Genomic DNA, 230,686 nt, shown 5'->3' with positions numbered 1-230,686 from the left:
CCATCACTAGAATTTTCATAGACAGTAATGAAAAAATTTGGATTGGTACATTCGGTGGTGGTCTAAATGCCCTCAATGAAGATGGTCTTACCTTTCAACGTTTCCAGCATGACGAGCTAGAAGACCAGTCTTTAAATAGCAACAAGGTATTAGAGATATACGAAGATAGCAGTGGCGAACTGTGGATAGGCACTGATAGCGGATTAAATAGGTACAACCCTGAAACTAAAGATTTCACTCGGTTTTTAATTGAGAGCTCATCGAATAGCTCTAGAGGATTCGTTACAGAGATAGTCGAAGACAATGATGCCAACCTGTGGATTGTTTTCGAAAACTCAATATTAGTTTGGCCTCCAGAATCAAGAAAACTAGGAATAGATGGCTACAAGGAAATAAGTTCCAATTTGGATTTAAATGGTTATAAATTTTATTCTGCAGTTTTTGATGACTCGCATCAACTTTGGCTAAGCAGTAATAAAGGATTAACACAAATAGATCCTTTTACTTTACATAGGAATAATTTCAGTCGTTCTCATGGTTTACAGGATAATGATTTTAACTTTGGTGCAGGATTTAAAACCTCGAATGGCGAACTCATGTTCGGTGGAAACAAAGGATATAATAGATTCCATCCAACTCAGTTGACAGCACAAAAACGAGCGCCAGGGATTGTTTTAACCAATGTTTACAGACTGAATCGTAAACAAGAGTTCAACGTCGCTACTCACAACTTAAAAAATATTACATTTAACTATATGGATTATCTGCTCTCTTTCGAATTCTCTGCGTTAGAGTTTGCGAGCCCCAAAAGAGTAACATATCGATATAGATTAGAACCATTTGACAATGACTGGGTAGAGATCGGCGATCAGAATCGAGCGACATTCACCAACCTAGCTCCAGGCCATTATTCTTTAATCGTTCAAGCCGCTCTTTCCCCTAACGTCTGGGACGGCCCCCCCATGACCCTAGACATCACCATCACACCTCCACCATGGCGAACCTGGTGGGCATATACCTTATATGCCTTGATGCTTGGTTTTATAGTGTGGCATTTCTGGCAGAAGCAACGGGCGAAAACACGCCTCGCTTATGAGCAAAAACAAGCGCTAGAGAGGGAAGTTGCCGCTCGCACCGACGATTTGGTGCAACTCAACCAGCAGCTGGGGCATACCGTTGAAGAGTTAAATGACGCTAAAGAAAGAGCAGAAGAAGCCAATCAATCAAAAACCGCATTCTTAGCCAACATTAGTCATGAGATCCGCACACCGATGAATAGTGTGTTGGGGATGACAGAGCTGTTATTGCGGTCCCCCCTTAGCGAACAGCAGCGACGTTTCGCGATCACCACCCATAGATCCGGCGAGATGCTATTGGGGTTAATTAACAACCTGCTCGATTACTCAAAAATTGAGGCGGGTAAAGTTGAACTTGAACAATTGCAGTTTGATATTAAACAGCTGGTCTCTGAGACCTGCTACCTGTTTGCGGATCAGGCACAACGTAAAGGGCTTGAGATTAACTATATTGTCGACCACCGCTTACCTGAGCTAGTCATTGGCGATGCCAACCGATTACGCCAGATCCTTGCCAACTTAGTCAGCAACGCAGTGAAGTTTACTCAGGAGGGGGAAGTCGACGTCGTGCTCACTCAGGAGCTCGAAGGGATACGCATCAGCGTTAAAGACAGTGGCATCGGTATGACGTCTGAAGCACTAGATCACGTTTTTGACGCATTTTCTCAGGCCGATGTCTCTACCACCCGCCGCTTTGGGGGCACAGGTTTGGGTCTGTCGATCTGTAAGCAGCTGGTGGAATTGATGAAAGGTGAGCTGTTTGTCGAGTCAACACCAGATCAAGGCAGCTGCTTTAGCATCTTAATGCCCCTGGTTAACGTCAATAACGGACCAACCTCAGGTAACTATTTAGCCATCAGAGGTGACGTCCGTACCGCGCTGTGTTCACCCGGTGTCGAGGCGATGGTCAGTAGCCAGTTAGCACTACTCGGCATCCACGCTCGCCCAGTAGGTGAAACGCCGCTGCTCGCCGCTCTGCTCGAACCGGGCAGTGAAAACTGTGTCATTGCTGATATTCAGCTGCTAAGGCGGGAAGAGATCCAGATGCTCTCTAGCCTACCGACGCAAACACAGCGCCGCTTAATCTTACTCACGCCAATCGCTACCGAACAGCTGAGTGATGAACTGAGGCACTGCCAACGTCTGACTAAACCAATTGACGGTCGCACACTGCATATCGCCTTAAGTATCGCGACCAATCAACCTATCCCCGGCCAGCAGGGAATGACCAGCTTCCGAGACAACAGCGATGTAATGAATCGCTTTAACGCATCGATCATGGTCGCGGAAGACACGTTCGCCAATCAGGAAGTGCTGCGCGCAATGCTTGAAATGATGGGCTGCCAGGTGTTCATTGCTGCCGACGGCAGAGAAGCGGTCAGCACGTTCAAACAACACCCCGTCGATCTGGTACTGATGGATTGGCAGATGCCCCGACTGAATGGATATGAAGCAGCAAAGCAGATCCGGCAATTCGAAGTTGAAACCAACAAGCCTGCAACCCCCATTCTGGTAGTGACCGCGGGGATGATGGACACCGAACGCCAGCGCTGTTTGCAGGGTGGCATGAATGGCTATCTGACTAAGCCACTCACACTGCGCCAGCTCTATGATGCACTAGAAGAGTTTTTGCCTGCGGAATTACATAGCCACGAACAGATAATGTCTGCCGCACCCGCTGGTGCAGTACAGCAAAATGACAGTGACGACGTTGTTGATATGGCAGCGATTAATAATATCCGTCAGATCCAGCAGGAAACAGGTAGCGATATCCTCAACCGTGTCTTTAGTGCCTTTAAAGAAGAGGTTGCCAACAAGCTGAGCGAATTAAAACAAGCACTGAATAACCGTGACCGCCAACAGATAGCGGCTTGTGCCCATGCCATCAAATCGCTCAGCTCCAATGTTGGCGCTAAACGCCTAAAACAGCTCAGTCATCAAATAGAGCTGACAGCCCGTGACGGGGATCTAGCCTCCTGTAAAGCGTTACTGGTAGGATTAGAGGAATGTTATCTTCAAGCTATCGATGCTCTCAGTGACGTAATTAGGACGCCTTAAATGCATGCTGTACCCGCACCACTAACAGAGAAACCCGTTGTACTGGTGTGCGACGATGACATCACCATTCGTTTGATGATGCGGGAAACGCTGGAACGTGAAGTTATCACAGTCATTGAGGCGGCCGATGGCAAACAAGCCCTGGAGATGTATAAACAGCACTCCCCTGATCTGGTGCTGCTAGACGTTAGCATGCCTCATTTTTCCGGCTATGAGGTCTGTGAAGTTATCCGTCAATCACCGTTGGGCGCTGATGTACCAGTGGTGATGGTGACCTCTTCAGATGATCTCAGCTCAATCAATCGCGCCTATGAAAGTGGTGCAACCGATTTCTTGGCCAAGCCGATTACCTGGCAGATCCTTGGCCAGCGGGTGCGTTATATGCTGCGCGCCAGTCGCGCCTTCCGCGATCTAAAACGCAATGAGGAACGACTAAAGCGTAACGAAGAGCACCTCAAACAGAACGAAGAGCGCCTGCGAGTATTGGCTTACTTCGATAACTTGACTGGCCTACCGAACCGCCAGATGTTCAACGAAGATTTGCAGCGTAGTATTGCGCAAGCCAAGCGTGAAGGATTGAAGGCCGCACTGCTATTTATCGATCTCGACCAGTTCAAACGCTTTAACGATACCCTAGGTCACGCCTTCGGCGATAAACTGCTGAATCGCGTCGCTGAACAACTAAAAACCCGCCTACGTCCCGGTGATCTGCTGACGCGCGGCGTAGATAGATTAGAAGATATGTCGCTGGCGCGCCTTGGTGGCGATGAATTCACTATCTGCTTGACGCAAGTGGCACAAAACGAAGATGTCGCTCGCGTCGCCAGCCGCGTGATTGAAAGTATCTCTCAGCCGATGGTGGTGGACAGCTATGAGGTGGTAGTAACCCCCAGTATCGGCATCGCTATCTACCCCGATGATGGCGACGAAATCGACTCGCTGCTAAAAAATGCTGACACGGCAATGTATAACGCCAAAGCCAAAGGGCGAGGTCGATTCCAGTTCTATAGCGGTGAAATGAACGCCAGAGCATTGCAGCGGTTGCGGATGGAAAACGAGTTACGCAAAGCTATCGACAACAATGAACTCAGAGTCGCTTACCAGCCGAAAGTAGATGTGCAACAGCGGAAATTTATCGGCGTCGAAGCGCTGGTGCGTTGGGATCACCCGAAACACGGTATCGTCTCCCCGGCCGAATTCATCCCGCTGGCAGAAGAATCTGGACTGATTGTCGATATTGATAATTGGGTATTACACAAAGCCTGCCACCAAGCCAGCGAATGGTTAAACATGGGGATCACCTGCCCCGTCGCGGTTAACGTCTCAGCGCTTAACTTCAAGAAAACCAATCTGGTAGAACGGATAAAAACAGCATTAAGGGAAGCGGACCTACCCGCATCTTTGCTCGAGCTAGAGATGACAGAAAGCATTGTCATGAGCGATATCGAGCTCAATACTGAACGCCTAACCCAACTCAAGGAGATGGGCACGTCTATCTCTATTGACGACTTCGGCACGGGTTACTCATCGCTAAGCTACTTGCGTCGCTTACCGATCGATCAGGTAAAAATCGACCGCTCTTTCGTCAACGAAATTGATTGCAACAACGAAGATATGGCGATCGTAAAAGCAATTATCGCCATGTCCACCACGCTGAAAATGGAAGTGATCGCGGAGGGGGTTGAAACCACCACCCAAACTGAAAAATTGAGTAAGGCTGGCTGTCACCGCCTGCAGGGCTTCTTTTACGCCAAACCGATGCCCGCCAAGTTTGCCACAGAAACTCTACTGGCTGGGTTTGACGCGCTGCCAGCAGCGAAAAAACTGGCAACGGCAACTAGTAACTAGTGTTTTAAATAAGTCAGTGAGTTATTTAGGCTCTCACTGACTTAATCAAAAGAAGCCTTAACTGGCTTATCTGCAGACAATTGGTTCCAGCGACGCCACAAAGCAAACACGCCAAACAGCATAATATCGACGATTGCAGCACCGCTAAGTTTTAACTGGCTCCCTAAAATCCCCTTAAAAACGGCCAGTTGAATGAGGTGCATCATAATCACCAGACCCATGACCAGCTTCATCACCAGACACAGGTTTCCAGCAAAAGGTTGCCAGAAGTTACTGAAAAACACCGCCCAAACGCCCAACATGACGAGATAACCCAACGGCAGCATCACTTTATACATCAAACAGATCCTTCATCTTGATTCTGAAACAATCGATAGGCCACCTGGCCAGCGGTTTTCTCCCGGTACAAACGCCAGGCCTGCGGCAAAGGAGGAAGTACCAACTCCTGCTCAGTTTCGAGATAAACCATGCCATCTTTCGCCAGCCAACCATTTGTTTCAATCAGCGCAAAGAGATCATGCAGTAGCCCCTGACGAAATGGCGGATCGATAAAGATAATATCAAACGGCTGCGGTGGCTTTTGCGCCAGTAGCGTCAATGCATCAGCACATTTCACTTCACCGCTGGTGGCTTTTAATGTCGCTAAATTTTTTTCCAGTTGCAGCGCCACCGGCTTCGCTTTTTCAATCAACAAAGTATATTGAGCATGGCGCGACAAACTCTCAAATCCAAGTCCACCACTGCCGGCAAACAGATCCAAACAACGCGCATCTCTGACATCATGCATCAGCCAGTTAAACAGGGTTTCTTTCACCCTATCAGTAGTCGGTCGTAGCCCATCCCCCGATAGCACAGGTAAGCGACGGCCACGCCATTGACCACCAATAATCCGTATTTGCCCTGTGGGCGCACGATTTGCTTGTTTCGCCATCGCTGACCACCCTATATAAAGTTAAATTATGTTAATATCTCGGCGCATTTTAGTGCGAACACGGCGTAACGCCAGTGTAACGTGCAACCCGTCGCTAGATCCCGGCATTATCAGAGTAATTACTACGGTTTGAACATGGCAGAGAAGAAAAAAGGCTTTTTGTCCTGGTTTGGTAAAGAGAAAGCTAAAACAGAGACAGCAGATGCGGCTGCGGCTGCGGCCGAACAAGAGATAGCGGCCCCCGAACAAACCGAGGCGTCGGAGCCTGTCACCACCGAATTGGCAGACAAAGCTACAGCCGCAGAAGCTAGCGGAATAATTGCGGACGAAAGCGAAGCCACGCAGGCAGAAGCGTCGCCGGCTACGGAACCCGTTGTTGCCACTCCGCAACCTGAAGTGCAAGAAAAGCCGACCCGAGAAAGCTTTTTCAGCCGTTTAAAGCGCGGTTTAATGCGCACCCGCAGCCAGATAGGCAGCAGTTTTGCCAACCTGTTTCTCGGCAAAAAAATTGATGATGAGCTATTTGAAGAGCTGGAAACACAACTACTGTTAGCCGATGTTGGTGTCGATACCACAATGAAGATCATCGACTCACTGACCGATCAAGCGGATCGCAAACAGCTGAAAGATGGCGATGCGCTGCTTGGCTTACTGAAAGAAGAGATGGCCGGGCTACTGAACAAGGTTGATTCTCCACTGGATACGGACGCCAATGAGGGTCCGTTTGTGATCCTGATGATCGGCGTCAACGGCGTCGGCAAAACCACGACCATCGGCAAGCTGGCTAAGCAATACCAGGCACAAGGCAAAAAAGTGATGCTGGCTGCGGGTGACACCTTCCGCGCCGCCGCGGTCGAACAGCTTCAGGTATGGGGTGAACGGAACGAAATCCCTGTCGTTGCCCAACATACTGGAGCGGACTCAGCGTCGGTCCTGTTTGATGCACTGGAAGCCGCAAAAGCGCGTAACGTAGATATCCTAATTGCTGATACGGCCGGTCGTTTGCAAAACAAAGCGCACCTGATGGAGGAGCTGAAAAAAATTGTCCGCGTGATGAAGAAACTCGATCCGCAAGCTCCCCATGAAGTGATGCTCACCATCGATGCCGGTACCGGCCAAAACGCGATCAGCCAGGCGGAACTGTTCAATGAAGCCGTGGGACTAACCGGCATCACGCTCACCAAATTGGATGGTACAGCCAAAGGTGGCGTCATTTTTGCGGTGGCAGACAAGTTGGGGATCCCAATTCGTTACATAGGTATCGGCGAAGGGATTGAAGATCTGCGAACATTCAATGCTAATGAATTCGTTGACGCCCTGTTCAGCGACGAAGATTAATAACTGATAGCAGCCAGCAATGATCCGATTCGACCACGTTAATAAGCTCTACCCTGGCGGTCACCACGCCATAAAAGATGTTAGCTTTCATCTGCAGAAAGGGGAGATGGGCTTTTTAACCGGCCATTCAGGCGCAGGTAAAAGCACCCTGCTGAAACTGATCGCATTATTGGCGAAGCCGACCAATGGCCAGATCTTTATTAACGGCCACAGCTTGAGCCGAGTAAAGAAGCAACAGATCCCCTTGGTGCGCCGAGATATCGGCATCATTTTCCAAGATCACCGCTTACTTACTGATCGTAGTGTATTTGATAATGTCGCTTTACCTTTAGTGATCGCTGGTCACAGCCATAAAGAGATGAAACGCAAAGTCTCGGCTGCGCTTGATAAAGTTGGTCTGCTTAACAAAATCAATAACCTACCGTTACAGTTGTCCGGTGGTGAGCAACAGCGGGTCGGCATCGCCCGAGCGATTGTCAACAAACCGCCCATCCTGCTCGCCGATGAGCCGACCGGGAATTTGGACCCAGAACTCTCGGCCGAAATTCTTAAGTTATTTGAAGAGTTCAACCGCGTGGATGTTGCCGTACTTATCGCCACCCACGACCTCGGGCTTATCGCACGAATGAAATACCGTACGCTGACACTGCGCAACGGCCAACTGATTAATGATGGTCTGTTTCAAGATGATCGAGGACAGCTGCTATGAGTCTGCTATTTAAGGAGCGTGCCGATAGCAATAGCATGAAACCAAAGCTCTCCTTTGCAGAGCAGGTTCGTAGTTTCTTTATCAATCACTTACGCCAATCGATTGCCGCGCTGGGCGATTTATGGCGCACGCCCGTCGCTTCTCTCATGACCATGGCGGTACTGGGACTCAGCCTGTCACTGCCAGCGGCGCTGTATGTGTTGCAAAAAAACGCGGTGGCGGTAAGTAGCGCATGGCAAAACGCCGCCGAGATCAGCCTATTTTTGCGCCAAGATCTCTCACCAGAAGTGCAACGGGCATTTAGTCATCGTATCGGCCTGCATCCTGAAGTCGATAGCGTCACCCTGATATCGCCAGACGCGGGCTTAGAAGACTTTAAACTGCAATCAGGCTTTGGCGATGCGCTTGCTTATCTTGATCGTAATCCGCTGCCTGCTGTGGTTGTCGTCTTACCGACGCTGGCAAACCGTGGCCCTAATGAAGCCCGGGCGCTACTGCAAAAGCTCGAGTCTGCTCGGGAAGTGGATATGGGAAAAATGGATATTGACTGGTTAGAGCGGCTAGATGCCATTATCGCCTTAATCCAAGACTCCTTTGGTGCGCTAGCAACACTGCTATTGGTCTCCGTCGTACTGATTGTCGGTAACACCATTCGCCTCGCGATTATGGGCAGAAAGGAAGAGATTGAAGTGATGAAACTAGTTGGCGCAACCGACGGTTTCATTCAGCGCCCTTTCCTTTATACCGGTCTTTGGTACGGGATCGTCGGCGCGATGATCTCATGGATCGCGATATCACTGATCATCTGGTGGTTAGCCGACGCCATTCAATACCTATCGGGGCTTTACCAAAGTAGTTTTGAACTCACCGGTATCAGCCTACTCGAAGCACTGTTCCTGCTGCTGCTTTCGTCACTACTGGGGCTGTGTGGCGCTTACATATCTGTTAAACGTCACATTGCGCATATCGAACCTGCTTGAACATCGAATGAAACTTTCTTAGTGGTTGACGGGTCTTATCGAATGGATCAGAATTCGATCTCGTCTGGATCCTGGGCGTATAAGCTCACAGACATGAAGATTTGAGTAAGAGGTACACATGACAACATCAACTCAGTCAATGGCACTTACCGTACCGTCGGGCAATATTGAGTCCTACGTGCGTATGGTCAACGCCATTCCTATGCTGACCGCTGAGGAAGAGAAAAGCTTGGCTGAACGCCTGCAGCAAGACGGCGACCTCGCCGCTGCCCGCCAGTTGATTATGTCTCACTTGCGCTTTGTAGTGCATGTGGCGAAAGGTTATGCAGGTTATGGTCTACCGCAAGCAGATCTGATTCAGGAAGGCAGTATCGGGCTAATGAAGGCCGTTAAGCGTTTCGATCCCACCGTGGGTGTACGCTTGGTCTCGTTTGCTGTGCATTGGATCAAAGCAGAGATCCACGAGTACGTGCTGCGTAATTGGCGCATCGTTAAGATCGCGACCACCAAAGCGCAACGTAAGCTGTTCTTTAATCTGCGCAAGAATAAGAAACGTCTTGGTTGGTTCAATCAGGAAGAGGTGAGTACCGTCGCTGAAGAGCTAGGTGTGAGCCGCAAAGAAGTGATGGAGATGGAAGCCCGCATGAGCTCCCATGACCAAGCTTTTGAACTGAGTAACGACGATGACGAAAAGGGCACCAGCTTTAGCCCGGCGCTTTATCTAGAAGATAAAACGTCTGATTTCGCGGAAAGTGTCGAACAGGAAAACTGGGATGCTAACGCTGCGAGTCGTCTGAAATCAGCCATTGATACGCTGGATGAAAGAAGCCGCGATATCCTGCAAGCCCGTTGGCTTAGCGATGAAAAACAAACCCTGCAAGACCTAGCTGATAAATATCAAGTATCAGCAGAACGCGTCAGGCAGCTGGAAAAGAACGCGATGAAGAAGTTACGCCTAACCATGGCATAACTTGCGAACGGTCTCCTCCAACATAAAAAACCGACCTATTATGGTCGGTTTTTTTTATTTATCAGCCCAGCTCATGAAATATGCCAGCCTTTGTCACTTGGTGTCGCTGCCAATGCCGACATAAACCCTGCAATATCAGCATCCGCCCTGTCCCAATAGACAAAGAGTTTCTGCTGTTCAGCGACATGCTTAATTTGTTGCAGACAGTAATCGATGAGAAGACGGCCAACCCCACGACGACGGGTGACATCCCTCACTGTTAAACCGATTAATGATGCCGCTTGCAGATTGAACAAACCCGCGCCAATATAGCGGCCGTTAAATTTAGCCAGCACCCAATGCACGCCAGCTTCAGCCGCCTGCTCTTCAAGCTGCTCTAGCTGCTCGGGTGTAAACAGTTTCGCCAGATCAGTACGCATCCCCTGATCCAGCAACTCAGTCGTTAATGCCGTTAAACGCATAGGAAAAAATTCTCATTATGTCTTGGGTGGATTCTAGCAGCCAAACCGGGGAAGTCGACAGCCCCAACAACATCTCCTGTCGACTCGGTTGTGGAGCCTGTTGCATTGCCCCCTCTATTACCTCACCGATCCCAGGTATGCCCAGTGGAAAACCTGCAGGTGAGCGCTGTGTACAGTTAAACGAAGACAACCTATGCATGCTGTTTGGCCAACCACAACGGCCAGCACTATGTGACGCTTTTAAAGCCTGTGCCTCGGTATGTGGTGACAATGATGAAGCCGCCATGTTTAACCTGACGTTGCTGGAACAAGCCACCGCCAGCTAGCCCTCAACCGCAGTGAGAGATGTGTCAGGCGTTAAACATCGATGGCAGGATCCGGCAACGATTCACAACGCCAAACCATTGCTGTCAGCAGCACCGGTAATATCTGTATCTGGCAATCTGACTGCCAATGGGGCTGTGCCAATTTTTTCCCGAGCCGCCCAGTTTTCATCGTCGATCAACGCCGAAGCAGGTACAAGCTCGATACCCAATGCGGTCAGTTCGGGTAGTCGTTGTTGAAGCAAGGAGAGCGTTTCTGGGTAGGGGTGAGCGATCCCTACTGCATATCCCTGACGCAACGCCAGTTTTATCAGTTGATCAAACTGCCTGGAGATAGCAGCTTGATCTTGCAGATTATCCAGGAAGACATGGCGTCGCAACGCTGGTACGCCAGTGGCCAACGCAACATCCTCAGCGCAGGTATTCACACTGGTACGGCTATCGATAAAGTAGAGCGGATAATAACGCAGAACACGCATCGTCCAAGCCATATGGGGAAGGGACTCGGTCAAATCACTACCCATATGATTATTCACCCCCGCGACGTGGGGCAGTGACTGCAATGCTTTAATCAGCATGCTCTGCAACTCGGATTGCGACATCTCATTGGTTAATGCACCGTGCCCTAAACGATTACCCGCCTTAGCTTCCATCGGCATATGTAACATCACTTCTTTGCCACTCTCATGGGCAAGTCGTGCTAAGTGTCGGCTATGGGGAGTAAAAGGTAAGAACGACAGCGTTACCGGGCCAGGCAACGCGATCACCTCTCTATCCGATGCGCTATTGCCGACATCATCAATCACCAAGGCAACACGGGCCGCAGGCTGTTCAGCCGCGAGATCTGAAGAGAGCAGGGAGAAAAAAATAGCCAAGAGCAATCGCCAATGGCAACTCGGCTCTTTTCGGCAATGATGCCAACGACGATACATAGGGCTGAGCATGCTCCGGTTAATCTCAGCCCTTGCAGTCAATCTGGATGATCCAGTGCTTGGAGTGCCGTTCTGAGTTGATTGTCTTGATTAGCGATCTGGATCTTCTTCTCGCCCTGATATGCTACCACCGTATTCAATGGCAGGGGGTTTATTATAGGGGTTAGCAGACTTTCGAGAACCACCTGTGAAGGTACAAATCTGTCCGGTGTGATCCCCTTCCCATCAATAGCCAGGCCATCAGGTGTGAAATAGTGCGCCGTCGTCAGTTTCAAAACCCCCTCTCCTGGCTGAACAGGAAATAGCGACTGGATAGAGCCCTTACCAAAGGACTGTTCACCGAACACGGTTGCCCGCCGATTACCCTGCAACGCACCAGCAACAATCTCAGCGGCGGACGCTGAGCGACCATTGATCAATACAGCGATAGAGATACCACTGATCTTTTCACCGGTATTGGCGAAATAGATCACATTGGCCTCGTAATAACGACCACGAGTCTTTACGATCACCCCTTCATCAAGAAACAGATCCGCAACCTCTAGCGCGCTGTCTAGCAAGCCGCCGGGGTTGTCCCTAAGATCCAATATCAGTCCAGACAATTGTGGTGCTAGCGCCAACTCCTTCAATGCAGTAGCCACCTCTTGCGGTGTGGTCTGGGTGAAGCTGTTGATCTTTAGATACGCGGTGGCGTCATTTAGCATTCGCTGACTCACGCTTTTCACGTCAATTTGGCGGCGTTCGAGAGCAAAGTTAAGTAACTCTGGCTCTCCCTCGCGCTGCACAGTGAGGTGCATCAGCGATCCTGCCGGCCCACGCATCCCCATCAGCAGTGTTTCAGCATCAGAGTCTGCTAATAGCTGACCATCAACACTGATCACTCGATCACCCGCCACCACACCAGCTTCGAGCGCAGGAGAGCCGGGAAACAGATTCACAATGGTTACCTCTTGCTCGGTTATCGCGAGCTCCATGCCAACACCGGCATACTCTCCTGAGGTTACATCGGTCAAATGAGCAAACTCATTGCGATCCAAATAGTCGGAGTGGCGATCCAAATGGGAAACAATAGCGGAAATGGCATCATCAACGAGGGCATCATAAGCCACTTCATCGACGTAAAATTCTCTGATCTGTTGCAGAATGGAGTAGATCCGTGCCGCGTCCTGAAACGCAGGTGAATCTTGAGGTTTGGAAGCCAAGCCACTGCCGGCCAAGGTCAACATCATGCCTGTAGCCAAACCGATAAAGAAAGTCCAAGACCGCGATAGCAAGTGTTGCATAAGCAACTCCTGTGTCAGTCTGGCTCTGAGAGAAGGATCCGTTACTTCCGCAGTAGCCGGTTTAAACCTAGTGTACCGTGACACCTAACCCGCGTAACGCTGACGCTAAGGTTAACTACGATGACACCAGGCTGATGGATCGAGTGCTTGTCCCTGATGGCGTATTTCAAAGTATAGACCAGCGGAGCTGCGGCCCCCGCTTTTCCCCACCAAAGCGATCGGTTCACCGCTTTCTACGCGGTCACCCACGCGTTTTAATAGTGCTTGGTTGTGGCCATAGAGGCTCATGTAACCATCGCCATGATCAACCACCATTAACAAACCGAAGCCTTTCAACCAGTCAGCATAAACCACGACACCTTGATGTACTGTGTTGACGTCTGTGCCCTCTTTGGCGTTTAACATCACCCCTTTCCAAACGATATTACCCGTTCGCTGAGAACCAAAATTACGACTAATTCGTGCATTCACAGGCCAGGAAAGTTTGCCTTTCAATGCCTTCAGGCCATCCATCTCCAACTTTTCTCGTTGCCGACGGCGCTCAATCATGTTGCGCACAGTGCGCTCATTTTCTTGCAGCTGTACCAGCTGCTGACGACCACCGGAGAGATTTCCTTTCAACTTGCCCAGGGCGCGCTCTCGCGCCAACTGACGCTCTTCCATCTGTGCTTTTTCAGAGGCTTGACGACGCTCTAAGGATTGCAGGCGACTGGCTTGTTCAGCCAGGCGGCGCTCAACCCGAGCCAACTGACGACGGGTTTTTTTCAGCGCTTCCAGGTTCTCCATCCGCGCCTGATTCATATATTGATAATAAGTCAGCGAGCGTTCGATCTTGCCCGGTTCCTGCTGATTCATTAACAGCTTGATATAATCATGATCACCAGACATATAGGCACTAACAATCTGTGCCTGCAATGCGGATTGTTGCTGACCATATAGCACTTTCAATTCTGCTTGCTGCTTCTGCGCATCGGCCAAATCATCTCGGGTACGAGTCAACTCCTGCCGTGTCATACGAAGCACTTTGGCCACTTTCGCGATCTCTTGCTCTGCATCCCGCAAGGAACTAAAAAGCGCCTCACGCTTCTCTTTTTGTTCCTGCAATTGTTGCTCGGTGCGCTTAATCTGCCCTTGCAGTTGGTACAGGCGATCACCTTTTTTACTTTTCTCCGTCGCTCCCACATGAGCAATGGCGAAACAGAAAATCAGACATAAGACAAAACACAGCCTGCTCAACCAGTGAGCAGGCTGTGTTTTTAAGGAGCTAGAATACTTCAGCTCCATATGGGTTAGCTGGCCTTAACCAGTACGTTACCCGTCATCTCTTTTGGAATTTCCATGCCCATCAAGTCCAGCAAAGTCGGCGCCAGATCGCTGAGCTTACCACCTTCAACCATGTTTGCTTGCTTACCTACATAGATAAGCGGAACTGGCTCACTGGTATGAGCGGTATGCGCCTGACCCGTGGTGTTATCCACCATCTTCTCAGCATTACCGTGGTCGGCAGTGATCAAGCACTGACCGTCTACTTCTCGTAATGCCTCAACGACACGGCCAATACAGTGATCAACCGCTTCACATGCCTTAACCGCCGCTTCATAAACGCCAGTGTGTCCTACCATATCGCCGTTAGGATAGTTACAGACGATAAAGTCGTATTCGCCACTCTTAATCGCCGCGACTAGCTTGTCGGTCAACTCTTCTGAGCTCATTTCAGGCTGCAGGTCATAGGTAGCCACTTTAGGAGAGGCGACCAGTTCACGCTTCTCGCCTACGTACTCATCTTCACGACCGCCACTGAAGAAGAAAGTAACGTGCGCATATTTTTCAGTTTCAGAGATACGCAGCTGCGTCTTGTCATGTTTCTCCAACCATTCACCCATGGTGTTAACCAAAGCTTCTGGCGGGAAGGCACAGGCGGTTTTAATGTCTGCGGCATACTCGGTGAGCATGACAAAGTCAGCCAAGGCTGGCGTTGCTTCACGTTCAAAACCGGCAAAGTCAGCATCAACAAACGCACGGGTGATCTCACGGGCACGGTCAGCACGGAAGTTCATAAAGATCAGGCTATCGCCATCTTCCATTGCCGCACTGTCTTCGCCATCGGCCTGCAGCACAGTGGCCTTTACAAACTCATCGTTTTCATCACGGGCATACGCAGCTTCCAGGCCTTCAACCGCTGTGCTGTAGGTATGAGCGCCTTTGGCCTGTGTCAGCAGGTTATAAGCTTCTTCCACGCGCTCCCAACGGTTATCACGATCCATCGCATAGTAGCGACCCACTAAGCTGGCGACACGGCCTTTGCCCAACTCAGCAAACTTATCCTGGAACACCTGCAGTGAACCTTTAGCGCTGCGCGGTGGCGTATCTCGGCCATCTAAAAAGGCATGCAGATAAATTTTCTCTGCGCCACGGGCCGCAGCCATCTCGACCATAGCCATCAGGTGGTCTTCATGACTATGCACGCCACCCGGAGACAACAGCCCCATGATATGAACGGCTTTATCGGCACTAACCGCTTTATCAACTGCACTAGCCAATGCAGCTGTTTCTGCGAAAGTACCTTCTTTAATCGCCAAATCGATACGCGTCAGATCCTGATAGACAACACGACCCGCACCCAAATTAACGTGACCAACTTCAGAGTTGCCCATCTGCCCTTCAGGCAAACCCACATCAAAACTTGAGGCAGAGATAAGAGAGCTAGGACAATCGGCCCACAACTTATCTAATACCGGTGTGTTGGCATTCAAAATGGCGTTGTTCTCTGGGTTTTCGCTATAACCCCAACCATCCATGATGATAAGTGCTGTAGTTTTTTTCGCTGTACTCATGAATATTTCCTAGTGTGTGCTAACTAAAATAGAAATAAAAAATTCGTTGTACTGTCACGGGTGCATATAGAAACACCCTCATGGTGCCATATTAGACATCTTTTCCAGCCATTTTTTAACCCCACAGACGACACTTGGCTGTCCATGTCGCTTGTTACAGGTATAATTCAGGCGCTCAGAGTGCGCCAACCGCACAAAACATTATCGAATAGAGGACATTTCATGCAGCAATTGGTCGAGTTTGTCAGCAGCGCTCCATTATTAAGCTTGGCTTGGGTGGGCCTACTCGGCGCTCTTATCTATTCTTTTGTCGGTGCAAGTAGCGCACAAGCCCTTACACCGCAGGAAGCCACCCTGCAAATGAACAAAGAAAATGCCCAAGTGCTCGATATTCGAACAGCCGAAGAGTTCAATAAGGGCCATATTCTTGGTGCAAGTCACATCTCGTTCAATGATCTGCAACAGAAAGGGGTCGGCAACCTTGAAAAGCACAAAGAGAATCCCATTATAGTGGTGTGCGCAACCGGAGCCAGCGCTTCTCGCGCTTGTTCCCTGCTTAAAAAGCAAGGTTTCAGTGCGCCATACCGCCTTAAGGGCGGCATGCTGGAATGGCAAAATGCTAAATTGCCAGTCAGCAAATAGTGGCCGCACCGATGACAGAAGTAGTTATCTACACCACTAAGTGGTGCCCATACTGCATCAGAGCAAAGGCACTGCTGGAAAAACTGTCGCTCAGCTATCAAGAGATAGCGGTCGATGGCCAGCCAGCACTGCGAGAAAAAATGATGGAGTTAAGTGGCCGTCACACAGTTCCACAGATATTTATCGATGGAACCAGTATAGGCGGATGTGACGACTTGGTGGCACTGCATAACGGCGGCAAATTAGCAGCGATGCTGAGCCGCTAACAAAGGATATGGCAACACAAGCCACATCACAGAATTCGAACATATTACATTTAAGGTTAAGAAAATGGCTGAAGAACAAAAAACAAACGGTAGCGCAGAACAAGCAGCGGCTCCTCAATTCAACATCCAGCGTATCTACACTAAAGATATCTCTTTCGAGACACCTAACTCTCCATCTATCTTCAAAGCTGAATGGAAGCCTGAAGTGAAGCTGGACCTGGACACCAAGAGCAATAAGTTAGATGACGCTGCTTTTGAAGTCGTACTGTCGCTGACAGTGACTGCAAAAGTTGGTGATGAAACAGCATTCCTGTGTGAAGTACAGCAAGCGGGTATCTTCTCTATCGGCAACATGCCTGAGCCACAGTTGGCGCATACTCTGGGTTCTTTCTGCCCTAACATCTTGTTCCCATACGCACGTGAAGCGGTCAGCAGCTTGGTTAGCCGTGGCACATTCCCGCCACTGAACCTGGCACCAGTAAACTTTGATGCCCTGTTTGCTAGCTATGTACAGAAGAAGCAAGCTGAAGCCGCTCCAGCAGGCGCAGACGCATAAGTGATGAACGCTAACGCGTATGATATTACTGTGCTGGGGGCGGGGTCTTATGGCTCCGCCCTTGCTATTTCTATTGCCCGTAATGGCAATAAGACGCTGCTATGGGGTCATGAAGCTGATCATGTCGAGCAGCTGATTAAAGAGCGCAGTAACGAAGCATTCCTTCCCGGCATTCCATTTCCTGACACGCTGGCACTGGAAGCTGACTTAGCAACTGCCGTTGGCGCATCGAAAAATATCTTGGTCGTTGTACCCAGTTTCGCTTTCGGTGATGTCCTTCAGCGCATGAAACCCCATTTGCAAAAAGGGGCGCGCGTAGCTTGGGCAACGAAAGGTCTAGAAGCTGACACCGGCCGGTTGCTACAGGATGTCGCCAAAGAGATCCTGGGTGATAGCTGTTCACTGGCAGTGATCTCCGGCCCCACTTTCGCGATGGAAGTCGCCAAAGGCCTACCCACAGCCATCGCGGTAGCTTCAACCGATGATGATTTTGCTACCAAGTTAACCGAACTGATGCATAACGATTCCCATTTTCGGGTCTACCGCAATCAGGACTTTATCGGTCTGCAACTTGGCGGCGCTGTGAAAAATGTGATTGCGATTGGTGCTGGCTTAGCCGATGGCTTAGGCTTTGGTGCCAATGCCCGAACCGCACTGATCACCCGCGGCTTGGCCGAGATGATCCGCTTAGGTGAAGCGCTTGGCGCACAGCCTAGCTCATTCAACGGCATGGGCGGCCTAGGAGATCTGGTGCTGACCTGCACCGACAATCAGTCGCGCAACCGTCGCTTTGGTTTGGCCCTCGGCGCTGGGCAATCGCTGCAAGAAGCTGAACAAGGTATTGGTCAGGTAGTTGAAGGTTATCGCAATACCAAAGAGGTGTACCTGCTCGCCAAACGCCTGGAAGTAGAAATGCCTATCACTGAGCAGTTGTATCAAGTGCTTTATCAGGGCAAGCCGCCAAAACAAGCGGCCGCCGCATTGCTAAGCCGCGATCAAACGTTCGAATAGCTAAGTGCCGGGGGGGCAATGACACGAACCCGGCCTTTTCCTTCATCTTTGGCTCGATAGAGCGCTTTATCTGCTTGCTGCAGTAACCAATCCTCATCCACACCGCGAAGATCTGTAGCGTGACATTCGGCGATACCGATCGAACAGTTCAACGCAATCTCGCTGGGCAGCTCAGTAATATTGGCCCATTGCAGAAGTTCCGGCATGAAATAGTGCCGCTGTGCCAATTTATGTAGTAACCGTTCAGCCACCACCTGCGCCTGAGTAGAGTCCGTGTGAGGGAACAATACAACAAACTCATCTCCGCCCCAGCGGGCAGCGACATCTTCATGGCGTAAACAGTTCTCTAGCAAACGAGCAAACTCTTTGAGCACTTCATCACCGACCCCATGACCTAAGGTGTCGTTTATCACCTTAAAATTATCCAGATCCAGATAGGCCAGCGAGCAGATTTTTGCCCCACACTGTTGCCGGATCGCCGTTAATTCCTGTTCCAATCTGGCTTGCAGTGCTTGCCGGTTGAATAATCCGGTCAGTACATCGGTCATCGACATTTTCAATAACCGTTCGCTATGTTCCAACTGCTGTAATTGGCCGCCTAACTGACGGCTCAACAGCTGCAATGTGTCCTGATCTTGGCGGTCAAAGTAGCGGTTACAATCAAATGCACAAAGGGTCAAAATAGCAGTCAGTTCGCCACTGCTAAATAGAGGCAAGCTGACTACTGAATCATAAGTTGCTCGCTGACCACCCTCCCCTTGAAAATGGAGTCGATTGTCGACCATGATCCGTTGACTCGCTTGCACCTGCATCAAATATGAGCTGACCTGAATATCTTCAGTCAACTCGCCTACTTGCGTCCAAAGCTGCCAATGTTCGCCCTGCCGACGATGGATCAACCCAGCCTGTAGAGTAAAATTACCGCACACCATTTTCAGGGTTTCAAAAGCTAATTGCTGAGGGCACGGGTAGCGCTCCGGCAAGGATTGCAGGCGACTGATCAGCTGGATCTCACGTAACCGCTGATTCGCCTGACTCAATTTTGTGTCCTGCTGGGTCATGATCACCAGTTCATCGAGCTGTAATGACACTGGCGTTAATGCCTGATTGGGCAAGGTGCTGGTATCCACCGGCAGATTAATCTCAATATCTGACAGCATAGCCATAAACAAACGGCGAAACTTGGGCAGAGCCAAGCTATCACACATCTCAAGACTGGTAGTGAGGAGCGCATTACATGCCTGCCAGTCACCTTGACGACTGTAGACACTCACGAGCTCCATATAGCATTGCGGCAGCAGGCGTGAATCCATGTCCACCACTTGCCCCAACAAGGTAGGAGCGTCTTCGAAACGCTCCCTTGCGCCAGCGAGATCACCGGTGGCCGAACAGATAGCCCCTTGCAGTAGCGAGCGTAAAAACAGTCCTGTGCTAGATGGTCGAAAAGCCAGTCCACGCATCCGATCTAAGGATTGTTGCGCGCGCGCTAACTCACCCAGTTTAGCGTGACAAAATCCTTTGAGGCTGAACACATCATAGAGATTACGAAATGGAAAATGGGTCAGTTGCCGAATACGACAAATTTTCACCAGACGATCTAACACATGGAGCGCATCACGATAGTTACGCGTACAAAAATAGAGCCAAGCAAAATTATATAAAGTGACAACTAACTCACTGTAATCACCGAATCGACGTGCTGTCGCATAAGCCGCCAAATACTCTTTCTGCGCCTGCGGGTACTGCTCCAATAAGGTATTAAAATAGCCAATACCATTGTGCATTCGCACGATTTCCAGTGCTTCACCCAACTCTTCGCGGATCCGCGAACTGACGCCGAAGCAGCGGAATGTTTGATGGTATTGAGAGTTGTATGAGTAAATAATGCCCTTGCTGTGATAGCCAGCGGCGATGCCCTGGCGGTGCCCCATCGCTTTTGCCAAACTAATCGCTTGGTCAGTCACAACAAGCGCTGCACTGGCTTTTAGCTGCTCATAGAACCGTAAATAATTGTAGTAATTACGCAAACAGTAGAGGCGCGAACAATCCATCTGATAGCTTTGTAACAGCTGGTTGAGCCGTTCAAACTCCTCAATATCTACTGGCGTGGTCGATTTATCGTGGGCATAGAAGTTGATAAACAGTGACTGAGCCCGAAACTTGTCATTGTCAGCGGCTTCCGCCACCTGCCGTGCCATCTGGGCATTTTGCAATGCATACTCGAAGCTCTGCCGCCGCACTTGTGTCAGCGATATCAAACACAGCAATCGCACATGGCTTTCGGGGCAGCTCAGTAACGCTTCTGCTTCCTGCAGCTGTTCCATCTCATTCAGTGCATCATCTAGCTCGCCTAAATAAAGCAGTGCTTCGGCAAGCCGCAACTGAATGCGCATCCGTGCGGTGTCAGAATTCAGTTCGCCGGCTAACAGATAGCGCGCAACCTTGACCGCCTCAGGCCAAGCCATCAGCTCCATGTTCTGCGACATCAATGCATAGCTTGGCTTATGTTGCACATGGGATTGCTTCGCCAGCTCAACCTGAGAGAAGCAAGCTGGAATGCTGTTAAGCAGATAGTGATCGTCCAACCAATCTAGAAACCCCTCCCAGCATTCATCGTCCTGCCGATGTGCCAAAGCGTATTGGGTATCCAAACAGACCATCACCATCACTGGGGCGGCTAGGCCAGCACTAACAAAAGCCTTTAACATCTCAATGGCGGATGCCGAGGCGTAATGCCAACCGGTCACCACAATCACGGTGGGCTCAGCAAGCAGCACCTCAACCAGCTTAATCATCGCCAAACGCAACCGATCTTGTTCAAAATAGAGATCATCAAGCACTGGCAGTTCAGTTCGCTCTGCACTGTTGCCGCCCAGCCAACCGGTTAATACCTGCTGTAACGGCTTATAATCGGTGGCGAACATCGCCATTTCATCAGCATCGAGATGGGACTCCAACATCCGCGTACGAAACAGGTCAAATAGGCTGTTATAAGGTGAGAACTCTGCGGATTTATAGTGTGGTAAATGCTTTACCGCCACGCCCTGCTGATTGGCAAAAGCCGTAGTAAAACTCAGGAAGCGCTCAGGCTCCTGGCTTTGATAGAAGCTAAAGGTAGCCTGCTCTTCATTGGCTCGCTGCCAATTAAGTTGCAACGCATCTGAAAATACCGACTGCTTAACGGACATTCCTTGACCTGATACCTTGGGCGATATAAATAGGCAAAAAAATATACAGTATCAGGATTTTTTACACTGTTGCTTAGCTCACACTTCAACCGCAATGAGCTTATGTGAGTGAAGGGTAATTGAGCTGGCGCAAACCTTCGTAGGTAATAATGGCGACCGCATTCGACAGGTTCAACGAGCGGCTGTCTTGGCGCATCGGGATCCGTATACGGCTGTCACTTTCTATTGTATTAAGCACATCATCTGGCAGACCCCGCGTTTCCGGACCAAACAGCAGAATATCACCCGCCTGATAATTCGCCTGATGAAACGGCTGACTACCTTTTGTGGTGCATGCAAACACACGGGATTCAGGTAATGCCGTACGCAAAGCGGCTAGGTTTTTATGCCGTTTTACTGCCGCAAATTCATGGTAATCCAGCCCGGCTCGACGTAACCGTTTGTCATCCCAATCAAACCCTAGTGGTTCGATCAGGTGCAGATGGCAACCAGTATTGGCACACAGGCGAATAATATTGCCGGTATTCGGGGGAATTTCCGGCTCAAAAAGTGCGATGTTTAGCATGGGAGTCCGTCGTCGTGAAACCGCTGGCCACTCTACCAGATCCTGACGCCGAGCTCACCCATGACAAGCGATGTCCCCCTAGTATTCACTCAGCAGAGGGAGCCTTATCGTCACACATAACCCACCGAGTTCACTGCGCTGCGCCATCACTTCGCCAGCATGCGCTTCCACTGCGGCAGCCACAATCGCCATGCCGAGGCCAATGCCCCCATTTAACTCTGGCGTTCTGGCATCATCCAAGCGATAGAATGGCCGAAAGATCTGTTGTAGCTGATTATCTGGCACTCCGGGGCCATCATCTTCAACCCGTATCTCGCAATATTCAGCGGTCAGGCGTAGTGATGTCTCGATGCGCTGAGTGGCGTAGCGAATGGCGTTGCGCAGCAGGTTATCGATCGCCCGCGTCAAAAGTAACGGCTCAGCCCGATAGTGCACCTGGGGCTCCCCATGCAGCGTCAACGTCAGATGACGGTGATTGGCTTCAATCGTGGCATCATCCACCACCGACGATAGCAGGGCAAACAGATCCACCGGTTCCAAGCTGGCGCTACGGCGCTGCATTCTCGCCAGCTGTAACAGCTCGGCGATCATCTCCTCCAGTTTCAGTGATTCACTCTCGATACGTGACAACAGAGAGGACTCCCCTTCACTGCGTCGCATCAAACCGATCGCCAACTGCAAACGCGTTAAAGGGGAGCGTAATTCATGACTGACATCCCGCAGCAACTGGTGCTGCGCTTCAATCTCTGTACTCACCGCATCAGCCATGTCACTCAGTTGCCGGCTCAGCTGCCCCACTTCATCCCCACGCCGTAACAAGTCCTGCTCTGGTCTCGCCTCCAGATCACCGCTGGCTAGCCGCTGAGATACTCTGCGTAATTGGTGCAGTGGCCTTCCCAGCCGCCAAGCAAGCAAGCCACACAGCAATCCGCTCAAGACCAGAACACTACCAAACAGTGACCAGGGATGCGCCAAAATAGTGGGAAGAAACGGCAATGGCGTGTCTTTCATTGGTCGCCGCGTTACTACCTGCCACGCTTTGCCACGAATCTCTGCCGTCCACGGGCCAGCATAAAACCAGTCATCGTCTATGACACCGCGAGGCCGACCGTCGGTGGCACTGGTCATCAGTAAAGAGATAACCACATCCGGCAGTGGCCGGCTTGGCATCTCTCCCTCTGGGTCGATAAGAAACCAACGCTTTCCCTCCCCCGGAGGCAGACGCTCATGGCGTTGTGCTTTGCGCTCTATCTGCTCAACAAACCGATGCATATGCTCAGCCTTTCCTTGCGGAAGCAGAAAGAAAGGTTCATAGAGAAAGCGCGGCAACAGCAGCACAATCAACAACATGCTGATCAGTGTCAGCCAAAACCAGAGAAACAGCTTTAGGTAGAGATTGGCTTTAAAACGTATCAATACTGTTCCATCCACAGATAGCCTTTACCCCTGACAGTACGGATCCAGTCACTTTCATCCGACCGTTGTGGCAACTTCTTGCGCAGGTTACTGACATGCACATCCAAGCTACGATCAAACGGATGCAAAGCACGCCCTAACACCGCTTGGTTGAGATAGTCCTTCGACAAAATCTCGCCCTTTGCTTTGACTAATTGCAGCAACAGGGCAAATTCGGTTGATGTCAGGTCCAGTCGCTCACCCTGCCATTTTGCTTCTTGCCGGCCTGGATAGAGGCTTAACTCACCGACACTCAATCGATCGCTTGTCGGTTCATCGCTTCTGGATACATTGGTGCGTCGCAATATGGCGCGCATCCGAGCCAACAGTTCACGATCACTGAACGGCTTTGGCAGATAATCATCAGCACCAAACTCCAACCCCAATACACGGTCGGTTTCTTCACCACGAGCCGTTAACATCAACACCGGCGTATCTTGATGCTGACGCAGCTCCTTCAGCACCGCCATACCATTGAGCCCAGGTAACATGACATCCAGCAAAATCAGATCAAACTGCGTCGATCTGGCCTTGGCCAAGCCCAGTTTACCATCGTGAACCATGGTTAACTCATAGCCATCCAATGCCAACAGCTCCGCTAACAGTTCGCAAAGTGCGCGGTCATCATCGATGATCAATATCTTCAAACTTACCTCCACTTTTCAGCAAACTAAGCAGGCGTGACACAACTGCTAAGCTAGCAGCAAACTGCAAAATACCTAACGACATGATACGAAAGATACACAACAACGGCAGAGGCCTTTGCAAATCTTTACTTAACCAAACCCCAGTTTGCATTCCAGTTCATACACTATGCCGTAGTTAAACAACGCTCAAAGGAGCCTCCCATGTTAAAACGCAATCTACTTGTACTTTCGCTAGCAACCGCCTTAGTCGCACCCATTGCCATGGCAAAGCCTGGCCCAGGTGCGGGTAAGAACGGGATGCGAGAAGTGATCTCCCAACTCGACCTGAGCAGTGAACAACAAACCCAGATCAAAGCGCTATTCCAGGCACAAAAAGAGCAGCGTAAGGGGCAAAAATCAGGTCAGCGCCAGCAGATGAAAGCCGACATGGAAGCCTTGATCACTGCCGATAGTTTTGATGAAAGCAAAGCACGTTCGCTGATCGAACAACATAGCCAGCGGATGGAAGACCGCATGGTACAGCGACTCCAGATGCAACATCAGATCTATCAATTGCTGACACCAGAACAACAGGTTCAATTCCTGCAACTGATTGAACAGCAAAGAGATGAAAAGCGGGCTGAAAAACGTGGCAAGGGCAAATCGTAAATTTGTTTACGGTTAAAGTATCTGTCACAGAGATAACGATATACTAGGGTCATGCAAAATGATCCTGAACACTATGCGCGACTCGTACGTCGCGCAGCACTCGCTGCCACACTAACCGCCACCCTATTGATCGTAGGCAAGCTGATCGCCTGGCTAGGTTCTGGCTCAGCCAGCTTATTGGCCAGTTTGACCGACTCACTGATGGATGTCGCGGCTTCGCTGCTCAATCTAATGGCGTTGCGCTATGCCACTCAGCCTGCGGATGACCAGCATCGCTTTGGTCACGGTAAGATGGAAAGCCTTGCTGCCGTGGCACAAGCCATGTTTATCGCCGGCTCTTCCCTGCTATTGATCCTGCACGGTATCGATCGGCTGGCCCACCCTTCGCCGATTAACCAAGTCGGCATGGCAGTATTCGTCATGGTGCTATCAACCATCGCCACTGCGGCGCTACTGCTGTATCAACGCTATGTCATCAGCAAGACCGGCAGTTTAGCGATTAAGGCTGACTCGCTGCACTACCGTAGTGATCTGTTAATGAATCTGGCGGTATTACTCGCCCTCGGCTTATCGGCTTGGGGGCTAGGCATGGCAGATGCTGTGTTGGCGATAGCCATTGGTCTGTATATGGCGTGGAGCGCGAAAGGGATCGCCGAAGATGCTATCCAACACCTTTTAGACCGAGAGTTACCGGAACAGGAAAAGCAGCAGATCCAAAGTTTGGCTGAAGCCCACCCTGGCGTCCACGGCATCCATGACCTGCGTACCCGCCAAGCGGGTGGTACCCGTTTTGTGCAGATGCATGTGGAATTAGCCGATGAACTGCCCCTGGTAGATGCCCATCAGATCGCCGACGATATAGAAGCCAAGCTGAAAAAAGCCCTCGGCAACTGTGATGTGATTATCCACCAAGATCCGATCTCTGTGGTCACAGCCAGTCGCGCAAAAGAATGACGATACTCGTCAAACTGCTATGATATCGGCCTGACACAAAAATTGTTCCACTTAAGTGCTAGTACACTTAGGTTTTATGGGAGAGATGGCCATGCCATTACTAGACAGTTTCACCGTAGATCACACAAAAATGCACGCACCCGCGGTTCGTATTGCCAAGAAAATGAGCACGCCGCATAAAGACCCTATCACCGTTTTTGATCTGCGCTTCTGCATCCCCAATGAAGAGCTACTCAGTGAGCGCGGCATTCATACTCTGGAACACCTATTTGCCGGCTTCATGCGCGATCACCTGAACTCCGCCGACGTCGAAATTATCGATATCAGCCCGATGGGTTGCCGTACAGGCTTTTACATGAGCCTAATTGGCGTGCCAAGCGAACAGCAAGTGGCTGATGCCTGGCTAGCGGCGATGCAAGATGTCACCGCAGTGGCATCACAAAACGACATTCCTGAGCTCAATGAGTACCAGTGCGGCACCTATTCTATGCACTCCTTGGATGAAGCCAAGCAGATCGCGAGTGACATCATTGCCCGTGGTATCAAGGTCAACCTAAATGACGAGTTAGCCTTGCCGGAAGCTATTTTAAAAACGCTTTAGGCCACTGCCGACAGCTCGTTTTTATCGCCTAACTGAGGGGCTAGCAACCCTACCCCTCAGTTAAAGAGACACCTTTCTAACACTCGGCTTTGATGGAACTGCTGTGATGAAGAGCCAGTTCAGATACCTGCTGCTACTGCGTGCCAGTTTACTCATTCTTCTCAGCCTGTTGATGCTGCTGCCTGCAGAATGGCTCGGTTCAGGCAGTCAACAACCCATCGCCACCCTATTGATCGCCTCAGGCACTTTAGGATTAATCTTCAGTGCGTGGGCGGTGCGTCATGGCCATGGATTAAATACCCTCCACCTTTTTGTCCAACTGCTACTGGACACCGCCTTGCTAACTTGTTGGCTTTGGTTCAGTGGCGGGGCCAGCAATGCTTTTGTTTCACTGTTGCTACTGCCCGTTGCACTCGCCGCAATCTGCCTACCCCGCTGGCTTCAGGCCTGGCTAACCATCGCCGCTTTGGGCGCTTACACCCTCTTGCTCTGGCAGCTCCCCACCAGTCATCACGGCCACCAGCAGATGCAGAGCCACTTCATTGGCATGTGGGTCACCTTCCTCGCCTCAGTGCTGATGATCACGCTGTTGGTGGCCGGACTGGCAAAACGCCTACAGCACAAAGAAAAAACCATCGCCCTATTACGGGAAGAACAGCTGCGTCACGAACAACTACTGACGCTGGGGATCGCTTCAACTCAGGTAGTTCATCAATTTTCCACCCCACTCAATACCATGCAGTTAGTCGCTGAATCGCTACAAGAACGCTATCCAGACGAGGAGCTAGTTGCTGACTTGCAGCGCCCGCTCTCGCAATGCAGTCAACAGTTATCGCAGTTCCGCAAAACCGCACAGCAAAGCCAGATCCAGCAGCAGCAACCCTGTTCGCTGATACATCTGATGAATCAGCTAAAAGAGCAAACCCTGTTGTCGCTGCCCGCCGCGCAGTTAACTTTGCCCACCCAGATTCCGGCGCTAACTGTCATCGATGATCCCGCGCTGGTTCCCGCACTAATGAACCTTATCGCCAATGCGTTTCAGGCCAATCAGTACCAATGCGAAACAACCGCCGAAGTGATCATTAGCTTTCAACGCGAAGCACAAGGCGTACGGATAGAGATCCGCGACTTCGGTCCCGGCATAGAGAACTCACAACTCACTCAATTGGGATTGGAACCGGTGCCAAGCAAGCAGGGCTTAGGGGTCTCTCTGCTGCTCAGTCATGCCACATTTGAACGTCTCGGCGGACATTTGACGATGGCGAACCATCCGCAGTGCGGTGCCATCGCCACTGTTTACCTGCCGATGGCAGAAGATCAGGAGGTAGAGAGTGACACGCCTGCTGATCATTGATGATGATCTCGATTTCAGCCGCATCGTTGCCAACAGGCTAAGTAGCCAAGGGTTCGATTGTGCCGCCACACACCATACCAGTGATGCGTTACTTGCGGCTCGGGAGCATCAGCCAGAATGCATTCTGTTAGATATGAAGCTGGCAGATGACAGCGGGCTGAACCTTATCGCACCACTCAGGCAGCTGTTACCTGACAGTCGCATCGTATTGCTTACCGGATACGCCAGTATTGCGACTGCCGTTGCAGCGATGAAAGCAGGTGCCGATGACTACCTGACCAAGCCCGCCGACACGGCCACTATGACAGCGGCCTTAACTGGCTGCAGACCCGCCCCCACCATGAGTGAGGCACCGATGTCACCGGAACGGCTTGAATGGGAACATATACAGCAGGTGTTAAAAGCCAACCACGGCAACGTGTCTCATACCGCCAAGCAACTCAATATGCATCGCAGAACGCTGCAGCGGAAACTAAAAAAACGCCCCGCATCAGAATAACGGGGCGGCCTAAAGGCTTAACTATCAAGCAACCGAATAGCTAAGCGTGAGAGTGGCAAAAGTTGCCGCAGAGCTAGAACAGGTAGTGTCCCTGAAGCCAAACGGTACGACCCGCACCGGGTAATCGTTCTGCCAACGCCAGCTCGCTGCCGTTGACCCGGTTGTATCCCGCCAGATGATCCTGATAGGCGTGATCCAATAGGTTTTCTACCCCGGCACTCACTTCAACTCCGCTTTGCCATTGGTAATTCAGCTCAAAGCCGACAATGGCGTAACCGGCGGTGGTTTTTTCATTATTGGTAGCAGAGACATCATCCTGCGCAGCATAGCCATGCCAATGCAGCGCCATCTGCCACTGCGAGATCTCATATTGCAGGTAAACGCCCATATTCGGCGGCGCTATGCGGTAAAGGTTGTCATCAATATCCCGACGCTTGCCGCGGATATAGGTAGCTTGGCCACCTATTGTCCATGCGGTACTCAACTGCCCATACCAACTGAGATCAGCGCCATAAAGCTCGACATCCAAATTACTAAACTGCAGCGGCTCCTCGGCACCCATCATGGCAGCCACATTGAGAACCGCATCATCGGTCACCGGTGTTCCCTGAATATAATCATCAATACGCTGGTAGAAAACGCGTGGTGAGATAAACCAATCGTCAGACATGTAATCAAGCCCCAGATCGATCTGCCAGGCGGTTTCGGGGTCAAGATTAATATCACCGACATAGGTTTTTCCATCGGCCAAGCCCCCGGTGGATTGCATCGGTAACCACAAATAGCGCTCTTGATAAGCGGCGGCACGCTGCTTGACCCCCAGCCCGACCACCCCACGCCAGCGCGGAGCCAATTGGTAACCAGTAACAAAAGCGATATCGGCCAACGTATCGTCAACGCTTTTATCCGCCTGATTAAAATCCTGCATCAAGCCGGCAATATTGGGGTTCATCATCGCCGCTGAATGGTAGATATTTCCGGCATCGGCTTCGACATATTTAACCCGCGCCCCCCCAAGCCAATCCCACCCTTGGCGACTGCCTTGCCACTCAACGAAAGCACCAAACCGGCGATCTTCCACATCATTAAAATTTTCCACCAAGAACATGGCATTATTAGGGTTGGTGATGGTGGCATCATGATTGGAGATCACGCCATCCAATCCGAAAAGCAGTGTTTGCGTCTGCTTCTGTTCGGTGTTTAATTCGTGCGCTAACGTTAATTGCCAATCAACACTGTCACTGGTCGCTTTGGTCTTACGGTATCTTTGTGGTGAGCTGTTTTGTCGCAAGCGATAGTTATCCATCACATGATCCGCATCGGTATAACCCACCAGTGCCGTTACCTCGCCGAGCACAGTTTGATAGCCACCTTTCAACGCCATACGGTGGGTGCGAATGTAATCAATATCCATCGGTAAGGCGGGTGTACCGGCGTCCTTGGTGTCTAGATATTGATATTCCCCGCCCATGTAGCCAGCAGCGAGGCGATAGCGATAATCGACGCCGCCAGAGCGCTTGTGGTATTCAGTGGGTTGGATATCACGGCCATCACCATCCTCTTGGTCATCTCGGCCATACAGATCTTCAACGAACATCACCGCCCCATGATCTTGCGAACTCAGATGCAAACGCCCAGCCAGATCAGAAGCTCGACCATTGTCTTGATAGCCAGCGCGGGTTTCACCATTGAGCGCCAGATCTTGCCCCATGGTAAAGTCTGCTTGATACGCTTGCGAGCTAACCGCGCCCCCCAAAGTGTCCATACCAGCACTGACCGGCGCAACACCGCGGAACACCTGCAACTGCTCGGTATTAATGGCGGGCGCATAGCTTAATGGCGCATCCATCGCATTAGGGCCTGCTCCCACCACCGGACGCCCCGCGACAGAGACGCTGACACGATCACCATACAGCCCGCGATATTGAGCGATCCCCGACACCGGACCATTCTTATTGACGTCAGCGCCAGGCATCGCTTTTAGCCAGTCGGCGACATCCGGGGTTGGGGTTGGCGCTTGTATTTCGCCCATCCACTGACCGACATGCCGCTGGCCGTGCACTTCAATATGTTCAATTTCGTCGGTTTCCCCGTAGGAGGGCGGAGACAAAAGGCACAGGCCAGTCGCAAGCAGGGGTGGCAATAACACGGCTTTGTTCATCATTGTTATTATGAACTTTTTGAAATGTAAGGGAGTTGTAGCTATTTTCGATGCAGGTAATAGCGGCGGGCAATCAACAATCGACGAACTGCGACAAGTTGTCGCAGTTCATTTTTCGATGCTAACAGTGTAAATAGCTTACGCCGTAAAAGCCGGAAGCAGCAGGCACATCAGACAATACTCACTGTGCCTTTTTCGGCACCCCTGCCTCTGGTTGTAGTAGCTCAGCACTAACATGCACTTCAGCCGTGTGATTGATCTTGGCAAAGAAGCTGCGGTTGCGCCCTGCGGCTTTGGCTTCATAGAGTGCTTGATCCGCTCGTTTTAGCAGATCATCCATATCATCGGTAGGCAACGCCACAGTTAGTCCAAAACTAACCGTAAAGCGCGGTTCATCCAGTAACGCTGCCAACTTAATACGGATACGCTCAATCAGTATCTCTGCGCCATCACGGTGAGTCATTGGCAACACAATCACAAACTCTTCACCACCCACGCGCGACAGGCTGTCGCTTCTGCGCAGCTGGCGTCGCACCTGGTCACAGCAGCGCACCAATACCTGGTCACCGACATCATGGCCGAAATTGTCATTAATCGATTTAAATTTGTCGATATCAAACGTGGCCACCGCAAGAGGATGGCCATAACGGCGTTGACGAGCCAGCTCACTTTTCAGCAACTCGGTAAGATAGCGTCGATTCCAACAATGAGTCAGCGGATCTCGCAACGATTTCTCTCGCAATTCCACTTCTAAAAGCTTTTGCTCACTGAGGTCCAAGCAAGATCCGACATAATTAGTCACCCGACCACGCTTATCTTTTATCGCGTGGATCTCAACCAGCATAGGGTGGCTGCGCGCATCCGCTAACTGACACCATACTTCACCCCGCCAAAAGCCCTCTTTCAATAAACGCTTTACCATCAGCGCATAAAAAGTGGGTTTATGCTCAGCGGACTTCAGCATATCTGGCAGCTGGCCAATAATTTCTGTTTCTTTATAACCGGTAATTCGCTCAAAACTGGGATTTACATCCTGCACGTGTCCTTGCTCATCGGTCACGATCACCGCAGACATCGATTCCACCATCGCTTGAGACAAACGCCGCTGATGCTGGGCTTTAGCCCGGCCGCCACCAATACCGCCAACAATAATCGCGAGCAAAAATACTAAGCCAGCGCTTATCGATAAGGTCACCAACATACTTTTGATTGGTTCCATGGCGGCCAACTGGACGGCATTATCAGAAATGCGGAGCACCAAATAAAAAGGCTTTCTAAACTTTCGATCCGGATCGACACGGTTGTACACAAAAGTCGCATGGTCACCGGTAAATACACCGCTATGGGTGCCCACGCCTTGAGATTTCACCGTTGCCCAGGCTTCCGGGTAATCATTTTGAAACTTGTGGTGACTGCGTGATGGATAGCGGTTGCCATAAATTTTTGTCATATCGTGGTGGAAGGTGTAGTACCCGTCCTGACTCACCATCATGGGCTCACCCACCACCATCTGCGGCAACGATCTTAAGCGAGCAACGAGGCGGTCGGCCTTCAACGTCAGCATTAAGTAACCGGCTTTTTTGCTGGCAAACTCTATCGGTGTAAACACCCTAATGGTCGCGTCTAATGGCACGACTGGTTCGTTTTTCTCATCTTCACGGAACTCAGGCGGGGGGTAGTATTTCTCATCAGAGCCTAGCTGTTGCACATAAGAAAACTCTAAAGAGTTAGCCCAATTAGATTTTTCCTCACTAGGTAAGCGTGTAATAGAGCCATCTTCGAGCCGATAACTGCCGACCAACTCCTGGCCTGTCAAATCGATTAGAGCGAGTTTTTGATAAGCGAGTCCCGCTTCTAATATGGCAACCCAGTGTGCTTCAACAGCATGTCGGCGCCCGGCAGTATCACGGATCAAATAATCCCTGACCAAACTGTGATGCGACAACAGCTCCAAGGTTTCGTTGATCAACTCAATCTTATTGTTGAGGACCAACTCCGCCACCGCTAATTTGTTCGCCGCGTTACCTATCAAGGCATCCTTTTTCAGCGCTATCACTTTGTTGTAGCTTTGAAAACCGACAGCCACCACGAGCGCTTCAAGAACAATGAACGTCGCAAAAAAATAGCCGAAAAATGCGCCCCAAGAACGTCGCCTCATAAACCAACCACTCACTACCTATCGATTGCTAACCTACTGAATCAATAGTAGTAGAGAATGGCCGGCTACTCTGTGGCTTATGTCGTTAACGTTCCGCTAATGCGACCTGCATCCGCTTTATCGCTTGTTCAAGGGTGGCGTGGGTGCAACCAAAGTTCAAACGAATAAAAGAAGGTGCGCCAAAATCGCGTCCAGGGGATAAACCCACACCCGCTTTTTCAAAGAACTGATGAGGACAATCCAACTGCAGTTCGCTGGCATCAATCCAAGCCAAATAAGTCGCTTCGATATGCGCCAAAGACAACCCGGGCATCCCGGCGATCGCCTGTTGTAAACGATCTCGATTACCACGCAGATAATCTAACTGCGCAGACAACCATTCATCACCGTCACGGTATGCCGCTTCTGCAGCGGTATAACCCAACAGATTAATATCCGGCACAATACCTCGTTTGGCACGGATAAATTTTTGCCGCAACTCTGGGTTAGGAATGATCGCAAATGAACAGGCTAAACCGGCAATATTAAAGGTCTTTGAAGGAGCCATTAGCGTCACGGTGCGCTGCGCTGCATCATCATTGAGGCTGGCGAATGGCACATGCTTAGCGTCTTCATCTAGCAGCAAGTCACAGTGAATGTCGTCGGAACAGACGGTCAACTGGAACTCTTCGGCCACTGCTCTAATAGCCTCCAGCTCGTCACGGGTATAAACGGTTCCTCCCGGATTATGTGGATTACACAGCAACAACAGCTCAGCATCGACTGCTTGACGGCGCAGTTCATCCAGATCTAACTGCCAGCGACCATCAATCAATAGCATGGGGGCTTTAAGTAGCTTGCGCTTGGATAACAGCACCGACGACATAAACGGAGGATACACAGGCACTGGCGTGATCACCCCTGCCCCTTCACTGGCAAGAGAGCGGGTCGCCACATTCAAGCCACAAACCAGCCCGGGCAGATAAACAATCCAGTCAGCTTCGATCTGCCAATCATACAATCTAGCCATTCGCTCGATAATGGTCTGATTCAGCGACTCTGGCGCTAAGGTGTAACCAAAGACGCCATGGGAGATCCGTTGATGCAATGCATCCATCACCGCTTGGGGAGCACGAAAATCGGTATCAGCCACCCACATAGGTAAAATATCTTGTCCCTGGTAACGATCCCACTTCTGACTGGCCGTCTGTAAGCGATCGACCGGCGTATCAAATAAGTTTCTCATCGACATTCCTCATATTTATTCCTTGCATGATAAGGAGTGTGGTGGCAAAAGTGTACCGTGGAAATAATAACTATTACTTGGAAATCACAATGCTCTGGATCGTCGTGAGTTTTGGTCTGTTCGTTGTTCTATCACTGTACCTCTATACCCGCACGGAAGTATTAAAACGGGATCTTCATCTTTCCCGCCGTCAACTGCGGCAAGCGGTTGGCAATAGCCACAATCGCGATCAATTCTGTTTACTGCTGGTGAAAGAGGTGCAGCAGCTTTGCCTTTATCAACTGAAGCGTCAACCAGCGACTGATGACACCCCATGGCGACTGCTATTACTGGAAAAGCTTATCGACGTATGCAGCGAAGAGATGCAACGTAAGACCAAACCCAGTGAGCTATTCATTGTGCATGAAAAACGTGGTCTAAATGCCATCTCGCTGGAACAGTGGCCGCATTTTATTGCTAGACAACCAGAAGAGTTTCAGCATCTTTGGCGCCAGGACAATGGCGAAGCATTCACACAATGTTGTCGTATGCTTGCCCAGCAGAACGCCAAATCGGATCGCCCCGCAAGCCAAACCATTGCGGTATAAATTCAATCAATATCCTTCATACTAGGTAGCAATTGACCGCGACAAAGGTTCGCGGTTACTCTGCTCTGTCAATTGCCTGATCCATTACCTAATCAGAGGCCATATGTCCCGCTATCTCGTTATCTTTTGCACGCTTTTTTTCGTTTTTTCAGCCTCGATTCAAGCTGAAACTGACACCGACTCAGCCATACCGGCAGAGAAACGAGCGGCAATCATGAAGCTGATGGAGATCACTGGCTCAGATCAGATGGGTAAGATGTTCGCCGATATGTTTATCAAGCAAAGTGCAGCCGCCATGCAGCTGGCCTATCCAGATATTCCCGCTCGCGCCATTGATGTCATTGCTGATGAAGTTAATCAAGTCGTCGACGAAGAGGTCGCCAAAGGCGAGCTACAACGCTCACTCATGCCTGTATACCATCGCCATTTCACGCTCGAAGAGCTAAACGTATTGCTCGCTTTTTACGAGTCGCCAACAGGGCAAAAATCGATCCGCATCATGCCGCAGTTAACACAAGAGAGCACATTGATTGGTCAGGCTTGGGCACAGCAACTTAGCGGTAAATTGCAATTGCGCCTCAGCCAGCGCTTCCAGCAAGAGGGTCTGCTACCCTCAGCTAATAAGCCTGCAGCAACAGAATAACCGGAATGGCTAATGCTATCTGAATCTCAACTGAACGCAGCGCAAGCGGAGTCGATCCAAGCGGAATTGGAGCAGATTGTCTGTCGCGGACGCTTCGCTGGGATCAATGAGATTGCATTAGATTGGGCCTGTTACCACCCCGAAGGCGCCACCGAGGTCGTACTGGTGGTCAACGGGCGAATAGAAAGCCATTACAAATATTGGGAAACCATCGCTGAACTGGTCACCGCTGGCTATGCCGTTTTTACCTATGACCACCGTGGCCAAGGTGCTTCGCAGCGGATGACGCAAAACCCACACAAAGGTTACGTCGAAGCATTTCACTATTACAGTGACGATCTCCACCAGCTCTGCCAACATGAGTTATGGCCAAGGCAATACCAGCAGACTCACTTACTGTGCCACTCAATGGGCTGTTGTGTCGCCGCTCACTACCTGATCGCCCATGCGCCTCATATCTGTAGCGTTGCATTTTGTTCGCCAATGTTTCAGATCCACAGTGGCAAAATACCTGAGTTCTTGGCCAAGCAATTAGTAAACAGCTGGGCCTTCTGCAGCCGATTATGCTGCCACCTATTTGGTGGTGAACCCGGTTATTTTCTGTTTGGCTCCAATTACAAAGACAAGCCCTTTAACAACAATCTGCTCAGTCACAGTAGCGCCCGCTACCAACTATTTCGCGCTCTCTACCAATCTCGTCCTGAATTACAGTTAGGCAGTCCAACGCCACAATGGGTCGAAGAAGCCGTTCAGGCCTGCGAAGGCGTGCTGCAGCATGCACACAAAATACGCCTGCCCATCCTTATTCTGGAAGCAGGTGATGATGAGATAGTCGACCGGCGAGGTATCGTAGCCTTTACCGCCGCAGCGCAAGAGTGTCGACACCACTGTATCGATGGGGCTAAGCACGAGCTACTGATCGAAGCGGACCAATTTCGTCAGCCAACGATGCAAGCCATACTCTCATTTTTTGCCCAAAATAGCGCCAAAGCGGGGCTTCAACACTAAACTTAACTAATCCATGTTGTTGCGGAGTACCATGATGATAAAAGCGATCGTTTCAGATCTTGACGGTACCTTACTAAACGACCATCACACCGTTGGCGACTACACCCAACGCGTATTGAATGCATTGACTCAGGAAAAAGGGATGAAATTGATCCTTGCCTCCGGTCGTCACTGGGCGGATGTCGAAATGATCCGGCAAAAGCTCAACATGGAGATTTTTCTCATCACCAGCAACGGCTCTCGCGTCCACAATCGTGAGGGACAGTGCATCTTTCGCCATGACATTCCCGCACCACTGGTTGAATCTCTGCTACAAGAGCAATTTTCAGACAATATTAAGATCAATATCTATCAAGATGACAACTGGTGGGTGACGCGCCCGCACCCGGAAATATTAGAATTTCATAAGGATTCCGGCTTTAAATATCAGATTGTGGCCCACGAAAAGCTGCCGACATCCAATGTCGCCAAGTTATTTTGGTTAGGTGAACACGAAGAGCTGCTCGCACTGGAAAGCCGTCTAAAAGCCACCCATGGTGACGCCCTCAGTATTGCGTTCAGTTTACCTATCTGCCTGGAAGTCATGGCTGGGGGCGTTTCCAAAGGAGAAGCACTGAAAGTGGTAATGGATGCCAAAGGCCTGACAAGCGATCAAGTCGTTGCCTTTGGCGATGGCCTCAACGATCAACAACTCCTTGAAGTTGCAGGTCATGGCGCCATTATGGCCAACGGCTCAGACGAATTAAAACGCAGGCTACCAGGCCTCCCGGTGATAGGCAGTCATGTCGATGAAGCCGTCGCCCACTACTTGAGCGAGCACTTCTTAAGCCAATGATTAGTGCTGGGTTTGCACGCCAAACGCAATATCACTAATAAAGAGCTCACTTAAATGCCGTGATGATTGCCGCATTTTGTTACAACTTCTTCACAAACTGGCTCAAATTTGAGCTGAATTATGGTATTTTTAGCCGAACCACGTGCATCATACGTGTAATTATCAGTTTGTATTGATTCATCAGATTCAGGAAGTCGACATGCTTCGGTTGTTAGTAATGCTTTGCCTAGCTTTCTCGCCACTGGCACAAGCAAAGATATATCAGTGCCAAGATGGTTCATTTCAAGACACGCCCTGTGCCGACGCACCAGGCAGTGAAGTCAATGTACTGGCATCACCAGGTAGCAAACCCAAGGCAGAAATTTGGGGTGGGCTAGATGAGCCTGCAGAGTCTGATGGGCAAGTAGTCCACACCACCAAAGGCCATCAATGCCAAATGGACTATCAAACCCGCTCCGCAATCAAAGACGGTATCCGTGCTTGGACAGTTCGTCGTTGCATGACGATGGCGCAGGTGCGGAAAGTGAGTCGCGGTCTCGACTTCCGTGAGTACAGCCACGTCAATGGTGAAGGCTCAGAAGTTGTAGAATGGGTATTTCAGGATTACCGCCCGCAACGCGTGGTATTTATTGAAGGCTTGGTCGTGGATATGCGCTAACGCGCGTATCCTTCATTCCCCGTTATTTATCACCACTTAATCTGCAAACTCAGCTCACATCTCCCTCGATCAAGCTTGAAAAAATGCCTTGATCAACAATACTTTCCCTACACTAATCAATAATCTTCTTTGATATTGAATAATCAGGTTGAACCACGTTTCGCGGGAGAGTATTCATGCTGATGCCAATGCATCTCGATAATCAAACCATTATCGCCATGGTGGTCGATAATATGGAAGCGATGCGCAAAATCACCAGCGAACAATTACGCAAACTAGGGGTAAAAGAGGTGATCCACGCCAAAAACGGCGCAGATGCCCTGTTACAACTAACCAAACGCCGAGTAAACATCATTCTTAGCGACTGGAACATGCCGCAAATGAGTGGCTTTGAGCTACTAGAGCAGGTAAAAGAAAACCCTTCAACCGCGAATATTCCCTTTATTTTGATCACTGCCGATGCGGAACGCGAGCATGTACAGCAAGCGATTCAGATGGGAGTGACCGACCTACTGGTAAAACCCTTTACCACTGGAGACTTAAGAAACCGTGTAATCAAAGCGCTCACCGATAAGCCAAAAGCCGCTAAAATACGACGCTCAGCCTCAGAACAGAAAGCCGCCGGTAGCTCAGCAGACGTCAAACAAAGTAACGCCCAACCAACCATTTTAGTGGTCGATGACACCCCAGATAATTTAATGTTGATCTCCGGATTACTAAAAGACACCTATCGTCTTTTATTGGTCAAAGATGGCGCCAAAGCGATCGAAATCACCCAATCAGATACGCCCCCCGACCTCGTACTGCTCGATATTATGATGCCGAAAATAAGTGGCTATGACGTTTTGCGCGCCATGCGGCAACATCCGCAGTCAGAAAATATTCCTGTCATTTTAATCACCGCCCTCCACGACATAGAGCATCAACTGAAAGGGTTCGACCTAGGCGCTGTTGATTACGTTAAAAAACCGATTGAGCCACAGCTTTTAAAGCTACGGGTACGTAACTTAATGAGTTACGTCATGCATCATAAGCAGTTGCAGGATGACTATGACACCATGCTCGAAAATCGTGAGTTACAAGATGAAGTGGAACGGATCCTGAAGAACGATCTCACGTCGCCATTAGATGACATCATCAAACTCGCCGAACAGATCGGTACCCAGCGAGGCATTGGCCCTGACATCAAAGAGAAAGCGATGCAGATCGATGAGATGGCACTGCATATCTTGAATATGGTGAATCTCTCATCCGAACTTTACAAAGTTGAATCGGGTCAATTCACACTAAAACCCAAACCCTTTCAACTCTTACCCTTGTTGGAGAAGCTGTTTGAGCAGGCAAAAAACAGCTACGCCTCAAAACGTCTCATGCTGTTTCTCAACCATGATGAAGAGGACTTGTCATTAAAAGCCAATGCCGATCCGCTTTGGTGTTACTCAATTTTTTATAATTTGATCCGCTTTGCCTGTGAATCGGCACCAGATAAAACTCAGGTATCTTTGACACTCAGAGCACGGCAGCAACTCGAGGTGATCATCAATTTCTCCGGTGTTTTGACTGCTCAGCAACAAGCAACGCTGTGGCAAAAAAATGCCAAACATCAACACGCTATCGGTAATTACACCGCCAAACTACTCACCGAGGCGCAAAGTGGCCGAGTGGAAAGCTCCAGCGATGAGATCAATGACAACACCAGCATCATGATCGCGCTGCCACAGGCTGCTTCACGATAATGACCATGTCGGGAGCTATCTCTCATGCCAGTTGAGGTGATCTTCGGCCTCGGTATCTTGCTGTTGCTAGCACTGCTGGTTAATGCTGCACTGCTATATCGTTCAACGGTACGCGCTGTGACTACACATCGCAGTGGCCAACGCTCCAAACTGCTCGCCAGTACTGCCATTTTGTTACTACTCGCCCTGATTCTGCTGATCACCCAAGCCGGCTTAGCGACATCTAAACAGCGGATGCAAAATCAGGCGGTGGATACACTGGCGGCCGTGACTGACACCATGGAAGCTGCCCTGGTCAGCTGGTTGGATGGTTGGAAATTCCGGGCGACATCCGTGACCGGCTTTCCTCGCTTTAAACAGCTGACAGCTGATTTACTGAAAGTACCGCCTAACGCGATAGCACTAAAACAAAGTGCACCGCTGCAGACCCTACGGGATATGTTCCAGCGTGTTCGCGATAGTTATGGTGATATGGGCTTCTTCATTATCAGTCCAAACCGAATAAACATCGGCTCGATGCGGGACGATAATCTGGGTCAGATTAATATCATCGACCATTATCACAGCTATTTACTTGCCCGCGCTTTCAACGGCGAGACTGTGCTTATTCCCCCGATGCAGACTGACGTGGCCTTGCCTACGAAGAGCGGGGAGCTAAGCCATAATGTTGCGACCATGTTTATTGCCTCACCGATAAGAGATGATAGTGGCGAAGTCATCGCAGTGTTGACCTTGCGTATCGACCCTATCGGTGAGTTTCGTTCTCTCACGGTCAGCGGCCAATTCGGCAGTTCGGGGGAATCCTACTTTGTCAGTGATGATGGACGTATGCTTTCCCCTAGCCGATTTGAACCCTCACTCCAGGCCATGGGGCTGTTGGCAGAAGATACCAGTTCGGTGCTCAACGTTACCCTAAACAATCCTGGCCGAGATCTCCACGATGCTCCCCTACAACCATCAGAACGAGACTCTCTTCCGCTATCCTTCAGCGCAGCGCAGATCGCTGCGCAGAGTACCGGTAGCCATAGCGAAGGCTATATGGATTATCGCGGGATCCAGGTGCTGGGCGCATGGCGCTGGGTCGACGAATTGGGCTTCGGAGTCGTCACTGAGATCGATCGTAATGAGGTATTAGAAGGCTATCTAGAGCTGAGAAACATTATCTCCGTCATCATTGTCTGTATTCTATTGCTATGTCTGATGATGGCATTACTCATCTTTTGGATAGGTCGCGAGGTCACCCTAAAGCTGCAGCAAGCCAATGCCCAACTCGAACACAACGTAGCTGAACGAACCTCCGATCTCAAAGACCGCGAAAATATGCTGTGGACGTTGTATGAATACTCCCCTGTCGCCTATGCCAGCCTCAACAGCGATGGTGGTTTTATTAAGCACAACGCGGCCTTTGCCGAACTGCTCGGTTATGACCGTCATGAATTTGAGCGTCTGACTTGGAACAACTTGTTACCCCCAACACAAGTCGAGGCAACGGATACCGCCTTTGATCACCTCGCTGCAGGCGACGAGATAAAAGATAAAGATGTCATACTACTGCGGCACGACAACACCAAGGTGACTGTCTCGCTGTCGGTAAAACCGACCGAAAACAGAGACGAATTGAACCTCTCTGCGTTAGATCTCTCAGCCCGAGAACAAGTCTTACAGCAACTTTCAGCCAGCGAATACCAGTTCCGAACCCTGACAGAGAACCTGCAAGGCGCCATCTTCCGCTATGAAATACACAACAATAATCTGGCAAATGCCAATGCTGTCTATATCAGTCCACGCTGGCAAGATATCACCGGTTTTCCAGCAGAAGACTACCTTGGCAGCCAACCAAAGCGGAAGCTGTCGGAGCTCATAATCACGGAAGATCAACACATCATTCCACAAGCGTTATTCATATCCCAAAAAGAGCGCAAGCCGACCGATGTAACAATAAGACTGCACCGACGTGGTGATGCCAATGACATGAGGATTGTCAGCATCAGTGCGTCATTCAATTTTGACGAACAGGGTATAGCAACCCTGTTCGATGGCACCATGTTCGACATTACCGAGCAACAACAGCTGCAACTAAAGCAGCAAGAGAGCGATGCGCGAATACGCAATATTCTGGAGACCGTCCCTGACGGTATCATCGTTATTAACCAACAAGGAATAGTCGAAACATTCAGCCCTGCCGCCGAACGTATGTTTGGCTATGCCGCCTCAGAGGTGGAAGGACAAAATGTTTCCATGCTGATGCCCGCAGACATCGCAATTCAGCACGATAATATTTTAGCTAATTACTATCCTGGAAAGCCCTCTAGCGTCGTCAACAATGAACGTGAAGTGACAGGCAAAACTAAAGCTGATGAAGAGTTTCCGATGAGCCTGATGGTTGGCAAATCAACTCGGAATGGCCAGCTCAGCTTCACCGGTATTGTCAGAGATATCACTAAGCGCAAACAAGCAGAGGACAAACTGAAAGAGAGCGAAGACCGACTTGATGCCGCTTCATCAGGTGCCGGTCTTGGGGTCTGGGATTACTATCCCACCCAAAATATCGTCATGGTCAATCAACATTTCGCTCATATGCTGGGCTACTCAGCCAAAGAGCTCCTGGTCTCCAACGAGAAATGGTCAAGTATCAAAGGGGGACATCAAGGCCTACAGCAGGTGACCCACCCTGATGACAGAAGCATTAACGATGAACATTTAGCTGAACTGAAAAGAGATCCCAGCGCCCCTTATCAGAGCGAGATCAGACTAAAGCAGAAAGATGGTCAATACCGCTGGTTTTTAAACGTTGGTCAGGTCTCACGCAAAGATAGTCGAGGCTACCCAGTACGATTCAGCGGTGTATTTCTGAATATTCAAAAGCAAAAAGAGCTACAAGCGGAGACCTCCAAGGCAAAAGAGATAGCAGACTTAGAACGACAACGGGCAGAAGAGGCTAATCAGGCGAAAAGTGACTTTCTCGCCAATATGAGCCACGAAATCCGCACCCCAATGAACGCGATCATCGGCATGTCGCATTTGGCCCTGCAAACAGAGCTCAGTCATAAACAAAGAAACTATATTGAAAAAGTGCATCGCTCTTCAGAAGCACTGTTGGGCATCATCAATGACATCTTAGACTTCTCGAAAATCGAAGCTGGCAAGCTGGATATTGAATTGATCCCGTTTCGTCTCGAAGACGTGCTAGATGGTTTAGCCAATCTTGTTGGGCTTAAAGCTGAAGAAAAAGAGCTGGAATTACTGTTCGATATTGAGCCTGATCTGCCCACCGCACTGATAGGTGACCCCTTGCGTTTAGGGCAGATCCTAACAAACCTGGGTAACAACGCAGTGAAGTTCACCGAGTCTGGCGAGATAGTGATCTCAGTGAATAGCAGTAAGCTCAGCGATGACTCAACCACCCTCTCTTTCGCCATCAGAGACACTGGCATAGGGATGACGGACGCACAGCAAGCCAAGCTGTTTCAGCCCTTTACCCAGGCCGACAGCTCCACCAATCGGAAGTACGGTGGCACAGGACTGGGGCTGGCCATCTGCCGCAAATTAACAGAGTTGATGGGCGGCGAGATCAGCTTACAAAGCAAGCCAGACGTTGGCAGTACATTTAGCTTTACCCTGACATTTCAAAGACAACAGGTGGAGCTCGCCCCCACACGAGCTGGCGAAGATGCCGTGGCCAAGCTCAATATCCTGGTGGTTGACGACAATGCTTCAGCCAGAGAGATCCTTTGCAGCCAGCTATCCCGCTTTGGTTGCCAAGTAGATGCTGTAAACAGTGGTCAGCTGGCCATTGAAGCCCTCCAGCAACAGAGTTATCAGTTGGTCTTGATGGACTGGCGCATGCCTGCCATCGATGGTGTAGAAACAGTGCGAAGAATACAAAATTCCACACTCATCGAGCCGCAGCCAAAAATTATTATGATCACCGCTTATGGCCGCGAAGAGTTATCTGCCGCCGCCCACGGTATAGAGTTTCACGGCCTACTCACCAAACCCCTGACCCCCTCATCACTGCTTGATGCGCTCATGCTGGCAATGGGGCATCAGGTCGCCGACATTAGCCGCCACCAGCAGCGGCAAGGGCTCTCGCTGGACGCGATAGACAGATTGCGAGGCGCGAACGTTTTGGTCGTCGAAGACAACGAAGTCAACCAGGAGCTGATTGAGGAGCTACTGACACAACAACAGATCAAGGTATCCTTGGCAAATCACGGTGAACATGCATTAGAACTGCTCAATGAGACCAGCTTTGATGGGATCCTGATGGATTGCCAGATGCCGGTGATGGACGGCTACACCACCACCACTCTGATCCGCCAGAATCCGGAATGGAAGAGCTTACCTATTCTCGCCTTAACCGCTAACGCCATGGCGGGAGACCGTGAGAAAGCAATCAAAGCGGGTATGAACGACCACATTCCAAAACCGATTGATGTACAAGAGATGTTCACCACGATGGCACGCTGGATCACACCGGCGACACCGATCCAACGGCAACCGGAAACTACTGAGACAGCTGGTGCTGACGCAGAAGCTATGCCCATACCGGAGATCGCTGGCGTGAACATCCAAGAGGGGTTAGCCCATACTCAGGGAAACCATTCGCTCTATCTCAGATTACTCTCAAGGTTCGCCACGAGTCAGGCGGAGATGCCAACTCGCTACCGCGATGCTTGGCAGCAAAATAATCAAGAAGCTGCAGTAAGGGAAGCACACACGCTAAAAGGTTTGGCCGGCAGCATTGGCGCCTCACAACTCGCCGAGCAGGCGACATTGCTGGAAGCTGCAGCACTGGCTGGTGATGTGGCCGAAGAGTTAGCCCAAGAGGTTGAATCTCAGCTTGAACCGCTGATAGCGGCACTAAGAGCATTAAATAGTGATAGTGCTGAACAAACTACCGGATCGGCAGAGGCCGCTCCTATCGACAAAGAGCTCGCTGAGAAGATCCTCAACCGATTGGCTGAGTTGGTGAGTAATTATGATGCCGATGCCGGTGATTATCTCGCTGAAAACAAGACGGTATTACAAGGCAACACGCTACAACCACTGATCAACAAGCTCAGCAATGCTATCGATGAATATGAATTTGAAACCGCTCAGGCAGTCGTAGAGCAGATGAAACAAGTGATCATTTCGCCGTAACTGACGGCGACTAAGAGAGTGAGGTGAAGGACGTGACGAACGATAAAGCAACGATCCTGGTGGTCGATGACACGCCAGAGAACATTGACGTTCTGGCTGGGTTGCTAAGAGATGATTACAACGTCAAAGCAGCTAAAAATGGCGAGATTGCGCTGAAGATCGCTCATTTGTCACCCCCTCCTGAACTGATCCTACTAGACATCATGATGCCTGGCATTGATGGCTACGAGGTGTGTCGCCGACTAAAAGAAGACCCCGTAACCAAACATATACCGGTGATCTTTGTTACCGCCAAAATCAGTCCGGAAGATGAGCTACGCGGCTTGGAGCTGGGAGCTGTGGACTACATTACCAAGCCCATTAGCCCACCCATTGTTAAAGCTCGGGTAAAGACCCAACTGGCGCTCTTTAACCAAAACCGAGAACTCGATAGAAAGGTAAAGGAACAGACCGCAACCATCGCTGAAACCCGGCAAAAAGTGATTGAGCGCCTCGGCCGTGCCGCTGAATATAAAGATAATGAAACGGGGATGCACGTTGTTCGGATGAGCCATTATTCACGGATACTAGCGGTCGCCGTCGGCATGAATGAAGCCGATGCCGATCTACTTAAAGCCGCCGCTCCCATGCACGATATAGGCAAAATCGGTATTCCCGATCGCGTTCTACAAAAACCAGGCAAACTGGATGCAGAGGAGTGGGAGGTTATGCAAAGCCACGCCGTTATCGGTGGCGAGATCCTTGGCGACGACGAATCGGAACTACTGAAACTGGCAAAACTGGTGGCACTAACCCACCACGAAAAATGGAATGGCAAAGGTTATCCCAACGGTCTTGCTGGTGAAGATATCCCCCTGGAAGGGCGTATTGTCGCCATTGCTGATGTCTTCGATGCCCTGACCTCAGAGCGCCCTTATAAAAAGGGCTGGTCAGTGGAGGACGCCATTGCACTGTTAGAAAAAGAGGCGGGCGAGCATTTTGACCCTCGCTTGGTAAAACTGTTTGTTGCTGAATTACCAAAGGTACTCGAAGTCAAAGCATCCTTCTCTGACTAGCCGAAGAGATTAATAAGCATAAAAAAGGGTGCCAGATGGCACCCTTTTTAGTCTTCAACAACCACTGAATTAGTCTTGATACAGCACAGTTACAGCCGTACCTTCAGCCACAATAGAGCCACTGACCTGACGTCCATTACCCGCCGCTGGATCAGATTTCTCCATTGCCACTTTCCAAGTACCCGATGGCAGCTGGTAAGTGAAATTATCAGAACTGTTGTAGATGACGATGATCTGCTTCCAGCTATCACCGTGATACTCAGCAGCAATGCGGTTTACCAACACACCGTATCGTGGGCGCTCGCTGATCACATCATTGTTAATCGCATCCCAACTGGTCAGCCTAAATCCTGGGTGTGCATTGCGCATGGCGATCACATCCTGGTAATAGGCGAATACATCAGCGTTATCCTGCTTCCAGTTCCAGTAGTACTGGTTGATGCTATCTGGTGAACGGTAGCTGTTATGATCTTCCTGTTTGTCACGCATGATCTCGACACCACCATGCAGGAAAGGCACGCCCTGACTGGTCAATACGATACCATTGGCAAACATCTGAATACGGCGCAGGTAAGTCGAACTGCGGGACACACCATTAAGGTCAGCCCACTGTAGGATCTTATCCCTTAGTGCCAGATTATCATGGGCAGACACATAGTTGATGGTCTGCTCCGGATCCATCGCAAACATCGGATCCCAAGTATCGATAGCCTCATTAGGATTGCTGTTGGAGTAACGGATAGCGCCACGAGAGCCCACTTCTATGCGCCAAACATCAGGGTTGTTGTTGAAAGCAAAACAATCACCGGCATTACATCCAGCTTGATCATTCAGGCCTTTAATCGCTTCACGGAATTTAGGGTTGAACACACCAACGCGGGCATCGGCAATTCGACCAATAGTGCCTAAACGTACGCGCTCAGCTTCTCTAGGATCGCTGGCATAGCCGTTCCATGGTTCACCATAAATAAGCAGGTTACGGTCAGGGAAAGTCGCGTTCAGGTGGCGTCCCCACTCCCCTACTTCGTCATAATCAAAGATACCAATCAGGTCAAAGCGGAAGCCATCAATGTTGTACTCGCGCACCCAATACTCCAACGAGTCGCGGATCATCCTGCTCACCATTGGCACGTTAGCATCAACAGAGTTACCCGTACCTGAGAGGTCGCTGTCGGTGTAGTACTTGTCGGTAATGTTCTCAAACATCTCATCGGCGTAGGTATGGTTGTATACCACATCCATCACTACCCGGATCCCAGCTTTATGGAACCCATCGACCATCTGCTTGAATTCACGAGCACGATTTTCATAATCGTAAGGAGTTTGTGAATAGCGCTCTTCTGGCACATTAAAGTTACGTGGATCGTAACCCCAGTTATAACAATCGGTATCTGCCACATCAGGACAAGAGCCAAAGTCATACACAGGTAGCAACTGCACATGGGTAACACCCAACTCTTTCAGGTGATCAATACCTGTCGCCACGCTGTTATAGCGAGTACCAGGCTCAACCATACCTAAGAATTTACCGCGCTTCTCAGCAGACACACCGGCACTGGCATGGATGGTGAAATCACGAATATGCACTTCATAGATCACCGCGTCTTCACGGGCGGCAAATGCTGGCGTAGGAGCCCAGTCCGCCGCTAGATCTGTACGGCTCATATCCATGACGATGTTATTTTGCGTATTCGGCTCAACCATCTTGCCGTATGGGTCGCGAACGGCGATATCGTTGATCATGAAGGAGTAGGTTTTCAGATGCCAATCACCGTCGACGGTGACCTGGTAAACATCATTGTAACCCTCAAACCCAGCAACTTTAGCCATCGCATAGGTTTGACCATCCAATCGCAACTCTACATTGCTGTGGTCGGGAGACCAGATAGAGAATGTCGTTTTATCGGCACTATAGATCGCACCTAATGTTGCGACCTCGTCGCCACCGCAATCAGTTTCACAACAGTCCGTCTCACAGCAATCTTCAACACAGATATCGAGCGGGGTGACGGTGTAAGCCAGCGAGAGATCGTTGACTGTGATCTTATAATCACCTGAACCCGTGTTAAAGATATCACCACCGGTCTGCTCTAACACACCATCAGCATTATTGTCGCCGTAGTTGGTCGCCCAATCACCATAGAGGTCAAACTTAAACCGCTGGTTTGGCTGACCATCAAGATTGACCTCCAGCTCCCACGTATTATCCGCCACTAACGCCATTGGGGTTGCCGTCCAACCATTGGCTGTGCCGCGGAAATTCAGGCTGGTAAAGTTCTTTTTGAAACCGTCAGGATCTTCATCACAACTGGCAACCGGCACCACATCAAGGTCATGACTGTCGCTAAAGAAAGTGATCTGGTAGCTCGCATTACCCGCCACGCTGTAATCGGCACCAGGGTAGTTTTCACTCCAATCGCCATAACGGTCAATTTTGAAACGCGGACCACCATTCCCGTCGCCATTGCCGAAGCTCTGACAAAGGGTGAGCTCGGTACCGCTACCAGCGGTTAGTGCCGTTGTCGCCCAGCCGTTTGGCGTACCACGAAAAAACCAATCCGCGTATGCGTTCGGTACCAACAAACCAGCAGCGATTGTGATTGCACACAATCGCTTTGCCGGGGTTCTCAGTAATTTAATGTTCATTTTAAGCCTATGTTTATTTTGTAATTTTAATCAACAAAAAACTAATATTGGGGTACAGATATATTGCAAAACAGGATGTCTAAGAGCCGATGAGGTAGTTTTAACTCACATGGTTACAAATTAACCAATCATCGTTATCAACTCAACGAAAATCGGTTGCAAAATGACGCCAATGTGATCGCTATCATCTTATTTTTCGACATTGATAAAAAGCACTCATTCATCACAGCAAAGCAGACAAAAAAGGGCTGGCTCAACAATTGAGCCAGCCCTCTGATTTGCTTAATCCATCGACCAATGCCAACGAATTAGTACATGGACACCGAGTAGCTCATGTCCTGATCATTAACTGTGACGATATAGAGTCCAGACAGACCAGTGAAGATGTCACTCCCAGCCTGATCCAGTACACCATCACTGTTGTTGTCGCCGTAGTTTTGTGACCAGTCACCATTCACATCAAACTTATAGCGCTGCTGATCTTGGCCATCAAAATCCACTTCCAATTGCCATGTATTGTTAGCGATCAGCGTCATTTCTGTGGCCGTCCAACCATTGGGCGTACCGCGGAAATAGAGCTGAGCGAACGTACTGGTGTAAGTCGTGCAATCACTGCAGACACTGATTGGCTGCAAGTCGTAGGCCATGGTGCTGTCATTAACAGTCAACAGATAGGTACCAGCAACGTCAGTATAAATATCACTACCCGTTTGCTCTAACACACCATCATTGTTGTTGTCGCCATAGTTCAGACTCCAATCACCGTTTACGTCGAGCTTGAAACGCTGCTCGCTTTGACCATCGAACTCCACCTCTAACTGCCAAGTGTTGTCAGCCGTCAAAGTCATCGCCGAATTTGCCCAGCCATTCGCGGTCCCGCGGAAGTAGATCTGATTCCAGTTGGATTGATAGCCACCACTGCTGACAGTGATAGTAGCTTCGGCCGAAGCGCTGGCACCTTCATCATCAGTCACTGTGACACCCACAGTCATAGTGCTGTTTGCCGTCACGGTGATACTTGAGGTGGTCTCACCTGTAGTCCAGAGGTAGCCGGCAATAGCACCGTCCGCATCACTGGAACCTTCTGCGCTTAACGTCACCAGCGTGCCCGCGTCTACACTCTGGCTGGCTGGCGTAATAACAGCCACTGGTATCTGGTTAGCAGGTACGGTCAAGGTGACTGACGTAGTGGAGGTTTTGCCGCCGTCGTCCGTCACTGTCACAGAGATATCCTGTGTCTCATTCACGGTGACAGAGATCGCTTCGCCCGTTTCACCGGTACTCCAGCTATAGCTAACAATCTCACCATCACTATCAGTTGAGCCCGCAGCAGACAACGCAACAACAGTGCCTTTCGCTACCGTTTTGCTCGCCGGAGAGATACTCGCTACTGGTGCTTGGTTTGTATCAATGTTTGGCTTGCCTGCAGTAATCACACCCGCAGCCAACGACCAGTCACCGCCTGTCACTTGATAGTTCTGGCCACCATTGTTGTCCCAAGCTCCGCTACAGTTGTTGGCGACAAACTCCAACGGCAGATCATCTTCCAGTTCAACGGTATAGCTGAACCAGTTTTCACCCAAGCTTTCCATCTGTACGCCAGGTGCCGTGGTCCAGGTTGTCGTGCCATCGATGGTGTAGTGCAGGCAGACTTGGCCCCAGCTATTGGTGTCCTTGTAGTACAAGTTTGAGCTGACCGTTTCACCAAGAATACTCATGGTGACACTGGTGGCATCAGTCTTACCGCGATCATCCGTCACGGTCACTGAATAAGTGTTTTTCTCATCCACAGTGACTGTAATTTCAGCAGTGGTTTCACCTGTGCTCCATTCATACCCTGCGATGGTGCCATCAGCATCAGTAGACTCAGCAGCACTCAGTACCATCTGGGTACCTCGCTCTACTTTTTGACTGCCTGGGTTGATCACGGCAACAGGACGCTTGTTACCATCCCAATCATCACTAAAGAAAGCACGCTCACCAGCGACATCACCATTGACGTCTTCGATCAACTTGCCGCCTTCATTCTTGAATCGACCAGCACCAACGTATACCTGTTGGATCTCACTGCGAGTAACGTTGCCTTTGGTATCAACGGCTTCGATATAGTAATCGAGCAACTGCTCCTGATACTCATCGATGTAGGTGTAGAAGAGGTTACCGATCTTCTGTGCCGGTACCACTTCAAACATCTCTTTGCCCGCAGGTTGCCACTCAACACCATTGATGTCTGGGGTCAGATCCCGCTCCACCATGTCAAACGACTTCCAGTCACCCACACGCGACGGATCTACCGCAGGATCTGAGCTATGAGCTTTAGGATCGTAAAGCTTAAATGTCTTATCGTTGGCGTCTGCCCACTTGTTCGTGTGGGTACGCACCTTCACTTTGATATCCTGCATGCCACTGACATCAAAGGCATAGGTGTATATAGCAAACTTGGTGTCGGCGTACAGCGATGCCCAACCTTCCGCTTTACTCTTGTTTGCGCTGCCCGGATTGTATGGATAGCGCTGCGGCCACCAAAGTGATGGGCCAATGCTATCTTTGCTGATGTTGGCTTCAACGTACGGCTGGGTAAAGTGCAACGACTGATTGAACGAAATAGTCGGTTTGACACCATCATCCACGTTCTCATCGTAGTAACCGAAACCAGAATCAATTGCGGCGATCAGGAAGTACCAACCCAACTCGGCGGGGTTTGCACCACCGGCGTAGTTATTATCCGCATCACCTTTCACCGGATATGAAAGCATCCAAGGGTTCAACTGGTTACCCGGATAGGTCACTTCGTGATCCATAGCCGTGGTTGGCTGCCAGTAGTTCGGGTTGTCCAGTAACCAGATCTGCTCTGCCGTCTTGGCATAGTTCTCTGCCGCTTGCAGCAAAGCAAAATTACGCTCTAAATAGTGGTAACCAAACTCCATCGATACCATATGCTCGCGCGATGCGACGTAATCAGTGTCATTGACACGATTAAAGTCAGCCATCTGGCCTGCCCACACACCCATCGGGATATGCCAGTGATACCACGTAGGATCCGCAGAGGAATCGCGGGTATCGATCCAGGAACCATCTTGTACGTGAACCACGTCATTTTCAGGGATAGGATGGGCTTTCAGGTATTCATCAACCCCTTTACCGGTAACGCCAGAATCAGCATAAGTCACGCGACCAGAGTTATACCAAGTGTTGGAGTCACCAGCACAGCCCTGCGAGTTATCGCCGTCATGAGCGATAACGAAGTACTGCGTACGACCGATAGTGGTGGCATCCAGCTCATACGCCTTAATCGCATCAGCGGTGACCTTACATTGATAGCCCTCTTCCCAGGAGCTGGCTTGCTCGACTGGAATACCGGCCACTTTATGCTGCTCAGCAGTTTCAGGATCAACGTACTGTACCCAGTGCGGGATCGACGCAAACGGGAACTTATTCTGGGTGACCTGTGCTTCGTTAAACATAGGTAACGAGACCCAGTCACCGACATTGCTGACATTTTGCAGGTCAGCGCGGTTTGGTGGTGACACCATGGTGTCGACCCCAGGATCATTGAGGTAAGGATAGTCACGCAGGGTGCGTGAGTAGTGCACATTACCCAATACCGACCACTCAATACCCAACTTAGTCAAAGCTGGAATTAAACGCTCGGAAAAGCCTAACTCAGTAGGGAAAAAGCCTTTCGATGATCTGAATGAATCACCGAGGAAATAGTCCTGCGCCAGCGTTACATTCTGATAGATCAGATCTTTTAGGAAGTAATCATTACCCACCAACGGCCCCATCGAGTGGTGACCAGTGAAATGGATCGTATCCAAGGCATTATAGCCGTTGCTGGTTTTAGTGTTTTGCTGGGTTTCACGCCAGTAGTTGCCCCAGCCTGAATGGTAATCGCCCAACAAGCCCAGCTCAGTAAAACTCTGCACGTTGTTGATCACTGAGGCTGACATAGTGACATGAGTCTGGCTCAGAGGATGACTGCCATTGTTCGCTTTTGCCGTGTCTGAAGGCCAGCCCTGATACGCACCTACTTTGGCATGATGCGAGTAGTAGGCAACCAAATCATCATGGGGCATGGGTGCACCACTGCCCGGAATAAAGAAGCTGTAATTAGCTGGCGGATTCTGCTTGAGCAGGATCACCTGGCCGTCATAGGTATAACGGATAGGCGCACCAACCGCCGTTGCATCATATGTCGACACATCATAAAACGGCCAGAAGTTGGGCATATGGTTATGGTAGATATGGGTGGCTGCGATCTCAGCATGAACAGCTGGCAAGCCGCTCAAGCCCAAACCTAAGCCAAGCGCGATCGCAGAGACGCTGCGCTTTAACTTAAAACACGAGGGTACACATTTATTTTTCATTATTTTTTCTCTTTCCAAACGATGATTCACGTTCGGGCTCAGACCAGTGCCGAGATGCATATCTCGTCCATTGAAACACGCAGGTAGTTACCGGGTTCGAACCCGCTGCGACGCAGTCAATGCGACGCGATATAGAGGTAAAAGTAAAAGGTGTAGAAGGTGCCACCCACCTCCCAAAGGAGAAGAGATGAGTGGCTAAGGGATCACATGACTTATGGCGTTGTGAAGGTATATGTCATGTCGGCATCATTTACCGTCACGCCCAACGTTTCATTGGCGTTAGTGTAAATGTCAGCACCGGTTTGCTCTAAGCTACCATCAGCACCGTCATCGCCGAAGTTGTAGCTCCAGTCACCATGGACATCAAACTTGAAGCGCTGGTCAGCTTGACCATCAAAGGCCACTTCCACGAACCAAGTGTTATCGGCAACCAGCGTCATCGCTGTTGTCGTCCAACCATTGGGCGTACCGCGGAAATAGAGTGAATCTAAGTTGCTATTAAAACCGCAATCATCGCAAGCAACGGGCTTGATGGTGTAAGTCATGGTGTCGTCATTAACCGTCACTAGATATTCACCAGAAACATCAGTGTAGATATCAGCACCGGTCTGTTCCAAGCTACCGTCAGCACCGTCATCACCGAAGTTGTTGCTCCAGTCACCCAGTACATCAAACTTGAAGCGTTGCTCAGCTTGACCGTCAAAGCTAACTTGGATCTGCCAAGTGTTATCCGCAATCAGGGTCATTGCAGAAGCATTCCAACCATTAGCAGTGCCACGGAAATTGAGGGCATCGAGGTTACTCACGAACTCACCTGGGTCAACAACAGTGACATTGGCAACCGCGGTGTCCGTTTGACCAGCAGTGTCGATAACAGTGACTGTTACTTGCTGTGGGCCTACCTGATTGAATGTCACCTGGATGGTGGCATCGCTGTCACCTGTGCTCCAGTCATAACCATCAATACCCTTATCATCGGTAGAGTCGGTCGCGCTGAAAGTCACGGTATCACCGAGATCAACCGTCACTGACGAAGGTGTCACCACTGCGACTGGTTTCTCATCAACACCCTCAATCAACTTCAGTTCATAGGTCATGGTGCTGTCGTTAACACGTACAGCATACTTTCCTACCACATCAGTAAAGATGTCAGTACCGGTTTGCTCAAGCGTGCCATCAGCACCGGTATCACCGTAGTTTTCACTCCAGTCACCATTCACATCAAGCTTGAAACGCTGATCAGCCTGACCATCAAATGTCACTTCGGCTTCCCAGACATTCTCTTCGACACATGTCATTTCAGTCGCTGCCCAGCCATTAGCTGTGCCACGGAAGTGCAAGCTACCAAAGCGACATTCTGCTGGTGCATCACCGACCTGGATATTCACTTCAGCTGTACCAAACAGGCCGTCGTTATCTTCAACAGTCACGCTGAATGTCTGCAGACCTTCGGTATCCAAAACCTTAGTGATCGCAGCAGTTGTCTCACCAGTACTCCACTGATAACCAACGACATAGCCGTCGGCGTCAGTTGACGAGCTGGCATCAAGCAATACAGAGGTACCCACGTCAACACGGGCAGGTGCACCAGTAATCACAGCGACTGGCTTATCTTTAACGTCTGGCTGGAAACCAACATGGATCGCCGCAGCGCTATATCCAGCAACCACGAAAGTAGCGAAACCATTATCATCCACTGTAACGATATCGCCTTCACACTCATCAAGGTTGGACATCACATCGCAGTAATTACCCGGCTTAAGGCCAGTCTGCAATGTCTGATTCAAGGTGCCACCTTCGTTATTGATCACAACAAAACCGCGGTCACCACGACCAAAGGCAATCTGGTTATTATTGTTATCCCACCAGTTAGCTACTGGTGCATCTCCAGCTTCATTGCGGAACCCTACCATGTTGGCAATATTGCCCCAGCGATGCTGACATACCCACTCATCACTATCACAATCAACCGAGCTACCTGGGCGGCCTTGGTCACCATTACTGAATGCAAAACTACTATGAACTTTTGGCGTACCGAAGGGGTGAGCCAACATAAACACCGTAGCTAGATTCTGTGCGCCATTTGGATCATCATAATGAATCGTATTACCACCACCATGATTACGTTCACGGTCATGGTTAGTCACGAAAACCCAGGCTTTATCGCTGCCAATAGACATCCAGCTATCACCAAAGGTTTCTAACCATTTCAGCTGGCCATCAACAAAAAGCTCTTGCATCTTTACGGCGTAGCCAAATTCGGTCAACAGTGGATACATCCAGTCATAATCATCCAAGCCAACAGCATCGCCGTTGTCGATCACTTCAAGGAATGCCCAAGGATTACCGGCTTTTTCCAAAATAGTATTCAGTTCGCTAGGACGAATAGATTTAGCCGCATCGATACGGAAGCCAGCCACACCCATGCCTGTCAATTTGTTCAGATAGGCGGCAAGTTTATCCTGTGTCGCTGGGTTTTCAGTTCTGACATCAGGCATACCATCCAACTGGCAGCCCCATGTTGACTCACGATCATTCCAATCGATTTTGCTATAGCAGGTATGAAAATCATTACCCCAACCATCCATATCTGGGTAGTCAGCATTGTTACTGTTCCAAACGGAGCCACCGCTACCGACACCGAAACCTGCAGGGTAGTTAGCCATATGGTTGATCACGGCATCCGCAATAACCTCTACACCCACCGCGTTACAGCGCTGGATCATATCCTGCAGCTCAGCTTCATTACCGCTACGGCTAGTTAAATTAACAAAGCTGACAGGCTGATACCTTACCCACCAAGCGCTGTTATTAGGATCATTCGGAGCATCAACATGCTCATTAGGCGGAGAGATTTGTACTGCGTTATAGCCTTTTGGGCCGAGGAATGTTTCACATTCGTTGGCGATCTCTGTCCACTTCCATTCAAACAGGTGAACAGCCACATCTTTCGAATATGCCTGGCCTGATAGTCCTAGCATCGCCGCCGCGATGGCGCTGATACTGGCTGTCTTTGCTAGCCGCTTCATGATATTTCCTTCGTGTATGAACCTGTCTCGGTTCTTGCTTAAAGTTTCCACGCGACTGCTTCCTGCGCGGATTAAAAAAAAGGTCGCCTCACTAACGAGTCAAACCTTTGAATTCTTCGCCCCAATGACGCTTTGTCACCACTAAAACGACGTTAAACACCCTTCACAATGAAAATGCTGCGCTCCTTTTCATCCCCATCACAGATGGCTCTCGATCCAACAGCACCTTCAGCTAAAATTGAAGCAGGGTACGTTACCGCTACCATATTTAACATCAAAAATATGGCAATAATGAGCTTAACCTGACAAATGTGTATGCGTTTACCGCGTCATCCAAGCAAGCTGATAACTTGGAGCAAGCCGCCAAAGCAGCGAGTAGCCACATCCGCACACAAAGTAACAAAGCAAATTAAGTCATATTTATCAGCAGTATTCGCAACGAATTTTCGATAATAAAAAAAATAGCAAATACAAATCTACTAACGGGTAACCAACGTCAATTTTATGACAGATGATAAAATAGCCAGTTGGCGTTTGTTATTCAATCAAAATGTTAGATCTAAGTTATACAGTGAGATCGGTATCATAAGGCTGTTTAAATTACATACAGAGGCAGGGTTAGTTAAGCAAAAACTGTTCTGGATCAATGCGAGAAAAGGTTTTCAAATCGCTTTTTGTTGCGGGTGAGAAAGCTGTCGTTATTTGTATATTGATTGGCGCAATATGATAGTTTTTTAACATATAGGCACGTAAATTCAGCCATGAGATCGGATCGCGCAGCTAGCCATTGGCAACATCAATGCCGCGAAATGACCACCGCGGCGATAGGAACCAAATAAAGCAAACACTAAAACAGTGAGCACTTAACCCCTTCGGGCGAAACAAAAAAACATGGAGCTGGCGCCAATTTTAACTCTTATTTCAGTTCAGCGAAGCAACTCAAGACAACGCCATGACGATATCAAGCTCGTTTGAATTACGCTGTTGATTTCATAACGAATATAGATCACTTCACACAGACACATTTTGTAAAACATCTACCAATAACCCTACCCATAACGAGGTGGTTCCTATGTTAATTTATTGTTGCCAGTTTCATGTGAGGAGCCAGCAGAAACTTCTCGCTGCCACCTCAGGGTGATTGGCTCTAATAAATCCAGGGATCGAATTAATATGATAAAAAAAACTATTAAATGGCTGGGTGCCAGCTTACTCACCCTCGTGCTGCTTGCTGGCGCCTTTGGTGCCCATGAATGGTACGCCGACAAGCCCATACTATTCCGCGCCTTTCTTGACCGCGAAGTGGTCAAAATCGCGTTTGATAGCCCAGAAACGCTCACCTCGCTAGGCTTTCTTGAGTCGGTCGGTATTACGGGGCACAACGCCAAACTTGATGATGACAGACCGGAGAAAACGACCGAACTGTTTGCCACGATTAAACAGTTTCGCGCCGGGTTAGATCAGTACGATGACCTTGAGGGGCAAGAAGCATTGTCACAAGAGATCACCGCCTATTTACTCGATACTTTTATCGCTGCAGAGCCATACAAGCTACACACTTACCCGGTCAATCAGCTATTTGGCGTACAAAATGGCTATCCCAGCTTTATGGAGGCACAGCATCAAGTAAACAGCCTCGAAGACGCAGAGAATTACATTGCCCGCCTTCAAGATGTGCAACGTAAGTTCGCCGAGAATCTACAAGGGCTCAAATTAAGAGAGGAGGCAGGGATCATCCCTCCCCGTTTTGTTATCGACCGCGTATTGGATGAGATGCAAGCGTTTGTTGCCACGCCTACCGATGAAAACATTCTTATCACCTCTTTCGGTCGCAAGCTAGAAAACGTAGATAGCATCAGTACGGAGCAAAGCGCTGCATTATTGGCACAAGCCACTACAGAGATGACAAACCATGTCTATCCTGCCTACCAGCTGTTTATTGACTACTTCACCGCCCTAGCAGACAAGGCTGGCAGTGACGACGGCTATTGGCACCTACCCAATGGTGATCAAGCTTATGCCCTAGCACTCAAACTGTTTACCACCACAGATTACACCGCCGACCAGATCCATGATCTGGGATTAACTGAAGTCGACCGCATTCAAGCACAGATGCTGACGATACTAGCAGCACAGGGCATCACGACCAGTCAGGGTTTTACCGCCGCAATGGCCGAATTGTCAGACAAGCCCGAATTCTACTATGAAGATAGTGATAGCGGACGCGAGCAGATCCTAGTCGACTACCAGCTGATCCTCGATGAGATCAATACAGGCCTCGACGAGGCTTTCCGCATTCGTCCAAAAGCAGGTATGGAAGTGGTACGTATTCCCGAGTTCAAAGAAAAAACATCCCCTGGCGCGTACTACCAGCAGCCCGCCATTGACGGCAGCCGCCCCGGTCGATTCTTCGCCAATCTGTACGACGTCAAAGCGACCCCTAAATATGGTATGCGTACCCTTGCCTACCACGAAGGCATTCCTGGTCATCACTTCCAAATAGCCATCGCCATGGAGCTGGAAGGAATGCCTTTCGTCCGTCGCATGGCACCCTTTACCGCTTATACCGAAGGCTGGGCACTCTATGCCGAGCAACTAGCCTGGGAACTTGGCTTTCAGGATGATCCCTACGACAACATCGGTCGGCTAGGTGCTGAGCTGTTCCGCGCAGTGCGCCTGGTCGTGGATACCGGTATTCACCATAAACGCTGGACTCGCGAACAGGCCATCGACTATATGTTGGCCAATACCGGTATGGCAGAAAGCGATGTCGTAGCAGAGATTGAACGCTATATCGTTATGCCTGGTCAGGCAACGGCCTATAAAGTAGGGATGATCAAGATCCTCGAGTTGCGCCAACGCGCGCAGCAGCAGCTAGGTGATAGATTTGATCTACGGGACTTCCACGATGTGGTACTGAAAAATGGCGCTGTACCCTTGGATATCCTCGAACGTCTGGTGGATAACTACATCGCAGAGAACAGCATCTAGTTCACCCACAAGCCGATAAAAAAGGCCCCGAATCACGGGGCCTTATCTCAATAAGCAAACCGTAGGCGATCAGAACTTAAACTGGCCAACCAGCCCCTTTAAGCGATCCCCTAACTCTGCCAGCTTTTCACTGACACCCTGCGCATTCACCGCAGAGCCTTCGGCTTCAGTGGCGTTATCTGCAATCTTGATAACGCTCTGATTAATGGATTCTCCCACCGTGCTCTGCTCTTCTGAAGCGCTGGCGATCTGCTCATTCATATTGCTGATTAGGCCGATGGCATCGGCAATCGCTTGCAGCGCAGCCGTGGCTGCAGTCGCTCTCTCCACTGCGGTTTCTCCCGCTTCACGGCTATTACTCATCGTCGTGATCGCTTCCCTGGATCCGCTTTGTAAGCGCTCAATCATCTGCTGGATCTCTGCAGTACTCTCCTGCGTCCGTTTCGCCAATGAGCGCACTTCATCCGCCACCACGGCAAAGCCGCGCCCCTGCTCACCAGCCCGCGCCGCTTCAATCGCTGCATTCAATGCCAACAGGTTGGTTTGCTCTGCGATACTACGGATCACATCCAGAACGGTAACAATCGATTCCACATCATTGGCCAAGGTCTCGATGGCACTGGCACTGTGGCCGATCTCTGATTCCAATTGATTGATCGCATCAGCCGTTTGCGCGACCACATGCTGTGCTTCCGCCCCACCTTCATCCGCTGACGAGGCAGCTTTCGCCGCATCTTCCGCCGAACGTGCCACTTCCGCTGATGACGCACTCATCTCATTCATTGCGGTCGCCACCAAGTCGGTCTCTTCACGCTGCGCCTGGATCGTGGATTTTGTGCCATGGGCTAAATCTGCCATTTCGATACTGGTATCAGTTAACTCCGATACAGCACTGCCAATCTGCGCAACCGTCTTATGCACCTTATCAACAAAATCGTTGAATGCAGCAGCAAGCGCACCAATCTCATCATCAGCTTTAATCACCAGCCGCTGAGTCAAATCACCGTCACCTTGCGAGATCTCTAACAGACGATCTTTCACCGTGGTCAGGCGCTGAGTTAAACGCTGGGACACTATCAATACAAAGCCCAAAGCGATAGCGAAGACGACAATGGCGACGGTGAGATAAAGCGCCAAGATGCTATTCAGTGTTTCATCCTGCTGCGCTTCAAGCTCTGCGGCTTTCTCATCGATGAAATCGATATAGGTGCCAACGCCAATCATCCAATCTAATTCTGGCAACGAAGCGGCGTAACTTACTTTCGGTTTAGGGTCGCTCGAACCCGGTTTTGGAAAGCTATAAAACACATAGCCTCCCCCACCCTGCGCTTTGCTGATCAGATCCTTCACAAAAAATACGCCATCTGCATCCTTTAAGCCGATAAAGGAATCCCCGAGACCTTTATCTGAACTGCCAAGCAGGCGACGCACGCCCTGACTGTCATAACCAAAAAGGTAACCATCATCACCAAATTTGATATGACTAAGCAGCTCTTTTACCCGCAAGGCCTTTTCATCACGACTAAGACTACCGTCACTGAGTACGGGTTGCACCGACGACTTGGCAGATTCAATCAGATTCTTCAGCTTTAGTTTTTCCGCCTCTAACAAGGTCAGTCTGGAGGAGTCGATACTCACTTGAGAGACTTGATTCAACTGATACACAGTCAAAAAAGAGGTGATTAAAAACATCGCTAGCGTTGGCAATAACGCCAACAGCAGCATTTTCTTACGCATACTCATGAAAGGATCCTTTTGGCAGATGCTTCATGCATCAAAAGTAATGGTTAACGCCATCCATAACGCTAAAGCATTAAATACCTATTAGCACCGTGCAGTTAAAAAAGACAGTCAAAACAGCCGTTACTCGACTAAAGTCGCAATCTCTTCTATCTGTTCAGGCAAGACAATCTGCCAGCGCTTTAACTGCTCACGACTAAAGATGAAATAGCCCGAATTTTCGGTAGAGGGGAAGCTGCTCATAGGTATTTTGTGGATAAACAACTCAGCCCGTTTTGCCGCAGCCCGCCCCTGCTCTTTTCCTGACATAACCAAGCCGCCAATCGTGCCACGCTTGCCGACTGCGAAGTCCCAAAAAGAGAAAATAGGTAAAGGTGTGTGTTGCGATGTCCACGCCAGTAAGGCGCTATCATCCACCTGCAGATCTTGCTCATCTAATAGCTTTTGATACAAACCCACCACCACGGCGTCAAAGCCCTGTTGTTGACTCGTCACGATAGATTGCTGCCACGCACTGACATGACTGACCTGTCGATGTTCCACCTGAATACCATAGACTGTCGTTGTCCCCCCACCATCAAAGGACTCTACTAAAGTACGCTGCGCCGTCGGGCTATCATCCCATAACACCAACACCTTTTTCGGCGGCAACGGCAGCAGTTCTCGTAGGTATGCCAGCGAACGCTTAAACAATGGCCGCTCAACCAATCCGGAAACATTCTCCAATTTCAGCAAGCCGTGATCCCTGGCATCACTATTGACGCCAAAATAGACCACCGGCGTACCGTGGTTGGAGATCCTTATTGTTAGCAAGGCCACCGCTTCATCATCACACAAGATCACCACATCAGGTTTCAGTGCAAGGTAAGTTTGCCACGCCTGTTCGGCTCTATTCTCATACGCATCGACAGGCAAGCGCTTGGCATCTAATTGATAAAAATGCAGTTGTGCTCTTTTAGCTAAAGCTTCTGTGATCCCCTGTTGATAATGGTCAACCCAACCGTAGCCTTGGTGATAACTATCAATCACTAACACCACAGGTCTTTTGGCGATGACGCTGAAACTGACACAACACAGCAATACACAGAGCAATTGGCGACTGAGTTTTAAGAGAGAGAAATGCTCGGTATCACTGATGAAAAAGCGCCGCATTAGCGTTCTACATAATACGTATATGGCCGTTAAGTTTAGTGAGCGAACAAGGGTAGAGATAGAAGTGACGTCACAAACCAATAAGTCAGCCAGTTTTTTTACTCGCAAGATGATGTGCGTCAACCTTCCACAAAGCAGGAAGTGACTGAGAGATGCAAATGACCAGCTCAGTATTTGATGGCTTAATTCGCCGAACATCAGGCAAGGATTAAACATCAGCGCCATGTCCGGCGCACCATAAAAAAGGGCAGTCAAAGACTGCCCTCAAGGTCACCATTCAAAGTGAACTAGTTAACGCATTAATATTGCGCTCTAGTTACCAATCAGCGCTGGAATACCTGGCAACTGACCAACGACGGCCAGAGAGCCAACACAAACCACAAAGGCCAAACCAGGGATCAGATACTTATCTTTCGCTGACAGCTCTTTGGCACGCTCGTGATCACCAATCAGTCCCATATTATCCAGCAGCATGGTGGTCGCCCAACCGAATACCGGGTTAACAAAGGCACAAGCGAAAATACAGATACCTGCACTCAAAGAATCTTTATGTTTGTGGATCATCTGCATACCCGCTTCCAGCAACGGCAGGAATACACCCACAATCAGTGCCACACGCAGTACCGGCTCCCACATTGCCAGATCCATTGGGTAACCCAGCACTGCAGCAAGAATACACAGAATACCGGTCAGCAGCGCACCGCCAGGAATAGGGCGTTTGGCGATAGCCGCTGGGATCATATAGGTACCCCATGATGACGCCAGATTACCGCCTCCAAGGAAAGAACCCACGCCCTGACGGATCGAAGCGCCGACCATGGTGTCATCGACATCCATCAGTACGCCTTTTGCTTCTTTTGGATAGTTAAGTTCCTGAAACACTCGGTGACCGAGATAGTCCGGCGACCACATAGCCACAGCCAGCAATGCAAAGGGCATTACCGCAATAAAATGGTTCAGGGAAGGCCAGCCCAACTGCCAACCGGTATCTTCACCCCACCAGTAGAGCGGACTAAAGTGTGGCAAACCCGGCTCTGAAGAGAACGCGAAGTCTGCGCCAAGGCCAAAGGCAACAATACCAGCCAATGCAGAACACAGCGGGATCGCCAACCAACGCTTACCAATTTTCGCCAGGTAGGCATAAACAAGTACGGTTACGCCAATCACCGCGAAACCGATATAGCCCTGATCCGTCGACGATGCCCACGCCTCAGTCTTGTTAATCTGCCCCATCAGGCCAAATGCCCCGAGATAGATCAACAGACCCCCTCGGACCCCGACCCCGGTGAGGGTCATTAATTTCGAGCCCCCCTTGGTATAGGCGAGTATCAGACCAAACACGCACACCATAATACCCAGTGCCAGTGGATGCCCTCCGGCCGCTGCGATAAGCGGGATAAGCGGGATCATCGGGCCATGGGTACCTGCCAGATTGGCATTCGGGTTCAGGATGGCAGAGAACAGAATAACGAACAGTGCACCTGCGATGAGCAGTTCATAGCGCACGTTTTCAGCCACAAATTCCGGCGACAAACCAAACTCAGCAGCAAATGCCGCAACCATGGCCGCCACCATAACAACTTTACCAATGGTGGCCGCTAATGCAGGCACCCAATCTTCAATCTCGATACTGTAGTCGCGGAATGGCAAATGAATGCCCCAGCGACGAAAGCTCATAATTTTAAGATCGTGATTCAAAAACTCTTCACGGCTTTCGAAATCCTGCGCTTTGCGGCGCATGTCCCGATAAAATTTCTGTTTATCTTTCGACATCTACTTTCTTCCTATGCTTTTTGCGGGGCTGTAGAGCGGCGCATAAATACTCCAATTACGCTCTGTATGCCGATCTTCAACCGGCACGAGACGACATCCCAGACGCTACAGAACACCTTTAAAACCTGTTCGCTTTAAAGGAGGAAATTCATGGCTACTTGGCTATCCCCGCTGGGGATAAAGGGTGCAATGTGAACCCTATGTAACTTGTAATGTTAAAAATTTGTCACAGTGTACGAGTGCTAAAAGAAACTACTTTGATTTAGGTTGTTTTGTGGGCAGTTGAATTCTGTATTTTGAAAGGGGCTTGGCCGAGATGCTAAGCCGCGCACATTTCCCATGTGGTGGTGGTTATACTGACAACCCAAGGGCTATTGACCTGAATGCGTAGTGACTTGAGTAGTGGATTGATATGAAAATTTCCGAACATGCGGATCACACCGAGCAACTGTTTGGTATCAGAGCGGAAGATATCCATAAATGGATCGACGGCTTTTTCGATCATGATGGCTTTGACCATTATCTGCGCCAAGGCAAGATAATGAATTACGACCCCTACGATCACCGCCGCTTTCGCCACTGCAAAGAAGCACTGGCAGAGGCCTATCAGGAGTTTGGCGATAAGTACTCCCGTAGCCAAATTAAAAACGTGGTGGAAACCCACATCAAGGATGATTACGACGGCTACCTGCCCTCTCGTGCTGACTTTGAAAACGGCACCTTCACCGCAAAATATCACGATGCGATCCATGCCGAAGAGCTAAGCGCGATACTCGATGCCAATGAGTTAGCCGACTACTTTAACGGCATCCGCGATGACGACCTGCCCGGTAAAAGCTTTGTCAGTAGTTTTGGTTTTCGCATCGTCATGCCCACCATCTTGGCCATTCTGCTGTTTGTCACCGCAATTATATTTTTCATCGTACCGCTGGTTGAGGACTCGATGGAGGGGCAAAAACGGCAGATGATCAAAGAGCTGACCTCATCCGCCGTGAGCATTGTCGATAGCTATGTCGCCCTTGAGCAACAAGGGGAATTAAGTTTGGCACAGGCACAAAGTAAAGCCGCCAGTGAAATAGAAGCAATGCGCTACGGCGATCAGAACAAAGACTACTTCTTTATCACCGACATGCACCCGCGCATGGTGATGCACCCCTACCGTCAAGATCTTAAAGGCCAGGATCTTACCCACTATACCGACAGCGAAAGCACCAACGGCAAGCAGATCTTTGTTGAATTTACCAAGCTAGTCGAAGCGGAACAGGAAGGTTACCTGAAGTACCTTTGGCAGTGGAAAGATGATCCCGACAAAACCGCGAAGAAACTCAGTTATGTCCATGGCGTAGAAGAGTGGCAATGGATAGTCGGCACCGGGGTGTACTTTGATGACGTACAGAAGGCGATCGATAAACTTGAACGCGCGCTGTTCTCCACCTTCTTCCTTATCACCCTCGGACTCACCGCGTTTATGGGGTATATCATCACTCAGAGCCGTACCATCGATAACCGCAAAAGACGCGCCGAGATCGCCCTGCATGAAGCCAAAGATCGCTACCGCGCATTAGTCGAATCATCCAACGAAGGTTATATCCTCGAAGCTGACGGCGACATTCTCTACTCAAACAACCGCCTACATCGCATGGTGGGTTATACCGACGCCGAACTAAAATCAGACAATATCTGGCATCAACTTTTTCCTGACAACCAACAAAACGCCCGCGTATTACAGCACCTGTCGCTGTTATTTAGCCATGCCGCCGAGCCCGGCGAATTTGAAGCACAGCTACAAACCAAAAGCGGTAAACCGCTCGATATTATTCTCAGCTCAACCAAACTGTTTTTCTCTGAGAAACATGGCCATGTGATCTCGTTTCGTCCCATCACCCGCAAGATCTATGGCGGCGCCTATGGCTTGGTGAAACAGGTCAACGACTATCAGGGCCTAGCCAGCCGTATCGTCGAAGAGATAGAACAGAGCGACAGTCAGGGCCATGTCGTCGAATCGCTGAATCAGTTGCCAGAGCTGGTCCGAGAGATGATTGATGCAGGGTCGCGCCCCGACAATCTGCGCCGTGCCATCGGCAGCGCTTATGACGCCGCGATCTGCCGCTTTATCGATCTCTCCATCATCGAACTGGGTGAGCCGCCAGTGCCCTTCTCCTTTATCTCATTTGGTAGTAACGCCCGCCACGACATGACACTGTTTTCAGATCAAGACAACGGCATCGTATTTGAGGCACCGGATGACAATGACAGCCTAAAGCAGGTGCGCCGATATTTTCTGCATCTGGCAGAACGGGTCTGTGGCTTACTGAATCAGGCGGGCTACAGCTATTGCGAAGGGTTGATCATGGCCACTAACCACCAATGGTGTTTAACCGTAGAGGAGTGGCAGGCCAACTTCAGTGAGTGGATAGAGAACGCCACCCCCAGCACCATCCTGGAGCTGAATGTGTTCTTCGATATTCGTGCCACTTATGGCGAAGCCGCACTGGTCGATCAGATCCAGCAACATATTGTTGAGCAGTGCCACGGCAACGATGCATTTCTGCCGAACTACGCCAAAAACTGCCTCTCCTACAAAGTCCCGCTGAACGCCTCGCAACAGATCAAAACAGAAAACTATGACGGCGTAGCATCGGTCAACCTGAAAGAGTGCCTGCGGCCGATGGAGATCTTCTGCCGCATCTACGCGTTAAAACACGATATCCGCGAAGCCAACACCATGACCCGGCTAAAACAGCTGGCCACGAAACAAGAGATAGACCAAAACACTTTTCGCGAAATGGTCTATATCTTCGACCATATCTGGCACCTGCGCTTTATGAATCAAATCGTTGAATACACCGACCTGCGTAAGGTCAACGACGTATTAGCGATTAACGACCTCACCGAATTAGAGCAGCAAAATCTGCGTAATGTACTGATACGAATATCCCTGTTCCACGACAAAATTAATCATGACTTTTTTGGCGGTAGCACCAGCTAATTTTCGTCTCAGATAGAAAATTCAACAAAGATAACATGCGCAAGCCTAGGAATTCCCTCAAAGGCGCTAATCTGCCTAGGCTCACTTTAAAAATATTCTATAGTTATCGTGGCGTTATAATTAAAACAGGCGCACCGAAGTCTCTCACGATATTTTTAACATCAGCCACAGAGCCCTCTCATGACAAGAATCGTTCTCGTTCTGACAATGACCCTGATTGGTTGCAGCGCTCCAACATTTGAAAGCGTTGTTCCCAAAGAGACCACATCTTGGCAGGTAATAGCAGCGGATGCTGACATTCTCAATGAACAGGGCAAGATTGTCGGCAAAGCCAGCTCTGACGCTAAAACAACCATTATTTTACCAGCTGACTATACCGATAGATTATGGCTGGGCGACGCCAACGAAGAGGCTCGAGCGGTTAAGCTAGGACAGAATAACCTCAAGATCCGCCCGTTTGATCATCTCATTATCTACCACATCATGGTCGGATACTTTGCTAACGCTGAACCTGACAATGACCGAGCCGGGTTATCCCATTGGGTTGGACCGAATTATGCCGGCGGTGATCTTCAGGGGGTACTGGGAAAACTGGATTATCTTGAGAAACTGGGGATAAACGCTATCTGGCTAAGCCCCACCTTTCCTAGTTTTACATCCCACGGCTATGACCCCGCCAACTACTATGGCGTCAATGGTGCGCTTGCGTATCCGGGAGATCCAACCAAGAGCCTCGCCTTACTTAAGCAAATCATCGATGGTGCACATCAACGGGGAATAAAGGTTTTACTGGATCTTCCGCTAAATCACGGCGCCACGAATTACGATTTTGAGAATGGTGATCCTAAAGGTTTTCGCCCTAAAACCACCGGAAACCGCCAGCCAGAAGAAGTATTTTTTGACAGCATCGGTGCCAACTTTGGCTACTGGGATGAAAAAGATCCCAATACCCGGCGCTTTCTGAAAGATGCCGCACGTTTCTGGCTGGAGGAATTCGATGTTGACGGGTATCGATTGGACTATGTGTTGGGGATGGAAAAGAGTTTCTGGGCCGAGTTATATCAAGAGATCAAAGCCAGCAAACCTGACGCCTTTGTCATGGGCGAAGTTTGGTTAGACAACCATGCTGCCCCGACAGAGCTAACAAAACACTACCAACCGATTGACGGTATTGGCCTGCAATACGACTCACTGATCGAATTTCCAACTCGGTATGCATTCGAGCAAGTATTTGCGGGGGGACGTTCATTAACTATCTTGGAGGACTACCTCCAATCAACCAGCGCTGCCTACCCTAATACCGCGCAGCCAGCCTGGTTTTTGGATAATCACGATATGCCGCGCTTTACGGTATTTAACAACGACCCGAGACGGTTGTCAGCGGCAGTGAAATTTATCTCCGCGCTCAGCGGGCCAATGATCATCTATTACGGCACAGAAACCGCTCTGTCTCATGCATACCTGCCTGACATGCATGCCAGTCGTGTCCCCATGCCTTGGGATAACCTGAATGAAGAGATGATCAGAGAATCTCAGGAGATCTTTCATACGCGACGACAACACCCCGCACTTTACCGAGGTGGTCGCCTTCCACTTTCTGTCACCGATGACTTTCTGGTCATGGCTAAAACAACGCCCGAAGAGGTTGTATTGGTAGGCGTCAACCTGACAGATAGACCGATTGAGATTCAGCTTAACTTGGGCACTTTAGTGGATAGCAAACCCAACATCAGCGAATTAGCAGGAAAGAGTCTGTGGCAGCTAGATCAGCAGAACCTAAACTGGACGCTCCCTCCCATGGGAACACACTTTCTGCTGGCCAAGTAATCCTCGTTCATCGAGAGGAAGTCAGAAAAAGCGAAGACAACGCCATACCCAGTTAAAACAGCTGGTACGAATACCACTGTTGCACAACAAGATTAATCAGTTTTTTGCTGGCGGGGCGGTTACGTAGAGACATCACACCTCGCACATAAGGATTAAAATGAAGCTTTTAAGCTGCCTAATAGCCATCCTGCTTACCCTCTGGCTACTGTTCTCCAGAACAGATAGTTATTTAATTTCGGGCAGTGATGCCATTGACTTAACTTACAAGTTCCCATTGTCCGTAGTTGTCATATTGACAGTGTTAACTTGGATCTTTGGTGTGGCACTGTTAGCTGTGAAACACAAAAGTAAGCAGCTAATAGCGCCAACTGTTATCATTGCAGCAACATTACTATTGACGTCTCAAGCGCTTGTTAATTCGGGGAAAAGACAGCAATTAGAATACTATGTGGCGGGCATTCCCATCAGCACGATCCAGTATGATCCCTCTGCTGACCATACTATTCTGGTCAGTGCTCAGTTTGGCCTGCTGTCGTCGATCACTATGCAGCAACAATCCATGACCATAGCCACTGGCATTTGCCCCCTCTGTATGAATTTATCGGACCTTGAACAAGACTAATGTAAATGAGAACAGCACCGGTGGCTTTAAGCCTTTCGATGCCCTTCTTGAAGTGTGTTAGACCAGAACTAAGATCAGCAGCCGCTGGTATCCACCACGATGGTGTAGGTATCATCTACACCGTCGGTACCTCGGGGTTCTATATAGCGGACAAAACAGGGGTTGGCGTCGTCTTCTAGGTTATAACCGATACGAACATTGGAGGAGTTAGAGTCCAGGTTGCAGGTGTCGCCACTGCCGTAGCAGACTTCCAGATCAGGATCTAAATCCAGCGTGTCAATAAGACCACCATCATTATCACCATACGCTTCCGGATAACCGACTTTAATTTCGATGTCGGTGCCACTGTATTCGATAGTGACATCTCGCAGTTCTTTTTCGACGTTATCGATAGCCGCTTTCGAATAGACAAAATCTGCAGAGGACTCAATGGCTGCTTTTATCCCCTGCACCGCACTCGCTTTTGCGTCACCTTGCAGGTCGAGAAATTTTGGCGCCGCCGTAACCGCAAGAATACCCAGAATGATGATCACCACCACCAACTCTATCAAGGTGAAACCGGTCTGACGCGGGCTGCCAAAACTCACCATTTTACAAAGCTCCTACCATTCAAATGTCTTCATTAGATGAACCTTAGCGCGTAATAGATTCACGCTCAAATGTGAGCATAGGAAGTGAGGCTGAGTGCATACCGCTTAAAATAAGGAAGGTGCTAAAAAGCACTTTCCTTCGTTACGAGTATTTCTACCTAAACACGGATCTTCCTGCGCCAGGCTGCAGCCATCATTAGCAGCAACCAGCCAGCATTAATCGCACCGCCACCGCCGGAGCTGTTGTCCACGCCATCAATATCGTCCGGCTCTGGTTGGGGATCCGGTAATTCAGGTGTGTCCGGTGCAGAGTCATCTGGCTGTTCAGGCTCTTCTGGTGCTGGCGTAGGTATTTCTGCAGCGTCAACCCGCACCATTAAATCAATTTGGTTATTGGTGCTGTCTTTATCTATCTGCGCCTGCGTTGAGGTTGCACTTATTGGGTATGTTGCCGGCGCCAACGGTGCTACTAAAGTCAACGTGATACGTTCCATCGCAGTGGGCACAAACCGATCAATAGTGCACAAAATATCTTCTCCTGCCGCATAGCTGCAATCCGTACCGCTGCCTGAAATAGTCGCGTCAGTCACCGCAAACTCTCCAGCATCGATGGTAATCAACGCATCATGAGCGATAGCAAGGCCCAAATTCTCGATATCAAGTTCCAGTTCGATAGACTCACCTGCAGTTACAACCTCAGCAATATCTACCTGCAGCTTCATATCAACAGTCAGATCTAACACTGCTAAGCCACCATTTGTAGAACCCAAAATCTGTTGTTTATTATGACTAAAGTCCAGCATCTCCATCTGAGAGAACATGTCATCTGGCACACCTGATTCACCATCGAAAGCCGCGTCTCTATAGGTTAATTCACCCGTATTAACATCCCGGGTCCAGACCTGTATGTCATCAGAGCACGCATCCACCACATAAAAAAGTCGGCCATTTTCACTGAGTTTGGGCTTATTAGTGCAGTAAAACCTCGGGTTGGGATGAGAATCTGGCAGTTCATCGAAAAAATTACTGAGTGACACCGAGCGGTCATCCGCAATACGGAAATGAAGAAAGCGATCATCCCAAGTAGAGCCGTATAAGTCATTACCATCTGGGCTAATAGCAAAATCAGTAATTTCGTCATCATTGAACTCATCAATTTGACTGCCATCGGTACTACCAGCAACGCTCAAAACACCTGTGCTTTCATCGCGCTGCAGCCAAAAAATATGATGGGGATTCGTTGTCAGATATAAATGCGTCTGATCACCTGACAACTCAATATCCCAGATCCTCTCGCTACGCCAAAATTCATCGGTAAGATGCTCACTCATGATGAGTTGTATTCGAGACAGTTTACCGTTGGCAGCTCTGCTCAAGGTATATATATGACCATCAGCAACGGCAACGTACATATTTTTGCCATCATCCGACAGCCTGTAGAAATACTCACTAGAGGAGTGTTCAAAATCGTCAAATAGCTGATTAAACGTGAGCGTTCCTGTTTCAGCATTGATGTCATAAACAAAGATAACATCTCGGAAGTTGTCCCCCTCATTCGTATGGCCCGGCACATAGAGGTGCAGCCCATCAGCAGAGATGAACATACCATCATGCGGAGAGACCCCCGAACCGTCAGTGGTATCGTCGTTAAGGGTATTCAAAATAGGTGTAAGCTCGCCAGTTTCCTCATTTCGGGAAAATGACACCAACGCTTTATTACAAAACGAGCCAGCATAGGCAAAACGACCATTGGGAGTAACGACTGCTCCCTGCATGCAGCGCATGTTTTCAAATCCATCGCCATCATCCGGCGTTGCAAATTGAACAACGCCAACGGCCGCCTGACTCACGCCAACCATCAGTATTGCAGTAGAAAGGAACGTCCCAGTGAGGGTATTAATAAGTGAATTGAAATTAAAAGAGTTCAATTAAACCTCCATGTCATATTTATTGGTAAGTCGATCCAGCAAGGATTTAAACTAACGATTGAACGTTATCCGTTGTCCTTTTCGGATATTGCTCAATGAAACGCGAAGCCTAACAAAATAGGGCAAAAATAAAAATTAATAATCCCAGTACATTACATATTCGCCCCCACCATGAGGTGAGTCTGTCGCGTCTAACACCAAAAACTCCTAGAGCAATACAACAGAATAGTCAGATTCAATAACGGTGTGCTGTTAACGTGTTCGTTCTCAACCAGTGATTGAAAGTGCGTTGCATCTGGCTGATCGGCACCCCGGTGACTCGCTCAAGCTGCGCGATATCCAACGTGACATCGCATCGATCCGCTTTTTCCTGCAGCAACAGTTGCGCAAGCCATTGCTCCCGTGTGGGATCGTCCATCAGAAAGTAGATAAATGCCCAGCTAGTCCCATAGAAATCTTTACTGCTGCTGCCGTAAAACTCTTGATGCGCTGTGTTTAGCAAAATATGCAGAGGCACAGGACTAAATCTGAGACCCTGCTTCGAACGCCAATCAGGGCTTGGGCTCACCTCGGCATACTGCATTTTAACCTGCAAGTTTTCCAAGTATTCTGATAGACCTTCCGTTAACCATGGCCCGGTTTCGCCAATCAGCCCGGAAGTGATGGAATGCACGGCTTCATGCACCGCCGTTTCTGTGGTTTGTTGCTCACCTAAATAGAGTAAGACTGACTCGTTGCGGCTGGGCGAATAAAACCCCGGCGCATCGGCGGCAACAGTGGCTTGGATAGAGCGACGGTAGTCGGCATAGTGCGCCGAGTTGGCGAACACTTGCATATTCACAGCGATCTTTCGCAACTCGCCTTGGCCCAATAACGAACGATAAAACAAAAAGCTCTTTTTGATACGCGCCCGCAGCTGATCCTTAAACATCTTATGAACACCGTGGGTCTTGAGATCTAACAGGTAATAGTCCATCTCATCACCCGTCGACAACTTGATCTGTTTGGCTTCGCCACCACCAGCACGCTTATCGGAATAGTGAGTCACACCATTGTCATCCACCCAGGTAAATAAACTTAGCGTGGGTTTCTTTGCCACCTCCCCCAATGTCTGATCAATACATTCACCACGGCGCTGATAAGGAATGTGGCGCGTTTCGCCTCGGCCTAAAAAGGTACGTTGCGGTGCCGATACAGTTTGCCCAATTAACTCAGGTTGTGGCGCTTCAATCGCTTCTTCGACGGGAAATTGAACGATCAATAGTTCGTAGGTAGTGCGCAGCGAATGAACGACTTGATCAGGCAATATGTGGCGGTACCTGTCCGGCTTCAATGCAACAGCCAGCGCCCCGACAAGGAGGGCACATAGCAATAGAAGGCTTAAAGAGTACTTAGGCTTCATTCAGCTAAAACAATATCTGATTCAATGGTATGCCTGCCAATTTGCAGTCCATGCCAGAGACTATGGCCTGCGTACAATTATGCATACTGCCCCGCCAACCAACCGGAGCTCCATGCCCATTGGAAGTTAAAGCCCCCGAGCCAGCCCGTCACATCCACCACTTCACCGATAAAATACAAGCCGTCGACGTTTTTTGCTGCCATAGTTTTGGAGCTCAAACCGTTGGTATCCACACCGCCCAAGGTGACTTCGGCAGTACGATAACCTTCGGTGCCGCTGGGGATCACCTGCCATTGATGCAGCACGGTGTTTAGTTGTTCGCGCAGTTTATTACTGAGTTGACCGATGGCAGGGTTAGGCAGTTGGTGCAGTTTGATCCAGGCTTCAACCATGCTTTTGGGGAATTTTCGCGCCAGCGCATTTTTGAGGGTGAGTTGCGGCTGAGTTTTCGCCTGCTCCAATAGCCAATCAATCAGCGATTCTTGCGGCGACAGATCAAAGGTGACCGCTTCGCCCGGTTGCCAGTAGGAGCTGACCTGCAACACGGCAGGGCCAGACAATCCGCGATGAGTAAATAGCAGAGCTTCTTTAAAGCCGGTGCCATCTTTAGCCGTGGCATAGCTGTCGACACTGACACCACTTAATTCCGCCAACACCTCTTTCTGCTCTGGTTGCAGAGTGAAAGGCACCAAGCCCGCACGGGTAGGCAACACGTTAAGGCCAAATTGCTCAGCGATTTGATAACCCAGAGGCGTGGCGCCTAGCTTGGGCATCGACAGGCCACCGCAGGCCACCACCAGCGATGTGCAAGCCAACTCTCCTTGGCTGGTTTTCACCAGAAAGCCGTTATCCAACTTTTCCACACCCAGGATCTCGGTACGCAGCTGCACCTTCACGCCGGCGTCATCACACTCTTTTAGCAACATATCGACGATTTGATGGGCGCTATCATCGCAAAACAGCTGCCCCAGAGTTTTCTCGTGGTAGGCAATACCGTGCTTATCCACCATGGCGATAAAGTCCCATTGGGTATACTGCGCCAATGCAGACTTACAGAAATGAGGGTTCTGGCTGAGGTAGTTAGCTGGTTCAGCATACATATTGGTGAAATTACAACGCCCCCCGCCGGAGATAATGATCTTACGCCCTGCTTTTTTGCCATGATCAAGCAAACGCACGCTGCGACCACGCTTGCCGGCCTCGGCAGCACACATTAAGCCTGCCGCACCAGCGCCAATTACTACTACATCTACATTCTCTGTCATCGGGTTTGCTCGATTATCGCCATAGGGGCAGGTTAAGCCGCTGCACGCTGTTCAACGCCTATTTTACGCAGCTTTTGCACTGAGCGGTAATGGTTCACTGCAGACAGCAACGGCCAGATAGAACCGACAGAAAGTCAAAAGACGTCGGCATTGCCCCAGTTGGCGCAGGCTGTCGTTAAACGCTAAGTGGCAAAGTCAGCGCCAGGCTGATTGGCAATTCATTACGAATCAGCCTATTGGGATCACAAAATTACGCATCGACTAACGTCTTGATATCTAATCAGGTTATAAATAATTGATGTGGCGCAAAAGCTGAATGTTAGAAAAAACTAACGCCAACGATTGGAAAGCGGTGATAGATAGCGCAAAATACAAACAATTTAACATCACATTAACCTTTTCAATTCCGTCAGTGGCCATACTCATGTCACATGCGTTGAGTGAAAAGTTAATCCAGATTTTCATCATTTTTAAAGTTAAGGTTGCGCGACAGCATGGATCATATTCACGCCTTACCCAATGGCTTCCAGCTCGATAACTATCGTATTGAAGGCATACTTGGCCACGGTGGTTTTGGTATTACCTACAAAGCCGTTGATGTTTATCTTAATAAAATCTTTGCCATCAAAGAGTTTTTGCCAAACGAATTTGCTGTCCGTGCGGGCGACACTGTTGCGCCCAAAAGCCAACAAGATGCCGATGATTTCCAGTGGGGCTTAGATCGCTTTCTGCAAGAAGCCCAGGTATTGGCGCGCTTTACTCACCCTAACGTCAACCATGTACACCGCTTTTTCCAGGCGCACGGCACCGCTTACATGGTGCTGAATTATGAAGAGGGCGATACCCTTTCCCACAAGCTGCAAGCCACGCCTAAGCTCAGCACTGCCGAGATCCAACGCTTGCTGTCCGACCTCACCAGCGGCCTGCGCCAGGTACACCAAGCCGGTATGATCCACCGCGACATCAAACCGGGCAATATCATTATCCGCCCTGATGGCAGTGCCGTATTACTCGACTTTGGCGCCGCCCGACAAGCGATCGGTAATCGCTCCGGCCGTGTTACCCAGATCTTAACCCCCGGCTATGCGCCTATTGAGCAGTATGCCGAGTCGATGGATCAGTTGGGGCCATGGACAGATATCTACGCATTGGGCATGGTTGCTTATCGCGCTGTTACCGGGTTCGGTGATGACAAACTAATGGATGCGGTGAGTCGCTCTCTGACCGCGTCACGGGGTGGCCCAGGAATGCCATCAGCGACCTCCCTTAGCCAAGGGGAATATCCCGCAGAACTATTAGACGGTATCGATTGGGCGATCGAGGTAAATGAGAACCAGCGCCCGCAAGCTGTCGAACTCTGGCAGCATAAATTGGGCTTAGTCGGTGAGCCAGCATCATCCTATGGCCAGCCCAACGGGCAGCCATCAGATCCAGCGGCAACCGTCGTCATGGGTTCACCGTCAGCGTCTCCTACACCATCGCAACCGGCCCAGCCATCGCCTGCCAAACCGGCGCCATCTCCGGCCCCTGAGCCCGCGCCAGGCAATAGTGGTGGCACCATGAAAACACTGCTGATCCTATTAGTAGGTATCAGTGTTGGCGTCGGTGGTTACTTCATTGCTCAAAGCCAGCTCAAGCCTATTGTTAATGGTGGTGGAAGCCAAATCGTTGACACCAAAACCGCAGGCAAAGAGAGCAAAACCAAAGTGACCGCCGATAAAGGTCCGCTGCAGATCACGCTAAATCCTAGCTCAGCCAAGGTAGTGTTCACAGGCACCGGTCGCTTATACAGCAAAGGGATGACGCTACCCTACGGCAAATATGAAGTGAAGGTGTCAGCCGACGGCTATGAAAGCAGCACACGGACCCTAGATCATCAGGAGCATGGCTCACCATCAGTGAACTTAAGCGCGGCAATTTCAGAATTCGCCTTTACCGTAAAACGCCAGCCTGCGGATGCCAGGGTGCGCATTTTAAATATTGGCCCAGCCTATAGCGATGGTATGTTGCTTGCGCCCGGTAAATACCGCGTTGAAGTGAAAAAAGCCGGCTACCGTACACATACGGGTTGGCATGAATTTACGCCGAAAGCCGGGGATACAGGACCAACAGTCACCCTAAAACGTGGCGGCTTCATCGTGGATGCTTCCGGCAAAGGCGATTACAGCAATCTGGCTTCCGCCATTGCCGCAGCCAAATCCGGAGACACGCTCTTAATCCGCCCAGGCACCTACACTGGCGCGTTTAATTTAAGCAAAAAAATCAAGCTCAAAGGCGACGGTAACCGTAGTCAGATCGTGGTGACATCAACCACGGACAACACCTTTACCATCTCTGGCGATGCCACTCTGGACAATCTGACCATACGTTATACCGGTAAAGTAGATAACCAAAATGCCCTCTGGATCACTGGTGGCTCGCCGACGATCACCAATTGTGACCTGAGTAACGGCCACTCTACTATCTTGGCAGCGAAGGGCACGGCCAATCCAACGGTCACAGACAACTACTTCCATGGCACACCATGGAATGCCGTTAACACTTACGGTGACACCCGCGGACTCTATCGCAACAACCACTTTAAAGGCCTTGAGCAGCCCGTGTTTGTGGTCAAAGATCGCGCAAGCCCTAAGGTGCAAAACAACCGTTTTACCGACAATAAAAGCAATAACTTCCTGCTTCGTGATGCCGCAAAAGGCAGCTTCGAAGGCAACGTACTCCGCGGCACGGGTGAATCCTTTGCCATCTCCATTGCTGGCACATCAACACCGACCTTTATTAGCACCGATGTGAAAAGCCCTGGTGGTCGCGTGTTTTTGGTGAAAGAACAAGCGCAACCAACTATTCGCAAGAGCAGCTTGACCGGGCTATCGGACTGGGGACTCTGGGTCGAAGGCACGGCCAGCCCACGGTTTGAAGAGAATGAGGTGGATGGCTTCGGACTCACGATATACGACACCTCAAGTCCGGTCATCGTAAACAACACTCTGCGCAATATCGGCGGGAATGGTATAAACATTCGCGAAGAGGCTCAGGGCATCTATCGTGGCAACAAGTTCTATAACGTCGGCTACGATGACGACAACTCATACCCCAGTGTCTATGTTCATGAAGAAGCGTCACCCACCGTCAACGGCAACCGCTTCTTTAAAGGCGGTTCCCAGGAAGTCTACGAAGCGGGTAAGAAAGCTAACGTCTACGACAACTATTGATTTAGGAGCTTAACCATGGCGATTCGAGCCTATAGCATTGGCCGCAGCGCTCACAACGACATCGTTGTTAATGACGCGTCAGTGTCTGGACGCCACGCCGAATTGGTACAGGCCGCAGATGGTCGACTGTATCTTTCCGATTGCCAAAGCACCAACGGCAGTTTCGTTGATAATAATGGCCAGTGGCAGCCGCTGGTCCAAAGCTTTATTGAACCGCAACAAACACTACGCTTAGGGAATATCACCATCACAGCGCAGCAGTTGTTACAGCAACTCAATGGCAGTGGGCCTAAGCGTCACCCCGGTACCGGAGAAGTTTACTCTTGAACCGCAAGGAGTATTGGCTCTACTGCCTGTGTGCAGCGGTAGTTCTTATACTACTGCTCTCCTTTGCCTTGCCAACAGGCAGTAATGCAGCGGCACTGTTGCTTGATCGTGAAAGCAGAGTACTACCGTTTCCGTTCACCATCCCGGTGGTGATGTGGCTCGTGTTTGCCATCGGTATTGCCGAGCTTTGGTTCCGCTTAACCGCTGCCAATGAAGAACAGCAGCAGCTGGTCATGAAGTTGTTGCCGGAAGACCAGCAAACGATGTTGTTAGCTCGCGATTTAGGCGCGCTCTATCAGCGCCTGCAAACCATTGCCCCCCACTGTTTTTTACCGCGACTATTGCGCCGCGTTATTTTGCAATTTCAAAGCAGCGGTTCGCTGGCGCAAGCCAACACCATTTTCAATTCGAGCCTCGAACTTTATCAACATGAAATTGACCTGAGATACAACGTGGTTCGTTACATCAGTTGGCTGATCCCGACGCTGGGTTTTATCGGTACCGTAGTCGGTATCGCGCTTGCCCTCAGTGATGCCGGTGCAGCGCCCAAGTTTGACGATCCTGAACTGCTGAAACAGGTGACCCTTAGCTTAGGCTTAGCTTTTTACACTACGTTACTGGCTCTGGTGATGTCTGCCGTGCTGGTACTGTTAACACACATTGCACAAGGGCGCGAAGAGCGCGCTCTGAACCTATCTGGACAATACTGTCTGGACAACCTCATTAACCGACTTTACGAACGTCAGGGGGAATAACATGCCCGTCTACAGAGATCAAAATGGTCGCATTATCGATAGCCCAACCCAACAGGCCAGCAATCCGCTAGAGCAGCCTACTCAGGTCGTCAGAGGCTCAACACCCAAACCAGCACAAGCGACCCCTGCCAGTCCATTAGATGCGGCAACCACTGTCAATCGACCAAGCGTCACCCCCGCCGCACCATTAGCAGGGCAAAATGTGGATACGCCGACATCTCGCACACCTCAAGGGCAAGTGCCACCCGCAGCCAGCCCATCCGACGGCGATCCTAAGACCCGTGTTTTTCGTCCTGGTCGTGCAACCACCGCCGCGCCAGCATCAACAGGTGAAGCCCAACCCGCAGCTGCTGCGGCAACGGCAGAACAAAGCAGTGATGCCATGGCAGATCCCTTAGCCGGTTGGTTAGTGATCACCGGCGGTCCAGGCATGGGCAATGCGTTGCGCCTGGGTTATGGCGTGAATGCTATTGGCCGCGACGCCGATCAGCGGATTGTCTTAGATTTTGGCGATGACCAGATCTCCCGTAAGCAACATGCGCTGGTCACTTACGATCCGAAAGGGCGTAAGTTCTATTTGCAGCATGGTGGCGGCACCAATTTGGTCTACATGAATGAAGCACCCGTGCTGACACCGACCGAGTTAACTGCTGGTGTAGAACTGATCATCGGTGCTACCGAGCTACGATTCATGCCACTGTGTGGCCCTGACTTCGATTGGCAAGAGAAGGCTTAACCATGGCGCTGACGCCCTTGATGGCTGGCGCCCAGATACAGGGCGCACGAGACTACCAGGAAGACAGTTTCGGTCACTGGTTGGTTAACGATGATGGCGACATGTTGCTGTTGGTAGCCGACGGCATGGGCGGTCACGCCGCAGGCGACACCGCCAGCTTGTTAGCGAAAGAGACTTTTCTCAATCACTATCAGAATTCAACCCCCGCGCCCGCAAGTGTGATGTTGCGGGATGCGCTCAATGCCGCCAATGGCGCGATCACCGAGCATATCGCGAACAACCCAGGTCACGAAGGGATGGGGTGTACCTTACTGGCAGCTTTAATCAGCGAGCAAGCAATCACCTGGGTCAGTGTAGGTGACTCTCCGATGTGGCTACTTCGTCACGGTGAGTTAAAACGGCTTAATGAAGATCATTCGATGTTACCCGTGCTTCAAGGCTTAGTAGAGCTGGGGCGAATGACCGAAGAGGAGCTGGCCAAAGACAGTCGACGTAACGCATTGCGATCCGCCTTATGTGGCGATCAATTGTCGCTCATCGACCAACCCAAAATGCCCGTTCCGCTGCAAGCCGGTGATCAGATATTGTTGGCCAGCGATGGCGTACAAACACTGTCGGACAAGGCGATTGCCGAACAGTTGTCTGCCCAAAGCAGTGATCCAGCAGCCGGAGTACGCCGGTTACTGGCGGCTGTTGATGCCGCCAACGCGCCGGGACAAGACAATGCCACGGCAGTGCTCGCTGAGATCCCCGCCAGTGCCAACACGCCACACCAACATAAACAAGCTAGCAGCAGTAAACTGCTCCCCGCTGTCGGTGCCGTGGTTGTTGCCGCTGTACTTGGTTGGTGGCTACTGACCCCCACCCCAGATTGTGGTGCCACCGACGAAATCTGCGCTGATCCAGCCAGTGAAACACAGCCAACAGCACCGGCAATAATAGAACCTGAAACAGCAGCCGACACCGAGCTAGTGGCGCCAGAAACTATCGAAATCACACCCGAAGTTGCACCAGAAGTGCCAGAGATCGTCCCTGAAAAAGGGCTCGAAGATAAGGCAATGGAACAAGCCGTACCGGAAGATGCTGATGACGCGATCCCGCTAGATAAGCCACAAGCCGTCCTCAAGGTGCCCAGCAACAGCGTGCCTCCAAAAGAGAACGCGCCTAAGAAGAATAACGAGTAATGGAAGCATAATGATGAAACGACTGCTCACCGCGATGTTTATCTCTCTCCTGTCAACAGCGGCTTGGAGTGCCGACATTCCCCACCAAGGTCTGTTAGATAGCAGCTTAAAACTGAAAGTTTATCTTTATGATGAGCCCAGAGCCGAAGCCACTGCCGTGGTATTGGCAACCGGCTATGTGGTGACCAGCAGCGATGCATTGGAAAAAGGCCAGCGGTTCGCTGTGGTGGACAGCAGTGGTGCCGAACTGGCGGCAGTGCGCGTCAATCAAGATGACAAATTGGCACTGACGCTGCTCAAGGTTGAGGGGTTGGATGCGCCGGCATTGGTTGTTGCCCGCCAGCAATCCGAGCAGGGCAGAGCCGTTGGCGCCTTAAGCCTAAGCAGTGACAAACGTGAACAGCCAACAAGTTTTCACTTTGGCATTGGCAGTATCACCGAACTGGTGAGTGACAAAGACAGTGGCCAGCGTTATATCAGTCACAACGTCAAGCTTACTGATTACTCTCACGGCGGCGCATTAATCAACAACTGTGGTGAACTGATCGGCATCAACGTACCTGATCCCGATGCCAGTATTTTCACCAGCAAAGAGGGGATCGGCTTTAGTGTTCCCCTCGCCCAAGTACAAACAATGAGCAAAGCTTACGCCACCACCACGGTAGCCAAAGAGATCTGTTTGTCGGCTGCGGAACAAGCCCGGCTTGCCGCGGAAGCTCTGGCCGACACCGAATCGAAACTGGCTGAAACCGAAAAGAGTTTAGGTGCCGAGCTCGATGCTTTGGAAACTGAGCGCAATGACCTGCAAAAGCAGCGCGAAGCCGAAGCGAAAAAGGCCGCCGAAGCGAAGAAGCTACTTGCTCAGCTGGAAGAGAAGCAGAAGCAACTAAAAGATGCCACCGCGGAAGAGAAGGCGGCATTAGGAGCTGAGATTGACGCACAAAAAGCGGTCGTTGCAGAAACGGCCGAGCGCGCTGCACAGCTAGAAGTGCAACTCACCGAACAACAAGCGGCATTAGACGCCGCCATTGCGAAGCAAGCAGAACAGCAACTTTGGTTGATCTACGGCGGTATTGTTGCCGGTGTCATCGTGTTGGCACTGATCATCATGCTGCAGCTACGTAAGCGTAAATCAAACCAACTGGTGCAACAGCAGCAGATGACAGCGGAAGAGTTACAACAGGCGCAACAAAATCTGGCCGCAAAGGCTGCACATGAACAAGCACTTGCCAGCGTCCCTGACCTATTGTTGGTTGGCCTCGAAGGTGAGGCCGCCAGTTTCGCTGTCAGGATCCAAGGCAGCAGCCTTGGGGCGGCTGTCGATGGTCTGGTGATCGGTCGCAGCCCTAACTCCAGTGAACTGGTCGTCACCCATAGTGAGGTTTCACGCCAACATGCCCGTTTAATCTGGGTGAGCCAGCAACTGATGCTGGAAGACCTGGCATCCACCAACGGCGTTAGCGTCAACGGTGTCCCGTTGACCGCACATCAACCGCACATGGTTCATGTCGGTGATCGCGTGCAGCTCGGTACGTTGGTTTTTGAATTAAGAAAGGCGTAACCAAATGCAGAAGTTACGAGTTCCCTTGCTCTTAGCCAGCGTGTTAAGCCTATTAGCACTGCCAAGTAATGCCGCATTAAAGCGTGTTGAAGAGCTGGAACGAGGTGTCGTGCGGATCGTCAACTTGATGAGTGATGGCACCTCCACAGGTACCGGCTCATTACTGAATAATGACGGTTACATCGCCACTAACCACCACGTTATCGAAGATTACGACGAGCTGTTCATCATCACCCATAATGATGAACAACGTATCGAAGCCGAGGTGATCATCGACTCACCCCAGCTCGATCTGGCCGTGATCCGAGTTCGTGGGATCCAGGGCAATCCGGTGGCGATCAACGATGGCAGCTTAGGTAAAACCAGCCAGGTGTATGCCTTCGGCTATCCAGGGATCTCGGATCAAGCACCAGGGGGACACGCTGCCGTACAAGCAACAGCTACCGAAGGCACTGTGAGTCGTGTCTACACCGGTTCCTGGGGCGGATCTCGCGCTTTGAAGATCGTCCAGCACGACGCCGCGGTAAACCCAGGGAACAGTGGCGGTCCATTATTAGATGCCTGTGGTCGAATGGTCGGTACCAATACCATGGCGATCAAAGCGCAAGCCGGTCATGGCGCGTTTTGGGCCTCCCATGCCTCTGAACTAACAGCCATTCTCAATAGCAAAGGGATCAGCTTTACCCGTGATACTTCAACCTGTGACACCAGTGGTGGTGCAGGTACCGATGCCAAAGCGAGAGAAGATGCTCTTAGCGCAAAGTCAGCGGCACAACTGGCAGAGCAACGCGCTAAAGAAGCGGAATTAAAGGCCGCAGAGCTTCGCACGCAGATGGATGAACAGCTAGGAGAACGGGATAAACAACTCAACTGGCTGATCGATAACGTGTTGTTGGCCGGGTCTATTATGGCCGGGCTGTTAGTGATCACCTTGTTACTCGCCGTCAAAGGTAATCGCCAAAAAGCGGCACAGGTTGTACATCAGGTGGTTGAACCATTAAGTCAACGCTTTCGAGGTTCTGCCCCACAACGACCAGCAACGACACCAAGCCACCAACCTGGGCCGACGCAGGTTGCCCAGCACGCAGTCGCAACACCAAACAATGGTGGTGGTCTGGTACTCTCTGGTTTCAAAGGCCACTCCGATAGCGTTTGCCTGCAGGTGACCTCATCACTGTTGGCTGACGGCAGCAAAGGTTGCAGTATTGGCCGTCATCCACAGCTGGTTGACCTGCTACTGGACGACAGTTCCGTATCCCGTCGCCATCTGCGGATCAGCCGTGGAAGCAATGGCTTTATGGTCGAAGATCTCAACTCAACCAACGGTACCCGGGTAAATGGCCAGCCGCTGCAGCCCTTCAAGCCAGTGCCACTTGCAGTCGATAGCCAGCTACAGATAGGGGACGTCAAACTCCTGGTCTCACTGGGATAATCACAAATGCAGCGCCGCAATCGCGAGATCAATATCTTCAGTATGTCGGCGCTGGATCTGTTTGCCTCCGGTATGGGGGCATTTATCCTCATCGCCATTCTGCTGTTCCCCTACTTCCCTCATACTGGCGACAGCGCCGACACCGAAGCGCTGAAAGTCGCACTGGACGATGCCAATGCCGCGACGGAGGAACAAGCGGCTGCCGTAGAAGCCTTGCAAGCCCAGTTAGCCGAAGCGCTCCGGCTGCTTGCGGAAAAACCGGAACCGACACCACCCACACCTGTGCCCCCCGTACCAATTCCTGTTCCAGAGCCAAAACCTCTGCCCGGCGCAAAAACCCAATTCCCGGATATCGATCTGGTACTGGTGCTAGATGTCACTGGCAGTATGGGCAGCGCGCTAAATGCGCTGAAACGTGAGATAGTCAGCTTCGTCAGGGTCACAGACAAACTTTCTTCTTCTATCGGCATTGGCATCGTCGCTTATGGCGACAGGCAATACCGTACGCCCGTGACCGTACAGCCGTTACTAAAGATTTCTGACTCACCGGCCAACTTCAAGCGGCTGAAACGCTTCGTGGATGCCCTTGAGCTAAGACATGGCATCGGTAAAGGCCGCAATGACGATACCCCCGAAGCGCTTTTTGCAGGATTAAAGCAGGCGGTTAACAGCCGCTGGCGCAAAGAGGTGGAGCAGCGGATGATTGTTATTATCACCGATGCCCCTGGCTATCCAGAAGAGCGTATGGCGACATTGAAGCTGGCGCGCAATTTCGTCAGCAGTAAAAAGAGCCGTATCTCTGTGCTGTTTGTCGACACCGACGAGTCAGTGCCTTTGGATCTAAAGGAGCTCGCCAGAGAAGGCAAAGGCAATGTGGTCGAAGGTGGTACCTCCCTCACCTCAGGTATATTGCAAGCGATCCTCATTGACTGAGCCCAGTCTGTTCGATTGAGTCGTCAAACTCACTCAGGTGCATCAACTCCCATTGTGTTGGCTGCCCTAAAACAGGCTCAAAACCGACATACGCATAAGAAATGTGAGTAAGTGTAAAAAGCGGGAACGACCATCACACATTATCATCAGAAAAATTAATTATCACTACTCAGATGTTACCCTGAACCTCTTGTAATTAGTTGAAAACAAGGAAGTAAAATATATGTTCCGCTACATTATTCCGGCAGCACTGGCCATGATCAGTGTCAATAGCCATGCCGTGGTTGGCGGCCAGACGGTGAGCGATCAAGATTGGCCTTATACCGTTAGCCTGCGCCAAATCGAAGACGCTGAAAACAACCTTCTTTCTGACCATCGCTGCGGTGGTGCCTATATCGGTGATGACCTTATTCTGACCGCGGCACACTGCGTTGAGCTGGCACCCGCTGACAACTCTGTTGCATGTATTGGTCACTCCGGCGACGCGGCAGAAAACAACTGCTTCAAGCTTTTCGAGTCGGTCGTTCATCCAGATTATGATGAGCAGCTCTATCTGGCAGACTTGGCCATATACAAGCTTAGGAATACATATAACGAGTTGGAGCTACCAGCTGCGACAATTATCACTGAGCAGCAAGATGCTCAAATACAGCCTGGTGATATTTTGCAAATTCTAGGGCTCGGCTCAACCAGCTACGAAGACTATATACCCGCTTACCAGCTGCAAGGCGCTGCAATATCGATCGCTGACGAGGCGACTTGTAACGATATTGCACAGGTCTCGGCACCAAGTGGATTTGATGCCAGCAACTACCTTTGCGGCGGCGAACAATTTAAGGGGCCTGCGCTAGGCGATAGTGGTACGCCTGCGTTTGTTCTTAAGGATGGGCAATATCAATACGCAGCATTAGTCTCTCATGGTTACAACTACATGGGTATCTTCACTCGACTGGGAGATCACCTAACTTGGATTGAACAGACAAAAGCAGCTCTGACGGATCCCGCTCCCCGACTGGAGGTTGGGCCAAGCCAAACTTGGTTCTTAAGCGATACACATCCGAAAATAGAACACACTCAGGTTATTACCAACCTCTCAGATGAAGAGAAGATCATTGAGAGTATCGAGTTAGCGTTTGAGAACGACATTGATCTGGTTGCTCATGATTGTTCAGTGCTTGCACCAGCAGAGAGCTGCTCAATCAATTTGGAAGCCAACCTGCCGGAAAATAACTACGAAAGAAACATCGTTCTGATAAGCACTGCTAGCCAAGGGCTGAGCTTTTTAGAACTTGAATCATACGCTGAAAGTATTGCGCCAGGTGTTGAAAACTGGGAACCCCCCTTCCAAGAATGGACTGTTGGCGACATCAATCGTTGGGCAGCCATTGAAGGCGGCATCCAAAACAAAGAGGTGTTAGCCGAGGACCGTTATCTAAGAGGTTCATTGATTGGTCCCGCTACGCTGAGCTTCTCTGCCGAAGTGTCGGGAGCCAGTAACTATACCCAGTTAAGTGTGACCATGGATGACAACATTGTCGCCAACTTCAGTGGCCATTGTTCTGCTGAATCGATGCAGATAGATATACCTGACGGTGAACACGTCATGGAATTTCACTTCAAGGACACGCTTATCGTTGAAGATGAATCGTCAATCACGCTCTCCGATTTCACTCTTCAGGAAGGAACTGGTGATACAGACCAACTGCAGTGCGCCTATCGAACAGGGACGCTTTTGACTTTGAGTGAAGGCGATGATACCAATGGAGGCTCGAACGGCATGTTTGGCATATTTTCGCTACTTGCACTGACCTTGATTCGCCGTAAATTTACTTGATGCAGTACAACAATCCAAACATAAAAAGGAGCCATTCGGCTCCTTTATTCAACTCAGTCTGCTGTACCTGAAATGGCTTAAGCACCCGGTTCCATAATTGAACCCGGCTTACCACCGCGGGCCATCGCCTGAAGATCTTTATCAATAAAGAACAGTAGCTTACGATCGTTATCCAGCAGATCGATTTTATCCAGAATACCTTTAAACAGCTTCTCTTCTTCATGCTGCTCTGCCACATACCACTGCAGGAAGTTAAAGGTGCTGTAGTCATGACTGGTAAAGGCCACGTGAGCCAGCTCGTTAATCGCGCTCGTGACTAAACACTCATGCTCATAGATCTTCTCAAACAGATCTTTCAGCGATTCAAACTCATGGGCCGGTGAAGCAATGCCGCCAATGATAGGCATGGCACCTGTTTCACTCACATAGGTGAACAGACGGTTCATGTGCTCCATCTCTTCGGTAGCATGCTCCCGCAGAAACTCAGCAGCACCCTCAAAGCCCTTATCTTCACACCATGCACTCATCTGCAGATAGAGGTTAGAAGAAAAGAATTCCAGATTAATCTGTTCGTTCAGCTTTTCGATCATCGGTTTCGCTAACACAGCTAAGCTCCTGTCATTATTCTGTACCGCTATAGTCTTATTCTCCGGTGGATAGCTTTTCAGATCAATGCGCTGTAATAATATTTTCTTATAATTCAAATCCTTGATAATACGAATAGCTCGCATTGCGGTTCGATGACCCACTCGCCGTTTAAATTAGGCGAAATAAGCAAAGCCCGCATATGCTTGGATCAGCTTTTAATGCCGGAGATAACCATGATTATCACCCCACAACTTGCAGGTAACGTTGCCCGTAGCTGTCACCCTATTGGCTGTCAGCAAGCACTGCAGGCACAGATCGATTATGTGCGAGCCCAAGGAGCGATCACCACGCCCAAGCGAGTATTAATCCTCGGTGCCTCCTCTGGTTTTGGCTTAGCAGCCCGTGTTGCATTAGCTTTTGGCGGTGGCGCGGATACCTATGGCATATCCTTTGAACGTGGGCCGTCAGAAAAAGGCGTTGGTTCCGCAGGTTGGTACAACAACTGCTATTTCCGCCAGGCTGCCGAAGCCGCGGGTCTGCAAGCGGCCAACACCATTGGTGATGCCTTTAGTCCCAAAGTGCAGGAGAAAGTGATCGCCGATCTGAAAGCGGACTTTGGCCAGATTGATATGGTTATCTACTCACTCGCCACTGGACGCCGAGATATTCCTGCCACAGGAGAAAGCTTCCGCTCAGTATTGAAAACCACAGGCGCACCGGTCGAAGGCAACACCATCAATCTTGAAGCCCAAGCGTTAGAATGGACCTCCATCCCAACCGCCACCAGCGAAGAGATCACTCACACCACCAAAGTGATGGGCGGTGAAGGGTGGCAAGAATGGATTGAGGCCTTGCTGGCTGCCGATCTACTTGCACCCGGCGCACAGACGCTGGCATTTAGCTATCTCGGCCCCGAACTGTCGGCACCAGTGTATCGTTTTGGCACCATCGGCGTCGCCAAAGAACACCTGCATGCCACCGCCAATCATCTCAATGAACAGTTACAGCAGACGGTCGGCGGCATAGCCTACCCTGTGGTGGCGAAAGCACTGGTTACCAAAGCAAGTGTGTTTATTCCGGTCATGTCCGTGTACTTGGCACTTCTGATGAAACAGATGAAAGCCAACGGCACCCATGAGGGTTGTATCGAACAATGTTATCGCCTGTTCGCCACTAAAGGTGCCGGACAACAGCCTGTATTAGATGAAGATCGCCAATTACGCTTGGATGACTATGAACTGGCACCATCACTGCAAGCAGAGATTGCCAAGATCTATCCAACAATTAATGGAGATAACTTTAAAGCGTTAACCGATTTTGACGGCTACCTGCATGACTTCATGGCACTGAATGGTTTTGATTTGGCGGGTGTAGATTATTCTGCAGAGGTCGATATGACCGAGATGGCGGCACTCAAGCCTTAATCAATAGCGATAGCAAAACGGCCATGGCTTAGCTCGCCAAACGACAACAATAGTAATCCGAGGGTGTATCACCCTCGGTCTCTTTTAGACTCCCCAAACACTGTTCAGATAGCCGTTCCGTTTCCCAATCTAACCATTCTTGCTGATAAGACAACTTATCCGCCGAACGCTGAGCCTTTTGGCTTTTACCATGGGCACCGCCTTTGTTCATCAGCGGTGATATCGCATGTAAATTACGTGGCTTGTGCTGCCGTTTTGTTTTCATCCTAATGCTCCGTTAGCTTACTTATATATGAACCCGCCGCTGCCAACACGGCGGGCTCTGTTACCCCTTCACACAAACCAATTGCTTCAAGGTATGTACCACCTCCACCAAATCGCTTTGGTGTGCCATCACTTGGTCAATATCCTTATAGGCGCCGGGGATCTCATCGATCACCCCTTTGTCCTTGCGGCACTCAACGCCGCGGGTTTGCTGCTCCAGATCTGCACGACTAAAGCGTTGCTTGGCTTTGGCACGACTCATCTTTCTCCCTGCTCCGTGGGAGCATGAGCAAAAGCTTTCCGCACTGCCCTTACCGCGAACAATGTAAGAACGAGTTCCCATCGAGCCAGGAATAATGCCCAGCTCACCGGCACGGGCTGATATCGCGCCCTTGCGGGTCACAAATACATCGGCACCAAAATGATGCTCCTGCTGCACGTAGTTATGATGACAGTTAATCGCTTCCTGGGTTATTTCAAACCTTGGCAGCAAAGGTGCAATCGCTCGCAGCACCAACGCCATCATCTCCTGACGATTGATCCGCGCATACTCCTGCGCCCAATCCACCGCCCCCACATACGCAGCAAAATGATCGCTGCCCTCACTAAAGTAAGCCAGGTCTTTGTCTGGTAGGTGATGCATATGCCCCTCCATATCTCGCTTGGCTTGCTGGATAAAGTAGCGGCCAATGGCATTACCGATCCCACGACTGCCAGAGTGCAGCATGACCCAAACATCGCCACAGTCATCGACACACAGCTCAACAAAGTGGTTACCCGAGCCCAACGTCCCCATCTGAGTCGCCCATGTTTGTTGTGGGTTTTTCAGCATTTTCAGCAGCGTCGGATGGCGCTCAAACAACTGGTCAATGCCAGCTTGTAGCCCCGCACATGCCTGGCTGCGCACTGACACCTGCTTATGGCAGGCGGCACCCACCGGCACGGCGCGCTCAATCGCTTCACGTACCGGCTTTAAGTTATCCGGTAACTGTGATGCCTTAAGCGACAGCCGAAGCGCATTCATACCACAGCCGATATCCACACCCACAGCGGCAGGAATAATCGCTTTATGGGTCGGAATAACCGCGCCAACAGTAGCACCGATCCCCATATGCACATCTGGCATCGCCGCTATATGACGATGAATAATAGGCAACTTAGCTATATTTTTTAATTGATTAATAGCAGCATGGTCTATGTCATCAGTGAATATCTTCACTGGCATATCTTTATTTTTTTCGCCGCTATTTAATTCTATTTTAACAGGCATAAAAATCCCCTTCGCAATATAAATCGCGAATATATTATTCTTTGGGAGACTGCCAGATACTAAAAGCCCCGGCGTATGGCCAGGGCTAGTGTTTATGCTTCCTGGCTTGCAAGTCCCCAACAAAGGCCTTGCAAGCACAAGTACTTGAAAGACCATAGTTAATGGCTGATATAGGTAACCTCTGTCATTTCAAGTACTCCTCTAAATTGATGAATGGATAAGCTGTGGAGATATTAGTGACTAATATTTTTTTGTCAAGAAAGAATGATAGCAAGCGCTCAAATTATCTATTTTATTCGGCTTAATCATTATTTCTATTAATCTCATCAATATCGGTTTAATTTGAATTAACGACTGAAATAATTTTAAATCCCCATGATCTGACTCATTCACAAGATCCTTTTTACCTACAGATAGGTGTCTGATCTATTCAACAATGGAATATGCGGATTAAGAGCCTGCAAGAAGGTATGAATACGAGGTCGAATACACAGCACAGCTATAACGATAAGCATGACGCCTTGGGCGTATAGTGACTGATTTGTGCTTAATGTACGCACTTATGTCGGTTATTGTGGTCTAGAGAGTAAGGTTGCTTAAGCAAACGCATTCGTACTCTGTATTTTTCATGTTGCAACAGGATTACTCGTGGACTCAGTTACCCAAGCCGCACTCGGTGCCGCTGTCGGTGGTGTTATTGGGGGGCGTCAGTTAGGCTGGCGCGCGTTCGCCTGGGGCGCGGGCTTAGGCACACTCCCCGATATGGATGTCTTCATCCATTACCCCGACGCCGTCGACCAAGTCACTAAGCACCGTGGTTTTAGCCACTCGATCTTTGTACTGACGGCGCTCTCACCTGTGCTAGGCCTGCTGATTGCCAAACTACACAGATGGCGATTTTGGGGCGCCACTTTGATGGCTTGGTTGTGCTTAGTGACTCATCCACTGCTTGACTGCTTCACCAGTTACGGCACCCAGCTGTTTTGGCCGTTAGCCTCACCGCCGATCGCTTGGTCAACCATCTTTATCATCGATCCGCTATATACCCTACCGCTGCTGATAGGCGTGATATTCAGTCTCATCGGCTTGAATCGGCGGAAAGCCAAACCATTGAAGTCGAACCTATGGGGGTTGGGGATTAGTCAGGCATATTTGGCATTGAGCTTGGTTTTGATGTTATCGGTGAAATATCAAGCCAGTGCGGAACTCGAGTCCAAGGGCGTGTCAGAGACCCCTTTTATCGCCCCAACGCCATTCAATATCTTAAGCTGGCGCATTGTCGGTAAAGATGACCACCACTTGTGGATAGGGTATTTCAGCTGGCTCAACCCTAAACCGATTCACTTCAACACCTATCCCCACAAGCACAACTTGGCCAACAAAGAGGCGCTACCCAAGCTGGCGCGTTTGGATTGGTTTACACATGGCTTTTATCAATTACAGACTGATCAAGGACAACTTAAGTTCGTTGACATGCGCTTAGGCATAGAGCCATACCTACCCTTCCGTTACTTGCTGGCAGAGCATACCCCCGCAGGCTGGCAACCCAAGCAAACCGTACGCTTGCCACCACCTAAAACAGGAAAAGAACTGGTACCCGAGTTGATAAAATTGGTGCGAGGTCAGCCACTGCCAGCAGTGGATTTCGAACAAATAGACAAACCAAAAAAATGACGGGTATTAGTTAGCTATATCCATCACACGTTGCAAAAACCAATACATGCCGACACCACCCACGCAACCGGCCAAAGGATAGGTGATAGCGGAAGGCGCAATTGCCCAGCGACGCCCGGAAGCATAGCGATACAAACGAGGTATAAATAAACTGATCACACTAAGTACGGCAAGAAAGCTGATTTGGCCAATTTCCACTCCCAGATTAAAAAACAGTAGGGCCACGGGCACCTCGGCTTGCGGTATTCCTATCTCCTTCAGTGCACCCGCAAAACCCATTCCATGAAGTAACCCGATACTACCCGCAACCAACCAAGGCGAGCGCATACCCAGCTTGGAAGATTGATCGATTGGTAACATGATCTCATGAGCCATCATAACAATAGACAACGCAATCAGCGTTTCAACCAATGCCGAAGAAGGAGTAAAAAACGACAGATACACTAAAGAGAGTGTCAAACTATGGGCTAACGTGAACGCAGTGATCGATTTAATAAGTTGCACACTGCTACCCAACATCAAGTAGATAGCAAATACAAACAGCAAGTGATCATAGCCAAAAACTATGTGCTCAATACCAAGGGTTAGATAACGGCTAATACTGCTCAGCCAATCACCTGAATAGCCTTCCCCTTGCTGGAATAAGGGGATAACAATACGCTCATCGGCACGCAATAACAGCTGTCTTTCACGCGTATCATAGCCAAGTGAAGGCGCAGTCAAGAGTACTCCGGATGCTTGCCAATGAAGCGTCAGCTTATCGCCATGCTTCCATTTACTACGGCAGGCAAAACGATATCTAATGACATCTAATGCACCACTCACCCTTTCTGTGCCGCGCATTTGGCATTGTTCAGGTAGATCAGGCAGGGACACCTGATATGCCAGATGAAAAGGGATCATGACGTCAAACTGAAACTGCCGTTCGTCCGCTTTGGCCGTCACTGACGCCTTGTCGGACTCCGTCAAAACAGCACTGATAATACCAAGCTCGTGGCCCATCACCGGAAAGCCCTGCAATGACACCAAGAAAATGAAAAATGACCGTAACCAATACTTCAAAGCGTGGTACTACCTTCTGTCACACCAATCGAAAAGCGCGTTTTCAATTGCTCAACCCGCAGTCGGATAAATGCTGACTCTTTTTCTTTTTTCCACTCATTCTCCACATGCCTCCGTACTTCTTCAAAGATTGGCAACGCACCTTGGCGCATCCTCTCAACACGTATGAAGTGGTTACCGGTAGGACTTGGAAATGGTCCTTGCCATACCCCTTTCGGTACCTCAATGATCGCCTCCGCCACATGAGCACCATACCGAGCCGCTATCCCTTGTTCGGGGAGGTCATTCCAATAACTTGAAGAGGATTGCTGAGTCAGCTGTGGACTGGCTTCAATCTGCCCCGAGCGTAGCTCAACCAGCAAGGTCTGCGGAATCGGCCTATTGGTGACAAAGAAGAGTTGCTCAAAGCGCCACGATGGCGGTGCTCTGAAGCTGTCTGTGTGACGCTTAAAATAGTCAATTAGCTCACTTTCAGTCGGAGTCGGAACTTGTGATTTGATAATAAAGTGCATTTTATTGAGAAGACGCATACGTATCATTGCATCGTCATTGAGGCCTAGGCGGTAGGCCTCTTTGAGCAGTATCTCTTCCTGCACATGCTCTGCCAAAACAATCTCTACCTCCTCAGCCGTCAACGGTCGGCCGCGCCCCTGTTCGGCATAAGCCACAATGGCCTTTTTATCCGCAACACTCACCTCAATCGTGGGAGTCGGAGAGGGAGCGTAGAGCAGGTCGAATAATGCAATCACCCCAGCCACGAATAGAAACACCAGCCAGGGTTGTTGCAACCACGGCTTTAATTTGGCGCTCTGCTTACTGAACCTATTCATCGATTTGATACAATCCGTCAACGGTCAGGTGAAAATTGATTCAGAGTGGGCACGATGCAAAGTCCCCACTCTACTACCTAAGGATCTTTCTGGATCAAGGCAAATGAACCTTGAGAGCTATCATCTGCTTCAAACTGCCCTGTCACTGGCGAATAAGTGAAGTAATCCACTCGGTCTTCCATGGGCTTAAACACGTAATAGCGGAGCAGCATGACCTCTTGCGCATCACACTGATAATCCACAATAAAATTGTGGCTTACCCCCCCACGAGGACCATTTTGGGTATAGTATGCTTCGCGCTGACAAACATGGCCGGCATTAGACATAACGATGTTGTCATACTTGGTCAGCAGGTTGTTCTTAATATGAGAAGTGGCCCAAGTGTCATGGGTCGCCAGAATTACCTTGCGGTTTGGATAGCGAGCCAATATCTGTTTGGCCCACTCCATGCCTGCCGGGCGATAGTCGGAGTACTGATCGTACGTCTCGACCTGCAAGAACAGATAGTCTTCACTGCCAATTGTCATCAGGCCATAGTTGTTTTCAACGCCGCCAAAATCCCCACCCCACCAGGCTTCATTAGAGAAGCTAGAGACAGGGAAGTATTGATTCATCATCCACGGATCGTCATGATTACCGATGATAGGCATGAAGGGCACCTGCCCGTAGAGCTTATCCCAAGCAGAAGTGGAATTATCCCACTCCCAGCGCTGATTCCAGCCCTCGGTGATATCGCCCAATCCTTGCACAAACTTGATGTTGAGATCTTCTTTCGTATCCACTAACCACTGAAAAGCGGTGCGCATGTGCGCGATAGGCGCATTGTCACGATTTTGAGAGTAGTGCTGCGTATCGGGGATCACTACTAGCGTCCACTCTCCTCGAGATTTATCAACACTGTGGGGGCCCTTCCCGGCTGGTTTAACATCGATATAATTAAGGTTAAAGTCGCCATCAACGACATGCATTCTTAACGTTTGCTGACCCGCCTCTAGCGTAATACCTCGCAGCGTCGTTGTGCGCCAAGTTTGCCAGCCTCCCGTATGTGGGATTTTGATGTCGCCGGAGATATCATAGCCAGCGGATTCAAAACGGATGACAGAGCCATTCCCTTCGCTAGCGACACGCAGATCCAAATCATACTTACCAGCAGATTCAACCATGACGGTGTACTCAAGCCACTCACCGTCCCTGAGCCAGCCGAGACTATAGCCAGCGCCAACATCATTTGCTCGCTCAATGTCGACACCACCATCTCGGTATTCACCACCTAAGTTTTCTGGCTCTACATCTGAATAAGCAAATTCAGCACATCCGCTATTGTAGTTTTCAGCCTCAATCCGTCCCGGTATGCCCACAGCCCTGCCGCCATAAGGTAGCGAATCACACTCATCGCCCGGCTGTTGCTGCCCTTTTTCATATACACGTACGTAATCCACCTCCATAATTTGCGGAAATACGGTGTTTTGATTAGGACTACCAGGCCAGTTTCCACCCACGGCGACATTGAGAATCAGATGAAAGCGCTGATCAAATGGCGCTGGATAGCTACCACCTTCACTCCACCACTGCGTTTGTGTTTGGTACAACTTGCCGTCGATATACCAGCGAATTGCTTCCGGCTCCCACTCAACACTGTAAGTGTGGAACTGTGTCGCAACATTCGTCGCTGGAGTAACCTTGTCACCGCTATGTGTGTTGTCAGGCCATTTACCACCATAGTGCAGTGTGCCGTGGATGCTATTGTTACCATCCACTTGCAGATTGACAGCCTCCATAATGTCAATCTCGCCACTGGACGCCCACCCACCGTATGCATCATCTGTCGGTAGCATCCAGATAGCTGGCCATAACCCCTGACCACTTGGCAACTTGGCTCGCACATCTACACGACCGTATAGAAAATCCATTTTTCCTTTGGTATCGAGCCGCGCAGACGTGAAGTCACGGCCACCATCGCTCCCCTCGTAGTATTCACGACGAGCAGTGATTTTTAACGAACCATTATCGACGTAAGCATTTTCTTGCCTAGGCGTGTAGTACTGCAGCTCATTGTTGCCGCCGCCCCAGCCATTATCTGAATGGTTCCAACGCTGAGCATCAATTGCGGTACCATTAAACTCATCACTCCACACCAAGTTCCACCCTTTAGGTTCATCTGGGTCATTTGGGTCATCCGTGTCTTCTTCGTGGATATCGATGTAGTTTAAGTTGATCTCTTGATTGGCAAACATAACTTCCAACTGATGATTACCCTCAGGTAATTCGACGCTCTGAGAGATCGTCTGCCAATTCTGCCAACCTCCGGTATTCGGGATCAAAAACGGGTCGCCAAGGTATGAGCCGTTCAAGCGCAGAGACAGAGAACGCCCATCCTTAATTGTTGAGACTCGAGGGGCAACCTGGTAGCGGCCCGATTTTTCAACAAAAATTTCGTAACTCAGACTTTCACCGCTGTCAGTCCAGCCCACATTAAAGCCCGCGCCATCATCAGATGTGCGCTCAATGTCGACATCCGTATTTCGATATTCTCCACCGCTGTTGCCGGATGTTGTATCGTAATAATTTACAAAGTCTTCGGCTTCAACCCGACCAGGTAACGAGATCGGCTCGCCCACAGAGGACATGCCTTCGATCTGAATATAGTTAACGTTAATTTCACGGCTTTCGAAAAAGATTTCTAGGATATGTGAACCGGCTGAGAGATGGTGCTGAGACTCTATGGTTTGCCAGTTTTGCCATCCTCCGGTGTTTGGCAAAGTGGCGGTTTCACCGAGCTGGCTACCATTTAATTTAAAGTGAAGTCTTCGTCCATCTTTGGGGGTCGATATCCGTGTTTTAAACTGATAGTCACCAGCTGTTGGCACAAGGATGTTGTAGTGAATATATTCACCCTGCTTCGTCCAACCGACATAATAGCCACCGTCTGTATCCTCAGCGATGCCGATATCAACTTTGCCCCAACCATACTCGCCTCCCTCGTTGTACCAAGTTGAGTCTTGCGCGCCATCATAATCTTCAGCTTCAATGGTGCCAGGTAAAGTCACCTCGCCTTGCGCTGGTAATGCCGCTGTCAGACACCCAATCAGAAGTAATAGGTAAGAAGTAGAGCGTTTCTTAAAGTGATTTCTCATAACCATCCCTGTGACTCAATTAACGTCTATAGCCGTCCGCATTAAGCCAGGTTATCCCATGCCGGCGAATGGCTACGCGCAAACCGTCAACAATGTGACACGTTGAGTCAAGAGTATGGCGAAATAGCTAAGGCCGCATGTCAACACACGACGCTGTCATGTCATCTGACGCCAAGATAGTTAAACCGTGATGAAATTCACAGCCCCTACTGAACCAGCTTCCTGTAATGTTGCGGAGCGCACTGATACCAGCGTTTGAAAGCGCGAGTGAAATTACCTGCGTCAGAAAAGCCCAAATTTTGGGCGATTTCACTGACGCTGTAGGCAGAAGAATTTATGTAAACCTCCGCCTCCTTCATGCGCACTTGATCTAAAAGCTGACTGTAACTGGTGTTCTGCTTTGACAGCCGACGCTGCAACGAACGAACACTAACCCCCAGCCTTTCTGCGACAGCGGAGATGGAAAAATCATCGTCACTTAAAGCAGTTCGAATGCTTTGGCTTAGTTGTGCCAAGAAGTCATCTGGTTTCAATCGGTGAATCGTATTCAGACAATCAGCATCATGCGTTTCAAAAAGTGCAGCATTCGCATGCATTGAGCCTTGTAGCAAGCTTGCTCTATTAAGCAACAACGCATGCTGTTTCGCTTGCCACTGAATAGGCACCCCAAAATATGCTTCATAAACTGCTGCATCATCCGGCTTCTTCTGTGCCAGATGAACTTCATAAATAAGTTCGCTGCGTGGCTGTACAAAACGAAAAGTTCGTACCGTCGCGGCTAAGATAGCATCTGAAATCATCACGTGAGGCTCTGCTGAGCCTACAGCGTCATAGCTAAACAGAGGGTGCTCCGGCGTGTCATCAAAGGTATAGCGCAGCACATTTGATATATACGCACTATATTTTGCCATCAAATGTAAGCCCGTATGAAAATTGGGGGCGGCAAGAACAGCAAGCGAGAGAGATTGAAAAGTATTCGGAACTAGTCCTAATCGAGACACCAAACCAACGCTGTTGCCATGAAGCTGGTAGGCCGCATCGAACAGGCGAGTGACCTGATCTGCATTCCAATAGGTTTGATTGACAACATGCGCTTCCAACCCTGCATGCCGCAAGATTTCTGCATTACACCAACCCGTCAGCTTAAAACCTTGTAGGCAAGAATTGACCCAACTTCCTAAAATATACGACTTATCCAAAGCCAATACTCACTCCAATGCTTTGCTCAAAATGTTACCAGCTTATATCGGCGCCTTCATGACGCTATTCACACACTCTTAGATTGATCGGCTCACCACAAGACAAATCAGACCCCTCTCCGCTAAAGCAGTAGATTCCGTCGCCCCTTATCTATGGCAGTGCAATGTGAGTAGCGAAAATAAAAAAACGGCACCCGAAGGTGCCGTTTTCTCGAGTTCAGAGTCAGCAGTTATAAACCCAGGATCTGCTTGCCCTGTTTGAACTCTACGTCGACTGGGATCTTTGCAGCTTCCAATCTAGCCAGGTCAGCGGCTAACTGTTCGCCAATCACCCCTTTCGTAGCCAACAACTGATCAACCCCCGCATAGTCACCGTCACCTTGCAGAGTGAGGATCAACTTGGAGAGATCGTTAGTGGCTTGGGTGAACTTGTCGAAATTCACTCGATAAAACCCTTCGCTATCACGGCTAAACGCGCCTTGCTCGGCAAAGTAGTTAAAACGCATCATATTGGCTTTACCGTGGGCACTGGAAGCACCAAAGCGCACACTACGGAAAATACCCGCGAGGAAGGTGGTGTAATAATCTTCCAGCACACCTTCGGTGATCTCGCCTTTATTAAACAGCTCTCGCACCATATACAGGCCCAAGATATCCGCTTTGCCCTCTTCCAACGGCGAGGCATGTTCTTTCAAGGCATGCCGTACAGTGCCATTGCCGTTCAGGGTATTCTTGATACCTAAACCGTGAGCCACTTCATGGAACATGGTGTTGGCAAAGAAGGCATCAAAGGTGATGTGTTGACGTTGGTCTGGCGCAATCAGCACATCAGCGATGGGCAACAAGATCTGATCAAATTTCGCCCGCATCGCGTTCTTCAACTGCAGACGACGCGTGCCTTTTTCCAACTGCACCCGTTCATCATTGGGCAAGTTAATCGCGATGGTCTTGCTGCCTGCATTGGAGTGACCGGCGTAGTAGATCACCTCATAGGCATTTAGATCCGCATCAGAACCGGGCACTTCAGCTTTATACGCTGCATCTACCGGTAAACCGGTTTGTAGCTCAGGCAAAAACTGCGCAAAACGTGCTAAGCGCTCGCTCCACGCCATATCCTTTAACAGCACATAAGACTCAAATGCAGCACGATAGCCATAGAGCTGGTCTTCATAAGTCTCAATGGGCCCAAAAACCAGATCAATCGGATTATTCTTCATATCCATCCACGCCATGTCGGAAGGATAATAATCGTTGCTTAATAGCGCTTCGGCTCGCAGCTTAAGGTAATTGGCAAACTCGCCGTCTTTCGCAAGCGCTGACGCCTGACGCAGTAAATCGGCGGCTTGAGTCAGTTCAATTTGGTAGTGCGAGGCATAGTCAATCGCTTTAAAGCCACCATCACTTTCACGAACAACGACGGAATAGAGTCCATCCTTATCTGCAAAGCTAGCCGCTTCAAACTCGGCCTTAGTCATATCATGGGGATAGAACTCCGCACCGAGGGGCTTGTCGTCATATCCGGTCAAAAACGGCTTGTCACCATTTAACCTGTCCCATGGACCGTAGTTGATGGCGGCAAAATGGCGAACTTCAGGATCTTCGATAGCTTGAAGAAAGGTAGTTTTATCCTCACCAAAAGCTTGGCGCCAAAACAGATCATCCATAATTTCTGAGGCATCAATCAGAAGCGCAAGCATCTGTTTTTGCTGTTCAGAATAAGCAGATAGATCAGCGGTCAGCGACACGGGTTGATAAATAGAAAGCCGACTTCTATTGAAGTCGGCTTTAAGCTGCACTTGTTGTTTTTTGGTTTGTGCAGATGACTCGGGTGCCTTTTGCTCGGCTGGTTGGCAAGCAACCAGTCCTAACGACACTCCGAGTACAACCCCTCTGGAGATGGGGGAGAGGGTCATCATAGGATCCTCATTATTATATTGTTTGTTTTAGTATGGGCAGGAATACTACCTGCCCAGCGCTGCGTATAGTAATACTGAAGTGGTATAAAAAAACCAAAGTGAAGATCAAAATAGTAGAAGCAGCTATGTCAGCTTTTTGTACATATTTATTTACGAAATAATTTACAACGGCAAGAACGCCTGCTGCGATGCCAGCTGCCGCGATAAAAACCACCGCAGCCAAATGCAACGCATCACTTAGTCCAGTTCAAATTCTACCCAGACCTGCACACTGATCTGCTGCGTCGGCGCTTGATAACCTGCACTTTCATCCGCCATCGCCATCCGCAACTGGGGCATAGGAGACGCCTGGTTGACGGTGTCGATACGCTCAACCTCGCCTAGTTTGGCACCATAAACAGCGGCAAGCTCTTGCGCCTGCTTACGGGCATCTTTTAATGCGGCGATACGCGCCTGATGTTGTAACGACTTTAACTGGCTGAAGTGCCAATTAACGCCCTGCACCTCATCAGCACCCGCACTCACCACTTTATCCAGCAGCGGCGCTAGCAGCGTTGGATCCTTTAAGATCAGGACGATCTGACGAGAAGCTTCAATACCGATATAGGTACGCACGCGATTTTGATAATCGTAACGGGGGGATAATCGCAGGTCTGCTGCGTCGATCTGGTTATCTGCCAACCCCAAACCTCTAACGCTGTCCAAAATCGCGGTAACCGACTCATCTGCTGCACTTTTAGCCTGTGTTGCCGTGGTCGCAGTTTTCACCACCTGCAGCCGTACCAGCACCTGATCGGGTATCTGTTCCAGCGTCGCCGTTCCCATCACGCTGATGGTGCCAGCCGTGGCCGACCCCATCAACAACATCAGATAGAGGCCAACAAGCATCAATACTCTCTGCATCTTTCCTCTCCTTGTCATGATTCAAACAGCTAGCTGATTGTAGCGCCCGCAGCTCCAGCCGCTTCGATCCCCTTGGTCAACGCATCTCGCCGATTCAATTTACTGGCGTTTAACGTCTCCAGTTCATTCAAGCTCTGCGCTAAATCTTTCAGTTCTCGGTTCAACGCTTTCTCTTCTGCCAGCAGCTCTGCACGGCGTGCTTCATAGCTTTTATCAAGCTCAGCTAAAGCGGCATCCATCTGTACCTGCACTTCGCCAAACATAGATTGCTTCTGATCTGTTTGCTGGCGTCGGGCTTCTTCAAGGGTGCTACGCTTCTCCTGCCTTAGCAGATCCATATTGCTTCGATGGTTGACCACCAACTCCTCTTTTTCGACCCGCAGTTGCTCTCGCATCTGCTGATGCTCCTCTTTGGTCTGCTCCAGCGCTTTATCACGCGCTTTCACGCGGGCATCAAGATAGGCACGATATTCATCGGACGAAATGGAATCGGGATCAAGGCCGCTGATATCAGCCTTGTACGCCTTGTGCACATCCTGTACCAAGATATTGTAGTTACGATCGTTGTCGACCATGGCTTTATCCAAAGCGCGGCGTTTACTGGCAAACGCGTGCTCGGCCTGAGTAAAACGGTCTTCAAACTTTACATTCAAGGCGATGAGCTGCTGTTTACGCTGCTCATTCAAGTTGGCCTGACTTTGCCGAGACTTAGCAGCATAACGCTCTTCAACTGCTTGGCGTTGGCTTTCAAACTGTTGCTTGAGCCGATCCACCTTGTATCGGTTGGAATCCCTCAGAGCACTCAATTGCACCAGTACTTCCTGATGGCGCACCCGCGAACCGCTAAGCTTCTCTGTCAACTCTGCGACTTCAATATTGACCTGTGAGAGCTCCGCACTGGCAAGTTTCAACGCACTGTTAAATTCTGCAGAACTGATCACCACATCATTGTCTTTCTGTGGCATCCCCTCATCAGTGAACGGATCGTTCTCAAATGCAATCTCTATCTCCCAGCCATGACCGCCCTTCTTCGCATCGGCCACGCCCAGCACGGCTTTACTTTCTCCACGCTGGCGTCCAACGGCGACCACTTGAACGTCACCGAGAACAAACAGTGGTTGATAAAGATCCTCTTTCGGCGAGAGTTTCGCCGTAAAACGGTATTGCACTGCGCTATCGCCGACTAGAGATTCACTGTCCAGCTTTACCGAGCCAACCTGCCATGGTTGCCAAACGATATGGCGCTCAATCGCCTTTTGCACTTCAGCTGAATCGGGGGCATCACTACAGCCCGTCATTAACAACAGACTGCCAAACATTAGAACAAGTAATTTATTTACCATACCCACGGGATCCATTTCGAAGAAAACAATCAATCAAACCTGACAGAGTTTATGGGGTTGTCACGGCGGTGTCAGCGGCAAGAGTCAAAAAATCCACTATCTACAACGTAAAAAGGCGCCAATCAGGCGCCCTTTCTTAGGGATATGCGATATTAAGCCAACGGCATTTCCACTTCTGGATCCGCATCCGCTTCGTAATCCACGCCCGTCACCCCGAAACCAAACAGCTTCAGGAAGTCGGCGTGGTAGCCGCGATAATCTGTTAACTCGTTATAGTTCTCAGTGGTGACTTCCGGCCAAACATCGGCAACAGCAGCCTGAACATGAGGCGCAAGCTCTTTGTCATCAACACGCAAACGATTATCTTCATCTAGGTTTTCAGGGCCGACATAGACCTGTTGGAACAAACGCTGGATCTGTTCGATACAACCTTCGTGGCTGCCCTCTTCCTTCATCACTTTATATAGCAATGAAATATACAGCGGCATAATTGGAATGGCGGAACTGGCTTGCGTCACCAACGCCTTTAACACGCTCACGCGGGCCTGTCCCTTGAGCCCACTTAACTTGCCTGTGATCGCGGCGGCAGCACGATCAAGATCTTCTTTCGCTTTACCAATGGTCGCTTTGCCATAAATAGGCCAGGTCAATTCTTTACCGATGTAGCTGTAGGCAACTGTTTCCACGTTTTCTGCTAACACACCCGCTTCACTCAGTGCATCAAGCCATAGCTCCCAATCTTCACCGCCCATCACTTTCACGGTATCGGCGATCTCTTGCTCGGTCGCTGGCTCCAGCGTCATCTCATGCACTTCAAGCTTGTCTGTATTCAGCGTACGCGCGGTATACGCCTGACCGATCGGCTTCAATGTTGAAGTGAAAGTCTCGCCAGTTTTAGGATCCGTACGGCGAGGCGATGCCAAGCTGTAAACCACCATATCAACCTGACCAAGATCTTGCTTAATCACCTCAATGGTCTTCTGCTTAATCTCATCAGAAAAAGCGTCGCCATTGATGTTCTTGCTATACAAGCCAGCTTCATCAGCAGCACTTTGGAACGCCGCAGAGTTATACCAACCCGCACTGGCCGTCCGCTTCACCGTACCCGGCTTTTCAAAGAAAATACCGAGGGTGGCAGCACCGCAACCAAACGCGGCAGTGATACGCGACGCCATGCCATATCCAGTAGAGGCACCGATCACTAACACCTTCTTGGGACCATTAGCGATAGCACCCTGTGCTTTGGTAAAGGCGATCTGCTCCTGCACGTTGGCCGCACAGCCAGCGGGATGGGAATTGGTACAGATAAAACCGCGAATTTTTGGCTTGATAACCATGAGTCATTCCTGTCTGTTGGCGAGCAAATAAGCGCTAGCCCAATGATAAGCTGCGCCTATTATGTCCGAATAGTGAGCGTTGACCAAACCAACACGCAGTGGTCGGAGTTGGTTAACCTTCTATATTGGCAACCTTTTCCGCTTGTGCCAGTCGATTCTCTACTTTTACCTTCTGCCCAGGCTGCAAACGCTCAGCACCTCGAACCACCACCGCCTGCCCTGCGGATAGCTCACCGACCACCTGGATCAGATCGCCTTGGGCAATACCTGTGCTTACCTCAATACGGCTAGCAGCACCCTCTTCATCGATGCTAAAGACATAGCGCTGCTTGCCGCGCAATACCAATGCATCACGAGGCACGGCGATCACCTGCATCGGCTGACTGTTGGGCAGCGCGACTTTGACCGCAGCGCCCACCGGCCAATCCGTGTCGTTCATCTGCAACCTCAACTCCATGGTACGAGAGCGCTGGTCGCCCACAGGGATCAAGGTTCGTACAGCAAACATTGCGGATTGGTTGAGATAGGAAACCTCCACCTGATCGCCAACTTTGAGGTAGGCAGCCACACTCAATGGTGCCTGTATGCGCACCTCGCGCGTAGAGATCTGCACTAAGCGCAGAAGATCTTCACCAATCTCCGTATATTCACCGGGCTGCTGTACACGACTCACCACCAAACCATCGTAAGGGGCTTTCACCTGCGTGCGTGCCAGTCGATGCTTAATTTGCTCGCGGCTAATATTGGCCTCCACCAACTCCTGTACGGCCATGTCCCGCGACGAGGTTAACTCATCCAATTCATTCTGGGATGTTCCCTGACTGCGAGCCACTTCGGTGAAGCGCTCCAGTTTCTTATCCAAAAAGGTCAGTTGCGCCTGCAAACGCACGATGGCCGACTCAGCCGCGGCTAGCTCCAACGCCAAATAGCTATCATCAATACGCGCCAACACATCTCCGGCTGCAACCTGCGTCCCCACTTCCGCGATCCAGGTCAAACGGCCACTGATCTCTGCGGCAATCTCTGCATCATGGCGCGAGGCTACGGTGCCAGGCAACCACAGCTGCGCCTGCATCTGTTGGCTTACGGAGGTGGCCACCCACACCGACGCCGGTGGCGTTTCCGCAACAGCACTAGATGACAGGCAGACTAGGCCAACACTGATAAACCACTTCACAAATCTCATCTCACTAACTCCGGTTGCCTTTGTTGCCACTGGCCATTGGAAAACGCTCCGGCATATCCACGACTTCGGCTTGCCTCTGTTGACCTTCACCTAGGCGCAGTAATGCCGGTAACAACAGCAGGGTAAATAACGTACTCACCGACATGCCGCCGACAATGACCGTCGCCAGGCCACGATAGATAACACTGCCAGTGCCTGGCATCAGCACCAGCGGCAACATGCCGAAAATACTGGTCAAGGTACTCATAAAGATAGGCCGCATCCGCAACAACAATGCCTGCCTGACAGCTTCAGCACGATCTTCGCCATGGCGCTCTGCGGAGCGGGTCTGATGCACTAACAGGATCGCGTTGTTCACCACCAAACCCAGTAAGATCACAAAGCCAATCATGGTCAGTAGATCCAGCGGTTGAAAGCTGACTAGATGCAATAAACGTAACGCTAATACGCCACCCACCGTCGCTAACGGTATCGATAGCACCACCAGCAAGCTGTCCTTGGCTGAGCGAAACAGTCCGGCCATGAGCAAAAACAACAGCAGTAAAGCAACAACGAAGTTCTCCGCCATGTTACTCAGTGCGCTCTTTAAACTATCTGCACTTCCACCATAACCGATGGCACCATCGGCAGGCATACGCGCTTGCAATTGCGGCTCAACCTCAGTTTTTATCAGATCAATCGCTTGCTGCAACGTCATCCCCTCAGGGGGCGTTACACCTAACGTAATGGTACGGCGGCGATCAATGCGCTGAACCTGACTTGGCCCTACGGTACGCTCAATATCTACGAGTTCGCCCAAGGTCACCTGACCACCTTGAGGCGTTGCCAACGGCATGGCGGAAAGCTGCTCAGGTGACTGCCATTGATCACTGCGGAAGATGATATTCATCCGCTTATCACCATCAAAGTACTCGCCAACGTAAAGGCCATCACCAAACGACCGTATCAGCCTGCCAAGATCGCTGCGATCCCAACCCACTTCCAACATCCGTCTGTCATTTGGCACCACCCGGAGTTCTGGTTCCGCCATCTCTAAGCCGGGATTTGGGCGTACATTCGCTTCCGGCATCACTTCATTTAGCCGCTCGACACCAAAACGTGCCACTTGCAGCAGAGCGTCGGTGTCTCGCGATTTCAGGTGCACAGCAATATGGCGTCCACCCCCAAAACCACCAAACAGGTTACCTTGCCGGGCAAAAGCCATGGTGTCTGGCAGACCTACCAAGATCTGCTCCCGCATCAAGGTTTCCATCTCTCCGACTTGCTCTTGCTCTTTCACCCTGACGCCCATGGTGCCACCGTTGGGCCAGAGGATGATGTAGTAGTTTTTCAACGCGGGTTGCTGCTCGCCCTTCATGTAAGGATCTAAGCGTTGAACTATGGTCTGCACGATCTCTTTATCTAACGTATCGATAGATGCACCTGGGGGGAAATTAAACCAAGCATCAACCGCATCCCGTTTCACTGGCGGCAGATAGTCGATCGATGGCAACATCAATACAGTCACTGCAATCGGCACTGTCATCATGCTGACAATTAAAAGCCAGCGCCGCTTAGCGGATGCCGTTAATCGCATAATTCTCTCGGTGATGCGGAGCCATAAACCTGCCAACCGATCTGGGATCGCATCACGTACCAACCAGCGGCTGGCAGCAGCGGGTAAAATAGTGACCGCAACAAGTAAAGAGATGGACACTGCGATGGCGATAGTCAGCGCCAAATCAGCAAACAGTTGACCTTCGACATCCTTAAGGAAAATCACCGGGATGAAAATGGCCACCGTGGTAGCTGTGGACGCCAACAGCGCCCCCCATACCTCAGTGGCACCGACTTCCGCAGCTCGCAAGCCGGTCTCGCCTTGTTGGCGATGACGAACGATATTTTCCAGCACAACAATGGCCGCATCCAACACCATACCCACCGCAAAGGCCAAACCGGCCAGAGAGATCACATTCAGTGAACGCCCAGTGAGCTTAAGTACCACAAAGGTGGACAACAGCGAGATCGGGATCGCCAATGCCACCAGCAAGGTGGCGCGAGTCTGGCGCATAAACCACCACAACACGCCAATGGCGAGCAAGATGCCAATACTCAAATTGCCTGTGAGCAGGTTGATCGCTCGCAGAATGAAAATCGACGCATCAAAAGACTGCTCCATGGTGAGCTGTTTTTCTGCCAATACCGTCTGCCGCAGCTTCTCTACTTCCGCTTTCACTAACGACAAGGTTGCCAAAACATTTGCGCCACTTTGGCGATCGATACGCACCGATATCGCTGGATTGCCATTCTGGATCGCCAACCCCTGGCGATCGCCACGTTTCACCGTGATCTCTGCGATGTCCCGCAGATACACTGGCCGACCATCACGCCATTCAAGAATTAACTCACCCAACTGCTCCGGCTGGTAACGCCCAGCAAAGCGCAAGGTGTACTGACGCCGCCCCACATCGACAAAACCGCCGGATATGTCATTGCCACTGCCGAGCAAGCTACCGATAGCACTCAGATCGATTCCCAGATCAGCAGCAAGAAACGGATCGAAACGAACCTGTAGCTCTTCCGGCGAACCGCCGCCACTTTCTAAACGCGCACGACTGACACCGGGCACAGACTCCAAACGGGGGCGCACCACATCTTCAAAGAAAGTCAGGTAGTCACTAACTGGGTGTTCATTCTCCGGCAACGCCTGAATGAAGAAGTAGGTCAACGCAGGAGTGTCTCCACCCCAACCGCCCAACATGATGGTGGGTGGATCAGAGTCGCGAGGCATCAATGGCAAGCGGTTCATCCGCGCAATCACCTCAATCAAGGTCTTCTGCATATCGGTTTCTAAACCGAATGTCAGATTGATCCAGCTGGTACCGCGATTCGCCCAGGCGGACATCTCTTCAACACCCGGCAGCCCCTGCAACACCTCTTCTTGTGGCTCAAGGATCTCCGACTCAATCTCCCGCGGCGAGGCCGCGCGCCAACTGGTCATCACCGAGATCTGCGGACGCTCAATCGAGGGGAAGAGTTGTACTGGCAGCTGATGCAGGCTGTATAGCCCTAACAAAGCCACCATGGCAACCATGATTAAAACACCGGCGGGGTTCTTCAATGAACTGGAAGTAAGGACCATAACCTTGTCACACTGATAATAATGACACTGAGTATATGAGGGAAAAAAGGTTAACGCCTAGGCAAAGGGTTACAAATTATTAACATTGAGGCCAATCTGTTTGTCTGTGCAAATCTCAATCGAGCTGACAACTGTACTTAACCACCTCAACCCCCGTGGCATGGGTGTAGCTATGTTCTTTAGACATACCGACATGACGCATCACAGCAATCGATGCGAGGTTATCAGGCATAGCAATGGCCACCAATTTGCTGGCTTCTTTACGCTGCTTACTATTGTTCAACACCCAGGCGGCAGCCTCTTTAGCGTAACCCTGCCCCCATTCACAACGAAACAACCGGTAGCCCAACTCAAGTTCGCCGGTCTCATCCCCCTTAGCATCAACAAACGGTCGATTATGTACCCAGCCCAATATCCTTCCATCCTCCTGATGCTCCATCACAAAGAAGCCCAGATGCGATGCTCTTTCAGCCAATGCCTGCCAACGGGGTAACACCCGCTCACGATAGTGCTGAACTGGCGTCGGATTCCCGCCGTTGATGTAACGCATCACTTCAGGGTCACTGTCCAGAGCGACCAAAGCATGCAGATGCTGCTCATTCACGGGGTGATAGTTGATGCGTGTTGAACAACACAAGGTACCCATAATGACTCCCTACTCTACTTCAGCCCTAGCCTCTGCCATGAGCTTTACCTTAGTGGAATGATGCAGCTTGACCGCGAAAGAAAACGCCAATGCAAAGTAGATATAGTCCCTAAGTAGTTGAACTGCAATTCGTTCAACAATGCTTGTGAAGCCACGCAACACCACACAGTTCATCCGCAAATAATAGAAAGCAACAAACCCGCCCTCGTTATTGCAGTCATTGCGACGTCTAGACACCTAAATGGTGCGCTTTGTGCAACTGATGTTTAGGGAAAGAGTCATTCAATTTAGATACGCCAACCAGCGCAACCATGGCGATTGCAAAGCTTAGATGTGCTTAGTATTTACTGGGGCGAGTAGAGCGCATAAATAAGACTGAGGCTATGCATTAGACAAGTTAAGCGTTTGAGAGCACTTAACTTGTCTTAGTGTGCGACTAGAAGAAGTAGCTACCGCCGAGGCCAATCCAACCAACATCTATATCATCACCCAAGCTATAACCCGCCTCAGCGTGCATCGCAAACTGCTCTGTCAGACGATATTCAGCGCCGAGAGTACTATAAAGTACGGTGCCATCATCAATATCGGCCTCACCACCTTGGACATCCAGGTCAATATTTTGAATACCCAAGCCCAATCCTCCGGTAAATGAGAAGTTCTCGGTAACAAACCATTGGGGTGCCCACGCCGCATAAGCAATACTCACGTCACCTGTTCCAGTAACGGATTCATTGCTGTAACCTCCCTTAAAACTAAACTCGCCCTGATCCATATAGCCAATTTTCCAGGTCCAGAGCGGGCTGTATTGAAACTTAGCAAACAGCTCAAAACCGGCATCGGTATCATCGTCAAGATTCGCTTGGAAGCCGCAATCAAAAACACAAAAATCCCAACTTTCATCGAAATAGGTTTTTACACCCGTAGCACCAATGGAGAGGCTTGGGCCTTCGCTTTCGGCGAAAGCGGACGTAGAACAGGCAAATAAACAAGTAGCAAGGACAATAGCAGGGGCTTTCATAACGACTCTTCCATAAGTGAATATTGAATTACAGTAACCGTCTGAATATACGATAAAAAGAGCCACCGATAAAGCGGTGGCCAGTCATTGCTTGCGCTAACGCAACCGATCCCCGTTAGGCTTGGGCCAAGGCCTGCTCTAGGTCTGCAAGAATGTCATCGATATGTTCGATACCGACACATAGACGGAGCATCTCAGGAGTCACACCAGCGGCTGTCAGCTCCTCATCAGAGAGTTGACGGTGAGTGGTACTGGCCGGATGGCACGCCAGTGATTTCGCATCACCAATATTCACCAAACGCTTAAACAAGCCAAGCGCATCGTAAAACTTCACTCCCGCTTCCAAACCGCCCTTAATACCAAAGGTGAGCAGTGATGAAGGTTTACCATTAAAGTACTTCTGCGCCAAAGGATAACGAGGGTCTTCCTCCAGGCCGGCAAAACTAACCCACTCGACTTTTTCATGCTGTTTCAGATAACTCGCCACCGCGAGGGCGTTATCGCAATGACGCTCCATCCGCAACGCTAAGGTTTCTATCCCTTGCAGGATTAAAAAGGCATTCATTGGTGATATTGCCGCACCGGTATTACGTAGCGGCACCGTACGGGCACGACCGGCGAAGGCCGCAGGACCAAACGCTTCGGTATACACCACACCATGATAAGCCGGCTCCGGTTGGGTCAGCATAGGGTATTTTTCCGCATAGTCGGCCCACGGGAAGGTGCCGCCATCTACAATCACACCGCCTAGCGCAGTGCCGTGTCCACCCATATATTTAGTCAATGAATGCACCACAATATCGGCACCATGCTCGATCGGTTTACACAATACCGGGGTTGCCACCGTGTTATCGACCACCAACGGTACACCGCCGTCATGGGCCACTTTCGCAACAGCCTCCAGATCAATAATGTTGCCTGCGGGGTTGCCAATCGTCTCGCAGAATACCGCACGGGTATTCTCATCAATACAGGCAGCGATCGCCTCAGCGCTATCATCCGCTGCGAACTTAACCTCAATTCCCATTGACGGCAGCATGTGAGCAAACAGGGTATAGGTGCCACCGTACAGTTGTGGCGGCGATACGATATTCGCGCCAGCACTGGCCAAGGTAATAATCGCATAATGAATAGCTGAACTACCGGCTGATAAAGCAAGCGCCGCAACGCCTCCTTCCAACGCAGCGCAGCGCTGCTCCAACACATCTGTGGTCGGATTCATAATACGGGTGTAGATATTCCCAGGCACTTCCAGATTAAATAGATCGGCGCCATGCTGAGCGTTATCAAATTCATACGCCACAGTTTGATAAATAGGCACGGCAACCGATTTGGTCGTCGGGTCAGTTTGATAACCAGCATGTATCGCCTTGGTTGCATCTTTCATTCAGATCGATCCTTTGTCATTAGACGTGAAAACTACGCCGAATTAGGTTTTGAAGTGGGTTAAAAGCAGTCTTGTTATCAGTACCGCAAAGGGGTCATCCACAGATAGTGACATGACCGGGTTGACTGGCAACTTCCTGCAACCAGCGCCTGATAGCCGGATAGCACTCCAGATTAAAACCGCCTTCATCGGCCACATGGGTATAGGCATAGAGCGCAATGTCAGCAATGGTATAACTATCTGCCACCATAAAACGCCGGGTGCTCAGGTGGCGTTCCAATACCCGCAGCGCTTTTTCCCCTTTGGGATGAGCCGCCGCCAGTTCCGACTCATGTTTACTCGGATCAGCAAACACCCGCCAGAATCGACTAGTCGCGATATAGGGCTCATGACTGTATTGTTCGAAGAACATCCACTGTAAGACCTGCGCCCGCTCGAACGAGTCCTGCGGCAGGTAAGCGGTATTCTCTGCCAGGAACCACAGTATCGCATTTGATTCCGGCAATGTACGGCCATCTGGAAGCTGCAATACGGGCACTTTGCCATTGCAGTTTAAATTCAAAAACTCAGGGGTTCGCGATTCACCGCTAATAATGTCAATAGAATACCGCTCATAGGGAATATCCAGATGAGACATCATTAAGCGCACTTTATAGCAGTTACCAGAAGCTGGCATTTCGAAGAGGCGGTACATGGTTCCTCCTATGAACTCAGCCATGATTAAATAGGCAGCCAATCAGGTCGATAAGCATGGCAGGGGCAGGCGAGCAATACCAGCTAAAGACGGATAAAAACCAGCAAAATAAGCCACTGATCAAATTAACCAACCATCGCCACCCAAAGCAACTAAATCAGTGACTTAACAAATAGAATAGCCATAGATAGACAGCAGCCTAAAACGGTAAGCTAGTTAACTTTTTCAAACGCCTTAATTGCCCCCATCATAGTGGGAAAGCCTTTACTTCCCTGACTTTCCAAAGCACTAAACATACTGCCCGACAGCGCACCAAAAAATCCCATACTGAGCACATCTTGGCCACATAAATATAGATTACTGTAGGGTGTCTTGGCTTGACAGAATTCAAAGCTATCGCGGCCAGCAATAAAGGGGACACCGTACATATTGCCGTGAGGATGCTGGGTAAAAAAGGCCAAGCTGAGCGGTGTGGATAACTCTCTATAGTCAATCGCTGCTCTCAACTCTGGATAATGCTGGCTGACGGTATCGATAAGCTGACTAATCAACTCATCTTTCATCGCTCGGTAATCCTTACCGCGCTTTTTCCAAACAGTATCTCGCCACTGGCTAAACTGTTCGGGGTCGATATGTGCGACAACCTCACCGCAAAAATTGCTATTCTCGCCCTGCTTTAATGTCGGAAATGAAAGAAATACACCGCGGCTTTCCTGAGTCAAAAATGGCCCATCGGCTTTTTGATCAAATAGCCAATAATTGCTGCTGGTAAAGCCCAGCTCACGGGGGTCTCTATTCAGCGAAAAGTACAGCGTCATAAGACTGGTGCGCCAAGGGAGCTCTTCTAAATCTGGATATATCGGCTTATCTAAAAGTTTACGATAAGTATTGTAAGCCCCTGAACTCGAGAACAGCTGTTTGATAGGTAACGTAAAGGAATGCGCGTTAGGCTTATGGTGATCTATGGTGACATCCAGCGCAACAACCTGAGCTGCTCCCTGTTCTTTGCCGGTAATGATTTTCTCTATCTTCACATTGGTCAGGCAAGTGCCGTCACACTTTTCCAGCTCATCAAGTAACACCTGGGCAATCTGGCCGCTTCCCCCCTCAGGGTACCAACCACCGTCAAGATAACTGTTCATCACCAACGCATGGATCGCGAACATACTCTGTTCAGGTGGCAAGCCATAATCGCCCCACTGACTCGCGAGCAAGTTTCGCAGCGCCTTATCTTTAAAGTGACACGCCAAATACTCGGCAGTGGTCTGCCTTCCCAACTTGTTATTGAGATGGCGCAACCAACGCAGAGGATAGGCAATTAGCGATGGAACAATATTTATAATATTTTTTTTGATCAGCCATTGGCTGGCCTTCTGAATATCTTTGAAGTAGCCCTTGATCGCTTTTTCTTCGTGAGGAAATTTATCCACCAAGCTGGCGATCAACTCTGCCTTTCCAGCGATGAAATCAAAACTGAGATCTTGATAACGAATACGATCATAGGCCTGATCAAGCTTTCGCCACTTCAATCGGTCGTTTGACAGAAAACGTAACAACCTAGAAGGCAATTTTTCATCTTCAGGGTTACCAACATAGTGGATACCTACGTCCCATTCATATTGGCCACCTTTGCGCCCAAAGGTATGCGTTTGACCACCCGCAGTCCAGTGCTGCTCTAATAGACAAACTTTTTTAGCAAACACCTTTGCCAACAACAAGGCGACACAGAGACCACCAATGCCTGAGCCGATGACGTGAACGTCATACGTTTGCAACTTGTCTATTAATGCCTTGTTTGCAACTACCATGTTGTCTGAAATGTCCTAGTGAACGATCTATTTGGAAAGGAGTCACCACAACATATACAGCTACACATTAATTACTAGGTGCACGATCAATGTGTGGTTTTTATTATCAAATACAGTATCACGACGACCGACAATACACTCGCCATGTACACATCTTAAACCACGCAGACGCACTTACCCGGAGCTAATAGGGAATTACTGACACTCTGTCGTTGCGACGTCCATCAGCTTCACTCGCAATGCTTCACCCTCTTCATAAGCGCACTGGCTTAGCCCATCCTGGCTGTTATAGCGTTGCTTACAACTGTCGGTCACCTGTTGCTGTTGTGATTCCGTCAACGACACCTCTGCGATCAGCTTAAACTCCTGACACTGCTCAGGTGTCAATTCCGACGCGCTCGCCGAAGATACGAATGCAAATGCCAATACTGCGGCGCCAATCAGGTTTTGTTTGCTATTGGACGTCATTGGGTTCCTCTGCCGTGACTTTAATTAATCGCTTTGCTAATTAAGCAAAGAAGAATGCCACTGAATTTACGATTAAAAAACAAACGCCCTCACATTGTTAAAAAAATGTGATCAAAAACAACATCCCATTCCGGCGGCTTGTTAATAACCAATTACATTCATTCAGTAATTAACTCGCTATAATGACGCCCAATTGTGACAACCGGATAGCAAACGTGCGTAAAGACAGTGCCGATTTTACCGATATTTTTCTCCATGACAGGCCACTGATCGACACTCGTGCACCACTGGAGTTTGCCAAAGGCGCCTTCCCCACCGCAGTTAATCTGCCCCTAATGACAGATCAAGAGCGCGCCAAAGTGGGCACCTGCTACAAAAAGCATGGCCAAGATGCCGCAATAAAGCTCGGCCACCAACTGGTGAAAGGGGCTACCAAAGAGGCGCGAGTGGCCGCTTGGCAGCGCTTTGCCGAGCAACATCCAGAGGGTTACCTCTACTGTTTTCGCGGCGGCTTGCGCTCGCGGATCAGTCAACAATGGCTGACAGAAACAGGCACCCCCTACCCCCGAATTAGCGGCGGCTATAAAGCAATGCGCCGCTTCTTAATCGACGAGCTAGAGCAGCAATTACCTAAGGTGCCACTGGTCATTCTGGGGGGGCGTACCGGCTGTGCTAAAACTCACTTGCTCACCGGCTTACCACGTTTTATCGATCTGGAAGGTTTAGCAAATCATCGAGGTAGCGCTTTTGGCAAACGTATCGGTGGCCAGCCTGCACAAATAGGCTTTGAAAATGCCCTAGCGATCGACCTATTAAAATATCGTCATCAGCACGGTTACCAGCCGCTTGTGCTAGAGGATGAAAGCCATCTGATTGGCCGCTGTGCTCTGCCACTATGCCTACAAAATGAGATGCAACAAGCACCGCTAGTATTGGTAGAAACCTCGTTAGAACAACGTATTGAGACTAGCTATCGCGACTATATTCTCGATAATTTGGCGGCATCTCAGCAAAAATGGGGAGAGGAGGAAGGCTTTAACCACTTTGCCGATGGCTTGCGCCTGGCGATGAGTAAATTAAAACGCCGCTTGGGTGATCTTCGCTACCGGGAGTTATTGGCTCTGTTGGAGCATGGCTTCAATGACCACCTCCAAGAGCGACCTGAAAGTCACAAAGCCTGGATCGCCCCGCTGTTCGCTGAGTATTACGATCCCATGTACGACTATCAGCTGACCAAAAAGCAGCACCGTATTGTGTTTCGTGGCGATACGGAAGCCGTCAACGATTACTTAAGAGATGAAGCCACCCTCAAGCGGCTGCCATCATTTACCTAACCACTTTAACTTTCGACAACACCGACTATTTTAAGGACAAAAACAAGATGAAGTTCATTTGGAAATCCCTGCTGGCGCTAACCACCCTCCTCGCTACCAGTAGCAGCTTTGCCACTGTATTTACCTTCACCGCCATACCCGATGAAGATGAAAGCCGCCTGCAGGAGCGCTTTAACAAAGTTGCCGTCTATCTCAGTGAACAACTCGGTGTCGAGGTACGTTATATTCCGGTGAAATCTTACGCGGCAGCGGTGACTGCTTTTCGTAATGATCAAGTGCAGCTGGCTTGGTTTGGCGGCTTATCTGGCGTTCGTGCACGGGCACTGGTACCTGATTCAGAAGCGCTTGCTCAAGGCTATGAGGACCAATTCTTCAAAACCTACTTTATCGCCCATCACCAAGCTGAACTCACTGCTGCGGCTGAGTTTCCACACAACGTGGCGGGTAAGACCTTCACCTTCGGCTCCAAAGGCTCTACCTCTGGCCGCTTAATGCCTGAGTTCTATCTACGTCTGCTCAGCGAAAAGTCGCCAGAGCAACTGTTTAGCCGCGTCGGCTTCTCCGGTGATCACAGTCGCACCATCGCTCAGGTACAGTCAGGCGCTTACCAAGTCGGTGCGGTAAATTATAAAGTGTGGGAGAGTGAGTTGGCCGCAGGCAAAATCGATGCAAACAAGGTCAGCGTGATCTGGGAAACCCCCACCTACCCCGACTATCAATGGAGCATCCGCGGTGATGTCGATGGTCGCTATGGCGAAGGCTTCAAAGCTAAGGTGAAAGCCGCCTTACTGAACATGAAAGATCCCGAGCTGTTGGCAAGCTTCCCACGTCAATCTTTCGTCCCAGCCAGCAATGCCGACTATGAACCGATTGTGCAGACTGGCAAAGCGATTGGACTGCTAGAGTAAAATCTAGGCTATACCAGCAACTAAAACACCCGCTACCAAGCGGGTGTTTTTTATGGGATTGGATTAAAACTAATCGCTCAACATGCCAAGGGCCGTTTTAGCCAACGAAGCCAATTTATCCAGTACCATTTGAAAAACACTACGAATAAATCTGTAGGTAAGCTCGCCCACTGCCATCGCAGACTTGCCAACAAAACTGAGCATGCAAGCTAAAAGCCCACGCTGCTGTGCTGCCAATGTATCCGACGCTTTAGCCGTCTCTTCCATCTCTTTTGCCAATACATCGTAAAACGTCAACGCTGCAGAAAAACCCACCTGAAGGCGGGATAAACCTGCGTCCATGATATAGGTACGAAGGGCACGAAATAGCCGCTTTTCCCATAATGCTGAGCATTGCACCTGATGTCTATCTTGCTCCTTGAGGCGAAGCGGTGCCGGATCTAACGCAGCCCCATAATTTGAGATCTGCCCATAGTCCTGATAAACCGCCGCGTTTTGGATATAACGGGTCATCTTATGCGCCATCGGGTTAATCAGGCAGGCACCATCAAGGCACAACTCACTGCCAGCATGACGGAATGGCCAAACAGGCACTAACGCCACAGGATCCGAGCCATTGGTGCTGCGATATATTTTCTTGGTGGCAGACTCCGTCGCGCCAGGATAAGCAGCGACCCCTACACGAGGTGAGCCAAACGTATATAAATTGACTTCAGCAGAGTAAGGCGGTTGCGTTAACATATTGGCCGTGAGGTTAGCCAATGCGCCTCCTAGGCTATGCCCGACACAATGCACCTTTAACCCGCCAGTCTTTCTTTTCGCAGCTAAAAAGTACTTCTCTAACGTGCCAGCCATGCTATCAAATGTTCGGAAAAAGCCAGCATGACAAGGATGGTTGTTCGGTGCATTAGTGACACCACAATGGGCATCAGTCACGGCATCCTTCAATGTCGCCGTGCCGCGAATAGCCACAATATGATGGCCATCGTAGGGCGTGTTCGGTCTACCCTGCCCTATCACAGCAAAACCTGTTCGACGGTCAAACATACGATCGATCACTGTGCCACTGATGCCGGAGACCAAACCGCCTTGGAAGTCGAATTTTCTAGCTGCGATAAGCGGTACATTTTCATGTATTTTGTCTGCAGCTGCGGTTTGTGTCACGTAGGCATAGAGAGCTGCCTCTGAAGCTAATTTTGGAGTAAGGGGTAGCATAGCCATATATGTATTCCTTTACTTGGCCTTTAAATTAGTAGGTGTAGTCGTATTGCTCGAAAATCTTGAAATCCTCTTTCCAACGACAAATTCCAACTGCTGAAAGATTACTATCGGGATCAGTATCTTGATCGTTTTTAAATTCGAACTTTGCAACCTTGTTCTTTAGGTCACAATCTAGCATTGCCAATTTCCTTGAGTACTCTGGCCGCTCTTTGTAGCCGTAAAGTATTGATAGCCAAAGTTTAAATTTCTGGCCATTTTGCTCAGCAAAAACCTCCTGCTTTGTGTATTCCTGAACAAACATATCCCCCGGTTTTTTCGAGCGAATATTCACTGCCGCAAAGGTGAAATGACCATTCTCATCGCTAACCGTGGTGTCTACGCGCGGTGCTTCGTCCCAGAACGTCAAACTGCGGGTGATCGTTACACCCGCCACTGGCTCACCTTTCAGCGTCAGCCGTCCTTTCACTTCCGGGCACAGGTGCACGTCATAAGTTTTAAACAGTCCAAACATATCGCCCTCGACCATGGTGGAAAAACAAAACAGCAGCAGAACGAATACGCCCGCAAAAGATAAGCGCAAAGGGGTAAACAGGGTGGGGTTAACAGCCATTGAATGCTCCTTTAAACGCCGTTATTGGGTATCCGTTCCCATGAATCGAGATAGGTTAGATCATCAGATACTGTTTATCAACAGGGCAACCGCTAATGCATAACCCGCTAATATATTGGCAACTGATGCCGGAGACCAAACCGCCTTCAAAATCAAACTCCCAGAGAAGCTCACCAGGGACATTTTGATGGAAGCGTTTCGCATCAGCTTGGCGTGAGCTATACGAATAGTCTGCAGCTCTAGCAGCCAACAATGGAGTCAGTTGATACATTGTCATAAGCGTAATCCTTTACATGTTGAAACTAGTATTTACCTTCGTAATCCAATACAAAGATATAGTCATTATCCCACTGACATAGACTCACAGCGGTAAAATTCACATTACTATCCTGATCATTCTTGAACATAAACGTCGCAAGCTTGTTATTAAGTTCACAATCAAGAGAAGCTAATTTCTTTTCATACTCCAACCGAGGCTTAAAGCCTGGAAAGGTAGAAAACCATAGCTTATATTTTTGGTTATCCAATTCAGCAAATATCTCTTGCTCTGTGCGCTCCTGAACAAACATATCGCCAGGTTTCTTTGACTGGATAACGACGTCAAGAAAAGAGAAATGACCATTCTCATCGCTAACCGTGGTGTCTACGCGCGGTGCTTCGTCCCAGAACGTCAAATTGCGGGTGATCATCACACCCGCCACTGGCTCCCCTTTCAGCGTCAGCCGTCCTTTCACTTCCGGGCACAGGTGCACGTCATAAGTTTTAAACAGTCCAAACATATCGCCCTCGACCATGGTGGAAAAACAAAACAGCAGCAGAACGAATACGCCCGCAAAAGATAAGCGCAAAGGGGTAAACAGGGTGGGGTTAACAGCCATTGAATGCTCCTTTAAACGCCGTTGTTGGATATCCGTTCCCTTAAGTCGGGACAGCGTAATTGAGCCCCCTTGTTTTATCAATGGGGTATATTTGACATAGCGCTCAGCGCGCTTACCATAATCGCCGATACAGCACATTGATAGGTAGCTATTGCGATATGGAGATAAGACAAGGGATCGTCACTAACACCAAAACCACGGACGCAGAGGCTGGTGCAGCATATATCGTTTCAGTGGATCTGGATGGCTATCGGGTGAAGTTAGAGCACACAGTTCATAAGCCCTTTGAAATAACTACTGGCGACCAGTTAGCTGTCGTTGGCAAGCTCAAAGAGGGCGTGTTTTATGCCCACGCCTTTCGCAATATGAGCAACGGGCTCACCAGCACCACACAAGTGAAAGCGATGCTATGCGTAGCTTTAGTCTGCTTGACTATAAGCGTCGCATTGTTCCACTTTACGACGGGCGGGATCCAGCTTATTGCACTGTTGTTCGGTGCAGGTGCCGTCTATAGCGCCTATGTGTGGAATATCACCAGCAAAGGCTTAAGACAGCTAAAATTGCTACCCAAAGAAACTCCCAAAAAAACGTAATGAGAGACCATGTCAGCACATAACAGTATTCACTCGACGAAACAAAGCCAACTCAAAGGCTCTCATACGCCGTGCTGAATCAACTGAAGCTGAGTGGCGCAACCTTAAGTTACGGTAAGCAGCAGGTTATTGCGCCAGTCCATCTTGAGATCAATCCCGGTGAGCATGTCGCCTTAGTCGGCCGCTCTGGCGCGGGTAAAAGCTCGCTGCTGAATATGCTCTACCAGCAAGCGGCAGAGCGCGCAGCGCTTTGTCCGCAGAGCTATGGCCTGGTTGCTCCGCTGTCGGTATATCACAATATTTATATGGGCCAACTGCCCCGGCATAACGCCCTGTATAACCTGTGTAATCTGCTCCGCCCATGGGCAACACGGCGTGCCGAGGTGGCAGAGCTTGCTGCAGAGCTTGGACTCAGTGACAAGCTATTCAGTGCCGTAGCCGAGCTGTCCGGTGGGCAACAACAGCGCACAGCGATTGGCCGCGCGCTCTATCAACAAGCCCCAATTTTTCTCGGTGATGAACCAGTTTCCAGCGTTGACCCGCTGCAAGCCAAGCTGCTGATTGAGCTGATCCAAAGCCGCCATCAAAGCTCGGTCATTGCGCTACACAACAAACAGCTAGCATTAAGTTGTTTTGACCGCGTGATTGGCTTAGACCAGGGCAAGATCCTGTTTGACTTGTCAGGCGATGCCTTAACGGCTGCGCAACTCGATGCGCTCTATGTTGATGCGTAGGCCAGCCGATGGCTAACAGCGGTCAGCGCCTGAAACAGGTCTCCTTATTTTTTCTGATCAGTGCCCTGCTATTGTTGCCGTGGGCCGATCTAGCAGTGTATCAGGTGGAACCAGGAACAGAGCTAGGTCGTATGCTCAACGGCTTGCTGCATCCAGACCTCAGCCAATGGCGCACACTGCTTTCTGCTACCGGCATCACCCTCGCCTTTGCTTTTATCGGCGTCGCCGCTGCGGCAATCCTAGGTTTACCCCTCGCCTTGCTGTTTCAGTGGCGGGCGATACGAGTGGCTTGTGCCTTTTTCCGCGCGATCCACGAGTTATTCTGGGCACTGATTTTTATGCAGGTGTTTGGACTCTCTGCGCTAACAGGATTACTGGCGATCACCCTGCCCTACGCCTGCACGTTTGCCAAAGTGTACGCCGAGATCCTCGGTGGTGTTGACGACCATAACAGCGTCCCCAAAGGCACAGATAAGATCAGCCACTGGTGCTATAGCAAGATCCCCTCAGCATGGTCGGCGTTAGTGGCCTATACCCGTTACCGTTTTGAGTGCGCCCTGCGCAGCAGCGCTATTCTTGGTTTTATCGGCTTACCTACCTTGGGTTTCTATCTGGAAACCTCCTTCTCGCAAGGGCAATATGATGAAGCCACCACCATCCTACTGCTGTTTTTTGCTTTAATCGCCAGCTTAAAACTATGGCTCTACGCTCGCTTAGTGCCCCTGTACTTGCTTGCAGCGTTCTGGTTATTACCAGACACAGCAACGGTGCATGGCAGCTACCTTTGGCAATTCTTTAGTCAGGATATCTGGCCAAAAGCGGTGCAAGCGGGCGATTGGTCTGCAGCGTTCAGCTGGTATGGCAAACAGTTGCAGGAGATCGCCTTGCCCGCCGTCGGCAATACGCTATTGCTCACGCAACTCAGTCTGGCGGTGACCTGCTTGTTAATGATCGCTTTTAGCTGGCTGGGTAGTCAGCAGTTTGGCTGCCGACCAAGCCAAGTGTGCGGGCACGGTGTATTGCTGGTGATGCGCTCAACACCCGAAATGATATTGGCATTTATTTTTCTGCTGATATTTGGTCCATCCATGCTGCCCGCCATACTGGCGCTGGCCCTACATAACGGTGCCCTTATCAGTTATCTGGGCAGTCGCATCGCTGACAACGTCAAGCTTCGCCTTGATGCGCCCCGCGGATTAAATCGCTACGGCTACGAGGTCCTACCTCGGTTGTATCCGCAGCTGCTGACCTTTCTGCTCTATCGCTGGGAGGTGATCATGCGGGAAAGTGCCATCTTAGGCATACTGGGGATCACCACCCTGGGCTTTTATATCGATTCCGCATTTGAGGATATCCGTTTTGACCGCGCGGCACTGCTGATCATCGTCAGTGCACTGCTGAATATCACTATTGATAGTTTGTCACGGCGAGCCCGTGCTTATGCGGGATTGAGAGAGCTGCGGATGGGATAAAACAAAGCCCCTTTTTAGGGGCTTTGCTTTTCAAAACCAGTAGTTATTCTTCTTCAGCGGGAAAATCGCTCTGATTCATCGGATGGGTATGCGCGACAAATTCCTGCAAGTTAGTAAAGCCATCATTATCACTGTCTAACTCACCATCGGCCACAGTAGGATCAAGCCCATGAGCGAGCTCCCAACCACGCCACATACCGTCACCATCACTGTCTTCCATATCCATCATGCCGGGAACGTTCAGCCACCAAGCGGGGACGATAGCGTCCACCTCACTTTGTCCATCTAAGCCTTGATCCAGTTTTACCTGTACATAGAACACTGTCGGATCAGGCAAAGTCTCATCACCAAAAAGACCGGTAAAGGAAAGCGCACCCGTACTATTTGAAATCGTCACTTCACCACTCGCCAGCAGATCCATGGCGCCGCCAGGAGCATCAAAGCCATAGACATCTAGAGCCATAATGACATCACTGCTGGCAAGCGTGATTTTGCCTCGGTCTGCCAAATAGATATCACCAGACAACTCTTGGCGAACCGTCTCATAGGGTAACGCCATACTGTAGTCACATCGCTCGCTGATGCGCAGGTTATCAAAGAAGTAACTCTCGCCAGCAACAGAGCTATTGAGTACTAAGTTCTGCGTCTCCGAACTATCACAGGTACCATCACCGCGCACCACGGTGGAGCCTGACATCACTACCGACTCGCCATCACTATCGGTAACCATCAGTGGATTAAATGTCAGCGTATAATCAACCGGCTCGATATTAAATTGATCGACGGTCTCAATCTTCATCTCCATTTCGCCATTCATCGCGATGTCATCGCTATAGCACTGCTCAAATACCACCTTAATCGTGCCGACATAGGTTTCATCATCTAATGTGCCACTCATGATGCCTGAGCCCATCTCACATGGCATCGGCTCGTTAAACGTTGCTTTGGCATTTGCAGAAGGAGAAGATAAAGCATCCAGGGGGTTGTCGATGTCGCTCTCAGACAGAAGTAACTCAATGAATGCACTGGCAGACTCAGGCGTGATACTCGCATCAGTGGTCAGCCCGGTGTATTGAGTGTCTGGCCCCGGCTGAATCACCGGATCGGGATCCGATCCTCCTCCACCCCCACCGCACGCGGTCAATAATCCAGACATAAAGATCGATGTTATTGTGATACATCCCTGTTTCATATCGCCTCCAAAAGCGCATTTAATTTTTAATGACAATGGGTTAGCTCTAGCGAGCTTGAAAGCTTAAACGAGGACGCAGTAGAAAGGGGCAAAAACTGAGAAAAAAACTTCTGAGATCAAAACACGCCAAATGGGTAGCTGAATTCCAGCTTAATATCCCGCTCGGAGGTAAACATATTGGCGTAGTAAAAGCTGCCCTTATCATCCTGATGATTACGATAATGGGTGTAATGCAAGCGGGCGGTTAACCCATCCAAGATTCCGCTATTCGCCGCATAGATAATATCGATATTCCAAGCACTCTCTTTACCATCCTTGGCCTGATGATCTTGCTGCTGATCTACCCAACGCTTGGCTCCCCAGCCATAAGCTGCCGACGCACCGACTTGCCAGCCCGGCAAATTAAACGATGACAGTTGATACCAAACGCCGCTGTAGATAGCAGTTTCACCATCGTTGTTCCAGTCAGAGCGACTGTCCCACCAGTATTCCAACGCGCCTTGGGAGTTGGCATAGCCACGGGTCAGCCGCGGCAGATAAGTACCGATACCTTCCGCCTTGGTCGCTATCAGTTCCGCTTTCCACATCCAGTCTCCACTGATTAGTTGCGCCCGTACCCCCTGCTGCCATGCCAGCCCCTGATACAACTCATAACCGGGGTCATTTTTAGAATCTGCCCCGTAAAACTGATAACTGACACTCAAGCCATCTGCAATCGCCCACTGCTTAGCTAATTTAAAGAAATAGGCATCGACATAATCAGCGGATTGCCCTGCTGAAAATGCCAACGACCAGTCAGCCTCTGGCGGCTGATAATTGGCACTTAGTCCATGAATATAATCGATGCGATTGTCGCCGCTGACGGGGTTCGGATCCCACGCATTCACTTTAGAAAAATTTTGGGTCTTGAGATACCAGGGCGCCTTGTATTCATCCGCCCAGGCGTAGGTTACAGTCCAGTTCTGCGGGGTATATTTAGCTTGGACACCACGGTATGTACCAGGCTGAAATGACCAGTTAACACCGATAATACCCGGCACATGCATCGGCGCGTAACCGGCTTTAACGCGGAATTGTTTATCTTCAGTCCGATATTTCAACACCGCACGGGAAACGCTGACGCCACTTTCCGCTTCGCTGCTGTTTTCATCACTCCAGCGTTCGCCAGCAAACGAAAATTCATTCTCGATATTTCTTGGCAGCTCATCATCATAGGTCAGGTCAGTGGCGCCAAACGCACTCAGGTTGACGCCAAACTGCTGGTACAACCAACCCGACTTAAACTTCAAAGTGGTTTGCAGTGTGCCGTGATTGAGGTCATCTTTGAAGCGGTTACTTTGACCGCTTTCATCACGCCGCTTTCGCTTCCGCTGCATGTAGGAGAGCAACCCCTGCATCGATGACTTATCAGCCAATTCATCAGCAAAATCTTTATCAACGACGGTAGGGGCTCGGTCATCGGCCATCAATCTGGCGCTGCAGCTCAACAACAGCACACTCAGACAGATAAGTGTCGCGCACGTGCTCACTGCTTGCGCTGTTTTACCGGTAACTGCAGCCAATATTCACGCTCATACAGGGGGATAGATTTTGACAGGGTCGGGTTGGCGACTTCAAAAACCACTGCGTCTTTCCATTTATGCAGTGGAAATGCCACCTTAGTCACCTCATGCTTCTTCATGAGTTCAAGCAATGCTCCCTGCTCAATCGCGCGCTGCAAGCCCAACTCCAATCTGGCTGCCAACTCAAAATTTTGATGACTGGTAAAAAAATAGAACGGCACGACATAATGCAGCAGGGTCTGGTCGTAAGCCATTAAAGGCGTGTCAGGATGGGCTTCATTGTAGGCATCTAACTCACCATAGCCTTCGGTAATGGCACGGGGGAAATAATCGCATAGGCCGCTCTGCAGATACTCAAACATCTGCGTAAACTCCTCAACCCTCACCACTTGATACCCCTGATTTTCAAGAATATCAGTATCCGGCCAATACTTTCCTTGGCAAGCCTTCAATGCTTGCAACTGCTCAGGTTCAGTGATTGCCGCAAACTTCTCTTTGTCCTCCGGACGAATAATCATCATACGATAGCCAAGCAACCCCATTAGCAACGGCACCCGCGCTGCTCGAAACAAGGTTTCACGTTCTGCGGTAGGCGCAGAAGCCACCACATCAAGCACGCCGCCAATATCCAGCAGATGCAGGATCAAACCTTGATTCAATGCTATCGGCATAAATTCAACCCGGGCAGGCCCATATTCGGGTTCAGTGTTGTCTAGCGCCAACGCCAATAGAGCCACAAGATAGCTATGGGAAGCATCTTCAGCCGATTGCTTAGGCGTCATCCGTACGATGGTTTCCGCGGCCGAGACGGTTGCCGTCGACGGGCTATCACCCATCCGCTCGTTAGCTTGACAAGGCTGCAAGGCGACCATCACCCAAGCCGCCAGAAATAAACCAAACCACTTGTCCATGCGCTTCATCTATAACCCATTTTTTCTATCGTGTTTCATCGTCAGCATCACTGCGATAACGGTATTACTCGCCGTACCTCAACTGTAGCAAATCGCCAACAACTGACGACGATGTATGAACGTACGTTGCTTAAATTGCGATCTAGCCAAGAAAAATCTAATAAAAGCAAAGGCTAGCCCCCGATTATTCACTCGCCTCTAGCCACTTTCATCTATCATTATTTAGTCTGCAACCCTTGACTTGGAGCCTTGCATTGAACATACCTCCGTTACCCTGCCTGAGCCCCCTTATTCGCTGCGGGCGCAAGTTTTTCATCGCGCTCATGACGGTTGCAATCAGTACACTTTTGTCGCTGGCAACAGCGGAAGAGCAACCGTTACCAGCTGATCTGGCCGAGTGGGTGGAAAAAAATCCGGTGGTCTATTACAGCCCGTCGGGCGATATTCCTCCCGACGACTTTATAAATGCCAAAGGCCAGCATGAAGGGTTTGCCATCGATTTCTATCAAGCCCTGGACGCGGTGTTGCCGATTCGATTTGTGCCCCTTCAAGTGCGCAGCTGGGGCGAGCAGATGGCAGGGCTAAAAGCGGGGGAAATCGATATTGTCTCGGTCTGCGCCGAAACGCCTGAGCGGGCCAAACATTTCCATTTTTCCGATCCCATCGTCAACCAAATTCCGGGATTTATCATTAAAAAAGATAACCCTATTCTCGCCAATATCAGTAACTGGTCTGAAGATTTCAAAATTGGTAATACCCATGGCTCTGCATTGATCGAATATCTGAATGATCATCAATTTGCAGCAGAACTCGTCACGACGAAAGATTATGAAGAGGGGGTGATAAAAGTTGCCAGTGGCGACCTGGATGTTTTTCTCGCCTACAAAGCCACCGCCAACTATTGGGCTCGATTAGGTAGACTGACCTCGCTGCGTTTTGTGCCTTTTCCTAACGTCCCTGCTGAACCGAATAACATGTGTGTGCGTCAAGGAGCAAAACCGCTGGCAGCGCTGATTAACTGGGGGATCGATCGCCTTGGGCCGGATGAAATGGATCGTATACGCCACACCTGGTATCGAGACAACCTCAACGACATAACCGAAGATAGCCATACAGGTATCAACCAGTCACTAAGCCCTAACAAAAGCGATCAGCTACTGATCGCCACCAGTGTTGGCTTTGGTTTAGTATTCACCGTTATCTCGATTATCTTTCTGCGCCTGCACCGAACTGATCGATTAGCGGATTTCTTTGGCCAGAAAAAGTTTCGTCACGGTTTTATTGCCCTGGTACTGATCATCTGCGGACTGTTCTCCACCTCGCTGTTCTTTGCCAGCGATAGCTTCAAACAAAGTGCCTATCAAAGCTATTTCGACCAATTGCATATCGCCGAAGAGGGCACCGAAACCATCCTCTTTGAATGGTTTAATGAAAAGAGAAATCAGGCAGACCTGATCATTAATCGGGATTTTTCAATTCTCACGCAAATCTTAATTCAGCTGGCGCAGATCAGCGATCAAAACGGTGAAACAGTCAGCGATATCGACTCACAGCTGTTACAAAAATCACCCGTCCAAACAAAACTCAGAGATTATATCAGCAGCCGAGTTAATCTCACCGAAGCCACCGGCTATTTCATCCTTGGTCCGGGTAATCTCACCCTCGCTTCCGATAATAGTAATGACATCGGCAAAATCAATTACTTAAATACAGAGGTGCCGGATCTACTAGCAAGGGCCTGGGACGGCGAAACAGTGCTGGTACCACCATTGCGCTCCCATGTGCATTTTTTCCAAGAATCAAGCGATCCGATAAAACCACCGACGATGTTTTTACTTAGTCCCGTTGCGAATCCTCAGGGGCACGTGATCGCAATTTTTGCACGCCGCTTTGATCCGAAAGCGGGCTTCTCTAGTGTGTTCCGCGCCGCGCGTATTGGCCAAACAGGTGAAGTCTATGCCATTAACTCGGCAGGCGAATTTATCACCCGCAGCCGTTTTGAAACTGAAATGATCGAGAATGGCCAACTGAAGGGTAGTCTGACCTCCATTCTCGCACTGGAGATCACGCCAGCGGCACGCGCCAACCTGCTAAGTAATATCATGCAGCCAGACCAGATTGGTCATAAGAGGGTGCAGGGATACCTCAACTATCGTAATGACCAGGTGATTGGCGAATGGCACTGGTTAGAAGATTTCGGCATCGCCACCGTGGCAGAAGTGCGCACCGATGAAGTATTGAAAAACTACCGCAATATCGCCAACCTAATGATGGCGACGTTGGCAGTAGCGCTGATCACCATTCTCTCTATTGCCGGTTTCATGCTGTATGTCGGCCAGCGCGCCCACGAAGTCAATACTCGCTCTCGCAGTCAATTGGAGCAACTGGTCAGCGAGCGCACCGAGGAGCTGCAGGTGAAGCAGGCGCTTTTAGCGCAATCGGAACAAGATACCCGCACCCTGCTCGATTCTGCCCCCACCGCCATGCTTACACTGACCACCGATGGCACCGTGGTTCAGGCCAACCAGGAAGCCATCACACTGCTGCAGCGCTCAGAGCAAACCATCTGTAACAACGGTTTTGTTGAACTGTTTTTACCATCGCAACAGCATGAGGTGACAGAAGCGCTGAGGGGTTATTTCGCCGACTCAAAAACACAAGAGTTACTCCCTGATACAACACTGCAATGTCCATTACCCAATGGCCAAACCATTTTCGTCGAAGTATCACTGACCCCTATCCAACTGTCCGATGAGATCCTTACCGTTATCGCCATTCGTAATGTCACCGCCGCCCATGAAGCCGCGCAGGCCTTAAAAGATGCCAGTCAGGCCAAATCGGATTTCCTTGCCAATATGAGCCACGAGATCCGCACACCAATGAACGCCATCATAGGTATGTCGAGCCTGGCCTTGGATACCGATTTGGGCAGGAAAGCACGTAATTATGTCAGCAAGGCAAATAAAGCCGCCGTGTCTCTGCTCGGCATCATTAACGACATTCTCGACTTCTCAAAGATTGAAGCCGGCAAACTAGAGATGGAAAGCGTTCCCTTCCGACTCGATGACACCATGGAAGGGCTCGGCACTTTGCTCTCGGTACAAGCCGAAGATAAGTCGCTTGAACTGCTTTTTGACGTTGACCGACGCCTGCCCAAGCAGCTGCTAGGTGACCCATTACGTTTACACCAAATTTTACTCAACCTGGGTTCAAATGCCGTCAAATTCACCGACGAAGGTGAAGTTGTGATCAGCGTGAAAGAGTTAGAGCGCCATGGCGAACGGCTTAAGCTGGAGTTCTCAGTACGCGATACCGGCATAGGTATGACGTCTGAACAGCAGGCGCGGCTGTTCCAATCATTCTCACAAGCCGATACCTCGACCACGCGCAAATATGGTGGCACCGGCCTTGGCCTGACGATATCGAAGCGCCTGGTTGAACTGATGGGTGGCGAGATTTGGCTGACCAGCGAACAGGGTAAAGGCAGTAACTTTATCTTTAGCGGTTGGTTTGAGTTAGACCCCAATCACAACGAAAGCGAAGACAGCCCACTGCGCCTCGACGGGCTGAGAGTCTTGTTGGTAGACGACAATCCATCAGCGTTAGAGGTACTGGGCAACATCATGTCCTCATTTGGTTGTGAGGTAATGAGCACCAGTTCCGGTGAAAAAGCGATCACCTTAATGAAGGAAGATAACCGCGTCTTCGACTTGGCGATTGTGGATTGGAAGATGCCTGACATGGATGGCATCGACACCTGTTTAGAGCTGAAAAAGCTATCATCAGGCAATCTTCGCGGTTTCATTATGGTCTCGGCAACAGCCAAAGATCAGGTACAAAAAGACGCGGCTTCGCGGGGGATCGATAGCTTCCTCAAAAAACCGCTTACCGCCTCCTCAGTGTTTGACGCCATGATGTCAATCCTCGGTCAAGAGTACCAGCTCACCCAACGGGCTGCGGCACGCGCCACAGAAGACCGTTCAAGTCGAGATAAGCTTGCTGGCGCACACCTACTACTGGTCGAAGATAATGAGCTCAATCAGGAGTTGGCGATAGATCTGCTCAAGGACGCAGGTATTAGTGTCGAGCTGGCAGAAAATGGCGAGATAGCGGTCGAAATGGCACGAGAAAAAACCTTCGACGGTATTCTCATGGATATTCAGATGCCGATCATGGATGGCTACACAGCGACAGCGAAGATCCGCGAGTTCAATAACGATATCAGCATCATCGCCATGACCGCCAATGCCATGAGTGGCGACCGTGAAAAAGTACTGGCCGCAGGCATGAATGACTATATCTCCAAGCCGATCCAGGTGAATGAGATGTTTGCCACCATCGCCAAATGGATCACCCCAGCCCACACCGCGCTAGCCGCTATGCCCATGCCAAGCGGCCCGTCAGTGGTTGATGATGTCATGGAGCAAGCGTTTAAGTTCATCGATGCCAAGGCAGGCCTGCAAACATGCAACGGCAACCCAGCCCTGTACGCCAAGCTGTTACGTCGTTTTATTGATGGCCAATCTGATTTTCATGAGCGCTTCAGCGAGTTCTGGGGCGAACTAGAATGGCTTGATGCCACCCGTATTGCCCATACCCTGAAAGGAAACGCGGGTAACATCGGCGCCAAGGCGTTGCAAGCCGTGGCTGGCGAACTGGAGCTGGCCACCTCTAATCAGGCCGAACATGAGGTTATCGCCACCTTACTGCATAAAACTCAAAACGAACTCAACGGTGTGCTCGAAGACCTGCGCGTGCTGTTCGATCAAGATGAGTCAGCCGACGCCGACGGTGAGTTTGCCTCGCCCGAGCTTATCCGTGAGCGTTTTGAACAGCTGGAACAATATATCAGCAACTATGACAGTGAAGCCCTTGAGGTGGTCGAGGAGTTAGCCGAGCATCAGTTCAGCCCGGCGATCCAAGACAAACTGAAGCAACTGGCGCGACATATCCAAGAGTATGACTTTGAAAGTGGTCAAGACAGTTTAGAAGCCTTACGGCTGGTGTTACCGGTAAGCTAAACAGCATAAATCACATAACGGAGAGCGATATGACTCTTCGTTATGTGATTTAGGTTTGCCGCTTTACAACCAATCCAGTGACCGCACCAAGCAGATGATTTACTCTAACCATAACGCGCAACGGGGCTGCCCCTCCCCCAATGACAGGAAGCACGCAGTTGTGACTCAGGCCTACAGTAAAACCCAAACCAGCTTCTATCGCCGCTTATATCTGGCCCATTTGATTGATGCAGGTGTCAACACAGTACCAGCGATTATTGAAGCAACGGATATGCCGCGACGTACAGCGCAAGATACCCTGAATGCCTTGAGCGAACTCGGTGTAGAGATTGAGTTTGTCGGTGCCAATAAGAATGGCCACTACAAAGTAGTGAGCTGGGGGCCGATCAATCCGCAGTGGGTTAAAAGCCACCATAGCGAAGTTAAAAAGGTACTGGGTTACCTGTGAATATCCAGACAACACTGCAAGGTGGCCCTCTGTCACCGCAAAGACCCGCACTATATCGGTGAACCAGCTCCCAGTTTGAAAATAAATAAAAACTAATATTGAGCAAAGGCAAGTAAGCTAACCAGCCAACGAAGTTAACAATAAATTAACATTGAAAACACTGACGCAAAAATCCTATGCTCAACTTATCGAAGGTGCCGAAGCGCTGCTAACCGATGCAAACGGCGATGCCTTAGTGCTTAAGCTGGTAGATGATGTCATCGTCAAAAAGATTGAATGGCAGAAAAAATTGCGCGCCAAACTCTACCCACGCGTGAAGCGTTTTGCGGTCAAAAGTCGCCGTTTACGTGCCATGGGTTTTAACTCCGCAAAAGTAGTCGACCTGTTCGACTGTCCAGAGATGAGATGCGGGGTGGTGCTATATGAGATGGTGCCCGGTGAGGAACTGATCCAAAAGCTGGAACGTTCGGACATCGAGACAAAAAGACGCATACTGAAGAAGGTCGCTGGTTATTACGGCGAACTGAACAATAACGGTGTCTATTGCAGTCCCACCCACTTCCGCAACATCATGATTGATGAGCAACTCAATCTCGGCTTAATTGATGTCCACAACATCGATTTTCGTCCATGGCGCTTAGGGATGGATGCTCGGGCGAGAAATTTTCGCCGAGTCTTCAAATACGCAGAGCACTCAGCGCAGGTAATTGAGTGCGGTGCAGAACAGTTTTTTGTAGAGTATATGAATTGCTGCCGACTCAGTGATCGGCAACGCAACAAATTTTTGCAACGGCTACGTAAAAACGTGCCGATCTTTTTTAGTGGCGAGCAATTTGTCAGCTAATCATTGTTAAAGGAATTATTGTGACAACGGAATGGAAACCTAAGCGCTGGATAGCGCTGTTACTTGCAATCTTCGTTCAGCCCTTTGGCTTTTTATATATCAACCGAGCAAATCTGTTTTGGCTCTACTTGCTACTGTTATTCACTGGCGCGATGGCAGACATCGCCCTTCAGCGCCATGTATCTGCGAATGCCTGGTACCAGTACTTCTCATTTTCCCTGTTGGTGATGATCGTCGGGCCCATTCACACCTATTTTGCTGCCACTGCTAACCATCAGCCGCTTCGCCGTTGGTACAGCCATTGGTGGGGGCTGATACTCAGCTGTTTCAGCTTAGTGGCTATCCTAGGCGGCCTGAGGATCCTGTTCATTGAACCGTTTCAGATCCCGTCCGCGTCGATGAGCCCCACACTGACACCAGGGCAACATGTGATCGTCAACAAGATAGGATTTAATAATCTTAGATTTGCTGATCGTACATTCCATCAAGCGGCGCCACGTAACCCACCCAAACGCGGTGATCTAGTGGTATTTCAATATCCGCTAGCGCCTGAAATTGCTTATGTCGACCGCGTTGTCGGTTTACCGGGTGATCGTATTATCTATCGCGACAAGAAGGTCTTCTTGCAGCCTGCCTGCAACAAGCCCCTTCAGCCTTGCACTGCGCTAAACGCACTTGAACCAAGAAATAGCGAAGCCTCTCAAGTAATTAATGGCCAACACGGCGCCGTTGTCGTCGCAAACGAACAGCTTGGCGATACTCAGTATCAAATCTGGCTCACGCCAAATCGCCAAGAGCCATCGGCACACTATTATCGTCAACCCAATCAGGATATTGGTGAATGGACCGTACCGGCGGGCCACTATTTCGTCATGGGTGATAATCGCGACAACAGCGTCGATAGCCGATTTTGGGGCTTTGTACCGGCAGAAAACCTCATTGGTAACGTTGCTTTCGCTTGGTAAGGCAAGTACACGCTAGGTGCGCCGTCACCTAGCGTGTACTTGTGCTATTAAATGGCAATGACTACTGCAAACCTCTATGACCCGCTTGCAGGTAAGTGACCACCAGTCTGTCCATCAGCCCTGCCAGCGCGTTCGGTTGTGGCCCCAGCGTTTCCAGATTATCCGCATTGGTTAAGATCGCCACCGCAACCCCAAGCTCAGGCAAATAAGCAGCCACACTCCGATATCCTGGTAGTCTTCCGCCATGGCCGATAATGCGCGAAGTGTACTCCCCATGGAGGAACTCCCCCATCACCACACCTAAGCCATAATTCGTCCCATCAAACGTGGTTTGCAACTCACTCACCATCGCATCAGACAACAAGCCGTTCTCAATCACAGCGCGAACAAACTGCGCGGTTTCCGTTGCAGTTGAGACCATGGCACCGGCTCCCCATGCCTGCGCCGCATAGATCGCCAACGCCTGTTGTCCGGCATTATCAAGCGCGTCCGAACCATCACCCGGTAACCCTAACCGGTCCATATCCAGCCAAGCATCAGCCAGCGCTTTAGGCATCTCGCTCCCCTCAACCTGCCAGGTTTGGGTCAATGCCAACGGCACCCATAGCTGCTGTTGCATCAGTGTCGCCAACGGCATCTCATAAATACGTTCAAGTATTATCCCCAGCAGCAAATAGTTACTGTTGGCGTAATGCCATTGCTGGCCCGGCAGCGAAACCGGTGAGCTTATTGTTGCCAACAACTGCTCGGGGGACCACTGGAATTGGTGTTGTTGTTGCGGAGATACCCCCGCCAGCAACAGCCCCGCTACCTGATCATCTAACTCACCTAAGCCGCTGCTGTGTTGCAATAGCTGCCGTATAGATATCGCGCCGCTCACCTGTCCGTGGCTCAAAGCTTCAATGTCCGGCAACCAGTCTATCAAGGCACCATCTAAGCGCAGCAGACCACTATCTACCGCCATTAGCACCAAGGCCGACAGGTAGATTTTACTGACGCTACCGATGGCAAATTGGCTATCAGCCGTCACCGCTTGCCCCGTGCGGTACTCGCCATAATGCAAGCGATAGTTATCATCATCGCTAACAATCGCCACCGCCATCCCCGGTACCGCGAACGCCTCAGCAAAACTATCCAGTTGCTGCTGTAACTGTTCGGGCACACTGCCACTTGGCTGCACGGTAGGTTGCGCTGGTTTATGTGTCACCGTCGTTTTACTGGAGTGACCACACCCCGATAAGCCAATGGAAAAGGTGAAAAAAAATGCAGATAAAAGTGCACGAAAAGCCATCTGAAGTTCCCTTGTATTGTTGCAGTTTCAAAAGTGATAACCACAGTTTGCAAGGACACAACAGATTGGACGACAGCGCCGATAAACAGCGACGTTTCAGGGTGCGAGTTTATCCACTCACACCCTGTTCAAGGCGAAATTGCGACGGCGTCATGCCGGTTAACTTTTTGAAAAAGCTATTGAAAGATGACTTAGAGTTGAAACCAGACTGATAAGCGATATCAAGTACCGTCAGTGCTGAACTCTCAGGCTGAATAAGCAATGATTTCGCCTGCTCTACCCGAAAACGATTAATAAATTGATGAAAGTTCTCGTCAAACCCAGCATTAATCACCTGAGAAGTTTGATGCGTTGACCACTGCATCATATCGGCCAGCCGCCCTAAGGTAATGTTCGTGCTCAGGTAAGGGCGTTGCTCCTCAATGAGTAACAACAGCTTGGCTTTGGCTTGCTGCTGTTCCAAATCACTTAACGCATGACGCTGATACTTGGGGGGCTGTTCAAGAGCGTGTAGCTGCGCAGTATCCTGTACATCAAAAAACGTCGTTGGGCTCCATACCAGCCAGATACTCGACGCGATGATCACCAGTGCCATGCCGATATCCAGCAAGGGGGACCAGTCAAATGCCAGCGCCTGATTAAATTGATTAAACACGGTGGCAAACAGCGTCATTAGAAACACCAACGCCGTGGCAACTAACAAGCCAACTAACCAATGGAAGCGCGCCAGCATCGGCCCGGCATCATAGCCCTCCAAACGGCGCTGATAGCGATACAGCATCCACGCCAACGCCAGCAAGTAGCCGACATAGATAGGGTTAATCAACTGAAACCAGAAGTTAACCTGACTACCGATGGCATAGCTGGGGCGATCCCACGCCATAATGCGCTGAAAATCATCTAAGCCCCACAGCAACCACTGAATATGGAGCAAGGCGAGCAGCGCAGGAATAAAGTGCAGCAGTAAATGCCGAGACCAAACAGAGTCACCATGCAACATGCAGCGGAAGTACAGATACAGCAGTGGCGGGATCAACAGCGTTAATGGCAAATTCAGATAAACCAGCCAGGGGTAATCAACATGACGGTCTAGCGGGTAGCCACTGTGTACCCAAAGATAGGCTGATGCGGTTAGCAGCAAACTACTGCTGATAATCGCAACCGGGGCACCACGCTGCTTGCCCAGCACCACCAGCGCAATAATTATCCCCTGCAAAATACCCAACTGGGTGATCAACAGCCCCATCGCCCTTACACCCGCCATGCCATCATCAATGGTTTGAATAGTGTCAGTCTAAACAGCGGCGCATGACAGCTCCATGGACTGGATCATATCTTTGTGCTCACCACCCCTACCCCAACTGCGCCTTGATCTTATCCGCCACCCGAAACGCATTGGCGTAGATGGTAAAGGTGGGGGTCACGCTGCCGCCGTTGGGCATAAAGCTGCCGTCGGTGACAAACAGGTTATCGGCGCCATGCACGCGGCAGTCGGCATCCAGTACCGATGTTTTAGCATCGGTGCCGAAGCGACACCCGCCAGCAACCAGGTTCGAGGTGGGTGAAGAAAACGCATTACCCCAGGCGTGTTGTGCGCCCATCGCTTTCATCACGGCCACACCTTTATCCACCAGGTACTGCGCGACTTTTAGATCGTGGGGATGAAAGCCAGCCCGCACTTTGGCGACAGGCGAGCCCCAGCGATCCTTTTCCGTTGGATCCAGCGACACATAACACTCGTCATTAGTCAGCCAGTCGCAGAACACTTCAAACTTAAAGTCTTTCTCGCCGCTAAAGTGCGATTTCAGCCGCCGCTTTAACGCACTGCCCCACAACAGGTTGCCATCTTGCCACTTCAGGCTGTTGGCATCAGCCGTTGGACTGGGAGGATCAAACACGAAATCCAACGTGCCGCCTTTAACTGGCCGCGAAAAAGCCTGTTTATCGTCGATCACGTACCAATCTTGCAGCGCGCGATTAAAAAATGGCCCGCGCATATGAAACTGCGCTGCTTCCAGCTCACTGAACTTATCGTATTCAAACACGCCATGGCCGGTGCCACCGGCGCAGCAGTGCAGATTCTTGCCCACTTGGTCATGGTTATTACCTAACCCCTGTGGGTGTTTCGGCCCCGGTGAGCTCAGCAGTAGCCGCGCACTTTCAATGGCATAACAAGCCACCACAAACACTTTCGCCTGTACCCGTACCGACGCCCCTGCTTTATCAAAGTAATCAGCTGAAGTGACCTGCCCCCGGTTATCGCTATTTAAGCGATACACCTTGGCCTGAGGGATCACCTGACAGTGGCCTTTCGCCACCACCTGATCTAGCAGCGCCGCCCGCGAGCTGGCCTTGGCCCCGGAGTGGCAACCGTAGCTACCGCAATAACCAGAGTATTCACAACTACTGCGGCCATTAAATGGCAGCGACAAAATACCCCGCGCCATCGGCAATGGGTGGTATCCCAGAGACTGACACGCCTTATCAAAGCGATTGGCAATAGGGTGTTCTGCGGTGGGAGGAAACGGATAATCAGGGGTTGAACGTGGCTCTAAGTGGGGATGCTTCACCACCTTGCCGGACACGCCCACCAGTTGTTCTACTTTGGCATAATAGGGCTCAAGTTCATCGTAACTTATCGGCCAATCGACGGTGTTTGCCCCTTTTATCCCGCCAAATTCTGATTTTAACCGAAAATCGATCGGCTTCAGGCGATGAAAATAGCCACTCATAAAATTGCTGGCGCCGCCAACAATGTTGCCCCCCCAAAACTGCGTAGTGGTTTGCCGCGACCACTCACCATCGTCGGGCTCTTCCAGCACATGACGTTCCGCATTTAACTGCGAACGAAACGCATCATGGCGGGTAAGCTGCTCATCTTTGAAGAAGTCGTTCTCTTTAAACCAACCGCCCTTCTCCAGCACGCCAACCGAATAGCCGGCTTCAGCTAACGTATGTGCCACTGGGCCAGCACCGGCGCCACTGCCAACAATGCAAATATCGAACGCAAGACCTTGTCCCTGCTTGATCTTATCTTCCATGACTAAGACTCCTGCATATAACGGTGATAGGTATGATCTTTATCCGGGCGGGGATAGCCGGGTTGGTGCTGTAACCACTGCCAGCCAACCCCATTAGGGTTACCGCCATACACAGGATCTAAGGTCAGCGCCTCCATCACGTAGTAGAGCAGCAGTGACAGCCAATTTTCACCGGCCTGACTTTGGCTCACCTGACGTAATAGCGTGTCTTGTTGCTCACGGTTAAGCGCGCTGAATGACTGGCCATGACTGGATTTAGCAAGATCTTCCAGCCAGCCGATGCCCTGCTTCACAAACGCTTTATCGCCCTCTTCTGCATTGGGGGGATCGTCCAGTGCCCACTGCAGATAATCAAGGGCATGAAGATCCCGCGCCGACGGGCCATCGCCATCATCGGGGAATAGCTGCATCTGCACAGCATCCAACACCGCCAGTTCTTGTTTACTCAATTTATCGCTATCCGCAGGGGCTGCGCTTTCTGCATCCGCGGCCAACACCTGCCCCGGCTTACTGGCCAATAGCCCAGCCAGCAACAGTGCCGCGCCACTGTGCTGCAAAAACGCACGCCGACTAACGCCGCTGTTAAAGATAAATGCCTGCGACTTAGCGGCGCGTGGCGAACCCTGCAGCGATTTAAACTTGCCTGCCGTTTGCCGATCAGGTTTTAGCATGCCGCGTCTCCTTCACACTGCCCGGCCAGCTGGGTATCGCTCGGTTCAGATAACTGATTCCAGGCCGCCAGATGAGATGCCAGCTGCTTCGGCACACCATCCCGATGTTGGATCACCCCATTGATGTCGACAATAAACTCTGTGGGGGTACCCCATACGCCATATTGGTCGGTCACCTGCGCCCCATGATCGAAGGCCAATGGGTAATTGATGCCGTACTCAGCCTGAAACTCCGCCATCAAAGCAATGGAGTCATCCCAACCGGTATTAATCGCGAATATCTCCAGCTGCTGAGCAAACTGTTGCTGGCGCTTAATCAAGGTAGGCACTTTATGAATACAGTGGCCACACCAGGTATTCCAAAACACCAGATACACCGCCTTTTTGCCCTTGTAATCACTGAGGCGAAACGCTCTGCCATCGGCGTCCGTCAGGGTAAAGTCAGGGGCAATGTTGCCCTCTTCACTGCCAACCACTGGCGCGACGTTGAGTGGTGCACCCCCCCCCGTATCGGCAGCCAACCCAGGCGAAATAAACGTCAGGCTCAGCAGTGTGCTGGTTAGAAAGGCGTTAATAAAAGACATCTCAAGCGCACCTATGATTATTAAAAAGATAGCCGTTGTTAGCAGGCAGACCGCCTAACCTCTGATTATCGTTCACACTGGCGCTAACAAACTCAAGCCAAGCGCCCATCTGTTGATCTTAGTCAGTTTTCACCCGCGGCCACCACGCGATAACTAAGCAACACGGAACTCAACTGCTGCTTTTTTGTCCAACGCCAGTATGAACGGATTAAAGAGGTACCGTTATGTTGATGTTACTACTGACCGTGATGGCATTATTTTTACACATCTATTTTTGGCTTTTCTGTCGCTTAGACAAAGGCATAGAAACAAACTACAACCAAAGCGGCGAGCTGGAGATTATAAGATTTAGAGACCCGGAACAGCGGGGCGACTATCTCACCTAACGCGACAACCATCAGAGAGGGCTAGCCGCCGGGCTATCCCTCTTGAGGCAAACCCCAATGCCTACTTCACCCCTGCCCCCCAACGATGATTCACTCGCCACTGCGCCTACCCCAAAAGTAACTTTTGAAATACCACTTTAGAGATAATCGCTAGTGCAAGTTGATCTGACCCCGCGTCAGATTTGATCTCATTTCGTTAACATCCGCTCGTTTTTTATTCCGATGGTCAGTATTAGGAAGTGGTATGAGCAAAACACGTTTAGTGGTGATTGGTAACGGTATGGTGGGTCACCGCTTTATCGAAGAGCTGGTGGAACGTGCCCCAGCTAAACAGTTTGAGATCACCGTGTTTTGTGAAGAGCCAAGAGTCGCTTACGACCGTGTGCATCTCTCCGCCTATTTTGGCCACCATACAGCCGAAGAGTTATCACTGGTTAAGCCCAATTACTACGAAAAGCACGGTATCAAGGTGCTGATTGGCGAGCGTGCCATCAATATCAATCGAGCTGACAAAATTGTTTACTCCAGCGCTGGGTATGAAGTCAGCTACGACAAACTCGTTATGGCAACCGGCTCTTATCCCTGGGTGCCGCCAATTAAAGGCGCTGAGCAGAAAGATTGCTTTGTGTACCGCACCATCGAAGATCTGAAAGCGATTAAAGCCGCATCCAAAAACAGCAAGTCTGGTGTTGTTGTCGGTGGCGGCCTGCTAGGGCTGGAAGCGGCAGGCGCACTGCAGGCGCTAGGCATGGAAACCCATGTCATCGAGTTCGCTCCGGTACTGATGGCAGAGCAACTCGACCAACAAGGTGGCGAACAACTACGCCGCAAAATCGAGCAGCTGGGTGTGCAGGTACACACAGGTAAAAACACGCAAGCGATCATCTATCACGGCGATAACGCAGCAGGGAAACAAGCCCGCAACACTATGCAATTCGCCGATGGCAGTCAGTTAGAGGTCGACTTTATTGTGTTCTCTACCGGTATTCGTCCCCAAGACAAGCTGGCTCGCCAGACCGATCTTGCGATCGCCGAACGCGGTGGTATCTGCATTGATAATCACTGCCTCACCTCAGACAAAGATATCTACGCCATTGGCGAGTGCGCATCCTGGAACGGCCGTTTCTTTGGCTTAGTTGCGCCGGGTTACAAGATGGCGCAGATCACCGCAGATCATCTGCTCGGCGGTGACAGCCAGTTTGCAGGCGCAGACATGAGCGCCAAACTGAAACTGCTGGGCGTGAATGTCGGTAGTATTGGCGATGCCAACGGCCGCACAGCGGGGTGTAAAAGCTATGTTTACCTCGACGAGCAAGAAGAGGTCTACAAACGCCTGATCACCTCCAACGATGGCAGCAAACTGCTTGGTGCCGTATTGGTGGGTGATACTTCAGATTATGGCAATCTGTTGCAGTTGATGCTGAACGAGATCGACCTGCCGAAGCACCCAGACACATTGATCCTGCCCGCTCATGCCGGTGCGGAAAAGCCCGCCATGGGTGCCGATGCGCTGCCCGATTCAGCCGTGCTCTGTTCCTGTTTCGACGTCACAAAGGGCAAGATCGCCCAAGCGGTAGCCGACGGTCACACCAGCATGGCCGAATTGAAAGCGGCCACCAATGCCGGCACCGGTTGTGGCGGCTGTGTCCCTATGATCACCCAGGTACTGAATGCCGAGCTGGCCAACGCCGGTATTGAAGTGAAAAACCACCTGTGTGAACATTTTGAATACTCACGCCAAGAGCTGTTTCACCTGATCCGCGTCGACAAGATCAGCAGCTTCGAGCAACTAATCAGCAAATATGGCCAGGGTTATGGCTGTGAAGTCTGCAAACCGACCGTGGGCTCTATGCTCGCCTCTTGCTGGAACGAGCACATCCTTAATCCAAACCTCGTCGGCTTGCATGACACCAACGACAACTTCCTTGGCAATATGCAGAAAGATGGCACCTATTCGGTGATCCCGCGGATGGCCGGTGGGGAAGTCACCCCGCAAGCACTGGCGGCACTGGCAGCCGTTGCTGAAGAGTACAAGCTGTACACCAAGATCACCGGCGCCCAGCGTATCGGCCTGTTTGGCGCACAAAAGGATGATCTACCCGCCATCTGGGGCAAGCTGATCGCCGCAGGATATGAAACCGGGCAAGCGTATGCGAAAGCACTACGGATGGCGAAAACCTGTGTTGGTAGCACCTGGTGCCGCTTCGGTGTGCAAGACAGTGTTGGCCTTGGCTCTCAAATTGAACATCGCTATAAGGGCATTCGTACGCCACACAAAATGAAGTTTGGTGTCTCCGGCTGTACCCGCGAATGCGCGGAGGCACAGGGTAAAGATCTCGGCATTATCGCTACCGATGCCGGCTGGAACATCTATGTATGTGGTAATGGCGGCATGCAGCCCCGCCACGGCGATCTGCTGGCCAGCGATCTCGACCAAGCCACCCTGCTGAAGTACATCGACCGTTTTATGATGTTTTATATCCGCACCGCCGACAAACTGCAGCGCACCTCGGTATGGCTGGATAACATGGAGGGCGGCGTCGACTATCTGCGTGACGTCATCGTCAACAATAAATTAGGCATTAACGACCAGTTAGAACAAGACATTTGCACGCTGATTAATAGCTATCAGTGCGAGTGGCAAGCCACGCTGGATCAACCAGAGCAGCTAGAACGTTTTGCGCACTTCATCAATAGCGACCAGCGTGATGACAACGTGCAGTTTGTGCCTGAGCGAGCGCAGCACCGCCCAGCATCCATTCAAGAAAAATCCCCCATATTTAACATCTCACTGGAGGAAACGGTATGAGCCAGTGGATCGACGTTTGTCAGTTAACACAAATCACCCCAGGCACAGGTGTATGTGCACTAGTAGGCGGCCAACAAGTTGCGATATTTCGCCCCCACACCGACGAGCAGCTATTTGCTATCAGCAATATGGATCCATTTGCTCAGGCCAATGTGCTATCGCGGGGCATCATTTGCCAGCACGACCAGCAACTGTGGGTAGCCAGCCCGCTTAAAAAGCAAAGATTTAACCTTGCCGATGGCCGTTGCTTGGACAACCCAACCGTCACGTTGGCCAGCTATCCGGTGCAGGTTCGCAGCGGTGTGGTCTCGGTACAGGCATAACGAATTCAATTTAACTTAGAAAATTAGGGAACAATATGGCTTACGTAAAACCGGCAGAACTTGCCCAACAGATGATAGATGCGGGTGAAAGCAAAGTATTTATGTCGACCCGCGACACACTTATTCGCGGCATCATGGCTGGTGCCATCCTGGCCATTGCGGTAGCACTGGCGGTCACCACAGCGGTACAAACTGGCGTACCCATTATTGGTGCCTTGGTCTTCCCCGTTGGCTTCTGCATTCTCAATCTGATGGGCTTCGACCTGTTAACCGGTGTGTTTGCCTTGGCCCCGTTAGCGTTATTCGAGAAGCGCCCCGGCGTAACTAAAGCGGGTGTATTCAGGAACTGGTGTTTAGTCGCCTTAGGCAACTTGATCGGCGCGCTTGCCGTGGCTTTCTTAGTCGCGCTCACTTTTACCATGACTTTTACCGTTGAGCCCGGCGCCGTCGGCCAAGCCTTTATCAAAGCCTCCACCGCCCGCTCGTTAGGCTTCGCCGAACATGGCTTAGCCGGTTGGGTCACCGTCTTCGTCAAAGGCATTCTGTGTAATTGGATGGTCTGTCTGGGTGTCGTCGGTGCCATGGTATCGCGCTCAGTCGGCGGCAAGGTGATCGCCATGTGGCTGCCTATCTTTATCTTCTTCGGCCTGGTGTTCGAGCACGCCGTGGTGAACATGTACCTGTTCCCACTGGGCATGATGTTGGGCGCTGAATTCACCATCGCTGATTGGCTGATCTGGAACCAGATCCCGGTAACGCTGGGTAATTTAGTGGGAGGCTTACTGGTCACCGGTATGAGCATCTATATCACCCACGGAAAAACCCTGCCAGCGCGTAATGCAGAAGCGGTGTAACTCGATATAACCATCGGTTTTTAAAAACCAAAACAGAAAAAGGCAAGCAGAATCGCTTGCCCTTTTTGTTTTCTTAGATTGGTCAGGCAAAGAAAAAAGGTGACGGTTGGTATCTATCGCGTTGTACCAAGAAACCCTACGAACCGATCGCTCCACTTACCAATAAACAGCCAATGGTGGCAAGCATACACCATGCTACAGTCCAATAACTTCGTCGAAGATTATCGCAGTCTTTGCTTAATACAGGGTCAGCTAGAGCAACATATTCTTGATTCATGATAAATGAATAAGCGGGCTCGCAAACGCCATGAGCATAACCCGGCATACGTTTAGGCGAACCAATATTTATCCAAATAGCCCTGTGATTTTCAGCTAAATACTCGAAAACATGCACAGCTTGTCTATTTAGACGGATCAGAAGAATACCCAACACAGGTATGCCAAGAAAAAGAACCAATGTTCCGACAATAGCCATATTCACCTAGCTCTATTTACCGCGTTTATCTATACAAAAATTAAAAAAAGTTCTCTGGAATGATGCACACAGGTTCTTCACCTCTATTTCCCAAAAACACGAGAAATATATTTTTACCTTAATGCTCATCCCCAGCATAGATCCACATTGACGCGGTGCTGCCAGCACGCTCAAAACCCATGGTTTGATAGAAAGCGATGGCGTCACCATCGGCGGTGAGCATCTGCTGGTGAAAATCTGCATATTTGCTTTGTAGCGCTGTCATGATCTGGCGGCCAATACCTTTGCCCTGAAAGTCGGGATGCACCAGCATATGCGGGTAGTAGACCACCAGATGACCATCAGAAATGGCGTTGGCTAAGCCGATTAAACGCCCATCCAGGCGGGCGGTCACTAAGCCGTGGGAGCCTCGCAGTGCGGCGAGGAGTTGTGACGGTTTGTCTGCCGCAGACCAGCCAACGGCGCGATACAGGGCGACCACTTCGTCGCTGGTAAGCTCATCCTGTGAACTGATAACCACTTCCATCTAAATCTCTTATATCAATGAGTTGCTGTGGCTCACTAGGTTCTAATAGATCGTGACTGGATTGCAAATAAAGATAAACGTTCCATCGATTACGTAAGTACCACCACTGACAACACAAGTTAACTGGATCGCCCTTAACGCTCAGCCGCCATGCAGTGCCTGCACCGGATCTTGGCGCATGGCGCGCCACGCTGGCAGCAATCCGGCGAGTAGCCCCACCAGTGCCGATAGCAGCAGGGCGGCAAACAGAAATAGCGGCTGGATCACCAGCGGCAATCCGGGCACAGCCAAGGCCAGTAGGCTTTGGGTCGCCACAACGATCAGTAAACCCGCAACCCCGCCGGCAAGTGCCAAGGTCACCGCTTCACCGAGAAACAGCGTGAGTATCAGATATCGGTTGGCACCGAGCGCAGTTAACAAGCCCACCTCAGGAATTCGCTCCTGCTGGGCGATACTCATGATAGTAAAAATCCCCACTGCGCCCACCAAGAGAGAGATCCCACCCAATCCGCCGATGGCGGCTTTGATAATGGTCAGCACCTTATCCAGACTGGCCAACATATCCTGTTGGCTATAGAGGGTAAAATCTTCACGCCCATGGCGACGATACAGGTGATTGAATATGCGACGATTAATCTGTTGATCGGTCAACTCCGGCCGGTACACCACATCGATCTCCATCAGGCTTTCACGATCGAATATCGCCAACGCCAGCGCCGCAGGAAGATAGATAACATCGTCCAGATCAAAGCCCAGAAATTGCCCTTTCGGTGCCATCACCCCGATGACACGAAAGCGGCGGTTATCCACCCGGACAAACTCACCTAACGGATCTTTGAAAGGAAACAGTTCTGCAGCGAGTTTAGATCCCAACACGGCCAATGCCCGCGGTCGTTTGCTGTCATCGTCTGGCAGAAACTGGCCGCGGGCGACACTGAAACGCCAGGCATCTGCAGCTTGATGGTTCACCCCCAGCAGATCGCTACTGCGGAGCAAGCCGCCCGCTTTTAGCTCTGCGGTACCAGAGATCACCGGCACCACCTGCTCTACGCCCGGCAAGCGTTGCAGGCTGTCAGCATCCTCCAAGGTCAGCGGGCGCACCGTGCTGATAATGCCGCCGGAGATCCCCTGGGTGGTGACTTTACCCGGCGTTACTGCCACCAGATGGCTGCCAAACTGGGAAAAGTTATCCAACAGATAGAGCCTGACCCCCTCGCCAATGCCGGTCAGCGTTGTGACCGCCGCGATCCCGATCGCAACCCCCAACGCAGACAGCAGATTTCGGCTGCGTCCGGCAGTCAACGAACGCCACAGCCAGCGCAACATATCTTGTGTTCTCATAGCGCACCACCGCGCAAGCTTTCTACCGGCGGTTTTTGTGCCGCACGGGACGCTGGCATCAGCGCAAACAGCAGCGCCACCAGCGGTGCACAACAGAATGCCGAGACCGCCGCCCATAACGGTACCGCCAGCGGAAACGCCGGATACCACCATGCCATAAGCGCTACTAGCAGGTAGCCGCAAACCATCCCCAATAGCGCCCCAGCCAGTGACAGCAGCGCCGCCTCAGTGAGGAAGATCGCCCGTACCGTGTGATTATCTGCGCCCAGCGCCTTTAACAGACCGATCTCACTGGCCCGTTGGTGGGTGCTGATGAGCATGATGTTCATCATCATGATCCCGGCCACCACCAGGCTGATGGTGCCGATCCCTGCCACCGCCAGCGTCAATGTCAGCAGGATATCGCCAAAGGTACTGAGTAAGGCATCCGGACGCAGCACGGTAATATCTTCCACCCCTTGATGACGATCGGCCATCAGATGGATCACCCGCTGCTGTAACCTGACCAGCGACTGCCCGCCCGCCGACTGAATAAACAAACGAAACAGACCTGAGGTGTTAAACAGCGCCTGTGCCGACGCCACCGGGATCAGTACCGCCTCGTTCAGACGCAAGCCCATGTTGCTGCTGTTACTCTGAAAGACACCAATGACCCGAAAGCGGCGGTTATCGAGACGCAGCCATTGTCCCAGAGGCGACTGCTGCGGATACAGTTCGGCGGCCAGATCACTGCCGATAACACTGACCGACTGCGCCCGCTCTACAGCCCCTTTCGGCAGCCCTTGGCCAGCAATCAGATCGAGGTTGTGGGTAGTAAAAAATGCCTCGCTGGTACCCAGGGTAATGGCCTGACGATTACGGGCGCGATAACTGGCTTCTGTGGTGCCAACAATCAGCGGGGCCGCGACAATGTCGGCGATCTGCTGTTGCAAGTAGCGCATATCATCGAGGGTAATATCTCTGGCACTGGCACCAGTGATCGGCGGTAAACCACCGGTGGTCTCTTTCTTGCCCGGCAGCAGGATCAACAGGTCTTTCCCAAGAAAGGCAAACTCGTTATCCACGAAGTTCTTGGCGCCTTGCCCCAGCGCGGTCATCACCACCACGGAGGCGACACTGATCCCGATGGCCAGCAATAGCATGACGCCACGCAACTTCTGGCGCACCAGTGCCGCCAGCGCAAAACTCAGTAGATCGGTACTACGCATGATCACTATTACCGTCACTGTCACTGACGATAGCGCCATCGGCCATACGGATCTGCCGACTGGCGCGGGCACCGAGTTCGGGATCGTGGGTGACAATCAACAGCGTGATCCCCTGCTCTCGATGCAAGGCCTCCAGCAGTTCAATCACCTCCTGACCAGACTGACTATCAAGATTACCTGTGGGTTCATCCGCCAGCAGTAAGCTCGGCGACATGGCCATCGCCCGACCTATCGCCACCCGCTGGCGCTGGCCACCGGAAAGCTGATGAGGTTGATGCCTAACACGATCCTCCAGCCCCAATTGTGCCGCCAGTCTATTGATGATCTCGTGGCGCTGTGGCGGTGCCATGCCTGCCAGCGTTAACGGCAACTCCATGTTTTCGAAGGCAGTTAGCCTTGGCACCAGATGAAATGACTGAAAGATAAAACCGATAGAGCGGCTACGCAGCGTTGCCAACGCCGATTCCCCCAAGTGGGCGGTATCTTGAGCATTGAGCAGATAGTGACCACTATCGGGGCGATCCAATAAACCAAGCACGTTGAGCAGTGTCGACTTACCTGAGCCTGATGGCCCCATCACCGCCACATATTCGCCATCCCGTATCGCTAAATCGACCGCTTTCAAGCCATCCACCCACTGATCGCCTAACTGAAAACGTCGACTGACATGCTTTAGTTCAATCATCTGCTAGCTCAATCACCGTTCCGCCTGCTGCTGACTCGGTTTTGCACTCACGACCATACCCGGAGTGAACTCAATCTTGGCGGGGTAGCGCACCAGCTGATCGCCCTCGCTGAGGCCTTGCTCGATGCTGATCCAGCTCCAATTCCGCAGCCCGGTTTCAGGCGTCACCAGATGTAGGGTTTGGCCATCCCAAATATAGCCCTCGCCCTCCTCCCCTAACGACTCAGCCGGCAGACGCAAAGTGTCATCTAAGCGCGCCACCTCAATCTCCATATCTGCGCTGTAACCGATCAACATAGGGCGGTCGACAGGAAAATTGGACAGTTCCGCTTCCACCTCCACCGTCCGTGACTGCTTTTCCAGATCTAATACGTAGGGCGCAATACGACGAACCCGCGCGGCAAAGGATTGCCCGGGGAGCGCGTCCAAGGTAACGATCACGGGCATGTCGAGTGCCAGCTTAGCGGCATCCACCTCATCGATAGGCGCGGAGACATAGAAGCAGCGATCATCCAGCAGGTCGATCGCCGGTGGCGTTGCCACACCGGGGGGCGAAGGCGTCAGGTACTCGCCCAACTCACCATTCACTTCGGCGATCACACCATCGAACGGCGCATAAAGCTGGGTCTGTTTGATATGGGCTTGCTGCAGCTGCAACCGCGCGCTGATCGTTTGCTCACTGACTTTCGCGGCCTCGCACGCCAGTTCACTGTTGGTAGCGCGGGTACGGGCATTATCAGCACTGGTTTCTGATGCCATGTTGCGTTTGACCAAGGTTTCCAAACGCGCAGATTCACGGCGGTCGAACTGTGCTTGCAAACAGCTTTGCTGACGCACCAAGGCGCTGTGAGCCAATTCCGCTTCGGCTTGCGTCACGCTGGCGGTGAGATCCTCATTCCACAGCTCCAGTAGCTTATCGCCCGCTTTTACTCTATCCCCCTCTTGCACCAACAGGGTGGTAACAACACCTCCTAACGGCAGCGCTAGACGGGAACGATGGCAGGACTTAACAGTGCCAGCACGGGTATTGACTACCGTTTCCACCACCGCACCCCGCGACACAGACACCAGCTCAACCATCAGCGGTTGCGGACGCTTAAACCACAGCAATAGCGCGGCGATAAACAGCGCCACTAAGACTATCCAAATCTTCGCCTTCACCTTGGCTCCCGTCCTTTGCCATCCTCTCTCAAAGCATAGCTGGCGCTGAAAATGGCCTATACCCAGCGCGTAGTGTTTTCACCATGATTTTGATCTGTATACGCTTTTTTATGCAGCTAACGGATTGCTGTCGCGGTGATCTGATAGATCGTCATTCCTCTGTCTCAAAAGTAAGCGAATGCAGCACTAAGTCCATCAACCGGCACAAAACTGATCGAGCGCAAGACCCAACCAGACTTAACTTTCCTTAACAATCATTCCCGCCGATTTGTGGTCATATAAATAGGGAGAGTTCTCCGTCACAAGGCTGATAAATTATGCGTCGCATCTCTGTTTTACTTTGCTCGCTTTTTGCCGCCACCACCCTGCTCTGGTTGATGGCTGAAAATGGCGAGCACCTAAAGTGGGCCTACTTCCCGATCCGTCATTATATGGTGCAATATTCTGGCGTGATGGCTATCGCGGCGATGAGTGTCGGTATGATTTTGGCCACTCGTTTACCCATCTTTGAGCGCCTGACCGGCGGCTTAGATCGCGCCTATCGGCTCCATAAATGGCTGGGCATCAGCGCCTTGGCCTTAGGTGTTTTGCATTGGTTCTGGGCCAAAGGCACCAAGTATATGGTGCAACTGGAATGGTTAGTGCGACCGGGGCGCGGCGGCCAAGGTAGATCACACGATACGGGTGATGGATCGGTGATCAGTACTTTCCTACATCAAAATCGTGACTTAGCCGAAATCATCGGCGAGTGGGCGTTTTATCTGCTGGTGATCCTGATCGCCGTATCTCTGTACAAAAAGATCCGTTACGGCAGCTTTGTCAAAACCCACAAAGTGATGGGCGTGCTCTATCTGCTACTGGTTTTTCACAGCGTGGTGTTGATGCGCCATAGCTATTGGGAAGCACCTTTGGGCTGGGTGCTGGGTGGCTTAATGGCGTTGGGGACACTGGCGGCAATTTATTCTCTAGCAGGCCGCATCGGCCAGAACAAACAGTTACACGGCACGGTGAAGCAGCTGGACTTCTTCGAACATAACCAAGTGCTGGCAATCGATATCGATACCGATCAGCGCTGGCCGGGACACCAAGCCGGGCAATTTGCTTTTCTGCACTTTGAGGGCGAGGAACCGCACCCCTTCAGCCTGACCTCTGCGCCCACAGAACAGGGTATTGTGAGCTTTGAAGTGAAAGCGCTGGGTGACTTCACCCAACAGTTACGTCAACGTATTAACAAAGGTGATGTAGTCAGTATTGAGGGGCCTTATGGCCAGTTTGATTTTCAAGACAATCAAAGCCATCAACTATGGATAGCCGGCGGCATCGGTATCGCTGCATTTAAAGCGCAACTGCAACAGATAAAACAGAGCGGTAGCAGGAAACCTGTCACTTTGTTCTATTCCACCCAGCAGCCAGATGAGCGCTATATTCAACAACTGCAGCAGCTCGCCACAGACGCAGGGATCACGCTACATATCCATGACAGTGTGCAGCAGGGCTTATTAACCACAGAGATGATTTGCCAATACTGCCGCTACTGGCGTGACAGCAGCATCTGGTTTTGTGGCCCCAAACGGTTTGCCGACGCATTGAAAAAGGGGTTTGCCAAACAAGGTATTAGCGAGCAGCGCTTTCATAGCGAACTGTTTGAGTTTCGTTAGACCGCTGTATTTAGTCAACAACGAAATTCCATTGGCGAACGCTCTGCAACACCCTATAGTAGGCCGATTAAATCAGCCCACGCTGATAGCAAAGCAAAGCCAAAGGCCAAATCATGAGAGACGTTGAATTAACCAAAGAACCCGTCGAGTTATATAAGATATTAAAATTTGAGGGGCTTGTAGAGAGTGGTGCTGTCGCCAAACAAGTGATCGACGAAGGTTATGTGTCGGTCAATGGCGAAATGGAGATCCGCAAGCGCCGTAAGATCGTTTCTGGTGATGTGATCGAACTGGGTGACGATAAATTTCGCGTGGTTTTGGCGGGGCAATGATAGCAAGAATCAATCAGATTACGACCATAGGGATGACTGCCTGAACGGGGACTGAATGACAGTCCCCATTGATAAGGCGTCTCTAAGCTAGTTCATCAAATGGAGGATGCAGTAAATCTTCTAGCGGTATGCTTGTTTTCCCAAGCTTCTCTTCTGCCTGATAAACCTTAACCAGTTTAGCTAGCTCAAGCTCATACATGTAACTACTCTCTTCATAATCATCACCATCCACAGTACAAGATTGAGACAGAAAATCATTATGTTTAATAGCCGTTTGAAGCGCTTGAATGCAAACAGACAAAGACCTCAGTTCCACATTAGGCATGTTTAACACCTTTAACTCGAATACCCGCATTATAAGCAAGTTTATCGAGCGCACTAATCAGTTCTTCTTTAGACATACTGTAATTCGGTGATATTGAGTAATGCCAGCACTTCTTCCGAGCAATATAGTGATCTTTAGTTATTACTAATTCTTCAGGGATATGCGTTCCTTTCGGTATAGTGAAATACTGCCAATTTTTATGCCCAAAGATCCCTTCTTTGTCGACTAGCGAAGTTCCTACACCCTCTTCAGAAAAAACTATCTCTTTTCCGCTCTCCTCATCTTTAACTACAGTAACATCGGGCTCTCGAATATCACCATTAGGCAAAGTTTTACGATAAAAATCTGGATATAAGGGATTCGATTTAGAGTTTACTTCCGAGTTATGTAAGCCGCGCCAAAGCGTAAGGGGCCGCTCAGAACGATATATTTTTTCAATATCTCCTCGCCTAACGATGATTTCTTCCAACGTAATCATATCGACTTTCCTTAGTTAATATTTATAGCTAAAAAACAATTATGGCAAAGAAGTGAAAAGCAGACGAAACCAGATTAGATAGGAGAAAGTCATGTCAGCATCCTTGCTCAATTACCGCTCAAGAAGCGTAGAGAACTAACTTCTTTCCGTCAATATCGAATGTCTCAACTGCAAATTTTTATTCCTCTATCACTTCAATATCTGCACCGATATACGTGGCTGAAGTAATGCTACCTTATTGGAATAGTATTTGTGTGCAATAAGTAGCGTCCTTAGCTCTCCATAGCAAATGCGTCACTAAAACCCGCCATACGCTGGCGAATACGTGCCACATGGCTGCCCATCCAATAACAGCGACCACAAGCGGGGCAGATAAAACCGGCTTGTGGTGGCGACGTCATATCTGCCGGCAGTTTCAACTTCATCTCCTCTGGCGAACAGGGGCGCAGGCGTTGATTACAACAACTACAGCGACTAAACGGTGTGGCGGTGAGATTGAGATGAAAACGCGTGACCAGTTCCCGCATCTGCTCATCCACTTTGTTACCCAGCACCAGGTAAACCCGATCCGGCCGTTGTTCATCAGGCAGCCGTTTATCGCGGGTCAGCAGGATACGCTGCTCTAGGTTGGCATGTTGTGCCAGTACCTTGTCGTCAATAGAGGGATGAAATCGGGTATCAAAGCCTAACAGACGTAACCAACGCGCTGTGCCGCCGAGCATGGCGTCACAGTAAAAGCGCGGAGCTTGCGTCGTACACTCGTTGTAAATCACCCGTGCTCCTGCAACAAAGACTGAGCTGGCTAGCCATATCGCTTGCCGCTGTTATGACTGTTTTTCTGTCCGATAACTTCCAGTCAGCTTAATAAGAGTATAGGCAGAACTGAGCTAACACTGCTCCTTCACCACGCCCTGTGGCATATCCGTCACTTCAATCTAACCACTCGCGCGCGGTCTCAGTAATGGCTATCACTGCAGGATTAGATAGCCGTCGCTCTGTCGAAATAGCAAAGAACTGTTCGCTTATTTCGTCAGTAGCGCCGACCAGCTCAACGCCATATTGAGCGATGATTTCGTTGGCAATGGCGGTCGGCACAACGAAGACACCGACACCCGCCTGACCAAAGGCTTTCATTAATGCACTGTCATCAAACTCACCCACAACATTCGGGTAGATATGTTGTTTGTCAAACCACTGCTGCAGGCGCATATGGGTCACGCTGATCTCGCTGGGGATCAGCAACGGTGCACCGTTTAAGCTACTGGGAAAATTATTCCGCAATTCACTGGCCAACTTGGGCACCGCAACGAAGCTTAACCCACACTCTCCCAAAGCATGATTGAAACCTCGGATCCCGATGCCTGCAGGTACTGGTGCGTCAGCAATGACGATATCCAAACGATGCAATGCTAATTCGGCTAACAGGTCGCTCAGACTATTCTCTTTGCAGATCATACGGATCGGATCTGCAAGCTGTAATGCAGGTGCCAACAAACGATAAGCAATTGATTTAGGCACAACATCGGCCACCCCTACTCGCAACGGTTGGGGCCGTTTAAATGAGTTAGACCGCATCGCGTCTTCAAGCTCATCGCCAAGGGAAAATATCTCGTCCGCATAACTCAATACCATTCGCCCAACATCAGTCAGCTCCAGTTTGCGCCCCACTTTCTGAAATAGAGCACCACCAAAGTGCTCTTCCAACAGGCGAATCTGGCCACTGATCGTTTGCGGCGTAATATGTAAGCGTTCGCTAGCGCGTACGACGCCGCCCTGCTTCGCGGCGACCCAGAAATAGTGCAGATGTTTATAGTTGAGCATCGGCTAACACTTCGGTTTTTACGAACTATAAAGTAGTTATATTCGACTATACCTGCCATTCAAACAAGTCTAACTTCAATCTACCCGCTTCCTTTGGTGAATAGTTTGAGGAGTCCACAATGCAAATTGATATGCAATCCCGCGATCTACCGCTAACACCACCTATCCAGGATTACATCCGTCGGCGCCTGAGCTTTGCGTTGGGATCTCAATACGAGAGTATCCGCCACATCACGGTGCGCCTCTCAGACATCAATGGGCCCCGCGGCGGCACTGATATGCGCTGCCAGATACTGATAAAACTGAACAGTAAGGCAGAAGTGGTGATCGAAGACACGCAATCACAGATAAGGGTAGCTATCGATCGTGCGGCGAGTCGTGCAAGCCGCACGGTAACCCGCAAAGTGGCCCGGATCCGCGAAAAAGCAATAAATGCGCCAGATTTTTCCGCGTCACCAAGCAGTGAACAGAGTAAAGCCTACATAGACAAATTGCTGAATGATGATGTCGAATTCTATTTCAACACAGCACCAAAACAAGGAGTAGAGCAATGAACACTTCTTCTATTTCAACGACTTCCAGCGGCACCACGGCAAGCATAATCGCCAGTAATAAAGTGATCCGCAATACCTATATGTTGTTGTCGATGACGCTGTTGTTTAGTGGCGTCATGGCCGCGTTATCGGTGGCGTTCAATCTGCCCCACCCCGGCTTGATAATCACCTTGGTGGGCTATTTCGGCTTACTGTTCGCCACTTATAAATGTCAAAACAGCGGCTGGGGCTTGGTTTCTGTTTTCGCCCTGACAGGCTTTATGGGCCTCACCTTGGGGCCAATCATCAGCAGCTACTTAAGCTTACCTAACGGTGGCCAGGTTGTTGCTCAAGCGATGATCTCAACAGCGGTGATTTTCGTTGCGTTGTCAGCTTACGCAATCACATCGAAGAAAGATTTCAGTTTTATGGGCGGCTTTCTGATGGTGGGTATCTTGGTTGCCTTCCTCGCAGGATTAGGTGCCGTACTGTTTAGCATTCCGGCTCTCTCCTTGGCGGTATCAGGCATGTTTGTACTGCTGATGTCAGGCCTGATCTTATATGAAACCAGCAATATCATGCGAGGTGGCGAAACCAATTACATCATGGCAACCACTTCATTATTTGTCGCTATTTTCAACCTGTTTACCAGCCTGTTGCAGTTACTCGGTTTTTTCAACGGTGATGACTAACAGCGGGACGAAAAGGGGAATCAGCTCATGAATATTCAAAATCTACTAAATCAGTTTATGGGTAGCGGCTCAGCCGCTCCGGCAAGCAGCGCAGCGACCAGTAACAGCAATCAAAGTCAGAGCGTGCTTAGCTCGCTAACCAGCAAATTGCCGGGCGGCTTGGCCGGCGGTGCCGTTGCAGGCGGCGCGATGGCACTGCTGGTGGGCAACAAGTCCGCAAGAAAATTTGCTGGCAAAGCGGCCACCTATGGCGGTGCCGCAGTGCTGGGCGGACTGGCCTTTAACGCCTATCGCAGCTGGCAACAGAAACAACCTGCAGCGCAAAAACAGCCAGCAGCCAACAATCTGAATTCACCGCAGGTCAGCGAAGCCAGCTTTCAATCAGCGGCGGTGCTCACTGACGCGTTTCAACTGACCTTAGTTAAGGCGATGATCAGTGCAGCTAAGGCAGATGGTCACATCGATCAAATAGAGCAGCAACGTATCTATAATGCGGTGGAGCAGATGAAATTAGACCCTGATGTTAAAGCGTTAATTTTCGACGCTATGGCACATCCGCTATCTGCGGAACAGCTGGCTGAAGGTATTGTCTCCATCGAACAAAAATCTGAACTCTATCTAGTTTCATGCTTTGCTATCGACATTGATTCTCTTGAAGAGCAAGTCTATTTGGATCGCTTAGCCTTTGCGTTAAGTCTGCCAACCGACCTTAGCCAACAGCTTCAGGCACAGGCACAAAACGCATTGGCAGACGCGGCCTAACGCCAGCAACCATTAGAGAGACCATGGGTGGGCAAAGGTTTAAAGCCTTGCCCCGGCAGCGGACGCAGAACAGCTTGTTATCTCGACGGAGATGTTTGCCGCATCCGCAGTGCGCCCAAATCTAACAACAGCTTGATCTGTTCTGGTATACGACAAAACACCATGGTCTATTACCCTAACTGTCTCGATTAGCGGGAGGCATTATCACTCCCAAGATCTCTATTGCTACAGGAAAGACGGCAGGGCTGCTGTTTTCATTGGAGATTTCGGTCAGGGTCTGTAGGCAAACTAGCAGGTTCGGCATTGGCTCGCTCTTCAGCCACTTCCGCTTCGGCGCACATGTAAGCGCGACTGGAGCAGAACGGCGTCATAGGCATAGCGGGAGTCACCAACGCTTCACTTGGTGATATTTGCTGCTGATGCCGTATCGCCATCTTCTTCACTTTGGCCAAGGCCCAGGCCAAACCGGCAATGCCAAACACAACCGAACCGGACATCTGTCCAATCAACACGCCTTCCGCCCCCCAGTAATAGCTTCCAACGAGCACCAGAGGGATCGTGCCGATAGAGGCTTTACCCACATTCATCAATGTCGACAGACTGGGGTAGCCCAAGTTATTGAATGCCGCGTTTGATACAAATAGTGCACCATTAAAAGCAAAACTAATGCTGACCCAGGTACAAAAGAACACCAGAAAATCAGCAGAATCCCCAGATAGACCAAAGGCCGATACCAAGCCATTGCGGGCAAAATAGATCAACAGACACACCGTTAATACGTAAGCAAAACAGAAGCCCATCGCGCTGCGTAACGCCTGCTCGATTCGCTCAAACTTCAGGGCGCCATAGTTCTGTCCAATGATCGGGCCAACAGCACCAGACAATGAGTAGATCATACCAAATGCCACCGGGATCAGACGTCCTATCACGGCCCAGCCAGCCACGTAGCCATCACCATATTTAGCGATAGAGGCCGTCACAAATGCATTTCCAATTGGGGTCGCAATGTTGGTCAGAATGGCCGGAAAGGCGACACTCAAAATGGCAGCCAGCTGGGACTGCATTGAGGTGAAATCAAATCGAGCAAACAAACGATGTTTATTGAACACCCCAACCAGGGCAACGATAGCAAGGACCAGACGTGCCATCACCGACGCATAAGCCACCCCCTCCAGACCCAGCCCCAACGCAAAAATAAAGATAGGATCCAGCACCGCATTGGTAGCGCCGCCCGCCAAGGTTGACCACATCGCCAGTTTGGCATCACCCACCGAGCGTAACGCGGCACCGCCGCAGATGGCTAAACCAAGAATAGGCAGTGATGGCAAAAGAATTTGTAGGTAATCAACCGCTAATGCATGGGTACGACCTGTGGCACCCATTAAATGCAACAGGTCAGGCGTGTAGATCCACACCAACGCAGCGACAACCACGCAAATAGCGAAACCCGCAACCAGTACATTGGTCACCAGATGGCACGCTTTTTCCCGATCTTTTTCACCAATCGCCTTCGACACCAAAGCGGTCATCGCAATAGACAGACCAATGCCCACCGACGTCGTAAAGAACAGAATACTGCCGGCGTAACCCACGGCGGCGGCCAGCTCCTGTTCACCCAATAAGCTGATAAAAAACAGGTCGGCCAAGTCCACTAAAAACAGTGCTGTCAGGCCAATCGCATTGGTTGATGACATCACCACGATATGGCGGAAGATACTGCCATGTACAAACTTTGCTGCCGGCACAAATGCTCCACGGGATCAGTTGAATCATGAGTGTAGTAAGCAATACGGCGGAACACAGTATTTGGGTTGTTATGGAGAAATGCCATTTATACTGCGCTAAACCCATTCATGGTCATTGAGACGAGACGAAGGCTTATGCGATGATGCCTCGTTACGCGCAGTTCGGAGATTGCGCCGATCCCTTTTACCGACAGGAACATTACGATGGCCAAAAAGTTTTATGTTGTTTGGGCTGGCAAGCAACCCGGTATTTACACAGACTGGGCCAGCTGCAAAGCCCAGGTCGATCAGTTCCCCGGGGCGCGCTATAAATCCTTCCCGACACAGGCGGAAGCAGAGGCCGCATATGGCGGCGGTACGTCAAGCAAACCCACGGGCAAAGCGCCAGCCAAAAAGCGCAGTAACGGGCAAACAGTGAAGACCTACAGCGCCAAAGAAGTGGACGCCCTGAAAGCGGATATTAAGATCTTTACCGATGGCGGCTGTGAGCCCAACCCAGGTAAAGCAGGCTCTGGGCTGGCAGTATATTTTTGCGGTGAAGTGGCAGAGCTTTGGTATGGCTTATATAACCCAAACGGCACCAACAATACGGCAGAGCTAAATGCACTGCATCAAGCGATGCTCATGGCCAGCAAACAGCTAGACCGAGGCCGTAGTGTGGCGATCTTCTGTGACTCCAAGTACTCGATTCAGTGTATTACGCAGTGGGCTGCAGGCTGGGAGAAAAAGGGCTGGAAAAAGCCCTCTGGCGAAATTAAAAATCTTGAGCTAATCCAAACCATGTACGCGTTGTATCAGACCATTAAAGGCGATATAAAAATATTGCACGTTAATGGCCATGTCGGCGTGGAAGGTAACGAGCTGGCGGATCGCATGTCGATTGTCGCGGTAGACAAAAAGAGCAAGACTTTCCAACGCTATACCGATCCATTAGATGTACCCGCCATTCTCGCACTCAGAAACGGTTAATCAGTCTCAGCCAGCAGCTTGTCTAAGCGTCCCGCAAGCATATCCATATCGATAGGGCGAACGATCTGTTCGCCCTCATATCGTCCATCGCCCTTACTCTGCACAATACGAATAACAGGGCGTCCGGCGATCTGAGCCTTACTCAACGGTGTCTCTCCGTCGCAAATAATCAGTTGATATTGGTTGCTGCTTTGCTGGGCATGCGCCAGTAGCTGTTGTGGCGTCACTCGCTCATGGCGCCAACCAAATTCAGCCAACATAGTTTCAATCACCAACGCCTCTACCGGAGGTAACTGACATAACAACACTTCACCTTGATTGCCTGCTTTTGCCACCGATTGGGTTTTCATTGCCTGCATGCGCCGCCCCGCCAGCCATGCCGTTAACATAGCTTGAGTAATAGGCAGTGGCTGATGATAGACGTCGCTCGCAGTCAGTCGATGAAAACGATCAACCAGCAAGACTCGGTGTCCCTGCCGCTGACAGAGCGTAAGCAAACTCTGCCACACGGTACGGGGAATATGATCAGTATCTAACACCAGGTTCACCCTGGTTTGCGTTTGCTGAAGTAGCGCTTCCGTTGTCACCAGATCAGCCATCAAATGCGTATCGCAACCCAATGATTGTAACTGTGCCTGCACACTTTCCCGCAGTGTTGGCGACTGGCTCACGATGAGTACTTTGCCCAGCTCTGGTGCCGGTTGCGGCACATGAAACCCCTCTTCCACTTCAATCGGCACACGGCACCGCAGGATCACCTCTCCTGCTCCCACATGGGTCAGTTGCAGTTCGCCTTGCAGTAACTGACAAAGTTGACGACACATCGGTAATCCCGGCAGCGGATCAGTGGTGGTGGTTAACAGTTCTTTTTGCCACTGCCGGATCAAGCAGCGGCCAGTCTCATGCATTCGCAACAGTAGCTTTCCAGAGGAAACCGACACATTCAGTTTGATATTCCCAGCATCCTTGGCTTGTATTACCTGCCCCAGCATACTCAGTAATATGCGCTTTAGCTGTGTCCGGTCCGTCGTCACCCGGTTGGGTAGCTCCGCTGAGATAATGGCATCACACTCTAAGCCCTTAAGGTGCGCCGTGGGCACGGTTAGTGCCAGCACCTCCTCAAGCAGCGCTCGAAGATCGAAGGTCTCTGGCGTCACTTGCACTTCGCCCTTCTCCAGTAAGCTGATCTGAGTAAGGTCATCGATCAAGTAGAGCAACTGAGCGGCCGATTGCTCGCTGGCGGCAACCAAAGGTTGCTGCCGCGAATCCTCCAGCTGTGCTTTCAACAGTTTCAGGCAGGCTAACTGCCCCAGCAACGGTGCTTTTAATTGCTCACCTAGCTGTTGGATAAAGTCACTTTTAGCAATGCTGTTCAGCTCGGCCTTGTCTCTAGCAGCAGCCAACTCTTTACTACTGTCGATTAACTCTGCATTCAGCAACTGTCGCTCGACACGCAAACGATAAGTTTCCGTGGTCGATTTATAGAGAAAACGAAAGGTATTAAATGTCAGCGCGAGAAACGGCCCCATCAACATCAAAGCCACCAGCTGATGCTGCTGAGTTCCCGCGACCAACCAGTAAACAGAGAATGGCAAAATCGCACTCAAAGCAAAAGCGCAGAATACACGCCAGCTCATCACCAACACAGCCACAGCGCTAACCACTTCACCGACAACCACCAGCAACGGTACCAGTTGCAAAAGGAATGGTTGCTGCATGGTGAGAATACAAATTATCCCCGCCAACAGGCCAGACGCACACTCCAATCTAACGTAAGCATTTTCCCACTGGTGGGGCGAATCGGTGCTACGTTTTTGTCGAGCCGTCAAATGCCAGCGAAAAACACTGCACAGGACGACCAACCCCAGCCAGATCAACAAAGGGAGATATGGCATTGAAGTAAAAAAGCAGAGGTATGCAACGAGAATGAGGCTGGTGGTTGGGAAAACAAAACTTAAGGACGCAGCTTGGCTATACAGAGTATCCACTCTGCCACGATCAAACTCTTCTGCGCGCATTGGTGAAGGCATAGCAACCACTGTAGGGGAGTTGATGTACTCGATTAAAACGACACTATAACAATGCCCCGATATGCGGCACTACTTATCCATGTTGCTTATGCTAAGCCGGTCTCAGACAATGATTTTAGCTTCACAGATTTGCACAATACTGATTTGTCACTGGCGACCCGAAAGCACTTCTTGCAAACAAATTTGGGTTTCTTCACCAGCTCAAGGAGCGGCTCCCCCCACATCAGCGCATTCTGCCGACGATCCCATTTACATATCTGCTTGCCCATGCAAAAAGCTCTCTTGTGCGTAGTCGCACTGTTCAACTGAGTTAAGTTAAGCACACTCTTCTATCATCGAGCGCAGATAACGGCAAAAGATGACGCTTGCTAAGCAGTACACCTAGCACGCTTAACTGCAAAAATAGATATCAAAACGATGAGTCTTGGTCGTGATCTGCGCGTCTGACTTGCGCTCACACAAAGGGGGCGCATAGTCAGGACGCTTCACCACGACCCGTTTTGTGGCCAGCGCCAGCGCTGGGGCGAGCAATAGATCCGCATCTTCATCGGGGCCAAGCATCGCCTGAAACAGACGCATCTCTTTCTTCACCTGAGCCGATTTTTTGCGGTGGGGGTACATGGGATCCAGATAGATAACCTCTGGCGCATCACCCTGCCAGTCGCTCATGCGATCCACCGCCGAACCGGGTAACAAACGCATACGCTGACCGATCCAAGGGCCGATCTCAGCATCCAATTGTGCTCGCATTAAACCATCTTGCAGCAATGCCGCCGCCACCGGCGAACGCTCTAACATGGTGACCTGACAACCGATCGACGCCAATACGAACGCATCGCGCCCTAACCCTGCGGTAGCATCTAATACCGAGGGGGTGGCTTGCCCACGGGCACCGACCGCTTTCGCTACCGCCTCACCGCGCCCGCCACCGTGTAAACGGCGATGCCGTGCTGCACCGTCGGTAAAATCGACACTCACAGCACCCAATTTCTTGTCTCCGAGATCTTTCAAGCTCAAGCGCTCGGCATCCAGATACAGTAGCAAGCCTGAATCAGGCTGTTTGCGCATCGGCACAAATCCCCACTGCGACACCAGCTGCTGCAGGTGATCACGACGCTCCGGGGTGTCGCTGTGTATCGGTAAGGGCATTAAATTATCCATTGCAGGATCAAAGGTACCAAAATGGGCGCAAGTATGGCGCTGATGGTAGCAGATAATACCAGTGCCAGTGCACTGTAGGCGCCCTGCTCGCCCCCCTCTTGCACGATACGAGCCGTACCTAAGGCGTGACACGCCGTTCCCATCGCAATGCCTCGGGACTTAGGCTCACGGATCCCCATCAAGTTAAGCAAAGGGATACCCGCAATCGCTCCCAACAAGCCGGTAACAATCACAGCTAACGCACCTAACGATGGCTCGCCCTGCATCTGTTCGACAATCATTACCGCAATCGGTGTGGTCACCGACTTTGGCGCTAACGATATAGCAATTTCGGCCTCGGCACCCACCAAGATGGCTAACACCACGGTACTGGTCAGCGCGAAAATTGTCGCCAACGCCACCACCAGCAGTACGCCCGGTAACTCACGCTTGATCTGCTTTATCTGTTTATACAAGGGCACACCAAGAGCCACCACCGACGGGGCTAACAGATCACTTAACCAATGCCCTCCCGCTTGATAGTCAACATAGGGGATACCCAACCCCAACAGCAGACAAACCAGCACCAACAGAGTGATTAACACCGGATTCAATAGTGGATGTTCGATCCGACGCTGCAGATGTACCGCAGCCAGATAAACCAGAATGGTGAGCAAAAAATAGAACAGCGGCATCATTAAATCGCTCATTGACGACGCTCCAACGCCTGAAACAACCAACCCGCTAAGGCCATAATCAGCACGGTACCAAGTAAGCAGGTAAGCAAGATCGCCACCAGACTGTTTGCCAGCAACTCAAGATTATCAATTAAGCCAACCCCGATAGGTACAAATAGCAAAGCCATCCAACGGATCAGGAAGTTCGCTCCGGCCTCAACCCAATGTAATTTCACCAGCCCCAAGCTTAATAACAAGGCTAAAAAGATCATGCCGACAATGCTGCCGGGGAGCACACCGCCAGAATATTTTGCCGCCAACTGGCCGACAAAAAGGCAGAGAAGTAGGATCAAAACACTACTCACGTAGCTTGCGATATGACGACAAAGGGAAGGAAACGTCACAACAGACTCCCATTAAAGTGTGATCTGCATTATATTTTCACCCTCCCCTGGCAGCAAACCTTTGCTGCCCATCTTGCTAAGAAAGTGGCTAAGAAAACTGAGGTACTATGAAAATCTGTTTGTTTAGCGCCAAAAAATACGACCGTGAGTTTTTTGACCTGCGTAATAGTGAATTCGGTTTTGAGCTGGAATATTTTGATATTCACCTGAATCCTAAGACGGCCACCCTCGCCCAACATGCCTTCGCCGTCTGCGCCTTTGTTAACGACAATCTGGACCAGGAAACCCTGGAAGTACTGGCAAGTCAGGGTATCAAACTACTATTGATGCGCTGCGCTGGCTTCAATAATGTTGATCTGGACGCGGCTAGACGCCTCGGTATGCGCGTGGCTCGAGTGCCAGCTTACTCTCCAGAAGCGGTCGCCGAACACGCCATCGCTCTCATCATGACCCTTAATCGACGTATTCACAAAGCTTACCAGCGCACCCGCGATGCCAATTTCTCCCTCGAAGGCTTAACCGGCTTTAACATGCATGGCCGCACGGCGGGTGTAGTGGGCACAGGTAAAATTGGCTTGGCTGCCGCACGTATTCTGAAAGGCTTTGGCTGCGACCTGCTTGGCTTTGACCCCTATCCCAACCCGGAGTTTGAAGCACTCGGAGGGCGTTATGTCGAGCTGCCAGAGCTAATTTCCCAGAGTCAGGTGATCACTCTGCACTGTCCACTCACGCCGGAAAATCAACATCTATTCGATGCCACCGCATTCCAACAGATGATGCCCGGCACCGTGTTAGTCAACACCAGTCGCGGAGGACTGGTCGATTCAGTGGCAGCAATCGACGCGTTAAAGCAGAGCAAACTCGGTGGCTTGGCGTTGGACGTTTACGAGAATGAACAGGATCTGTTCTTTGAAGATCTATCTGACGAAGTGATCCAGGATGACGTCTTCCGCCGCCTGTCCGCCTGCCACAATGTGATTTTCACTGGCCATCAGGCATTCCTTACCAGCGAGGCGCTAACAGCGATTGCTGAAACCTCCCTCGACAATGCGAAAACGTTTCTCGAAGGTCGCGCTAATGGCAACGAGATCGCTGGCGAAGCGCCAGATCATCACTAATTTGATCGGTTAATCATAGCTTTGTTTTGTTCCCCTCTCGAATGAGAGGGGAGATCCGCAAACGCTAGCTGTCAGCTTCAAACATCACCGGTGAACGGGACACAGTAGACCACACGTTCATTCCCTGCATAAACAGACTAACGCCGAAGCAAACACCAATCAGCCATGCAATTCCACTCGCCCCAGAGAGCACGATTGCCACGCCAAGCAGCATACTTAATGCACCTTTGACTTTTTTGGTGGTCGCTGCAGACAGATCATTTTGCGCTGCGCGCCAACTTAGTACGCCGATAAAGACAAAAAATGCACCCAACATGAAGGCGGCCAATCCCAGAGTCAGTTTTGGCATCAAGATCAGCAATACGCCGACAATCAAATAGCCCCAATAAAGGAAACCGGAGATGGTTTGATAACCCGCTTGTTTCATCCGTTTACTGACCGCAATCCCCATAACGCCAGTCAAAGTAATCGCTATACCAACAATAATCGCTGCCGCGATCCCTACGGCAAACGGCAGAATAATCGCCAGCCCCCCTAACACCATCATGGCTACCGCCATGAGTCTTGCTATCGTGCGAGCCTGCTCTGTCATTGGCGCTAATCCAGCCATGGTAAATTCCTTAGCTTGTGAAATTTCAATATTTAATAATCAATACGTTAGCGCCTTCGTCACAGTAAGCAAGCACTGTTAATCAACGCTGACATTTTTTCTGCTGCCGGTACCCGAAACTCAACGCTATGATCTAGCCAAAAGACAACAACACTTAAGGTTTGCTAAAAAGGGCCTCTAGCGAACTGGTGACAGTGAACCCAATGACTATAACTGGTCGACAACTTCGTAAGGACACGTTTATGGCAACTGAAATCATGGTCTCTGGCTTAATCAATATTGAGACCACACTGGCTATCGATGGTTTCCCCCTGAACTACTTTCCGGTCACTTATGCCTTCGACCGCATTAATACGACGGTCTCAGGAGTGGGATATAACGTTGCCAAAGCGTTACATACACTGGGGCACCCAGTGGAAATGGTTTCGATGATTGGCAACGACGTCAATGCCCCCATCGTCGAGACAGAGCTAAAACAGTTAGGCATTAGCCACCACGGTGTATGTCGCACACTGGCGCAAACCCCAGCATCGGTGATCCTGTATGCCCCCGACGGCCAACGCCAAATCCATGTGGATCTAAAGCAGATCCAAGAGACTGAGTTTGATCGCCAGCTATTCGATGAAAAGCTGCGCCGATGCCAGTTAGCTGTGATGTGTAACATCAACTACAACCGCGCCCTGCTCGCAGAGGTGAAAGCCAGTGGTAAGCCCATCGCCACCGATGTCCATGTGCTGGCGGATCCTGATGACGACTACAATCGAGATTTTATGGCAGCCGCCGATATCCTTTTCCTTAGCGACGAAGGCTTGCACGGCCGCGAGCCAGAGGCCTTTATTGGTGAGCTCTATCAACGCTACCACAACCAAATTATTGTCATGGGGCGTGGCCGCGAAGGTGCGTTGATGTTTGTGGCTGAAGACAGTCAGTTCTACCATACACCCGCCATCACGACCCGGCCAATCATCAATACTGTCGGTGCCGGTGATGCGCTATTTTCAGCGTTTGTACATGGCTGGCTGAGCCTAGGCAATCCCTATCAGGCACTGCAACAAGCGGTGCGCTTTGCGTCTTGGAAGATTGGCGAGAAAGGAGCGGCAGAAGGTTTTCTTAACGCCAAACAGCTGGATGAACTGAGTCAGACGACTCGCTAACTATTGTCATCACAAAGTAATAGGGCGCAGCTGCGCCCTATAGAGTGCCACCCTGATCGCTCCGTTAGATCTGCGCTACCGCGCTATCACCCCAACCGATCAACTGGCCATTTTTAAAGACTAACGGTGTGCACTCATCTTTGCTGGTGATACCATCTTTTTGCTGGCGCTGTGTGCGGTAATACAACAAGCGATAGTTGTCATCGCCCTTCACCAGCTTCTCATCAAAATCAGCGGTACCCATGGTCATTCGCACCTGATCCATCGCCGCGCCGACTTCCATTTTTTCCAGTTTTTCGCGGTTGATTCGCTCCCGATCTTCCCAGTCAGAACTCCAGCTGGTGCGGTCGCCATCGCCGCCAACAGCGATAACACATCCAGTTAATGTCAGTGGCAATGCCAACGCAAGTAGCAAGCAGGTCTTCTTCATACAACTATCCCTTAGTAAGTCTAACTATCTCGGATAGTTAATTAGCAACGCGCATGCCAAAAACATAACCATCTGTATTTATGAAATAAATTATATAACTGGATACATATTGAACAACAGTAAATAATGAGTTTGACCACTGTGTTGTCGATTTGACTAACTCACTGTGAAAACACTGTTCGCTTTGTTCGATGACAAAAAAGGTGATCGAGCTCTCTGCTTAATCAGAGGAGTAAAACGGGGCGGCTTTCCATTGACCTCAAGCAAAGTCAAATAGATGCAACAACTTAGAATCGCACTATCAGTGACGATGTAATGGAAGCAGTTATGCAAACAGCAGGGCAACAGCTAGGTACAACATTGGAAACCGAGCAAGGGCTACTGACACTCACCGCTTTTCTCGGCCGCGGCAAGTCAGCCTATTCCTATTTGGCCACCAATAACGGCTGCAAATACGTCGTCAAAATGATGCATGACGAACCGTGTCCCTATTATGATTTTGGCAATCAGAACAAAGTCACGGTTGAACTGAATGCCTATCACACCCTAGACCGCCTGGGCATACCCGTACCTAAGTTACTCAGTCACGATGAACAGCGTGGATTTTTGGTCAAGTCATACATTGAAGGCGTATTAGCAAACGACCTTATTGCAGATGGCAATGTCGAAACAGTGTTGCCACAGCTCTATCAGATCTCAAAAATTGCCCAACACGCAGGCCTGAATCTGGACTACTTTCCTGCCAATTTTGTCTGCGCCGACAACCAGCTATTCTACGTCGATTATGAGCACAACCCTTATGACTCTGCCTGGGATCTGCACAATTGGGGGATCTATTACTGGGCAAATAGCGCGGGGATGGCTGACTACCAACGCACCGGCGATATTCTGAACTTAAATCAAACGTTGGATTCAGGCATTCCTATCAAAGCGCCGCTGCAAAGTCGAGTGAACAATTGGCAGCAACGCTATCAACACGGCTAGCGTGACATCGCAGCATCAGTTCACATCAGACAACACGCCGATTTTCTAACGAGCACAGTCTAAATCTAGTGGAAGCTCGATAAGCGACTTGATTCATTAATGAATTTATCAAATTCATGGTTTTTCATAGAGAATATCGTCTATCCTTAAAGCCAGAAAAAATGCGCTGATTCATAAAGTTAGCCACCGTCTTGCAGCATCCGCTCATGGCTAGAATCATCATGATGGGATGTTAAACAACATTTCCGAAATAGACCTCACCATTATCACTTGGGTAATGAAATTTAGACGTAATTTGAGATTCAATATGAACAAAGTACACGGAACATTGCACTGGACACTTTGTATAGTCGGACTCTTGCTAGCTACGGGATGCGACAATAAACAAGCCCCTCCTCCCCCACCGAAACCCAGTGTCATCGTGGTTGCAGCGGGTATTGAATCCATTACACCTAACAGTGAGTTTGTTGGTCGTACCCAAGCCAATGAAGACACCACCATCAACGCCCGTGTCTCTGGGCTACTGCTACGAAGAGTGTTTCAAGAAGGCGCCGATGTCGCCAAAGGTGATCTGCTGTTTGAAATTGACCCAGACACTTACGCCACCGAAGTTGCTCAAGCAGAAGCTCGGTTACAGCAAGCCGTTGCGGCAAAAAAGGTTGCCTTCAGCAATTATAACCGCGGTACGGAGATCTTCGCTGCTGGCGTCATCAGTGCCAAAGAGATGGATGAACTGACCGGCTACAAGCTAGATACCGAGGCGGAAGTTTCACGGGCCAAAGCGGCATTAAAAGCCGCCAAACTCAATCTCAGTTATACCAAAATTGTCGCGCCTATCAGTGGCCGAATGAGCCGCTCGAAAGTATCCGAAGGCGATCTCATCTCCCCCGAACGCTCACTCGCAACCCTAGTCAATTTAGATCCTATTGAAGTCAACTTTCAGGCCAGTGAGAAGGTTATCGCCAAGTACCGCAATGACGGTGGTGATAATGGCGAACCAGCGATAAAGGCATCTGACCTGGTCATCGAGATGCGTCTGCCCAATGGCGAGATGTACGAACAGACGGGTCAGATCGATTTTGTCGATAACCGCGTTGACCCCACCACAGGCACCGTCACCGTCCGAGCGCTGTTTGCTAACTCCAACAAAGCGTTACTGCCCGGCATGTTCGTCACTGCAATTGTCAATGTGCCAGAGCAAGTTGAGGCACTACTGATACCCCAGGTCGCTATCCAGGAAGATCAATTGGGCCGCTTTGTTCTGGTCGTTAACAGCGACAATAAGGTGGAAAAAAGGCAAGTGAAAATGTCCGGGCGCTACGGCGTTAAATGGCGCGTGGAGTCAGGCCTCGAAGCCGGTGAAAAGATCATCATCGAAGGGCTGCAAAAAGTGCGTCCAGGGTTAGAAGTTGAAACCCAAATGGCAGAAGCCACACCATTCGAAAATCAAGGCTGATTTTAGGCAGGGAACATACTTATGATCAGTCAGGTTTTTATTAATCGTCCTAAATTCGCCTTTGTTATTGCCATCGTTTTGACCCTCTCAGGGCTGCTGTCGATGATGGTGTTACCGATCTCCGAATTCCCCGATCTGGCGCCCCCCAGCGTGAATGTCAGTACCTCTTATGCCGGTGCCAGTGCTGAAACCGTCAAGGACACCATCGCCAAGGTAATTGAAGCCGAGGTTAACGGCGTGGAAGGGATGATCTACATGGAATCCCGCTCCGCCAATGATGGCAGCTACAATCTCACGGTCACTTTTGAAGTGGGTACCGATGCTGATATGGCGCAAGTCAACGTCAGCAATCGGGTACAGATCGCCACCGCTCGCTTACCTGAAGAGGTCAAACGGGAAGGGGTGAAGGTAGAGAAGCAAAGTCCTAACCTGCTGATGGCTGTCAGCCTGTTCTCGCCGGATGATCGCTATGACAACCTGTTTATCAACAACTACATGGCGATCAATGTTAAGGACAACTTAGCTCGGGTTCCTGGCGTGTCTAAGGCCGACATCATTGGTTCGATGGATTACGCCATTCGCATCTGGCTCAACCCAGACCGCATGGCGGGCTTAGCCATTACCGTCAATGATGTGCGGGAATCTTTGCAAGAACAAAATGTTCAGGTACCGGCAGGACGCATTGGCGCACCACCCGCCAGTGGCGATCAGAAATTTCAATATACGTTGCAAGCCAAAGGCCGCCTCACCGATGTCGAAGAGTTTCGAGAGATCGTGCTGCGCGCCAATGAAGATGGCAGCAGCGTCAGGCTCAAAGATATCGCCCGGATCGAGTTAGGCGCACAAAGCTACGACGCAGAAGCACTGCTCGACGGCCGCCCCTCTTCGTTGATCTTTATTAACCAAGCATCCGATGCTAATGCCCTAGAGGTGGCGAAAGGTGTTCGTGCCGAAATGGCCAGGCTAAAGCAGAACTTTCCGGAAGGGCTAGACTGGGGCGTTTACTATGACACCACCAGTTTTGTTGAGGTATCCATTGAAGAGATGATCGTCACCCTGCTGCAAGCCCTTGGTTTGGTGGTGTTGGTGGTCTATCTGTTTCTACAAAACATCAGACAAACCTTGATCCCGGCAATTGCGATTCCGGTCTCCTTAATTGGCACCTTTGCTTTTCTGTTGGCAACGGGCATGACCATCAACACAGTGACACTGTTCGCATTAATCCTTGCCATCGGCATCGTGGTGGACGACGCCATCATCGTGGTGGAAAACGTCACCCGCTTAATGGAAGAACAAGGGATGTCAGCGCGGGATGCCACCATTGAATCGATGAAGCAGGTCACCGGTCCGGTGATCGCCACCACCTTGGTACTGTTGGCAGTGTTCGCCCCCACCGCTGTAATGCCTGGGATCACCGGCAAAATGTATGCACAGTTCTCCGTGACCATCTGCATTGCGGTACTTATCTCATCGGTGAACGCACTGTCCCTGAGTCCAGCATTGTGCGCCGTGATGTTGAAAGCACCAAAGCAGCATGACAAAGGCTTTCACGCCTGGTTCAACAAACAGTTTAATCGCCTTACCAGTGGCTACAGCGGTTGGGTCGCCTCGTTGGTGCGCAAGTCGCTATTGGTCGGCGTGGTCTACCTCGTGATCATCGCCAGTATCGGCGGTTTAAGCCAAGTCCTGCCCACCAGCTTTGTTCCCACCGAGGACAAAAAAGCATTCTTTGTGGATATCCAGTTACCTGATGGCTCCTCGCTGAATCGCAGCAAAGTGGTGGTTGAGCAGATGATCGCGGCAGTAAAAGAGGAACCCGGGGTCGAAAAGGTGATATCAGTGAGTGGCTACAGCATTGTATCCCAAGCGGTATCGTCCAATGCTGGGCTGTTGATTGTGACATTGGCTGACTGGGATGAACGTGAAGATCCCGCTCTCACGGAGGCGGCCATCGTACGCAAAGTGCAAGGCAAGCTAGCAACCTTTCCACAAGCCAGAGCCTTTGCCTTCTCATTACCTCCCCTGCCCGGCGTAGGTAATGTTGGTGGCGTTGAGTTCTTTCTACAAGACACCCAAGGGCGCCCAACAGAAGAGATAGCAGCCACCATGGGCGGCATGATTTTAAATGCCAATGAGCGTCCAGAAATCGCTGGCGCTTTCAGTAACTTCCGTGCCGATGTGCCACAGTTGTTTGTCGATGTAGACAGGCCAAAAGCCAAAGTACAGGGGATCTCGCTGACCGAGATATTTTCAACCCTGCAAACCATGTTGGGCTCCTCCTACGTCAACGACTTTAATCTTTACGGCAAAGTATTCCGGGTGATGATGCAGGCAGAAACCGAATATCGCGATGAAGAATCCGATTTGATCCGGTTTTATGTGCGCACCCAAAGCGGCGAAATGGTGCCATTGAGTACTTTAATCACCACCAGCCCGATTCTGGGACCGGAATATGTCCAGCAATTCAACCTGTACAGCGCCACCAAGATCAACGCCTTCCCCATGCCAGGGGTAGCCAGTGGCGACGTGATCAAAGCGATTCAAGAGGTTGCGCAAACCCTGCCCGCTGGCTACACCACCAGCTGGAGCGGGCAAACCTATCAAGAGATCAAAGCCGGTAGTCTGGCCCCCCTGATCTTCACGCTGGCACTGTTATTCACCTACCTATTTTTGGTGGCGCAGTATGAGAGCTGGACCATTCCGGTGGCAGTTATGTTGGCAGTACCAATTGCGGTGTTTGGTGCATTCGCGATGGTGCTGGCGTTGGGCGGCGAGATAAACCTCTACACCCAAATTGGCTTAGTACTATTGATCGGTTTGGCGAGTAAAAACGCCATTCTCGTGGTGGAGTTTGCCAAGCAACTCCGCGAGGAAGGCAAATCCATTCTTGAAGCCGCAGAAACCGCAGCCCGGCTCAGATTCAGAGCCGTGTTAATGACCGCGTTCTCTTTTGTCTTAGGCATACTGCCACTGGTCGTCGCGACGGGTGCAGGTGCAGCCAGTCGACGTTCACTGGGTAACGCCGTCATGGGCGGCATGTTAATGGCCACCATTGTCGGCACCCTGCTGGTACCGGCGTTCTACGTCATCATGCAAAGCATGCGCGAGAAAGTGAAAAACAAACCCGCAGCCAACTCAACCGAGTAGGTTGAAATTCCACCCCTAGGGTGGATTTAGCCACTACCTTAAAGTGGTTAAATCCTTAGTCATTATCTTAAAGAGCAAATCCGCTCAATAAGCAAATGACCTAGGGAAGTGGAGATGAACAAAGCGAACATAGGTGGCATCCTGTTAATCAGCACGCTGCTATCCGCCTGCGGCGGCAGTAGCAGTGGCTCAACAGCCGGAGGCGGCACCACCACGCCACCGGCGCCTACTTACCAAGCCTATCCGTGCGATGCAGACCTTTACGAACAGGCCAACCGCCTGCGTATCTATCAGGTGATGACGGAAGCGTTTATCGATGGTAATACCAACCTAGGTTACGGCATCGGTTACGGCCCCAGCCCGCACGAAGGCGACATTCAGGGCATTATCGACTCACTGGATTACATTCAATCCTTGGGAATGAATGCGATCTGGCTAACCCCCATATTTGAATCCATTCCACTGTCCAACCAAGACGACTCTGTCACCCGACTTGATGCGACCGGCTATTTCGCCACTAACTATTTCGCCATCGACCCCAATTTTGGCGATTTAGAAGATGCCCGTAACCTGGTTGACGAAGCCCACGCCCGTGGCATCTATGTGTTCTTTGATGCTGTGTTTGGCCATCATAAAACCAACGCTCCTGGCTACGCCTCGCCCAGCGGCTTAACCCTGTCGGGACAAGGCCAAAGTTACAACGGCCTAGCTAGCACACAGCGAAGTGTGTTTCCAACCGATCTCGACTTCGTCAAAGAAGTGGCGAGTTACTGGATTGAAGAACTAAAAATTGATGGCTGGCGTCTAGACGTGGCTAACGAAGTCCCCGTCGGCGCTTGGGGCGAAATACGCCAACTGGTCGAGCAAACAAGCCAGTCCGTCGAGTATCAAATGGATGGCGATACCGTCAATCCACTAGGCTACATGGTGGCCGAGATCTTTGATGGCAGCGGCCAATTCGTCAGGGATCTGGGCTATGGGGAACCAGAACAACCGGGTATCTGCTCCGCCTTTGACTTTGCCATGCGCTATCAAGTGGTTAAAACCTTAGCCGTCGAAGAAAACGGCGCAGGTGATCCGCTGCCCAGCCAGCTACAGCTGGGCTGGCAACTCAACCAAGACAACCCCAGTCATGCCCACCCTAACCTGTTTGTCTCAAACCATGATCTGGTGCGGCTTGGCGATTTAATCCAGCGCGGAGGCTTCCCCGCGCAAGAGTACTGGTCCAGGCACCGTGCTATCTACAGTTTTGTCGCCGCCTACACCGGCCCCATTACCTTGTACTACGGCGATGAAATTGGCGATGATGTGGAGAATTTTGACCAACGTAACAGCCCGTGTAACGGCATTACCATGATGTGCGATGACCATGTGGCACGCTCCAGCGGCAAGATTGAAGGCCTGCCCCACGGTGACGATCGCACCCTCTTTCAAGCGTCGGCAGAACAGATCGCATTGCGCCAATACATTACCGAACTGATGCAGCTTCGCGACCAACACCCTGCCCTCTACAACGGCCAACGCATCGCCCTACTGGCTGACGACAGCACAGGTTTATATGCCGACCTGAAAGTGGCCGACAGTGAGCGGATCCTGTACCTGTTAAATACCACGAGTACAGACAGTGCATGGACGGTTGATGCTACTCAGTTAGCGAACGCCGCCTCACTGACCAACCTGCTGACAGGAGAAACAGTGGCAGTGAATGGCAATGTGAATATCCCGGTCGCCGCACTGACAGGAGAGTTTTGGTTACTGAATAATTAGCGGCAAGGTGAAGATCGGCAAACTGTCACTCCCCAGTTTACCGATCTTTTTCTTTCTTCTATCTGATTTAAGCCCTCTCCTAAGTGAGAGGGCTTAGGTGAGAGATTTTTCTACAGCCCTAAACCCAACGCCTGACCCGCTGACAGTATTCTTGGTAACTCTCACCAAATTTCTTCTCTAACGCCTGCTCTTCGTGGCGGATCTGGTATCTGTCCATAAATAGCCAGTAGGCGACAACCCAAAGCAGAGTCCATGGGTTGCCCAAAATCAGCACCCAAGCAAACAGGGCGATAACAAATCCAACGTACATCGGATTACGGCTGTAATTAAAAACACCTGCCACCACCAGCTGGTTGCTTTGCTCCGGAAATCTAGGGTCAACGGTGGTTTTAGCGCGGCGGAAGCTGATGACTGCGGCAACGCAAATGCTCGCGGCCAGCAGACATAAGGCGAACCCCAACCAGAAGGACGTGCGCGTCACCAGGGAGCTCATATCAAAACAGGCGCAGCTAAGTGCCATCAACACCGCGACCAGTATCGCCAGCGGCACTGGCATATGGATCCATCCCTGCTGCTTTTTCATCATTACTCCTTTCACGCAATTTGAACGGCTAATTGACCTAGCTAGCGTCTTTGCACTGCGGGCAGATCCGCGCTTTCAGTTCACTCATATGCCGATCGTAATGCTCTTTGATAATACGGTTTACATGGCCGCGCAACCAGCACAGGCCCTTGTCGTTTTCCTGCCGTTTATGCCAGGCACTGCCAACAGATGTTGGGGCTATGTCGATCGGTGGCTCCATCACCGCCAGTTCACCATTAAAAATGGCCTGCTCAACGGTAGAAGACGGGATCACTGTGATCAAATCTGTTTCTTTCAACAAGGCGGGCACGGTAGCAAAGTGATTTACTGTCATTGCCACTCTGCGCTTCATCCCTTTTTGCGCCAAAACCTGATCGGTGTAGCCGGTGATCTCGCCAGACAGAGACACCAACAGATGGTCCGCGGCGGCAAAGCGTTCCAGTGTCAGTGGTACTTTTGTCAGCGGGTGGTCCAATCGCATCACGCAGGCATAACAAGGGTTAAACAGGAACTCGGTTCGGATCACGTTGGACGTGCTGGATTGCGCCCCCACCAGCATATCGACATCGGCGTCATGAAGCAGTGATTCGGCATTCGAGATAGTATACGGCACCGCATGAATATTGATGCCCGGGGCAGATTGTTCAATGACTTTTCGTAACGGCCGCCACACCACATCAACGATGGCATCGGCAACCGCAATACGAAATGTACGCTTGGCAGTCGCGGGATTAAATTCATTCTGGTCGACTGCATCTCCCAACTGCTGCAGCGGCTCACGGATCTGCGCCCAAAGGTTCTGAGCATACGCCGTCGGCTGAATATTGCGCCCATCTTTGACGAACAGTTCATCTTTCCAAACAGAACGCATACGTGACAGGGCATTAGAAACTGCTGGCTGACTGAGCGCCAAGCGATCTGCCGCTCGGGTGATAGAGCCTTCAGTCATGATGGCATCAAACACCATCAAAAGGTTTAATTCCTGATTACGCAAAACATCCACCTACCATTTTCGAGTTGTTATAAGTAAATCACAGATTCATAACATTTGTGAATGCATTACATATGAATTAATAATTATTTTTATAAGGTGATCTTGATCATACTTCTCTCCACACCACGCTTTGGAGGGAAAGTGATGTTCGATTTCAACCTATCTAGATTCAAAAAATGGGTGCTGGCGGGAGGTACTCTTCTTCTATTAGCCGCCTGCGGTAGTGATCCGCAAACCCAGCCCACCCCTTTGATGACGCCACCATCGGTCTCTGTAGCACCGGTCATCAGTCAACGATTAACTGAGTGGGACGAGTTCACTGGCCGCCTTGAAGCACCAGAAAGTGTACAACTGCGCCCACGCGTCTCTGGTTATATCGAGCGAGTGGCATTTGCCGAAGGTGCATTGGTTACGGCTGGACAACCGCTTTTTTATATCGACAGCCGCCCATTTGAAGCAGAAGTTAAACGCTTGCAGGCAGAGCTTAACGTCGCAAAGAGCCAGCAAAAACTTGCGGACCTCAGCTATAACCGGGCACAAAAGCTAACAGCAACCCATGCCATGTCGGAAGAGATCTATGACCAGCGCCAAGCCGCATTAACCCAGGCGTATGCCAACGTGGCTTCAGTCAATGCCGCACTTGAGCTAGCGCAACTGAACCTCAGCTACACCGAAGTCACTGCCCCGATCAGTGGTCGCGTATCCAAAGCCAACATCACCAAAGGTAACTACGTTACAGCAGGGGACACCATCCTCACCTCTCTGGTCTCTACCGACAAGGTGTATGCCTATTTTGATGCCGACGAACAGACCTATCTCAAGTACGTCAAGTTGGCGCAAGAGGGCTCCCGCGCCAGCGATCGCGATGTACAGCATCCGGTGATGATGGCGCTGGCTAATGACACCGATTACCCCCACGAGGGCATCATCGATTTCATTGATAATCGCGTCAATCCGAGCACAGGTACGATCCGTGGTCGTGCCGTCTTTAGTAATGACAAACAGATGTTCACCCCTGGTCTGTTCGCTCGGATCAAGCTCACCGGCAGTGCCAGCTACCAAGGCATTCTGATCGATGACAAGGCGATAGGTACCGATCTGAATAACAAGTTTGTGCTGATCTTGGACGAAACCAATACCGTGCAGTATCGGCCCGTAATACTCGGCGAGAAACTGCAAGGCCTGCGGATTATTCAGTCAGGCCTCAAGGCGGGTGACACCATCGTCGTCAATGGTCTACAACGGGTGCGTCCAGGTACACCCGTTGCGCCACAACAAGTCGCTATGACCGACAACAAAACACTGGCCAAACTCAAAGCCATACAACGGCAGTTAGACAGCCAAGCCAACCGAGTTCACCTCGCTGCGGCAGGGCTTAGTACGCAGAATGCCAGCACTGCAGTGACCGGAGGCTAAGATGAGATTGTCACAGTTCTTTATTCATCGGCCGATCTTTGCTGGCGTATTGTCGCTGATGATATTCATTGCTGGTGCCATTGCCGTATGGCAACTACCGATCACCGAATACCCGGAAGTGGTGCCTCCCACCGTTGTCGTCACTGCCAACTACCCCGGCGCCAATCCAAAAGTGATTGCCGATACCGTCGCCTCGCCGTTAGAGCAGGAGATCAACGGCGTCGAAGATATGCTGTATATGTCATCACAGGCCACAGCTGATGGCCGCATGACGCTTACCCTGACCTTTGCCATCGGCACCGACCCCGACGATGCCCAAGTATTAGTCCAAAACCGTGTTGACCGTGCCCTGCCCCGGCTGCCACAAGAGGTACAACGTTTAGGGGTGGTCACCCAGAAGTCCTCACCCGACCTCACCATGGTGGTTCATCTGACATCGCCGGATGACAGCTACGACATGCTATATCTGTCGAACTACGCCCATCTCAATGTCAAAGATGAGTTGGCACGCGTGCAGGGGGTAGGAAACGTCGAACTGTTCGGTGCAGGCGAGTTCAGCATGCGTGTCTGGCTAGATCCGGAGAAGGTCGCGGCACTGGGTTAAACCCCGGTGATATCGTGGCCGCGATCCGGGAACAAAACCAGCAGGCAGCGGCAGGTTCGCTCGGCGCGCAACCCACCGGCGACAGTGAATTCCAATGGTTAATCAATGTAAAAGGTCGCCTGTCTGATGAAGCAGAGTTCGGCGATATCATCATTAAAGTCGGCGAACAGGGAGAAATATCCTATCTAAAAGATGTGGCTCGTATTGAACTAGGTTCTGACTTCTACGCTCTCCGTTCTTTGCTAGACAACAAACCTGCGGTGGCTCTGCCTATCTTTCAGGCACCGGGTTCCAACGCGATTCAGATCTCTGATGATGTCCGCGCCACCATGGCTGAATTGAAACACTCTTTCCCGGCAGGCATGGATTACGCCATCGTTTACGATCCCACCGTGTTTGTCCGCGGCTCAATTGAAGCTGTGGTAAGCACATTATTTGAAGCGATTTTACTGGTGGTACTGGTCGTCGTGCTGTTTTTGCAGACCTGGCGCGCCTCTTTGATCCCGTTAGCTGCCGTACCGGTTTCTCTGGTCGGTACTTTTGCCATCATGCACCTGCTGGGCTTTTCATTTAACGCACTGTCGTTGTTTGGTTTAGTGCTGGCCATCGGTATTGTGGTCGATGATGCCATTGTGGTGGTCGAGAATGTCGAGCGAAATCTGCGCGAAGGGTTAAGTCCGGTTGACGCCACCAAACAGGCGATGCAAGAGGTGACCGGCCCAATTATTGCCACCACACTGGTGCTGGCGGCAGTTTTTATTCCCACCGCCTTTATGTCAGGTCTTACCGGCCAGTTCTATAAGCAGTTTGCACTGACCATCACTATCTCTACGGTGATCTCGGCGATCAACTCGCTGACCCTGAGTCCAGCACTGTCCGCATTGCTACTCCGGGCAGAAGACGCGCCAAAAGACAAGCTCACCAAACTGATAGATTTTCTGTTCGGCCGTTGGTTATTTGCGCCATTCAATCGTCTATTTGATAAAAGTGCCCGCGGCTATACGGCAGGGATCGGCAAACTCATCCGCTTAAGCGGTGTTGTCGTGATCCTCTACGCTGGATTGATGGCATTGACCTATCACCAGTTCAACACCACCCCAACAGGCTATGTACCGGGGCAGGACAAGATGTATCTGGTGTCATTTGCTCAACTTCCCGATGCCGCTTCGCTAGATCGCACAGAACAGGTGATCCGCGATATGTCCGCCATCGCCTTACAACATCCGGGCGTAGAAAATGCGGTCGCTTTTCCCGGCCTCAACATCAATGGCTTCACCAACAGCTCTAGTAGCGGTATCGTTTTCGTTGCCCTGAAACCATTTGCTCAGCGCACCTCGCCCGAGTTATCCGCCAATGCCATTGCCGGCCAACTTAACCAACAATTTGGTGCCATTCAGGATGCGTTTATTGCCATTTTCCCACCGCCGCCGGTGCAGGGCTTAGGTACCATTGGCGGCTTCCGTTTGCAGATAGAAGATCGCGCCAACCTCGGCTATGAAACCCTCTATCAAGTGACGCAGGAAGTCATCGGCAAAGCCTGGGCTGCGCCGGAACTGACAGGAAACTTCAGCAGTTTTCAGGTCAATGTACCGCAACTGGACGTCGATCTGGATCGCGCCAAGGCAAAGAGTCAGGGCGTACGCATTGATGATGTTTTTATCACCATGCAGGCCTATTTAGGTTCTCTCTACGTCAACGATTACAACCAGTTTGGCCGCACCTATCAGGTCAATGTGCAAGCAGACCAGTCATTCCGTCAGGAGCCAGACCAGATCAGCCAACTGAAAGTGCGTAACCAACAGGGCGAGATGATCCCCTTAGGCTCCTTTGTCACAGTAGAACACAGTGCCGGACCCGATCGGGTGATGCATTACAACGGCTTTACCACTGCTGAAGTCAATGGCGCGCCAGCGCCGGGCTATAGCTCAGGCCAAGCGCAAGCGGCGATAGAAAAGATCTTAGATGAGACCCTGCCTATTGGGATGACCTACGAATGGACAGATCTCACCTACCAGCAGATCCTCGCCGGTAACGCCGCCATGTATGTGTTCCCCTTAGTGGTGCTGTTGGTGTTTCTGGTATTAGCTGCCACCTATGAGAGTCTGAGCCTCCCCATGGCGATCATTCTTATTGTGCCAATGACACTGCTATCGGCAATGACCGGCGTGATCCTGACCGGTGGCGATAACAACATTTTCACCCAGATCGGCTTCATTGTGCTGGTGGGGTTAGCCACCAAGAACGCGATCCTGATTGTCGAGTTTGCCAAAGAGTTGGAAGAGCGTGGCATGGGGGTGATAGAAGCGATTAAGGAAGCGGGACGATTACGTTTACGCCCGATCCTGATGACATCGTTCGCCTTCATCATGGGTGTGGTACCTATGGTGTTTTCAACTGGTGCAGGTGCAGAGATGCGCAAAGCCATGGGTGTTGCCGTGTTCTCCGGCATGATAGGGGTCACCGTATTTGGCTTAGTACTGACACCTGTTTTCTACTATCTGCTACGTCGGCGTAGTCAGCCGCCATCAGCAGCAAAAGCCGATAGATAGATAGATAACCCAAGTTTTGAGGCACTCGACCACACCACCGAACCCTCCTAATCTCGGTGCGGGTGCCTCATTTTCTAATTCCTTCACCACTGCTCCACGTTGAGCCATGTTCCAACAATAAAAAACCGGCCAGATAGGCCGGTTACTATTTTGGTCAGAGAGTTACAGCATTTATCCGCGACGACGAACGCGACTCATCCCCAACAAACCTAACCCCAACAGACCCACGGTCATAGGCTCAGGTACAGCTAGGTGAGGAGTCACGTCATTAATGGCCATCTGGATCTGGTCAAGACTGTCTTGCACACCATTGTCAGCGGCAAAAACATACAAGTTGGCATCAATAAAAGGGTTGGTTTCCCAATAAAAACCAAAGTGATCTACCTCGCCGTCATTAAACATTTTCTGACTATAGTAGACCTCAGCATCGGACTGGAACCAGAGACCAAAGGCATAGCCTTCTGCCAGGCTCAGATCAATAGCACCAAAAGTTGACAGCGCTTGTTCACCCGCGATGTCCCAGACAACATTCTACTCATCACCCACTTCTGCGGTGGAATCAAATATCTGTAGCTTCGAGGCAACGACATGATTCACGGTATCGTAGTGATATAAACCAAATGCATGATCAAACGTATTATTCTGACCAGCTAAAAAGGTCATTTCGAAACCGCTGTCATCAAGTGTGGCATCGAAATCAGTCAGCGTGAATAAACTATCACCGCTCTCCTCAATACTGTTTAACTCTGCAGGAATCATTGGCGCTGCTGTTGCTACTCCAGAAAACAACAAGGCAGCGAAAGCTAAATATATTTTCATGATTGCCTTCTCCTTTAGCAATAAATAAATGTGCAAATCAAATTGCCGTGTAGATATACCAAAAATAGAAAGCTCACGTACGTAAAGAGTTTTGACATATATCGTGCAGCTAAAATGCATAAAAATGCGCCAATCGCACAGTAACTAAGCAAAATTTCAAACAAGCCGTCTTACCATTCAATAATAAGTGAACGTTACCGATACCAATTGAATCAATTATGTTTTTATTAGATTGTTTAAGAAAACAAAATAAAAACACCTGCTAATTTAACGCACCATTTTTACTTATATTTTTTTGTGAGAAATAAGGGTTTATTTATAACAAACAATAAATCATTAGCCTGATTGAGTATTTTTAACTCACATCCTTAATCTTTATTAGATCAGGTGGTAATACTTTAGAGGGGGCTAAATCCAAGAAAGAACTAGATGATGGGCAATTGAACTTAGGTCCGTATCGAAATAGAGATTAATCAATAGAGAGTTAGATTTGAACTGATATTCCCAATACGCCACAATCAACATCATCTTGCCAATCTCGAATAGCCCTATGTCTGAATACTCCGCAACAATAAGCTGGCAAAAGCGGCCAGAAGAAACCTTTATCGACAATCGCTATAGTCGTGCCCATGAATGGCAATTTGACGGCGGGGTGACTGTACCCGCCTCATCTTCTCCCCATGTCGTGCCTCTCCCCTATTCGGTGGAAGCCAATGTCGATCCAGAAGAAGCTTTCATTGCCGCACTATCGAGCTGCCATATGCTGTTTTTTCTCTCGTTAGCAGCAAAAAAGCGTTGGCTGGTCACCAGCTATATTGATCACGCCATTGGTGTCATGGCTACAAACAGTGACGGCAAAATTGCGATGACCGAGGTCACCTTACAGCCAGCTGTGCGCTTTGCAGACAAGCAGCCACCAGCCGAGCAGTTGGAGGCTTTGCACCACCAAGCCCATGAACTCTGTTTTATCGCAAATTCGGTTAAAACGAAGATCACCATCGCTGCAACACGATGAACAGCGACAAAAACAGCTGACACACATCGCTTCATCACTATGCCAAACAGATATTCGGTCCATACTTACCTCTGCCAATGCATGAAACAGTGACGACAGGTAGCCGTTTACCACGCATAAAGAGGCAAAGTGAAACGATGAAAAACAAACAAAAAAGAGCAGTTCAACTGCCACCTTTACTCGCAAAGCAGAGCCTGATTTTACTGGCAACAGCGCAGGCTCAGCAGGCCAATATTTTTCGCAGCTCCACCCGAGTGGAGGGTCTGCACGACTATCGTGTTGCACTGCGTAAACTGCGCAGTTTAGTCACCCAAATGAAAAAGCTGTTCCCCGATGATTGCGCCCAACGGCTCAATCAACAATTGGGCTTGATGGCACGCAAAACCAATACACTCCGCGACATGGATGTCTATCAACAGCAGTGGCAGCACTACCAAAAAAACCTAACGAGGAAACAGCGGCAATTACTGGCCAAACTCACACTCAAGGAGAAGCAGCACCAGCAGCGGGAGCGGGCCCGAGTTATCGCTTGGCTTAGTAGCAAAAATTACCAACGCTCTTTTGCATCAATCCAACACTGGTTTGCCCTGGCGGAGCAAGAAGCGATAGCAGAAGTTGCACCTTCGCCGTCTCTGATCAGTTGGCTGCAAAAACAGATGAACAAACGTTATCAGGTGATCCGCGCAGCGGCGCAGGCGCTACATGAGCCAGTAGCAGATGAGCAACTACACGCCCTGCGAATTCAGGGCAAGAAGCTACGCTACCTGGTTGAACTGTTCCCTCAAGCTAGCGAAAAAACAGATTGGGAATTACTGCACAAGCCACTGAAAAAACTGCAATCCCACTTGGGGAATGTCAATGACTGTGCAGTACAACTGCAGGGGATCAGGCGAAAACAAGCCAGGCTGATGCAACAGCAATATCCCCACCAGGCCGCAACCTTAAATGCCTTACTGGAAGTAAAGAAACAGATAAAACAACAAGCCCGAACAGAGAAAGCGGCGGCGCTAAAGCTATTGGCAGCGCTTCAGCACTTGCCACCATCTATTCATGCCTAACTGGCCAGCGGCAAGCTAAAGCCAAACGTAGAGCCCTGCTGTTGGCTACTCTGCACGGCGATTTCACTGCCGTGCAATGCCACTAGCTGTTGCACAATCGCCAAGCCTAAACCGGTATTTGCCCCCTCACCGTTAACGCTATTACTGGCGCGATAGTGCGGGTCAAAGATCAACGGCACTTCAGCTTCGTTAATGCCACAGCCATTATCTGCAACCGCCACATAGATAGCATCATTGGCGGCAGCTATTTTTATGGTCACCTCGCCTCCCGCTGGCGTATGGCGCAATGCATTGTCAATCAGGTTCACCAGAATCCGCTCCAGCTTGCCAATATCAGCCAGCGCCTGCTGCTGGTGGATATCGGTTTCGACACGCAAGCGTACACCTCGCGCCTCAGCCATTAACTGCAAACGCTGCACGACATCATAGGCCAGCTCTGCCACCACCACAGGTTCGGGATTAAAACGGATGTCGCCGCCTTCCAGACGCACTAACTCAAATAGTTGCTCGACCAGCAAATTCAACTGACGCGCGTTTTTCAACGCGACCTCAATTAATTGCGGCTGACGCTGCTCAGCACTTTGCAGTAACCAGGTTTCCAGATACCCCTGAAGGGATGCCAACGGCGTTCGGAAATCGTGGGAGACATGGGAGATCAGTTCTCGTCTTAATTGCTCAGTGGTTTTAATCTGTTCCAGCTGATGCTCGATATGCCCGGCCATCACATCAAAGCCCTGATTCAGCGACACCACCTCTGCTGGAGTCCAACGATGATGCCGTACCTCAGGTTCATTGCGACGAGAAAAGTCATGTTGGGTGAAGTGCTCAAATCGACGCACCAGCTTGGTTAACGGCCGCGTCAGTAAGACAAACAGCAATACCAGCAACACTAAACCGAACAGCAGCGCTGCGCCCATCAAGCGCCAACTGTCTTGTAATACGCGACTGGTGGCTAACATGTCAGCTAAAGTCTGCCACTGCTCACCACCAATGATCACGTACAGATACCCCGTCAGCTTACCCTCAGCATTTTCAATTGGTGCTGCAGAGAAGATACGTTGGCTCGTTGCCGAACGAGGGTCATCGCCATACAGAGGGAAGTCAGCACCAGCAAAGAACGAATGGATCGGCTGCAGGCTGATACGTTGGCGCAACACCTTGCCTGGCGGTGCTGAATAGGCCAAGAGTCGCCCAGTCGTATCCAGTGCATAGATCTCCCAATCAGGCCCGAGCAACATCATGGTGTGAAAAGCATCTTTCAAGATACTGGCGTCAATGGTGCCCTGTTTTAGCTGTTTGTTGTCATAAACCATGTGTGCAGCAAGGCCGCGGTGCAGGCGCTGTTCCACCTCTTCGCCATAGGTTTGGTAACTGGCCAATGTCCAGCTCCCGACACCAACACCCACAAGCAAAAACAACCCAGCGGCATATAACGCGAACTGTCCAGAAAGGGATTTCAACATGAATGTTCGCCTGCAAATTTGTATCCCACGCCCCACACGGTATGGATCCATTTGGGTTGCGCCGGATCTAATTCCAGCTTGCTACGCAGTCGATTGACAGTGGAATTAACGGTATGGGCATAGCCGTCATGCCGATGCCCCCACACTTGATTCAACAACTGATCGCGGCTAAACACGCGCCCAGGTTGGCTTGCCATATGCCATAGCAACTCAAACTCGGTCGCCGTCAAGTTCACCAACTGTTCGGCAACATGGACTAAGCGGGTAGCGGGGTCAATTGCCAGCTCGTCAACCAGGATAGGTGCAGGACCCGTTTCTTGCTGTTGATGGTGGCGATGGTAACGACGCAACAGCGCTTTCACTCGCGCCTGTAGCTCCAACACACTGAACGGCTTTGACAAGTAATCGTCAGCACCACTCTCCAGCCCCATCACCAGGTCTTGTTCACCGGACTTGGCAGTGAGCATCAAAATGGGAATATCTTCATTGATCCGTCTGAGTTGTCGACACAAACTCAAACCATCAATACCACCGGGTAACATAATGTCGAAAATTGCCATGTCATAGTCCTGATGCAACTGCCGCGACGCCTGTCTACCATCCGGGTAAGCATCCACTTGGTAATCCATCATGCCCAAGTTAATACCCACAAGGTTCGCGATATCTGCGTGATCTTCCACCAATAAAATCTTGGCTTTCATAGCCTGCCCCTCTGGCACCAGTGTTTAATGGCTGTCATGCCACCTGGTTGTTGCATCTGGTTCGTTAGAGGTAGAGACCGGTCAAGCTGTGATTAAATTTCCTGCAATCTTTGAATGCGTGTTCGCAGACTGAAAGTGAAGCCCCGCCATCGGGAGCTTCACTCCAGTGCTGAACAATCACTCCGTGCGAGTAATGGTTACCTTCATCACCGGATTGTCAAAACGATGACTAAAGTTCAACGCTGAATCGGTTAGGCCATCATCAGCTGTCACCACGCCCGCATGCACATAAACGCGATCAATATCATCACGGGTGGCAGCATAACCTTCGCCGCCGCCAGCAGGTCCAGGTACAGTCGCTGCCGTTTCGCTATTGGCTTCGGTACCAGCATCATAAGCCATGGTGGTGGTCGACCAACTGTCACCCACCGCCAGTTGCTCTAAACCCCAGCCATTGACACCAGTGAAAGCATCATTGGTATTCACTAGCATGGTGGCCAGTGTCAGATTTAGGTCGATACCCTCTTCGAAGCTAAGTACCATCATCTCTGAGGCACCCGGCATAATCACGCCCGCACCAGAGGCAGAAGCCCAAAGCCCTTCGATAGCGAGCAGTTGACTGTTGTCACCGCTTTCAGCCATCACCTCCAGCGGCACCAACGCGGCATCACCGAGAGACCAGGCCTGAATGGTTTCATTGTGAACCAGTGCTGCCACTGGTGATAATGGTTGGTTGGCAGTCAGATTGACCACTTCAACCTCATAGCTGCGCATCAGTGGATCCACAATGACAATTTCATCATCATCGTCGTCACTACAGCCACTGATTACCGCAACCGCGAGCAACGCAGTGCCAAGACGAAAATAGCTTTGCTTATTCATATCGCCTCCTTGGTTACTGTACGGTAACGGTCAGTTTTGCCACCGGATTCAACCAGCGATGAACACGGCTATCTAGATCTGATACACCGCCCTCTGCGTCTGTATCACCTAACACACCGGGATGAATATGAACCGTGCTATTCGGCTGGGTGGCAGTGACACCACTACCGTTCATGCCCGCATCACCACCTGGCGCAGCAGGAATCCCGGGAACACCTGGCATACCACTGCCATCAACAACCAGTTCGTCATTAGCTTCAGTACCGGCATCGTAACCTTTCAGATACACCGTATAGGTACCCGCTTCTGATGGGATCATCCAACGGTCTAACCCAACAAAACCGTCGTTGGTCGGCAACAACATAGCAGTCAAAGAAAGGTACGCCATATCACCACTGTCCAGCATCACACCTTCAATGCTCGCGCCCGGTGCCAACAGGCCACCAGCAGGATTACTCACGACAGGCATACCGTCCAGCGCGGTTGCCATCGCAGAGATATCGCCTCCCTCTGCAATGGCTTGCAGTGCGGCCGATGCTGCCATTCCAGTCTCATACATATAAACGTCGCCAGGATGGGCTGCGATAATCAGTGGTGTGAAATAGACGCCTTGCGTCAGGTTCTCAACTTTGATCTCTAACTGTGCCGCTGATGCGGGTACGGCAAAACCTGCAGCGATCATGGCTGCCAAAGGCAAACGGGTAAGAAATTTAGTCATCGGTAACGCTCTCCATGTTTAATGTCGAGGGTAAGTGTCGCCACCAGATCTCCGTATCAGATTGCAAAAACATCACAAAACCATCACAAGCTGTCGCAGCGAGTCATGACCATAGACAAATTTAAACACTCTTCACATCGGCTAAGACAGCGTGCCTAAGGCACTAACAACAGAGCGCCACTTGGTGACAAAGATCACATTATTGCAGGCGCAACGTCAGCGTATTTCGCAACAATTTTCACAATCACGAAAGCGCACTAAACAGCCAGATTGATCAAACACTGATCAGCCCGATCTTATTGATAACAACAGCGCAACCAAAAACCCACCAAGCCAACGAAAAATTGCTACACAAAGAAAACATTAATCTAAATAAATCAGGCTGTTATTACTTTTGACCCTGCTCAGCAAATGGTTTTTAACCTGTTCCTAACGGACCACAAAAAATAGAGTCCGTAACAAAAAAATAAGCACAGTCCATCGACCCAGGAGTATTTTCCAATGCCTGTTTTGCAAAAAAACACGGTCGTAAAAACGATCGCTTTATTCGCAGGGGTACCTCTGCTCGCTCAGCCCGCCTTCGCCGACGACAGCACGGCTGAAGATGTCGAGCGTATTGAAATTACCGGTTCTCGCATCAAACGCGCAGACATGGAGAGCGCAAGCCCGGTACAACTTATCTCCGCCGAAGATATCGCAGCCGGTAGTTACACCTCAGTAGAGCAGGTGCTGCAGCAATCCACAGCCTCTGCCGGTATGGCAACCGGCGCATCCAGCAACAACGGCGGGGTGGGTGCTGCGCGGGTAGATATGCGCGGCATGGGTGTACAACGCACCTTGGTGCTGGTTAATGGTCGCCGGATGGTTAATTCAGGCACGGGCGCGGATGCCGCAGTGGATCTCAATACTATCCCGCTCGCCATGATCGAACGTATCGAAGTGCTTAAGGATGGTGCCTCTGCCGTGTATGGCTCCGACGCCATTGCTGGCGTAGTTAACATCATTACCAAAAAGAATTTTGAAGGACTGGAGCTAAGTGGCACTTATGGTGGCAGTAGCGAAGGCGATGCCAATACCGGTGATATTAGCCTGCTGATGGGCGGTAGCAGCGATCGCGGTAATTTTGTGGTCGGTGCCAGTTATGTAGATCGTGGCGATGCTTGGCAAAGTGACCGGGGCTGGTCTGATTGCGCATTGGACGGCTCGACCTCCCCCTCTTGTATCCCTGGCAGCTCCACTATCCCTGGCGGCGCAATTAACCCAGGAGATGGCTGGAAACAGCGTGATCCAAACACCGGTGAGTGGGTCGCTCAAACAGACAGTTTTGACTACGTCCCCTACAGCTACCTCTACACACCTCAAGAGCGTGTCAGTGTATTTGGTAACGGCAGCTATGAACTAAATGATGATCTAACAGCGTTCACCGAATTCCTCTATACCAAACGTACCTCAGATCAGCAGATGGCACCTTCACCAGTCACCGGCGTCACCTTCAGTGAGGATGCTCTGGGTAACCCATACGACAGCGCCGTCAGCTATAAACGGAGAATGACTGAGGCGGGAGCCCGAGAATTCGAACAGATCACTGACACCACACGCATTGTCACAGGCCTACAAGGATATCTTGATCTCGGTAGCGGCTACGATTGGGATCTTTCCTACACCTGGGGCAGAAACGACGCGACCAGCAAAGTACATAACCTCATCAACAACAAAAAGATGATGGAAACCGCCTACGCCGACACCTGTGGTCAAAACGGCGTGCCATGTCAGGACTGGTTTGCCCCGGAAGGCGAAATTAGCCAGGAAACTCTCGATTACGTTACCTACACCGATCAGTCGACCGGTGGCAACGAGATGAATGTCGTCAACTTCAACCTCTCTGGCGATGCTTTCGAGCTACCTACCGGTACTGTCGGTTTTGCTGCAGGATTAGAGTATCGGGAAGAGAAAGGCTGGTACCAGCCCGATTCTGTGACCGTGGCAGGCGAAAGCTCACAGTCACAGCAAGACGCGACCTCAGGCAGTTATGACACCACCTCAGCCTATGCTGAGTTTGCCATTCCGCTGCTCTCTGATATGCGTTTTGCTGACGACGTTAGCCTGGAGGCCGCCGTCCGCTGGTTTGATTACAGCACCTTCGGCAGTGACAACACTTGGAAACTGGGTCTGACCTGGAAAGTGGATGATGAATGGATGCTACGTGGCGTGCGCTCAACCGCTTTCCGCGCTCCTAGCGTGGATGAGCTTTATGGCGGCAATGTCGGTTCATTCGACTATGTCACCGATCCCTGTTCCGGCTATGGCGCGCTTGACCCAAGCAGCAGCACTTACCAAATGTGTCATTCCGAAATTGGTGATACCAACTATCAGTTCAACGATTTTCAGATCGAATCCACTTGGTTAAGTGATGATGATCTGCAACCAGAAACCGCTGATACCTGGACCTTTGGCGTAGTTTATAGCCCTGACTATATCGACAACCTGTCACTTACTATCGACTACTACAAGATCGAAATCGACGATGCCATCGTACGTATTGATAGTCAGCAGTATTTAGATGCGTGCTACGGTGGTAATGCTCAAGCGTGTGACACGCTGAATATCAGCCGCGATTCACTCACTGGCGAGATCAGTAATGTCGATCGTCCATTGACTAACGTTGGCTACCAAAACACCTCCGGTATCGATAGCAATATTCAATACGGTTTCGAAGGGTTTGGTATAGATTGGAGTGCTAATCTGGACAGCACTTACCTGATCGAGTTTGAAGAAGATGGTAATGACTATGCAGGTACCATCAGTGGTATGACGGGTGGCTATGCGCGTTGGCGCAGCAACGCCAGCCTGAAAGCCGCTGCGGATAACTGGGATATTTATTACAAAATGCGCTATATCCACAGTATGGATGACCTTTATGAAGATTATGAAGTCTCTTCTGTGACGTACCACGATGTTTCAGGTCAATATTATGTAAATGACAGCTTGAGCCTGAAGGTAGGTATAGATAATCTATTCGACAAAGAGCCACCCTACGTACCGAGCTATTCAGATATGAATACGGTACCGGAAGCATACGATGTGTTAGGCCGTTACTTCTACGCAGGTTTCACCTACCGCATGTAAAGAATGTCTCGACTCTGTCAGTACAGAGTCTGAGCAAAAGAGCGTTGTCCAAAATCCCTTGTATGGGGCAACGTACCCCCCGAAAGCGCTTCGTTAGAAGCGCTTTTTTTATGTACAGGATGTACGGTATGTCGCGGGTGCATGGCACCCAATACACTTCGTGGGGCGTACTAATGCACAGGAGTGATGCTGCGCAAGGTGGGCTTTGTTGCGAACGGATGCCTCCTTAAGAACAGCGGCGTACTAAATCACGCAACTTAGTAAGCATCATCCCAACGCTGCCACCAACCAGAAAATCCTCGGGTAAGGTAGTGCTTAAGTCCTATCAGCAGCAACAGTAGGGTCATCGGCAGGATCAGTAACATCCACTTAGCGGTCACCGGCAGAGGTAAATAGCTGGTATCTAATACCAGCAAATTGCCAGTAAAGTGATAGTGATGACGAAATGCTTCTTCGAGATCTGCGGGGAGCCGCATTGTTGACAGGTAGCCCTTCACTCGCGTTTCCCGAAACAGATCCGCTAATACCGGCTCATCCTGCTGCTTGATCAAATAGGTTAGCTGCGGCTCATCACCCGCATGTACCACCACAGGCACGTAATAGTCGGTTTGAAACGGTTGCGCACTATCATCCGGTGGCATGAGCACTTCATAGGTGTTGGTGATCTCTCGCAGACCACCATTTAATTCAACATAGCGATTTTGGGGAGCCTGCGGGAACAACTCATTGGCTTGTGCCACCACAGGTTGTTCACCATTGCGCTGCCAATAGTTCACCGCATCCCATGCGCCGAGCAGTAAAGCGATGACCGCCACTAACTGGCAAAAACTGGTGGCCTTGAGAATAAGAGTCTTCATATGCGCTCCTTGCATCTAACCCTGACCTGATGAGGGGATCTATTACGGAGAATGAAGTAATTAAAGCATCTGATTTAAACGCAAAGATATAACCTGCTCACATTTCGACCAAGGCGTAACAACACAGTTTCAATAGTTTGAAGTATGCGGCGAAAAGCGGGGAAATGAGAGCTAAAACAGAGCTAATGGCTGGTAAAAGTAACAAATGTTAAATTAGATAACACAGTGTTAGGCGGGCGCTAGCAGAGAATATAAGCCAAACCCTTACCTATAAAAAAGACCTCCAACTGGAGGCCTTATCTACTGGTGGCGTATCAGAGCCTAGCTGCGACGCACGGCACCTAATCCAACCACAATCAAGCCCATCAGCAAAATTGCCGCTGGCGCAGGAACCGAAGCCTTACCTTCAAAACCTTCAATGCGAACGCCGTAGCCACCACTGATGGGGTTACCGCCGATCAAGTTGCTACCATTCACTTGAATACGCTGGCTACCTGCGATAGCTGCAGGGCTGCTAGGCCAGCCTAACCGGGTGCCATTGATACCGAAAATCGACACGAAGTAGCGACCGGCATCTAAGAAGAAGTCATCCACATCAAATGTCACTACCGGAAAAGAGCTACCAGCAGAGCCACCCAAACTGTCATCACGCACGTAATCACTGCGATCCAAGGTTTGCGCAAACAGTGACGTAGTCAAACCAGCATCAAAAATCTCAATAGTTAGCTCATCCATATAACGGTCAGCGGTGGCAGACACATCATGTAACTGCGCAGCGATCTGCTCTACTGTCGAGCCCGCAGCCAGATCAAAACTGGTTGCCGCACGGTACTCACTGCTACATGGCGTACAAGAGCCTCCGGCAGCAGAGCCAAGAAACGGATTTTCATAGAGGGGAGCGGCTGAAGCACTCTGAGAGACAATCATTACCGCAGCGGCGGCCAAACCTGAAAGAGACTTAAACATCATGGATACTTCCTTTATTACTGCTAACCAAATTAAGTTTAATTTTTCATAGCAAAAAAGAAGCCAAACAAGTAATAGATTGAATTAAAAGGATTAAGTTAACCGCCAAATATAAGCACGCACTAAAACGTAAAAATATTAGACATCTGACAAAGGTATTATTCGATCTGCTTAAACCCCTGCCCCATTCGGAACAAAATCATCATAACGATCATCGGTGCGAGGCTGTAAATGAGCGCGTCGATATCGGTAAACAGGTGCACTCCACCGATCACCAGCGTCAGTAGAAAGAGCAGATAAATCGGCGCAGTCAGTCGCAAGCGCACACTGCACATTGGGCAGGTAAATGATGAGTTAAACACGCCATGTCGCTGCAAACTCGCGTTCAATAGCGTGGTATCGATGGTCTCTTTACAGGCAGGACAACGGTAAATTCTAAACATTAAATTCGCTTATCTGAAACAGCCGGTGATGATGATTATCAGACCACAAGATCTGTGAAACGTTGCCGAACTTCCATCAATGCGAAACCCAGCAAATTAGCGCCTTTCCACTGATTGGGGTTTTCAGCATGAGGATCATCTGCGGATAAACCAATCCCCCAGACTCTATCAACGGGACTAGCTTCAACCAAGATCCGCTCTCCGGTTCCCAGAAGAAAAGCTTTTAGCTCAGCATGTTGATCGAATTTTAGTAAGTTTGCTTGCACCACAATTTCAAATCGATGCTGACACCAAACTTGTTCGTCAAAGTTAAGCACTTCCCTACCAAATTTTTTGGCTGCTCCCGGATTCGAAGCAGTGATAATTCTTTCGTAGGCACACTGGTCGCCAAAGAGCTTAGCTTTCGCTGCCATCATGTAGTGTTCAGCAGTAAGAAATTTAACCCCATCATCGATAAAAGGAGCTTCATACCACTGACTAAAACAACTCTTTGAAACGCCTTTCTCTGGCTTTTTATGGCCCCAGAAAAAAACGTACTTTACGCAATTTCCATAATTAACGTAATCAACTAACTGTTGTATATCCCGCAGCTCAGGCATCGAACTCTCAATCAAAGGGGCTATGACTCGTAAATACTAGCGACTAATCCAATCCCAAAAACTCACGGCGACAAGGCATCGTCAGGGCTCCAGGGCGCAAAGATTTCACCAATTTTTCTGCTTCAGTTTTGTCCATACCACGCTCAATCAACAAGCGTGCGGCAATAAACCCCGTACGTCCGGTGCCACCCTTACAATGCAAGGTGACGTTGCACCCGCTATCAAGCAGGTTATTTAGCCGCTTACTCACCTGCGGCCAACGCGCTTCAAAATCAGCATTGGGCAGATCTTCATCAGGGATCGGCATATGGAACCACTGCATATCGAAGTGAGAAACTTTATCGCCTAGATCTTCAACCTTATGTTTTACCAGCTCTTCGGACTCCATCAGCGTCACACAACACTCCGCTCCCCAATACAGCAGATCATTGAGATCCTGCTCCATCATTTCACTAAAGTCCTGATCCCCCTCTCGCTTGCCAGGGCAAGGATGCAAACCAATTTTGCCCTCACAACCGGGGATGTTTAGTTCGTAAACGGGCAGCTTATCTAAACGTTTACCTGGCATTGTCATGTTCCTCTTTGAAAAAATACCGGCGCCTAGGCGCCGGATAGATATTAAGTGGTCACAGCTCCAGTGAGCCTTGCCGGTGAAAAGCCGCGATTACGCTGCTTCACCAATTCCTGAATGCCGCAACAAAGCATCCACTTCGGGTTCACGACCACGGAATGCGCGAAACAGATTCATCGGTGAATCGCTACCGCCTTTGCGCAAAATTTCATTGAGGAAGCTCTGCCCCGTTTCGCTGTTGAAGATACCCTCTTCCTCAAATCGGCCAAAGGCATCAGCAGACAGCACTTCTGCCCACTTATAGCTGTAATAGCCTGCCGCATAGCCGCCACCAAAGATATGACCAAAGCTATGTTGGAAGCGATTAAATTCACTGACCGGCACCACAGCGACCTTATCGCGGATCTGATCCAAGGTGTGCTGCACCTGCGCGCCCAATGTGGGATCGAAATCCAGATGCAGGTGGAAATCAAACAGGGAAAATTCCAACTGACGCAGCATCTGCATAGCACTTTGGAAATTCTTCGCCGCCATCATCTTGTCCAGCATCGATTGTGGTAGTGGCTCTCCGGTTTCAAAATGGCCAGAGATAAACGCCAATGCTTCCGGCTCCCAGCACCAGTTTTCCAAAAACTGACTGGGCAACTCTACAGCATCCCAAGGTACGCCATTAATACCAGAGACGCCGGCCGTTTCCACTTTAGTGAGCATATGGTGTAAACCGTGGCCAAATTCATGGAACAAAGTAATCACTTCATCATGGGTAAACAGCGCTGGCTGACTACCGACTGGGCCACTGAAGTTGCAGGTCAGGTAGGCCACAGGGATCTGCAGTTCATTGGCTTCGGTACGCCAACGCGCCTGACATTCATCCATCCAGGCTCCACCCCGCTTGCCTTCACGAGCAAACAGATCGAGGTAGAAGCTACCTTGCAAGCTGCCATCAGCATTGAAAATATCAAAGAAACGTACATCTTTATGCCAGGTGTCGACGCCTTGGCGCTCAACGATATCCACGGCAAACAGGCGCTTTGCGACTTCAAACAGGCCGCTGACCACGCGGTTTTCCGGGAACCAAGGGCGTACCGCCTCAGCATCAATGGCATAAGTATGTTGCTTCAGCTTTTCCGAGTAATAGGTCAGATCCCAAGCCTCGGCGTTTTCAACACCGTGTTGCTGTTTGGCGTATGCCCGAAGCTCATCCAGCTCTTTCTGCCCCTGAGGCTTAGAGCGCTCAGCCAGGTCATTGAGAAAGCCCAGTACCTGGTCACTCTTCTCCGCCATTTTGGTGGCCAGCGAGTATTCGCCATAGTTGTCAAAACCTAACAGGCGTGCTTTTTCGTGGCGCAGGGCAACAATCTCATCCATTACCTCGCTGTTGTCCCACTTACCGGCGTTGGGGCCTTGATCAGAAGCTCGCGTAGCGAAGGCCACGTAGATCTCTTTACGTAGCTCTCGGTTGTCACAGTAGCTCATCACGGGCAAATAACAGGGGAAATCGAGGGTCAGCAGGTAACCCTCTTGTTCTTTTGCCGCAGCGGCCTGCTGTGCAGCCGCTAACGCCGTGGGAGGTAAGCCCGCCAGCTCAGATTCATCGGTGATCAACTTGCTCCAGCCACGGGTAGCATCAAGCAAATTATTGGAAAACTGCGAGCCCAACTCACTGAGTCGAGTACTAATCTCGGTAAAGCGCTTCTTCTTATCCTCGGGCAGAGCAACACCCGCTAGCTCGAAGTCACGTAACGCCTGCCGGATCACCTCTTGCTGCGCTTGGCTCAAGCTGGCGAACTGCGCGCTGTTAGCGACACGCTGATAGGCATCAAACAAGCCCTGATGCTGTCCAACCCAACTGCCATATTCGCTGAGTAACGGTAAACAGGAGTCATAAGCGTCACGCAGTTCGGGGGTATTTGCCACACCATTGAGGTGTCCCACCGGCGACCAGGCACGACTGAGTTTGTCATTCACTGTATCCAACGGTGTGATCACCGCTTCCCAGCTCTGCTCTTGGCTGCTGGCGACCTGCTCCACCACTGCTTTACAGTCAGCGATCAACTGCTCAACGGCAGGCTTAACATGCTCAGGCTTAATCTCGCTAAAACGTGGCAGGCCGGAAAAGGATAACAACGGGTTGGTCATGGATGATCCCTGATCTGATAAAGAGTCTAAAGGGGGTTATCGGGGTTTAAAGACCTCTTTTCAAGTCAAGCCGTGACATTTGTCATGACCGACTGGTGACAGCTGTGGCTAACGACAAATAATGCGGTGATGAATACTTCACTTACCCAGCCAAAACGGCATACAAAAAACGGATTTGAAAAAAGAGGACCAATGAACAAGCTGAACAATTAACCACAACGGTTTTGCTGCCATAACGATTTAATCCACAGCGTCGATTTTCATTCAGCGCCAGTCGGGCTAGTATCCATAGTTAAACGCAACCCTTTGTTGGAGAACATATGAGCAAGCATTTCGACTTTATTGCTATTGGCGGCGGTAGTGGCGGCATAGCAACGGCGAACCGTGCTTCGATGCGTGGCATGAAATGCGCCATTGTCGAAGCCAAATTTTTAGGTGGTACCTGTGTCAATGTCGGTTGCGTACCCAAAAAAGCGATGTGGTTCGCAGGCCAGATCGCCGATGCATTCAAATACGCCCCTGACTATGGCTTTGACGCCACGGTGAAGGGGTTAGACTGGGGCAAGTTAGTGGCCAGCCGCGAAGCTTATATCTCGCGTATTCATGGTTCCTATGATCGTGTGCTTGGCAATAACGGCGTAGAGGTAATTAATGGTTTTGGCCGTTTTGTTGACGCCCATACCATTGAAGTGGATGGCGAAACCTATACCGCTGATCATATCTTGATCGCCACCGGCGGTCGGCCCCAGATCCCTGACGTACCGGGTGCTGAATTAGGTATCGACTCTGACGGCTTCTTTGCGCTAACAGAGCAACCAAAGCGAGTTTTAGTTGTCGGTGCAGGCTACATTGCCGTTGAGATTGCTGGGGTCTTTAATGCCCTTGGCAGTGAAACCCACCTCGCCGTGCGCAAACATAAGCCACTGCGTAATTTCGACCCGATGCTCGCTGATACACTGGTAGAAGTGATGGCAGAAGACGGCTTGAACCTGCATACCGATGCCACACCCAAAGCTATTCATCAGCATGATGACGGCAGCTTAAGCATGGAAACCGAGAGTGGCGAGATGATTGGCCCCGTGGACAGCCTGATCTGGGCAATTGGCCGAGACCCAGCCACAGACAATATCAATCTAAAAGCCGCAGGTATTAGTCTCGACAGCCGTGGCTATATCCCGACAGATAAATTTCAGAATACTGAGATCGCCGGGATCTATGCAGTCGGCGACAATACGGGCCGCGCGCAGCTCACCCCTGTCGCCGTTGCCGCCGGACGGCGTTTGGCTGAACGCCTGTTCGATGGTCGCGAAGGCTTACATCTGGATTATGAGCAGATCCCCACCGTGGTATTTAGTCACCCGCCGATAGGAACCCTAGGATTAACCGAGCCTGAAGCGATAGAGATCCATGGTGAAGAGAATATCACTGTGTATAACTCGCAGTTCACCGCCATGTATTCGGCACTGACAGAGCACCGTCAACCGACCAAAATGAAATTAATCTGCTTAGGCGAAGAGCAAAAAGTGATTGGTATTCATGGCATCGGTTTTGGTATGGATGAGATCCTGCAAGGCTTTGCCGTGGCGATGAAGATGGGGGCAACCAAAGCTGACTTTGATGCCACGGTGCCGATCCATCCCACCAGTGCGGAAGAGTTTGTTACGCTGTCACCACAGGTATATCGCTAACCACGATACGATCGAAAAAGCCGCCAGACTGGCGGCTTTTTTAAACCCATCAACAGCAAGTCTCAGGTCAGCTTTGGCGCTTAAATATTTGCCCAAACAACACTACTAATGGCAACGCAACCGCTGCCTGCGCCCACCATGGACGAGCGGGTTCAAACAGGATCCAACTGGCAAACATTAGCACCTCACTCCATGCCAAAAGTTTAATTAGCCGCTTACCACAAACACTGATCTCACTAAGTAGGCTAATCACCACAGACCAAGCCAATGCTGTAAACGAAATAACCACCGCGGCAAGTAAAAAACCGGTGGCATGACTCGCGATGAGCTGGGATCCCAATACTGCCGCACCAAAGCACAGCGCCAAGTAGTGGCTGATGGTTTGTGTTTTTAACAGTTGTTGCCGAACATCATGCAGCAGATGATGAATTGTTTGACGCCAATGGGCCGAGGTACGAAAGGTGGCAGCCATGGTTCACTCCTTGAATACGCCGCTGTGCGTTATTTGAACACCTTGTTCATTTACTACTCTAGAACGCCGTTAGATCATTCTCAAGCGATATTCGACTAATTTATGCCTCTGGTCTTGATGTCGTGAACCATTTCGCATTATGCAAAGTTCCAACAAACCGGGTAGATGCCATACTCAATAGTGTCGTTCATCTGGAGAAACTGAATGTCATCGCCACTGCGCGCTCCTCGCCTGCTAGAAACCCTACGAGAGGGATTGTGCCTGTTCGAGTTTTTGGCTCTGCTCATCTCTTGGCCGTGGCTAAAGCGCGCCCATACCAAGATCAACAAGCGCCGGACGATTTTGGTGATCCCCGGTTACACCGCCTCAGACAAAACAACCTGGTGCTTAAGATTGTTCTTACGTCAACTTGGTTATCGTGCGGAGGGCTGGCAACAAGGCCGTAATCATGGCCGTGTTGAGCAACTATTACCTGCGTTGGAACAACGTTTATTGGCGATCAGTCATCGCGATGGTGAAGCGCCGGTCTTACTGGGCTGGAGTCTCGGCGGGTTTCTCGCAAGAGAGCTAGCCAGAACACTACCGCAACATGTATCGCAGGTGGTTACGCTAGGGACGCCCGTTATCGGAGGTCCTAAATACACCATAGTTGCCCGTCATTATCGCAGCTGGGGCTACTGTCTCGATGAGCTGGAGCAAACCATCGCACTGCGCAATCAACAGGCATTCAGCATGCCCGTGATCGCGCTATATAGTCGCTACGATGGCATTGTCCATTGGCGTGCTTGTCTCGACCAACTCACCACAACGACACACTACCCCGTCACAGCCACCCATATCGGTTTAGTCGGATCACCCTGGGTGTTTATAAAAATCGCCCGACTGTTAGGTGATCATTGAGGAGAGCGAAGAACGCCCCCTTGAGCAACAGATCAATTTAACGAGGGTAGTTCAGAGCCTACCTTTGCCACCAATGAATCCACCGCAGCGGATGGGCTATCCAGCACCATCTCAGTATCGGTTGTCAGTGTCCAAACCGCTTCTTCAGTTGCCACATCAAACAAAGCCGATTCAGCGCGCATAACAAAGGTCTCATAACTCGTCGCAGGAATGCGTGCATATCGGTAGCTCTGATAAAAATAGCCATACCAACCGCGATAGGTATCAACGCCTACCACGCGAAGATGCGCGGGAACATAGGTGGTTATGGTTTCTTGGCCAACAGGGCGCACCAGCAATACCCCATCAATCCCATCCTCGGCAAGTCGCTTAACCACTTCCTCTCTCTCCATCTCATGTAGACGAGGATAGAGCTCAGACGACAATGAGGTCTTTACCCCTTCGCTGGCGAGCGAATCGGCCAAGCCTTTTTCGAGAAAGTATTGATAAGCGGGATCATAGATCACACCAACCACCAGCACATGGGTAAATGGTTTATGCGGGTTGGGATCCTGCCACTGCTCAACCTGCTTAGTACTTTGAACGGCACATCCACTCAGCAGCAAATACAGCGAGGTAACAACAATGGCGCGATAGAGAGTGATCACAGGTCACCTAAGTTAAAGGATGGCGTAGCCATCACTTTAGCCCGCGCAGCTGCGTTATACCAATAGATTCATTCGGTTAGTCACAAGAGACTCGACATCCAGACGCGGCACTCTCTTCACTCAACGCCAACAAGCGTATCACTTCAACCGCGTCCGCTATCGGCACAGGCGCTGGTGCCTGCCCGCGTATCGCATCCAATAGCTGCTGATAAAAGCCAAGATAATCACCATGCAAGGTAGCGACCGGCTGATGTTCAGTGGCAAAGTAGAGCTGCCCCCATAACGCTTCGGCTTCAATACCAAAGCTAGATGCCTGTGGATCCATACCGCTTTTCAGCGCGTCTTCTTGCGGATCTAATCCCGATTTCAGGTAGGTGGCCAATTCGCCTTGTAACGTAAATCGAGGATTAGCCGCAGCCATATAAGGGGAAGCACACAACACCACCTCTTTATCGGCGTAATGCAACTGCAGCTTAAAGTAATCCACAGCCTTCGCTGCTGGACGCAATGCTCTGAGGGTGGCGGTTAAATGGCTTGGTTGACCAAACAGCTGTAACGCTTGATCCAGCAGGTGCGGGCCGAGATCCCAAAAGATACCGCTGCCCTCACCACCATTTTCCCGCCAGCGATCCCGCGGCTGTGGACGAAAGCGGTCGAAGTGACTTTCAACATAGTGCACCTTGCCAAGGCTGCCATCGGCGACTAGTTTTTTCACCGTCAGGAAGTCACCATCCCAACGACGATTCTGAAACGGTACTAATAGGCGCTCCTGCGCCGCCGCAAGTTGCTGCAGCGCGACGGCATCAGCATAATTAGTCGTCAGCGGTTTTTCCAATAACACATGCTTACCGGCCGCTAGCGCGCAACTAGCCAAAAGGGCATGACTATCGTTCGGACTGGTGATAATCACCAGATCAAGATCTTCATGGCCACAAAGTGCATGATGATCTGACAGCACCTCAACATCCGGTAACAACTGATGCACTTTAGCGGCATCAGAACTACTGACGGCACGGATCTCCACCGCCTCCGTCGTTGCCAACGAACGTAAAAAGGGCACATGAAATGTTTGTGCCGCGTAGCCAAAACCAACAATGCCGACCCTGATGTTACTCACGATAATCTACCTTGTTCATTCATCCGCCAAGTTGCTCCAGTGTAACGCTAAACCATGGGTATCAATATGCCAACGTCACCGCATAAAAAAAGCCCATGTCAGAACGACATGGGCTTTTGCAAACGCCAGCGGTGCATTACTGCGCTTGCTCAGCCTGCCGAATACGCTCTTCGCTAGGCGGATGACTGGACAGATAATCTAACCAGCTATCGCTATTGGGATCCTGAGAGGGCAGCTCGTCCTCCTCTATACCTTCTGATAATAACGCCTGATGTTTTGCCATCATCTTGCGCATCACATCGGCAAACAGCGTCGGAGGCAGATCATTGGCTTTAAGAAACTCAAATGCGTAACTATCAGCATCGCGCTCAAAATCCCGAGAGTAAGCGGAGCTGATGATATAGGTCGGCAACGCCGCAAACAGATCACCAAATGCCGATGCATCCCCCACCACCAACACGGCAATCACCGCAACGGTAGAACCCTGTAAGGTCTGGCGTAAACTATGCCGTTCAACCACATGGCCAATCTCATGACCGAGTACAGCTAATAGTTCTTCGTCACTGTCCACCAGCTCAACCATCTGATCGGTAAACACCAGCGTGCCATCAGGCAAGGCAAACGCATTCGCGCCAATCTCTCCACCATCGCGAAGTAACACCCTAAAGGTGTATTCACTATCGCTAGGCAGATAAGGTGCAAACAGATCGTGCAACTGCTGCTGCCGCACATCTGACAGTTTACTTTCACTCAATAAACTACGATCCAGTAGCGCTAAAGTCGTCTCACTTGAGTGATCTAAAACAGTGGCAGGAAGTTGATATGCCACCACCTTGGATGCGCCGGGAATGCCATAACTAACCATCCACCAACAAAACAGCGCCACCAAGATGACACTTGCCAGTACAAACTTGGTATGACTCTCAAGGAAGTTGAGAAAACGATTGCCACTATCTCGACCAAACGCAGCCAACCATTGATCAATGGCGTCATTGTCTGTGGTTTCAAAGCGGCCACCGTCCGGCAGGTCGATATAGCGCGGTGTATTCCCAATGCGCGGAGAGACCGTCACCTCAGCTAAACTACATTGACCTAAATGACGACTATCAACCGCTAGCAGTTGCAGCGAACCATCGGCGCCAGTGCGCATGGTGGCGAGCGTCTGTGCCGATGACTCGCCATCATAGTAGGTGCCAGCAATCATGCTCACAGACCTAGCTCGATATCAAAAACGTCACCGATCTCTTCACCAATCGCATTGCCGGCATCAATCTGCGCAGCAACAAAACTGTCCAAATCATTCCCTTCCAGCACTAGGGTTTCAGCCCGATAACGCACCAAATTACAAATCACCCAAGGGATAGCGAAACCAAGAGTGACGATGATCAGGAGCGCATTAAGCAGATAGAGTTTGGTTAACGCTTTGGCATCCAACTGGCTCTTGAATTTGTTCTCTTTTAACTTGGTATTGTTGAACAACAAATTACCCAAGCGAGCGTTGACAAACGCTTTGACGAAAGTGAAGCCAATGATACCCACCAAGACAGTAATGCCTGTACCAATTGTGGCCACAGCAGGTGCATCGAAGGCCGCACCCGCAAAGCTCAAGCCGCCGAGCACAAACAAGCCGATATAGAGAACGGTGGCAATCAGCATCGCCATCAGAAACGTGATGTAGTACTCACCCACATCTAACTTGGCTTCAAACGGTGCGTCGCCATATTTTGTGTTATTCACCAAATACTTATTCAACTGACGGATCCACCATGGAAAGGCGATACCGAAGCTAAAAAGCACTGCCAGATAACCCAAGACAAAATTGCAAAATGCGGAGCCGTAACTGCCAGTGAAATCGAAGCGGATATTCCTAAACGCTGTGTTTCTCATATTAAAACGCAAACTGCGGTTAATGATCCAAGGCGATAAGAATAGAAACAACGGGATGGAAACCACCATAGTTTCCACAGGAAACTGCTGGTTTAAAAAGAAAAAAGCGACAAAAAGCACTACGGCGATGATACGCCCTTTGAGGATCGTCACGGGGTTGGCGAGATACTGAAAACTGCCACCAGCCACCTGCATGTTGCCGTAAAAATACTGATGTGTACGTACCTTGGCCCAAGCGGCATAAATACCTAAGGTCAAGATGGTCAAAACAATATTAACTATCCAGATACGGAAAAATTCACCACCAAGACCATGGAAGGTAAAGGGGTGGCTGTCAAACTCAATCGCGGCTTCGGTAGGGGTAGCACTGACCGTTGACGTTGCTGCCGTCAAATCGGCCTCAGGGGTATTAGGGGACTGTTCCATCACTTACTGCTCCTTTTTACAAACATCTTTCATGGATGATCTTCAGTTCATCCATTCCTAATGGAAATATCCCGCCTATGCTACCGAAACAAAGCGGCACTGTTGATTAGAAAATTATCAAATCGAGAATTTAAGCAAATAAAACGGGGCAAAACTCACCTATCCTTAAGTCTAAGTTACCTTTGTCTGTCCGCTTGCTAGAGCAGCTATCGACCAAACTGCTGCCAGATCATGGCCACAGGCGATTCAAGCCAAACAGCCACATTCATTGATGCTCGCCAAAAACAGGTAAGAGGTTGAGCAAGTAAACGTCAGGAGTAGCCAATGCGGCTCATATTACTTTTGCTCGGTGCACTGCTGCTATTCAACGTCTCTGCAGGGGGGCTATTGGCCAAGCAAGCGCTCCCCAAAGTAGAGGTCAGCAATAAAGGTCAACTTACCATCACAGCAAAAAATGATGTGAAGTATCAAGACTGGAGCAGCACAATGCTCACAGGCAAAGCCAGATTGGTGCTACATATCGCCTCAAAAAAGAGCGCCAACGATATCAATCTCGAGGCGATGCAAGCCGTTACTGATGCCAAGCTAGACCCACACTATTTTCAGACCACCACCATAGTTAATGGCAGCGATTCCGTTTGGGGCACAGCTAAATTTATCCGCAAGTTGTTGGAAGAGCGTACCTTACAAGAGCCCGATGCGCGCTTTGTACTAGATAACCGCGGCCGCGTCAGGAAAGCATGGGATCTGCAAACTGGAGATTCCGCCATATTGATCGTTGACGCAAACAATCAACTGCTTTGGCATAAAGAGGGCAAACTGGATGTACTGGATATCGAAGGCATACTGGAGATCATTCGCGCAGAGATAACACGATTGACCAAAGCATCAGGCACCAGCTAAATAGCTAGTGCCGGAACGCTCTGACCAATAATTACGTGATGCGCTACAACAGCGAACGCGGCGTTACAAACCACCCAAACGATCTGCGAGTATTTTGTAACGCTTAACATCCTCTTCATCAAACAGAGGATTTTCACCGTCAGCTTCTTTCGGCACTAACAGTTTTTCACGGGCAAGACGTTCAACTCTAACTTCGGAAACTTTTAAGAATGCGGCGACATCGGCCACAGACATCATCTGCGACATAGGTAACTCCATAGGCAGCGTAGTAATAACTTCGGTGTACTAATTAAAGCTCGAACTGCCGAAGTTTGCGAATAGCAGGCAGTCATCTATTGGAGCTACCTCACTTAGTGGGCTCAACTATGCGCTGGGCATAGCAAAAATCTCAAGTAGATTGAGTGCGTTATGTGATCCAGCAAGAGTAGTCCAAGGCATCAGTGAGCTGATAATATCAACAGGTGAAAATCTCCGAGGTTACTTATTGCAAGCGATTAACGTCAAAGACCCAGCTCGCGCCGTTCTGTTCGCACTCACTGCTGTATTACTCTGGTCGACAGTGGCCACCGCATTTAAGTGGTCACTGCAAACCCTGTCACCAGCACAGCTGGTGTTTCTTGCTGCGTTATTCTCCACCCTGTTTCTCGGCATAGTCGTTGGCTGGCAAAAGAAGCTGCATCTATTGGTCTCCACCTTCCTGCAACGTCCCTTGCAGTTTGCTTTGCTCGGTGCGATCAACCCATGTTTGTACTATTGGGTGTTGTTTGAAGCCTACGACCGACTCCCCGCACAACAGGCACAAACCCTGAACTACACTTGGGCGATCACCTTAACCCTGCTCTCTGTCCCTCTGTTAAAACACCGCGTCACCAGACCACAATGGCTAGGTGCGGCGCTCGGTTACTTCGGTGCCGTGATCATCGCTACCCGAGGAGATCTGCTGGCATTGCAGTTTGATTCCACCCTCGGCGTGCTATTGGCGTTAACCAGTACCCTGCTCTGGTCCATCTACTGGATCTTTAACGCCCGCCATCAAGCAGATCCGGTGGTCAGTTTGCTGCTCTGTTTTATCATTGGTACGCCTTGGTGTGCAGTATTAGCGGGCTATCAAGGCGCCCTATGGCCTGACGACTGGCGTGGTTGGCTAGGGGCTGCGTATGTTGGCCTGTTTGAAATGGGGATAACCTTTATCCTCTGGCTTACCGCCCTGCGCCTTACAGACAGCGCCGCCCGCATTGGTAATCTGATCTTTCTATCACCATTTTTGTCACTGCTGTTTATCTACGGCTTACTTGGGGAGGCGATCCATCCCGCCACCTATATTGGACTGGCCTTTATCGTCTGTGGCGTGCTAGCCCAGCAATGGCGACGAAACTGATCTCAGGCTTATGTTGAAGTCAACGGTGTCACAATATCGTCATACAATCGCTCTATGATCACCGCACCTGGAACCTCTGGAAGGTTGTTTGCTGCCAACACCCCCTGTCGCCGTAGCAAACATTTGGGGACAACTCATTGCCCTATCCTCAGCTGGATGAACGTCTGAAAACAAGCTTATGCCTTGTTATCAGACGTTTTTTTTATTAATCCGACTACACTTAACAGATTCCGGTCCAACGTATCACTTTATGAACTATCAATTTCCAAAGGACTTTATCTGGGGCAGTGCGACAGCCGCCATTCAAATAGAAGGCGCTGCCAGCGAAGCAGGCAAAGGACCATCGATGTGGGACGATTACTGCCAACAACACCCCGAACGGATCTTTCAACAAGCCAACCCCGCCATTGCTTGTGACCACTACCATCGCATGCCTGAAGATGTGGCGCTAATACAGAAAATGGCTCATAACGGTTACCGTTTCTCACTCTCTTGGCCACGTTTATTACCCCAAGGTTCGGGGGCACTCAATAGCAAAGGGGTGGCATTTTACGATAGATTAATTGATCGGCTCTTAGCCGCCGGTATTGCACCTAACGTCACCCTCTATCACTGGGATCTGCCGCTTGCGCTGGCGCAGCAGGGCGGCTGGGGAAATCGCCAAACGGTTGATCACTTTGTGGCCTACGCCGAGCACTGTTTCCGCTTATATGGCGATAGGGTGCCCCATTGGGCGACGATTAACGAACCTGCTTGGAGCATACTCAACGGTTACGTAACAGCACTGCACCCGCCCTGCGTACACAGCTATAAACAAGCGATTCAAGCAGCTCATCACATGCTCTGTGCCCATGCCCTCACGATACAAAAATATCACCAAGGCGATCACAGCGGACAGATAGGCATAGTGCTCAATATGTCGACCGTCTACCCCGCAACGCAATCAAATCAGGATCGAGCCGCAGCACAATTGGCTGATGGTGCGCTCAACCGCTGGTTTATCGACCCTGTGCTGTTGGGTCGTTACCCCGAAGATATTTGGCAATACTATGCCGACTGGGATCTGTTACCCGACCATTCCGGTGAAGAGTTAGGCTGGTTTACCGAAGACAGCATCGATTTTATCGGCGTTAATTATTATTACCCGCACTATGCCAGCGGTGATGCCACAACCACTCAGTTTCATCTCAATACCACAGGTGAAAATGATCCACAGCAAGATTGTGTCTTTTCCATCAAGGGTGCCTTCAAGTTTGTCAAAAACCCGCAAGGGCGTTACACCGATTGGGATTGGGAGATCTACCCGGAAGGACTGCTCCAGCTTCTGCAGCGGGCCGAAAGCTACCGTCCGGGGATCCCCGTCTATGTCACCGAGAATGGTATCGGCTTACAAGATCAGTTGGATTTGTCTCCCTCGCTGCCAACACAGCAACATGTCGATGATCAGGAGCGTATTGATTTCGTTGCCGAGCATCTGAAGGTGATCCACCAAGCGCTGGCAGAAGGTGTCAATGTGAAGGGCTACTATATGTGGTCATTGATGGATAACTTCAGCTGGATCAACGGTTACAAAAAACGTTACGGCTTTCTCTACATCGACCGCGACAACAACCTGCAACGTTATCGCAAAAAATCCTCATATTGGTACCAAGATGTGATAGAAAACAATGGCTTTTAGTTTGCAACACAAAGGAGTTGAACAATGGAAGAACAGTTAGAACAAAGCATGGATCAAGGGGTCACCCTGCTGACCACCCTGACCGAGAAAGCGATAGAAGTTGCTGTACTTTATGGCCCGAAACTACTGCTGGCCATAGTGGTACTGTTTGTCGGCCTGTCGGTGATCAAGGGGATGCTAAAGGTGATGGACGCCGCCATTGGCCGCGCCAAAGTAGAACCAACGCTAGCAAGCTTTCTACACAGCATCACGTCGGTGATCCTGAAAACCATACTGATCATCATCTTCGCTTCAATGATTGGTGTTGAAACGGCATCTCTTATCGCGATGCTGGGTGCTGCAGGTCTAGCCATCGGTTTAGCCTTACAGGGGAGCCTGGCGAACTTTGCCGGCGGCGTATTGATCCTGCTGTTCAAACCTTTCAAAGCGGGAGATGTGATCGACGCTCAGGGTTTTGTTGGACGCGTAAAAGAGATCCAGATCTTCAACACCATCATGCTCACCATGGATAATCAAAAGGTCGTGATCCCTAATGGCATGTTGTCGAACGGCTGCGTAAAGAACCTGTTTAGCGAAGCCACCCGCCGTGTCGATCTCACCTTTGGCATCAGCTATCAAGATGACATCGCTCAGGCAAAGGGTATTTTGGATGCACTGGCGATAGAGGATGAGCGCGTACTCACGGATCCGGGGCATGAAGTTTATGTCAGCGCCCATGCCGACAGTTCGGTCAACCTGCTGTTACGCGTCTGGGTTAAATCCGATGACTATTGGGCTGTGCACTTCGGTTTAATTGAGCAGGTGAAACTGGCGTTTGATAAAGAGAATGTCACCATTCCGTTCCCACAACGAGATGTGCATCTGCATCAGGTGAATAGCTAATAGCAGAAATACCACTTTCTCTCGCCAACGGGAGAAAGTGGTCGCACTATTTTTACCGAAAAAGCGTAACCAGTGGAGGCTAACGTGAGCGAACAAACCAAAGATACCGTTACCGACCGTCAACTGGTGATTGATACGCTGAATCGACTGCGCCCTGCCGATCTATTGGACTTTCAATTCGGCATTGGCAGCAAACCCAGGCTCAAATGCAAACTGATTGGCTACGAAGAGACCAAGTATATCGTTGTCGCAATCCCGGAGTTAGCCAGGGTCAGTTACAAAGATCAGCTAACTCTTGGTAATGGCTGTATCGTTCGTGCAATTATCGAAGGGGATGCCGGTCAATGCATCGCTTTCAAATCCACCATAAACGGCGTCATCAATCACCCACAAGCATTGCTGTTCGTCGACTATCCAAAACAAGTGCAGATGTTCAGCCTGCGTAACCAAATACGTATTACTACCCACGTACCAGCCACCTTGATATACACCACCACTGACGCAGCGGGTAAAGATGAGTCTACCGAAGCGTTTCACGGTACCATTATTGACCTATCCGTTGGCGGTTGCCGACTTAAACTGCCTTGGCATCTTGGTCAGGGCCGCCTATCAGCGCAAGAGGTGCTGGTAAAGATCCTCTTTCCATCACGCCCCGATGAGCCGTTATTGATTGAAGGGGAAGTGAAGAGCCAAAACCGCCACGACGGTAAGCATATTACCCTAGGGATAAAATTTGGTGAGATTCAGGAGTTGATCGAGCTGTTTAATCAGTTAGGCATAGAGGAGAATGATATCAGCTAAACATCCCTCTCCTCGTGGCTCGAGTTACTCCGCCAACGCAGCTTCAATGGCAGAGGTCATCTGCTCTGGCTTAGTCGCCGTCGCAAAACGTTTAATCACCTTGCCCTGCCGGTTGACCAAGAATTTAGTGAAGTTCCACTTAATCCGTTCACTACCAAGCAGCCCTTTGGCATTCTTTTTAAGATAAGCAAACAGCGGTGCAGTATTGTCTCCGTTCACTTCAATTTTGCTAAACAGTGGAAAGCTGATGTGGAAATTGAGATCGCAAAACTGAGCGATCTCGGCATCACTGCCTTGCTCTTGGCCACCAAACTGGTTGCAGGGAAACGCCAACACCTCAAACCCTTGTGCAGCGTACGTTTTATATAGATTTTCCAAGCCCTCATATTGCGGCGTAAAGCCGCACGCGCTGGCGGTATTAACAATCAACAGCACTTTGCCCTGATAGTCAGCCAGTGAGACAGTCTCACCACGATTATTGGTGGCTTCGAAGCCGTAAAGATCACTCATTTAGCTGTGCCTCATCAATAAATGAAAACAGTGGATACAGCCAAGCTAACAGGTCGGATCACTTTGCGCAAACGGGACACTGTGGATCTTTATTGATGCTGAAGTTATGCCACTGCAGGGTTTTACCATCAAATAAACGGAGCTGATGTAAGCTAGTTAACGGCTGCCCCAGCAGCGCCTTAACGGCTTCTAACGCCTGCAAGCTACCCATCACACCCAGCAAAGGCCCCACCACACCACTGTTACTGCAATTGAGCCGCGGTGCATCGGTCGTTTCAGGGTACAAGCAGTGATAGCAAGGCGCATCGCAGTCAGTATGGTCAAACGCACTCAGTTGACCCTCAAACCGGATCGCCGCCGCCGTAATCAGGAGCACACCATGCTGGCGACACACACGATTAACCGCGTGACGAGTAGCGAAATTATCGCTGCAATCCAACACCAGATCGACCTCGGGAATATACTCATTCAGCATCCCTTCATCGAGATGTTCGGGGATCGCCTCCAGCATGATCTCGTCATTCAATTGCTGCAGTGTCTGCTGTGCTAAGTCGACCTTGTCTTCGCCGATATCATCGCTGCGATAAAGGATCTGCCGCTGCAAGTTACTGAGATCAAGCTGGTCACCATCGGCTAACAATAACCTGCCAACCCCCGCGGCTACCAAGTATTGCGCCACCGGACAGCCTAACCCACCCATACCGATGATGAGCACACTGGCGGCTTTCAATTTTAACTGACCCGCCTCGCCAATATCATCGAGCAGGAGGTGGCGGCTATAGCGAAGCTGTTCTTGGTTGGTGAGCATAATGACTAAGCTGTATCGCTGTAATTGGGGGGATCAAGATAACCAATCAAGCTCAGGCTGGCTAGCGGAGTCCGAGGCAACGCACCCGGATGGTTTCATTGGCACTGGAAAAGCGAAAACGATTAGCGAAAAACGGTTCACCATCAATATGCGCCGGGATCCGCGTTTCTGAGCGGATCTCTAGGGTGTCCAAGTTGACTTGTTGCACCTCAGGAGCAGAGACATGCGCCCCTTTAGCGACTTTGAACATCATCGGCAGGCGTGACCAGGTACCCATAGGCGCCAAACGTATTAAAGACAGTTCATTGTTCTGCAGGCTGGCGTTCGGCGCCACCTTGTAACCACCGCCACTGAATGCGCTGTTAGCCACCGAACACATGAGAAACTGTTCGTCACTCTTCCACTTACAATTTACAAACTTAGCGCGGTGCGGATGATAGCCAAATAGGCTACCTAAAATAGCACTGTGGTAAGCAGCGCGGCGGCCGCCGCGACGCCCTGCCACTCGATGGGCGACAAAGCCTTCAAATCCTAATCCGACCGAAGTGAGAAAGTAGCTGCCATTGCAGCGTCCCAGCGGCATATCCTGAGTCGGGGTAAACAGGGCAATATCTATCTGCTCAGTCTCGCAGGTACCCAGCTCAAGCGAACGCACCAGGTCATTACCGCTACCCGCAGAAACAAAGCCAATATTGAAATCCAGATGGGGTAAACGATTGATAATTTGATGGGCGGTACCATCACCACCAACGATCACCAAGTTAGTGACTCCGGCGTCAGCAGCATGTTTTAACTGGGTTGCGAGATTCTCCAAAGCATAGCAGTGCAACAAGCGGCCTTTATGACCCGATTGTTCGATTCGTTGCATTACTCGCTTTGCCAGGCTGAGCGCCTGACCACTGCCACTGAGTGGATTAACAATCACCGCATACATCGATTTGCCCCAGTTAACTAACGTCAAACCTCCTTTTCGACGTAGCTTAAGTCCCTAAAACTGAAAGGAATTGATAGTTCTTTTTTTAGGGTTTCAGATTATATGCCGTTTTTTTCACCACTTAGAGGCGCTGATCACATTTTATTAACATGGTTTTAAAATAAGTTCATTTGCTGACGTTATTTTCTTTCAGATCAAGAAAGTGGCGGAAACAAGATGTAACAAGACGAGGCCTACAGCCGACAGGTATAATGACCGTGTTGATGCGCTTACTTGGCCAGTGATCTATGAATTTTTCCGACTATTCCCACTACGACGCTCTGATTTTCGATATGGACGGCACGCTGCTCGACACCATGGCGTTGCATGAACAAGCCTGGCGCGACACCTTAACCTTTATCGATCTGCCAGTACTGCCAGAACTAATGCGCTCATTGGTCGGGTTGCCGACCCTGCGCACCATGGAGATCATCGCTGAGACCGCCGGTATCGCAGCGCGTGATTTCACACCGGGCGTCGGCTTTAAGCAACAACGGGTGGATGCGCTCATGCTGCAAGGCGTCGCCACCACGCCGATCGTCGATATTGCCCACTATTACTTAGGCAAAAAACCACAAGCGGTCGGTACTGGCTCAGGTACAGAAGAAGCCCACAGCTTATTGAAAATCGCCGGGATCGCCGAGCTGTTTTCTGTGGTGATAGGTGCGGATCGGGTCACCAGACACAAACCTGATCCAGATACTTTTTTACTGGCGGCACAAGAGTTAGCCGTAGATCCGAAACGTTGCGTGGTGTTTGAAGATGGCGATGCTGGCATTGACGCCGCACGGGCAGCGGGAATGGATGCTGTTGATATTCGAGCCTTTTGGCAGCCAAAACCCGGCTACTTTGAATAAAGTAACGGGAAAATGTTACTCCGGGAGTCCGTCCTGCCATAGCAGCGGGATTAGGTCATCTTTGTTCTCAACCAAGTCTGCCAGCGTGTACTGATCCAGCACTTCAAGAAACGCATCAACAGCGCGCGTTAAGGCAAATTTGAGACGGCAGGCGGGCGTTAAACAGCACGCAGGAGACTGGCAATCAATACCATCCAGTGCGCTCTCCAACGCTCTAACCACATCACCGATACAGACCTCTTCAGCGGCCAACCCCAGCTTTATACCACCGCCCTTGCCCCGGGTTGATGACACATAGCCGAGCGTGGCCAGCTTATGTATCACTTTCACCATATGATTACGGGAGACCTGATAGTGCGCCGAGACCTTGGCAATGCTGGTCTGCTTATCAGCCGGCAATAACGCCAGATAGATAAGTGTTCGCAAACCAAAGTCGGTGTAGGTGGTCAATCGCATAACCGGTCGTCACACAATGAAATAAGTGGAGTGCCATTATACCAGCTCAATACTCGATGACATCCACTTAACCGACGCCACCTGATTCCAATCAAGTCAACGCCCGATCCCAATCCTTCCACACCGGCTGAAAACCCAAGCGACTAATACTGGCCACCACCTGTTCTGGGCGGCGTTCGTCAGAGATCTCAAACTGTTCTAATTGTGGTTTAACCCCATCGGCGTAGCCGCCCGGTTGGGTTTGCGAAAACGCGCTCATGGTGGTGATCCCCAGCGGCAAGACTTGATCACGGAACGTCGCCGATTCTCTCGTCGACAGCGATATCTCCACTTGCGAATTAAGCAAACGATAAGCACAGATCAACTGCACCAACTGACGGTCGTTCATGATCGATTTTGGTTGCAGTCCTCCGGTGCAAGGGCGCAAACGCGGAAATGACAAGCTATAACGTGTTTTCCAGAACTGTTGCTCCAGATAGTGCAGGTGCGCAGCAACATGAAAGCTATCCACCCGCCAGTCATCTAAGCCAATCAGCGCGCCTAAACCAATTTTGTTGATACCGGCACGCCCCAAACGTTCAGCGGTTGCAAGACGCCAATCAAAATCCCGCTTTTTCCCTTTGGTATGGTGCTCAGCATAAGTACGACGATGATAGGTCTCCTGATACACCAACACGGTATCAAGCCCCAGACTGATCAGCTGTTCATACTCATCTTGCGCCAGCGGCTGCACTTCCATGGAGATATGGGAGAAATACTCTCGCAACAGCGGTAGCGCCTGGGCGAAATACGCCATCCCCACCTTACGTTCCGACTCGCCAGTGACTAACAACAGGTGGTCAAATCCCATCTGTTTAATCGCTTCCGCTTCACGACGCAGCTCGACCATATCAAGGGTTTTCCGGCGTATCGGGTTGTGCATCGAAAAACCACAGTAGGTGCAAATATTGCTGCACATGTTTGACAGGTACAGTGGAATATAGAGCTGAATGGTATTACCAAATCGCTGCCGAGTTAGCTGAGCGGCTTGCTGTGCCATCTGTTCCAGAAACGGCTCAGCAGCAGGGGAGATCAGTGCCTGAAAATCATTCAGATCACGCTTAGGTTTAGCTAACGCACGCCGCACGTCAGCGGCGGTTTTGCCATTGATAGTGAGAGACAAATCATCCCAATCCCAATCGGCGATCAGCTCGGCAAAACTCACAGCGCCTCCAGCGGTTGATCCAGAAACGCAGTCAATGGGCTACTAGCCACTGCCGCAGATTGACGCCCAGCCAAACCCGCTTCATAGGCCATCCGTCCAGCCTCTACCGCCAGTTTAAATGCCCGAGCCATGGCGACCGGATCCGCGGCAACGGCAATGGCGGTATTCACCAGCACCGCATCAGCGCCCAGCTCCATCGCCAGGGCCGCATCAGATGGCGCACCGATGCCAGCATCAACCACCACAGGCACGTGAGCCTGCTCAATAATAATCTCTAAGAACTCTCGGGTACGCAGCCCTTGGTTCGAACCTATGGGAGATCCCAATGGCATGACTGCCGCACAACCCACCTCCTCTAGCCGTTTACACAGCACTGGATCGGCATGAACATAAGGCATCACCACAAAGCCCTGTTTCACCAACGTTTCTGCTGCTGATAGGGTTTCAATAGGATCTGGCAGTAGGTATTTGGGATCCGGATGGATCTCCAGCTTAACCCATTCGGTACCTAACGCCTCGCGCGCCAAATTGGCTGCAAACACCGCTTCTTCGGCGCTTTTAGCACCAGAGGTATTGGGCAGTAGTGACACACCCGCATCGATCAGAGGCTGCAAGATATCGTCATCACTGGCGTTAAAGTCCACCCGTTTCATCGCCATGGTGACCAACTCACTGCCACTGGCCAGCAATGCGTCGGTCATCGATTGACGACTGGCAAACTTACCGGTGCCGGAGAATAACCGACTGCTGAATTGCTTCTTCGCTATGCTTAACATGGTGTAATCTCACTGTTCAATTTAGCCACCGGCGATCGCCTTAAATAGCTGCAACTCTTCATCGCCAACCAACTCATGTTGATGCCACTGCGCCCTTGGTAACACCTGTTGATTGACTGCAATCGCCACCCCAAGGGGGTCGACTTCAGTTAACCGCAACAGATCGGCGACGGTCGAGCTGACAGGGCAGTCCACCGCCTCACCGTTTACTTTTACAGTGATCATAAGCAGGCTCCTGTCATTCTATTTATCTCAGTAACGGCCACAGGATCACCGGCAATATGCTGTAATTTCGCAATCATCGATTCCGCCGCAGTGGCTTTAGTGATCGCACTGACTACCGCGAAGCTCCCCACCCCAGTGTTCATCACTGCGCTGGCGCGTTCGGCATCAATGCCGCCAATGGCCACCAGCGGCGTATTGGGTAGCAGTTGCACCTGCTGCGCCAGGCGAAATAACCCCTGAGGCTGAGAAGGCATCTGCTTGGTTTGGGTGGCAAAGATATGGCCAAGCGCCAAGTAGCTAGGTCGCAACTGGGCAGCACGTAGCAGCTCATAGATACCATGGGTACTGATGCCCAAACGCAATCCAGCGCGCTTAATGGCTGCCAGATCGGCGGTTTGTAGATCTTCCTGTCCCAGATGAACACCATAGGCACCCAACTCGATAGCTAACTGCCAGTGATCATTAATAAACAGACGCGCTTGATATTGATGCCCAAGAGCCACCGCTGCCGCTATCTTCTGGCGCAGATCTGGCGACTGAGGATCCTTAATCCGCAGCTGCAATGTCTTAACGCCCGCCGCGAGCAAACGCGCAAGCCAAGCAACAGAATCGACCACCGGATATAAACCCAAGCGTTGCGGGCAAGGTGCAAAAGGTACTGGCGAAACCAGCTCATCCGACGCTGTTAACTCAGCCAGCGATGCACCAACTCGCGGCAACATAACGCTATCCGTTGGCCATCCCAAATGCTTTACAGGGCCGGCGCCAGCACCCACTGACACTGCCGCAGCTAAGCCCTGCTGCAGATAACCACGGGCAAACACCAGGGCATCTTCTAATGCATATCCTTGCGCCCAGATCGCCGCGATGGCGCTAGCCAAACTACACCCCGTACCATGGCCATGGGCGGTGTCCAAACGTGGCGCTGAAAGATAGCGCTGACTGTCTCCATTGCTCCAATAATCCAAACAGTGATCAGCCAGCAGTTGATAATGCCCACCTTTGAGCAAGACCGACCCGACGCCCAGCGCCAGTAGTTGCTTGATCACGGGTTCCGGTAGCACACCATCTTGCAATGCCATACCCGCTAACAGTGCGGCCTCCATGGCGTTCGGCGTGAGTAGATCGATCCAAGGTAGCAAGTGTTTAGTAACCGCAGTCAACGTGGACTCAGTAACTAAGTTGTCTCCGCTACTCGCCACCGCAACGGGGTCATAGACCACCAGCGGTACGCGATGCCCTGTTTGCGCCGATGTTTGTTTTAACTGCTGCAGCCATTGGCTGACCATGACCACTTGTGACACCGTGGCCAACAAGCCGATCTTGATGATCCGCGGTGGCAGATCCGCAAGCAACACATCCAGCTGAGATTGCAGTACCAGATCAGACACAGGATTAACCTGAGAAACGGCCACCGAGTTCTGCGCCGTCACCGCGGTGATCACAGTACAACCATGGGCACCTAAGCCATTAATCGCCTGCAGATCTGCTTGAATACCGGCTCCCGCACTACAATCCGAACCACCAATGGCCCAAACGATGGCAGAGACTTGGCCTTCTCCACCACTGGCAACCAGCTCACCACCACAGGTATAAGGGGTGATCATTCGCTGACTTTCTCCCCTTCTGCAGCGGCAACATCAGTCGGCGCTTTGTAAAGTTCGCTGCCTTGCTGGCGGAAGGTTTCAGACATCTTCGCCATCCCCTGCTCGGCTCCTTCGACACTGTCCACTGCCACCGTAATAGTTTCATCCAGCAGCTTTATGCTGATCTGCTCCTGCTTGGCGGCAAATTCACGCACCTCTTGAGAGATCTTCATCGAGCAGAATTTCGGCCCACACATGGAACAGAAGTGCGCCAGCTTGCCCGACTGCTGGGGGATTGTTTCATCGTGATAAGCACGGGCGGTATCGGGGTCAAGGGAGAGATTAAATTGGTCTTCCCAGCGGAACTCAAAACGTGCTTTGGAGAGCGCGTTGTCCCGCACTTGAGCACCGGGATGGCCTTTGGCTAAATCGGCCGCATGCGCAGCGATTTTGTAAGTGATCAATCCCTCTTTCACATCGGCTTTATTTGGCAAGCCAAGGTGCTCTTTTGGCGTTACGTAACACAGCATAGCGCAGCCGTACCAACCGATCTGCGCAGCACCAATACCTGATGTGATGTGATCATAGCCGGGCGCAATATCAGTGGTCAGCGGCCCCAGCGTATAGAAGGGCGCTTCATGGCAGGCAGAGAGCTGCTTATCCATGTTCTCCTTGATCAACTGCATCGGCACATGACCAGGACCTTCGATCATCACCTGCACATCATATTCCCAAGCGATTTTGGTCAGCTCACCCAAGGTATAGAGTTCACTGAATTGTGCCTGATCGTTAGCATCGGCGACCGAGCCGGGACGCAAGCCATCACCCAGGCTGAGGGAAACGTCATAGGCAGCACAGATTTCGCAAATATCGCGGAAGTGGCTATAGAGGAAGTTTTCCTGATGGTGAGATAAGCACCATTTAGCCATGATTGAACCACCACGGGAAACGATACCTGTCATCCGCTTCGCCGTCATCGGCACATAGGCCAGCAACACGCCGGCATGAATGGTGAAGTAATCAACGCCCTGTTCACACTGCTCAATCAAGGTGTCACGGAATACGTCCCAAGTGAGATCTTCCGCCACCCCTTTCACTTTTTCCAGCGCCTGATAGATAGGTACGGTGCCAATCGGCACCGGGCTATTACGGATGATCCACTCACGGGTTTCGTGAATATAGCGACCCGTTGACAGGTCCATCACAGTGTCGGCGCCCCAGCGGGTTGACCACACCAGCTTCTCTACCTCTTCCTCAATCGAAGAGGTCACCGCCGAGTTACCGATATTGGCATTCACCTTGACCAAAAAATTACGGCCAATAATCATCGGCTCCGACTCTGGGTGATTGATATTGGCTGGAATAATCGCCCGCCCTTCAGCCACTTCGTTACGAACAAATTCCGCTGTTATCTGCTTTGGTAAATTCGCGCCAAATGCCTCGCCCGGATGTTGCACAGCCAGCTCCGCTGCCACTTCAGCTCGGCCCATATTTTCACGCAGCGCAATGTATTCCATCTCAGGGGTGATCACGCCTGAGCGGGCGTAATGCATTTGGGTGACACAACGTCCCGCCAAAGCTCTTTTCGGCTTAGGTAGATGCTCAAAACGGATATGGTCTAAGCCTTCGTCGGCAAGACGCTGCTGGGCAAACAGTGAGCTGGCACCAGCAAGCGCTTCAGTGTCATTGCGCGCTTCAATCCATTGTTGACGCAAGCGCGGTAAACCGCGTTGCAGGTCGATGCTGGCATCAGCTTCTGTGTAGTAGCCTGAGGTATCATAAACGCGGATCGGCGCGTTATCTTCAAATTCAGGCTGCGCTTTTGTGCCGCCAACTAAGGTTGGCGACAACGAAATTTCACGCATCCCCACTTTCACGCCAGGTAATTCACCCTGCACAAAAACTTTATGCGAATTAGGAAAAGAGAGATCTGCCAAATTGGCAAAAAATGCTTGCGCGGCGGCACGGGCGTCGCGCCGTGGATTGCTTTCTGAAACAGTCGTGGTTTGTGTCATTGTGGCCTCACGTTAATCCGTAGTAACAGTTAACGCCGGCGCACCGATAGATGAGTGGTTCAGTAGGATTAAGGGCTATGGCTTCTGCTAGGTATCGCAGCTGTTTGCGATAGACAACAGGGACACGCCCTCTTGTTTCCCTTCGCAGGCATTAACCTGATCAGGTTCAACGGATCCCGCTTTCGCGATCTCAGCCTATCTACCCAAAGGTAGCTCGGCACTCCGACAAGATATTGGCAACGAGTATAGGGGAAATAGAAAGGGCCGCACAAGTGCGACCCTTTAAAAACTAGTGCAAGAGATAAAGCCCTGAACTTCAGGCAGCGTAACTCTCTTCATTTGTGGCCTGAGGGCTGCTTTCGTCAGCGATCAGAACGAGTTGCTTTAGGTGATCAAAAATATCCACCATCACAGTGCGATCCGTCGCCAGTTGTTTTCGCAGCGCTTCCACTTCTGCTGCGGTCATGGCTTTATCCATTACAATCTCCAACTGGGTTATTTAAAATTGGTTATAAATTGGTCTGCGCTAAGAGTAGTAATCACTAAAAAATACGGTCTGATCTAGCGCAACAAATTCTCAATTAGCTATTTATTCGTCATTTAATGATGCAATTTTAGTCAATTGTTTACGTTTTGTTAAATTTTTTAGCGAAAAAAAGTAACTTTTTTATAACACTCGGTTTTACAAAGATTTTTCTGCACTGAAAATAGTTTTATGACAACAAAGCGAAGCCATCACGCTCAAATACGGGGTAATTTGAGATCCAGATCACACCTACAAAATGGCAATAGTCCAAACCGTTGGAAATTTACTCAAAAAAAAGAGAGCAACAATTTGCTCTCTTACTTTGAAATTACACGAAATATTAACAATTTCATTTACATATTTAGCTCAATGCGCGCTTAACCAGTGCCAACATGGCTTCAGGTAAATCAAGTTCCAACGCTGCGGCATGACCCGCCTCAGACATCTTTGCCCAAGTCTTACGAATAATGCCTAACATCTTCTCTTCCGTATGCTTGGCTGCAAAGTCAGCGAAGTAATACTCCAGAAAAACCAGACAGATAACATCTTCCAAGGTCTGGCATTCAGCATCACGCTTAATCTTCTCTTTGCGCAGCAGTTGTTGGGTACGTACCGCATCGTCTTCGCTGTAGCCTTGCTCACGCATTAATTCCGCAGCCAAGTCTGCGTGCATTTTGCCCAAATCGGTACGCCACTGATGATAACCCTGACGATCCATCGGATAATCGCTGCGTGGGATCGCCCACCGCTTAATATGCTGCGCACGAGCCGCGATCTGCAAATGCTCACTGGCACCCGGCGCAAACTGTGCCAACCGCTCACTCATCCGTTGCCCATATAACAGCTCTTTTGGCACTTCGACCTCATGACAAAATTCCATATTGGGGTCTTGGCTATTCACCTGATCGATAGCCTCTAAAGTCAGATCTAAAGCCGAATTATTGTCCATGGGTCATCCTTCGTTATCTTTGTCTCAGGTTTAAATTAGCAGAATTAGAGAGTTAGCAGAAATCCCGCGACTTTAATCGCAGCGCGTGTAACTCATCGCTCCGATCCGTCAGTTTACCAGCAATCAGGTGCACTACCTCCCCTTGCTGATCTAACACGCCCCTGACCTCCAACAATCGGGCAGTCAAATAGGGCTGTTTTTGTGCCCGCGCCGTTGCCTGCCACACCACCACATTGGCATTCCCGGTTTCATCTTCCAGAGTGATAAAGGTCACTCCCGAGGCGGTACCCGGACGCTGTCGTCCCGTCACCAGTCCCACCACGGTAACTAACGCGCCATGGCGCATGGTGCTGAGCTCTGCGGCCGTCTGACAACGATACAGAGCCCCTTGTTGCCGTAACATGGCCAAAGGATGGCGCTCCAGCGACAAGCCCATTGCAGCGTAATCGGCGAAGAGTGCTGCCGACTCCGTGGGCGCCGCCAGCTCAATACCACCATCATCGATCCTCGCCGCAAGCAGCGGTGTTGCCTGCTCGGCACCGGACAGCAGCCAGCGCGTTTGATAGCGGTGCCCGCCTAAAGAGCGAAAAGCACCGGCCGCCGCCAGCGCTTCCATTTGGTCTTTAGCTATGCTGCGTTGACTTGCAATTCGCTGCTGAAAATCCGCCATATCAGCGAATCCCTGCGCTGGGCGCTGGGCAACCAATAGCGCAGCCGTGGCGTAAGACAAACCTTTCACTAAGCGTAACCCCAAACGCAACCTAGGACTTGGCTGGGGGGTCTCTGCAGCCCCCTCTTTCCGCTGTTCGTTCTGCAGCTTATGATCCCAATCGCTATAACAGATATCCACAGGCAACACGCCGATGCCGTGGCGTTTCAGATCCTGTACCAGCTGGTCAGGACTATAAAATCCCATCGGCTGGCTATTTAGCAGCGCACAACAAAAAGCGGCCGGATAGTGGCATTTAAGCCAAGCCGACACATAAGCCAGCAGCGCAAAACTCGCTGAATGGGACTCAGGGAATCCATACTCACCAAAGCCACGGATCTGACGAAATACCTGCACTGCAAACGCTTCGTCATAACCATTCTCGGCCATGCCCCGCAAAAATTTTTTTTCAAACAGATCCAGTTGGCCGCTCTTCTTCCAACTCGCCATCGCCCGCCGTAACTGATCCGCTTCGCCAGCACTAAAGCCCGCTGCCACCATCGCCAATTTGATCACCTGTTCCTGAAACAGGGGAACGCCAAGGGTGCGAGACAGCACCGCCTCTAGCGCTGCATTTGGATATGCCACCGGTTCCAAACCCTGCCGCCGACGTAAATAGGGATGCACCATGTCCCCTTGGATCGGCCCAGGTCGGACGATGGCGATCTGTACTACCAGATCGTAGTAGCAGCGAGGTTTTAATCTGGGCAGCATATTCGACTGAGCACGGGATTCGATCTGAAACACGCCGACAGTATCGGCGCGGCACAGCATCTCATACACCTCAGGCTGCTCCCACACCACCTGCGCCATCCCCATCGGTTGTCCGCTCTGTTGCTGGATCAATGCAAAGCATTTACGAATGGCGGTTAGCATGCCCAATGCCAGCACATCCACTTTCAGCAAACCAAGATCTTCCAAATCATCTTTGTCCCATTGGATCACGGTACGCTCAGCCATCGCGGCATTTTCGATCGGTACCAGTTGATGTAGCGGACCAGCGGAGATAATAAAGCCACCGACATGCTGTGATAGATGACGAGGAAAGCCGATCAACTCGTTAACCCACTGGATCAACAACTGACCCATCGGCAGATCCGCCACCCCCAGCGCCACCAGTTGTTGCTGCCAGCTCTGCTCACGGTCACGGCGATCCACTTGGTGTAGCCAGTATTCCAGCAGGCTCTGTTCAATCCCCAGTGCTTTACCGACATCCCGCAGCGCACTCTTGAAACGATAACAGATCACCGTCGCTGCCAAGGCCGCTCGATCTCGCCCATATTTTTGATAGATGTATTGGATCACCTCTTCACGGCGTTCATGCTCAAAATCAACATCAATATCCGGCGGCTCATTGCGCTCTTTCGAAATAAAGCGCTCAAACAATAGCTCCACCTTGGTGGGATCAACTTCAGTGATCCCCAAGCAGTAACACACCGCAGAGTTTGCCGCAGAGCCCCTACCCTGATGTAGGATCTGCCGGGACTTGGCAAAGCGCACGATGTCGTAAATGGTCAGGAAAAAGTATTCGTAATTCAGCTCGGCGATCAGCCCTAACTCTTTGTCCAACAACGCTTTCACTTTGACAGGGGTACCTTGGGGAAAGCGCCATTGTTCTCCCTTAGCCACTAACTGCGCCAAATAGCGACTCGCAGTCAGCCCTTCAGGCACAAGCTCCGCGGGGTATTCATAGCGCAATTCATCAAGGGAAAACTGACAAAGATCGGCGATCTTGACGCTATTTGGCAACATATCTGCGGAGAATAGCTTTTCCAGCACAGGCAGCGGACGCAGTACATGTTCAGCATTTTGCCGTAACGCCGCCGCTACCTGAGTCAGCGGTTGGCGATAACGAATGGCGGTCAATAGATCTTGTATCGGTTGCCGTTCACGGCAATGCATATAGACACAGCCAGCAGCCACGACAGGTAGTTGATAATCCCTGCTCCAGCGCATCAGCTGCTGACGTTGCTGCTTATCATCATGTTGCAGTAAGCGATGATGCAACAACCATAAACGCTGCTGAAACTGTTCGACTAACATAGCGGCGATGGCCTGAAAACGTTCAGCATCTTGCGGCCACCACAACAGTAGGCAGTGGCCAAGTGAATTCAACAAATCCTCGACGGACACACGATAGCTACCTTTGCTGCAGCGCCGTCGAGCCAGTGTAATCAACCCACATAGCTCGCCATACCCCTGTCGGCTAGGTGCCAGCACCACGCACTGCTCACCACATTCCAGCCGAAACTCACTGCCCAGCAACAGCTTGATACCATGCTGTTTCGCTGCCACATGAGCTTTGACCACCCCCGCCATCGAACACTCGTCAGTTAATGCTAATGCTTGATAGCCCAAGGCTGCCGCTTGTGCCACCAACTCTTCGGGATAGGAAGCGCCACGTAAAAAGCTGTAGTGACTAAGACAATGCAACTCAGCATATTCAATCATGCAGATCCACCTTCAGCATCAGCCAAACCACCCGTGAAGAAACCACTCACCACTGGCATCTTTAAAGATCCAACACAGTGCGCCCTGCTGATCCCGCGCCAAATAGTAGTCCCGTATCACCTCATCACCGCTGGCACTCTGCCACCAGCCGGAACAGATCCGTTCCGGGCCATCCAGAATTGTGATATCAGGTTTACTTAATCGACATGGGACAGGCAGCAACCAACTCGGTCGACGCGATGAACTCGCCACCGGTGAAGCTGACATCACAGGATCTACCGAGGTGCCGGGCGGCACAGACTTCCAGCTTCGTTCCGGGCGATGATCACCGGTCACCGTCATGCCATAAATAGCACCTTCCCCTAACTTACTCTGCAAACGCCCTAGCAGCTGGCCTTGAGTTAACCCTTCCCCCTGCCGCTGCTGTAGTAGATCAGTTGTCGCTGATGTGATTGCAACCAGCTGCTCACAACAAAGTGATAACCCCAACACTGGCGCGGGTAGATGCTGCTTTTCTAACTGCAGTTGCGCCAGCTGCCACCACTGCCTAAATCCCGTCTCTGGCGAGGAAGATCGCAATACGATAGAGGTTGCAGCAATATCTCGATGGCTGAGAGTGAGCAGGCATTCTGTGGTTGCCAGTTGCCGCTGACGAAGGTAATCCGTTAACCCCTGCAACAAACGGCGCAGGGGGAAAAGTAAACCGTGAAGGTGGTAAATTTCAGCGACCAGCGGTTGCGATAACTCAAATCGTGGCGGTGCTGAAAACACCTTAAACGAGGGCATTAAACGCCCCTGCAGTTCAAGGATCCAACAGAGCAAGGGCGCGCCCAAGCGACGTCGGATCTCCGCCACTGGCAGCGCTAGCAGTTGTGATAACGTTTGCAGTCCTAAGCCCGATAACCCTTGCAGCTGCAAAGGGGTAAAAGGCAAGCTCTCGACGCCAAGATCACCGAGACGTTTAGCTGTTTTTTTAGCATCAAGTGATGACCAGTTAGCGCCTGCCTGCGCCAAGGTGATCGCTGCCCGCGGTGTCTTAGCGATAGCGTACTGCCAACTAAGATCTTGGGTTAATAAGCTACGCTTTAACTGACCAAGATAACCCTCTACGCCGCCAAACAGACGCAACATACTGCCCACTTCCAGCAGTAAGCTGTGGGGCGGAAATAACAGAATGCGGGAAGCAAAATCCCCCGCCCATAGCGCCATGGCATGCAATGCTGTGGCTGACAATTGCGCAACATCGCCCTCAACCAGCTGATCTTCAGCTAATAAAGTGATGTCATCGGTCAATGCCAACAAGGTCGCCAGAGACATACCAGGCCGTACCCCCAACACCACAGCTTGCTGATTGCTCTGCAGTACCCGTTGCTGCCGATCCAACAAGACCACAACACCAGACGTCTCATGGCTGCGACAGCACCAATCAAGCGCTAAGCGGGGGAAATCTAACGCTAACCAGAGCATGCTTACGCCCGCCAAGGGCCGACAATGACACTGTCAGTCTCTGCTGCCGGTAAACTGAACTTGTCAGCCAGCGAAAGTGGAAAAGGCGATAACGGCCACCCACCACGACGTTTAAACAGCTCTACTAGCAACTGGCTATTACTATGACTTTCTAACCATAGACGGGTAGGCGCTGGCGAGCTGAGATCTCTGACCGCTTGCTGCCTGATCCATTGGGGACGAAAAAGAAACAACGGGGTTTGCCCACGCTCCGCCGCCAACTGTAAACGGCGCAACTGGGACGTTTGGGGCTGCTGAGCAGGGTCGAGTAACCAGAGCAGCACCACACTACATGCTCCGGAGCTCAACGCTTGCTCTGCGCTCCAGAGCTGCGCCGACATATCTTCAACCCCAGCAATTACCAGTTGCTGCTCCACAGGCAAGCAAGCCTGCAGCAACCCTGGCGCATAAGGCACCATAGGCGGAGCGATCCACAACTGGAATTTGTCCACGGATGCCAGCGCTGCCATTGCCGGCAGCAGCAACTGTACTTCACCGATGCCGAGTCGCGGCAACAGCAGCTCCGTTACTTCCTGACGTCGCCACCCACCATCGAGCGCCTTGTCTAAGACCGCATAACCAGTGGCGAGTGATTCACAAGACGAAACACGTGGCGCGGCGCCCTGCCATAGCAAGCCAGAGTCAAAAAGTGGATCCAATAATGGCATAATCACCTTAAAATATACTGTATATGCATACAGTATATTTTAAGGTGATTGATTCGGCAAATAGCCGCTGGCAGAGGAAAATTGATCTATTACAACTGCACTCATCATTTAAACCCATACAAAGTGAGCTGATTAACATTTATCCAAAATCCATATTTAACATATGGATTTATTGTCTACTATTTGTTCACTTACATATCTGTCGGATACAGATGTTGTTGCCCAACCATCACGGATGCCGAGACGGACAGCAGACCATGAAAAACGGACGAATAGCACTACAGACCACCTTCTTTGCCACGCTGGTATTGCTTACCTGCAGCGCCCTCTTTAGCCTGGCTTACGCCGCCCCCAAAGCACAGATGCTGAAACCTTTTGCGTCGCTCAGTGACGAAAGCAAGCAGTGTGCTGCCTGCCATAAAGAGCAAAACCCCGCCCTGTACCAGCAATGGGGGCGATCTAAGCATTATGGTGCCAATATTGGATGTTTTGAGTGTCACCAAGCCGATCCCAATGATGCTGACGCCATCAAGCACGAAGGATTTGATATTGCAGTGATTGTATCGCCAAAAGATTGCGGGCAGTGCCACAACAAGGAAGTCGAAGAGTTTGCCGCCAGTCATCATGCCAAAGCGGGACAGATCATTGGCTCACTGGATAACTTTCTCGCCGAGGCGGTGGAGGGACAGTTGAGCTTTAACGGCCAATCCCCCGCAGCTGTCAGCGGTTGTTGGCAATGTCACGGCGCCGAAGTCAAAGTATTAGCTAACGGCGACCTTGATCCAACCACCTGGCCCAACACAGGTATTGGCAGACTCAATCCTGATGGCTCAGTTGGTGCTTGTAGCGCCTGCCACCAGCGTCACGAGTTCTCCATGGTTCAGGCCCGTCGCCCTGAAGCCTGCGGAAAGTGTCACCTAGGGCCAGACCATCCGCAAAAAGAGATCTACGAAGAATCCAAGCACGGCATTAATTTCTTTGCCAACGTTGAGCATATGAATCTGGGTTCAGCGAAATGGATAGTTGGCGAAGATTATGATGCAGCCCCCACATGTGCCACTTGCCATATGTCAGCCACTCGCGAGCTACCTTTAACTCATGACGTCGGCGCTCGTATTAGTTGGACATTACGCCCTGCAATTTCGGAAAAAGTCGACGCGAAAGCGATTGCTCAAGGCAAGCAAGTGAAGCCTTGGGAAGAGCGCCGTGCTGATATGAAGAACGTGTGTAGTGCCTGCCACACCAGTGGCTGGATCGAGAACTTCTATACTCAGTTCGATAATTTAGTGGTGCTGTATAACGAGAAGTTCGCCCGTCCGGGTAAATCTATGATGGATCTGCTGACGAAGAATGAGATGTTAACCGAAGTCCAGTTCGATGAAGAGATTGAGTGGACTTGGTTCTACCTCTGGCACCATGAAGGTCGCCGCGCTCGCCATGGTGCAGCAATGATGGCACCTGATTACGTGCAGTGGCACGGCATGTTTGAAGTGGCTGAACGCTTCTACGTTGAGATGGTACCTCAATACCTGGAAGTGGTAGAGAAAGCAGAGCATGCAGGCAAGAAAGAGCAAGCAGCAGAAGCGCGAAAACTGCTCGACGAGATCTTATCCAGACCTGAACACGCTTGGTTCTCGGGCAAAGAGCCTGCAGATATCAAACAAAAGCGCCAAGAAGCACAGAAGGCTTTTAAACAGCGCTACCAAAGCGAGAGCAAATAAGTAGCACCTAGCATTGCGGATCAGCTTGAATGAAAGCTGATCCGCTTTTTACCTATCAGCAAGGATTTTTATGAACCAGCATAGAAAGCCCAGCCGATTATGGAAGCAAACCCGCAGCCGTTGGCTATTAGGGATCCCTATCGGTGGTTTCATCGCGTTGGTGTTAGGTGCTTTGGGTGTTGTGACCTTTCACGGTGTGATGGACTTCACCAACACGAATGAGTTCTGTTATGGCTGCCATATTGGCCGGGATACCATTGTCGAGGAGTATCAGGCCTCGGTACATTTCAACAATCGTTCTGGTGTTATCGCCACGTGCGCCGACTGCCATGTGCCAAAACCCTTTGTCGATAAGATGATCGTCAAAGTCAAAGCCACCGCTGATATCTACTATCAGTTGATGGAAACTGTCACCCTAGAGAATTTTGAACAGGAGCGATTACGCTTAGCCGAGCACGTTTGGCGAGATATGGCGGCCAGCAACAGCCGTGAATGCCGCAGTTGTCACACACCTGAAAGATGGGATAGCGACGCCCAACCGATCCGCGTCAGAACCAATCACCAAAAGATGCTTAGCCAAAATATGAATTGTATCGATTGCCATCAAGGAGTGGCTCATAAACGGCCGGTAATTGAGTAGAAATCAGTGCAGCTGATCCACCATAGCGCAACAAAAGGGGTCGATAACGACCCCTTTTGATTTTTGCAAAGCTAGTCCTGATGAAGCTTCTTAACCATCGCCAGAGCGGCATCATAGTCAGGGTGTTCACTCACCTCTTTGACCAGCTCCTGATACTGTAGCTTGCCATCCTTATCAATAATTAAGATAGCACGCGCCAGCAAACCCCTATCCTTGATCAACAAACCGTACTGCTCACCAAAGTTGCGCCATACCGCATCGGACAGCACTGGCATTTTGTCGACATTTTCCACTTCACAAAAACGCTTCTGAGCGAATGGCAGGTCCGTAGACAAAGTGATCAAAATCACATCTGCCGGCAGCTTCGCCACCTCACTGTTAAAACGTTTGGTTTGCAAAGAACAAACACCGGTATCAATGCTCGGCACCACAGATAACAGCACAGTTTTGCCCTGGTAGTCACTAAGCAAGATCGGTGCAAACTTGCTATCTACGACTTTAAATTCTGGTGCAGGCTGCCCAACTTCCACACCGGAGCCTAACAGCACCAATGGCTGGCCACCTGCGGTGACCAAGCCCTCACGCTCAGTCAGCTCTGCCCAGGCAGAAAAAGATAAACAGACCGTCAGTATCACAAAGGGAAGTCGAAGCATTGTTTCTCTCTCAGTTAGTTAATTCTTGGCTTGTCTGCATACGCTAGCATAAGTAAACAGATCAATGGCAAGCATAACTAAATACGCTAAATAGCAGAGTGGCAAGTTGTTGCGACAGCTATACGGAGAGGGTTACGTAACAAAAAGACGCCGCTTATCGCACAAAGTACTGGTGCCTAGAGGAGGTAAACTTGCAGCGGAATTGGTCGCAGACTTGCCCTGCCCCCAGATAACTTTGAGGAATACACCAAGCGCTTGAATGAAGCAACTAAGCCATTGGCGAAGATAGATTTGCAGCACAAGCTCAGAGCAAAGCCGCTAGCGGCCTTACTCTTTTTTATCGGTTTAATCTATTTAGATTTAACAAATAATCACTAACATCAAGGCAACAACACCGCAAATAACAGCGGCAATATTAGCCAACGGGTAGCGTTTTTCTTCAGGGGTCAAATGGAAAAAAGTCATACATCACCTCTTACGTCAAACCACAAGAGGCATCCATGCAACGAAATAGATCGGCCTGTCCTTACCGTTCTGAACATAACGGCGCTTGCCGATCAGAATTTTATATTAACAAGCTTTTAACGTTCAGTGCCGCGAAGCGGATCACGGCATAACCACTAAATTTTTAGAGCCCTCACCAGCTATTAAGTTCCTGCTACACCGCACTCAACCATTAACCAGATAGTGGGTAGCCACCGCGGCTGCATAGCCAAGTAAGATTGCCCATGACCAACGCAGATGCCCTAAGAAACTATAATGGCCTTTCCCAATGCCCATTAACGCTACACCAGCAGCAGAGCCTATCGACATCACACTACCACCGATCCCCGCGCACAGGGTGATCAGTAGCCATTGGAAATCATTCATTTCAGGGTTCATCTGCAGGATCGCAAACATCACAGGAATATTGTCAATCACAGCAGAGATCAGGCCAGCAACAACATTGGCTGTGCCAGCGCCATAGCCGAGATAAAGTGCGTCAGAAACCCAAGCCAGATAACCGATGAAGCTAAGTGCCCCCAAACAATACATCACCCCAAAAAAGAACATTAAAGTGTCCCATTCCGCCTCAGGTAACTCTGAGAACAGGTTATGCTCACGATCGGGGTCTGATAGTGGCAGGCGGCGACTACGCAGAAATATGGCCAGCATCAAAACTGACAACCCGGTCATCATTCCTAGATAGGGCGGTAGCCCCAACACCTGTTCAAAAATCACAGCCAGTACGATGGTGACAAGGAACAAACCACAATACATCCTGCCATGGCGTTTCAACACCACCTTCTCTCTGCTGATGGCGGGGGCGCCGCAAGGCAAAAACAGCGTCAAAATCACCGCTGGCAACAGGAAGCTCACCAGTGAGGGCAAAAAGATCTGCAAAAAACCAACAAACTCAATCTTGCCAGCCTGCCAAACCATTAAGGTGGTGATATCTCCAAACGGAGAAAATGCGCCGCCCGCATTGCAGGCAACAACAGTATTAATGCAGCCCAAAGAGGTAAACTTAGGTGAATCTTTTCCCACCGCTATCACCACGGAGCCGATCACCAAGGCCGTCGTTAAATTATCGGCCAGTGCCGACATAAAGAACGCAATACTACCGGTTAGCCAAAATAGACCTTTATAACCATAACCTCGACTCACTAACCCACTTTTCAGTAGTTCAAACAGTCCACGCCCTTCAATCTGCTTGATATAGATAAGCGCCACCATAAGAAACAGAAAGAGCTCGGCAAATTCATCAAGGTTATTCGTTACCGCCAAACGGATCTCTGCATGGGGAACATCATGCTGATATGCGATCACAGCAGCTAACATCCACAACAATCCCGCACTGAAGATCATCGGCTTGCTTTTACTGATGCCAGTTTGCTGTTCAAAGAACACCAATAGATAGGCAGTGAAAAAGATCAACAACATCAGTAAGGCCAAAGGGCCGGACATCATGCTGTCCGCACCAACAAACGCAGAAAAATCACTGGCAAGAACAACACCAGCAAGCAAAACCATCACCGCACCTAACCAGCGCCAATAACGAAACATCTCGGGCTCCAAACAGTGTCACATTTTCAAGTTGCTACCCATAAAGAACTAAGTACTTACTATTTCTACAGAGCCTATAAAAACTATACGCGGGAGTTACAAACCCTATTGGTGTCTAATTATTTTACAAGGCATATATATATTAGTTTTTGTTGTAACCCACCTTGATGATTTTTAAGCAAAAAGCTATCTGGCAAACATATTGCTTTGCTATCAATGACAGCGATGCATATGCCGTGTTATGCCGTCGCTAAAACACCAAGCTGTATATGGAAATTTGCAATATTATTAAGGAATCACACGATGAAAACCGCAAAGCAACTCTTAAAAGTGAGTGCTGTTGTTGCTTCTTTAGCTGTATCAGGGATGGCATCAGCTTCACTTACAACCTTCCAAACATTTACTGGTAATTATGGCGTATCGTCCGATGGTTGGGGCGGTACGAGTCAATCCGGCACTATTTCAGCCTCTGTCCCTGCAGGCGCTACAGTAGTTGCCGCATATCTCTATTCAGCAATGTATAGCTCACCCACTGCAATGGGGGATGTCACACTTGAGGGCACAACCATCAACAGCTGGGATCAAGAGTATACCAATGCAATCCCTAGTGTTAGCGACACCTTCTTCCGCACCGGACGCAAAGATGTCACGGCACTGGTTAAGCCGACGATTGATGCTGGCCCTGGTGGGGTTTATGACTTTAGCCTTCGGGAGTCTGATAGCAGAACAGACGGTGAAGCATTGATCGTAGTTTATGAGATGGCTGGCTTGGAAGTCTCTACAGTCGCTATCTTAGATGGCGGAGCAGCACTGGCTGGTGACAGTACTCAGGTGAACTTCTCTGATCCTGTGGATACTACAGATCCAGCGTTCTTCGCAGAAATGCGTTTGGGTATCAGCTTTAGCTGCTGTAACCAGAAGTCTAATGTCGATGTTAATGGTCAACTATTAACCAATAATGCCGGCAACAATGATGATGGTGAACTTGTAGCAAATGGCTCATTGATCACCATGGGTGGTTATGATGACGATCTGCTTAACCCTAATGCTTACAACGAAGACGATGAGCGTTATAACTTAGTACCGTTCATTAACGATGGTGATTCCAAAATTACTGTCGATACAGATAATCCATCCAATGATGACAATATATTTGTTGCCTTGTTCCACGTTAAAGGCGAAGCAACATTTACCCAAGATGTACCTGCGCCAGCACCATTAGCGTTATTGGGCTTATCACTGTGTGGTTTATTTGCACGTAGTCGCCGTAAGTAATTGCTGCGCTAAAACTGAGAGCGGCGGGGATCTTTCCCGCCGTTTTTTATTCTAGAATGTTAGTTCGGTTAAGCGTAAAGGAATTACAGATGAGCCGTTTACTACTAACGATGGCACGTGTAACAGTGCTCAGCGTGAGCCTGTGCAACCTTGTTATTGCAGCCCCTATCAATCTGACAGAAACTAAATCTCAGCAATATTTGGAGCAAGCTTTTACCGGCGCCAATGAAATGGGGATGGTTGATTTAGGAACAGGCAAAGGCGTCAACGATCTTAGCTGGCTAAATCAAGTTGTCGCTGAAGGGCTTTACTCTCAAACCTCTAGAAACCAGATACTGACACTAATATCCAACCAAGATTATCTTGATGCAGAAACAGCTGCTCGCAAGTGGATTGCCGAGCGCCCAGCGGATCTGACCGGACACCAGTTATTTATCTTAGCTCTACTCGGGCAAGGTAAAGACCAAGCCCTAAGTACTCACCTGATCGAGCTAAAGAAACTCGCACCAAACTTACATGACACTACCGCATTCTTGGCAGCGACAGGCTACGCAAAGAAGCGGCAGTTTTATCAAGCTCTGGAGCTCCTTAACTCTCCACTAACTGGCAGTTCAGCACAAACCTTAAAAGGCCAAATCTTATTCCAACAAGGTCGAGTCGATGAGGCGACGAAAGCATTAAAGGTCGCACTAACCACTAAACCCGATAACTTGGGCGCAACGGTATTGGTCACCAAGTTAAGCTTAGCCACCAGTCAACTGCATGACGCCAAGCGGTATGCTCAAATTTGGCAGAAGCTTGCCCCCGAAGATGTTGGACCATCTATGGTACTCAGCGCGGTTGCGATGATAGAAAACCAACCCAGTAGCGCCAAGAAAGCCATTACAGAGACCCTCACTCGTCACCCCGAAAACTATGTCGCAATGCTCGACTTAGCATTGATAGCTTGGCGTGAAGGCGATCTAAAGACAGCTAATTCACAGCTAGAAAAGCTGAAGGCTGTAGATAGTCGTGAACCGTTACAGCTCGCTAGCCTGATGTTACTTAATTCTGATAAGGAGAGTGATAAGAAAAAGTTAGCATCAACAGTAGCAAAGCTTATCGAAATAGATCCAAACGACCCAATGCACCAACTGTTACGGATTGCGGTGCAAGCGACGGTCTCCGAAACAGATCTCTTACCACTATCGAATCTTTATATCGATTTGAAAGATAAGTCGCTCCGCCAACAAGTTGCCACAGCCACTAACGCTGGCTGGTCAAGTGTCGCCTATAGTTACTACCTGTACCGCCAAGGCTATTTTGCCATGCTCCTCGCGGACAAAACTAACAACCAAAATCCGCTATACCAGATCAACATGGCCAGAGGCCATTGGAAGAGCGGTGATAGCGATAGCGCACAGCGCACCTATCGCGCATTTCAAGATGCCAACCCTAAATGGGTTATTCCACTACTCGAAGTCGCGGATATTCAATATTTTCTCAATGGCGCAGATGCGGCGCTAAGCGGCTATCGTCAAGCCCATTTAAAACGACAAGATTGGCCAGAGTTAACTGTGAGGTTAGCGAATCTACTGTTTACCAGCGGAAAATTTGAAGACGCGCTAAGTTACTACCAAACACTCAGTAGTCAGTATCCCAAAAATGGCGTCTTCCTTGCCCAGATAGCCATGACGGAACTCGCATTAAAGCGTAACAACGAGGCACTAGTAAATGCCCAGAAAGCCCATACATTGCTGCCACAACACCCTGAAATAACCAAGGTCTTAGCACAATCGTTTTATAGCTTAGGGAACTGGGATAAGGCACAGCTTAACTACCTCAAGGCGCTAAAACAGGGCGTGCAACTAGAGTTAACAGATCTGCTCAATCTCGCGAAGAGCTTTGAAAAAAGCGGCAACAAGAAGCAAGAGATACGTTTTCTTGAGCGTACACTAAATCTCGGTGTCGATTTTCAACAGGCAAATGAAGTTAAACAAAGGCTCAAGGTTCTCAATGGTGCATAGCGCAAATGCCCCTAAGTTAATTTCACTCTGCCAAGAACTGAAATCCAACAGTTAGAAGTTAATTACAGCAATAGATATTAGAAAGCCCGCATTTGCTGATGCGGGCTTTTTTATCGTCTGATCGCTAGATGAATGGATCTAATGTCGACCAAGAATACTTACGCGTTTGTCGGTGCCCAGCCCATAGGTATGGCTCTTTCCGGTTGATGACAACACTAAAGGCTGCCGATACTAGGCGTGCTGAAAACAAAAAGCCCCTCGCTTGGGCGAAGGGCTTTGCTGTTTTCAACGGCCTTAAACGCAAAAAGGCTACCCTATCGGGTAGCCTCTTCACTGTATTAGGTGTCTGGCGGTGACCTACTCTCACATGGGGAAGCCCCACACTACCATCGGCGCAATTGCGTTTCACTGCTGAGTTCGGAATGGGATCAGGTGGTGCCACAACGCTATGGCCGCCAGACAAAAACTTAATTAGGAAAATGCCGACTGTCACTCTATCGATTTTGGCGTGTCTTGCACGTCACTCGCTTAAAACTTCTTAGGGGTTGTATGGTTAAGCCTCACGGGCAATTAGTACAGGTTAGCTCAACGCCTCACAACGCTTCCACACCCTGCCTATCAACGTCGTAGTCTTCAACAACCCTTTAGGGGACTTAA

Annotated in this window: 187 protein-coding genes, 2 rRNA genes, 2 pseudogenes and 1 riboswitch (1 of these 192 cut by a window edge); of the genes and pseudogenes, 81 read left to right on the top strand and 110 right to left on the bottom strand. The window is 50.4% G+C overall.

Features of this window, described 5'->3' with window-relative positions; translation table 11 throughout:
• Together DU002_RS06545 and DU002_RS06540 are read left to right on the top strand one after the other, a co-directional pair.
• On the top strand, positions 1–3,134 hold the 3' portion of the coding sequence (locus tag DU002_RS06545) for a hybrid sensor histidine kinase/response regulator (protein WP_158537988.1). Its footprint begins 1,360 nt before the window's first position; 3,134 of the gene's 4,494 nt are visible here — the last part of the coding sequence; its start codon lies beyond the left edge, outside the window; it ends in the stop codon at positions 3,132–3,134.
• On the top strand, positions 3,135–4,982 hold the full coding sequence (locus DU002_RS06540) for a putative bifunctional diguanylate cyclase/phosphodiesterase (RefSeq protein WP_114337571.1): 1,848 nt from the start codon (positions 3,135–3,137) through the stop codon (positions 4,980–4,982).
• Between the two features lie 41 nt (positions 4,983–5,023).
• On the opposite strand, the gene DU002_RS06535 is transcribed toward DU002_RS06540, so the two are convergent.
• Positions 5,024–5,320: a DUF1145 domain-containing protein gene (locus DU002_RS06535; RefSeq protein WP_114337570.1), complete on the bottom strand. Its 297-nt coding sequence runs from the start codon at positions 5,318–5,320 to the stop codon at positions 5,024–5,026.
• Positions 5,320–5,913, bottom strand: a complete 594-nt coding sequence (rsmD, locus tag DU002_RS06530; protein ID WP_114337569.1) for a 16S rRNA (guanine(966)-N(2))-methyltransferase RsmD — start codon at positions 5,911–5,913, stop codon at positions 5,320–5,322. Before rsmD ends, DU002_RS06535 begins: the two co-directional genes overlap by 1 nt.
• Positions 5,914–6,309: 396 nt before the next feature.
• Here rsmD and ftsY point away from each other — a divergent pair.
• The 4 genes and pseudogenes from ftsY to rpoH all read left to right on the top strand — a co-directional run.
• Positions 6,310–7,251, top strand: a pseudogene (ftsY, locus tag DU002_RS06525) (signal recognition particle-docking protein FtsY); the annotation flags it as partial.
• Positions 7,252–7,270: 19 nt separating this feature from the next.
• Positions 7,271–7,960 (top strand): cell division ATP-binding protein FtsE, encoded by a 690-nt coding sequence (gene ftsE / locus DU002_RS06520; protein ID WP_114337567.1) that lies wholly within the window; start codon positions 7,271–7,273, stop codon positions 7,958–7,960.
• Positions 7,957–8,940, top strand: a complete 984-nt coding sequence (gene ftsX / locus DU002_RS06515; RefSeq protein WP_114337566.1) for a permease-like cell division protein FtsX — start codon at positions 7,957–7,959, stop codon at positions 8,938–8,940. Before ftsE ends, ftsX begins: the two co-directional genes overlap by 4 nt.
• Before the next feature lie 118 nt (positions 8,941–9,058).
• Positions 9,059–9,910: an RNA polymerase sigma factor RpoH gene (gene rpoH, locus DU002_RS06510; RefSeq protein WP_114337565.1), complete on the top strand. Its 852-nt coding sequence runs from the start codon at positions 9,059–9,061 to the stop codon at positions 9,908–9,910.
• A 71-nt stretch (positions 9,911–9,981) separates the two neighbouring features.
• Here rpoH and DU002_RS06505 read toward each other — a convergent pair whose 3' ends face one another.
• Positions 9,982–10,371, bottom strand: a complete 390-nt coding sequence (locus DU002_RS06505; RefSeq protein WP_114337564.1) for an acetyl-CoA sensor PanZ family protein — start codon at positions 10,369–10,371, stop codon at positions 9,982–9,984.
• Positions 10,372–10,442: 71 nt separating this feature from the next.
• Between DU002_RS06505 and DU002_RS06500 the strand changes: the two genes are divergently transcribed.
• Positions 10,443–10,697: a YkgJ family cysteine cluster protein gene (locus tag DU002_RS06500; RefSeq protein ID WP_114337764.1), complete on the top strand. Its 255-nt coding sequence runs from the start codon at positions 10,443–10,445 to the stop codon at positions 10,695–10,697.
• Positions 10,698–10,759: 62 nt separating this feature from the next.
• Here DU002_RS06500 and DU002_RS06495 read toward each other — a convergent pair whose 3' ends face one another.
• The 4 genes from DU002_RS06495 to gpmM form a co-directional block, all read right to left on the bottom strand.
• A complete protein-coding gene (locus DU002_RS06495; protein WP_233496439.1) occupies positions 10,760–11,668 on the bottom strand; it encodes a divergent polysaccharide deacetylase family protein in 909 nt (302 codons plus the stop codon).
• Positions 11,665–12,909: a S41 family peptidase gene (locus DU002_RS06490; RefSeq protein WP_114337562.1), complete on the bottom strand. Its 1,245-nt coding sequence runs from the start codon at positions 12,907–12,909 to the stop codon at positions 11,665–11,667. Before DU002_RS06490 ends, DU002_RS06495 begins: the two co-directional genes overlap by 4 nt.
• A 111-nt stretch (positions 12,910–13,020) precedes the next feature.
• Positions 13,021–14,145 carry a murein hydrolase activator EnvC family protein gene (locus DU002_RS06485; protein ID WP_158537987.1) on the bottom strand — a complete coding sequence of 375 codons (1,125 nt, stop codon included), beginning with the start codon at positions 14,143–14,145 and terminating at the stop codon, positions 13,021–13,023.
• Between the two features lie 53 nt (positions 14,146–14,198).
• Positions 14,199–15,743 (bottom strand): 2,3-bisphosphoglycerate-independent phosphoglycerate mutase, encoded by a 1,545-nt coding sequence (gene gpmM / locus DU002_RS06480; RefSeq protein WP_114337560.1) that lies wholly within the window; start codon positions 15,741–15,743, stop codon positions 14,199–14,201.
• Positions 15,744–15,965: 222 nt separating this feature from the next.
• Between gpmM and DU002_RS06475 the strand changes: the two genes are divergently transcribed.
• The 4 genes from DU002_RS06475 to gpsA all read left to right on the top strand — a co-directional run bounded on the left by DU002_RS06475 (position 15,966) and on the right by gpsA (position 18,218).
• Entirely contained in the window at positions 15,966–16,385 is a 420-nt protein-coding gene (locus tag DU002_RS06475; RefSeq protein ID WP_233496438.1) for a rhodanese-like domain-containing protein, read from the top strand.
• A gap of 11 nt (positions 16,386–16,396) precedes the next feature.
• The gene (gene grxC / locus DU002_RS06470; RefSeq protein ID WP_114337763.1) at positions 16,397–16,651 is read left to right on the top strand and encodes a glutaredoxin 3; all 255 of its coding nucleotides are present in this window, start codon (positions 16,397–16,399) and stop codon (positions 16,649–16,651) included.
• Between the two features lie 64 nt (positions 16,652–16,715).
• The gene (secB, locus tag DU002_RS06465; RefSeq protein ID WP_114337558.1) at positions 16,716–17,207 is read left to right on the top strand and encodes a protein-export chaperone SecB; all 492 of its coding nucleotides are present in this window, start codon (positions 16,716–16,718) and stop codon (positions 17,205–17,207) included.
• Between the two features lie 3 nt (positions 17,208–17,210).
• On the top strand, positions 17,211–18,218 hold the full coding sequence (gene gpsA, locus DU002_RS06460) for an NAD(P)H-dependent glycerol-3-phosphate dehydrogenase (RefSeq protein WP_114337557.1): 1,008 nt from the start codon (positions 17,211–17,213) through the stop codon (positions 18,216–18,218).
• Here gpsA and DU002_RS06455 read toward each other — a convergent pair.
• The 4 genes from DU002_RS06455 to DU002_RS06440 form a co-directional block, all read right to left on the bottom strand.
• Complete coding sequence (locus tag DU002_RS06455; protein WP_114337556.1) at positions 18,203–21,406, bottom strand: diguanylate cyclase; 3,204 nt, start codon at positions 21,404–21,406, stop codon at positions 18,203–18,205. The genes gpsA and DU002_RS06455 overlap by 16 nt on opposite strands.
• A 100-nt stretch (positions 21,407–21,506) precedes the next feature.
• Complete coding sequence (gene trmL, locus DU002_RS06450; RefSeq protein ID WP_114337555.1) at positions 21,507–21,971, bottom strand: tRNA (uridine(34)/cytosine(34)/5-carboxymethylaminomethyluridine(34)-2'-O)-methyltransferase TrmL; 465 nt, start codon at positions 21,969–21,971, stop codon at positions 21,507–21,509.
• A gap of 78 nt (positions 21,972–22,049) precedes the next feature.
• Positions 22,050–23,387, bottom strand: coding sequence for an ATP-binding protein (locus tag DU002_RS06445; protein WP_114337554.1), 1,338 nt, complete (start codon positions 23,385–23,387; stop codon positions 22,050–22,052).
• Positions 23,384–24,073 (bottom strand): response regulator, encoded by a 690-nt coding sequence (locus DU002_RS06440; RefSeq protein ID WP_233496437.1) that lies wholly within the window; start codon positions 24,071–24,073, stop codon positions 23,384–23,386. The genes DU002_RS06445 and DU002_RS06440 overlap by 4 nt, the downstream gene beginning before the upstream one ends.
• A gap of 201 nt (positions 24,074–24,274) precedes the next feature.
• Between DU002_RS06440 and DU002_RS06435 the strand changes: the two genes are divergently transcribed.
• From DU002_RS06435 to DU002_RS06415, 5 genes are all read left to right on the top strand, one after another.
• Positions 24,275–24,721 (top strand): Spy/CpxP family protein refolding chaperone, encoded by a 447-nt coding sequence (locus DU002_RS06435; protein ID WP_114337553.1) that lies wholly within the window; start codon positions 24,275–24,277, stop codon positions 24,719–24,721.
• 51 nt (positions 24,722–24,772) lie between these two features.
• Positions 24,773–25,675 (top strand): cation diffusion facilitator family transporter, encoded by a 903-nt coding sequence (locus DU002_RS06430; protein WP_114337552.1) that lies wholly within the window; start codon positions 24,773–24,775, stop codon positions 25,673–25,675.
• Between the two features lie 91 nt (positions 25,676–25,766).
• Positions 25,767–26,276: an S-ribosylhomocysteine lyase gene (gene luxS, locus DU002_RS06425; protein ID WP_114337551.1), complete on the top strand. Its 510-nt coding sequence runs from the start codon at positions 25,767–25,769 to the stop codon at positions 26,274–26,276.
• A gap of 106 nt (positions 26,277–26,382) precedes the next feature.
• A complete protein-coding gene (locus tag DU002_RS06420) occupies positions 26,383–27,630 on the top strand; it encodes a sensor histidine kinase (protein ID WP_114337550.1) in 1,248 nt (415 codons plus the stop codon).
• Positions 27,608–28,129, top strand: coding sequence for a response regulator transcription factor (locus DU002_RS06415; protein WP_114337549.1), 522 nt, complete (start codon positions 27,608–27,610; stop codon positions 28,127–28,129). The genes DU002_RS06420 and DU002_RS06415 overlap by 23 nt, the downstream gene beginning before the upstream one ends.
• A 73-nt stretch (positions 28,130–28,202) precedes the next feature.
• Here DU002_RS06415 and DU002_RS06410 read toward each other — a convergent pair whose 3' ends face one another.
• The 3 genes from DU002_RS06410 to DU002_RS06400 all read right to left on the bottom strand — a co-directional run bounded on the left by DU002_RS06410 (position 28,203) and on the right by DU002_RS06400 (position 33,673).
• A complete protein-coding gene (locus DU002_RS06410; RefSeq protein WP_114337548.1) occupies positions 28,203–30,293 on the bottom strand; it encodes a TonB-dependent receptor in 2,091 nt (696 codons plus the stop codon).
• A gap of 178 nt (positions 30,294–30,471) precedes the next feature.
• Positions 30,472–32,448 (bottom strand): GGDEF domain-containing protein, encoded by a 1,977-nt coding sequence (locus DU002_RS06405; protein ID WP_114337547.1) that lies wholly within the window; start codon positions 32,446–32,448, stop codon positions 30,472–30,474.
• A gap of 85 nt (positions 32,449–32,533) precedes the next feature.
• Entirely contained in the window at positions 32,534–33,673 is a 1,140-nt protein-coding gene (locus DU002_RS06400) for a MalY/PatB family protein (protein ID WP_199405182.1), read from the bottom strand.
• 89 nt (positions 33,674–33,762) lie between these two features.
• On the opposite strand from DU002_RS06400, the gene DU002_RS06395 reads away from it, so the two are divergent.
• The 8 genes from DU002_RS06395 (at position 33,763) to DU002_RS06360 (ending at position 45,340) form a co-directional block, all read left to right on the top strand.
• Positions 33,763–34,260, top strand: coding sequence for a hypothetical protein (locus DU002_RS06395; RefSeq protein WP_147271793.1), 498 nt, complete (start codon positions 33,763–33,765; stop codon positions 34,258–34,260).
• 214 nt (positions 34,261–34,474) lie between these two features.
• A complete protein-coding gene (locus tag DU002_RS06390; protein ID WP_158537986.1) occupies positions 34,475–34,903 on the top strand; it encodes a DUF2059 domain-containing protein in 429 nt (142 codons plus the stop codon).
• Positions 34,904–34,915: 12 nt separating this feature from the next.
• On the top strand, positions 34,916–35,911 hold the full coding sequence (locus DU002_RS06385) for an alpha/beta fold hydrolase (RefSeq protein ID WP_114337543.1): 996 nt from the start codon (positions 34,916–34,918) through the stop codon (positions 35,909–35,911).
• Between the two features lie 31 nt (positions 35,912–35,942).
• A complete protein-coding gene (locus DU002_RS06380) occupies positions 35,943–36,746 on the top strand; it encodes a Cof-type HAD-IIB family hydrolase (protein ID WP_158537985.1) in 804 nt (267 codons plus the stop codon).
• Positions 36,747–36,945: 199 nt separating this feature from the next.
• Positions 36,946–37,404, top strand: coding sequence for a DUF4124 domain-containing protein (locus tag DU002_RS06375; protein ID WP_114337541.1), 459 nt, complete (start codon positions 36,946–36,948; stop codon positions 37,402–37,404).
• Between the two features lie 176 nt (positions 37,405–37,580).
• Positions 37,581–39,140: a response regulator gene (locus DU002_RS06370; protein ID WP_114337540.1), complete on the top strand. Its 1,560-nt coding sequence runs from the start codon at positions 37,581–37,583 to the stop codon at positions 39,138–39,140.
• Positions 39,141–39,164: 24 nt separating this feature from the next.
• Entirely contained in the window at positions 39,165–44,285 is a 5,121-nt protein-coding gene (locus DU002_RS06365) for a PAS domain S-box protein (protein ID WP_114337539.1), read from the top strand.
• A gap of 23 nt (positions 44,286–44,308) precedes the next feature.
• Entirely contained in the window at positions 44,309–45,340 is a 1,032-nt protein-coding gene (locus DU002_RS06360; protein ID WP_114337538.1) for a response regulator, read from the top strand.
• A 69-nt stretch (positions 45,341–45,409) separates the two neighbouring features.
• Here DU002_RS06360 and DU002_RS06355 read toward each other — a convergent pair whose 3' ends face one another.
• The 3 genes from DU002_RS06355 to DU002_RS06345 all read right to left on the bottom strand — a co-directional run bounded on the left by DU002_RS06355 (position 45,410) and on the right by DU002_RS06345 (position 55,382).
• Positions 45,410–47,986 carry an alpha-amylase family glycosyl hydrolase gene (locus tag DU002_RS06355; protein WP_114337537.1) on the bottom strand — a complete coding sequence of 859 codons (2,577 nt, stop codon included), beginning with the start codon at positions 47,984–47,986 and terminating at the stop codon, positions 45,410–45,412.
• Positions 47,987–48,294: 308 nt separating this feature from the next.
• A complete protein-coding gene (locus DU002_RS06350; protein WP_199405180.1) occupies positions 48,295–52,353 on the bottom strand; it encodes a carbohydrate binding domain-containing protein in 4,059 nt (1,352 codons plus the stop codon).
• Between the two features lie 212 nt (positions 52,354–52,565).
• A complete protein-coding gene (locus DU002_RS06345; protein WP_114337535.1) occupies positions 52,566–55,382 on the bottom strand; it encodes an alpha amylase C-terminal domain-containing protein in 2,817 nt (938 codons plus the stop codon).
• A 1,173-nt stretch (positions 55,383–56,555) separates the two neighbouring features.
• On the opposite strand from DU002_RS06345, the gene DU002_RS06335 reads away from it, so the two are divergent.
• A complete protein-coding gene (locus tag DU002_RS06335) occupies positions 56,556–58,373 on the top strand; it encodes a DUF885 domain-containing protein (protein ID WP_233496436.1) in 1,818 nt (605 codons plus the stop codon).
• Positions 58,374–58,442: 69 nt separating this feature from the next.
• On the opposite strand, the gene DU002_RS06330 is transcribed toward DU002_RS06335, so the two are convergent.
• From DU002_RS06330 to DU002_RS06320, 3 genes are all read right to left on the bottom strand, one after another.
• The gene (locus tag DU002_RS06330; RefSeq protein WP_114337533.1) at positions 58,443–60,116 is read right to left on the bottom strand and encodes a methyl-accepting chemotaxis protein; all 1,674 of its coding nucleotides are present in this window, start codon (positions 60,114–60,116) and stop codon (positions 58,443–58,445) included.
• Positions 60,117–60,236: 120 nt separating this feature from the next.
• Positions 60,237–61,490 carry an ABC transporter substrate-binding protein gene (locus tag DU002_RS06325; RefSeq protein ID WP_114337532.1) on the bottom strand — a complete coding sequence of 418 codons (1,254 nt, stop codon included), beginning with the start codon at positions 61,488–61,490 and terminating at the stop codon, positions 60,237–60,239.
• 87 nt (positions 61,491–61,577) lie between these two features.
• Entirely contained in the window at positions 61,578–63,038 is a 1,461-nt protein-coding gene (locus DU002_RS06320) for a DUF3360 family protein (RefSeq protein WP_114337531.1), read from the bottom strand.
• A gap of 412 nt (positions 63,039–63,450) precedes the next feature.
• On the opposite strand from DU002_RS06320, the gene DU002_RS06315 reads away from it, so the two are divergent.
• The 3 genes from DU002_RS06315 (at position 63,451) to DU002_RS06305 (ending at position 68,476) form a co-directional block, all read left to right on the top strand.
• Positions 63,451–66,027 carry a DUF294 nucleotidyltransferase-like domain-containing protein gene (locus DU002_RS06315; protein ID WP_114337530.1) on the top strand — a complete coding sequence of 859 codons (2,577 nt, stop codon included), beginning with the start codon at positions 63,451–63,453 and terminating at the stop codon, positions 66,025–66,027.
• Between the two features lie 180 nt (positions 66,028–66,207).
• Entirely contained in the window at positions 66,208–67,854 is a 1,647-nt protein-coding gene (locus DU002_RS06310) for an alpha-amylase family glycosyl hydrolase (protein ID WP_114337529.1), read from the top strand.
• Between the two features lie 157 nt (positions 67,855–68,011).
• Complete coding sequence (locus DU002_RS06305; RefSeq protein WP_114337528.1) at positions 68,012–68,476, top strand: hypothetical protein; 465 nt, start codon at positions 68,012–68,014, stop codon at positions 68,474–68,476.
• 74 nt (positions 68,477–68,550) lie between these two features.
• On the opposite strand, the gene DU002_RS19575 is transcribed toward DU002_RS06305, so the two are convergent.
• From DU002_RS19575 to DU002_RS06285, 4 genes are all read right to left on the bottom strand, one after another.
• Positions 68,551–69,066 carry a type II secretion system protein gene (locus DU002_RS19575; RefSeq protein WP_114337527.1) on the bottom strand — a complete coding sequence of 172 codons (516 nt, stop codon included), beginning with the start codon at positions 69,064–69,066 and terminating at the stop codon, positions 68,551–68,553.
• A gap of 158 nt (positions 69,067–69,224) precedes the next feature.
• Positions 69,225–70,994: a GlyGly-CTERM sorting domain-containing protein gene (locus DU002_RS06295; RefSeq protein WP_147271791.1), complete on the bottom strand. Its 1,770-nt coding sequence runs from the start codon at positions 70,992–70,994 to the stop codon at positions 69,225–69,227.
• Positions 70,995–71,229: 235 nt separating this feature from the next.
• Positions 71,230–72,300, bottom strand: a complete 1,071-nt coding sequence (locus DU002_RS06290; RefSeq protein ID WP_158537984.1) for a DUF4124 domain-containing protein — start codon at positions 72,298–72,300, stop codon at positions 71,230–71,232.
• Positions 72,301–72,473: 173 nt separating this feature from the next.
• A complete protein-coding gene (locus DU002_RS06285; protein ID WP_114337524.1) occupies positions 72,474–73,661 on the bottom strand; it encodes a BaiN/RdsA family NAD(P)/FAD-dependent oxidoreductase in 1,188 nt (395 codons plus the stop codon).
• Positions 73,662–74,155: 494 nt separating this feature from the next.
• Here DU002_RS06285 and DU002_RS06280 point away from each other — a divergent pair, with 494 nt between their 5' ends.
• The 9 genes from DU002_RS06280 to DU002_RS06240 all read left to right on the top strand — a co-directional run bounded on the left by DU002_RS06280 (position 74,156) and on the right by DU002_RS06240 (position 85,635).
• Positions 74,156–76,873, top strand: a complete 2,718-nt coding sequence (locus tag DU002_RS06280) for a protein kinase domain-containing protein (protein WP_114337523.1) — start codon at positions 74,156–74,158, stop codon at positions 76,871–76,873.
• A gap of 15 nt (positions 76,874–76,888) precedes the next feature.
• Positions 76,889–77,200: an FHA domain-containing protein gene (locus DU002_RS06275; protein ID WP_114337522.1), complete on the top strand. Its 312-nt coding sequence runs from the start codon at positions 76,889–76,891 to the stop codon at positions 77,198–77,200.
• A complete protein-coding gene (locus tag DU002_RS06270) occupies positions 77,197–77,955 on the top strand; it encodes a MotA/TolQ/ExbB proton channel family protein (RefSeq protein WP_114337521.1) in 759 nt (252 codons plus the stop codon). Before DU002_RS06275 ends, DU002_RS06270 begins: the two co-directional genes overlap by 4 nt.
• A gap of 1 nt (position 77,956) precedes the next feature.
• Positions 77,957–78,691 (top strand): FHA domain-containing protein, encoded by a 735-nt coding sequence (locus DU002_RS19425; RefSeq protein ID WP_199405179.1) that lies wholly within the window; start codon positions 77,957–77,959, stop codon positions 78,689–78,691.
• Between the two features lie 2 nt (positions 78,692–78,693).
• Positions 78,694–79,875 carry a PP2C family protein-serine/threonine phosphatase gene (locus DU002_RS06260; RefSeq protein ID WP_114337520.1) on the top strand — a complete coding sequence of 394 codons (1,182 nt, stop codon included), beginning with the start codon at positions 78,694–78,696 and terminating at the stop codon, positions 79,873–79,875.
• 10 nt (positions 79,876–79,885) lie between these two features.
• Positions 79,886–81,436, top strand: a complete 1,551-nt coding sequence (locus tag DU002_RS06255) for an FHA domain-containing protein (protein ID WP_114337519.1) — start codon at positions 79,886–79,888, stop codon at positions 81,434–81,436.
• 4 nt (positions 81,437–81,440) lie between these two features.
• A complete protein-coding gene (locus DU002_RS06250) occupies positions 81,441–82,868 on the top strand; it encodes a trypsin-like peptidase domain-containing protein (RefSeq protein WP_114337518.1) in 1,428 nt (475 codons plus the stop codon).
• Between the two features lie 6 nt (positions 82,869–82,874).
• Entirely contained in the window at positions 82,875–83,801 is a 927-nt protein-coding gene (locus tag DU002_RS06245) for a vWA domain-containing protein (protein ID WP_114337517.1), read from the top strand.
• Positions 83,802–84,024: 223 nt separating this feature from the next.
• Entirely contained in the window at positions 84,025–85,635 is a 1,611-nt protein-coding gene (locus tag DU002_RS06240) for a S1 family peptidase (RefSeq protein ID WP_114337516.1), read from the top strand.
• A 77-nt stretch (positions 85,636–85,712) separates the two neighbouring features.
• Here the strand turns inward: DU002_RS06240 and ftnA are convergent, their stop codons facing one another.
• Positions 85,713–86,240 (bottom strand): non-heme ferritin, encoded by a 528-nt coding sequence (gene ftnA, locus DU002_RS06235; protein WP_114337760.1) that lies wholly within the window; start codon positions 86,238–86,240, stop codon positions 85,713–85,715.
• Positions 86,241–86,456: 216 nt separating this feature from the next.
• On the opposite strand from ftnA, the gene fabV (DU002_RS06230) reads away from it, so the two are divergent.
• Entirely contained in the window at positions 86,457–87,647 is a 1,191-nt protein-coding gene (gene fabV, locus DU002_RS06230; RefSeq protein ID WP_114337515.1) for an enoyl-ACP reductase FabV, read from the top strand.
• A gap of 28 nt (positions 87,648–87,675) precedes the next feature.
• Here fabV (DU002_RS06230) and DU002_RS06225 read toward each other — a convergent pair whose 3' ends face one another.
• Both DU002_RS06225 and DU002_RS06220 read right to left on the bottom strand, forming a co-directional pair.
• Positions 87,676–87,912 carry a hypothetical protein gene (locus DU002_RS06225; RefSeq protein ID WP_114337514.1) on the bottom strand — a complete coding sequence of 79 codons (237 nt, stop codon included), beginning with the start codon at positions 87,910–87,912 and terminating at the stop codon, positions 87,676–87,678.
• A 60-nt stretch (positions 87,913–87,972) separates the two neighbouring features.
• Positions 87,973–89,181: an RtcB family protein gene (locus DU002_RS06220; RefSeq protein ID WP_114337513.1), complete on the bottom strand. Its 1,209-nt coding sequence runs from the start codon at positions 89,179–89,181 to the stop codon at positions 87,973–87,975.
• Positions 89,182–89,829: 648 nt separating this feature from the next.
• On the opposite strand from DU002_RS06220, the gene DU002_RS06215 reads away from it, so the two are divergent.
• Positions 89,830–90,855, top strand: coding sequence for a metal-dependent hydrolase (locus DU002_RS06215; RefSeq protein WP_114337512.1), 1,026 nt, complete (start codon positions 89,830–89,832; stop codon positions 90,853–90,855).
• Between the two features lie 6 nt (positions 90,856–90,861).
• Here the strand turns inward: DU002_RS06215 and DU002_RS06210 are convergent, their stop codons facing one another.
• From DU002_RS06210 to DU002_RS06130, 16 genes are all read right to left on the bottom strand, one after another.
• Positions 90,862–91,917 (bottom strand): HupE/UreJ family protein, encoded by a 1,056-nt coding sequence (locus DU002_RS06210; protein WP_114337511.1) that lies wholly within the window; start codon positions 91,915–91,917, stop codon positions 90,862–90,864.
• Complete coding sequence (locus tag DU002_RS06205) at positions 91,914–92,747, bottom strand: peptidyl-prolyl cis-trans isomerase (protein ID WP_114337510.1); 834 nt, start codon at positions 92,745–92,747, stop codon at positions 91,914–91,916. Before DU002_RS06205 ends, DU002_RS06210 begins: the two co-directional genes overlap by 4 nt.
• A 77-nt stretch (positions 92,748–92,824) precedes the next feature.
• Positions 92,825–95,881, bottom strand: coding sequence for a carbohydrate-binding domain-containing protein (locus DU002_RS06200; protein ID WP_158537983.1), 3,057 nt, complete (start codon positions 95,879–95,881; stop codon positions 92,825–92,827).
• Positions 95,882–96,087: 206 nt separating this feature from the next.
• The gene (locus tag DU002_RS06195; protein ID WP_158537982.1) at positions 96,088–96,996 is read right to left on the bottom strand and encodes a helix-turn-helix domain-containing protein; all 909 of its coding nucleotides are present in this window, start codon (positions 96,994–96,996) and stop codon (positions 96,088–96,090) included.
• 314 nt (positions 96,997–97,310) lie between these two features.
• Positions 97,311–98,993, bottom strand: a complete 1,683-nt coding sequence (locus DU002_RS06190; RefSeq protein WP_114337759.1) for a dipeptidyl-peptidase 3 family protein — start codon at positions 98,991–98,993, stop codon at positions 97,311–97,313.
• Between the two features lie 240 nt (positions 98,994–99,233).
• Positions 99,234–99,899: an SIMPL domain-containing protein gene (locus tag DU002_RS06180; protein ID WP_131414800.1), complete on the bottom strand. Its 666-nt coding sequence runs from the start codon at positions 99,897–99,899 to the stop codon at positions 99,234–99,236.
• Between the two features lie 29 nt (positions 99,900–99,928).
• Entirely contained in the window at positions 99,929–101,242 is a 1,314-nt protein-coding gene (locus tag DU002_RS06175; protein ID WP_114337505.1) for a coiled-coil domain-containing protein, read from the bottom strand.
• A 152-nt stretch (positions 101,243–101,394) separates the two neighbouring features.
• Entirely contained in the window at positions 101,395–102,579 is a 1,185-nt protein-coding gene (gene fabV, locus DU002_RS06170; protein WP_114337504.1) for an enoyl-ACP reductase FabV, read from the bottom strand.
• A 112-nt stretch (positions 102,580–102,691) separates the two neighbouring features.
• Positions 102,692–103,765, bottom strand: coding sequence for an efflux RND transporter periplasmic adaptor subunit (locus DU002_RS06165; RefSeq protein WP_114337503.1), 1,074 nt, complete (start codon positions 103,763–103,765; stop codon positions 102,692–102,694).
• A gap of 4 nt (positions 103,766–103,769) precedes the next feature.
• A complete protein-coding gene (locus DU002_RS06160; RefSeq protein ID WP_114337502.1) occupies positions 103,770–106,886 on the bottom strand; it encodes an efflux RND transporter permease subunit in 3,117 nt (1,038 codons plus the stop codon).
• Between the two features lie 115 nt (positions 106,887–107,001).
• Positions 107,002–107,532, bottom strand: coding sequence for a GNAT family N-acetyltransferase (locus tag DU002_RS06155; protein ID WP_114337501.1), 531 nt, complete (start codon positions 107,530–107,532; stop codon positions 107,002–107,004).
• Positions 107,533–107,968: 436 nt separating this feature from the next.
• Positions 107,969–108,550 (bottom strand): outer membrane beta-barrel protein, encoded by a 582-nt coding sequence (locus DU002_RS06150; protein WP_114337500.1) that lies wholly within the window; start codon positions 108,548–108,550, stop codon positions 107,969–107,971.
• Positions 108,551–108,665: 115 nt separating this feature from the next.
• Positions 108,666–109,937 carry an O-acetylhomoserine aminocarboxypropyltransferase/cysteine synthase family protein gene (locus tag DU002_RS06145; RefSeq protein ID WP_114337499.1) on the bottom strand — a complete coding sequence of 424 codons (1,272 nt, stop codon included), beginning with the start codon at positions 109,935–109,937 and terminating at the stop codon, positions 108,666–108,668.
• Positions 109,938–110,031: 94 nt separating this feature from the next.
• Positions 110,032–110,631 (bottom strand): glutathione S-transferase family protein, encoded by a 600-nt coding sequence (locus tag DU002_RS06140; RefSeq protein WP_114337498.1) that lies wholly within the window; start codon positions 110,629–110,631, stop codon positions 110,032–110,034.
• 212 nt (positions 110,632–110,843) lie between these two features.
• Positions 110,844–112,439, bottom strand: a complete 1,596-nt coding sequence (locus DU002_RS06135) for a phytoene desaturase family protein (RefSeq protein WP_114337497.1) — start codon at positions 112,437–112,439, stop codon at positions 110,844–110,846.
• A 195-nt stretch (positions 112,440–112,634) separates the two neighbouring features.
• Positions 112,635–112,907 (bottom strand): hypothetical protein, encoded by a 273-nt coding sequence (locus DU002_RS06130; protein ID WP_114337496.1) that lies wholly within the window; start codon positions 112,905–112,907, stop codon positions 112,635–112,637.
• A gap of 215 nt (positions 112,908–113,122) precedes the next feature.
• Here DU002_RS06130 and mnmH point away from each other — a divergent pair, with 215 nt between their 5' ends.
• Both mnmH and DU002_RS06120 read left to right on the top strand, forming a co-directional pair.
• Positions 113,123–114,241 (top strand): tRNA 2-selenouridine(34) synthase MnmH, encoded by a 1,119-nt coding sequence (gene mnmH, locus DU002_RS06125; RefSeq protein WP_233496435.1) that lies wholly within the window; start codon positions 113,123–113,125, stop codon positions 114,239–114,241.
• Between the two features lie 47 nt (positions 114,242–114,288).
• The gene (locus DU002_RS06120; protein WP_114337494.1) at positions 114,289–115,149 is read left to right on the top strand and encodes a putative selenate ABC transporter substrate-binding protein; all 861 of its coding nucleotides are present in this window, start codon (positions 114,289–114,291) and stop codon (positions 115,147–115,149) included.
• Positions 115,150–115,218: 69 nt separating this feature from the next.
• Here DU002_RS06120 and DU002_RS06115 read toward each other — a convergent pair whose 3' ends face one another.
• From DU002_RS06115 to DU002_RS06100, 4 genes are read right to left on the bottom strand one after another with little or no spacing between them, the layout of a single operon-like run.
• Positions 115,219–116,370 (bottom strand): lipase family protein, encoded by a 1,152-nt coding sequence (locus DU002_RS06115; RefSeq protein ID WP_114337493.1) that lies wholly within the window; start codon positions 116,368–116,370, stop codon positions 115,219–115,221.
• Positions 116,371–116,398: 28 nt separating this feature from the next.
• On the bottom strand, positions 116,399–116,980 hold the full coding sequence (locus DU002_RS06110; protein WP_114337492.1) for a carboxypeptidase-like regulatory domain-containing protein: 582 nt from the start codon (positions 116,978–116,980) through the stop codon (positions 116,399–116,401).
• A 55-nt stretch (positions 116,981–117,035) separates the two neighbouring features.
• Positions 117,036–117,257: a hypothetical protein gene (locus DU002_RS06105; RefSeq protein ID WP_114337491.1), complete on the bottom strand. Its 222-nt coding sequence runs from the start codon at positions 117,255–117,257 to the stop codon at positions 117,036–117,038.
• A gap of 25 nt (positions 117,258–117,282) precedes the next feature.
• Complete coding sequence (locus tag DU002_RS06100) at positions 117,283–117,858, bottom strand: DUF6795 domain-containing protein (RefSeq protein WP_114337490.1); 576 nt, start codon at positions 117,856–117,858, stop codon at positions 117,283–117,285.
• A gap of 158 nt (positions 117,859–118,016) precedes the next feature.
• Here DU002_RS06100 and DU002_RS06095 point away from each other — a divergent pair, with 158 nt between their 5' ends.
• The 3 genes from DU002_RS06095 (at position 118,017) to DU002_RS06085 (ending at position 120,657) form a co-directional block, all read left to right on the top strand.
• A complete protein-coding gene (locus DU002_RS06095; protein WP_114337489.1) occupies positions 118,017–118,451 on the top strand; it encodes a hypothetical protein in 435 nt (144 codons plus the stop codon).
• 71 nt (positions 118,452–118,522) lie between these two features.
• Positions 118,523–119,185 carry an ATP-binding cassette domain-containing protein gene (locus DU002_RS06090; protein ID WP_233496434.1) on the top strand — a complete coding sequence of 221 codons (663 nt, stop codon included), beginning with the start codon at positions 118,523–118,525 and terminating at the stop codon, positions 119,183–119,185.
• Positions 119,186–119,193: 8 nt separating this feature from the next.
• Positions 119,194–120,657 (top strand): PhnE/PtxC family ABC transporter permease, encoded by a 1,464-nt coding sequence (locus DU002_RS06085; protein WP_114337488.1) that lies wholly within the window; start codon positions 119,194–119,196, stop codon positions 120,655–120,657.
• Positions 120,658–120,700: 43 nt separating this feature from the next.
• Here DU002_RS06085 and DU002_RS06080 read toward each other — a convergent pair whose 3' ends face one another.
• From DU002_RS06080 to DU002_RS06070, 3 genes are all read right to left on the bottom strand, one after another.
• On the bottom strand, positions 120,701–121,849 hold the full coding sequence (locus DU002_RS06080; protein WP_114337487.1) for a hypothetical protein: 1,149 nt from the start codon (positions 121,847–121,849) through the stop codon (positions 120,701–120,703).
• 116 nt (positions 121,850–121,965) lie between these two features.
• A complete protein-coding gene (locus DU002_RS06075; protein WP_147271789.1) occupies positions 121,966–123,411 on the bottom strand; it encodes an OprD family outer membrane porin in 1,446 nt (481 codons plus the stop codon).
• Complete coding sequence (locus DU002_RS06070; protein ID WP_147271788.1) at positions 123,375–124,331, bottom strand: type 2 periplasmic-binding domain-containing protein; 957 nt, start codon at positions 124,329–124,331, stop codon at positions 123,375–123,377. The genes DU002_RS06075 and DU002_RS06070 overlap by 37 nt, the downstream gene beginning before the upstream one ends.
• 245 nt (positions 124,332–124,576) lie before the next feature.
• Between DU002_RS06070 and DU002_RS06065 the strand changes: the two genes are divergently transcribed.
• From DU002_RS06065 to lepB, 4 genes are all read left to right on the top strand, one after another.
• Positions 124,577–129,343 carry a response regulator gene (locus DU002_RS06065; protein ID WP_147271787.1) on the top strand — a complete coding sequence of 1,589 codons (4,767 nt, stop codon included), beginning with the start codon at positions 124,577–124,579 and terminating at the stop codon, positions 129,341–129,343.
• 160 nt (positions 129,344–129,503) lie between these two features.
• Positions 129,504–129,791 carry a winged helix-turn-helix domain-containing protein gene (locus DU002_RS06060; protein ID WP_114337483.1) on the top strand — a complete coding sequence of 96 codons (288 nt, stop codon included), beginning with the start codon at positions 129,504–129,506 and terminating at the stop codon, positions 129,789–129,791.
• A gap of 151 nt (positions 129,792–129,942) precedes the next feature.
• Entirely contained in the window at positions 129,943–130,635 is a 693-nt protein-coding gene (locus tag DU002_RS06055; protein ID WP_114337482.1) for a hypothetical protein, read from the top strand.
• A 20-nt stretch (positions 130,636–130,655) separates the two neighbouring features.
• On the top strand, positions 130,656–131,600 hold the full coding sequence (gene lepB / locus DU002_RS06050) for a signal peptidase I (protein WP_114337481.1): 945 nt from the start codon (positions 130,656–130,658) through the stop codon (positions 131,598–131,600).
• 61 nt (positions 131,601–131,661) lie between these two features.
• Here lepB and DU002_RS06045 read toward each other — a convergent pair whose 3' ends face one another.
• The 5 genes from DU002_RS06045 to DU002_RS06025 all read right to left on the bottom strand — a co-directional run bounded on the left by DU002_RS06045 (position 131,662) and on the right by DU002_RS06025 (position 137,187).
• Positions 131,662–132,891 (bottom strand): serine hydrolase domain-containing protein, encoded by a 1,230-nt coding sequence (locus tag DU002_RS06045; RefSeq protein WP_114337480.1) that lies wholly within the window; start codon positions 132,889–132,891, stop codon positions 131,662–131,664.
• 109 nt (positions 132,892–133,000) lie between these two features.
• Positions 133,001–134,155, bottom strand: a complete 1,155-nt coding sequence (locus DU002_RS06040) for a helix-turn-helix domain-containing protein (protein ID WP_114337479.1) — start codon at positions 134,153–134,155, stop codon at positions 133,001–133,003.
• 88 nt (positions 134,156–134,243) lie between these two features.
• Entirely contained in the window at positions 134,244–135,932 is a 1,689-nt protein-coding gene (locus tag DU002_RS06035) for a GMC family oxidoreductase (RefSeq protein ID WP_114337478.1), read from the bottom strand.
• 2 nt (positions 135,933–135,934) lie between these two features.
• Positions 135,935–136,603 carry a gluconate 2-dehydrogenase subunit 3 family protein gene (locus tag DU002_RS06030; protein WP_114337477.1) on the bottom strand — a complete coding sequence of 223 codons (669 nt, stop codon included), beginning with the start codon at positions 136,601–136,603 and terminating at the stop codon, positions 135,935–135,937.
• A complete protein-coding gene (locus DU002_RS06025) occupies positions 136,597–137,187 on the bottom strand; it encodes a peroxiredoxin family protein (RefSeq protein WP_114337476.1) in 591 nt (196 codons plus the stop codon). Before DU002_RS06025 ends, DU002_RS06030 begins: the two co-directional genes overlap by 7 nt.
• A 224-nt stretch (positions 137,188–137,411) precedes the next feature.
• Here DU002_RS06025 and DU002_RS19350 point away from each other — a divergent pair, with 224 nt between their 5' ends.
• The 4 genes from DU002_RS19350 to DU002_RS06010 all read left to right on the top strand — a co-directional run bounded on the left by DU002_RS19350 (position 137,412) and on the right by DU002_RS06010 (position 141,559).
• Complete coding sequence (locus DU002_RS19350; protein ID WP_158537981.1) at positions 137,412–137,573, top strand: hypothetical protein; 162 nt, start codon at positions 137,412–137,414, stop codon at positions 137,571–137,573.
• 244 nt (positions 137,574–137,817) lie between these two features.
• Positions 137,818–140,382: a nitrite reductase large subunit NirB gene (nirB, locus tag DU002_RS06020; protein ID WP_114337475.1), complete on the top strand. Its 2,565-nt coding sequence runs from the start codon at positions 137,818–137,820 to the stop codon at positions 140,380–140,382.
• Complete coding sequence (gene nirD / locus DU002_RS06015; protein ID WP_114337474.1) at positions 140,379–140,705, top strand: nitrite reductase small subunit NirD; 327 nt, start codon at positions 140,379–140,381, stop codon at positions 140,703–140,705. Before nirB ends, nirD begins: the two co-directional genes overlap by 4 nt.
• A gap of 35 nt (positions 140,706–140,740) precedes the next feature.
• Positions 140,741–141,559 (top strand): formate/nitrite transporter family protein, encoded by an 819-nt coding sequence (locus DU002_RS06010; RefSeq protein ID WP_114337473.1) that lies wholly within the window; start codon positions 140,741–140,743, stop codon positions 141,557–141,559.
• Positions 141,560–141,695: 136 nt separating this feature from the next.
• Here the strand turns inward: DU002_RS06010 and DU002_RS06005 are convergent, their stop codons facing one another.
• From DU002_RS06005 to DU002_RS05980, 6 genes are all read right to left on the bottom strand, one after another.
• Complete coding sequence (locus DU002_RS06005; RefSeq protein WP_147271785.1) at positions 141,696–142,040, bottom strand: hypothetical protein; 345 nt, start codon at positions 142,038–142,040, stop codon at positions 141,696–141,698.
• Between the two features lie 112 nt (positions 142,041–142,152).
• The gene (locus DU002_RS06000; RefSeq protein WP_114337471.1) at positions 142,153–142,560 is read right to left on the bottom strand and encodes a GNAT family N-acetyltransferase; all 408 of its coding nucleotides are present in this window, start codon (positions 142,558–142,560) and stop codon (positions 142,153–142,155) included.
• Between the two features lie 141 nt (positions 142,561–142,701).
• The gene (locus DU002_RS05995) at positions 142,702–143,901 is read right to left on the bottom strand and encodes an ABC transporter permease (protein ID WP_114337470.1); all 1,200 of its coding nucleotides are present in this window, start codon (positions 143,899–143,901) and stop codon (positions 142,702–142,704) included.
• Positions 143,898–145,133, bottom strand: a complete 1,236-nt coding sequence (locus DU002_RS05990) for an ABC transporter permease (protein WP_199405178.1) — start codon at positions 145,131–145,133, stop codon at positions 143,898–143,900. Before DU002_RS05990 ends, DU002_RS05995 begins: the two co-directional genes overlap by 4 nt.
• The gene (locus DU002_RS05985) at positions 145,102–145,794 is read right to left on the bottom strand and encodes an ABC transporter ATP-binding protein (protein ID WP_114337468.1); all 693 of its coding nucleotides are present in this window, start codon (positions 145,792–145,794) and stop codon (positions 145,102–145,104) included. The genes DU002_RS05990 and DU002_RS05985 overlap by 32 nt, the downstream gene beginning before the upstream one ends.
• A gap of 12 nt (positions 145,795–145,806) precedes the next feature.
• Positions 145,807–146,955, bottom strand: a complete 1,149-nt coding sequence (locus DU002_RS05980; RefSeq protein WP_199405177.1) for an efflux RND transporter periplasmic adaptor subunit — start codon at positions 146,953–146,955, stop codon at positions 145,807–145,809.
• 317 nt (positions 146,956–147,272) lie between these two features.
• Here DU002_RS05980 and DU002_RS05975 point away from each other — a divergent pair, with 317 nt between their 5' ends.
• Together DU002_RS05975 and DU002_RS05970 are read left to right on the top strand one after the other, a co-directional pair.
• Complete coding sequence (locus tag DU002_RS05975) at positions 147,273–148,613, top strand: ferredoxin reductase family protein (RefSeq protein ID WP_114337467.1); 1,341 nt, start codon at positions 147,273–147,275, stop codon at positions 148,611–148,613.
• A gap of 113 nt (positions 148,614–148,726) precedes the next feature.
• Positions 148,727–148,945 (top strand): RNA-binding S4 domain-containing protein, encoded by a 219-nt coding sequence (locus DU002_RS05970; RefSeq protein ID WP_114337466.1) that lies wholly within the window; start codon positions 148,727–148,729, stop codon positions 148,943–148,945.
• Between the two features lie 82 nt (positions 148,946–149,027).
• Here the strand turns inward: DU002_RS05970 and DU002_RS05965 are convergent, their stop codons facing one another.
• The 4 genes from DU002_RS05965 to nhaR all read right to left on the bottom strand — a co-directional run bounded on the left by DU002_RS05965 (position 149,028) and on the right by nhaR (position 151,569).
• Positions 149,028–149,270, bottom strand: a complete 243-nt coding sequence (locus DU002_RS05965; protein WP_114337465.1) for a hypothetical protein — start codon at positions 149,268–149,270, stop codon at positions 149,028–149,030.
• Entirely contained in the window at positions 149,263–149,748 is a 486-nt protein-coding gene (locus tag DU002_RS05960; protein ID WP_114337464.1) for a Tse2 family ADP-ribosyltransferase toxin, read from the bottom strand. The genes DU002_RS05965 and DU002_RS05960 overlap by 8 nt, the downstream gene beginning before the upstream one ends.
• A gap of 272 nt (positions 149,749–150,020) precedes the next feature.
• Entirely contained in the window at positions 150,021–150,521 is a 501-nt protein-coding gene (locus tag DU002_RS05955) for a Mut7-C RNAse domain-containing protein (protein ID WP_114337463.1), read from the bottom strand.
• Between the two features lie 157 nt (positions 150,522–150,678).
• Positions 150,679–151,569 (bottom strand): transcriptional activator NhaR, encoded by an 891-nt coding sequence (nhaR, locus tag DU002_RS05950; protein ID WP_114337462.1) that lies wholly within the window; start codon positions 151,567–151,569, stop codon positions 150,679–150,681.
• A gap of 119 nt (positions 151,570–151,688) precedes the next feature.
• Between nhaR and DU002_RS05945 the strand changes: the two genes are divergently transcribed.
• Genes DU002_RS05945 through DU002_RS05935 form a run of 3 tightly spaced genes read left to right on the top strand, consistent with a single transcriptional unit; the run spans position 151,689 to position 153,556 of the window.
• On the top strand, positions 151,689–152,123 hold the full coding sequence (locus DU002_RS05945) for an HPF/RaiA family ribosome-associated protein (RefSeq protein ID WP_114337461.1): 435 nt from the start codon (positions 151,689–151,691) through the stop codon (positions 152,121–152,123).
• Complete coding sequence (locus DU002_RS05940) at positions 152,120–152,794, top strand: Bax inhibitor-1/YccA family protein (RefSeq protein WP_114337460.1); 675 nt, start codon at positions 152,120–152,122, stop codon at positions 152,792–152,794. The genes DU002_RS05945 and DU002_RS05940 overlap by 4 nt, the downstream gene beginning before the upstream one ends.
• Before the next feature lie 27 nt (positions 152,795–152,821).
• Positions 152,822–153,556: a tellurite resistance TerB family protein gene (locus DU002_RS05935; RefSeq protein WP_114337459.1), complete on the top strand. Its 735-nt coding sequence runs from the start codon at positions 152,822–152,824 to the stop codon at positions 153,554–153,556.
• Positions 153,557–153,810: 254 nt separating this feature from the next.
• Here DU002_RS05935 and DU002_RS05930 read toward each other — a convergent pair whose 3' ends face one another.
• Positions 153,811–155,301, bottom strand: coding sequence for an MATE family efflux transporter (locus tag DU002_RS05930; RefSeq protein ID WP_199405176.1), 1,491 nt, complete (start codon positions 155,299–155,301; stop codon positions 153,811–153,813).
• A 204-nt stretch (positions 155,302–155,505) separates the two neighbouring features.
• On the opposite strand from DU002_RS05930, the gene DU002_RS05925 reads away from it, so the two are divergent.
• Positions 155,506–156,270 carry a ribonuclease H family protein gene (locus DU002_RS05925; protein ID WP_114337458.1) on the top strand — a complete coding sequence of 255 codons (765 nt, stop codon included), beginning with the start codon at positions 155,506–155,508 and terminating at the stop codon, positions 156,268–156,270.
• On the opposite strand, the gene DU002_RS05920 is transcribed toward DU002_RS05925, so the two are convergent.
• From DU002_RS05920 to DU002_RS05900, 4 genes are all read right to left on the bottom strand, one after another.
• Positions 156,267–158,300: a hypothetical protein gene (locus DU002_RS05920; protein ID WP_147271783.1), complete on the bottom strand. Its 2,034-nt coding sequence runs from the start codon at positions 158,298–158,300 to the stop codon at positions 156,267–156,269. The two genes, DU002_RS05925 and DU002_RS05920, sit on opposite strands and share 4 nt — an antisense overlap.
• Positions 158,301–158,690: 390 nt before the next feature.
• Positions 158,691–159,449: a class I SAM-dependent methyltransferase gene (locus DU002_RS05910; RefSeq protein ID WP_114337455.1), complete on the bottom strand. Its 759-nt coding sequence runs from the start codon at positions 159,447–159,449 to the stop codon at positions 158,691–158,693.
• Positions 159,449–160,150: an LrgB family protein gene (locus DU002_RS05905; RefSeq protein ID WP_114337454.1), complete on the bottom strand. Its 702-nt coding sequence runs from the start codon at positions 160,148–160,150 to the stop codon at positions 159,449–159,451. Before DU002_RS05905 ends, DU002_RS05910 begins: the two co-directional genes overlap by 1 nt.
• On the bottom strand, positions 160,147–160,521 hold the full coding sequence (locus DU002_RS05900) for a CidA/LrgA family protein (protein WP_114337453.1): 375 nt from the start codon (positions 160,519–160,521) through the stop codon (positions 160,147–160,149). The genes DU002_RS05905 and DU002_RS05900 overlap by 4 nt, the downstream gene beginning before the upstream one ends.
• A gap of 107 nt (positions 160,522–160,628) precedes the next feature.
• Here DU002_RS05900 and DU002_RS05895 point away from each other — a divergent pair, with 107 nt between their 5' ends.
• Positions 160,629–161,639 (top strand): 2-hydroxyacid dehydrogenase, encoded by a 1,011-nt coding sequence (locus DU002_RS05895; RefSeq protein WP_114337452.1) that lies wholly within the window; start codon positions 160,629–160,631, stop codon positions 161,637–161,639.
• A 64-nt stretch (positions 161,640–161,703) separates the two neighbouring features.
• Here DU002_RS05895 and DU002_RS05890 read toward each other — a convergent pair whose 3' ends face one another.
• Positions 161,704–162,249, bottom strand: coding sequence for a DUF308 domain-containing protein (locus DU002_RS05890; RefSeq protein WP_114337451.1), 546 nt, complete (start codon positions 162,247–162,249; stop codon positions 161,704–161,706).
• Between the two features lie 242 nt (positions 162,250–162,491).
• Here DU002_RS05890 and DU002_RS05885 point away from each other — a divergent pair, with 242 nt between their 5' ends.
• Positions 162,492–163,403, top strand: a complete 912-nt coding sequence (locus tag DU002_RS05885; protein ID WP_158537980.1) for a carbohydrate kinase family protein — start codon at positions 162,492–162,494, stop codon at positions 163,401–163,403.
• A 64-nt stretch (positions 163,404–163,467) separates the two neighbouring features.
• On the opposite strand, the gene DU002_RS05880 is transcribed toward DU002_RS05885, so the two are convergent.
• Positions 163,468–163,833 (bottom strand): DUF3192 domain-containing protein, encoded by a 366-nt coding sequence (locus DU002_RS05880; RefSeq protein ID WP_114337449.1) that lies wholly within the window; start codon positions 163,831–163,833, stop codon positions 163,468–163,470.
• 327 nt (positions 163,834–164,160) lie between these two features.
• Between DU002_RS05880 and DU002_RS05875 the strand changes: the two genes are divergently transcribed.
• The 4 genes from DU002_RS05875 (at position 164,161) to DU002_RS05860 (ending at position 171,187) form a co-directional block, all read left to right on the top strand.
• Positions 164,161–164,817, top strand: coding sequence for a BUD32 family EKC/KEOPS complex subunit (locus tag DU002_RS05875; protein WP_114337448.1), 657 nt, complete (start codon positions 164,161–164,163; stop codon positions 164,815–164,817).
• Between the two features lie 307 nt (positions 164,818–165,124).
• Complete coding sequence (locus DU002_RS05870) at positions 165,125–166,273, top strand: efflux RND transporter periplasmic adaptor subunit (protein ID WP_114337447.1); 1,149 nt, start codon at positions 165,125–165,127, stop codon at positions 166,271–166,273.
• A gap of 21 nt (positions 166,274–166,294) precedes the next feature.
• Entirely contained in the window at positions 166,295–169,420 is a 3,126-nt protein-coding gene (locus tag DU002_RS05865; RefSeq protein ID WP_114337446.1) for an efflux RND transporter permease subunit, read from the top strand.
• 114 nt (positions 169,421–169,534) lie between these two features.
• Positions 169,535–171,187 carry an alpha-amylase family glycosyl hydrolase gene (locus tag DU002_RS05860; protein WP_114337445.1) on the top strand — a complete coding sequence of 551 codons (1,653 nt, stop codon included), beginning with the start codon at positions 169,535–169,537 and terminating at the stop codon, positions 171,185–171,187.
• Positions 171,188–171,305: 118 nt separating this feature from the next.
• Here the strand turns inward: DU002_RS05860 and DU002_RS05855 are convergent, their stop codons facing one another.
• Positions 171,306–171,773 carry a methyltransferase family protein gene (locus DU002_RS05855; protein ID WP_114337444.1) on the bottom strand — a complete coding sequence of 156 codons (468 nt, stop codon included), beginning with the start codon at positions 171,771–171,773 and terminating at the stop codon, positions 171,306–171,308.
• 34 nt (positions 171,774–171,807) lie between these two features.
• On the bottom strand, positions 171,808–172,773 hold the full coding sequence (locus DU002_RS05850) for a LysR family transcriptional regulator (RefSeq protein ID WP_233496433.1): 966 nt from the start codon (positions 172,771–172,773) through the stop codon (positions 171,808–171,810).
• A gap of 135 nt (positions 172,774–172,908) precedes the next feature.
• Here DU002_RS05850 and DU002_RS05845 point away from each other — a divergent pair, with 135 nt between their 5' ends.
• The gene (locus DU002_RS05845) at positions 172,909–174,180 is read left to right on the top strand and encodes an efflux RND transporter periplasmic adaptor subunit (RefSeq protein ID WP_114337442.1); all 1,272 of its coding nucleotides are present in this window, start codon (positions 172,909–172,911) and stop codon (positions 174,178–174,180) included.
• Between the two features lies 1 nt (position 174,181).
• Positions 174,182–177,333: pseudogene (locus DU002_RS05840) on the top strand (efflux RND transporter permease subunit).
• Positions 177,334–177,504: 171 nt separating this feature from the next.
• Here DU002_RS05840 and DU002_RS05835 read toward each other — a convergent pair.
• Positions 177,505–177,735: a PEP-CTERM sorting domain-containing protein gene (locus DU002_RS05835; RefSeq protein ID WP_114337441.1), complete on the bottom strand. Its 231-nt coding sequence runs from the start codon at positions 177,733–177,735 to the stop codon at positions 177,505–177,507.
• Positions 177,736–177,864: 129 nt separating this feature from the next.
• Positions 177,865–178,152, bottom strand: a complete 288-nt coding sequence (locus DU002_RS05830) for a hypothetical protein (RefSeq protein WP_114337440.1) — start codon at positions 178,150–178,152, stop codon at positions 177,865–177,867.
• Between the two features lie 550 nt (positions 178,153–178,702).
• On the opposite strand from DU002_RS05830, the gene DU002_RS05825 reads away from it, so the two are divergent.
• Together DU002_RS05825 and DU002_RS05820 are read left to right on the top strand one after the other, a co-directional pair.
• On the top strand, positions 178,703–179,167 hold the full coding sequence (locus DU002_RS05825) for an OsmC family protein (protein WP_114337439.1): 465 nt from the start codon (positions 178,703–178,705) through the stop codon (positions 179,165–179,167).
• 137 nt (positions 179,168–179,304) lie between these two features.
• The gene (locus tag DU002_RS05820) at positions 179,305–180,225 is read left to right on the top strand and encodes a CHAD domain-containing protein (protein ID WP_158537979.1); all 921 of its coding nucleotides are present in this window, start codon (positions 179,305–179,307) and stop codon (positions 180,223–180,225) included.
• Here DU002_RS05820 and DU002_RS05815 read toward each other — a convergent pair.
• From DU002_RS05815 to DU002_RS05800, 4 genes are all read right to left on the bottom strand, one after another.
• The gene (locus DU002_RS05815; RefSeq protein WP_158537978.1) at positions 180,222–181,688 is read right to left on the bottom strand and encodes a sensor histidine kinase; all 1,467 of its coding nucleotides are present in this window, start codon (positions 181,686–181,688) and stop codon (positions 180,222–180,224) included. The genes DU002_RS05820 and DU002_RS05815 overlap by 4 nt on opposite strands.
• Positions 181,682–182,389 carry a response regulator transcription factor gene (locus DU002_RS05810; RefSeq protein ID WP_114337436.1) on the bottom strand — a complete coding sequence of 236 codons (708 nt, stop codon included), beginning with the start codon at positions 182,387–182,389 and terminating at the stop codon, positions 181,682–181,684. Before DU002_RS05810 ends, DU002_RS05815 begins: the two co-directional genes overlap by 7 nt.
• A 177-nt stretch (positions 182,390–182,566) precedes the next feature.
• Complete coding sequence (locus tag DU002_RS05805; protein WP_114337435.1) at positions 182,567–183,271, bottom strand: spondin domain-containing protein; 705 nt, start codon at positions 183,269–183,271, stop codon at positions 182,567–182,569.
• Between the two features lie 13 nt (positions 183,272–183,284).
• Positions 183,285–183,989 carry a spondin domain-containing protein gene (locus DU002_RS05800; RefSeq protein WP_170308600.1) on the bottom strand — a complete coding sequence of 235 codons (705 nt, stop codon included), beginning with the start codon at positions 183,987–183,989 and terminating at the stop codon, positions 183,285–183,287.
• Between the two features lie 501 nt (positions 183,990–184,490).
• Here DU002_RS05800 and DU002_RS05795 point away from each other — a divergent pair.
• Positions 184,491–187,115 carry a TonB-dependent receptor plug domain-containing protein gene (locus tag DU002_RS05795; protein WP_114337434.1) on the top strand — a complete coding sequence of 875 codons (2,625 nt, stop codon included), beginning with the start codon at positions 184,491–184,493 and terminating at the stop codon, positions 187,113–187,115.
• Positions 187,116–187,372: 257 nt separating this feature from the next.
• On the opposite strand, the gene DU002_RS05790 is transcribed toward DU002_RS05795, so the two are convergent.
• The 6 genes from DU002_RS05790 to prlC form a co-directional block, all read right to left on the bottom strand.
• Positions 187,373–187,972, bottom strand: a complete 600-nt coding sequence (locus DU002_RS05790) for a hypothetical protein (RefSeq protein WP_114337433.1) — start codon at positions 187,970–187,972, stop codon at positions 187,373–187,375.
• Between the two features lie 321 nt (positions 187,973–188,293).
• Entirely contained in the window at positions 188,294–188,941 is a 648-nt protein-coding gene (locus tag DU002_RS05785) for a hypothetical protein (protein WP_114337432.1), read from the bottom strand.
• Positions 188,942–189,096: 155 nt separating this feature from the next.
• Positions 189,097–189,381: a hypothetical protein gene (locus tag DU002_RS05780; RefSeq protein WP_114337431.1), complete on the bottom strand. Its 285-nt coding sequence runs from the start codon at positions 189,379–189,381 to the stop codon at positions 189,097–189,099.
• Positions 189,382–189,419: 38 nt separating this feature from the next.
• The gene (locus tag DU002_RS05775; RefSeq protein ID WP_114337430.1) at positions 189,420–189,980 is read right to left on the bottom strand and encodes an NADAR family protein; all 561 of its coding nucleotides are present in this window, start codon (positions 189,978–189,980) and stop codon (positions 189,420–189,422) included.
• A gap of 43 nt (positions 189,981–190,023) precedes the next feature.
• A complete protein-coding gene (locus DU002_RS05770; protein WP_158537977.1) occupies positions 190,024–190,548 on the bottom strand; it encodes a phosphatase domain-containing protein in 525 nt (174 codons plus the stop codon).
• 96 nt (positions 190,549–190,644) lie between these two features.
• Positions 190,645–192,690, bottom strand: a complete 2,046-nt coding sequence (prlC, locus tag DU002_RS05765) for an oligopeptidase A (RefSeq protein WP_114337428.1) — start codon at positions 192,688–192,690, stop codon at positions 190,645–190,647.
• Between the two features lie 320 nt (positions 192,691–193,010).
• Here prlC and gorA point away from each other — a divergent pair, with 320 nt between their 5' ends.
• On the top strand, positions 193,011–194,378 hold the full coding sequence (gene gorA, locus DU002_RS05760; RefSeq protein ID WP_114337427.1) for a glutathione-disulfide reductase: 1,368 nt from the start codon (positions 193,011–193,013) through the stop codon (positions 194,376–194,378).
• 67 nt (positions 194,379–194,445) lie between these two features.
• Here the strand turns inward: gorA and DU002_RS05755 are convergent, their stop codons facing one another.
• A complete protein-coding gene (locus DU002_RS05755; protein WP_114337426.1) occupies positions 194,446–194,850 on the bottom strand; it encodes a hypothetical protein in 405 nt (134 codons plus the stop codon).
• Positions 194,851–195,054: 204 nt separating this feature from the next.
• Between DU002_RS05755 and DU002_RS05750 the strand changes: the two genes are divergently transcribed.
• Positions 195,055–195,750, top strand: a complete 696-nt coding sequence (locus tag DU002_RS05750) for an esterase/lipase family protein (RefSeq protein WP_114337425.1) — start codon at positions 195,055–195,057, stop codon at positions 195,748–195,750.
• Positions 195,751–195,782: 32 nt separating this feature from the next.
• Here the strand turns inward: DU002_RS05750 and DU002_RS05745 are convergent, their stop codons facing one another.
• From DU002_RS05745 to DU002_RS05730, 4 genes are all read right to left on the bottom strand, one after another.
• A complete protein-coding gene (locus tag DU002_RS05745; protein ID WP_114337424.1) occupies positions 195,783–196,397 on the bottom strand; it encodes a hypothetical protein in 615 nt (204 codons plus the stop codon).
• Positions 196,398–196,473: 76 nt separating this feature from the next.
• Positions 196,474–197,514, bottom strand: coding sequence for an oxidoreductase (locus DU002_RS05740; protein ID WP_199405174.1), 1,041 nt, complete (start codon positions 197,512–197,514; stop codon positions 196,474–196,476).
• Between the two features lie 136 nt (positions 197,515–197,650).
• Positions 197,651–198,718: a M48 family metallopeptidase gene (locus DU002_RS05735; protein WP_114337422.1), complete on the bottom strand. Its 1,068-nt coding sequence runs from the start codon at positions 198,716–198,718 to the stop codon at positions 197,651–197,653.
• A 2-nt stretch (positions 198,719–198,720) separates the two neighbouring features.
• Positions 198,721–199,827, bottom strand: coding sequence for a YjgN family protein (locus tag DU002_RS05730; protein WP_114337421.1), 1,107 nt, complete (start codon positions 199,825–199,827; stop codon positions 198,721–198,723).
• Between the two features lie 324 nt (positions 199,828–200,151).
• Here DU002_RS05730 and DU002_RS05725 point away from each other — a divergent pair, with 324 nt between their 5' ends.
• Entirely contained in the window at positions 200,152–200,730 is a 579-nt protein-coding gene (locus DU002_RS05725; RefSeq protein WP_114337420.1) for a YtfJ family protein, read from the top strand.
• 63 nt (positions 200,731–200,793) lie between these two features.
• Here DU002_RS05725 and DU002_RS05720 read toward each other — a convergent pair whose 3' ends face one another.
• Positions 200,794–200,976, bottom strand: a complete 183-nt coding sequence (locus DU002_RS05720) for a helix-turn-helix domain-containing protein (RefSeq protein ID WP_407642913.1) — start codon at positions 200,974–200,976, stop codon at positions 200,794–200,796.
• A gap of 238 nt (positions 200,977–201,214) precedes the next feature.
• Here DU002_RS05720 and DU002_RS05715 point away from each other — a divergent pair, with 238 nt between their 5' ends.
• The 4 genes from DU002_RS05715 to DU002_RS05700 all read left to right on the top strand — a co-directional run bounded on the left by DU002_RS05715 (position 201,215) and on the right by DU002_RS05700 (position 205,469).
• On the top strand, positions 201,215–202,108 hold the full coding sequence (locus DU002_RS05715; protein WP_233496432.1) for a DMT family transporter: 894 nt from the start codon (positions 201,215–201,217) through the stop codon (positions 202,106–202,108).
• Between the two features lie 250 nt (positions 202,109–202,358).
• Positions 202,359–203,786, top strand: a complete 1,428-nt coding sequence (locus tag DU002_RS05710) for a glycoside hydrolase family 1 protein (RefSeq protein WP_158537976.1) — start codon at positions 202,359–202,361, stop codon at positions 203,784–203,786.
• A gap of 24 nt (positions 203,787–203,810) precedes the next feature.
• Positions 203,811–204,668 carry a mechanosensitive ion channel family protein gene (locus DU002_RS05705; RefSeq protein WP_114337418.1) on the top strand — a complete coding sequence of 286 codons (858 nt, stop codon included), beginning with the start codon at positions 203,811–203,813 and terminating at the stop codon, positions 204,666–204,668.
• An 84-nt stretch (positions 204,669–204,752) separates the two neighbouring features.
• Positions 204,753–205,469 (top strand): flagellar brake domain-containing protein, encoded by a 717-nt coding sequence (locus DU002_RS05700; RefSeq protein ID WP_158537975.1) that lies wholly within the window; start codon positions 204,753–204,755, stop codon positions 205,467–205,469.
• Between the two features lie 24 nt (positions 205,470–205,493).
• Here the strand turns inward: DU002_RS05700 and DU002_RS05695 are convergent, their stop codons facing one another.
• The 3 genes from DU002_RS05695 to DU002_RS05685 all read right to left on the bottom strand — a co-directional run bounded on the left by DU002_RS05695 (position 205,494) and on the right by DU002_RS05685 (position 207,748).
• Positions 205,494–205,979: a glutathione peroxidase gene (locus DU002_RS05695; RefSeq protein WP_114337416.1), complete on the bottom strand. Its 486-nt coding sequence runs from the start codon at positions 205,977–205,979 to the stop codon at positions 205,494–205,496.
• Positions 205,980–206,037: 58 nt separating this feature from the next.
• Positions 206,038–206,787, bottom strand: a complete 750-nt coding sequence (locus DU002_RS05690) for a HesA/MoeB/ThiF family protein (protein WP_114337415.1) — start codon at positions 206,785–206,787, stop codon at positions 206,038–206,040.
• 61 nt (positions 206,788–206,848) lie between these two features.
• Positions 206,849–207,748: a diacylglycerol/lipid kinase family protein gene (locus DU002_RS05685; RefSeq protein WP_131414742.1), complete on the bottom strand. Its 900-nt coding sequence runs from the start codon at positions 207,746–207,748 to the stop codon at positions 206,849–206,851.
• Positions 207,749–208,008: 260 nt separating this feature from the next.
• Here DU002_RS05685 and DU002_RS05680 point away from each other — a divergent pair, with 260 nt between their 5' ends.
• The gene (locus tag DU002_RS05680) at positions 208,009–208,617 is read left to right on the top strand and encodes an HAD-IA family hydrolase (protein WP_114337413.1); all 609 of its coding nucleotides are present in this window, start codon (positions 208,009–208,011) and stop codon (positions 208,615–208,617) included.
• 15 nt (positions 208,618–208,632) lie between these two features.
• Here the strand turns inward: DU002_RS05680 and DU002_RS05675 are convergent, their stop codons facing one another.
• The 11 genes from DU002_RS05675 to imuA all read right to left on the bottom strand — a co-directional run bounded on the left by DU002_RS05675 (position 208,633) and on the right by imuA (position 221,688).
• Positions 208,633–209,073 (bottom strand): Rrf2 family transcriptional regulator, encoded by a 441-nt coding sequence (locus DU002_RS05675; protein ID WP_114337412.1) that lies wholly within the window; start codon positions 209,071–209,073, stop codon positions 208,633–208,635.
• A gap of 91 nt (positions 209,074–209,164) precedes the next feature.
• Positions 209,165–210,277 carry a 2-iminoacetate synthase ThiH gene (gene thiH / locus DU002_RS05670; RefSeq protein ID WP_114337411.1) on the bottom strand — a complete coding sequence of 371 codons (1,113 nt, stop codon included), beginning with the start codon at positions 210,275–210,277 and terminating at the stop codon, positions 209,165–209,167.
• Positions 210,274–211,053, bottom strand: a complete 780-nt coding sequence (locus tag DU002_RS05665; RefSeq protein WP_114337410.1) for a thiazole synthase — start codon at positions 211,051–211,053, stop codon at positions 210,274–210,276. Before DU002_RS05665 ends, thiH begins: the two co-directional genes overlap by 4 nt.
• Positions 211,054–211,074: 21 nt before the next feature.
• A complete protein-coding gene (gene thiS / locus DU002_RS05660; protein WP_114337409.1) occupies positions 211,075–211,278 on the bottom strand; it encodes a sulfur carrier protein ThiS in 204 nt (67 codons plus the stop codon).
• Complete coding sequence (thiE, locus tag DU002_RS05655) at positions 211,275–212,885, bottom strand: thiamine phosphate synthase (RefSeq protein WP_114337408.1); 1,611 nt, start codon at positions 212,883–212,885, stop codon at positions 211,275–211,277. The genes thiS and thiE overlap by 4 nt, the downstream gene beginning before the upstream one ends.
• Complete coding sequence (gene thiC, locus DU002_RS05650; protein WP_114337407.1) at positions 212,882–214,879, bottom strand: phosphomethylpyrimidine synthase ThiC; 1,998 nt, start codon at positions 214,877–214,879, stop codon at positions 212,882–212,884. Before thiC ends, thiE begins: the two co-directional genes overlap by 4 nt.
• 119 nt (positions 214,880–214,998) lie before the next feature.
• A riboswitch (TPP riboswitch) is annotated at positions 214,999–215,114 on the bottom strand.
• A gap of 81 nt (positions 215,115–215,195) precedes the next feature.
• Positions 215,196–215,357 (bottom strand): hypothetical protein, encoded by a 162-nt coding sequence (locus DU002_RS19345; RefSeq protein WP_158537974.1) that lies wholly within the window; start codon positions 215,355–215,357, stop codon positions 215,196–215,198.
• A 409-nt stretch (positions 215,358–215,766) separates the two neighbouring features.
• Positions 215,767–216,354: a DUF4202 domain-containing protein gene (locus DU002_RS05645; protein ID WP_114337406.1), complete on the bottom strand. Its 588-nt coding sequence runs from the start codon at positions 216,352–216,354 to the stop codon at positions 215,767–215,769.
• 52 nt (positions 216,355–216,406) lie between these two features.
• Entirely contained in the window at positions 216,407–219,514 is a 3,108-nt protein-coding gene (locus DU002_RS05640; RefSeq protein WP_114337405.1) for an error-prone DNA polymerase, read from the bottom strand.
• 18 nt (positions 219,515–219,532) lie between these two features.
• Positions 219,533–220,981 (bottom strand): Y-family DNA polymerase, encoded by a 1,449-nt coding sequence (locus DU002_RS05635; RefSeq protein ID WP_114337404.1) that lies wholly within the window; start codon positions 220,979–220,981, stop codon positions 219,533–219,535.
• Positions 220,982–220,983: 2 nt separating this feature from the next.
• The gene (gene imuA, locus DU002_RS05630; RefSeq protein WP_114337403.1) at positions 220,984–221,688 is read right to left on the bottom strand and encodes a translesion DNA synthesis-associated protein ImuA; all 705 of its coding nucleotides are present in this window, start codon (positions 221,686–221,688) and stop codon (positions 220,984–220,986) included.
• 257 nt (positions 221,689–221,945) lie between these two features.
• Between imuA and DU002_RS05625 the strand changes: the two genes are divergently transcribed.
• A complete protein-coding gene (locus tag DU002_RS05625; RefSeq protein WP_114337402.1) occupies positions 221,946–223,409 on the top strand; it encodes a multiheme c-type cytochrome in 1,464 nt (487 codons plus the stop codon).
• Between the two features lie 70 nt (positions 223,410–223,479).
• Complete coding sequence (locus DU002_RS05620; protein ID WP_114337401.1) at positions 223,480–224,049, top strand: NapC/NirT family cytochrome c; 570 nt, start codon at positions 223,480–223,482, stop codon at positions 224,047–224,049.
• A 71-nt stretch (positions 224,050–224,120) separates the two neighbouring features.
• On the opposite strand, the gene tpx is transcribed toward DU002_RS05620, so the two are convergent.
• Both tpx and nhaD read right to left on the bottom strand, forming a co-directional pair.
• Positions 224,121–224,702 carry a thiol peroxidase gene (gene tpx, locus DU002_RS05615; RefSeq protein WP_114337400.1) on the bottom strand — a complete coding sequence of 194 codons (582 nt, stop codon included), beginning with the start codon at positions 224,700–224,702 and terminating at the stop codon, positions 224,121–224,123.
• Between the two features lie 669 nt (positions 224,703–225,371).
• Entirely contained in the window at positions 225,372–226,748 is a 1,377-nt protein-coding gene (gene nhaD, locus DU002_RS05610) for a sodium:proton antiporter NhaD (protein ID WP_114337399.1), read from the bottom strand.
• 303 nt (positions 226,749–227,051) lie between these two features.
• Here nhaD and DU002_RS05605 point away from each other — a divergent pair, with 303 nt between their 5' ends.
• Positions 227,052–228,023, top strand: coding sequence for a DUF3344 domain-containing protein (locus DU002_RS05605; protein ID WP_158537973.1), 972 nt, complete (start codon positions 227,052–227,054; stop codon positions 228,021–228,023).
• An 89-nt stretch (positions 228,024–228,112) separates the two neighbouring features.
• Entirely contained in the window at positions 228,113–230,029 is a 1,917-nt protein-coding gene (locus DU002_RS05600; RefSeq protein WP_158537972.1) for a tetratricopeptide repeat protein, read from the top strand.
• Positions 230,030–230,373: 344 nt separating this feature from the next.
• Here DU002_RS05600 and rrf read toward each other — a convergent pair.
• Together rrf and DU002_RS05590 are read right to left on the bottom strand one after the other, a co-directional pair.
• Positions 230,374–230,489, bottom strand: a 5S ribosomal RNA gene (gene rrf, locus DU002_RS05595).
• Between the two features lie 89 nt (positions 230,490–230,578).
• A 23S ribosomal RNA gene (locus tag DU002_RS05590) occupies positions 230,579–230,686 on the bottom strand; the annotation flags it as partial.

It is taken from the genome of Corallincola holothuriorum (genome assembly GCF_003336225.1).
Classification (GTDB): Bacteria; Pseudomonadota; Gammaproteobacteria; order Enterobacterales; family Neiellaceae; genus Corallincola; species Corallincola holothuriorum.
Note: the sequence above shows the minus strand (reverse complement) of the source record. Positions and strands in the feature narration are given on the sequence as shown.

Bases quoted from the DNA above. Each gene is read 5' to 3' on its own strand.
- DU002_RS06540 (WP_114337571.1), top strand. From the start codon at position 3,135: ATGCATGCTGTACCCGCACCACTAACAGAGAAACCCGTTGTACTGGTG.
- DU002_RS06535 (WP_114337570.1), bottom strand. From the start codon at position 5,320: ATGTATAAAGTGATGCTGCCGTTGGGTTATCTCGTCATGTTGGGCGTT.
- rsmD (WP_114337569.1), bottom strand. From the start codon at position 5,913: ATGGCGAAACAAGCAAATCGTGCGCCCACAGGGCAAATACGGATTATT.
- ftsE (WP_114337567.1), top strand. From the start codon at position 7,271: ATGATCCGATTCGACCACGTTAATAAGCTCTACCCTGGCGGTCACCAC.
- ftsX (WP_114337566.1), top strand. From the start codon at position 7,957: ATGAGTCTGCTATTTAAGGAGCGTGCCGATAGCAATAGCATGAAACCA.
- rpoH (WP_114337565.1), top strand. From the start codon at position 9,059: ATGACAACATCAACTCAGTCAATGGCACTTACCGTACCGTCGGGCAAT.
- DU002_RS06505 (WP_114337564.1), bottom strand. From the start codon at position 10,371: ATGCGTTTAACGGCATTAACGACTGAGTTGCTGGATCAGGGGATGCGT.
- DU002_RS06490 (WP_114337562.1), bottom strand. From the start codon at position 12,909: ATGCAACACTTGCTATCGCGGTCTTGGACTTTCTTTATCGGTTTGGCT.
- gpmM (WP_114337560.1), bottom strand. From the start codon at position 15,743: ATGAGTACAGCGAAAAAAACTACAGCACTTATCATCATGGATGGTTGG.
- DU002_RS06475 (WP_233496438.1), top strand. From the start codon at position 15,966: ATGCAGCAATTGGTCGAGTTTGTCAGCAGCGCTCCATTATTAAGCTTG.
- grxC (WP_114337763.1), top strand. From the start codon at position 16,397: ATGACAGAAGTAGTTATCTACACCACTAAGTGGTGCCCATACTGCATC.
- secB (WP_114337558.1), top strand. From the start codon at position 16,716: ATGGCTGAAGAACAAAAAACAAACGGTAGCGCAGAACAAGCAGCGGCT.
- gpsA (WP_114337557.1), top strand. From the start codon at position 17,211: ATGAACGCTAACGCGTATGATATTACTGTGCTGGGGGCGGGGTCTTAT.
- DU002_RS06455 (WP_114337556.1), bottom strand. From the start codon at position 21,406: ATGTCCGTTAAGCAGTCGGTATTTTCAGATGCGTTGCAACTTAATTGG.
- trmL (WP_114337555.1), bottom strand. From the start codon at position 21,971: ATGCTAAACATCGCACTTTTTGAGCCGGAAATTCCCCCGAATACCGGC.
- DU002_RS06435 (WP_114337553.1), top strand. From the start codon at position 24,275: ATGTTAAAACGCAATCTACTTGTACTTTCGCTAGCAACCGCCTTAGTC.
- DU002_RS06430 (WP_114337552.1), top strand. From the start codon at position 24,773: ATGCAAAATGATCCTGAACACTATGCGCGACTCGTACGTCGCGCAGCA.
- luxS (WP_114337551.1), top strand. From the start codon at position 25,767: ATGCCATTACTAGACAGTTTCACCGTAGATCACACAAAAATGCACGCA.
- DU002_RS06420 (WP_114337550.1), top strand. From the start codon at position 26,383: ATGAAGAGCCAGTTCAGATACCTGCTGCTACTGCGTGCCAGTTTACTC.
- DU002_RS06410 (WP_114337548.1), bottom strand. From the start codon at position 30,293: ATGATGAACAAAGCCGTGTTATTGCCACCCCTGCTTGCGACTGGCCTG.
- DU002_RS06405 (WP_114337547.1), bottom strand. From the start codon at position 32,448: ATGAGGCGACGTTCTTGGGGCGCATTTTTCGGCTATTTTTTTGCGACG.
- DU002_RS06400 (WP_199405182.1), bottom strand. From the start codon at position 33,673: ATGAGAAACTTATTTGATACGCCGGTCGATCGCTTACAGACGGCCAGT.
- DU002_RS06395 (WP_147271793.1), top strand. From the start codon at position 33,763: ATGCTCTGGATCGTCGTGAGTTTTGGTCTGTTCGTTGTTCTATCACTG.
- DU002_RS06390 (WP_158537986.1), top strand. From the start codon at position 34,475: ATGAAGCTGATGGAGATCACTGGCTCAGATCAGATGGGTAAGATGTTC.
- DU002_RS06385 (WP_114337543.1), top strand. From the start codon at position 34,916: ATGCTATCTGAATCTCAACTGAACGCAGCGCAAGCGGAGTCGATCCAA.
- DU002_RS06380 (WP_158537985.1), top strand. From the start codon at position 35,943: ATGATGATAAAAGCGATCGTTTCAGATCTTGACGGTACCTTACTAAAC.
- DU002_RS06375 (WP_114337541.1), top strand. From the start codon at position 36,946: ATGCTTCGGTTGTTAGTAATGCTTTGCCTAGCTTTCTCGCCACTGGCA.
- DU002_RS06370 (WP_114337540.1), top strand. From the start codon at position 37,581: ATGCTGATGCCAATGCATCTCGATAATCAAACCATTATCGCCATGGTG.
- DU002_RS06365 (WP_114337539.1), top strand. From the start codon at position 39,165: ATGCCAGTTGAGGTGATCTTCGGCCTCGGTATCTTGCTGTTGCTAGCA.
- DU002_RS06355 (WP_114337537.1), bottom strand. From the start codon at position 47,986: ATGAACATTAAATTACTGAGAACCCCGGCAAAGCGATTGTGTGCAATC.
- DU002_RS06350 (WP_199405180.1), bottom strand. From the start codon at position 52,353: ATGAAAAATAAATGTGTACCCTCGTGTTTTAAGTTAAAGCGCAGCGTC.
- DU002_RS06345 (WP_114337535.1), bottom strand. From the start codon at position 55,382: ATGAAGCGGCTAGCAAAGACAGCCAGTATCAGCGCCATCGCGGCGGCG.
- DU002_RS06335 (WP_233496436.1), top strand. From the start codon at position 56,556: ATGATAAAAAAAACTATTAAATGGCTGGGTGCCAGCTTACTCACCCTC.
- DU002_RS06330 (WP_114337533.1), bottom strand. From the start codon at position 60,116: ATGAGTATGCGTAAGAAAATGCTGCTGTTGGCGTTATTGCCAACGCTA.
- DU002_RS06325 (WP_114337532.1), bottom strand. From the start codon at position 61,490: ATGGCGCTGATGTTTAATCCTTGCCTGATGTTCGGCGAATTAAGCCAT.
- DU002_RS06320 (WP_114337531.1), bottom strand. From the start codon at position 63,038: ATGTCGAAAGATAAACAGAAATTTTATCGGGACATGCGCCGCAAAGCG.
- DU002_RS06315 (WP_114337530.1), top strand. From the start codon at position 63,451: ATGAAAATTTCCGAACATGCGGATCACACCGAGCAACTGTTTGGTATC.
- DU002_RS06310 (WP_114337529.1), top strand. From the start codon at position 66,208: ATGACAAGAATCGTTCTCGTTCTGACAATGACCCTGATTGGTTGCAGC.
- DU002_RS06305 (WP_114337528.1), top strand. From the start codon at position 68,012: ATGAAGCTTTTAAGCTGCCTAATAGCCATCCTGCTTACCCTCTGGCTA.
- DU002_RS19575 (WP_114337527.1), bottom strand. From the start codon at position 69,066: ATGGTGAGTTTTGGCAGCCCGCGTCAGACCGGTTTCACCTTGATAGAG.
- DU002_RS06285 (WP_114337524.1), bottom strand. From the start codon at position 73,661: ATGACAGAGAATGTAGATGTAGTAGTAATTGGCGCTGGTGCGGCAGGC.
- DU002_RS06280 (WP_114337523.1), top strand. From the start codon at position 74,156: ATGGATCATATTCACGCCTTACCCAATGGCTTCCAGCTCGATAACTAT.
- DU002_RS06275 (WP_114337522.1), top strand. From the start codon at position 76,889: ATGGCGATTCGAGCCTATAGCATTGGCCGCAGCGCTCACAACGACATC.
- DU002_RS19425 (WP_199405179.1), top strand. From the start codon at position 77,957: ATGCCCGTCTACAGAGATCAAAATGGTCGCATTATCGATAGCCCAACC.
- DU002_RS06260 (WP_114337520.1), top strand. From the start codon at position 78,694: ATGGCGCTGACGCCCTTGATGGCTGGCGCCCAGATACAGGGCGCACGA.
- DU002_RS06255 (WP_114337519.1), top strand. From the start codon at position 79,886: ATGATGAAACGACTGCTCACCGCGATGTTTATCTCTCTCCTGTCAACA.
- DU002_RS06250 (WP_114337518.1), top strand. From the start codon at position 81,441: ATGCAGAAGTTACGAGTTCCCTTGCTCTTAGCCAGCGTGTTAAGCCTA.
- DU002_RS06245 (WP_114337517.1), top strand. From the start codon at position 82,875: ATGCAGCGCCGCAATCGCGAGATCAATATCTTCAGTATGTCGGCGCTG.
- DU002_RS06240 (WP_114337516.1), top strand. From the start codon at position 84,025: ATGTTCCGCTACATTATTCCGGCAGCACTGGCCATGATCAGTGTCAAT.
- fabV (WP_114337515.1), top strand. From the start codon at position 86,457: ATGATTATCACCCCACAACTTGCAGGTAACGTTGCCCGTAGCTGTCAC.
- DU002_RS06225 (WP_114337514.1), bottom strand. From the start codon at position 87,912: ATGAAAACAAAACGGCAGCACAAGCCACGTAATTTACATGCGATATCA.
- DU002_RS06220 (WP_114337513.1), bottom strand. From the start codon at position 89,181: ATGCCTGTTAAAATAGAATTAAATAGCGGCGAAAAAAATAAAGATATG.
- DU002_RS06205 (WP_114337510.1), bottom strand. From the start codon at position 92,747: ATGAATAGGTTCAGTAAGCAGAGCGCCAAATTAAAGCCGTGGTTGCAA.
- DU002_RS06200 (WP_158537983.1), bottom strand. From the start codon at position 95,881: ATGAGAAATCACTTTAAGAAACGCTCTACTTCTTACCTATTACTTCTG.
- DU002_RS06190 (WP_114337759.1), bottom strand. From the start codon at position 98,993: ATGACCCTCTCCCCCATCTCCAGAGGGGTTGTACTCGGAGTGTCGTTA.
- DU002_RS06180 (WP_131414800.1), bottom strand. From the start codon at position 99,899: ATGCAGAGAGTATTGATGCTTGTTGGCCTCTATCTGATGTTGTTGATG.
- DU002_RS06175 (WP_114337505.1), bottom strand. From the start codon at position 101,242: ATGGTAAATAAATTACTTGTTCTAATGTTTGGCAGTCTGTTGTTAATG.
- fabV (WP_114337504.1), bottom strand. From the start codon at position 102,579: ATGGTTATCAAGCCAAAAATTCGCGGTTTTATCTGTACCAATTCCCAT.
- DU002_RS06165 (WP_114337503.1), bottom strand. From the start codon at position 103,765: ATGAGATTTGTGAAGTGGTTTATCAGTGTTGGCCTAGTCTGCCTGTCA.
- DU002_RS06160 (WP_114337502.1), bottom strand. From the start codon at position 106,886: ATGGTCCTTACTTCCAGTTCATTGAAGAACCCCGCCGGTGTTTTAATC.
- DU002_RS06155 (WP_114337501.1), bottom strand. From the start codon at position 107,532: ATGGGTACCTTGTGTTGTTCAACACGCATCAACTATCACCCCGTGAAT.
- DU002_RS06150 (WP_114337500.1), bottom strand. From the start codon at position 108,550: ATGAAAGCCCCTGCTATTGTCCTTGCTACTTGTTTATTTGCCTGTTCT.
- DU002_RS06145 (WP_114337499.1), bottom strand. From the start codon at position 109,937: ATGAAAGATGCAACCAAGGCGATACATGCTGGTTATCAAACTGACCCG.
- DU002_RS06140 (WP_114337498.1), bottom strand. From the start codon at position 110,631: ATGTACCGCCTCTTCGAAATGCCAGCTTCTGGTAACTGCTATAAAGTG.
- DU002_RS06135 (WP_114337497.1), bottom strand. From the start codon at position 112,439: ATGGTAGTTGCAAACAAGGCATTAATAGACAAGTTGCAAACGTATGAC.
- DU002_RS06130 (WP_114337496.1), bottom strand. From the start codon at position 112,907: ATGACGTCCAATAGCAAACAAAACCTGATTGGCGCCGCAGTATTGGCA.
- DU002_RS06120 (WP_114337494.1), top strand. From the start codon at position 114,289: ATGAAGTTCATTTGGAAATCCCTGCTGGCGCTAACCACCCTCCTCGCT.
- DU002_RS06115 (WP_114337493.1), bottom strand. From the start codon at position 116,370: ATGGCTATGCTACCCCTTACTCCAAAATTAGCTTCAGAGGCAGCTCTC.
- DU002_RS06110 (WP_114337492.1), bottom strand. From the start codon at position 116,980: ATGGCTGTTAACCCCACCCTGTTTACCCCTTTGCGCTTATCTTTTGCG.
- DU002_RS06105 (WP_114337491.1), bottom strand. From the start codon at position 117,257: ATGACAATGTATCAACTGACTCCATTGTTGGCTGCTAGAGCTGCAGAC.
- DU002_RS06100 (WP_114337490.1), bottom strand. From the start codon at position 117,858: ATGGCTGTTAACCCCACCCTGTTTACCCCTTTGCGCTTATCTTTTGCG.
- DU002_RS06095 (WP_114337489.1), top strand. From the start codon at position 118,017: ATGGAGATAAGACAAGGGATCGTCACTAACACCAAAACCACGGACGCA.
- DU002_RS06085 (WP_114337488.1), top strand. From the start codon at position 119,194: ATGGCTAACAGCGGTCAGCGCCTGAAACAGGTCTCCTTATTTTTTCTG.
- DU002_RS06080 (WP_114337487.1), bottom strand. From the start codon at position 121,849: ATGAAACAGGGATGTATCACAATAACATCGATCTTTATGTCTGGATTA.
- DU002_RS06070 (WP_147271788.1), bottom strand. From the start codon at position 124,331: ATGAAGCGCATGGACAAGTGGTTTGGTTTATTTCTGGCGGCTTGGGTG.
- DU002_RS06045 (WP_114337480.1), bottom strand. From the start codon at position 132,891: ATGGCTTTTCGTGCACTTTTATCTGCATTTTTTTTCACCTTTTCCATT.
- DU002_RS06040 (WP_114337479.1), bottom strand. From the start codon at position 134,155: ATGGCGGGTGTAAGGGCGATGGGGCTGTTGATCACCCAGTTGGGTATT.
- DU002_RS06035 (WP_114337478.1), bottom strand. From the start codon at position 135,932: ATGGAAGATAAGATCAAGCAGGGACAAGGTCTTGCGTTCGATATTTGC.
- DU002_RS06030 (WP_114337477.1), bottom strand. From the start codon at position 136,603: ATGCTAAAACCTGATCGGCAAACGGCAGGCAAGTTTAAATCGCTGCAG.
- DU002_RS06025 (WP_114337476.1), bottom strand. From the start codon at position 137,187: ATGTCTTTTATTAACGCCTTTCTAACCAGCACACTGCTGAGCCTGACG.
- DU002_RS19350 (WP_158537981.1), top strand. From the start codon at position 137,412: ATGTTGATGTTACTACTGACCGTGATGGCATTATTTTTACACATCTAT.
- nirB (WP_114337475.1), top strand. From the start codon at position 137,818: ATGAGCAAAACACGTTTAGTGGTGATTGGTAACGGTATGGTGGGTCAC.
- nirD (WP_114337474.1), top strand. From the start codon at position 140,379: ATGAGCCAGTGGATCGACGTTTGTCAGTTAACACAAATCACCCCAGGC.
- DU002_RS06010 (WP_114337473.1), top strand. From the start codon at position 140,741: ATGGCTTACGTAAAACCGGCAGAACTTGCCCAACAGATGATAGATGCG.
- DU002_RS06000 (WP_114337471.1), bottom strand. From the start codon at position 142,560: ATGGAAGTGGTTATCAGTTCACAGGATGAGCTTACCAGCGACGAAGTG.
- DU002_RS05995 (WP_114337470.1), bottom strand. From the start codon at position 143,901: ATGAGAACACAAGATATGTTGCGCTGGCTGTGGCGTTCGTTGACTGCC.
- DU002_RS05985 (WP_114337468.1), bottom strand. From the start codon at position 145,794: ATGATTGAACTAAAGCATGTCAGTCGACGTTTTCAGTTAGGCGATCAG.
- DU002_RS05975 (WP_114337467.1), top strand. From the start codon at position 147,273: ATGCGTCGCATCTCTGTTTTACTTTGCTCGCTTTTTGCCGCCACCACC.
- DU002_RS05970 (WP_114337466.1), top strand. From the start codon at position 148,727: ATGAGAGACGTTGAATTAACCAAAGAACCCGTCGAGTTATATAAGATA.
- DU002_RS05965 (WP_114337465.1), bottom strand. From the start codon at position 149,270: ATGCCTAATGTGGAACTGAGGTCTTTGTCTGTTTGCATTCAAGCGCTT.
- DU002_RS05960 (WP_114337464.1), bottom strand. From the start codon at position 149,748: ATGATTACGTTGGAAGAAATCATCGTTAGGCGAGGAGATATTGAAAAA.
- nhaR (WP_114337462.1), bottom strand. From the start codon at position 151,569: ATGCTCAACTATAAACATCTGCACTATTTCTGGGTCGCCGCGAAGCAG.
- DU002_RS05945 (WP_114337461.1), top strand. From the start codon at position 151,689: ATGCAAATTGATATGCAATCCCGCGATCTACCGCTAACACCACCTATC.
- DU002_RS05940 (WP_114337460.1), top strand. From the start codon at position 152,120: ATGAACACTTCTTCTATTTCAACGACTTCCAGCGGCACCACGGCAAGC.
- DU002_RS05935 (WP_114337459.1), top strand. From the start codon at position 152,822: ATGAATATTCAAAATCTACTAAATCAGTTTATGGGTAGCGGCTCAGCC.
- DU002_RS05925 (WP_114337458.1), top strand. From the start codon at position 155,506: ATGGCCAAAAAGTTTTATGTTGTTTGGGCTGGCAAGCAACCCGGTATT.
- DU002_RS05920 (WP_147271783.1), bottom strand. From the start codon at position 158,300: ATGCCTTCACCAATGCGCGCAGAAGAGTTTGATCGTGGCAGAGTGGAT.
- DU002_RS05910 (WP_114337455.1), bottom strand. From the start codon at position 159,449: ATGCCCTTACCGATACACAGCGACACCCCGGAGCGTCGTGATCACCTG.
- DU002_RS05905 (WP_114337454.1), bottom strand. From the start codon at position 160,150: ATGAGCGATTTAATGATGCCGCTGTTCTATTTTTTGCTCACCATTCTG.
- DU002_RS05895 (WP_114337452.1), top strand. From the start codon at position 160,629: ATGAAAATCTGTTTGTTTAGCGCCAAAAAATACGACCGTGAGTTTTTT.
- DU002_RS05890 (WP_114337451.1), bottom strand. From the start codon at position 162,249: ATGGCTGGATTAGCGCCAATGACAGAGCAGGCTCGCACGATAGCAAGA.
- DU002_RS05885 (WP_158537980.1), top strand. From the start codon at position 162,492: ATGGCAACTGAAATCATGGTCTCTGGCTTAATCAATATTGAGACCACA.
- DU002_RS05880 (WP_114337449.1), bottom strand. From the start codon at position 163,833: ATGAAGAAGACCTGCTTGCTACTTGCGTTGGCATTGCCACTGACATTA.
- DU002_RS05875 (WP_114337448.1), top strand. From the start codon at position 164,161: ATGCAAACAGCAGGGCAACAGCTAGGTACAACATTGGAAACCGAGCAA.
- DU002_RS05870 (WP_114337447.1), top strand. From the start codon at position 165,125: ATGAACAAAGTACACGGAACATTGCACTGGACACTTTGTATAGTCGGA.
- DU002_RS05865 (WP_114337446.1), top strand. From the start codon at position 166,295: ATGATCAGTCAGGTTTTTATTAATCGTCCTAAATTCGCCTTTGTTATT.
- DU002_RS05860 (WP_114337445.1), top strand. From the start codon at position 169,535: ATGAACAAAGCGAACATAGGTGGCATCCTGTTAATCAGCACGCTGCTA.
- DU002_RS05855 (WP_114337444.1), bottom strand. From the start codon at position 171,773: ATGATGAAAAAGCAGCAGGGATGGATCCATATGCCAGTGCCGCTGGCG.
- DU002_RS05845 (WP_114337442.1), top strand. From the start codon at position 172,909: ATGTTCGATTTCAACCTATCTAGATTCAAAAAATGGGTGCTGGCGGGA.
- DU002_RS05835 (WP_114337441.1), bottom strand. From the start codon at position 177,735: ATGTTTAATGACGGCGAGGTAGATCACTTTGGTTTTTATTGGGAAACC.
- DU002_RS05830 (WP_114337440.1), bottom strand. From the start codon at position 178,152: ATGAAAATATATTTAGCTTTCGCTGCCTTGTTGTTTTCTGGAGTAGCA.
- DU002_RS05825 (WP_114337439.1), top strand. From the start codon at position 178,703: ATGTCTGAATACTCCGCAACAATAAGCTGGCAAAAGCGGCCAGAAGAA.
- DU002_RS05820 (WP_158537979.1), top strand. From the start codon at position 179,305: ATGAAAAACAAACAAAAAAGAGCAGTTCAACTGCCACCTTTACTCGCA.
- DU002_RS05815 (WP_158537978.1), bottom strand. From the start codon at position 181,688: ATGTTGAAATCCCTTTCTGGACAGTTCGCGTTATATGCCGCTGGGTTG.
- DU002_RS05810 (WP_114337436.1), bottom strand. From the start codon at position 182,389: ATGAAAGCCAAGATTTTATTGGTGGAAGATCACGCAGATATCGCGAAC.
- DU002_RS05805 (WP_114337435.1), bottom strand. From the start codon at position 183,271: ATGAATAAGCAAAGCTATTTTCGTCTTGGCACTGCGTTGCTCGCGGTT.
- DU002_RS05800 (WP_170308600.1), bottom strand. From the start codon at position 183,989: ATGACTAAATTTCTTACCCGTTTGCCTTTGGCAGCCATGATCGCTGCA.
- DU002_RS05795 (WP_114337434.1), top strand. From the start codon at position 184,491: ATGCCTGTTTTGCAAAAAAACACGGTCGTAAAAACGATCGCTTTATTC.
- DU002_RS05790 (WP_114337433.1), bottom strand. From the start codon at position 187,972: ATGAAGACTCTTATTCTCAAGGCCACCAGTTTTTGCCAGTTAGTGGCG.
- DU002_RS05785 (WP_114337432.1), bottom strand. From the start codon at position 188,941: ATGATGTTTAAGTCTCTTTCAGGTTTGGCCGCCGCTGCGGTAATGATT.
- DU002_RS05780 (WP_114337431.1), bottom strand. From the start codon at position 189,381: ATGTTTAGAATTTACCGTTGTCCTGCCTGTAAAGAGACCATCGATACC.
- DU002_RS05775 (WP_114337430.1), bottom strand. From the start codon at position 189,980: ATGCCTGAGCTGCGGGATATACAACAGTTAGTTGATTACGTTAATTAT.
- DU002_RS05770 (WP_158537977.1), bottom strand. From the start codon at position 190,548: ATGCCAGGTAAACGTTTAGATAAGCTGCCCGTTTACGAACTAAACATC.
- prlC (WP_114337428.1), bottom strand. From the start codon at position 192,690: ATGACCAACCCGTTGTTATCCTTTTCCGGCCTGCCACGTTTTAGCGAG.
- gorA (WP_114337427.1), top strand. From the start codon at position 193,011: ATGAGCAAGCATTTCGACTTTATTGCTATTGGCGGCGGTAGTGGCGGC.
- DU002_RS05755 (WP_114337426.1), bottom strand. From the start codon at position 194,850: ATGGCTGCCACCTTTCGTACCTCGGCCCATTGGCGTCAAACAATTCAT.
- DU002_RS05750 (WP_114337425.1), top strand. From the start codon at position 195,055: ATGTCATCGCCACTGCGCGCTCCTCGCCTGCTAGAAACCCTACGAGAG.
- DU002_RS05735 (WP_114337422.1), bottom strand. From the start codon at position 198,718: ATGATTGCTGGCACCTACTATGATGGCGAGTCATCGGCACAGACGCTC.
- DU002_RS05730 (WP_114337421.1), bottom strand. From the start codon at position 199,827: ATGGAACAGTCCCCTAATACCCCTGAGGCCGATTTGACGGCAGCAACG.
- DU002_RS05725 (WP_114337420.1), top strand. From the start codon at position 200,152: ATGCGGCTCATATTACTTTTGCTCGGTGCACTGCTGCTATTCAACGTC.
- DU002_RS05720 (WP_407642913.1), bottom strand. From the start codon at position 200,976: ATGTCGCAGATGATGTCTGTGGCCGATGTCGCCGCATTCTTAAAAGTT.
- DU002_RS05710 (WP_158537976.1), top strand. From the start codon at position 202,359: ATGAACTATCAATTTCCAAAGGACTTTATCTGGGGCAGTGCGACAGCC.
- DU002_RS05705 (WP_114337418.1), top strand. From the start codon at position 203,811: ATGGAAGAACAGTTAGAACAAAGCATGGATCAAGGGGTCACCCTGCTG.
- DU002_RS05695 (WP_114337416.1), bottom strand. From the start codon at position 205,979: ATGAGTGATCTTTACGGCTTCGAAGCCACCAATAATCGTGGTGAGACT.
- DU002_RS05690 (WP_114337415.1), bottom strand. From the start codon at position 206,787: ATGCTCACCAACCAAGAACAGCTTCGCTATAGCCGCCACCTCCTGCTC.
- DU002_RS05680 (WP_114337413.1), top strand. From the start codon at position 208,009: ATGAATTTTTCCGACTATTCCCACTACGACGCTCTGATTTTCGATATG.
- DU002_RS05675 (WP_114337412.1), bottom strand. From the start codon at position 209,073: ATGCGATTGACCACCTACACCGACTTTGGTTTGCGAACACTTATCTAT.
- DU002_RS05665 (WP_114337410.1), bottom strand. From the start codon at position 211,053: ATGTTAAGCATAGCGAAGAAGCAATTCAGCAGTCGGTTATTCTCCGGC.
- thiS (WP_114337409.1), bottom strand. From the start codon at position 211,278: ATGATCACTGTAAAAGTAAACGGTGAGGCGGTGGACTGCCCTGTCAGC.
- thiE (WP_114337408.1), bottom strand. From the start codon at position 212,885: ATGATCACCCCTTATACCTGTGGTGGTGAGCTGGTTGCCAGTGGTGGA.
- thiC (WP_114337407.1), bottom strand. From the start codon at position 214,879: ATGACACAAACCACGACTGTTTCAGAAAGCAATCCACGGCGCGACGCC.
- DU002_RS19345 (WP_158537974.1), bottom strand. From the start codon at position 215,357: ATGGATAAAGCCATGACCGCAGCAGAAGTGGAAGCGCTGCGAAAACAA.
- DU002_RS05645 (WP_114337406.1), bottom strand. From the start codon at position 216,354: ATGGACAATAATTCGGCTTTAGATCTGACTTTAGAGGCTATCGATCAG.
- DU002_RS05640 (WP_114337405.1), bottom strand. From the start codon at position 219,514: ATGATTGAATATGCTGAGTTGCATTGTCTTAGTCACTACAGCTTTTTA.
- DU002_RS05635 (WP_114337404.1), bottom strand. From the start codon at position 220,981: ATGCTCTGGTTAGCGTTAGATTTCCCCCGCTTAGCGCTTGATTGGTGC.
- imuA (WP_114337403.1), bottom strand. From the start codon at position 221,688: ATGCCATTATTGGATCCACTTTTTGACTCTGGCTTGCTATGGCAGGGC.
- DU002_RS05625 (WP_114337402.1), top strand. From the start codon at position 221,946: ATGAAAAACGGACGAATAGCACTACAGACCACCTTCTTTGCCACGCTG.
- DU002_RS05620 (WP_114337401.1), top strand. From the start codon at position 223,480: ATGAACCAGCATAGAAAGCCCAGCCGATTATGGAAGCAAACCCGCAGC.
- tpx (WP_114337400.1), bottom strand. From the start codon at position 224,702: ATGCTTCGACTTCCCTTTGTGATACTGACGGTCTGTTTATCTTTTTCT.
- nhaD (WP_114337399.1), bottom strand. From the start codon at position 226,748: ATGTTTCGTTATTGGCGCTGGTTAGGTGCGGTGATGGTTTTGCTTGCT.
- DU002_RS05605 (WP_158537973.1), top strand. From the start codon at position 227,052: ATGAAAACCGCAAAGCAACTCTTAAAAGTGAGTGCTGTTGTTGCTTCT.
- DU002_RS05600 (WP_158537972.1), top strand. From the start codon at position 228,113: ATGAGCCGTTTACTACTAACGATGGCACGTGTAACAGTGCTCAGCGTG.